A 230,686-nucleotide genomic window follows, 5' to 3' on the forward strand; every position below is an offset into this window, starting at 1 on the left:
CGAGGCTGAAAAGCGTAGTCGATGGGAAACAGGTTAATATTCCTGTACTTATGCATATTGCGATGGAGAGACGGAGAAGGCTAGGCCAGCGCGGCGATGGTTGTCCGCGTTTAAGGTTGTAGGCTGGGATCTTAGGCAAATCCGGGATCCTAAGGCTGAGAATTGATGACGAGTCCTCTTTTGGACGAAGTGGTTGATGCCCTGCTTCCAGGAAAAACTTCTAAGCGTCAGATATGTGTGAACCGTACCCCAAACCGACACAGGTGGTCAGGTAGAGAATACCAAGGCGCTTGAGAGAACTCGGGTGAAGGAACTAGGCAAAATGGTACCGTAACTTCGGGAGAAGGTACGCCGACCGGTGTGAAGGACTTGCTCCGTAAGCACTGGTCGGTCGAAGATACCAGGTGGCTGCGACTGTTTATTAAAAACACAGCACTCTGCAAACACGAAAGTGGACGTATAGGGTGTGACGCCTGCCCGGTGCTTGAAGGTTAATTGATGGGGTTAGCTTAGGCGAAGCTCTTGATCGAAGCCCAAGTAAACGGCGGCCGTAACTATAACGGTCCTAAGGTAGCGAAATTCCTTGTCGGGTAAGTTCCGACCTGCACGAATGGCGTAACGATGGCCACACTGTCTCCACCCGAGACTCAGTGAAATTGAAATCGCAGTGAAGATGCTGTGTATCCGCGGCTAGACGGAAAGACCCCGTGAACCTTTACTATAGCTTCACAGTGAACTTTGAACCTACTTGTGTAGGATAGGTGGGAGGCTTTGAAACTAAGACGCCAGTTTTAGTGGAGCCGATCTTGAAATACCACCCTGGTATGTTTGAGGTTCTAACTCAGGTCCCTTATCGGGATCGAGGACACTGTGTGGTGGGTAGTTTGACTGGGGCGGTCTCCTCCCAAAGAGTAACGGAGGAGCACGAAGGTGTGCTCAGCATGGTCGGAAATCATGCATAGAGTGTAAAGGCAAAAGCACGCTTAACTGCGAGACAGACACGTCGAGCAGGTACGAAAGTAGGTCTTAGTGATCCGGTGGTTCTGTATGGAAGGGCCATCGCTCAACGGATAAAAGGTACTCCGGGGATAACAGGCTGATACCGCCCAAGAGTTCACATCGACGGCGGTGTTTGGCACCTCGATGTCGGCTCATCACATCCTGGGGCTGAAGCCGGTCCCAAGGGTATGGCTGTTCGCCATTTAAAGTGGTACGCGAGCTGGGTTTAGAACGTCGTGAGACAGTTCGGTCCCTATCTGCCGTGGACGTTTGAGATTTGAGAGGAGCTGCTCCTAGTACGAGAGGACCGGAGTGGACGAACCTCTGGTGTTCCGGTTGTCACGCCAGTGGCATTGCCGGGTAGCTACGTTCGGACGGGATAACCGCTGAAAGCATCTAAGCGGGAAGCCTCCCTCAAGATAAGATCTCACTGGGACTTTAAGTCCCCTAAAGAGCCGTTCGAGACTAGGACGTTGATAGGTTGGGTGTGTAAGCGTTGTGAGGCGTTGAGCTAACCAATACTAATTGCTCGTGAGGCTTGACCATATAACACCAAAGTGGTTTTACAGAACTCTGAAGAAAACAGAGTGAGCTACAAAGAATTTACGATAGTACTGAAATGGTTCCAGACAATTTTCAGTATTTCCTCCATCCTTGGAGGTTCCGGTTTGATACTTGATTATCGCTGTTTCAAAAGTTGATTGTTAAAGATACCAAGTAAACGAATTTGTGCTGAGCACATCCGAGTTTTCTTGATAATCATAGAGGCGTTGAACCACCTGATCCCATCCCGAACTCAGAAGTGAAAAGCGCCATCGCCGATGGTAGTGTGGGAGATCCCATGTGAGAGTAGGTCGTTATCAAGATCTTAATTAAGAAGCCCTGATCGGAAACGGTCGGGGCTTTTTTACGTGTGGAAGAAAGTCAGAATGAAGATAGGTAAAGTAGTTTTCTGGGGTAGAGGTGTTCTACCGAATTAACCACCTAATCCCATCCCGAACTCAGAAGTGGCTCTTTATACGCCACAGGCGCTCGCCATGTCTATGGTAGTCCCACAAGGGGATAAGCATAGGTCGTACCGCAAAGGGCATAAAAATCGTCAAGCTTCTCATACAAAAAGCCCTGATCGGCAATGTTCGGGGCTTTTTTACGTATGGAAGAAGCTCAAAATAAAAGCAGGGGGAGTAAATCTCCAAGGCGCAATTCTTGCGATGGTATGATTGAACCACCTAATCCCATCCCGAACTCAGAAGTGGCTCTTTATACGCCACAGGCGCTCGCCATGTCTATGGTAGTCCCACAAGGGGATAAGCATAGGTCGTAGCGCAAAGGGAATAAAAATCGTCAAGCTTCTCATACAGAAAGCCCTGATCGGAAACGGTTGGGGCTTTTTTACGTCTGTAAGAAACTCAAAATAAAAGCAGGGGAAGTAAACCTTTGAGGCAGCGTTGTTTTACTGCTACCGTCCCAAAAGGTCTTCCATTGCTAGCACTGAATGAATTTAAAATGCCAATTTAGACTTTAAAGAAGCGGATGTCCGTTTTTAAGTCATTAGCTAGATTGTTTAATTTGTTTGTCGCCGTGTCGTTCGTTTCAAGTAAGGACATAGTTTGTTGCGACGTGTTGTTAAGTTGATCTATTACATTGGCGACATTATTGATGGCGTCTTGCTGAGATAAGGTGGTTTGGACGACGTCCTTGATTTGCGATAGAGAGTCGCTGGCATGCTGTTCTATATTTGTTAGCAACTGAGAAGCTTGTTCTGCCAGAGAGCGGCCATTCTCAACAAGAGGTTGCGTCGTTTCCATTGCAATAACAAATTCTCTGACTTCTGATTGTATTTGCGAAAGTGTGACGTCTATTTGGGTAGTAGCGTCACTGGTACGTTTAGCTAAATGCCTTACTTCATCGGCAACAACAGCAAAGCCTCTACCAGATTCACCTGCACGAGCCGCTTCAATGGCGGCATTTAAAGCCAGTAGATTTGTTTGATCTGATATATCACTGATAATGTTTGTGATGCTGCTGACCTCTTTAGTCAATTGATCCAATTTATGGATTTGCTTAGCGGTTTTATCAACCATGTTGGAGATGTGGGTCATCTCCTCAGCATTTTTAGTAATGACTTGTCGGCTCTGTTTTGCGTAGGCAAGGGTAGTACTTGAATTTTCCTCTGTACGAGAGGCTTTTTCTGCCACCGTATTAACGCTTGAACGCATGCCTTCGAGTTTACCTAGGCTCATATTGGTCAACGTCGCTTGTTGATTAGCGGCACTGAGAATATGGTTTGAACCGTCCGAAACAATGTCCAATTGATTGGTTAATCGGGAGGATGCTTGCAAGATATTTTCTACAGTCGATTGTAATTTATCACGCATTAAGGCTAGTGAGCCAAGAATACTCTTGTTGTAAGGAGTATTGATTTTGATGGTAAGGTCACCTTGAGCGATTTCAGATAAGAGATTGGCAGCCTCATGAGGTTCTCCTCCCAGAGATTTATGCAAGCTACGCTCTATTAAAAAAGCTATTAAGCAACTGATAATAATGGCAATTATGGTGAAACTAAGCATAAGTTCCTGAAAATTACCTGCTACAGCTCTGGCTTTTGGGGTTTCTGATTGATTGATTTGTTCTTGGTAATCAATGAATTGATTTATATTGGCTAGCCAGTCGATAAAGGCTGGGCGCAATTCTTTTAATACTAATTCACTGATATCTTGGCCATTTGTTCTGTCTTCGATAGTGCGTTGAATTAAAGGCTGAGTATGACGGTGAATGTCCTCAATTTTGTCTAATATTTGTCGTTCTACATCTGTAAATACTATGCCATTAAGGATCATCTGGTTGATGTCCTGACGCGACTTTTGATAATCATTAGCTAACGCTTTAATTTCATCAGAAAACTGCTTAACTTGCTCTATAGAAGAGGCAATAGCAATATCACGAATAGCGATTGCTCTGTCATGGACACTGCCACGAAAGTTGATCGCATGGCGTTGTTTGACGGCATTGATGTCAGTAACCTCGGCAAGGGTAAGGTCGATATAGTTTACTTTTTGAATACCCATCCCGGTGAGAATGACCATAAGCAGAAGAATACACCCGAATCCTATGAGTAGGCGTTTACGAATTGAAATTTGCGTTAAGAACGACATAAAGATCCTTTAACTAAATGATTTTTCTATATTTATCATTAATGTAACTTCAATGTTTCATTCTTAACAATCGTTAATTTTTAACAATCAGATAGATAGATTAAATTGCCATTTTAAATGCCTTTATGATTTTACAATGAGAGTCCATTTTGCTTTTTGATCTGTTGTGTATTGTGTTTCATCAATTTTAATAATATCAATTAAAACAATTATTTATGATAAAAATGGGTTTAATAGAGGCGTTATATTAGGTTAAATTAACCTTGAGGAGCAAATGAAATAGTGGCGATTCATGTTTTCCTTCAGAAAGAGAGTGTAACGACCTGAATATTTTTTAATTTCTATGATGAGTGAAGAAAATGAGCTTAGATAAGGCCCCAGACCATGTTAAATTGGCGGTGGATTTAATTGAGTTATTAGAAACCAATGAAATAGCCCCTGATGTGGCTGTTGAAGCATTACGTTTGGTCTTAAAAGACTTTGAAAATAAACTGAGTACAAAAGAATAGCTTGTACTAATGAGCCTTGTTGGCAAGAAGGATATATGGCAATTATTGCAATGACTCTAGTGGCAGCGGTGGCCTTGTTGCACTTTTACATTCTGTATTTGGAGATGTTTTGCTGGACGACTCCCAAAGGACGAAAAGCATTTGGTCTGACGGAAGAGTTCGCAGAGTCCAGTAAGGTGTTAGCAGCGAATCAAGGTTTATACAACGGTTTTTTAGGGGCGGGTTTATTATGGGGCTTGTGGCTTGGTGAAGCTGGTCAGTCCGTGGTGGTCTTCTTTTTGATTTGTGTATTGGTGGCTGGCCTTTATGGCGGGATGACAGCCAATAAGAAGATTATCTTTATTCAGGCAGCGCCAAGTGCCATCAGCTTACTGGCGGTGACTTTACTGTAAATGTAAGCGTCCCATCTAATAGATGGGACGCTAGTGTCTTCGCTTTTACGTCAATTTTTACATCAGCGCTTTGGCGCTTTCAGTGAGGCGAATGGCTTGGTCGCAAGCATTTGCCAACTCTGTGCCTTTTTTAACAAAGTGGCGGCTAAAGTAATTCTTGTGCTCTTCATGTTCATGGAAGTTATGGGGCGTTAACACAGCCGTTAGCACAGGCACTTCTGTTTCTAACTGGACTTGCATCAACGCGCTGCATACCGTTTGCGCGACAAAATCGTGACGATAAATACCACCATCGACCACTAGAGCGGTACCGGCAATCGCTGAGTATTGACCACTTTTAGCCAATAACTTGGCTTGCAGTGGAATCTCATAGGCGCCGGGCACTGGAATAAGATCGATGAGGTCTTTGTTATAACCACGTGCCACTAACTCTTCACAGAAAGCATTGGCACAGTTCATCACAATGTCTTCGTGCCATGCAGCATGAAGAATCGCAATGCGTTTATTAGCTGGATTGAAATCAATTTGATTCGTTGAGCTCTGATTCATTTTTGTATCCTAATATAAGCGAAATGTGAATCAGGGCGAACGGGCAGGCAAAAACACCGTATAATTACGGAATACCAAAATAGGGTTTCACCAAGCGGCGATACCTGTTGCGGTTTTGTCTGACACGCTCTCTATCATCCGGACTATCACCGTCGGCTCTGGAGTTACACCAGATCTGCTGTCCCTAATCAATAGATTAGGCGCTCGCGGGCTTAGACTGAGTCTTTACCGCCGGTGGGGAATTTCACCCCGCCCCGAGAACGAAATCGGAATAACTCCGATCTGTAAAATATACGTGTAGAAAGAAAGACTTGTCAAAGTCTATTTGAAAAATTAATAGACTTTTCAGAGGTTTGTCATCTAATGACACATTTATGTTGGATTGGTAACAAAAGTTAACTGTTTGAATCATTAGTGTCACTTCAAATAGAGTGGAAATGTCTTATATTAAGCAGCAGCGTTTACAAAAGAATGGAGTCTTTGTTATGTCACTTTCTCAACTTCCTTTGGCAAAAAGTGCATTCATATTGGCTTGTCTCTTCCTTACTGCCTGTAGCAATATTGACCTACAAACTCAAGCTGACGATGTTTCCATTGAAATCGAAAATCAAACCAATCTGGTGATTTATCGTTGCGAGCAGGATGAGTTACTTGCTTATTTTCATGGCAATCGAGCCGAACTAAAATGGCAAGCAAAAAGTTATTATTTAACTCAAGTCGTTAGCACTTCTGGTGTTAGGTACTTTGGTGAATCTTTATCTTTTTGGGCGCATAACCAAGATGCGGAGTTAGAACTGGACACAGGTGACAAAGTCAATTGCCGTCTTGTAAAAGTAGAATCTTAGTTTTGCCTGAGAATCCTTCACTTTAATCGTCCGTGTTTTCATCCCGTCAATACTTTAATCCGTGTACAATAGCTGCCGATGACGCCATTTTGGCAAAATATTGGGTATCAGAGATTAGATGAGTAAATTATTTGTGATGGGCATGGGGCCTGGTGACTTAGGTTTGGTCACTCCCAACGCTACACGAGCTTTGGCAGCTTGTTCTGATTGGGTGGCTTATGGCTATTACTTGAAATTACTGGGTGAATTGAGTGAAGGAAAAGCTTTTCATGATTTGCCCCTTGGTGAAGAAATTGGGCGTGCTAGATTGGCCTTAACATTAGCCGCTGAAGGAAAAAACACTGCACTGATTTCTAGTGGTGACATAGGCATCTATGCCATGGCGACCTTAGTTTTTGAATTGCTGGATCAGCAATTGCAGGGTAAAGAGTCGCATCCAGAGTGGCTGGATGTTGAGATTGAGGTGATCCCAGGAATTTCGGCCATGCAAGCTGGTGCGAGCCGTGTTGGTGCTATGCTGGGTCACGACTTCTGTACTATTTCCTTATCTGATCTATTAACGCCTTGGGAAACCATAGACAAACGTTTGCATGCCTGCGGTGCAGGGGATTTCGTGGTGTCCTTTTATAATCCAGTATCGAAAAAGCGAGATTGGCAGTTGAACCACGCGCGTGATGTGTTGTTGCAGTATCGTCCTGCGAGCACACCTGTGATGATAGGTCGCCAATTAACTCGTCCTGAAGAAGACATTCGTTTTATCACCCTAGGCGAGTTGGATGCTAAAGAGGTAGACATGTTTACCATGGTGAGTGTGGGTAACTCGGATACCAAACACATAGTAAATGGCGATAAAGAGTGGATTTACACGCCACGGGGTTACTCTAAAAAGCTTTAAAAAGAGACATAAAATGACGGTGTATTTTATTGGTGCAGGTCCTGGTGACCCAGATTTAATGACAGTGAAAGCGGTAAAGACCATCGTCTCATGTCAGGTAATTTTGTATGCAGGTTCACTTATCCCGACACAAGTGATTGATAGCGTTAGGGGAACCGCAGAAGCCATTTATGACACGGCAGAAATGCATCTTGATGAGACGACAGCTGTCATAGAAAAAGCCGTTAAAGAAGGCAAAAATGTGGCGCGATTACAATCAGGTGATCCGGCTTTATACGGTGCTATTGGTGAGCAGATTCGACGATTGCAAGCCTTGGGTATTGACTATGAAGTGATTCCGGGCGTCAGTGCGGTTGCGGCTTCTGCCGCCTTATTGAAAAAAGAACTTACCTTATCCGGTGTATCGCAAACTGTAATTATGACGCGATATGAGGGCAAAACGCCTTTTCCTGAACGAGAGCGACTACCAGCATTGGCGCAAAGTGGTGCTACCTTAGCCATTCATCTTGGTATTACGCGCATACATAAAATTGTTGAAGAGCTGATTCCACATTATGGTGAAGATTGTCCCGTTGCTGTGTGCTACCGCACCAGCTGGCCAGATCAGGATTTCGTGACTGGCACTTTAGCCAACATAGTGGCAAAAGTAAGAGCAAAGAAATTTACCCGTACCAGTTTGATTTTAGTAGGTAAGGTGCTAGACACAGAAGACTTTGCCGACTCCTATTTATACGATAAATCTCAGGCGCACATTTTTCGCAAGATTCATCAGACTGAGAAAAACAAAGGATAATTCATGCAACTGAACAAAATCCCTACCACCATTGTCACTGGCTTCTTGGGCAGTGGTAAAACCACCCTTTTGTCGAATGTCTTGAAACAAGCGGCTGGTAAGCGTATTGCTGTTATTGTGAATGAATTTGGTGAGTTGGACATTGACTCAGATTTACTGCGTGCTTGTCCGCTCGATTGTGACGATGAACAAAGCGCTGGCCAGCGCAGCGAAGAAGGCTTTTACGAGCTGGCTAACGGTTGTATCTGCTGCACCGTGGAAGAAGAGTTTCTGCCCGTGATGGAGCAGTTGGTCGCACGTCGTGATGATATTGACCACATTCTTATCGAGACCAGTGGTTTGGCCTTGCCTAAACCTCTGGTACAAGCCTTTAACTGGCCGGGAATCAAAGAGCATTGCACTGTGGATGCGGTTATTACGGTAGTGGATGGTCCTGCGGTAGCGGCAGGGCGCTTTGCCCACAATGAAGAAAAGGTACAAGCACAGCGTCTGGCGGATGACAGTTTAGACCACGACCCAAGTTTGCAAGAACTATTGGACGATCAACTCAGTGCTGCCGATTTAGTTGTAGTGAGTAAAAATGACTTACTGAACGATGTTGAGCGCGTCAAAGTGCAAGAAGTGATTGCTAAAGAAGTGCCTCACACAGTGAAAACCGTTTACATTGAAAATGGCGAAGCTGCAATGGATAAATTGTTGGGCATTGATGCGGCTTCAGAAGAGCGTATTGAGGCGGTGCATAACCATCATGATCATCATCATGCCCACGGTGAGCATCACGACCATGCTCATGACCATTTTGATTCTTTTGTGGTTAAGTTAGGGGAAGTATCTTCTGACTTATTACAAGAAGCGCTTGAACAATTGCTAGAGGGGCATAATATCTTCCGCGTGAAAGGCTTTGCGGCGGTGCATGGTAAGCCGATGCGTCAGGTTTTTCAGGCGGTAGGCCGACGTCTGGATCGTTATTTTGATCGTTTATGGCAGGCAGAAGAAATACGTCAGACCCAGTTAGTTTTCATTGGTAAGGGCATTGATAAGGCCGCCATTGAAGGGGCGTTGCACAACGCTTTGAGTGCATAAAAGGTTCCATCAGTGCATTTATTAGCAGCCAAACCAGGTGGTTTTGTCGACGACGAAGGCATTGTTGATCTAGAGCAGAGTCCAGCTGATTTAGTCATTTTGGCAGCGGCTGATTCTGTGCTGGGAGCCCTTGGTGCGGCGTTAGATGATATCGCTGGCGAAGACTATTTACCCAGCGTACGTTTAGCCAACTGGATGCAATTGGTTAAACCAGCGGCTTATGATTTATACGAACATAAGGTATTAGAAAGTGCCAAAGTGGTGGTGGTCTCCCTGTTGGGTGGCGAACACTATTGGCCTTATGGTTTTCAGCAGTTGCAAGCTTGGTGTCGGGCAAAAACCGGTCGCACTTTGATATTGGTGCCAGGAGACGACGCCGAAGATCCCAACTTGCTTGATGCTTCTAACGTGGATCGTGATGACTGTCGGCGTGTGTGGCGTTATTTACGGGAAAGTGGCTCGAGTAATGCGATTGAATGTTTGCGTTTTATCAGTGCGCGCTTTTTTCAGCAAGATATCGCTTGGCGAGACCCCATTCCGCTACCGAATACCTTGATTTACCATGCTGGCGATGTTGCCAGTTTTACTCAATGGCAAACCCATCACGTGGCGAAAAGGCAGGATCAGCCCGTTGTCTTATTGGTGTTTTACCGTTCCTTATTACAAAGCGGTAATACCCAAATGTTTGATGATTTATTGACCTTGTTAAGTGAGCAAGGTTTGTCACCCTTGGCTGTGGCGGTCAGTTCCTTAAAAGACCAAGCTTGTGTGGCGCAATTAGATGACCTGATTGCCCGAAGTGATGCCAAAGTCATCTTAAACACCACAGGCTTTGCCGCAAATCGCGCCGCCAGCCCAGACTTGTCGTCTAACCCAAGTGAGTTTCCTTCGACTTTTGCCGCCTCGCTACCCGTGTTGCAAATGATTTTATCTGCCAGTACAGAAGAAGATTGGCAACAACAAACACAAGGCTTGCGCAGTCGAGATGTGGCCATGCAGATCGTCTTACCAGAAATGGACGGTCGTATCATCACCAGAGCCATTAGCTTTAAGACATTGAGTCATTATCATGAAGCGGCACAGATAGATTTGGTGCGTTATAAATTGCATCCTGAGCGTGCCAATTTTGTCGCGGAATTGGCGGCCAGATACACTCAACTTGCCAATAAGACGAACCCACAAAAGCGCATTGCGTTGGTATTGGCGAATTATCCAACTAAAGATGGGCGCATTGGTAATGGTGTTGGCTTAGATACGCCTGCTTCCACGGTTAACCTGCTCAAAGTCATGAAACAGCAGGATTATCCAATTGAGAATGTGCCTGAACAAGGCAATCAATTGATTGAAGCTTTATTGGGCGCTGTGACCAATAATCCCAATAGTTTGCATGAAAGGGGTTGTTGGCAAAGCATGGCGCTGGAGGATTACCTGCATTATTTCTATCAGTTACCCATAGCAAGTCAGCAAGCGGTTTGGGATCGCTGGGGGCCACCAGAAGAGGATCACAAGTGTCGCCTGCAAAACGGTCAGTACCGCATCATGTTGGCGGGTATTCGTCTTGGGGAAACTTTTGTGGGTATCCAGCCCGCACGAGGCTTTAATTTGGATTTAGCTGCCAACTATCACGACCCTGATTTGGTACCGCCACACAGTTATTTGGCCTTTTATTTTTGGCTGCGCCATGTTTATAAAGTGGATGCCTTGGTACATGTAGGCAAACACGGCAATGTTGAATGGTTACCCGGTAAAGGCACTGCTTTGTCTGATGCTTGCTGGCCAGACATCGCTCTTGGCCCAATGCCGCACTTTTATCCCTTTATTGTCAATGATCCGGGCGAAGGCGCGCAGGCTAAGCGGCGTACTCAAGCTGTTATCATCGATCACCTAATGCCACCAATGACACGAGCAGAAACCTATGGTGATATGGCGGAGCTGGAAAATCTGGTGGACGAATATTATCAAGCCATGGGGATGGATGTTCGCCGAGAAAACTGGTTGCGTGAGCAGATTCTTAAAAAAGTCGTGCAAAGTCATTTGCTTGAAGAGCTAACTGGGATTGATGCAAACGACGATGAATCCGTGTTGGAAGGGCTAGACGCCTATTTATGTGAAATTAAAGAAGCACAAATTCGTCATGGCTTGCATCGTTTAGGGGAATTGCCTGAAGCTTCCAAATTGGCGGATACCTTGGTCGCTTTGTTACGCCTACCGCGAGGGAATGATGACAGCAGTCGTGGTTTATTGCATGCATTGGTGAGTGATTTAGACATTAATGTAGAGGATTTTGATCCTATGCAGACAAGTCGTAAAGTTTGGCAAGCGAGCAAGCCAGGGATATTAGCAGAAGTCAGTGAGAGCGACTGGCGAACCTATGCCGATACCAAAGAGCGTTTGGAGTTGCTGGCAGTTAAGCTGGTGGATAAATATTTGCTTCAAGATGTTGATCTAACAAACTTAGCGGCTCTATTACCTTTGACCTCTGCCTTATTAAGTCATGCTAAAACCAGCCTTTTATCGGCATTACACCTCAGTGCAGAACAAGAGCTACAAGCATTATTAATCGGTTTAGCGGGTGGATTTGTAGCACCGGGTCCGAGTGGTGCTCCGACTCGTGGTCGTTTGGATACCTTGCCAACAGGGCGCAACTTCTTTTCCGTGGACAACCGTGCCATACCATCGCCAGCGGCGTGGGCGATTGGCCAACAATCCGCTGATGCCTTGATTCAACGTCATCTTCAAGAACATGGGGATTATCCAAAAGAAATAGGTCTGTCTGTGTGGGGAACGGCCACCATGCGTACCGGAGGTGATGATATCGCTCAGGCCTTTGCATTAATGGGGGTTCGGCCTATTTGGGCGCCGGGGTCGAATCGAGTCACGGATTTCGAAGTGGTGCCTTGCATGCAATTAGGGCGGCCGCGAGTGGATGTGACGTTACGAGTCTCTGGCTTTTTTCGTGATGCTTTTGCCAATGTAATGAGACTGTATGATGCGGCAGTGCAAGCCATTGCAGAATTTGAGGAGCCGGGCACAGGTAATGTGATTCGTCAAAACATTCTGCAGCGAAAAGAAGCTTTATTATCACAAGGGCTTTCGAAAGAAGAAGCGAAACGGCAGGCGTCTTATCGTGTGTTTGGCAGCAAACCGGGTGCTTACGGAGCGGGTTTGCAAGGCCTGATTGACGAGCGTTGCTGGGATGAACGCAGTGACTTGGCAGAGGCTTATGTCAATTGGGGCGGATATGCTTATCATGGTGGTAAACAGGATGGGGTGGAAGCCAAAAAGGCCTTTGTCGATCGTTTATCCCGTTTGCAAGCCGTAGTACAAAATCAAGATAATCGCGAGCATGATATTTTAGACTCAGATGATTATTATCAATTCCAAGGTGGCATGACCAATGCGGTAACGCAATTTAGTGGTCAGACACCACAGGTGTATCATAACGATCATTCAAATCCGAGTTCGCCGAAAATTCGCACTTTAAAAGAAGAGCTAAACCGGGTGGTGCGCTCACGGGTGTTGAATCCAAAATGGATTCAAGCCATGCAAGAGCATGGTTACAAAGGGGCCTTTGAAATGACGGCCACTGTAGATTATTTATTTGCCTATGATGCAACCACAGATTTCATTGCCGATTATCAATATCAGCAAGTTACGGATGCGCTATTGTTAGATCCAGACAATCAAGCTTTTATGCGCGATAATAATATTCATGCCTTTGAAGAAATGGCGGAACGTTTATTGGAAGCCATTCAACGGGGAATGTGGCAAGACACAGAAGGCTATCAAGCCGCTATTCAGTCCTTATTGTTGGATATAGATCAACAGCAAGAACAAAAATGAGTGTCATCTTGGGCAGAAGAGGGCAGTCGAGATTAATGAAAAAGAGAGAAGTAATGAGCGATACCACTCCAATTAAAAAGCAAGGCATTATGATTTGTGGTCATGGTAGCCGAGATAAGGACGCTGAGCGTGAGTTTGGCTTAGTCGCCAAAGGATTGAAAGATCGTTATCCAGATCTACCGGTTGAATATGGCTTTTTGGAGTTTTCTGCACCCAATATTCACATGGGCTTAGACAGCCTGATTAAACAAGGTGTAGAAGAAATTTTTGCCGTGCCAGGCATGCTGTTTGCGGCGACGCATGCAAAAAACGATATCCCGTCCGTGTTGACTACTTACGAAGAAAAGCATCCGGGTTTGAAGGTCACTTATGGTCGTGAACTTGGCCTACAAGCAGACATGATTGAAGCCTTTCAGGCGCGTATTTATGAATCCTTAGGATTGGATCCTGAACAGCCGCCAGAGAATTTGTACGATACCATGTTGGTTGTGGTTGGACGTGGTACTTCTGATACCTCGGCTAACGCAGAGGCGGCAAAGCTAACCCGTATCGTGAATGAAAATATGGGCTTTGGTTGGGCTGATACCGTGTATTCTGGAGTGACTTACCCATCCGTGGGGATGGGCTTGGAAAAGCTACTGAAACTGGGTTTTAAGCGCATTGTTGTGGCACCGTACTTCTTGTTTACTGGACGTTTAATCAAACGTATTCAAGGCTATGTGGATAAAGTGGCTCAAGCTAACCCAAGTGTTGAGTTTGTAAAAACACCTTATCTTAATGATCATCCGCGAGTGATAGATGCCTTTGTGAACCGAGTAGAAGAGATTCGCCAAGGGGAATTACAGGCGGGTGAAGAGACATTGATGGGATCTTTTAAACGCCGTTTGGCAGCGGGGGAAGTGGAAGTTCATCATCATCACGCCGAATTTGTTGATCCCCAAGATGATACGCAAGGTTTATCTCAATCCGACCATCATCATACGCATCATCATGACCACTCCCATAATCACAGTCACTCACATGATCACAGTCACTCACATGATCACAGTCACTTCCATCCTCATGGGCATGATCACAGCCACTCCCATGCTCATGGGCATGATCACAGCCACTCTCATTCTCATGGGCATGATCACAGCCACTCTCATCCTCATGGGCATGATCACAGTCACTCCCATCCTCATGGGCATCATCATAGCCATTCTCATGGTGTATATAAGCACATTGCTCATCCAATGGGGCCACGAACTATGATAGGTGAGGGGATTTGTTGCTGCTTTATGAGTCAGTTTACGCAAGATATTCTGGATGAAGAGCAGGATAAAATAGATGGGGATTGCAGTAAAACGGCTCTTGCTCATAAGTAAAATGATGGTGTTTGATCATTCGTAATATAGCCAATCTTAGGATTGGCTTTTTTCTAAACATTTCATATATAGTTGTCTCCTTAAGTTAATTTTTTGGGGCTATAGCGGTAATAAAAAATGCTCGATCTTAAAAAACTTCTTACACTCAGAGGTTTTTTCAGTTTTACCTTTTTGCTACTGGTTATACTCAGTATTACGTCTTTGATCTTTGTGAATTCAGATTGGAATGTAAAAAAAGTACAACTGATAGCACAAAGTGAAGACGTAGACACTTTTGAAAGAATTTTGCCAGCAGGACAAAATTCATCATTGAAGGCCATGCAAAAAGGTTATCAGGTAATCTGTCGTCCTTTACAGCAGCCGGATAATAATTTATGTGGTTTGGTGTTTGTTTTGCCAAAAAAAGAGGGTAAAGGCTTTCCATTAGATACCTATCAATCCATTGCCTTTAATATCTCCACGCATTCATCCGCTGAAAATTTTGATGGACGTGTCAGAGTATTTGTCAAAAGCTATCTTGATGAGACGAAAGAGGCTGTTGATTATGTCCGAGACTATAAATTCCATGCGGTTCGCCTTGATCAAAATGGCTACACCCAGGTGCCGTTATCTCGCTTTAAGGTGGAGACCTGGTGGGAAGATATGCACAATATTCCATATGATCTTTCTTATGTTGATTTAAGTTCCGTTCATAGCATTGAGTTTTTTATTCATAAATTGCCTTTACAAGATGGAGAAGAATACCAACTGACAGTGGATCAGTTAGAAGTGTTTGGTGTGTATTTTCTAAAAAATACATTGTATATGATGCTCTTCTATAGCTGGTTGGCTTTTTGTGTGTTCTTTTACTTTATTTTTCGATACAAAGAAGCAAAGAAGATTAAGTCCAAAGCCTTTATTGACCCAGATTCAAAACTGTTAAATATGAATGGTTTTGAAGAAAAATATCAAAAATTAATTGGTCAAGATGTTATTTTTTATAAAGTCAAAATTCTTAACTGGAACAATTTAGTACGTAATTTTGGCATGACTATGTCACATTTCGTTTTGCGTGAAATAGTACTCAAAAATTACGTTTTCTACCGCAGCTTTTTTTACGCTTCTGCCCGTATCAATTATGATGAATTGATTTTTATTCGTCGTCGTAAGGCTTTGTCCAATGAGGAAGAAAAAGGCTTTATTAATACCTTTACGACCCCTGTTAATGTGGTTGGATTGGGAGAATTACGCTTAGACATCAAGGTAGGCGCTTCGATTGAAAAAAGTGCACCATTTAACAGTAAAGTGGTGTTAGAGCGTACTGATATTGCTCACCAGTCAATTCTTCATAGGGATGAGCGGATTCAATTTTTTAGCAATGAAATCAGTCAGCAAGCCGAAGAAAGATCCATTATTGAAAGGCAACTTCGTTTGGCATTAAGTGAAAACGCTTTTTATCTTCTATACATGCCGATTTTCAGTGCTTCAAAACAGAAAATTGTTGGTGTTGAAGCGTTGTTACGATGCAATTTTGGCGATCTGAAAAACATGTCTCCTGAGGTTTATGTTTCAGTTGCTGAAGAAAAGGGTCTTGTTCGTGATATTGATTTTATGGTGATTAACATGGCACTGAATGATATTGCTAATTCAGACTTTGGTGAAGATTTTGTCATTTCTATCAATATTTCTTCACAAGAATTACTCGATACTTCTTTCGTTGATCGCTTTAAAGAAATTGTTGTGCGCGCGGGGGTCGAATATCAGCGGATTTGTTTGGAGATTACTGAAACTTTCTTAATTGAAGTGGATGCAGTTTGTGTTAATACCATTAAGGATTTGAGGGCACTAGGATGTCGTCTGTCCTTGGATGATTTTGGTACAGGTTATACTTCCTTTCAGCAGTTGCTTAATTTTCCAGTGGATGAGATTAAAATTGATAGGAGTTTTATTGCTGGCATGGAAGGGCAAAATGGCTATGACGTGATAGTGGATTCGTTAGTGTCTATTGCCAGCTCATATGATTATCACGTCGTTGCGGAAGGTGTGGAGACTAAGTGTATTTTTGATAAATTAGTCAGTAAAAACTGTGATCTGATTCAAGGCTATTACATATCTAAGCCAATTCATCTTGTGGAATTGGCCAAGTTGAATGAAAAGATAGAAAAGAGAGAAGTTTGCTTTTAATGTGAATATCTTCCAAAGCAGTAACTAAGAGGAGAATGCATGTCTGATTCAAAAGCTAAAGCCGAAGGACGTTTAACCACCAGAACGGTTGCTATGCCAGCCGATACCAATCCAGCAGGAGATATTTTTGGTGGTTGGGTGGTTTCGCAAATGGATATTGCAGCGGGTATTTGTGCAGGGCAAAGAGCACAATCTCGTGTTGTTACTGTCGCCCTAGATGGTATGAGCTTCATCCGCCCAGTGAAAGTGGGTGACATACTAGGTGTGTATACACGAGTTGAGTCTGTGGGCCGAACTTCTATGAATATTCATGTAGAGGCTTGGGTTAGACGCGGTCGTATTGGCCACAGAGAAAAAGTCACCGAGGGTATGTTTAAGTTTGTAGCGATTGATGAGTCGGGTAAATCGACCCCCATTCCCAACGAGGAAGATCTGCCAGATTATGTCAATCATGGCTTTGAAGAGTTTTAACTATGTGAAATCGGCAGAGTTAGATTGGTAAGTTATACGATAGTGTTCCACAGGCCAGAAACCAGTGAACTGCTTTATACCTTCTTGCTCACTTATGCTTTCTTGATCACTAATGCCTTGATAGACAGTTATATTTGATAAGAACAGGCGCTCATAAGACTTATTCGCATCTTCCTGAACTTTTATGTGTCTTGATGGTCCTTTTATACATCTTAATGGTCGCAGTCGAGTTCGAGTCATAGCATTGGCTATGACGAATAAAAAGTACTTAAACTGGGGACTGGTTTAGAGGTTTTATCTTCATGATGAATAATCAAGTGATCACGCTTTCGTCTCTTCTGTTATTGCTTGCAGGATGCTCTCCATCAGCTGAGTTGACAGCTGGTGTTAGCTTAAGTGATTACAAAGGCTCCGCTAGTATTTCTCAAGGCCCAGCAAAGACCATAGAGGCGAATCTTTTTGAATGTGCGAATGGTAGAAGTCGTGTGGCGGGCATAGGAGAAATCACCGATTCTGATGGGAGAGTTTGGACGGTTCCCGCTCAAAATCACTTTCGCACAGCCACAAAAGCAGTCGATTTGTATGAATCATGTGCCAAGGTTACGCCTCGAAGCATGGCGAATGTAGACCAAGCATCCCTGCCTGTCACTGTGATTGACGCTGATGGAGAAGAAATTACAGGCTATATTTTTGCCGATAATTATTTTGAGTTATACATTAATGGTCAGCTCATCGGAGTAGACTCGGTACCCTTTACGCCCTTTAACTCTAGTGTCGTTAAGTTCAAGGTGAACAAACCTTATACTATTGCCGTAAAAGTGATTGATTGGGAAGAGAACTTAGGTCTGGGTACAGAATACAATCGTGGTAAGAAATATTACCCTGGAGATGGTGGCTTTATTGCGAGTTTTAGCGATGGTGTGGTGACCAGTTCAGATTGGCAGGCACAAACCTATTATATCGCTCCTATCTATGATTTAACCTGTTTAACAGAAGTGGATGGAAAGCGCTTATCAGATACTTGTACTTTGCTGGGTACAAACAATGGTGAGAATGCTTTTGCCGCTCACTGGCAAACACCAAGTGAATGGATGGATAAAGGGTTTGATTCAACATCCTGGCCTCAAGCAACGGAATATTCAGAAGAACAAGTCGGGGTAGATAACAAAAGATCTTATATGAACTTCATTGAAAAGTTCAGTGGCGCAGGTGCCAAGTTTATCTGGTCAACCAATCTTGTATTGGATAATGAAGTGTTGCTGAGATACGAAGTGAAATAGACGGATTGCTTCGTCCATTACGAATCATTACTTTGTTTAGTGGTCATAAAGGCTGGTATCGTGATTTGACTATGTGTCGGTTTGAATAGACGTTTGGTAACAAATTACTGAGCCAAAATTGAGCGTAAAAGTGGCCGAGCGTTTGATTGCTCGGCCAGTGTAAGTAACTAAAGTGAAATGACTTTTTTCACTAACATGGCTTATATATCGTGACGTAAATCAAAGCGATCCAACTGCATCACTTTCACCCATGCAGCAACAAAATCCTCGACGAATCTTGGTTGCGCATTGTCATAAGCGTAAACCTCAGCAACAGCTCTTAGTTCTGAATTTGAACCGAACAGCAAATCGATTGAGGTGGCCGTATATTTAGGCTCCCCACTGACCCTATCTAGGCCTTCGTAAATACCCTCCGTACTGGATTTCTGCCAACGGGTCGACATATCCAGTAGATTGACAAAAAAGTCATTACTTAAGGTGCCAGGAGTGTCGGTAAATACGCCATGAGAGGCCTCTCCAACGTTGGCGTTAAGAACACGTAAGCCACCAAGAAGTACCGTCATTTCAGGAATGGTTAAGGCTAACTGATCAGCACGATCAACCAGCATTTCGGCAGGGGATCGGTAGCTTTTCTCTTCATTGAAGTAATTACGAAATGCATCCGCCGCAGGTTCTAATAAAGCAAAGGAAGCCACATCGGTTTGAGACTGAAGGGCATCTGCTCGACCCGGTGTGAAAGGTACATCGACATTGACCCCCGCCTGTTCAGCGGCGGCTTCAATGGCGGCTGCGCCACCCAGTACTATCATGTCTGCCAAAGAGACTTTGGCACGACTATTCGCATTAAATGCCATTTGGATTTCACTTAGCTGAGCAATCACCTTCGACAATTCTGCTGGATTATTTACCGTCCAATTTTTTTGCGGAGCGAGGGCAATACGCGCTCCATTTGCCCCGCCGCGTTTATCACTGGCTCTAAAACTAGCAGCAGAAGCCCAAGCGGTTCGCACCAATTGCGGTATGGTCAGGTCGGTGTCGAGGATGGTTTTTTTCAGTGCCTGCACATCTTGACGATCAATCAAAGGATACTCAATAGCTGGCAAGGGGTCTTGCCAAATTAAGGGGTCAACAGGCGAGGTATCCGACAAGTATCGAGCGCGAGGCCCCATATCTCTATGGGTCAACTTATGCCAAGCCTTTGCGAAAGCAAGGCGATACTCTTCGGGGTTGGCGAAAAAGCGTTCCGCAATGGCACGATATTGTGGATCTGCTTTAAGTGCCAAATCCGCTGTTGTCATAACGGGCGGGTTGCGTTTTCCTTCGATGTGCGCATCAGGGACACTGGAATGCATCGCTTCATCGGTAGGAATCCATTGGATAGCACCCGCTGGGCTACGTGTTTGTTGCCACTCTAGATTAAGTAGGTTACTCAAATAGAGTGTTGTCCAGCGGGTTGGTGCTTGTGTCCAAGCCCCTTCTAATCCACTCGTCGTGGTATCTTCAGAATGGCCCTTGCCGCAACGATTATGCCATCCTAATCCCTGTTCCTCGACATCAGCAGCACCGGGTTCTGGGCCAACGCAATCTGCGGGTTTGCGAGCACCGTGCATTTTGCCGAAGGTGTGTCCACCGGCAATAAGAGCAACCGTTTCTTCATCGTTCATGGCCATCCGGCCAAAGGTTAGGCGGATATTCTTAGCAGACCCTAACAGATCCGGTTTGCCCATCGGACCTTCAGGGTTTACGTAAATCAAGCCCATATGCGTTGCACCGAGAGGACGTTGCAGCTGGCCGCCTTGTTGACGACGATCACTGGCTAACATTTCAACTTCTGGTCCCCAATACACAAAATCAGGTTCCCAATCATCGGTGCGACCAAAGGCAAAGCCATATGTTTGAAAGCCCATATTTTCCAGAGATATGGTGCCGGATAAAATCAATAAATCCGCCCAAGACAGATGTTCACCGTATTTTTGTTTGATTGGCCACAAAAGACGTCTGGCTTTATCAAGATTACCATTGTCTGGCCAGCTATTGAGTGGATCAAAGCGCTGTTGTCCTCCATCGCCACCGCCACGACCATCCAGTGTGCGGTAGGTGCCAGCGCTGTGCCAAGCCGTTCGAATAAAGAGGGGACCATAATTACCAAAGTCTGCTGGCCACCAATCTTGTGATTGAGTCAGCATGGCATTGATATCACGTTTTACTGCATCGACATCCAGCTTTTTAAAGGCTTCAACATAGCTGAAATTGTCGCCAAGCGGGTTTGATCGACTGTCATGATCACGTAGGGAGGATAAATCCAGTTGGTCAGGCCACCAAAACTGATTGCTTTTCGGTTGTCCAGGCATTGATTTGCCTGATCCTGCTGCGCCTGCTGGTTTGGTGCTGGTTGGGGGATTTTGGGCCATCGCTGAAGTAGCGAAAAGCCAGGCGAATGTGACTGCGAAAGTAGTCACCTTAAATCGTCTATCCTTTTTCATTTTCTATTCTCCTTGCCATCCTGGTCATGGATTCCGTTTACACGGTTATTTATATTAGTAATTGATAGATAGAGCCCTACAGATTCAAAAGAGCTTATCTAGCAAAGAAAGTATAATCAAAGCCACGACAAAGACCGAACATTTACAATTGATAATTTTTATTGAGTCGATAGATTTTGATTAATTGTGAGCGGGTTTACCGCTAGGAGTGTCATCTAATATGAGTAGTAGCAAGACTGTATGGGGCAGGCTAAAAAGTCTTCAGGTTTTGTCAAAGAGAGAAAATTAACTTTAGATGACAAGATGGTACCAGTGGGCGGACTCGAACCGCCACGCCTTTCGGCAACGGATTTTGAATCCGTCGTGTCTACCAATTCCACCACACTGGCCTTGAAAAAGGTGAAAGGTATTTTATGTTTTTTTCTATAGCTGTCAATTGTTTAAGTTAAAAAATTAAGAAATTGGTTGCATAACTTCATCCGACCACAAGATGGCTTCTAAAAATGCACGATTTAAAGACGCGAGTTGATTAGGTGTTAAGCTATTGATGTTATGCCACGCTTGTTGCTCGCAGCTTATTGTCCAATGAAGAAATTGTCCCAAGTCGCCAGATTGATCTAGGATTGCTGACAGAACTTCTTCTTCGAGAGCCGTCTGCTCCAAAATCACCTGTTTCTCAACTTGAAAGACAGCGTCCATTCCAGACATTAAACCTACCATGAATGCTGATTCAGACAGTCTGTTATCTATTTTTTCCGCCAGTAGTTGGCAACATTTCGCGCGAGTCAGCAGTATCTTGAACAGAGCGTTTGGTTGATTCGAAGAGGAGGTTAACGTAATGAGCAATGCCCAGCGTTTTAATTTTACTAGGCCAAGGAAAATCACGGCTTCTTTAATTGACATGACTTTTTTGCCAATACCACATATCGGACTGTTTAAAATTCGTAGTAGTTGGTATGACAACTTAGGATTTTTTTCAATAAGTAGGGACACTTTTTCTATGCTGATGTCTTTGTCTTGCAAGGCATTGACCAGCGCTATCGCACTGTGTGTCGCCGAATCGATAATACGACCCTTAATGATGGCAGGGCGTTGAAGAAAATAGCCTTGGAATAAGTCAAAGCCAAGTTTCTTACATTGCTCAAACATGGTGTGATCTTCTACTTTCTCTGCCAATAAAAGTAAGCCTTTGCGTTTTAAAGCAGCGATTTGCTCGCTATATTGGCAAGGAGGGGTTTTCAAAACATCAATTTTTACAATGGAAACCCAAGGCAGTAAGGCTTCATAATCTGCTTCAAATTGATAATCGTCTAAAGCAAATCGATAACCTGCAGCGCGCCATTTTTCTACCGCATGATAAAATTCAGGTGTTAACTTCTGGCTTTCCAAAATTTCAATGTAAACCGTATTGTGATCAATTGGAAAAAAGGCGTCAGACAGTATCAATTCGCTTGTCATATTCACGAAGAAGGGTTTACGTAACTGGGATTCAAGGTTTGTGATACCGATGCAAAGGTTCACTAAAACTTGGCTGGTAGCTACTTTTCCATCCGCAAACTGCGCTTGTTGGGCATCCATTCCACGGAACAATAGCTCATAACCAAATATCTCTTTATTGCGTTTGAGAATTGGTTGTTGAGCCATCATTAGGTCATCTAATACCGCGGGAAAATCCATCGTATCTTGCTCTAACAGTAAATTTGATTAAATATCCTATGATATCAATAATGTTATTGTTCTATAAAATAAATTTATCATTCTTGTCTATTTAAATTTATCATTCTTGTTTATTAAAGCCTTGATGCGGTATTGTCGAAAAATATTGACACAAGCTTCAAGCAACCCTAGAATTCAGCGCTGTTTTGTGGGGCTATAGCTCAGCTGGGAGAGCGCTTGCATGGCATGCAAGAGGTCAGCGGTTCGATCCCGCTTAGCTCCACCATAAAACACTTCCCTAAGGTTGTTCCAACCTTCTACAAAACGCATTGGCGTGATGTGGGGCTATAGCTCAGCTGGGAGAGCGCTTGCATGGCATGCAAGAGGTCAGCGGTTCGATCCCGCTTAGCTCCACCATAAAGTCTTCCAACAGTATTCTCTCTGACTTCTGTATCACACTCTGTATTTGATATCAGTGAAGTCGTAGGCGATTCACTACGCCTATATCAAATCTACCGCCCCTGCATCATAGAAGAACTATACGCAGAAATTGCCAAAGCGGGTTATGGAGAAGTCAGCCAGAACAACTCAGAAAACATTCTCCCAAAGCCACATCAATGTATATCTTCATATATTTATGTCTAAAATTGACAATATCAGACAATGCTGTCTAACATGGCGAGAGAGGTAATTATTATGAATGTTAACTTAAGTCCGGTTTTTGAGGATTATATCAAGCAGCAACTTGATACTGGCATGTATAACAATGCCAGTGAAATTATTCGCGAAGCCTTGCGCATCAAAATGCAGCAAGATGAAGTGTATCAGGCCAGGCTTATTGCCTTACGCGCTGCCGCTAATGCCGGTTTAGAAAGCGGTGAGCCAGAGCCATTTGATGTGAATGTCATTCTTGAAGAAGCCAAAGGGCGCATTGACCTAGATGCTTAATATCTTCATCCGCCCCTTAGCCCGTCAGGATATGCTCGATATCTGGCAATATACCTACGAGACATGGGGTACTTCCCAAGCGGATAGTTATATCAAAGACATGGCCACATCATTTGACATGCTGGCAGAATCACCACTATTAGGCCGTGATACACATTTATTATTAATTTGGTGCAAATAAGCTAGAAGTATGTAATTTAAGTTGATAATTTCTTTTCTAATCGGTACATTCGCCCCGCATCGAAACTTTCTGATTCCGTATGACTTCTAGCACCAGACAATTTAGCACTAGACAAGCCAGTACCAGACGGCCCAGTCTCGTCTATGGTTTGCTGTTCTGTTGGTTAGCGTATTTTAGCGTGCCGACTATTAATCATATTGGTGTTATCAATGGCGTGCATGTCATGTTGTGTATTACCAAAGGGGTGATGATTCATGATGCCAATGCCAGTTCTAAGGATGGCGAACACCATCATCAGTTACACTCTGCTCATCATCAGACGAGCGACCATCAGGCACACTCTGCTCATCACCTTACAAGCGACCATCAGGCACACTCTGCTCATCATCATACGAGCGACCATCAGGCACACTCTGCTCATCATCATACAAGCGACCATCAGTTACACTCTGCTGCTCATCATACGAGTGACCATCAGCCCCATGTAGAACATTTTGCAACAGCCGATTCAGCTATGGTGTCTTCTGTCTCTGCCCACGGTGTGGCGCATGAAGTCAGTTCTACCGATCCCAAGGTGGATGGCATTGGTGATCATAAAGTTAATACTCATGAAGCGGATCATTGTCCGTGTGTTCAATTCTTCTTCGATGGCAATCTGCTGATTGCTACTGAGCTTGATGTCATCAAGGTTCGTTCGCCAGCCTTGCTTGGTCATCATACACCTGCATTATTAACGGCTTTTTATAAGGCTCAAGCCAGAGGCCCGCCATCCTTTCTTCTGTTCGATCAATCAAAAATTATTTTTACATAGTGCTCCAACACTAAGGATAGCTTCTTAGGTTTGGGCATTGTGTACACCTATGTCCAAATTTTAAACAGGAGATTTTTAATGTTTGGCAAACGATCTTTTTATATGTCAGTTTGGCGCTGGCACTTTTTTGCTGGTTTGTATGTTGTTCCTTTTTTAATCATGCTGGCGATCACTGGTCTTATCATGCTCTACGCACCTTTTTTGGAGCGCACACAAAATTCCGATCTTTACTATGTTGAGCAAGTGTCTGATCAGGCCATGTCTTATGAAGCACAATACAACTTGGTACAAGAGGCTTACCCAGACGCGACACTATTGCGTTTTTATCTTCCCGCCGATAGTGAAGAGGCGACACGCTTTCAAGTCAGTACTGGCGAAGGCAAGATTCAAGTCTTTGTTGATCCTTATAAGGGGAAAGTGTTAGGCGATCTGAGTATTAACGACTCTTTGTATACTTGGGCAGACGATACTCACGGTACTTTTATGGTAGGCGTAACAGGTGATCGTTTAATCGAAGTAGCAGCGAGTTTTACCATTTTATTGATCATCACTGGGGTCTTTTTGTGGTGGCCTGATAGTAGTAAATCTAAGCTCAAAGCCGCTGTTAAGGTAAGTAAAAAAGGGGGGCGTACTTTTTGGCGAGATTTACACAGCGTAACGGGGCTATGGGTTGCTATTGTATTGCTTTTCTTCTGTATTTCGGGTCTTGCATGGGCTGGGATTTGGGGAGGAAAGTTGGTTCAGGCGTGGAGTACCTTTCCAATGGAGAAACGTGCTTCGAATCTATCCTCAACCCTGACTCACAATGACCTAAACCTAAAAGGTGTGAAGCAAATTCCTTGGGGACTGGAGCAAGCACCATTGCCAGAATCTGAAGCTCAGGGACCAATTAGCATTACATTGGATGATGTGGTTAGTGAGGCGAAATCTATGGGCTTCACCCAGTTTCAGGTTCACTTCCCGAAAAATGAACTGGGTGTTTATACCGCGACAGCGAGCACTATGGGTAAAGATATAAAGAATGCATGGGACGATAGAACGGTTCATTTTGATCGTTATTCTGGTGCCGTCTTGGCGGATGTAGGCTTTATGGATTACAACTGGTTTGCAAAGTCCATGGCAGTGGGGATTGCATTGCATATGGGGCAATTTGGTGTGTGGAATTTAATTGCTTGTACTTTATTTTGCCTAGCTGTGATCTTGTTGTGTATATCGGGTGTGGTTATGTGGTGGAAGCGTCGCCCTAGTAATCGCCTGACCTTGTCAGCACCTAAGATGCCAAAAGATTTAGTGCGCTGGAAGCATGCGGTTTGGTTAGTATTACCTATTTCTTTAATGTTTCCCTTGGCAACCGTGGCCATTATTGCGGTTATCTTGGTTGATAACTTAGTGGGTTTAGTTGCACCTAGGGTACGTAACTTCTGGGCTAGCTAGGTTACCAATATTATTTTCGTCATCAGCAAGCTGGTTTAGGAAGCTTGGGAAGGTGCGAATAAGTCCCCTGATATTCAAAAGACTTATTTGCTCCTTCCTTAATGCTCTTCCAGCTGGCTGCTTTTTTAATTGTCTCTGGTCGCTTTTTTGCTTCATGATCTGCATTATCCAGTTTGTATTGCCCGCTGGATTTCTTAATATCTTTTCCCAATAGGCTAAAACTTGGAATAATTGATGTTCTTCTGTTTCCGTAATTTCCATCATCATTGTTTTTGTTAATCCCCTTTCAATATGATTTTGATGCAATAGCCATTTTTAGCATTTCTTAGGCAAATTTTGTGTTATTTCTGCGCTGAAAAAAGTGAACTGCAAAGCCAATTGACGGGATTTAAATGTTGTTTATTAAGGATTTACTTATTTTTTTAGGCTTTATAAACGTTTTTTAAGAAACATTCATGAGGATAAGGCTTCTGCTAAATCTGGATAACTGACCTTTGTTAGATACGGTACTGTGAAGTTTTAACAATTAATAAAACAATTACTATCACAGTAGGAACACGATAATGAAAGAATTCTGCAGATTACAATGGTTAAAAAGCTTAGTCTTTTTTAAATCAAACCATCTTTCAAGTACATTGGGAGGTGGACTATGTCAAATGTAAAACAGGCTAAGTTTGGGCGCGAAGGAACCTTGATAGCGTTAGGCAGTAGTTTAACCATAATGGGGTCGGTTATGGTGGCGCCTATTCTGCCTAAAATGGCTCAAGAGTTTGCACCTACTACGCCTGATATAGGTAATTTATTACCACTTATCGTCGTTGCTCCAGCATTAGCCATTGTATTATTTGCTCCTTTGGCGGGTTGGTTGTCTGATAAATTTGGTCGTAAGTTGATGTTAGTCATCGCGACTATTTTCTATGCGATTTTAGGAGTGTTACCTGCTTTTCAAAATGATCTTCAAGAGATTGTTTTGACTCGTTTCATCTTTGGTTGTGCTGAAGCGGCCATTATGACTTGTTGTACTGCTCTTATTGCGGACTATTGGCAAGGGAATGATCGGCTCAAAATAGTGAACTTCCAAGTGATTGCCGTAGGGGTTATCGGGGCCTTGTTCTACGTAATGGGTGGCGTTTTGGGTGAAGAATCTTGGCGAACACCATTTTATTTATATCTTCTGCCCCTTTTATTGGTGCCTTTGTTTATAAAAATGTTGTGGGATCCCACTCACTTTGTTGAACCCCAGTTGCTTGATCAGAGTGCTAAAGTAGCGAAAGGCTCAGTCATTTCATGTTATTTGATGGTTTTCTTTGGCATGGTTTTGGCCTTTGTCGTGACCATTCAGGTGCCTTCCATTCTCGCGAATCACCTAGGTGTTACCTCAACAACTAAGATAGCCTTAGCAACGGGTGGATCCATGCTTACGTCATTAGTAGGTTCTTTGATTTGGCCTTTGGTAAGACGTTTATTGGGTGTAACTGGCTGTAACGCTGCACTTATGACCTTGATTGCTTTTGGTTTATACCTCTTGGTTATTGCAAACAGCTACGAAGATGTATTGGTTGCTCTGGTTTTTCATGGTGTGGGTATTGGTTTGTTATTGCCGAATCTAATGGCCAGTGTCATGTCTGCATTGCCAGATGCGGTGCGTGGTAGGGGCATTGGTGGTTTTACTGCATGCTTGTATTTAGGACAGTTTTCGAGCCCATTTATTGTCGGTTTTTTATCCACAGGAAGTAGTTTACAAGAGGCCATTTTGACTTTGGTTTACGCTGCTGTCGCTGTGGCAATCGTTTGGGTGATTTATCGAGTGTTTGTCTCAGTAGATACGCCCCAATATCAAGTTGCCACTTAAGTTAATTGGCTTTCACCAAACAAAGCTTGAGTGATGTGGCTTTGTTTGGTGTTTTTATTGTTATACTCATGTCTTTAGCAATATCGTTTTGTGGTGAAATAACTTGTTAAGGACGGTAAATGTTTCGGCTTTACACTGGCAATCGACTGGAAGATTTAGCAGTATTGCTGGCAAAAATTCTTGCGGTTTCGCCACCGCAAAATCCTTTTGATGACGAACATATTCTGGTGCAAAACCCAGGTATGGCGCAGTGGCTGAAAATGCAATTGGCCCAGTCCCAATCGATTGCGGCGGGCTTGGCGTTTCCTCTACCTTCCACTTTTGTTTGGCAGACTTTTAAACAGGCCTTGTCTGATATTCCACAGCAAAGTGAATTTAATAAACCCTTCTTAGTCTGGCGTTTGATGCGCATTTTGGATTCGCGTTTGCAAGATGATGAATTTGCGCCACTGCAATGGTATCTGAGTGAAGACGACAGCCAGATTCGACGCTTCCAATTGTGCTCTAGCATTGCCGATATTTACGACCAATATTTGGTTTATCGCCCCGATTGGATTGCGGCTTGGGAAGCCAACAAGGTGGAGGATGCAAAGTTAGCAAGCTTGTTTGCGGAGCAAGCCTGGCAAGCCATTTTGTGGCGTGATTTGGTGGCCGACATCAGTGAGCAGGGCGAGTCCTTGTACCACAGGGGGAATTTGATTGACGCTTTGCAAGACGCTTGTACCACCAAGGCTAGACCCAGCGGCGTGCCGGAACGCATTTTTATTTTCGGTGTGTCCTCTTTGCCTCCTAATACATTGGAATCCTTACGAGTATTAGCCGAATCCGGTTGGCTTGAGGTGCATCTCTTCTTACAAAACCCCTGTCGTTTTTATTGGGGCGATGTAGTGGATAAGCATTATCTGGGGCGCGAGATTAAGCGGCAAAATCTTAAACCTGGTTTGACGCTTGAAGCACTGCATTTGGATGCCAACCCATTACTTGCCAGTTGGGGGCGCTTGGGGCGAGATTACATTGCCCAGTTACAAGACATTGCTGACGACCAAATAGAAGTGTTTGAAGATTATCTTGACGGTGACGCCAGCCATTCAACTCGCTTGCTGCACTGGGTTCAGCAAGATGTACTGAATCTGGACAATCATGGCGGGCACCAAGAAACCGAACGGAACCTAACCAACAGCCGCTATCGTCATGGTATTGCTGATCAGGATGAAAGCGTCCGCGTGCAAGTGTGTCATAGTCCATTGCGAGAAGTGGAGGTCTTACACGATCAGTTGTTGGACATGTTTGAGTGTTATCCTGAGCTGACACCGAAAGACGTGATTGTCATGTTGCCCGATGTGAATGCCTACAGTCCCTTTGTCAAAGCCGTGTTTGGTCAAGCGCAGGGCAATAAACACATTCCCTTTGCCTTAATTGACCAAGCGGGAGGGGTGGAAAATCCCATTGTCGATGCCTATTTGTATCTGCTGGGCTTGGGAGAAAGCCGATTTACTTTATCTGAACTGATTAGTGTGTTGGAAGTGCCTGCGGTCATGCAGCGATTTGATTTGACGACACAAGAATTGGAGCGCATTCGTCAATGGTCGGTAGAAGTCGGCATTCGCTGGGGCTTGGATGAACACACCGCCGAGCAACACAATTTGCCCAAACAGCAGGCGCACACTTGGCTCAATGGTATGCGTCGAATCTTGCTAGGTTATGCCATGGGGCACGATCAGATCTGGCAAGATACCTTGAGTTATGGGGATGTTGAAGGTTTAGAAGCCGCGATTGCCGGTAAATTGGCGGAGTTTTTAGACGCCATTCATCATGCCCAAGCGTCGTTACAACAGGCCATGACACCAGCACAATGGCTGCACACCTTGTATGCACTGCGCGACACTTTTTTTGCCCTAGAAGAAGAGGACAGTTTCCAAACTTTGTTAGCAAATCAGTTGGATGCCTTGATGTCGGAGTGGCAACATGCGCATTTTGATCAAGCGTTAGAGCAAATGGTGATTCGCCAATTATTGGCGCCGCGTTTGCAGGAGTCACAAGGTGGGCAAGGCTTTCTGGCCGGGCGAGTCAATTTCTGTACCCTGATGCCAATGCGCTCTGTGCCCTTTAAAGTCATCTGTGTATTGGGACTCAACGAAGGGGAATACCCTCGCAGTGTTGCGCCAATGGGCTTTGATCTCATGGTGGGAGAGTATCGCAGTGGCGATCGTAGTCGACGAGAAGACGACAAATACCTTTTCCTCGAAGCCTTGATGTCGGCGCGAGAGGTGTTTTACATGAGCTATGTAGGACGCAGTATTCAGGATAATAGCGAGAAAAATCCGTCTATCTTGCTTAGTGAATTACTGGAATACTTGGCGCAAAGTTGTGTTTTTGAATCTCATCAAGACTTGTCCCCAGAAGAGGCGCAGCAGGCATTTTTACAGCAGTTGAAGGTCGAACATCCGTTGCAGCCTTTTAATCCAGCTTATTATGATGAATCTTGGGGCAAGGCGGTTAAGAAGAGAGGGTTATACAGTTTTAACCCAGACTGGTTGCCGGCTTTACAGGTAGAAGTAGAGAATCAAGCCTCTTCCATTACGGCTTTGCCAGCCTTTGAACAGACAAGTGGAGAGTTGCCATTAGAAGAGTTAGTGCGCTTTGTCAGTCACCCAGCACGATATTTCACTCAGCGCCGTTTGAAGGGATATCTTAATTTACAAGCAGAACAAGAGTTGGAAGACGAGCCTTTTAGTTTGGAGGGGTTATCCGCTTATCAGCTTAAAGACGAGCTTTTACAAGCCATGCTAAAGGGCGAGGAAGAGCGCTTCTTGGCGCGTCTTGCTTTGTCTGGTGTGGTGCCTTACGGCGCCTTTGGGCAACTTTCTTTGCAACAGAGTCAGCAACAATGTCATCAGCTTTATCAATTTTTACAAGGCTATGCTTTAGAAGCATTGGCACCAGTGGAAGTCAATCTGGATTTAGCAGGAGTGAAGGTGCAAGCTTGGTTGGATTTACACAATGCTACCACGCGTTTGTCCTATCGCATTGGTGATATGACGGCGAATCAGAAAATGCGTTGTTGGATCGAGCATTTGGCCCTGTGCGCGCAAGGTACGCCTAAGCAGCATCATCTGATTAACCTGTTAAAGACAGGTAAAGTATTACAACACGAGTTCACTATTTTACCGCCAGAAGCGGCTCGAACCTATCTCGCAGACTTGTTAAATTTGCTGCACACGGGCTTGTGTGAGCCTTTGGTGATGCCAGCGAAAAGTGCCGATGCTTGGTGTAAAAGTTATTGCGCTGAGAAAAGCCAAGAAGATGAAGAGCAAGCGTGGCAACAAGCCGTTAAAGTGTATCAAGAAGCCAGCAATGCCTTTACTAGCAGTGAAGTGGAGGACGCATATTGGCAGCGCTATTATCCAGATATAAGGGCTCATCAAACGGCTTTCGTGGCCTTTTGTGAGCAAATATGGTTGCCCATGACACGCCATTTGGAGCCCATTCAATGACCAGCAAGCCAATGACATCCCCTGTCGTAGAAATGCTCGATGCCATGCGCTTTCCCTTATTTGGCAAACGTCTTATCGAAGCCAGTGCGGGCACAGGGAAAACCTATACCATTGCCAACCTTTACTTACGTTTGCTGGTGCCCACAGGGCAAACTGGGGATTTGGCGCAAGCCTTAACCGTGGATCAAATTCTGGTAGTGACCTTTACTGAAGCCGCTACCGCTGAGTTAAAAGCCCGTATTCGACAGCGTATTCGCGCGGCACGCAAAGCCCTAATGCGGAACCAGAGTGACGATGCTTTTTTGGCCCAATGGCTGGCTTGTATGACGACGGAACAGCAGCAAGATGCTATTGAAAAGCTACTTTATGCAGAAAAGCAAATGGACGAAGCCGCGGTTTTCACCATTCACGGTTTCTGTCAGCGTATGCTCAGTCAAAATGCCTTTGAAAGCCGCATGTTGTTTCAGCAAAGCATTGAGACGGATGAACAAGCACCGTTAGCTATGGCGGTAAAAGACGTTTGGCGACAGGTGTTTTATCCAATGACGTCAGAGCAAGCGGCGCTAATCAAGCCCATTTGGTCGACACCAGACGCCTTGCAGAAAGACTTGTCCTTACTCAACAACCAGCCCGATGCGTATATTGTTAGTCAGGAATACGATTGGCAAGGGGCGTTAACTCAGGCCCAGCAAGAGATACAAGCGGTGCGAGCAAGCTGGCTGTCACAAAGGGATGACATTATTCAGGCTTTGGAGCAAAGTGGCATTAAACGCACCTTTTGGCGCAAAGATCCCAGTAAAGACATTCAAGCCATGCAGCTGTGGGCTCAAGGGGATCAATTTGTTTTGGATAAGTGTCTGGAGAAGTTTGATGCCAACGAGCAGGCCACGCGTATCAGCAAAGGTGGTGACGCGCCAGCTCATGCCTTCTTTCAACAAGTCGCGCACCTGCGGGAAAACTTTCCTGATGCCGGTAAGGTCAAATCCGTTTTGCTGGTATCCCTCTGGCAGCAAGTAAAACAGCGTATGGTGGAGTGGAAACGAGCCACTCAGTCCTTGACCTTTACTGACTTGCTCACCTCCTTGGATACGGCCTTGCAAACCGATGACAGTGGCAAATTGGCGCAACGCATTCGCCGCTTATACCCGATTGCCTTGATTGATGAGTTCCAAGACACGGATGCTGTGCAATACCGCATTTTCTCTAAGGTGTATCAGGAGGCGTTGGCCGATCAAAAGCGCTTGGGGTTAATCATGATAGGCGACCCAAAGCAAGCCATTTATGCGTTTCGTGGTGCCGACATTTACACCTATCTGGCGGCGAAACAAGATGTGGACGCTGTGTATTCCTTGGCGACCAATTACCGTTCGTCGGCGGCCATGATTCAAGCGGTGAATGCTTTGTTCAGTACCCAGCAAGCGCCCTTTCGAGTGGACGGCATTCCTTTTGTAAAAGTGCAAGACCGAGGAATTGAGGGGCAATTTATGCGTGACGCTCAACGTCAAGCCGCCTTGCAATTTCTCTATTTAACAACGGATGAGCCTGTTTCAGCCAAAGACTATCGTGATCACATGGCAGAGCAATGTGCCGCCCACCTGCATCAGTTGCTGTTAGAAGGGCAAAGGTCGTTAGGTGAAAAGGCACAAGCGCAATTACATCAGCAAGGGGTACGACCAAAAGACGTGGCTTTGTTGGTCAGTAACTTTGCCCAAGCCAATGCGTTAAAGCAGGCGTTACGTGCCCGTGGCATTGCCAGTGTGTATTTGAGTGATAAGGGCTCGGTATTTGAAAGCGTGGAAGCCAGAGAATTATTGATTGTGCTGACCGCTATCTTGTCTAACGGACAAGAGATTAAACTGCGTTCGGCACTGGCCACTGGGCTGGTGGATTGGTCTCTTGTGGATTTGGATACCCTCAACCATGATGATCTGGTGTATGAAAAATGGGTGCAAGCCTTCCAAACCTATTTGAATATTTGGGATCAACAAGGCTTGTTGCCTATGTTGCGTGTCTTCATGCAAGACGTATCATTAGCGCCAAATATGTTACGTCATGTGGATGGGGAAAGACGCTTAACCGACTTTTTGCACCTCACGGAAAAGCTGCAAGAAAAATCCTTAGAGTTGGATTCTAAAGAAGGCGTGTTGCGCTATTTGCGTCTAGCGATTCAATCGCCCAATGGCAACAGTGATGAACAGAAAATTCGCTTGGAAACCGATGCGGAACTGGTGCGCATTGTCACCATTCACAAGAGTAAGGGACTGGAGTATCCGATTGTATACCTGCCGTTTGCCTTGACGCCTTTTCAAGACAGAGAAAAATCCGCCTTATTTCACGATCAAAACCAACAATTGTGGATTGCCATTGATCCAGATGAAGCGCAAACGGAACAACACAAAGAAGAGCTTTTTGCAGCGGAAATTCGCTTGGCCTATGTGGCGCTGACGCGGTCAAAAGAAGCCTGCTTTATTGGTTGTATGGAAGTGGGGAAAAAAGCCAGCAAAACCCGAGAAGCGACATTGGATGTGCACTTAAGCGGTGTCGGTGCGCTAGTCTGTGAAGGTGTAGTCATGGTGGCTGGCGACTTGTATTCTAGTCTAGAGCGTCTATGTCAGCGTCATCAACAAGGGCAAATGCAGCTGATCGATTTACCTGAAATCCTGCCAGAATTACCACGTTTTGAAATGCAAAATACTCGTCCAGAATCCGTACAAGAACGCACTTTTCAGGGGCGAGTGGAGCGCGATTGGTGGATTGGTAGTTATTCTTCTCTGGTGGTGGAGGACAAAGAAACGCGTGACACAAGTCTTCCAGGTTTTGATGAACAAGCCAGTTTGCAAGTCAAAGCGGACGATGTGTTTGGGACTGAAAGTACTCAAGAGTATTCAGCCGCTGAGACTGAAATAGTGGCCAGTCGTTTTAGTTTTCCTCGCGGTGCTGCGCCGGGGACCTTCTTACACGATCTATTGGAAGGCAAAGCCCTACTGGCGCATCTTGCTAATTCGAGTTTTGCCGATCTCATTAAGGTTAACCAGCAAACCGTCATGGCGCAGTTTTATCAACAAAGGGGTTTTCAAGACTGGCAAGAGGTGCTGCAAAACTGGTTGCCTGAAATAGTGCAAACTCCTTTGATTGAGGGCGTTAGATTAGTGGACTTAGCGGTGACCTCATGCCGCAAAGAAATGGAATTTTTCTTGCCTGTGCAAGGTATGAATGCTTTGCAATTGGATCATATTGCAAGGCAGCACGACCCCTTGTCCCAGCGAGCACCCATGATCCAAGATAAAGCCTTAAAAGGCATGTTGAAAGGCTTTATTGACCTCTTGTTTGAATGGCAAGGGCGCTATTATGTGCTGGATTACAAGTCTAATTATTTGGGCGATGAGTTTGCTGATTACGCGCCAGAGCATTTGGCGGAGGCCATGTTGGATCACAGGTACGACCTACAATATCAAATTTATACCTTGGCCTTACATCGTCTGTTACAGCAACGCCTTCCAGATTACCACTATGAACGTCATATTGGTGGTGTGGTGTACGGCTTTCTACGTGGCATGTCACCCACTTCTGACACAGGAGTGTTTCGCACCCGTTTAAGTAAGGCGCATGTTGAAGCGTTAGATGCGCTGTTTTATGGTCAGCCGTCTAATGCTTCTAGCAACGAGAGTTCGTCATCTAACGCATCCGAGGCAATACAATATGGACTCTTCTAAACAACTCGATTGGCTGCAACAGACGCAAGATGACAGAAGGGAAATGGCATCACCTTCCTTGACAACCTCTGGTGCTGACATTCTCTTCGAATGGCGCACGAGAGGTGTACTAAATGCCGTTGATGAACAATGGATACGACAGCTTGCCGAGCACGCCGGTGAGCAACATTTGGCGGTGTTAATGGCCGGGGCTATGACCAGTGCTGCTTTGGGGGCAGGGCACATTTGCATGGATTTGGCCGCTGTTTGGCAGTCCCCTGAAGGTTTGCGTGGCGATGAGTTACGTCATCATCTGAGTGATGTGCAAGTGAATTCCGTTGCCCAGTGGTGTGCGGTGTTACAAAACTCACCTTTGGTGAGTGGGATTGAACCCTTGCAGGCCAAGCCGTTGGTATTGGTTGGGACTCGCCTTTATTTTTATCGCTATTACCAGTACGAACAAACGGTACTGGCTTATTTACAAAAAAGTCTTAGCAAGCCAGTTTTGTCGGTAGATCAGAGTTTGATACAGAGTTTATTTCCACAGCAAAATGACACAGTGGATTGGCAGAAAGTGGCGGTGGCGAATGCGGCGAGCCAAGCCTTTGCAGTCATCAGTGGAGGTCCTGGTACAGGCAAAACCACCACAGTCACCAAATTACTGGCCTTGTTAGTGGCGCAGGCGCAACAGCAAGGACAAAGTTTACGTATTGAATTGGCGGCGCCGACTGGTAAAGCGGCGGCGCGACTTACTGAGTCGATCGCTAACGCTAAGGCGTCTTTGCCATTGGATGAGCAGGTTAAGCAAGGCATTCCAGAACAAGCCAGTACCTTGCACCGTTTATTAGGCAGCGAATTTGGCCGCAGCCGTTTTAAACATCATCAGCACAATCCCTTGCATTTGGATGTGTTGTTGGTGGACGAAGTGTCCATGGTGGATTTGCCCATGATGGCGAAACTGATCGAGGCGTTACCGGCCCATGCTCGATTAATCCTATTGGGCGACAAAGATCAGTTGGCCTCGGTGGAAGCGGGCAGTGTGTTGGGGGATTTGTCTCATGGTATTGAAAACGCTTATTTCCAACCTGAATGGGCCGAGCATTTGACAAGATCAACAGGGGAACAACTTCAATCGTTTGCCAACTCATCCGCCGCTCCGATTAGTCGAGCCTTAACCTTATTACGAACCAGCTATCGCTTCTCTGCCGACAGTGGCATCGGGCATCTTGCTAAAGCCATGAACACAGGACAAAGTGATGCCGTATTTCATTGTTTGCAGCAAGGGTATGAGGACTTGGCTTGGCATGTGCCGAAAGAAGGGCAACCCCAAGCAGATGTAGGGCAATTGGCGAAAGGCTACGAGGCTTTCTGGCAAAAGGTGCGCGCGGGTGACAGTGTGGACCAGGTACATGAGGCGTTTAATACATATCAGATATTGACCGCAGTTCGTCAAGGGGAATTCGGCGTAGAGCGTATTAATGCTCAGTTGGAAGCCCTGTTTTATCAACGTGGCATGATAATGGAACGACACAAATGGTATCCGGGTAAGGCGGTTATGCTGACCCGTAACGATGCGACCTTAGGCTTGTTCAATGGTGACATTGGTATTTGTTTGGCGGACGCTGACGGTCGATTGCGTGTCTGGTTTATGCAGCCCAACGGCGAGTATCTTGGTTTGTTGCCCAGTCGACTCAATGAATACGAATTGGTGTTTGCCATGACAGTACATAAGTCCCAAGGGTCGGAGTTCGATCAGGTCGCCTTGGTTCTACCATTAACGCCTTCTCCTGTGCTGACCAAAGAACTCTTGTACACAGGCATTACTCGAGCCAAGCAAGGCTTTTCTTTGTGGGGCACACAAGAGGTGATTCGTATGGCCACGCAAAGTCGTATTAAACGTTATTCAGGTTTGTTGGATGCCTTGTGGTCAAGCCCTTGAATTAGCAACTCTTTATCACCATTAACTGGCATGACCGCGGCACATGAAATAATCGCTGAAAGGCGAGGCGAGTGGCGGTTTTTATGATAAGGTAAGCGCACAAATTATAGGTAACCTAGGAAAAGAGAACACCATAATGGCAAAAGAAATTGTTTTAACCGGTGTAACCACCACAGGCACGCCACACTTAGGAAACTATGTGGGGGCGATTCGTCCTGCGATCGAAGCAAGCCGTCAAGAGAATACGGAATCTTACTTCTTTCTCGCGGACTACCATGCCTTGATCAAATGCCAAGATCCAGAGCGTGTGAAACAGTCTCGTCTAGAAATTGCAGCGACCTGGCTGGCTTGTGGCTTAGATACGGATAAAGCAACCTTTTATCGTCAATCGGACATTCCTGAAATTACCGAGTTAAACTGGCTGCTAACCTGTGTGACAGCGAAAGGTTTGATGAATCGAGCCCATGCTTACAAAGGCGCCGTGGACGAAAACTTAGCCAATGAGCAAGATCCAGATTTTGGTATTACTATGGGCTTGTTTTGTTACCCAGTGCTGATGGCGGCAGACATTTTGTCCTTCAATGCGCACAAGGTGCCAGTTGGCCGTGATCAGATTCAACACATTGAAATGGCCCGTGATATTGCCGGGCGTTTTAACCACTTGTTTGGTGAACACTTTGTGCTACCAGAGGCGGTTGTTGGTGAAGAAGGATCCATCTTAAAAGGTCTTGATGGTCGTAAGATGAGTAAGAGCTACAACAACACGATTCCTTTGTTTGAAACAGAGAAGAAACTGCAAAAAGGCATCAATAAAATCAAAACCAACTTGCTGGAGCCGGGCGAGCCGAAAGATCCAAATGATTCTACGGTATTTGATGTTTACCAAGCCTTTGCCACTCCTGAACAGACGGCTGAGATGCGTCAAAAGTTTGCCGATGGCATAGCTTGGGGAGAAGCCAAGAAGGAACTTTTTGCCTTAGTGAATGGTCAATTAGGTGAAGCGCGTGAGAAATATCACGAATTAATGGCCAACCCTGCGTATGTGGAAGAAGTATTACAGGCTGGAGCGACCAAAGCTCGTGCCCGTGCAAAAGAAAGCATCGCTAAATTGCGCAACGCAGTGGGTCTTGTGAATTTTAATTAAGCGGAGAAAAAAAGTGAAAACAACAGCATTTGCCATGTTTATGGCATTTATTCTGGCGGTTGGTGGTGGTTACAGTGCTGAAGTGCACGCAAAGAAGTTTGGTGGTGGTAAGAGCTTCGGTAAAAGCTTTTCGATTGCTAAACCCAAGAGTGCCACCAACACGGCACCAAAAGCGACCAATGCGACCAACGGTACTTCGAAAGGGCTATTGGGTGGTTTAGGCGGCGGTCTGTTAGGTGGTCTGCTGGCAGGTGGTTTGTTTGCTGCTTTGCTCGGCAGCGGAGCATTTGAAGGTATTTCATTTGGCGACATCTTGCTATTTGCCTTGATTGGTTTCCTGATTTACAAGTTTTTTATCGCGCCAAAACGTCAGGCAGCACAAGCTCAGGCACATGCGGGTGGAATGTATCGTGATATGTCTGATGCGCAAGCGCCTAGCGCGGGCGGTATGTCAGGTATGTCCGGATTTGGCGGTATGCCAGAGATTCAATTGCCACCAGGTTTCAATGAACAGGCGTTTGTAGCAGAAGCTAAGAACCATTATATCTTGTTACAAAAAGCGTGGGACGATAACAATTTTGACACCATCTTGGATTACGTTAGCCCTGAAATGTATAACATGTTGGTGACTGAGCGTGCTAAATATGGTGACAACAAGCCTAGTACCGAAGTGGTTTCTTTGATGGTGGAATTGGTTCGTGGTGAAATTGTGGGTTCAACTGCCTCTATTTCGTTACAATTCTCTGGCTGGATCAAGGAAGGCGAAGAAACCTCTGAAACCAATGAAATCTGGCATTTGGAGAAAAACTTGTCTGCTGCAAGCGGTAATTGGGTTATCGTTGGTATACAACAAGACAACTAATTGTTACTTAAATTATCTCGAAGGCTCATCACAACTTGTCTAATCTAGGTGATGAGTTCTATAGTAGTAATTGTTTATTAAATTGAATATGGATATGAGCCATGTCGGAATTAGCACCTATTAACGAAGCAGGTAAAGGCGTTGCTGAGAGCAAGAAAGGTGAATTGCTCCAATACCTTACTTTTAAACTGATTGACGAAACCTATGGCATCAACGTCATGCAGATAAAGGAAGTTTTGCGCTACAGCGAAATTGCTCCTGTTCCGGGTGCTCCTTCCTATGTGCTAGGTATCGTTAACTTACGCGGTAACGTAGTGACTGTAGTGGACACCCGTGTTCGTTTCAGTTTGCCAGAATGTACTATCACTGACGACACTCGTATCATCATTGTTGAGCACGATGGTGAGCAAATTGGTCTTTTGGTGGATGCAGTACAAGAAGTATTTTATTTGTACCAAGGTGAGATTGAGCAAAGTCCAAGTGTGGGCAATGATGAAGCTTTGATGTTTATCCAAGGCGTATACCAGAAAGAAGAAGAACTGGTCATCTTGTTGGAGTTGGATCGCATGTTTGAGCGTAACGATGCCCTTGGCATTGAAGCAATGTAAGATCAATCTTCTGTAAATGTTACAGTAAAATTGAAAAGGCCATGCGAATGCATGGCCTTTTTTGCTATCAATCTGGTCTGTGTTAACGCTCCCAGTAAGCTTCTTCTAAGCTGTCTTCTCTTTCTGGTAAACCACGGGATAAGCGTGGCGCATTTTGTACCAGAATCTCATAGCTGACACGGTTAGCGTACTTACAGATTTGCGCAAAAGACGAATAGGCTAAGAAAGGTGCCACGTGTTTGCTGGAGTTTGGTAAGCTTTCCTTGTGATAGTGATTGGCAGAAATATCATGCAACAAAGCGGATAAGGCAGCATCTCCTGCCCCATTGGTATTGCGAATTTTTTCTGGGCCGCCCATGTAGGGGTCAATATGAGAAAAGACCTTGATCGGATTGTGACAAGCTGAACGTAACATAGGGCGGCTGAATTCCCATCGGTTAAAGTCTGCTAAACTGCCGGATTTAATCGGATTTGACGTTTCACGTTTGACCTTATCATCGGTATGACCGCACAAATACATGCCATCTTGACCTGCGGTTAGCAAAACAATGTCCACATACTCCAAGATTTGATTGGCCGCCTGTAAAGGGTCCGATAACCCCGTCAGGGCTTCAGCTTCTAGCTCGTTCATTGCTAAGACATTGACATGGCGTTTAATCAAACTGAGTAATTCGTCTTTGTTTTCTTCCACAAGATGCTGGGTGCCTAAGGTCAACACGGTGGGAACTTGATGTTGGTGAGCGTACTCCAATGCGGCCAGCATGGCTTGTTTAATAGGTTTGCCTTGATGACGAAGTGGATAGGCACAAGTTACCAAAGCGGCACTGCCAGCGATAATGTTTTCTGGAATGTGCTGCGCGTCCAGTTCGTCCATATCGCCTGGTGCAATGGCAAAAGTACGTTCACCGTCTGGCGTGATCAAGGTGATGCCGCGACCAATGTCGCCCGCAACACCTTGAAGGTGATTCATATCCACCTTGCTGCTGGTGTGGCAAATGTAATGATAGGCAGGCGAACCCAAGGTGATATTGGCAGACATGACACCTAGTAACACGGATTTATCGTCGGCAAGCACAGAATAATTATGTATGGTGTTGCCAATGGTGCCACCGGCAAAGTGATCTGAAATGCATTCTTGGGCAGCCAGTTCACCATAAATGGCCGAGGCGGTATTGGCATCTACTAGATTAGAAAGGCCTTTTTGAATCTTGAATTGAGTTAAAAATTGCTCTGAAACATTGGCCACCACGTCTACAATGGTCTCGTCCAAACCGACAATGTAAGTATCTTTGTCCGGTTGAACATCAATGGATGGTAAGATGGGTTTAGGCTGAGATACAGGAAAATAGTGCTTTAGTTTACGTCTGCCGGGGAATTTCATGCTGTTCGCTCGTAGAATAGATAATGTTGAGATTTTAGCAAAGAATTGACCAATCGGGCAGAATCAACCCAAAGAAAAGTTAGGCAAAGATGAACGAATTTGAACTTGATCGATACAGTCGACAAATATTACTAAATGACTTTGATATTAGTGGGCAATTGAAGCTCAAAGAGGCTAGGGTTTTGATTGTCGGTTTAGGTGGGTTAGGTAACATTGCTGCTACTTACCTAGCGACATCAGGGGTTGGTCATTTGCTACTGGTAGACGATGATGTTATTGAAGCGAGCAATTTACCGCGTCAGGTTTTATACAATGAAAATCAAATAGGACAAAGTAAAGTTGCCGCCGCCGCAGAGCAATTAAAACAGAAGAATCCTGGTGTTGAGATCGATCTAATAGGGCATAGATTGACTGAAAATGCATTATTGGAAACGCTCGAAAAGGTTGACCTAGTATTAGATTGCACGGATAACTTTGCTACTCGCCAAGGGATTAACCGTGCTTGTTGGCAGCAAAAAACGCCTTTGGTAAGTGCCGCTGCAATACGTTGGGAAGGACAATTAGTGAGCTTTTTATTTGATCAAGTGTCAGCGCCTTGTTACGAATGTCTTTATCCTAACCTATCGGATCAAGCATTGAGTTGCCATGAAAGTGGTATATTGTCCCCTGTGGTCGGTCTGTTAGGAGTGTATCAAGCTCTGGAAGCGATTAAGGTATTGAGTGGGGCAGGCTGCGTAGAGCACGGCTCCCTGAAACTCTTTGATGGTTTTCAAGGGCGCTGGCGTGAAATGCGTTTAACGCAAGACAAGGAATGTCAGTTATGTAGCAAAGTGCCATCATTGACTTGAAAAGCCATAGATAAGCCCTATTTTAGTAATTAATATTTTTAGTAAGCATTTTGACGTTTTTTCAGTAAAATTCAGCGCAAATATTTCGTCGGTAAAGAATTTTATCGAGCACACATTCAGTGACAGGAGCAACAAAGAATGAGCGATGTAAAACACGCTAAGTTAATGATTTTAGGTTCAGGACCTGCTGGGTATACAGCGGCGGTATACGCTGCCCGTGCGAACCTTAACCCTGTAATGATCACTGGTATGCAAATGGGCGGTCAGCTGACGACCACCACAGAAGTAGACAATTGGCCGGGGGATGATCAGGGCGTACAAGGTCCTGAGCTGATGGAACGTATGCGTAAACACGCTGAGCGTTTTGAAACAGAAATCATTTTTGATCACGTAAACAAGGTGGATTTGCAAAACCGTCCATTCCGTTTAGAAGGCGACAGTGGTGTGTATACTTGTGATGCCTTGATTATTTCGACAGGGGCAAGTGCTCAGTACTTAGGTTTGGAAAGTGAAAGCAAATTCATGGGACAAGGTGTATCAGCCTGTGCCACTTGCGATGGTTTCTTCTACCGTAACCAAGATGTAGCGGTTATCGGTGGTGGTAATACCGCAGTAGAAGAAGCTCTGTACTTGGCAAATATTGCCAAGACGGTCACTGTGATTCATCGTCGTGATAAATTCCGTTCCGAAAAAATTCTCGCGGACAAACTGATGGAAAAAGCGGCGAACGGCAACATTAACATCGAATGGCACTCTGAGCTGGATGAAGTCTTGGGTGACGATGCGGGTGTGACAGGTGTGCGTATCAAGAATAATCAAACCGGCGAAACCAAAGAATTGTCTGTGGCGGGTTTGTTTGTGGCCATTGGTCATAAACCGAATACGGATATTTTCCAGGGCCAATTAGACATGAAAGACGGCTATCTAACCGTTCAATCTGGCACACAAGGGAATGCGACTCAAACCAGTGTTGAAGGTGTGTTTGCTGCTGGTGACGTAAGTGATCATATTTATCGTCAAGCCATTACTTCGGCAGGAACCGGTTGTATGGCGGCGCTGGATGCCGAGCGTTATCTGGATTCTCTAGAATAAGTTCAGTCGTAAAGACAGTATTATCCAAAAAAACCGATCATCTGATCGGTTTTTTTGTTGTAGGTATAAAAAGTGAGAGCCAAAAAAAGAAGGCGTTTGTCTGCCAGCAGAACAAACGCCTTCTTCGTACTAATAGCTAGATTTTATTGTGCGTTGTAAGCTTCAACGCCTTCCACAATGGCTTTGCGAGCTTCTTCTGCGTTTGCCCATCCTTCCACTTTTACCCACTTACCTTTTTCAAGCTTCTTATAGTTTTCGAAGAAGTGCTCGATCTGGTCGCGTAGTAGTTGTGGAATGTCGTTAACGTCTTGGATATGACCATATTCTTTGCTCAGTTTTTCGTGTGGTACCGCAACCAATTTTGCGTCCATACCCGCTTCATCCGACATGTTTAGTACACCAACAGGACGGCAACGAATGACAGAGCCTGGCACGACTGGGTAGGGGGTGATAACCAAAACGTCAACCGGGTCACCATCATCAGCCAATGTATTGTTGATGTAACCATAGTTTGCTGGGTAGAACATAGGTGCTGTCATGAAACGATCTACCACCAAAGCATCCATATCTTTATCTACTTCGTATTTCACAGGATTTGCTGCGGCTGGAATTTCGATGATGACATTGATGTCGTTTGGTGCGTCTTTACCCGCTGGAATATTACTGTAGCTCATTATTTTTTTTCCGATCTGGTTGAATATGCGCGTTATTATAAAAGTTAGGGAAGGCTTATGCTAGTTGTGGAACATAAACACCAAGAATAATCCTTATCGAAAGGCAATTAATTAAGTAAAATTACAGAGAATAGGTTATAACTTATTGCTTTCTTTCTAAATTTAGCTAGTCTTACATAATATTGGTTAAATAATAGACGCGAGGACGGTAATGACAAAATCTGAGCTGATAGAGATGCTTATTGATCAGCAATCTCATTTGCCTGTTAAAGACGTAGAACAAGCGATAAAGGCAATGTTAGAACATATGTCTGATTCTTTAGCAAACGGTGAGCGTATTGAGATTCGAGGATTCGGCAGTTTTTCATTGCATTATCGAGCGCCACGAATCGGTCGTAATCCTAAAACCGGTGATTCTGTTGAATTGAGCGCCAAGTATGTGCCGCACTTTAAACCCGGTAAAGAATTACGTGAATTGGTCAATGATTCGTCAGATAGCCAGTCAAACGAACTCAACTAATTTACACCTAATGCCTCGAAATTTTTCAGCTATCACGGCATAATATCGCCATTCCGTTCTCGATAGGTTGTTTTATGCTTAAATGGCTGAAAAGAGTTATCTATACCGTCCTTGTGCTTTTCTTTCTTGCTGTGGGCGTATTTTTTGCAATACGTAATCCGCAGCTCATTAAGCTTGATTTGGTCTTTTGGCAAGGTCCTGAATTAAGTGTTGCACTCTATATCCTGCTTGCTTTTACCTTTGGTGCTTGTGTGGCTTTGTTGGTCAGCTCCGTGACGTATTTTCGTAGCGAAAGACAGATTCGTGTATTGAGTCGTAAATATGAGAAGACACTAGATGAAGTGGATCTTCTCAGAAAAGCGTCTATCACCAAAGAGTTGTCGGTAGGGGAGGAGTAACAGCATTGACCGAAGTCGGTTTGTTTTTTGTGCTGTTTGTGGCTCTCTTTGTCGGCTGGACAATGGGACGCAAGACGTCGACCAAAAAAAGCAAACCGCTTAAAAAGTCCGTGCCGAATGACTATTTTCGCGGCTTAAATCATTTACTCAACGATCAACACAGCGAAGCCATTGATGCTTTTGTGGATTCGTTGGAAGTCAATTCTGAAACCTTTGATATTCACCTCACCTTGGGAAATCTGTTCCGTAAAAAAGGTGAAATTCAGAAAGCCATTAATATTCATCAAAACTTGCTCGCTCGACCAGAGATATCGCAACGTGAAATGCGTATGGTACAGCTTGAGTTGGCCAGTGACTTTATGTCAGCAGGTTTATTGGATAGAGCTGGACGCTTATTACTGAACATGGCGTCAACGGCTCGTAAAAGTGAATTCCAACCAAAGATTTTAACCCTGCTAGTGGATTTGTATGAGTTTGAACAAAGTTGGGATAAGGCCATTCAAATAGGCTCTGAGCTGATCAAAGAAACGCCGAGTAAAAAAGAAATTAAACGTCTTGGGCATTATCATTGCGAAATGGCGCAAGAATACCAAGCGAAAGAGCAGTGGAAACCCGCCTTCGCACAATACAAGCAAGCATTGGAGATTGACCCTTCTTGTGTGCGAGCCAGCATAGGGGCGGCTGACGTACTGAGAAAGCAAAATCGCCATCGAGATGCCATCAAAGAGCTCAAACACGCTGCTGAACAGGACAGTGAATTTATCCCTGTTATCATTCCTCAATTGAAAGAGTGTTATCAAAAAATTTGGGGCAGTGGTGGTTACATCAAGTTTCTACAAGAACAAAATGCAAAGAAGCCTTCTACTACCTTAATCATGGCCTTGGTCAATCACTATATGGAAAGTGATCCTGAGTACGCTGAAATGTTTCTTGTGGAAGAGTTGCGCAAGCATCCGACCATTAAAGGCTTTAAAGAGTTGATCAGTTTGCAATTGGCTGATTCTCAAGGTTACAACCAACAGCATTTGTCGGTGCTATATGAATTGATTGATCAGCTGGTGCAAGCCAAACCCAAATTTCAATGTCGTCAATGTGGTTTCTCTGGTCATCAGCTGCATTGGCAATGTCCAAGTTGCAAAACTTGGGGCGTTGTTAAGCCTATTCATGGTTTAGAAGGTGAGTAATGGCTTGCCTTTTACATTACATTAAAGCCGAAAAAAGTTCGGCGGAAAGATAAATTAAGAGGATATTCAATGAGTTGCCAATCCCCAATCGTAGTTGCCCTGGATTTTCCTACCATGGCGCAATCTATCGAGATGGCAAAACGTCTTGATCCAAATCTGTGTCGAGTCAAAGTCGGTAAAGAACTATTCACCACATCGGGTCCCGCGATTTTAGACGAGTTACATAGGTTAGGTTTTGAGATTTTTTTAGATCTTAAATTTCATGATATCCCCAATACAGTCGCTAATGCGGTAAGCGTGGCCGCCAAAGCAGGTGTTTGGATGGTCAATGTTCACGCGTCAGGTGGACGTCGTATGATGGAAGCCTCAGCGAATGCATTACAGCAACTGCCAGATCAAGATACCTTATTGATTGCGGTGACAGTGCTGACCAGCATGGATCAATCTGACTTGCTTGAAATCGGTATTGATCTTACCCCAGAACAACATGTGAAACGTTTAGCTGCGCTGGCCAAGTCGTCGGGCATGGACGGCGTAGTCTGTTCTGCACAAGAGTCGCAGATCTTGTCGGCTGAATTGGGTAAGGACTTTGTCTTGGTCACCCCGGGGATTCGTCCAGTGGGTTCTGATCAAGGGGATCAAAAACGTATTATGACCCCAGCCGAAGCCATGGCGGCAGGCAGTCACTATTTGGTGATTGGTAGACCCATTACCCAAGCGGCGGATCCGATTGCTGTGCTGACTCAGGTAAACCAAAGCTTAGGTCTTTAGTCGCCACTGGTCTTTGGTCTTTAGTCGCTACTGACTATGAGCAGGGTTTCATGGTCATTGGGAAATCCGACTTGCAGTCATAGGGCAAAGCTTTTACTCTAAAAACCATCCATTGCTCATTTTGTGAGCAATGGATGGTTTTTTTATTGGCAGGATGCCAATAATCCATTCAACTCATATTTGAAAAAGGAATTTCAGATGAACAGATTGTATATACTCTTTCGACCTATTGCGCAGCAACTCTTGCTGGCAATTGGCTTGATGCTTTCCGGTCTTACTTTAGCTGCTTCACCTTTGGACATTAATACGGCGACCGCGGATCAATTCGCGGCGGTGATGTCGGGAGTAGGATTGAAAAAAGCTCAAGCCATTGTCGCTTATCGAGATAATAATGGACCATTTGTGGCCATCGACGATTTGGTGGCGGTCAAAGGCATAGGGGCTGCTTTGTTGGAACGCAATCGCGACCTGATACAAGTGGTCTCATCCGACGCTAAATAAAGACACGCTTCGCAGTAACCAAGAGCCTATTCGCTCTTGGTTACTGCACTTTTGGTGATGACACTTTTTTACCCTGGTTACTTTTTTACACTGGTTACTTTTTTATAGTTATAAGTGGAAAGCAATCTAACCAGTTTTGTTTACTATCAGGCATTTCTTGCTGATAGCTTTTCTATGGCCTGATGTTGAGTTAAAAAGACTTGTCCAGAAAGTGTATCGAGCAAGTTAGATTGCTTGAGCTTGTCCATCACTGGGCCTTTGATTTCTGAGAAATGCAAGGTAACACCTGCCGATTGCAAGCGATGCGCAATGGTGTCCAAGCTGTCTAAAGCGCTAGCATCAATCATATTAACGGCATTACACATGATGATCAGATGTTTGATATTGGGTTGTTGTGCCACCACGCCTAACACATAGTCTTCCAATACTCGGGCATTGGCGAAAAATAGGTTTTCGTCAATTCGAATGGTAATTATGTCGGGTTGGGTTTCTACTTGATAGCGTTTTACATTGCGGTAATGTTGGGTGCCAGGAACGCGGCCCACAATGGCAATATGAGGATGACTGGTGTGCCATAAGAAAAACAATAGGGACAAGCCAATGCCAACCAGAATGCCCGCCTCCATACCAACCAATAGTACGATCCAAAAGGTAGCACCTAAGGCTAAGGCCTCTTGTTTGGAAAAACGATAGATGCGTACAAAATCTTTAATATCGACCAATTGTAAAATGGCCACAATGATACTGGCGGCCAGCACAGCATTGGGCAGGTAGTAAAACAGTGGTGTCATGAAAAGCAATACAACCAACATAAACACCGCGGTTAATATACCCGTCATCGGGCTTTTGGCACCAGCGCTGGTATTGACCACGGTACGTGAAAAGCCACCCGTGACGGGAAAAGCACCGCTTAAGGCAGACGCAATATTGGCAGCGCCAAGACCAAACAATTCCTGATTAGGGTGAATGTCTTCTCTGCGTTTTGCGGCAAAGGATTGCGCTACAGATACTGAACCGACAAAGCCCACCACACTGATTAAAAAGGCGCCGGGCAACAAAGCAATAAGGGTATCTAAGCTAATTGGTGAGAAATCTATAGAGGGCCAACCTAGTTGGATGTGACCGACAATGCGCACCCCTTGCTGATCTAAAGAGAAAAAATACACAGCAAGGGTAGCAAGTATGACGACAAACACGGGGCCAGCTCTGCCCAATAGACTAGCCACTTTTTCTGAGCAGCCAATTGTCCTGCAGAATGATGCTAGGTATCGCTTACTTAATAACAATAGACTGATTACTACTAGACTCAACAGCAGAGTCGCTAGATTGAACTCATCTAGATGTTTGCTCATATTCTGGATAAGTTCGATCAAATTATTGCCATGTCCTTGCACCCCAAGCAGGTGTTTCAACTGACCAACTGCGACCAAAATAGCAGAGGCACTGATAAAGCCCGAAATCACCGGATGACTGAGTAAGTTAGTTAAAAAGCCCATTTTTAACAGACTCATCAGTATCAAAAAAACACCAGAAATGAGCGACAGTAAAATCGCAATGGCAAGGTATTCCTCACTACCAGGTAGGGCAAAAGGTAAGACGATAGCGGCTGTCATCATTGAAGAGAGGGCGACAGGGCCAACCGCAAGGCTGCGACTGGTCCCTAATAAGGAATAGACAATGGAAGGCAAGATACTGGCGTACAAACCCAGGTACGCGGGTAAGCCAGCCAACATGGCATAGCCCATGCTTTGCGGGATCAGCAGAATGGTTGCGATCAAACTGGCCATACCGTCGTTGGCAAGATCCGCCTTGCTATAACTTCTTAACCATGTCATGGCAGGTAAGTAACGATCCAATGTTTTCATAATGTGTTTTTATTCCAAATTGAGTGGTGTTTTAACGTAGCGTATGCCATTGCTTTCCTTGGGTGGCAAATGACCTGCACGCATGTTGATTTGCACACTTGGCCAGATCAATTTAGGCATATTTAATGTAGCGTCTTTCTTATTGCGCATCTCACAAAACGCTTCTTCGCTAATGCCTGTGTGAATGTGCTGATTGTGTGCTTTTTGCTCAGCCACCGTGGTTTCCCATGCGTACACATCTCGATTCGGTGCCTTGTAGTCGTGACACATGAAAAGGCGAGTCTCATTAGGTAAGGCGAATATTTTCTGAATCGAACGATACAGGGTGTTGGCATTGCCTCCGGGGAAATCGCAACGCGCGGTGCCATAGTCGGGCATGAATAGGGTGTCACCAACAAAAGCGGCATCATCAATTACATAAGTCACACAGGCAGGTGTATGGCCGGGCGTATGCAGAATACGAATCTGCTGTTCACCCAGTGGCAGTATGGTTTGCTCATTGACTAACAAATCGAATTGAGAGCCATCGCGCTGAAATTCTGGTTCGGCATTCAGAATCTTCGCAAAAGTCGCTTGTACTTGGGTAATTTGGTCGCCAATAACCATCTGACCGCCCAGAGCTTTTTGAATGTAGGGCGCCGCTGACAAATGATCCGCGTGAACATGGGTTTCTAACAGCCATTTAAGATTCAATTGTTCTGTTTTGATATAAGCAATCATGGCGTCTGCCGACTCGCTATGAGTCTTGCCTGCTGCGTGATCGTAATCCAAAACGGAATCAATGACGGCGCAGTCTTTACTGCTAGAGTCTGTTACTACATAAGAAACAGTGAAAGTGGCCTCATCAAAAAAGGCTTTTACTGCTATTGTGCTGTGATGCTTCATGCCATAAACCTCAATTGGTTATAAGTATATTTCATTATGTTATATATGGCTACTACATTAGTAAAGTCTAATGTTTTGTTTGTTTGTGGAAAAAGCGTGCATCTTGACACTAATCAATAGAAGTAAGGACAAGGAAACACCAGACGGCAGAGGGAATTTTTGCTAATCTAACGAATTGATTTTTAGCTTAGGAACAAAGTCGTGTCACAAGAGTTTCAAGTTGTCTCATCTTACGCCCCTGCGGGTGATCAGCCGAAAGCCATCGAAAAACTGGCGCAAGGGGTAGAAGCCGGTTTGGCGCACCAAACCTTGCTTGGGGTAACTGGGTCAGGTAAGACCTATACCGTGGCCAATGTGATTTCCAAGGTGAAACGTCCCACTATTATCATGGCGCACAACAAAACTCTGGCCGCTCAGTTGTATGGAGAATTTAAAGAGTTTTTTCCTAATAATGCGGTTGAGTACTTTGTTTCCTACTACGACTACTATCAACCCGAAGCCTATGTTGCCGCATCCGATACCTTCATTGAAAAAGACGCCTCGGTGAACGAGCACATAGAGCAAATGCGTTTATCGGCCACCAAAGCCTTGTTGGAACGGGAAGACGTTATTATTGTCGCTACCGTGTCGGCGATTTATGGCTTGGGCGATCCACAATCCTATTTAAAAATGATGTTGCATTTGGATCGCGGTGATCGCATTGATCAGCGTGCGGTGCTGCGTCGTTTGGCGGAGTTGCAATACAGTCGTAATGATCTGGTGTTTGAGCGGGGTAATTTTCGTGTGCGTGGGGATGTGATCGATGTGTTTCCTGCCGACTCGGAAGACACGGCGGTTCGTATTGAATTGTTTGACGACGAAGTAGAAAATTTATCCTTTATCGACCCTTTAACCAACAAAACTTTGCGTAAAGTACCACGCGTTACCATTTACCCTAAAACCCACTATGTGACGCCGCGGGAAACCATTGAAGGCGCCATTGAGCGCATTAAGGTGGAATTGGATCAACGCCTTGAACAACTCAAATCTTTGAACAAACTCGTGGAGATGCAGCGCTTAGAACAGCGTACTCGTTACGATTTGGAAATGATGCAAGAGCTGGGTTACTGCTCCGGTATTGAAAACTACTCACGTTACTTATCAGGTCGGGAAGAGGGGGCACCGCCGCCAACGCTATTTGACTACTTACCCGCCAATGCACTATTGGTGGTAGATGAATCCCACGTCACCATCTCCCAAATTGGTGCCATGTACAAAGGTGACCGTTCCCGTAAAGAAAACCTAGTGGAATACGGTTTCCGTTTACCTTCGGCGCTGGATAATCGTCCTATGCGATTTGAAGAATGGGAGCAGATTAAACCGCAAACCATATTTGTTTCCGCGACACCGGGTAAATACGAAGAGGAGCATCAAGACTGGGTGGTGGAACAAATCGTACGACCAACGGGTCTGGTAGACCCGGAATTGGAAGTGCGACCTGTGGCCACTCAGGTGGATGACTTGTTGTCCGAAATCAACAAGCGTACTCTGATTGGGGAACGAGTCTTGGTCACTACATTGACCAAACGCATGGCGGAAGACTTAACCGATTATCTCAACGATCATGACGTGCGTGTGCGCTACCTACATTCCGACATTGATACCGTAGAGCGAGTGGAAATCATTCGTGACCTGCGTTTAGGGGAATTTGACGTGCTAGTGGGCATTAACTTGTTACGAGAAGGCTTGGACATTCCAGAAGTCAGCTTAGTGGCTGTGTTAGACGCAGACAAAGAAGGCTTCTTGCGTTCTGAGCGATCCTTAATTCAGACCATAGGCCGTGCGGCACGTAACGTGAATGGTAAAGCCATTCTTTATGCGGATAAGATTACTGGCTCCATGGAACGGGCCATCAGTGAGACTGAACGCCGCCGAGCAAAGCAGCAAGCCCATAACAAAGAACATGGCATCACCCCACAAGGCATTAACAAGTCGGTGGAAGACATCATGGAAGGGGCCTACAACCCAGGGTCGGGTAAGCGTGGTAACAAGACCAAGAAAGTGGCGGAAACCGCCAAAGAGTACCAAGTGGAAAGCATGGACGACGTGGCCCAAGTGCGCAAGACCATCATTCAATTGCAAAAAGACATGATGCAAGCCTCGGAAGAACTCAAGTTCGAATTGGCGGCTGGCTATCGCGATCAAATCCGCGTATTACAGAAAAAGCTCAAAGAGGTTGGAGAAGCCTAATTATTTAGTTCATTAGAACCAATATAAAGAGAGAGACTCGTTTACAATTAAAGAGAATGGTCATGGCGATTACACTCAGGAACTACAATATTGTCAGAGTCATTGATAACGGCGTTATCGTCAACTGCACCATCAAAGAAATGTGCTATGAATACGCCGTGGTCAAATTTCGTGGCAAAGAATACAAGGTGCCTTACCACTTAATTGACGAAGTCATTGGCCACGAATTGCTGGTGCCAGTGGATGCTTGATGACAAAGCCAATAATTCACAAAAAAGCGCATGAAGTGCTTGTCAAACAACACGCCCTGCGTATAATAGCCAACACTTTTTTAGGACTATAGCTCAGTTGGTTAGAGCGCTACCTTGACATGGTAGAGGTCAGCAGTTCGAATCTGCTTAGTCCTACCAAATTTGGAAGCCCTGATCTTGTATAAGATCAGGGCTTTTTTGTCTCTGTTTTTTTGGTTTCCTCTCATTGGCTTTGGTCGGGAAGCTTTTTCTACTTCTTTCTCGATATTTTGTGAGTTTCCTCTGAATGGCTTTGGGGGAGAAGCATTTTCCGCCCTGCTAGGCGGGTAACTTTTGGCAAACGATGCAAAAGTAACCAAAAAATCTTTTTAATCCTTTCGCACATTCAGGAACGTGTCGAGGGTTACCTCATGAAGCGAATTATCTCTTTTTACGTTTAAAGCGTTTCGTACCTGATAAAATCTCGTATTCCTTCCCATTATGTCTTCAAGGGGAAGGCTAGGATGGGGTTAGTTAATCAGTCTCAGATCAACTGAGAGTAAACCACCAAATGTAGATCTGTTAAGCGCAGCACAATCAGACATGCCATGAAACAAGCCATCAAAAAACTGCATATTTATACCGTTTATTTTTTCGAATGGTTGGCTCGTTCCGCCTAAAAAATAATCACAGTATTGCGCGTTTATACTGGTAGAAAAATATAAAGTCTTTTAGTATCAATGGATAAGAATATCTCCAGCAAAAATAACGCGCTGTGGATAAATGTCTAAATGCGCATGCTCGTTTTTCCAGATTTGGATTTTGTTAATAGGTTAATAAAAGTATTATTTTTCAATTGCTTATAAAGGTATTGGCGAAATTCTGGAATTGTCTAAACGCGCATGCGCACTATTAAAAATGTTAGCAATCTATAAGTATGGATATTAAATTTAGAAAAGCCACTGTTGAAGATGCAGATGTGATTAGTTCTTTGGTAATTGAGCTGACCAATGAAATATGTGAATTAACAAAACAACAGCATTTTGATATTAGTCTTAACGAAACGATTACTCGTTGTCATGAACTTATTTCTGATAACCGTTATACGGTTATTTTAGGCTTTCTTAAAGAACAACCAGTTGCAGTTGCAACATTCACTGAAACTTTCGCTTTGTATGCGGGAGGGAAAATCGGTCTAATCCAAGAGTTTTATGTTTCTCCAAACCAACGCTCCCTAGGCGTTGGTGTAATGTTATTAGATGAAGTGAAAAAGCATGGTAAAGCTAGTAGTTGGGCTTGTATTGAGTTATGCACGCCTCCATTACCTGAGTTTGAAAGAACACTGGATTTTTATCAGAGTAATGGCTTAAAGCCTGTTGGAGGAAGGAAAATGAGATTGTCGTTTGAATAAAAAAGTGCTAACAAAAACATTAAATTCACTCCAGCCGCAAAAAGCGCGGCTTCCGTTGGGACTGTCGCTAACGCGCCAGCCCCTTATGTAAGTCGTTAAATGCCAATTATGAATCTGACCGAAATTGAAGCGAAGAGATTGAGGCACTTTCTTTTCGAAAGCGAAGACTGTGATTTTGTGGAGTACGCAAAATCCATCAAATCAACTGCTGAACTTCACTATTTTTTATGGAACTACAATTGCGACGATGGCATTGGGGCTATCAGATCGGTTATAGAAAATAGGTTTTGTGATTTCGGTACAGCGTTAATGGCATTTTGGTATCTAGGTGGTACGGATTGGCTAGATGAAAAATACGTTAACTCTATAAATCCTGATGGACACTTCGATCAGGAACTTCAACTGGCTAAAGATATAGCCAGTGCTCTTACCATCGGAAAGTATTCTTCCAGTATTTATAGGTATGAACCAGAGCTTAATAAGCTTGCCAAATATAAACTGAATAAGGCCGGAATCGACGAATGCTTGTTCGAGCCTAACGATGGCGAAGATTGGGATAGGCATGCGGTGTAAGCATTTAACAAGCGGCTCAAACCGATCTCCACTGCGTTGCTTCGTTTGTGCTTTAACTCTACGCTAGCACAAACAATCAACTCCGTTCCGGCGGGTTATAACAGCGTTTCTTTCTACCGAGCCAGTAAATACCGAGTACTGCGTCCACCGGACGCTGATTTCACTAAACAACCTTGTTCAACTAAAGCCGCAAGGTGACGTGTTGCGGTTGGTTTACTGACTTTGGCTACTCTGTGATATTGGGTGGTATTAATGCCTTCTTCAAAATCCCCATCCAGCATGCGGTTCAAGACTTTTACTTGCTCTGACGTTAGTTTTGTCTGATCGATTTTTCTCCAGTAGTTTGTTTTGAAAATGGTCTGATCTATCTCATTTAAGACGTTATGAAAGGTTTCGTTTAGGGTGTTTAGAAACCACTCTAGCCATGTAGTGATGTCTAGGTCGCCTTTTTGTGTTTGTTCAAGGATGTCATAGTAGCTTTTACGCTTTGCCAATATGCTTACTGACATAGCGTAAAATCGAACCGATTGGCTTTCTGCTTGGGCTAAGGCCAAGTCTGTTAATAATCGGGTGATACGGCCGTTGCCATCGTCTAATGGATGCAAGGTGATAAACCAAATATGAGTGATGGCGGCCCTTAGTAATGGATCCAGCGAAGCGTCTTTTTTTGACTCATTAAACCAGTGAATGAAGTGCTCTAATGCTTCATCCAATCTTTCTCTCGGTGGCGCTTCAAAGTGAACAGTTGGGCGATCGATACGGCCAGAAACCACTTGCATTGGCTCACTTCCTCTTAATTGCCCACCAAGGATAGGGTTGAGCAGGGTATATCCTTTTGGAAAGAGTTTTTTATGCCAACTGAGTATTCTTTTTAAATTCAGTGTTGAATCAAGGTTTTCGATGGCATCGATCATTACTTCTGCCAGTCCATCGGTTTGATCTGTCGTGGGAAACGCGTTTTCTTCGGTCAATCCTAGTTTTTTGGCCAGTGACGAACGTACTGAAAAGGCGTTAAGTTTTTCACCTTCAATGGCACTTGAGTTGACGATGTTAGCCAAAAGGGTATCCAGCAGATTTTGCTTTTTATCATGAGATTGGCTGGCTATTTTACCTAATAGGATTCCTTGGTTAAGACGAACTTCTCTTAAAATGGGTGCTATAAGCTGGTTATCCCACGTAAAGTTAGGCCAATTTTCTTGCTGCCATATCCACATAATGCTGCCTATGATTTTAATAACGTCATTAATCTAATCACAGTGTAATCTGAATATGGCGATTATTCAAATCATTATATGATTTGAATAATGTGGTTAATCACATCATAATGATGATGAAGTGTTGCCTCGGTATTGCTGAGGCTAGCCATTTTATTTAATTGTGATACATAATGTTAAAGCCCTGACCTTTTTAAAAGGTCAGGATTTTTTTGTTTCTGCCCTAGGTTTGGATATGTGCTTCTCATTGGCTTTGGTTGGGGAGCATTATTCCGCCTTTTAATTCAGGGAAAGGCTAGGCGGGTAATTTCTTTTCTTGAATTTAAGAGTAGCGCCACAAAAGTAACCAAAAGGTCGCTTTAATCCTTTCGCGCAATCAGGATCGCGTCGAGGGTTAACTCATGAAGCGAATTATCTCTTTTTACGTTAAAAGCGGTTCATACCTTATGAGTTCTCATGTTTCTTCCCTTTACCTTCTAAAATACAGTTTTGTTTTACAGTAAAAATTGTATTTTGGTTTTTCCGTTACTGGGTTAAAAAGCGCGTCGAGCATTTTCACCAGTGGCGAATTATCTCTTTTTATGTTTAAAAGCAGCTCGTTGATATTGAATGTAGGTCTGTTAAGCGCAGTGTCATCAGTCGTAATAGGCTCGACTCAAATTGCTCATGTTTCCAGCGATCCTTTTTGTCTTATAAAGCATACCAAACTGGTTAATCCAGATACAAAAGCCCCGACCTTTGTTACAAAGGGCCGAGGCTTTTTTATATACAATTTAAGAGTTTTGTTCTTGATAATCAGGTTGTTGTGCTAATGAATCATAATCGAATACGTAAAAACGACTTCTTTATTTATTGTGCCTTGCTCGTGCAAGTGCCAGTACTTGCCATTAGTGGCATGGTAGGGGAAAAACTGCTCAGCTTCAGTTTGTCGTCGGCTGTGTTTGTGTTGGTGGCGACGCAGCTGATTTACAGTTTTTTCAAAGGACAGCTGGTGTTTTCTATCTTATCGGCTGTGCTCATGATGTGCGTGTCATCCTTGTTGATTCAAAGTCAGTTTGGTTTGATAGAGATGCATTTTCATATCTTCGCGACCATGGCGATTTTTCTGATTTATCAAAAATGGCAACCCATAGTCGCGGCCTTGTTGACCACGGCGGTGTATCACATAGGTTTTATGTTCTTGCAAATGAATGGCGTCATGTTGGGAGATATGCCCATTACGGTATTTTTAGGTCATCACAATATGTGGTTGATGTTAGTACATTGCGTGTTTGCAGGAGCAGAAGCAGGTGTATTGATATATATGGCCTATTTGATGAGCAAAGAAAGTGCTGCGAATTATAAAATTGCCGATGCCATTGAAGCCATTTCAGCTACCAGTGATTTGACTGTTCGCGTGTCCGCTCCTGCTTCCAGTGCCGAACATGCGCTCAATGCTTTGTTGGATCGTTTGTCTGGTTTGTTCATTGAATATCAACGTATTGCGGAAGTATTGGTAAGCACAAGTAAGGCCATTCATGATACTGCTGATGAAGTAAACATCAGTACTCAAAAAAGTAAGCAGCGCTCACAAGACTCAGCAGAATCAACTGAAAATGTGGCGAGAAGTATGCAGCAAGTGGCTCAAAGCAGTCGAACTTCGGCTGACACAGTGAGTGCTTTGGAAAATGAGACAGTACAAGACAGTGAAAAAGCGCTAACCATCATGAAAGATACAGAATTGTTGGAGCAAGATATCAGTCAGGTCTCGAATCACTTGCAAGCTCTAACAGAAGACGTAAATGCCATCACGCAATTGCTGGAGTCGATCCGCAGTATTTCTGAACAAACTAACCTATTGGCGTTAAACGCTGCCATTGAAGCCGCCAGAGCAGGTGAGTCTGGTCGTGGCTTTGCTGTTGTAGCGGATGAAGTGAGAACCTTGGCACAACGTTCAAGCGATTCTACTGATCAAATTGAAGTCGTATTGGAACGACTAAATTACAGTGCGGGTCAGACAGTCTCTTCTATGGAAGCGGGTAAAGCCAGAACCAGTGTGAATGTAGAGCATGCCTTGAACATGTCCGATGGCTTGATGTTGCGCTCGAAAAATGCACGTGAAGTCTCCTCTTCTGCAAAAGACATTGCCGACGAAATCATTGCTCAAGAGCAAGTGATTTTGTCCATCAATGCCAAAATACGTGAAAACTTTCATGCCATCGAATCCTTGTCCCATTCGATGAATGATTTGGCAGAAAAAAGCGATGAAATTGCTCGAGTAACGCACGATTATCAGACAAAGGCGCAAGCATTCAAGGTGTAAGTCGAAGCGTAGAGTTTAGCGTATCGGCTCTAAAGCATAGTGTTGCAAAAAGACCCAACTTGTCAGTGAGTAAGTTGGGCTTTTTAGTATTTGTGAATGCCTACATGGATACAGGAGATAAGCAATGTGGGGGAAGTTGCTAAGGAAGGTGCGAATAAGTCTTCTGAACATCAGTCTTATCAGAGAAATGGCCTGTCAAGGCAAGAGTGAGCAGGAATGTTAATACCTTTCAATCACTCTTAACATAGAGAGGCTGTTTCTCTGAAAGACCCGAAGGGCGTGGGCTAAGCTCTTTTTATTCTTTGTTAAGCTTCTTGCCAATATGCTTATATTGGACGGCGAAACTTGCCTCGAATAAATGAGAGTTATCCACACGCTGAAGTCAGTGGACTTGTTCGTACCTTCCCTAAAGACAGAGGGCTTGTTCTTGCTTCCCTCTAATATGTAGAGACTATATTGATTCGATTAGTCATAAGTTTAGTAAAATAGAGTTTAGTGAGTCTCAAAAAAGGAACTGTATTTCATTTAAATTCTTGAGCAGTGTTTTTCTTTTATTGTGGATATGTCTAGTTGCCGTTAATTTAAATTATGGTATTCTGATTTCTTTATTCATTATCTAGTAAGAAACTGGAAAAGGAAGTAATGATGGAAAACAGTGTAAATGACCCTTATCAAACACCGACAGCTGATGTCGAGGTAAATATTGGTGATAGTAAGTTAAGCTCTGTCTACAAGCGTTTTTCGGCTTGGGGCGTAGTTGGTCTCATGATTATTACATTAGGTTTTTATGGGATTTACTGGCTAGTTAACCGTACAAATAAAATTAATGCTTATATTGAAAATCCTATTAGTGTTTCTTTAATGGTATTAACATGTATTTTTGCGGTTCTTTCTACTGTTCCGACTTTTTTTGTGGTTTTTTCTATTTATGCGCCTTTTATTATAGAGGTGGCGATGTTGGAAAATGTATTTTCCATTGTTTACCTAGTTTTATTTTATGCTTGGTTATTTAAGTTTCGTAATCGTATTCATTCTTACGTGAATGCGCAAAAAGGAACCTATGCTTGGGCTGGCCCAATTTTGACTTTCTTTCTTAGCACCCTATACCTACAGTACAAAATCAATAAAATCATTGATAACGAATGATCCCATAAGCGGCACTTGGGTGTCGCTGCTTCTTTAAGCATAATACTGAAGATGTCAATGGATGGATAAAGAAACGATATTCGATACAACTTATCTAGTAGAGACGCCAGAATCGATAGATTTAAGCGCAAAGTTGGCTGGCCCGTTTCCCCGTATTCTTGCTTTTGTTATAGACCTTGCGATTCGATATAGCATTCTTGGGGTCTTGCTGCTTCTTTTAATGTTTGCTGGCGACATGGGCTGGGGAATATTTTTGATTTTACTATTTATGTTTGAATGGTTTTATCCTGTTCTGTTTGAAGTCTTGCGTAATGGCCAGACACCCGGTAAGAAGAAACTTGGCATTATGGTCGTGAATGATGATTTAACTCCAGTCACCTGGAGTACTTCACTGCTTCGAAATCTATTACGTGCTGCAGATTTTTTACCTTTGGCTTATGTTTTCGGAATATTCTCTATATCTCTGACCTCTAACTTTCAGCGCCTGGGGGATTTAGCAGCAGGGTCAATTGTTATTTATAAAGATAAAGAGACGGGCGTTGTAGAAGATTTACCGGATGTTGAGGAGCTTCCACCCCCAGTTGAATTAAGTGTGGCTGATCAGGTTGCTATTACCGAATTTGTGCGGCGTCGCCATCGTATCTCTGAATCACGCCAGATTGAGTTAGCGAATTTATTGACAGATGTTTCCGGAAAAAGTGGAAAAGAAGCTGTGAATCAGTTGCAAAGTATAGGCCTTTGGTTGTTAGGTGGTAAGCATTGAAACAAAATAGCTTTGAGCTGAAACACCGTGAGATCTGGACTGAAATGGAGAAAATTTTGGTCCATGGCGATGTAGAGGTCGATAGTGAATTTCCAGAGAATTTTCGAAAGCTATGTCATCATTTAGCCATTGCTAAGCAAAGGCGATATAGCCCCCAATTGATAGACTATCTGAATGGTCTGGTGACAAAAGCCCACCATTTTTTTTATCAAGATAATTCTCGTAACCACTTACAGTGGCTGAATTTTTTATTTTTCGTATTTCCTGAAGCAATAAGAAGAAATAGACATTTTGTTTATGTATCCGCGTTACTTTTTATACTTCCTTTGATAGCAATGGGCATAGCCTGTTTTCTGAATGCTGAATTTATTTTCAGCATTATGAATTACCATGATGTGATGAAAATGGAGTCTATGTATAACCCCGCGAACGATAAAATTGGGCGAGAGCGAGGGGCTGAAACTGACATAATGATGTTTGGTTTTTATATTGAAAATAATATTGGGATTGCTTTTCGTACCTTCGCTGGTGGTATTTTATTTGGCGTAGGGTCTGTGTTCTTCCTAATATTTAATGGTTTGTATATAGGCGCCGTTGCTGGTCATTTAACTCAAATAGGTTATACCGACACTTTTTACTCTTTTATTATCGGTCACGGTGCTTTTGAGTTGACTGCTATTGTGTTTGCAGGTGCTGCTGGGCTTAAACTCGGTTATGCCTTAATTCGTCCTGGGCAGCTTAAACTCACTCATGCGTTGCGGCAGGCGGGACGAGATGCGATTGTCATCATGTTTGGTACTGCGCTGATGCTTCTTATTGCAGCCTTTATTGAAGCTTTTTGGTCTTCAACTGTCATTATTGCACCAGCAATCAAATATTTGGTGGGTATGTTTTTGGCAGTAACACTGATCGTATATTTTGTTTACTGTGGGAAGCCTAATGGATCTCGATAAACTGAGTATTGTTGTCAGAACACGATCTCCCTGGGAGGCAATAGACCTTGGCGTTAAGCTGACTAAAGCTTGGTGGCGTCCTCTATTTCTTAGCTGGCTTATTCCTGCGGCAATTATTTTTTTACTCTCCTCACTGATATTTCATCAATACGCCTGGGTGGGGTATGTGATTGTCTGGTGGGTAAAACCACTTATCGATAGGGGACCCTTATACATTGTGAGTCGCCGGCTGTTTGGCGACCAGGCAGATATTCGCGATTTGTTGGCGAATCGAACAATGGTTTATAAGCGTGACTGGTTTTTGTCGTTGACTCTTCGTCGCTTCAGTCTATCTAGATCTTTTGATATGCCCCTGACGGTCCTTGAACAGGCATCCGACAAGGTGAGATTAAAACGGCTCGATGTATTACACCCTTCGGTCTATGGTGTTGCTACATGGCTTACTATTATTTGTCTACATATTGAGTTCTTTATCGTTCTTGGTATTGCTGGTTTATTGATTATCATGATTCCTGAGCAGGTGAATATCGATTTTATTAGCGTCATAATTGAGGCTGGAACGCTAATTGATTGGGTCTACAGCCTATGCACATTTGCTGCTATGTGTGTTGTCGGGCCATTTTATGCAGTGGCGGGCTTTGTTCTATACATTAGTCGTCGAATTGATCTGGAAGCATGGGATATTGAAATCAGGTTTCGTCATTTGGCAGCCGAGCAAGAAAACAAGAGAAAACTGACTCGGGACTCAACTTCCTCATTCCTTGTATTTATCTGCACACTTGGTTTGAGCTTAGCCTTTTTCTTACAGGCACCAGAGGTGAAGGCAGACGAGCCTATAAATATTGATAATCAAGCTGAAATGCTTGAGATGGCGAAGGCCAAAAATGACATTATTGATGTATTGTTGGGCGATGATTTTCATCAGCTTGAGCAGGTGAGTGGATGGCGCCTTAAAGATCTAGAAACTGACTACAACGAAGATGAAGTTCCGGACTGGTTTTTTGATTTTTCTGAATTTCTTGCAAATAATTCCGATTTTTTTGAAAAAACAAAAGACATAATACAAGCTCCAAGCGCCTATATTGAATTTATTTTGTGGGCTTTGGCTTTTCTGTTAATCATTTATATTCTTTATCGCTATCGACAACTCATTAAAGATTCCGAAACAACAGCTGATGAAAATAAAGAGCCAGACACTGTACCTAACGTCATGTTTGGATTGGATGTCCGAGAACAAAGTATTCCTGAAAATGTCGCTGCAGCTGTTCATGCACTTTGGATTAAACAAGAATATCGCGATGCCATGAGCTTGTTATACCGCTCAACACTTGCAGGACTCATTCACTATCATCAGCTCGATTTTTCCGACTCAGATACCGAAGGTGAATGCTTACGAAAAGTGAAAGAAAAGAGTGAAGATGGTCTAGACCAGTTTTTTACTTCATTAACCGCTCTTTGGCAGTCTCTAGCCTATGGTCATCAGTTACCTGAAGAAAGTGCGGTGCGAGAACTGTGTGAGCAATGGGATGAGGTGCTAAAGCGTGAGTAAACGACTTGGCATTATTTTAACTCTATTGATAGTCGTCACTTTGGCTGGATTTATGTATAACTTTGTCGAGCGTTACGATGAAGAGATTGATAAGGGATGGTCAGCCAAAGCCCAGCAAAATCCTTATCTTGCATTGGAATTGTTGAGTAACAAGCGCAGTATTCCTGTGTTTGCTAAAGATAACTTGCAGGATTTCGGCGATCTTGATGAATACGACACTTTATACATTGCAGAAAGTTCACTTATTGTCTCGGATCAGAATCTGAGCACATTGCTTAAATGGGTTGAAGAGGGTGGATTTTTAATTGTATCTACGACATCGGCTTCTGATGCAAGGAATGATCGCCTGATGTCATTTTTCAACTTTAATCAAGAAACCTCCAATTACAATTATTTTGAGCAATTGTTTAAAGATGACAAAAGCGCCAATGATGAATCGCTTCAACATGGCGAAACCGATCAAAAAAATTCTGAAGTCCTAGTGGATAATAGAACTAAATCAAAAGAGGAAGAAGCAAAAGAACAGATTAAGATAAGAGAGGCAACTCATGACGTTAATACATTAACGAATATTTCGTTTGAGGGTATGGAAGAAGTATTAAAAATTCTCTTTGATAAATCTGTTTCTCTCAATCATCCAGGGTTTAATGATGAAAATTGGCATAGTGATGAGTATCAGCTGAATTCGTGGAGTGGTAATGACAGTGCTGTAACCTTTGCTCAGCTCAATTATGGCAATGGAGTGGTTTCTATCATGGCTGGAAATACAGTCTGGCAAAGCGACCATATCGATTTATTCGATCATGCTTATTTTTGGTTGCTGATGAGTGGTCAAGATAAAACTGGGATTCTATATGGTGCGAACATGCCATCCCTGTTTTCGATTATGAAAAAATACCTGCCTGAAATGCTATACAGCTCATTTGCCCTGTTATTTATTTGGTTGTGGTGGCGCATGAAGCGCTTTGGCCCCACTCGTGAACTTGATATTCAAACTCGTCGTTCGTATTCAGAACATATCATAGCCTCCGCCGGTTTTTTCTGGCGCAGGCACTGGCAAGACAAACTTCTTGAGCCTCTAAGAAATAGCGTAATGTCATTAGCGGAAGCCCGCATTGCTGGTTTTGATCTGGCAGATACTGAGGCGAAGTACCTTATGTTATCCAAACAGAGTGGCTTGAGCGCATCGCAGGTGCATCACGCTTTTGAGAATAAAGCCCGTTTAAATCAGGATTTATTTATAAATACTGTCCAAGTCCTTCAACGAATTAGAGAAAGCTTATGAGTGAAGAGCAATTAAATAGTTTACCTACGCAAACTTCGGAGTCTGGAATGAGCTTTAAAGAAGCTCAGTCACTGGTAAATCAGGTTCGTGACACGATTAATCGTGAACTTATTGGCCAGCAGGAAGTCGTTGATCAAGTTTTAATTACTCTGCTGTCCAATGGTCATGTACTGCTGGAAGGTGTTCCGGGTCTTGGTAAAACGCTACTGGTACGTTTGCTGGCGAACAGCTTCTCCGGTGATTTTAAACGAATTCAGTTTACACCTGATTTAATGCCTGCTGATGTCACTGGCCATGTCCTGTTTGATATGCAAGAAAACAATTTCAAAGTCAGACATGGTCCAGTGTTTACTAATCTGTTATTAGCAGATGAAATCAACCGCGCTCCAGCAAAAACACAGGCCGCATTGCTTGAAGTTATGCAGGAACGACAGGTGACTTTGGAAGGAAAAGCCAAAGAACTTCCAACCCCTTTTATGGTGTTGGCTACTCAAAATCCGATCGAACAGGAAGGGACGTATCCTTTGCCAGAAGCGCAGCTGGACAGATTTCTAATGAAGGTCGTTATTGATTACCCGACTGAACAAGCCGAAATCGATCTGACCAAGTTGGTGACAACAGGTTTCATAGATGATCAGGATGCTTTTCAAAGCAATACTCATTTGCTGACTTCCGATCAGGTGAAAGCACTGCAAAAGGTTGTCGCCAATATCGTTGTTGATGATCAGGTTGTTGAGTACGCCGTCCGTCTGGTTCGATCAACACGAGAAACGACACTTTTGCAGCGCGGAGCGGGTACCAGAGCTTGTCTGGCATTAATCCGCAGTGCAAGAGCGCATGCTTTGCTACGAGGTTCCGATTTTGTTTTACCTGATGACATTAAAACGATGGCTTTTCCGGTGTTGCGTCACCGGGTTGCTTTGTCTGCAGATACTGAAATCGATGGCTTCAGTATAGATCAGGTACTGACCAAAATTCTGTCGAGTGTTGATGCGCCTCGCTTATGAAGCCAAGTAAAAAACTGATTAAAGTCCTCTTCGTTCTGACTGCCTTGGGTGGCTTGGTCTTCGCTGCTCGATTATTTGGTCATGGCGAAGCACTGGCCGATTTATGGTGGTTGGCTGCTGCGATGGTTGTATTTGCCTGTATTTGGGATTTCTGGCGCCTGCCTAAGCGTTTTGAGCTGGAGATAGAAAGAGAGTTGCCCCACAACATGGCTTTGGGAGTTCGTAGTCAGATTGATATTACTCTTATCAATAAACACGACTTTCCATTAAAAATGGAGTTGACGGACTATTATCCTGACTGTGTTGATGCTGTTAATTTGCCGGTAGAGCTGGCGATCGAAGGCAATAGTAAAAAAGTGCTTTCTTACCATGTACTGCCTGCTGTTCGGGGCGAGGCGGCTTTTGGTCAAACCTGGGTGATGATATTCAGTCAATTGGGATTATGGCAAAAAACGCAAAAACTTGGGATCCCAACCAGTACAAAGATATACCCAAATTTTGCGCCAATATTTCAGTCAGCGGGCATTGGTTTAGAGCATCAAATCGCCCAGATGGGCGTTCATATGCAGCATCGCAGAGGCGAGGGTAGTGACTTTCATCAACTAAGAGAGTTTCGAGAAGGGGATTCACTTCGTCAGATTGATTGGAATGCAACTTCCCGCTATCGAAAACCAATTTCTCGTGAATATCAGGATGAACAGGATCAGGAGGTGATTTTTTTACTGGACAGCGGTAGGAGTATGCGCAGTAAAGAAGAGGGCCGCATCAGTCACTTTGATCATGCTTTGAATGCCTTAATTCTGACCAGTTATATCGCGTTAAGGCAAGGCGATGCGGTTGGCATCATGAGTTTTGGCAGCGAAAAGCGATACATTGCACCGATGAAGAGTCCAACTCGAATTAACCATATTTTGAATCAACTTTACGATTTGCAAAGTGATTTAACAACCAGCGATTATCTTAGTGCGGCGCAACATTTTTTAAGCTATAGAAATAAGCGTGCTTTGGTGATTCTGATTACCAATGTACGAGAAGAAGATACCGATGACTTGGTGACTGCGACACGCCTGCTAAGCAATAAACATAAGGTCATGGTTGCCAGCCTTCGGGATATGTACTTCGATAATCTGCTGAGCAAACCAGTCAACTCGTTCAATGACGCTTTAAGCTATTGTGGAACGCTGGATTCTTTTCAGCGCAGAAGTCGGTTGCTCAGCAAATTACAGAAATCCGGTGTCGTTGTCGCTGATTCAACACCCACCATGTTACATATTCAGTTGGTGAAAAAATATCTGTTCTTGAAACGCTGTAGTCGTTTTTAGTTTTTGTTCGATACTCTTTGTTTTGATAGCGGACTGTTAGGCGATTTGAAGATGTATCTAAACGCTTTCTGATAGCTAATTAAATATCGCTCTGTGCCGCTAGATTGGTTCGTATTAAATTTCATTAGAAAGACGAACCAATCCAACATCCTTTTATCAATGACCAAATCTGTCTTGGTTAAAAACCACATCATCGCGGCCAATTTGGTGTATGTCGCGATGGCCGATAAAGGCCATTGTGAGTTCCGCTTCTTCGTGGAAAATCTCCAACATTCGGGTAACGCCGGCTTTGCCCATCGCACCTAAACCATAGACCATAGGGCGGCCAACCATGACGCCTTTGGCGCCAAGCGCTTTGGCGCGGATAATGTCTTGTCCACTGCGTACGCCACTGTCTAACCAGACTTCAATTTGATCGCCCACCGCGGTAACGATTTCGGGTAAAGTGGTGATGGAGGAACGCGCGCCATCCAATTGTCGGCCGCCATGGTTGGAAACAACAATCGCATCGGCACCGAGTTTGACGCACTCTTGGGCGTCTTCCACTTCCATGATGCCTTTGATAATGAGTGGGCCTTGCCAAAGATCGCGGAAGTAGCGAATGTCTTCCCAGCTGAGTTTGGTATCAAAGGAGCCAGCCGTCCATTTCATTAGATCATTCATATCATCTACCCCAGTGGCGCAGCCTTGAATATTGCCAAACTCGCGATTTTGGGTTTTTAGCATAGTCATGGCCCAGCGTGGTCGACGAGCAATGTCGATGATATTGGGGAGGGTTAATCGTGGTGGCGCTGTCATGCCGTTTCTGTGGTCAGCATGGCGACGGCCTATCATTTGTAGGTCCAAGGTCACGACCAGAGCGGAACAGCCTGCCGCTTTCGCTCGGTCAATGAGCTTCTTAGTGAAGTCACGGTCTTTTTGCACATAAAGTTGGAACCAGAAAGGCGATTGGGTTTTGGCAGCCACGGCTTCGATGGAACAGATACTCATGGTGGATAGGGTAAAAGGCACACCAAACTCTTCAGCGGCTTGAGCGGCAAGAATTTCGCCATCGGCATGTTGCATGCCTAATAAGCCAACGGGCGCCAATGCCAATGGCATTTTGGCGTCTTGACCGACCAATTGAGTAGCAAGTGTGCGGGGTTCTAGATCTCTGGCGACCCGTTGACGGAACAAAATATGTTGGAAGTCGGAGGTGTTCAATCCTAGCGTCTGTTGGCTCCAAGAGCCTGACTCGCAATAGCCCTGAAACATCTTGGGAACGCGTTTGTGATATAGTCGGCGTAAATCATTCAATTCGCAAATCAGACTCATATGTTTTCCTTATTTTGGTCGACTTTTTTTGCCTTAATGGTATCAGCTTTTTTCTCTACTCGGTATTCAGTTGGTTTTTCTCTCTACCCGGTATTTTGTGAGTTTCCTTTGAATGGCTTTGGTCGGGGGGATTTTTATTTCATTCTTCTTGCCCGATATTTTGTGAGTTTCCTTTGAATTGCTTTGGTTGGGGGGCTTTTTTTGGTTTTTCTTGCCCGAGGTTTGGGTATGTAATTCTCATTGGCTTTGGTTAGGATGCTTTTTTCCGCCCTGCTAGGCGGGTAACTTTTGCCAAACGATGCAAAAGTAACCAAAAAATCTTTTGAGTCCTTTCGCACATTCAGGAACGTGTCGAGAGTTACCTCATGAAGCGAATTATCTCTTTTTACAGTAATACAATGTTTGAGGCTGTAAGTAGGTCTGTTAAGTGCAGTGTCGTCAGGTACTGCTATTTAGTTTTTATAAAGTGGTAGGTGGGAATACAATTTTGGTTTACAGTAAAAGTTGTATTTTGTTTTTTTATGGAACAAGCCTATCTTTACTGTGCCTAAGGGTTCTTGGTTTTCCTCTGGTTGGCTTTGGTTGGGGGGCTTTTTTCCGCCTTTTAATTCTGGGGAAGGCTAGGCAGGTAACTTCTTTTCTTGAATTTAAGAGTAGCGCCACAAAAGTAACCAAAAAGTCGCTTTAATCCTTTCGCGCAATCAGGATCGCGTCGAGGGTTTTCACCAGTGGCTCATTATCTCTTTTTACGTTTAAAAGGAGCTTGTTGATATTGAATATAGGTCTGTGAAGCGCAGCGCTATCAGATATACCAAGTTTAGAGTTAGCAAAAACCAGCCTATCTATACTGTTTATTTTTCATCCTTCCCACATATTGCTCGTTTTGCCTAAAAAATAATCACAGTATTGCGCGTTTGCGCTGGTAGTAAAATAAGAAGTCTTTTAGTATCAATGGATAAGAATATTCACATTGCGCTATTTTTTTAGATATGACGCGCTGTGCTTACCTAAAAAAGATGAAATAACGCGCACGCTGGTTTTTTCAGTTTTGGATTTTGTGAATACCTTTATATAAGCATTACTTTTCAGTTGCTTATAAAAGTATTAACGAAATTTTGGAATTGTCTAAACGCGCATGCGCACTATTAAAAATGTTAACCCTTTGTAGCATCAAAGAATTTATGGAAGCTGAAATACTTAATACACCTCCGATTTCAGGACAATACGAAGAGCATGATTTTTCAATCTCTGGAAATACCTTATGGGTAAAATTCTTTGATTCAGAATATCTAGAATGGGTGGGTGTATTTAGCCAAAGTGGTTGGAGTTCTTTTAATACGGTAGTCCGAGTGCCAAATGAAAAATTGTTTCTGGTTGTGGCGGGCGGCCAAGGTTACTTTGTTGACCCAAACAACAGGTCAATTGTTTCGCAAACTGAGTGGGAAGGCATTAGTAACATCATTTTCAATGAAGCTGCTGGTGCCTTTGTCGCCACAGATGGGTTGTGTTTGGGTGTGTTCAAAGGCGCTTCTTCTATATGGCACAGCGAGAGAATTTCTGCTGATGGAATATCTTTCACTGGCCAGGATGGTCATCTTGTAAAAGGTGTTTTAAATGACCTCACTACCGAAGGGTGTGAGTTTACTTTTAATGTAAATACCCGCGAGGTTGAAGCCAAATGGGTATTTTCAGAGAATTGGGGTTAACAAAGTGGTCAACCGGACTCAGGTAAGCGTGGTTCGCTTCGCTCACAATACCACGCTTACCTCCGCTCGGTTACCACGGCGTTATACACACCAAAAGTTCCACTGGCAGACTGTAACTCATAAGGTTACAATGGGTGCATGATTAAGAGTTTTATACATAAAGGCCTTCAGAAGTTTTACGCTAAAGGAATCACATCAGGAATTCAGAAGCAGCATGAAAATAAGCTTCGTTTAATTCTGTCCAATCTTGATCAAGCCGAAGCACCTGATGACATGGATTTACCCGGCCTTTATATGCATAAACTCAAAGGGAACAGAAATGATATCTGGTCTGTCCGGGTAAGTGGAAACTGGAGAGTTACATACCGCTTTGTTGGACGAGATGTTGAAATTGTTAATTACGAGGATTATCACTAATGAACATGCATAACCCTGCGCATCCCGGTGAGATACTCAAAGATCTTGTTATTGATACGTTAGAACTTACTATTACTGATGTAGCGCAACATTTAGATGTGAGCCGTAAAACATTATCGAAAGTTGTTAATGGCAAAGGGGCGATTACCCCAGAAATGGCACTTCGTCTTGAACTCGTTTTCGGTAAGCCTTCTGCGGCCCATTGGCTTCGTTTGCAAAACGCTTTTGATTTGTGGCAAACAAGGCAACATCAAAGCATTTTACATGTCTCACCCTATAATATGACGGCGGTATAAGACGCGCATAACCAAATAATTAATCCGCTCACTTCGTTCGCTGGGACGCAGCATAGCTGCGCCAGTTATTGAAGCAGGAATAAGCATGAGCAAGGTACGAAAAGGCTGAGCACGAAGTGACCGCAAATTCACTTTTCCCGAGGTTTGGATATGTGCTTCTTATTGGCTTTGGTTGGGGGAGCTTTTTTTGGTTTTTCTTGCCCGAGGTTTGGGTATGTAATTCTCATTGGCTTTGGTTAGGATGCTTTTTTCCGCCCTGCTAGGCGGGTAACTTTTGCCAAACGATGCAAAAGTAACCAAAAAATCTTTTGAGTCCTTTCGCACATTCAGGAACGTGTCGAGAGTTACCTCATGAAGCGAATTATCCCTTTTTACGTAAAAAACATCTCATATCTGACGAACTCTCATGTTCCTTCCCCTTATGTCTTTAAGGGGAAGGTGAGGATGGGGTTAGTCCAGCAACCACAAATTCACTTTGCCTGAGGGTTTTTGATTTTCCTCTGATTGGCTTTGGTCGGGGGGCTTATTTCCGCCCTGCTAGGCGGGTAACTTTTGCCAAACGATGCAAAAGTAACCAAAAGATCTTTTGAGTCCTTTCGCACATTCAGGAACGTGTCGAGAATTTTTTGCTGATAGGCTTATTGCCTCTTTTTACAGTTAAACATTGTTTGAAGTTGCAAGTAGGTCAGATAAGCGCAGCGCCATCAGACATAGCATGTAGAGAGTCACCAAAAAACGGCGCGTCCATACAGTTTATTTTTCATCTTTTAGGGTGTTGCACGTTTGTATCAAGCAAGATCAAAAAAATGCGCGTTTTGTAGTGGCAAGAAATGAAGAAGCGTTTTAGTATCAATGGATAATAATATCCATAGCAAAGATGTCGCGCAGTGGATAATTGTTTAAACGCGCATGCGCACTATTAAACTGTTATATTTTTAGGGATAAATTTTAATATGAAGTTAGTTATAGGGAATAAAAATTATTCTTCATGGTCACTTCGTCCTTGGTTGTTGCTCCACTCTAATCGTATGGATTTTACAGAGGTGCATGAATCCCTAAGGCAAGACAATAGACGTAATCGTTTAGGGAAATATTCAGGGAGTTGTAAAGTACCTGTTTTAATCGATCGAGAGCTAACGATTTGGGACTCATTAGCAATATGTGAGTATATTTCAGAGACTTATCTTGAGGGTAAGGGGTGGCCGTTAGATCCAAGCTTAAGGGCAACGGCTAGGTCAATTTGTGCAGAAATGCACGCTGGCTTCAATTTATTAAGATCTGAGTTGCCAATGAATTGTCGCCATTCCAGCGAGCTGGTTTTATCTACATCTGCTATTGCTGATGTTCGTCGTATAGAATCAATATGGTCTGAGTATGCTCAAAAATCATCTAACGGCGGCTTATATTTATTCGGCGGTTTTAATATTGCGGATTGCTTTTATGCGCCGGTTGCACTCCGCTTTAGATCTTATGGCATTAAACTATCTGGCACAGCTGCTGAGTACCAAGAAAGTATCTTAGCCCATCCGTCAGTTTGTGCTTGGGTGGCGCAGGCCGGCTCTGAATCAGAAGTAGTACCAGAAATTGAGGTTTAACTAGAACAAGCGCATCACATCGCACCCTTCGCGTGATGGGCGCAGCATAGCTGCGCTGATTATTGAAGCTTTAATAGGCATGAGTAAGGTATGAAAAGGCTGAGCACGAAGTGACCGCAAATTCACTATGCCCGAGGTTTTTTCATGTGATTCTGATTGGCTTTGGTCGGGGAGCATTATTCCGCCCTGCTAGGCGGGTAACTTTACGGTGCCTGAGAGTTCTTGGTTTTCCTTTGAATGGCTTTGGTTGGGGAGCATTATTCCGCTCTGCTGAGCGGGTAACTTTTGTCTAGCGCCACAAAAGTTACCAAAAAGTCGCTTTAATCCTTTCGCGCAATCAGGATCGCGTCGAGAATTTTCACCAGTGGCTCATTATCTCTTTTTACGTTTAAAAGCGTTTCATATCTGATGAACTCTCATGTTTCTTCCCATTATCTAAAAAAAGCTTTTTCAAGGTAAAGGTTAGGGTGGGATCAGTCCAGCAGCCGCAAATGAACTCGTCATTAACAATCTGTAGGTCTGTTAAGTGTCGCGTCATCAGGTACTGCTATTTAGTTTTTATAAAGTGGTAGGTGGGAATACAACTTTGATTTACAGTAAAAGTTGTATTTTGGTTTTTATAGAGCAAGTCTAATGTTTCCTGTGCCTGAGAGGTCTTTTGTTTTCTCTGGTTGGCTTTGGTTGGGGGGCTTTTTTCCGCCTTTTCATTCTGGGGAAGATTACCGTTGCAGCGAAACAACTCTTTTGAAGAGATGTTGTCAGATGAAAAAATCAGGGCAAATTTATCTAATTTGTTGGAAATATCTCTTGTGGGTTTTTAAAAGGTTCGCTATGCATGGTAAACCAAGTTTAAAGGGTAAAAAGTTTAAAGGGTAAAAAGTTTACAAGGTAAATTATAAAGATGTCTTTGGGAGATATTAAATTCGAAAATCCTTATGAAGCCTTTGCCAGTGCGCTCTTAGGTGCTGTTTGTGCTCTTCATTCATCGGTAGGTTTTTTAAAGCCTCAGGCCAAAGGCTTCTGGCTTTTTGCATGGCATCGTCCAAATGCGGCTTGATCGCTCGCCATGGGATATCTGATTTTATCGCCCAATGTTCAAAGTGTTTATAGGAGACACCGTACCAAGCCTTTGTCTTTGCAAGGTTCAGGGCAAAGTGCTGTTCGTTTTCAAGATAAACGCTAGTGGTCACTATGTCGTATGCAGGTGAGAGTTTGGCTGTGACTTGATCTGCATACAGTAAGCTCCAGTTTTTTAAATGGGCGTCGCCGTTTGCTAATAGGATGTTGGCAAGTAAACGACGGGCGAGTTGCTGGACATCACTTAAACCATCACCGGAAAACTGATACAGGATTTTTGCTATTTGCTCGTAGTTGCCGGAGTTGTATTTTTCGTGTGGGTATTTTACTAGCACTTGAGCAAAGTCTTCCATGTGAATGCGCTGGTCGTCACGTCGATCAAATCGCTTTATAGCGAAGGCCAATTTCTCATCCGGAAGGTTGATTTGAGGAAGCTTGTCTAACAGGCCTATCTCGACCAATTTTATTTCAGGAATATTCACGCCTATAAGAGAGGCGAGAGTCATGGCTGTGAACTCGTTGGCGGGTACTTCCTTGTGTTTAGTGGAAGGTGTTTTCACAATCCAATCGCCAAGCACATTGTCTTGCGACAAGTTGTATCGTCCGTCTTTTTCCTTCATGGAAAACTTCATTTGAACACCAGCCAAGGAAAACTTGTTTTCTTGGCTGAGTTTGTCGAATTTAACCGCTTTTACTTGGTCATGAGATGAGAATAAATGTAGAGGAACATCTTCAGGCTCCATCGGTTCAGCGACTAATGCGCCCGGTAGATCCATGCCCAGATAAGACAAAATATGAAACTCATTATCAACATGGGTTTTGAGTCCTTGAGCGATCAGCTCTCGCAAAGAACCTTCAGGCAATAGATTAGACAAAATAGGGTGCAAGCGTTGGTTAGTCGCCCATGGCTCAGATAGCATTTTATCTGCACGCGGAAAATTTGGATGGGTGGTTAAGCTAAAAGTGGGGCGCGCTATATTAGATTGAAAGCTTTCAGCAAAATGAAGAACATTACGTCCATTTTTTGCCCCTGCCAAATACCCCACTAGATGACCATGTAACGTTAACTTAAGAACACTAATTTCCGTTGTCATCTTCGTCTCCATCTTTGTCTTCTAGTAGTCCTTTCCATGGATCATCCGATAGTTTTTTTTGTTCATCAGCATAAGTTGGCTGTTTGTGCAGTAGAGATGTGTCGTGGTCATCAGTTTCAAGTACGGTTAAAACGGCTGTGAGTTTTTCTTTTGGAATCAGCATGACGTCACTGTTTAGGCCCTTGGCAATCAGTTCAAGCGTATCGAGCCTTGGGTTGCCTTTTGCTTCAAGCCGTTGGTATTGCTGTCTAGAAATACCAATACGCATTAGCATGTCATTCTGCTTGAGTTTCAGTGCTAAGCGGCGATGTTTGATTTGCTGTAGTAGGTTTATCATAAGGAAACTAATAAGTTGCTTTTTAATATATGGAAACATATTAGTTGCTTTTTATTTATAAGACAACTTAGGAGTTTCTTTTTCTGGGTTGAATGTGTAGAGAGTCACCAAAAATCAGTTTATTCATACCGTTTATTTTTCATCCTTCCCACATATTGCTCGTTTTGCTTAAAAAAAGACCGCAGTATTGCGCGTTTGCGCTGGAAGAAAAATAAGAAGTCTCTTAGTATCAATGGATAAGAATATCTCCAGCAAAAATAACGCGCTGTGGGTAAATGTGTAAACGCGCACGCTGGTTTTTCCAGTTTTGGATTTTGTTAATAGCTTTATAAAAGCATTACTTTTCAATTGCTTATAAAAGTATTAACGAAGTTTTGGAATTGTCTAAACGCGCATGCGTACTATTAAAATGTTATGCAAATTATCGTTGTAGAAAGGTTTATCGACATGGATTTTTCAAAAATTGAAGATATTGAACTGGAGTATGAATATAAGAGGCATGAAGTTTCAGATTACTACTCTCAGATTCAAGGTGAGTCTGGGCGAACAATTTCACCAGATAAAAATAACATTCGGTTTTCTGTTCAAAATAACGATGTGGCCTCTGATAACGAGGTTTATCAAATTATTCTAAACAAAGAAGATAATTGCTTGTATGTGAAGGGTGATTTTTTTACCACCCCAGAAAATTGGTATGAGTCAACCCTTGAATATCATAGTGATCATGTAGCTCTTATATCAGAAGATGAAGATGAGAAAATGATTTTGAAGTGCTGGCTCGCATAACAAGTTGCTGCACACTGACACATACTGCTACGCTCGTTTTTGTGTCTGTCGCTGCGCGCCATTTTTACACAAAAACGTTCTCCGCAGTACGTTCAGGTGAGCAAGGTGTTAAGAGGCCATAGGCATGGATAATCGAATAAAGGTCTTTGAAATTGATAGGTCTAAGCCGCTTTCAATTAGAAAGGGACAACCAAACGATAGACCAGAAGAATTATTAATTAAACTTGTTGATTATTTTAGAAATGATGAAACTGTAGAAAAGTCAGTTTTAGGGCTAGTCGAATTCGCTGACGCTCCTGTTTTAGGATTATTTGCTTATGTAGTCGGTGTTTATGGTTCTGAAAATAGTCGAGTAATACCTGATCTTAAAAATATTACTTTTCAAGTTAATATGGAAAGGTGGCCAATTGTATTTGCAGATATGGAATTTGAAAGCGGGTTAGTTTCAGACCAAAATTTCGTTATATATGATAAACACTCTTAACAAATTGGTGAAGTTCGCTCGGGAAAAAGACACCCTCGCTGGACTCCCGACTCCCGACTCCCGACTCCCGTGCTCTCGCAATTTACCAAAACGTTAAGTGAACGATGAAAGACGTAGATCAAGAGCTAAAACTATATATCACACAAGCTCTCCATGAAATTGAAAAGACTGGAGATATTGTTTTGGTTTCGCCTGTTCTTGAAGGCGCAGCAAGGACGATTGCTGAAAAAACAAAAGAGGCTTATATCGGAGAGATTTTCTCACATGAGGAGTTAGTTTTCTTTAGACAGTTGGTCGCGGAAGCTGCTCATAACGACAAACTATTTTGTGGGGAGCTACAGGCGACAACTGGTTATACCAAAGATACAGTGGAGGAACTTCTTGAAAAACTTAGAGGTCTCACAAGCTATTACTAAGAACAAATCACTTAACAAGCACATTAAAAATCGCCCACAAAAAGCGTGGACTAGACTCGCTATCGCTCGCCTTTTTTGTGGGTGTTATGCAAAGGAAACTAGGAAGCCATGATCGATAAAGAAGACACAATAAAGCGGCTGGTTAAAGCATATCCTGGCTACCGTGAACAGCTAGAGAAGACAATGGGCTCTTATCTAGGTCTTGATGGCGAAATATTGTGGATATTTCTTATATCTAACCCACTGTCAGATTTAGTATGTATAAATTTTGAGAATGGAAACTATGAAAATTCAGACGCATTATTCCTAGAAGTAGAGGCCTTAATCGATCAAGGCACTCAGGAAGTCAAAGATATAATATGTACTGGATTCTTGGAGTCTCTACAAAATCAAACGAAGCTTGCTGGTAAGTACTGGGCTCCTTTGTTAGGTAAACAAGCTACAGAATTTTGCCAAGCTATGGATGAGTTTTATGGTGTCAAAACAGAAGGGTTACCTTGCTACAATGCATAACAAGTTTGTAGATAAATAGGGCCGGAGAACCTCACAGGACACACATTAAGAATGTGCCAGTAAATCCAAGGCTTTTAGCATGTGTGTCCTGCTAATTCCTCTTTAGGTTTGATCAGTGTAGTGACATCAGGCATAGCATGTAGAGAGTCACCAAAAAACGGCACGTCCATGCAGTTTATTTTTCATCTTTTTAGGGTGTTGCTCGTTTGTATCAAGCAAGATCAAAAAATACGTGTTTTGTACTGGCAGAATTAAAAAAGTCTACTAGTATCAATTAGTAAGAATATCCGTAGCAAAAAAACAGGCTGTGCTTACCTAAAAGAAGGATGAAATAACGCGCACGCTGGTTTTTTCAGTTTTGGATTTTGTTAATAGTTTATAAAAATATTATTTTTCAACTGCTTATAAAGGTATTGGCGAAATTTTTTAATTGTCTAAACGCGCATGCGCACTATTAAAAATGTTATAACTAAATCGCAAAAGGAGATTTTAAATGAAAATTAAAATAGCCGCAGTGATTGTTTTCTTACTGTCTGGTTGCGCGAGCCTTCAAAGCCCTCGAGAAACAAATATAGCTGTAAGTACTCTTCTAGACGAAATCCAAATTGCAATAAATGAGATCGATGCAAGAACAGGTGATGGATCTGGCCTTCCTCCTTTTAAGAATGCAGAGGTCAAATTAACAACTAAGGCAAAAATCTCCTCGGAAGGTAGTGCTTCACTGATTCTTTCAGGGGAAAAAAGTAAAACGTCAACAGATTCAAATGTTCTTACTTTAGAGCTTGTACCAAACCCTGCGACAGCCGAATTACTATCCAAGGGTACAGGTCATGAAATTGCAGAATATGTAATTGCGGCGGTTACCGCAGTCGATGAAAAAGGGTTTCTTAAACTCAACTCGCTAACAGTAGAGGCGGGGCTTGAAGTCGTTCAGGCAGCTGGTGGTAATATTGAGGTAGAGTTAATAGGGATTACTGTTAAAGGTGGTCGTAAAGGAGAGTCTACTGAAAGCAACAATCTAAAGCTAGTCTTTGCCTATCCGGCTGAGAAAGAATCAAAATGAGTTATAACAAGGCAAGCCAAAATCGTGGCATTTCATGCCACTGGACTCGCTACACTCGCCTTTGCTTGCGGCGTCAACCCCCCAACCCACTTCTATACGCTCTACCTATCCTCAGCAAACCACTTCGCCTAAAGAACAATGAACAGGGTTGTTAGAGCTCAACCCTGTTCTTTGGTCGTTTTGGTCAGCAGATCATGCCTTCAATGTGTAGTATCGGTGTCTTGTTGTCATCGAAGATTCTGATCCAGCCTTTGTCTGTTTTTCCGTTGATTGGTTAGCCAAGGGCTTGGTTGATCAAGGCAAATTGCATCATGTTTTGATCTTTTTGCGGTGCGTCTCCTCGGGACATTTGAACCACGGTATCCACTTGCGGCAACCCAACGGATTCCAGCCAAGGGCTAAGGCCTGTGTCGGCGGGTACGTCAATTCGAACAAAGTCTTTTATGTGGGTATTGAGGCAATGAAGTATCAGGGCTTTGGCTTGATCTTGATGTTTTGTAATGACAGGGCCAATGGCATAACCCCGACCAAATTCACGGAGCAAGGCAAAGCCTTCAAGCTGACCATGCTGTTCAAGCACAACCCCTTGGGCGGATTTTAAAATCTCCGTCAAGGGTGCTCTACGGTTAAGGTCACAGGCTTGTTCGGCGAATGCAAATGCCGTGGTGTAGTCTGTCGGTTCCATGGGACGTATGGATTCATTGGTGGCAAGAGGAACGGGATACAAGGCTGTGATGATGGCCTGATGTTGATTCACTTCCCCAATGGCTTTGAACCCAAAGCTTTCATAAAGGGGTTGGCCTGAAGGCGTGGCAAACAACAGGGCACTTTTGTGATCGCCAATTTCATGGAGGATTTTCGACATGAGCTGACGGCCAATACCATTGCCTTGGAATTCTGGTGAGACAATGACCATACCCAGCGAGGAGAATTTGTCACCATGATTCCAACACAGGGCGGTGCCAATCGTTTGTCCGTCGTGTTCGGCAACAAATCCTACTCCTAAGTGTTCGACTAATTGCCAATCTTCCATCCTGTGTGGCCATTTCACTATTTGAGAAAGAGCATAGGCGGCGGTTAAATCTGCCTCTGTCATCGGGCGGTAAGAAATGGTGATTGGGTGGTTCATTACAGTCATGCTGGCCTCCATAAAATGTTGAGGTATTTTGGCGTCTGCAAGGAGGAAATTCTAGGAGATTCTTGCCAAAAACAAGGGCTTTAATGGAATTCGGTAGTAAGCGCTAAATCGCAACATGAGAAGAGAGGAAATATGCCGAAACAGGCTTTAATAACGGCATAAAATAGTGAGGCCTGTCTTATCATTTATGGTGCAAATGGCGTGATGGGAGCAAGCTGTTTGATCATTAACCTAGGGCTTGGCTGGCTAAAGCGAAACTTTGTAAGTCCGTTTTGGTCATGTCAAAAGCGCTGTTTTTCATGGTTGTGACCTGATCAAATTCAGGTAGGCCACAAATGGATAAGAAGTCTTTAAAGAAGGCATCTTGATGACAGGTATCGAGACGCAGAAATTGCCCTGCATGATCATTGACATGAGGGGTGACCAGAGCGATAGCGTCTTGAGGGGTTGCCGCCACCACTGGGCCAATGACATGACCGCGGCCAAATTTTCGACATAAAGCAAAGCCTGCGACCTTATCATTGCGCATCAGTACTGAACCGGTTGAATTGGCTAATAACGTCTGCATAACTTGTTCTCTTACGGTGCCAAATGCTTGACCATCTAAAGCGATAATGTCGGCTATATGAGGGCTCTCTAGCAGGCGAATATTGCCTTCAACAGGAAACAGAGAAGGGCTGATTGAGGTAGCAATGCCCTGATGTTGGCTGACTTTGGCCACATCATGAAAACCTAACGATTGATACAGTCGATGCCCAGCCTTAGTGGCATTCAATATAATATTGTGTTCAGCGCATTGCGCCATCACGTGCTTCATTATCCAGCGACCCCCACCCAGCATTTGCAAGCGTGGTGATGTGATGACCATACCTATGGTGGCGAATTTTTCAGCTATGGGAAACCACATGCCTGAGGCAACAATACGACCAATAGGATCGCAGCCAACCACCCCTTTTCCTAGGCTTAAGAGCATTTGCCAGTCATGCGGTCTGTGTGGCCAATGCACGGTAATGGAAAGCTCGTGAAGCTTGTCGACGTCCTCATGAGTCATGTCGCGAATGGTTAGCTCGTATGTTTCTAATCGTTTGGATGTTTCGTTTGGCACCTTTGCCACCTCTAGGCTTTATCTGTGTTGAGGACAGTCGACATAGTATTGAGTTTGTCATTGCCGCTGCCGAATTACTAGGATGTTCTTGCCAATTTGTTGTTTTGGTCACTGTTTTGCCAATGAAAGAGGCAATTCGGCATCAATCCCTAAAATGTCCGCAGACAAAGGCGCTTTTGTACCGTTACTTCTCTGCTGAACAGCACAATACGCTGTTGCTTCACACTTAGAATAAAGACAGTCATTTATTGTGAAGTAGGAGAGAGGAATGGGGTCTTTTAATCCAGCAAATGTGTCACTTCCTTATAGCCATTACATTGGCGGAGAGTCATTTGATAGTGGCACTAAGATGGCGGTACTGCGTCCATCAGACGGACAGGCTTATGCGGATGTGGCATTGGCGGATCTGGATCTAGTAGACCGTGCGGTTGACAATGCTTGGCAGGCTTATAAACAAAGTGATTGGGCTAAAAAATCGCCTCGTGATAGGGCAAAAGCCATGCTGCGCTGGGCGGATCTAATTGTTGCTGACAAGGAGAATTTAGCGCCCCTTGAAGCCCTGGGCTCTACCCGTCCTATTGCTGCTGTTAAGCAATGGGATATTCCATTCTGTGCTGAGGGCATTCGTTTTTTTGCTGAATATGCTGACAAGCTAGGCGGCGAGGTGATTCCTACCGATCACGGCCATTTGGGCATGACAATCACCGAACCGTACGGGGTGATTGGTGCGATTGCCCCGTGGAATTTTCCTTTGGTGATGGCCTCATGGAAGATAGCGCCAGCCATGGCCGCAGGCAATGCGGTGGTGCTTAAACCATCAGAAATGACCCCCTTTAGTGTGGTGCGCTTAGCGGAATTGGCCATCGCCGCAGGGATTCCAGCGGGCATTTTTAATGTCATTCAAGGGGATGGCAAGGTGGGAGACGCCCTATGTCGTCATCCCTTGATATCAAAAGTCACCTTTACCGGTTCAACGAAAACGGGTGCCTTGATCATGTCTGCCTGTGCGCAATCTGGCACCAAACCTGTGACCTTAGAATTGGGCGGAAAAAGCCCGCAGTTAGTGTTTGATGACGTGAAGGATCTGGATAAAGTCGCCCAACGCATTGCCGCTGCCATTACCACCAATTCCGGGCAAGTCTGTGTCGCAGGTTCCCGTTTGTTAGTACAAGAGGGCATTGCTGAGCAGCTGGTGTCTCGCATTACTGAGAGGTTTGATGACATGGTGGCTGGACCCACTTGGCAAACCTCAAGCACCTTGTCGCCCATTATTTCCTCCCGTGAATTGGCCCGTATTGAAGGGGTTGTGCAAGGCGCTATAAAGCAAGGTGGGGAACTTCTGACGGGCGGCCAGAGTGTCGCGGTTGACGGCGCCAACAGCTTTTATAAACCGACCATCTTGCAGCAAGTGGACATGAGCATGGATGTGGTGCGAGAAGAAATCTTTGGCCCAGTTTTATGTGTGGAAACCTTTGCTACTGATGAAGATGCCTTGCAATTGGCTTCCCATCCTTCTTATGGCTTGTCGGCTGGGGTACACACGGCGGATCTTAATCGCGCCATGCGCATGGTAAGAGAGTTAGAGGCGGGTACGGTCTGGGTCAATCGTTATGGCCGTAGTTGGGATTTTGCTATTCCTACGGGTGGCTTTAAAAGCTCTGGTATAGGAAAAGACCTTGGTCGTTATGCCTATGAAGCCAACCAAAAAACCAAGAGTGTGCTCATTGATTTGGGTGCCTAGTTTTATGTCCCTAGTTTTATGTGCCGCCAAATTTGGATCGGCGTTTTGCCTATAAACGACATTCTTTTGGGTGACGGTAGATTGTGCCGAGGTGAGGGGGGATTACCGTCAAAAATGCCTTACGAGGAAACAAAATCGGGCTAAATCCATTGGCTTTTAGTGCTGTAATGTTTTACGAACTTTTATAAGAGTGCCAGTTCATGCTAACGCAGATGGGCACGAACAAGGTAACAACCAACTTAGTAATTTTTGAATAATGATGTGGAGAACAACTCGATGGCAACACTGAACCCTAAGTACATCACTTTTGATTGCTACGGTACGTTAATTTATTTCCAAATGGGGCCAACGGCACGCCGTGTGTTTGCCGATCGTATCTCTGAGCAAGATATGGATCAGTTTGTTAAAGATTTTGCCGCCTATCGTTTAGATGAAGTGCTGGGGGATTGGAAGCCATACAAAGAGGTGGTTTGTAATGCGGTGAAACGCACTTGCGAGCGCTGGGGAATTGAATATCGTGATGATGAAGGCATGATTTTCTATGAGGCGGTACCCACCTGGGGCCCACATCCTGATGTACCGGAAGCTTTGGCTCGTTTGGCGACCAAGTACAAATTAGTGGCGTTAACAAACGCGATGGACGAGCAAATTCCTCATAACATTGAGAAGCTTGGTGCGCCTTTTCATGCCGTTTATACCGCAGAGCAAGCGCAATCTTATAAGCCAAGGTTGCAAGGCTTTGAATATATGTTGGCGCAACTTCAATGTCAGCCTGAAGAGCTGTTGCATGTGTCGTCCAGCTTGCGTTATGACCTGATGTCCGCCCATGACATGGGTATTAAGAATAAAGTGTTTGTGAATCGCGGTCATGAACCTTCGACGCCCTTTTATGAATATCATGAAGTGGCCGACCTAGGTGGTTTGGCGGATTTATTGGGTGTCTAGCCCCTGTATAAGGAAGCCTCATGAAGCTTGAATCCTATTGGTTAGACACAGTTTCGCCTTTTGCCAATGCTGAGCAAGACAACCCATCAGGGCAATACGATGTGGCTATTGTGGGAGGAGGGTTTACCGGCTTGTCGGCAGCATTGGCCTTAGCCAAACAGTCCGTCTCTGTGGTGTTGTTAGAAGCCAATCAAGTTGTCGGTGAAGCCTCAGGGCGAAACGGTGGCCAATGTAACGCAGGCCTGGCTCATGATTATGCCAGCTTGGCGCAAGGCTTAGGGGTGGATCGGGCTCGGGCGTTTTATGCTTCCTATATGGAGGCCGTCGATACGGTAGAAAAGATTGTTAAAGATGAGTTAATTGAGTGCGATTTTACTCGTCATGGTCGGCTTAAATTGGCGTGTAAGCCACGCCATTATGATCAGTTAAGACGTGCTCAGGAACGCTTATTTAACGAAGTGGACGAACACGTCAGTGTGTTGGATGCCCAGCAAGTGGCGGATGAATTGGGTACGGATTATTTTTATGGTGGCCTGTTACAGACCACCAGTGCGCAAATGCACATGGGCAAATTTGGTCATGGTTTGGCGCAAGCGGCAAGCCAGCATGGAGCAAAGATATATCAATCTGCCGCGGTGACGGCCATTGATCCTGTCGGCACAGATAACTACCAAATCACAACGGCTCAAGGCTCAGTGAAAGCCAACAAAGTCTTGTTGGCCACCGGCAGTTCGAAACAAGGCCCTTTTGCGTATTTTCGTCGCCGTTTGGTGTCTGTAGGCAGCTTTATCATAGTGACCGAGCCTCTTAGTGACAGCTTGTTGGCGCACCTTATGATGAAACGTCGCAGTTATGTGACGACGAAAAACATCGGTTACTACTTTCGCATCACCCCAGATAATCGATTGTTGTTTGGTGGGCGCGCGCGTTTTGCCATGTCGAGTCCCAGTTCAGATGCGAAAAGTGGTCAGATTTTACGTGACGCCATGGTGAAAATGTTTCCACAACTCAGTTCCGTGCGCATTGATTATTGCTGGGGTGGTTTAGTGGATATGACTGCTGATCGACTGCCTCGGGCCGGACAGCATAAGGGCCTGTATTACTCATTAGGCTATAGCGGTCATGGGGTACAAATGTCGACCCATATGGGCAAAGTCATGGCTGAGGTGATGCAGGGGAAGGAAGGGATAAATCCTTGGCAAACATTGGATTGGCCTCCTGTTCCAGGGCATTTTGGCAAGCCTTGGTTTTTACCTATGGTTGGCGCTTATTATCGCTTTAAGGATTTGATTCAGTGAGTGAATAGGTTTCTTGGCAAGTTACCTCTTTCCTTATTTGATCTTTATGGCGGCAGAAACATTCGTAATGAATACAAAATAATAAAAACCAGAGAAGGTTCGAACACGTCCTCTGATGTCTCAGACATTCAGGACGCTTATTCGCCTCTTTACTCGTTAGCTCACAACTCACAAAAGGAACCATAACATGAAAGATGACAAGAAAAATTCGTTACTGGATCAACAGAGTTCGACAGAAATGCAGCAAGGTATTTCCCGTCGTCAGGTACTACAGGGGATGATGGGCGGCGGTTTGGTCGCAGCGGGTTCAGGCGTATTAGCGCCGGGGTCTTCCCTTGTTTTTGCCGATACCACTGAGCCAAAACGCGGTGGTAAAGTTAAAGTCGCCAGCCAATCCGGTTCAACAGCCGATACCTTGGATCCTGCAAAAGGGTCAGGGTCAACCGATTATACTCGCCAATACATGTTTTATAACGGTTTAACCATGTTGGATCATACCCTGACGCCGCAAATGGTGTTGGCGGAATCCTTTGATACTCAAGATGCGCAAAATTGGGTGATTAAGTTACGTAAAGGGGTAAATTTTCATGATGGTAAACCCTTTACCTCAGCGGATGTGGTGTACAGTTTAAATCGCCATAAAGATCCGAAAGTGGCGTCTAAAGTGGCGACAGTCGCCAGCCAAATGCAGGAGATCAAAGCGGTTGGTAAAGAGGAAGTACACATTCGTTTGGCAACTAAAAATGCTGATTTTCCTGCCATGTTGGCGGTTTCTCATTTTCTTATCGTGCGTGATGGCACAACGGATTTCAGTATTGCCAATGGTACGGGGGCCTTTATTTGCAAAGAGTTTCAGCCCGGCATTCGCTCTGTAGGCGTGCGCAATCCAGATTATTGGAAAAAAGGTCAACCTTATTTAGACGAAGTAGAATTGTTCTCCATTCCCGATGAACCCGCTCGAGTGAACGCTTTGTTGTCTGGCGATGTGCAACTGATTAACTCAGTGAATCCAAGGTCTATGGGGAAATTAAATGACAATCCAAGCACGAGAATATTGCAGTCTAACTCGGGCGGTTATACCAATTTGGTGATGCGCGATCATCTCGGCCCAGTACAAAACCCGGATTTTGCTTTGGGTATGAAGGCGTTAATCAACCGAGAGCAAATTCTGCATGTGGCGTGTCGAGGATTTGGCACCATTGCTAATGACCAGCCAATCCCGAAAGGTCATCGTTATTACATGGGGGATTTGCCACAAAATGATTTTGATCCAGAAAAAGCCAAATACCACTTTAAAAAAGCTGGGGTGTTAGGACAAAGCATTCCTATGGTGGCATCGCCTGCAGCCGATAACTCGGTGGAAATGGCGCAGTTGATTCAATTGTCAGGTCGTCAAGTGGGCCTGAAATTGGACGTGAAACGGGTACCTGCGGACGGTTATTGGTCGAATCATTGGATGAAAGACAGTTTAGGCTTTTCCAATATAAACCCTCGACCCACAGCGGATCTGGTCTTCAGTTTGTTTTTTGAGTCCTCAGCTAAGTGGAATGAATCGGGTTGGAAGAGTGACAAGTTCGATCAGTTGTTACTGGCTGCTCGTGGCGAAACAAACGAGAGCAAACGCAAGCAAATGTACGGCGATATGCAGGTATTGGTGCATGATCATTGCGGTGTTGCTATTCCAACCTTCAGCAGTATTAATGACGCTTGCAGCATGAAACTGGGTGGTTATAAACCTCATCCTTTGGGTGGCTTCATGGGTTACATGTTTGCTGAACAGGTTTGGTTAGAAGCCTAGACAGCTATTGGTATCCGTCAGACTGGAAAAACGGCTTAGGTGAATAAGCGCAATTCTTGGTTTTGTATTTGCATTATTACTGTCGTTTTTCCGTCATGGCTGAGGCAATCATTCGTTCTTTATGCATACGATTGTCTTGAGTAATGCGTTTTCTTAAGGCTGTTAATAGAAAGGTGATTCATGAATCAAACCCTGCTAAGGCTGATCGTCAATCGAGTGGTATTGGGGTTTTTGACCCTCTTGCTTGTCTCTATGGTGATTTTCACCATCACTAATATGTTGCCGGGGGATGCGGCTCAGCAATTTTTAGGACAAGCGGCGACGGCTGAAACCGTGGCGGCGTTACGCACCGAAATGGGCTTGGATTTGCCTTTTATGACACGTTATATCGATTGGTTAGGAGGCTTATTCGTTGGTGATGCGGGTCTCTCAATGGTAAACAATTTACCAGTAACCGAATTGGTGGCGACACGTTTGCCAAACACCTTGTATCTGGCCGCGCTGGTGACCTTGGTGTCGGTTCCTGTGGCCTTATTTATTGGTATTTTCTCTGCCATGTATCGAGGTTCATGGTTTGATCGCTACAGTAATGTGTTTGCGGTGTTTGCGGTTTCGGTACCCGAGTTTTTGATTGCCACGGTGGCGGTCTTACTGTTTGCTGTTCATTTGGGTTGGTTATCGGCGTTATCTCATATTGAAGGTGCGCAGACGGTTGGCGAGCTATTAAAAGCCTTTGTGATGCCGGTATTAACCCTATGTTGTGTGCTGGTGGCACAAATGGCCCGCATGACTCGTGCTGCGGTAATTGATCAACTTAATTCTTCTTATGTCGAAATGGCTTTGCTCAAAGGCGCACGTCCAATCCGCGCTGTGTTGCGTCACGCTTTACCTAATGCCATTGGGCCTATTGCGAATGCGATTGCCCTGAGCCTGTCGTATTTGTTGGGTGGCGTCATTATTGTGGAATCTATTTTTAATTACCCTGGGGTAGCGACCTTGATGCTAAATGCAGTCAGTACACGAGATATGCCCTTGGTTCAGGCCTGCGCTATGTTGTTTTGTTTTGGCTATCTGATCTTGGTGTTACTGGCGGACATCAGTGAGATTTTATCGAATCCGAGGTTACGAAAATGAGTCGACCTGTTACCTTGCTGAGGGTTTTTCAGAGACAATCCGTGGGTGGTTTTGTGGGGGGGTGTCTGGTGTCATTCTGGCTTGTTATGGCGGTTATTGGGCCTTGGGTAGCGCCGTATCAAGCCAATGATTTTGTCAGTTACGATATTTTTGCCGCCATGAGTTCAGACTACCCCTTAGGGACGGATTATTTAGGCCGAGATATGTTAAGTCGAGTGCTAAGTGGCGCGCCTTACACCATAGGTGTGGCGTTAATGGCGACCTTGGCAGCTTGTTTGGCGGGGGTGATTTCTGGCTTGGTAGCGGCGGCTTCTAGGGACTGGGCTGATGCCATGATCAGTCGTGCACAAGACGCTTTGATTTCCATTCCGAGCAAGATGTTTGCCTTGATCATGGTGGCGTCGTTTGGCTCGTCGGTTCCCCTGTTGGTATTGACCGCGGCCATTGCTTATATGCCGGGAAGCTTTCGTATTGCCCGTTCATTAGCGGTAAATGTGATGACGCAGGATTTTGTACAGGTGGCGCGTCTGCGCGGAGAATCCATGCCTTATATTATTTTTAAAGAAGTGTTGCCGAATATGTTGCGTCCTGTGCTGACGGACTTTGGATTGCGTTTTGTTTTTATTGTTTTGTTATTAAGTTCCATGAGTTTTTTGGGCTTAGGTATTCAACCACCCGATGCCGATTGGGGCTCCTTGGTACGAGAAAATATTTCCGGCTTAGGAGAAGGTGCCCCTGCGGTAATCGCGCCAGCTATCGCCATTGCGACCTTGACGGTTGGGGTGAATTTATTGATTGACAATATTGGCACTAAGTCCACGGGGCATTAAGGAGAGAAACATGACAGAACTGGTAAAAGTGAATGACTTACAGGTTGCTGTGTTGTCCGGTGACCAAGAGATTCCGATTGTTCATGGTGTGGACTTTAGCCTCAATAAAGGCGAAGTATTGGCGCTAATTGGTGAGTCTGGCTCGGGTAAAACCACCATAGCTTTGTCCTTAATGGGTTACGCTCGTAGTGGCTGTCGTATTGTGGGCGGAACGGTGGAAGTGGCCGGGGTGGATGTACTGACCTTGTCGGCGAAACAGTTGTCACAGTTACGTGGTCGTACCGTGGCTTATATTGCGCAAAGTGCGGCGGCGGCCTTTAATCCAGCAAAATCCATCATGGATCAGGTGATTGAGAGTGCTTTAATTCATCACCTTCTTACAAGAGAAGAAGCTCAGCAGAAGGCCATTGGCTTATTTCGTGAGTTAGCTCTGCCGGATCCTGAACACATTGGTGAACGCTACCCTCATCAGGTCTCGGGGGGGCAATTACAGCGTTTGATGGCTGCCATGGCGTTAATCACAGATCCTGCCTTGGTGATACTGGATGAGCCAACCACAGCACTGGATGTAACGACGCAAATTGATGTATTAAAAGCCTTTAAAAAGGTGGTACGAGAGCGCAATACCACCGCTGTGTATGTGTCTCATGATTTGGCTGTTGTTGCCCAAATGGCAGATCGTATTGTGGTGCTTAAAAATGGTGAGATCCAAGAAAACAGTCTGACCAAAGACATTTTAGTTGCGCCACAGCATGACTATACCAAAAGCCTGCTCAATGCTGTGCAGGCAGAACCCCGTGATGACATGATAAATCAGGCAGAACTGGATGCTGACAAAGCAACGCCTTTATTGGAAGTTCGGCATTTGGAAGTCTGCTTCCATAAAGGTAAGCCGGTATTACAGGACATAGATTTAAAAATTCGTCGTGGTGAAACCATTGGTGTAATTGGCGAATCCGGTTCGGGCAAAACCACCTTGGCGCGAAGTATTGTGGGTCTTGTTGAGCCCACTATGGGGGACATTTATCTTGATGGCAGCCCTTTAAAAGCAACAGCATCCGCACGTACCCGTGAACAGTTACGCCGCGTGCAATATGTGTTTCAAAATGCCGATACGGCCCTCAATCCACGTCATACGGTAGAAGAGATTTTAGCTCGTCCGTTACGCTTTTATCATGGCATGAAAGGCAAAGAGTGTACTGAACGAGTGTTGGAACTATTGTCCCTTGTGCAATTACCAAAGAGCCTCGCCAAGCGCCGTGCCACGGAATTATCGGGAGGGCAAAAACAACGCATTAATCTGGCGCGTGCTTTGGCAGCGGAACCGGATGTGATTTTGTGTGACGAGGTGACCTCGGCGTTAGATACCGTGGTGGGGGCAGCCATTCTGGAATTGATGGCCGATTTACGCAAAACCCTGAATGTGTCTTACCTCTTTATTAGTCATGATATCAGTATGGTACAAGCCATTTGTGATGAGATTGTCGTACTTTATTCGGGTCATAAAGTGGAGCAAGGAGCCGGAGACTTATTCCAACAAGCGCCATTTCATCCTTATACCCAACTCTTGATTGATTCCGTTCCTGAGATGAAACAAGGCTGGCTAGAAGCGACAGATTCTTATCATGCCCCGCTAAGTGAAATGGGCCCTTTGAAACAAGGGGTGGAACTTTGTCCCTTTGTCGATAGGTGTTCGGTACGTATCGAGGGTAAGTGTAATCAGATTATTCCACCACGGGTTAGATTGGATAAAGGCAATCAAATTCTTTGTCATCATAAATTTAGCCAAAGTGACCTAAACAACCGTGAGAAAAATTCGTTCCAGTCTGTTAGGTCGTTAGTAGGGGAAGGGATATAGGGAGACTGGATACAAGGATAAAGGAAGGGTGAGGGACAGGACAATGAACCAAGACAAGCGACTTTCGATCGAGCAAGTCAGAATAAAACAACCTTCTTTGTGGTATTTAGGTGATTCGGTGGCGGAACCCATTGTTGCCGTAAAAGCCTATATTGACGAGCATTTTAAAGAATCCATTAGCCTAGACTCCTTGGCCGCTTTGGTCGGTTTGACGCGCTTTAGTCTGGCGAAGAAATTCCGTCAAAACTTGGGTATTTCTCCTTATCAGTATGTGTGTTTGGTGAGAGTCTCTAAGGCGCAAAGCATGATAGTACAAGGGATTCGCCCGGCAGATATCGCGGCGGCGGTGGGTTTTTTTGATCAAAGTCATTTAGCAAAGCATTTTAAGCGCATCTATGGCATGACGCCGAAAGATTACCGACAGCAATATCATCAGGGATAACCTTGAATAAGAGATGATCGACTGTCGGTTTGGCGGTTAGAATTCTGACACTTTTCCCCAAGCATTTTTATGCAAACGTGCTAGCTGGTACTGCTTATGTTCGACAAAAGTCTCTTTCCCCGCCAGCATCTCGGCAATCAACTTTCCTGCCCCAGGGCCGATGCCAAAGCCATGGCCTGAAAAACCAGCGGCTATCATGAAGCCTTGTATATTGCAGGCCTGATCAATTACTGGTACCCCATCTGGTGTGCTGTCAATGTAACTGGCCCAGGCATTTTGTATTGGGATGTCCCTGAGTTCGGGTAACATTTGACGCGCCCGCGTTAAGGTTTTTTGGATATGTCGATGGGATGGTCTGGGATCGAGGATACGATTCTTTTCCATTGGCGAGGGCTTGTCCAAAGCCCATTTTTTAAGGGTTTCATGACCTGCTCCCCATGCCTGAAAGCCGCCCGGTGAAAGCACTTGCCAGCGTTTAGCAAACATGGGAATAAAGGCCCCAGCAAATTTTAGTTGCTGCGGTGTTATGTCTACATTTGCTGACCCTGAAATGGCTAAGGTATGACCACCATCGCCGCGTTTCGTGACCGAAATAGCCGCCGTATGCAGGGCATCCGGAAGCCCTTTGGCGCCCGGCATAATAGAGAGGATTGACGAACGCACTGCGGACTGTGGGAAGCGAATGTCCAGTTGATTACAAAAAGAAGAAGCCCAAGCACCACCGGCTAAGACCACTTGTTGTGTTGCAATGACACCTTGTTCGGTAATTACCCCGGTGACTTTCCCAGCTTGTGTTTCTATACCTCGAGCGGCGCAACCTTGGTGGATACTGCCACCATGTTTTATTACCCCTTTGGCGATCAAAGGGGCCGCTTTGGAAGGATCGGCAATACCGTCTGAAGGGGAAAATACCCCACCTAGCCAGTTTTGCTGGGTTGCTTTGCCACGTTCATTTGCCTGCTCAGAGGTGAGGGTGTGAGAAATGACGCCTTGCTCATTGGCAAATTTTCCCCATTTTGCCCAGCTTTCAAGTTCTTTAGGGTTATTGGATAAGTAGAGTAACCCGCAACGACGAAAACCTAAATCTTCATTCAGATCCGCCATGATTTCTTCCCATAATTCGAGACTTTTTGTCGCCAAAGGCAGTTCTCGAGCATCACGGTTTTGTTGTCGACACCAACCCCAGTTACGGCTGGATTGTTCTGCGCCAATTTGTCCCTTTTCAACTAACGCGACCTTCATGCCTTGACGGGCGATAAAATACGCCGCACAGACGCCGACAATACCGCCGCCGATAACGACAACATCGGCTTTTTTAGCCAGTCTATCTGAGGAAGAAATGGTCAATAAGGGTGCGGGCATTGCGTTCTCCTAACGGTTACTTCATTGCATCTATTGGGTGACAGGTATAATGCTTGCTGTGGCTTAACATGACACATTATTCACTTTGTAACTCTCCGAATCGCACCACGGTCACGCCGGGTCGTAATTGGCGTATGGAAGGCATAACTAACACACAGTTTGGATAAGGCGTGACTATCTGTTGCTCGTTTTGCCAAGCGATCAGGGAGCCAGCTTGAGGAAAGGTTTCTAATCCGGTGAAATCATCACTAAAACGGAAATCCATGCTAGTGGCGACCACGGGCTCGGTTACCTTAACCACCTTTAGCTTAGGGTCAAGGGGTTGAAACCAATCCGTTGGAATATCGTTTTTATCTACTATGTTATGCAGCAACAAAAAGCGTGCGGTGACGTCCTTGGCAACATCAATGGAAGAGGCTTGCCAATGTTGGCCGCATTCAACCAGCAGGGCATTTTTGGGGCTGTTTGGGTCGCCAAATGCATTGTAATCACGCAAACGACAACCTTCAGGGTGGCCTTCATCGCGGATTATCCAAGCGGGAGATTGTTGCTGGCTTGCTAGGGTTAACCCTTTTTTAAGAGGGCCACACACATTAAGCGGTGGACAAGCTTCGTGCATTGAGTGGATGTCGAGGAGGAAGTCTACGTCATCGATAACAGGGCGTAATTGTCGTGCGCGTGCTAATTCACAAGATTGTTGGCTTAAGTCATCGAGTAGCTGATTGGTCCAAACTCGGTTTAAGTCTTGATCGACAAAACGAGACGCATCTGGATGTTGCGCATCAAAGGCTTGGTAGGCGGCAACATTCGCAAAGGCCAACGTCAGTTTGCCATGACTTGGTCGTATGCCTAAATCTATCAGTGCTTTGACAACTACCGCACCACAGACTTCATTGCCATGTGTCAATGAATTGATCATGACATGAGGGCCGGGAAGGCCACTGTCAAATTGATACACATAAGGAATATCCCCATTGCCCTCGGCGTAGGGAGTGATATCGGGAAAGGATATTTCAATTGGATAGTCTGCTAATGCTGTCTTGTTCATTGTCATGGCCTTCTGTTTTAGCTTAGATTTCCTTTTAGCTTAGATTTCCTTGGCAAAGGTACTTGGTGTCTAGATAATCGTCTAAACCATAATGCGAGCCTTCACGTCCATAGCCAGATTCCTTTACACCACCAAATGGTGCGGTTTCTGAGGCGATGGCACCTTCATTAATGCCGACAATACCGGTTTGCATTTTATGGGAAACGCGCCAAACACGATTGATATCTTGTGAATAAAAATACCCAGCCAAACCATAGGGTGTATCGTTGGCTGCTTGTATGACTTCTTCTTCCTGATGAAAACGAAATAACGGTGCCACCGGGCCAAAGGTTTCATCATGGGCCAATTCCATATCATGATTGGCGTTGCCCAAAACGGTGGGAGCAAAATAATAAGGCCCAGTGGCTATGTCGTTTTGCAATGCTTGGCCACCGGTTAATAAGGTGGCGCCTTTCGCTAAGGCATCCGCTACGTGGCGTGTTATTTTGCTAACGGCCTTGTCATTGATCATAGGTCCGATTTGACTGTCTTGATGATCCCATGGCCCGACTTTTAGATTGGCGACTCGAGCAACAAGTTTTTCTGCAAACGCCTCATAGCAAGTATCGTGAACATAAATACGGTTTGGGCAAACGCAGGTTTGGCCGCCATTGCGAAATTTAGCGGCGATTAAGCCTTCTACCGCGGCATCCAGATCCGCGTCTTCAAAGACGATAAAAGGGGCATTGCCCCCCAGTTCAAGGGACAGTCTTTTCAAGGTGCCTGCGGCTTCTCTGGCTAACATCTTGCCAACGGCGGTGGAGCCGGTAAAAGTCACTTTGCGAACACGAGAGTCGGATAGCCAACTGCCCACTAGATCTGCCACATTATTTCGAGAGCAAGTGACAATATTCATGACGCCTTTTGGTATCCCAGCTTCTTCCGCCAAGGCCACCAGAGCCAAAGCCGTTAATGGAGTGTCTTCGGCAGGTTTGGCAAGGATAGTACAGCCAGCCGCTAAGGCGGGAGCCAGCTTACGGGCAATCATAGCCAAAGGGAAATTCCAAGGTGTGATGGCAGCGACGACACCAACCGGCTCTTTGACCACCATGAGTTTTTTGTCGGCAACTGTGTGCGGCAGGATATCGCCATAAGTTCGTAAGGCTTCCCCTGCAAACCAGTCTACGTAAGCCGCGCCGTAATTTACTTCGGCTAAGGATTCCGCCAAGGGTTTACCTTGTTCGAATGACATAATAGTGGCGAGATCATGGCGGTTTTCAATGATTAATTCATGCCAGCGGACAAGATAATTTGATCGCACTTTTGCTGGCAGATTACGCCAGCTTTCGAAAGCTGCAAAGGCCGCGTCGGTAGCCAGTTTGGCATCCTCTGCTGAACTGTCTGCGACCTGAGCAAAGGTGTCTGCGGTGGCTGGGTTTTGCACCGGGTAGACTTGGCGTTGTACGCTATTTTGCCAGTGTCCATTGATAAAGTTGTCAGCACGGATAAGCGAAGGGCGTGTTAAGGTTAACGTCATCAGGTTACGGCCTTGTGTAATGCAGTGATTGAGTAAAGAAGGTTATTTTAACCAGCTGAAAAGGGCATTTGGCTTGGATAATGGCGTACAAAAGAAAGATTTCTGCTTTATTTTTATTGAATTCAGAAGCATATGCCGTTTGCCCATGACATGTGGCGTAACCTGTCATGGGCAGGACTAGTTGTCTTGCATGAAGAGATTGTCAATAGGGTAAAACTTTTTCACTATGGGCGATTTAATGACTATGTAGCTGAAATATTTATCAATGAAAATATTCTGGTCTAAAAGGTCTTCCATTACCGTCTGATAATGCACCACATTACGTGTCAAAAAGATGAGTTGATAATCAAATCCACCGCTGACCAGATGACATTCCTGCACCTCATCCACTTTGCGAATGTAAGCTTCAAATTGAGCAAAATGGTCTGGCCGGTGATCCTTAAGGGTAATCTGGGTAAAGACCCGCTGAATGGTGCCCAATTTTTCTAACTGAATATGCGCGCCATAATCGACAATATAGCCTGATTTTTCTAGGCGTTTAACGCGGGTTAGGCAGGGGCTTGGAGACAAGCCCACGGCATCTGCCAAATGCACATTGGAGATACGACCGTTACGCTGTAGATGGCTTAGAATACGGATGTCAAGTCTATCTAGTTTAGGCGCCCCGTTCATCCAAATCTCCAATTATTTTAAGCAGTTAGGTATTTGATATTAACAACAAAGATCGTTAAACGTCATCAATAAAGCGCAAAATAATTACGATTCAAAATGCATCATTTATTTACCACGGGTTGGCAGTGTGTGGCGGCCTTATCCATTGCTAGACGTACCTCAGGTTGCCCCATTATCTCATCAAGAATGCGGGTTAAGCGTTGAAATAATAGGTCAAAATCCTCTTCGGTATAACACAGGGCTGGAGCAAAGCCAAGAATATTGTCGGCAAAAGCGCGGAAAATGAGCCCGTGCTGATAAGCACTTTTGGCAATGCGTTCAGCCAATTTTAGCTGTGCAGGAAAAGGCGTTTTAAGGTCTTTGTTGGCGACTAATTCCAAAGCACCGAGTAAGCCGCGACAGCGGGCATCTCCCACCAGAGGATGAGACCTAAAGGCCTGTAAACCTTGCTCAAAATAAGGGCCAAGGCGTTGACCATTGGCCAATAATTCTTCTTCATATAAGCGAATCACTTCCAAGGCGATGGCGGCACTGACAGGGTGGGCAGAATAGGTATAGCCATGACCGACAGGCGCATTGGCACCGCAACCTTGCAGCAAACCTTGGTACACCTCATCACTCATCATAACCGCGCCCATAGGCGCGTAACCTGAAGTTAAGCCTTTTGCCATGGTCATTAGGTCGGGGGTTACCTGTTCCGCCAAACTGGCAAACATGGGGCCGGTACGACCAAATCCGGTGATGACTTCGTCCACCACGAACAATATGCCTAACTCGTTACAGCATAACTGCATGGCTTTGAGCCAACCTTTCGGTGGAACGATCACGCCACCAGAACCCATAATGGGTTCACAGAAAAATGCCGCGACCTGATCCACGCCCAGCTCTTTTACCTTGTTTTTCAAAGCGGTCACAGATTGGTTAATGAGACTTTCATCGCTTGTGTTTTCAGTACTACGATAGGCGTAAGGGCATGGAATACGATGTTGATTAGGCTGGGGCAAATCAAAGTGTCGATGAAAAGCAGGTAAGGCCGTAAGCCCAGCGCCTTGGGATGAAGAGCCATGATAACCACGCTCGACGCTGATAAAGTGCTTTTTACTGTGTTTGCCTAGGGCATTAAAATAATTCGTGATGAAACGAATAGCCGAGTCGACGGCATCGGATCCACCCAGAGTAAAGTAGACATGCTGAAGTGAAGAGGGAGTAATCTCAACTAACTTGGCCGCCAGTTTGATGGCTGGTTCAGAGCCAAAATCAAAGTAGCCAGTGGCATAAGGGAGAGTGCGCAGTTGTGTTTCTGCTGCCTTGATAACACTGTCTTGACCATAACCCACATTGACGCACCAGAGACCTGAAAAAGCGTCTAATAATGTTTTTCCTTGATAATCTGTGAGGTAAGCACCTTTACCAGAATGAAGTATGGTGACGCCTTTTTCTTCGTGCTCACGATAATTGCTGACGGGGTGGATGAGATGCTGCTTGTCCAGAGAAACTAAAAAATCGTTATGCATGTTCACGGCGCCATAAGTTATTAAAAGGAAACTCATGTTAGTACGAAAGCAGCGGCGTAATATGTTGAGTAGTATAGGCTGAACAGGCTAAATATGACGAATTAGCGGGAGAATCGAAAGATTATTTTGTTTATTACTGTTGGACTGTTTTTCTCCTTTTACTCTCTTAAAAAGCGGAAATTTGAAGGCTATCATATTGCCCTAATGAGTCATTATTCGCACCTTCCCTAATGTTGGAAGGTTGAAAACGTATTATTGAAGAGAGCCTGTTATGAGCTTTGCTATTTTATTTGCGACCAATTCCCCTAATTATTCAAAGGCGTTGGTGGAACTCTGTGGTGAATTGTATCCCGAGGTTGCGGCCTATTTACCCGAGGATGAGGGAGCACAAAAGGCGACGGTGGCCGCATGTTGGGCGCCGCAACAAGACTTATTAGCCTGCTATCCCAATCTTCAGTTGGTGCATTCTGTCGGTGCGGGGGTGGATCATATTCCTGAAGACATTTTGCTTTCGTCAACACCTGTCTGCCGGGTGGTTGATGATGGGCAAAAATGGGCGATGTTTGAGTATGCTTTGTACGGCATATTACATGTGCAACGTAATTTTGATAAAGCCGTCATGGAACAGGCGTCGCAAAATTGGCAACGTTATCCGATCAAAACCGCCTCGTCGGTGCGGGTAGGAATATTAGGAATGGGAGAATTGGGTGGTTTTGTGGCGCAACAATTGGCTCAGTTTGGCTACAGTACAATGGGGTGGTCACGTTCCGAGAAACGTCTTGATGAAGTAGCCTGTTTTTATGGCGAAGATGGATTAGCGCAAATGCTGCCACAAACCGATGTGCTGATTAATTTGTTGCCCCTGAATCAACACACTCAAGGCATTTTGAATTGGGACTTGATGGCACAGTTGCCCAAGGGTGCGTACCTAATTAATTGTGGTCGAGGTGGGCATCTGGTCGCGAGTGATTTAATAGCAGCGATTGAACAAGAGCATTTACGTGGGGCCTTGCTGGATGTTTTTCCCGTTGAGCCCTTGCCCTCATCCGATCCCCTATGGCAAACGAAAGGAGTGATTATCACACCTCATGTGGCCTCAGATGCGTCCAAATCTGAAATTATTCATCAGTTGGTGCGTAATGGGAAAAGATTGGCGAATGGGCAATCCCCCCTTAACCAGATTGACTCAAAGCGAGGTTATTAAGCGCTGCTTTTTTATCACTTGACGTCAGCATGCTAAAAAGAGGGTGTTTTAAGGCGCAAAGCCTATTGTGTTACCACGTATATTTGAGTGTTTTACCTCTGAGATAGAGTTAAGATGGATAAATGATCTCAGATAAGTAACGAAGAGGTTTGTATGCTTCGGTTTTGCTCTCAATATCGTGTTTATTTAGTGGTTGGAATAGCAGTTTTATTGGCTTGGGTGGGAGTGATAGACAGTTACGCCGAAGACTATATTAATACCTCATTAGTGACGTCTTCCGTATCTTTTGGTTTGGCCAGATTATTCAATGCCACTGTGTCCGTGTTGTCGACTGTCACACTGAATGTCCCCATTGTTGGCTCGATTCAGATTGGCGAAATGCTGGATCCTTTGAATGATTTGGTGGAAGACTTTTCTAGCATTATGAAGTACGCCATTTCGTCGTTATTGATTCAAAAGTTTCTCGTAGAAATCTTCCAAACCTGGTATTTCAAAGTCTTTATTAGTGTGTCTGGTGTGCTGTATTTAGTTTGCTATTACGCTTCTTTTAGTGGCTTGGTGGTCATCTATCGGGTGTTTTTGTTTGCCTGTTTGTGTAAGTTCTCCATTGCCTTAGTGGCGCTAGGGAGCAGTTGGGTAGACAGGGCTTTTGTTGAGCCACGCATTGCGCAAAACAATTTGGCCCTGGAGGCGTTTCCGGTTTCCCCTGATCAACTGGATCAGTCATTGGATTTAACCGCAGAGCTAAAAGCCCAAGCCGCCCTCGACTTACAAGAGGAAAAACAAAAGCATGATGCCCTGTTAGGGCAAATATCACAGTTGCGTGACGCGCTGGCAGAACGGAATGAGGAAGAGGCGATATTAAGGGAGCAGAAAGCAAGGTTGGCGGCAGAAGAAGGGGCCTTCAATAGTCTATTTAATCGCTCAGATGCATTGAAGGCCATTCAAGCTAAATTGGATCAGGTGAAGGATGAGATTCGAGTTCAACGTATCAGCTTGGCCGATCTGGCGGATCAGCAGCAAGAAAGTGCTGAGGAAATGGCGTCCTTAACCGAACGTATGAATGGTAAAATGAGTACCTTTGAAAGCCTGACCAGTGGCTTTAGCCGTGTCACCATGGCTGCCAAAAGCAAAATTCTTGGCTATGTGGATTCTTTGAATGCGTCTATGGATAAGTTCTTAAACTTGATGGCCTTGTTTTTACTCAAAACCTTGGTGATGCCTTTGCTTTTCTTATGGGGTATGTATAAAGCCTTTGTGAAGGTGTGGGAAATGACGCCAAGGCAAGCCATAGAAAGGACGCAAGTGTCATTGGATCGCATGAAGCAATAACCCTGTACGTTGCAATGATAAAAAACCCTCAGTGAGAAAGCTCACTGAGGATTGCTATTCACTAACTTTTCAAAAGATAAGCTGGCTTACAGGGTGAAAGGGCGATCGCCGTTTTCGTCTTTAATGCGTGTTGGTAGCCCCATGTCGTTCAGCAAACCTAGGAAAGGTTTTGGATCTAGCTGCTCAACGTTGCGCATTTCCTTGGTGTCCCAAGTACCGTTCGCCACCAAAATGGCCGCCGCAACAGGCGGAACACCCGCTGTGTAAGAAATACCTTGGCTACCTACTTCGTTGTAAGCGTCTTTGTGGTCGGCCACATTGTAGATGAAGACTTCTTTTTCCGCGCCATCTTTGATGCCTTTCACCACGTCACCAATGCAGGTTTTACCCGTGTATTCAGGTGCTAATGACGATGGATCTGGCAATACGGCTTTGACCAATTTTAACGGCACAACTTCCAGACCTTCTGCGGTTTTTACCGGTTGCTCAGACAAGAGGCCTAGGTTTTTCAAAACGGTAAAGACATTAATGTAGTGTTCGCCGAAACCCATCCAGAAGCGTACGTTTGGTACGTCTAGGTTTTGTGATAGGGAGTGAATTTCATCGTGACCTGTCATGTACGCGGTTTGCTTACCTACTACAGGTAAGTCGTCGGTACGACTGATTTCAAACATCTTGTTTTCTTGCCACTGGCGGTTTTGCCAAGAGTAAACACGACCAGTAAATTCACGGAAGTTGATTTCTGGATCGAAGTTAGTCGCAAAGTATTTACCGTGGCTGCCCGCATTGATATCTATGATGTCGATATCACTTACGCTGTCAAAATAATCATTGTAGGCCAAAGCGGCATAAGCATTTACTACACCGGGATCGAAGCCAACACCTAGAATGGCGGTAATACCCTTTTCTTTACAACGCTCGCGGCGTTTCCATTCGTAGTTGGCGTACCATGGTGGTTGCTCACAAATTTTTTCAGGTTCTTCGTGGATGGCGGTATCTAAGTAAGCAGCACCGGTTTCGATGCAGGCTTCTAGGACCGACATATTAATGAAGGCAGACCCTACGTTAATAACGATTTGCGATGCGGTGTCTTGAATCAGTTTGACTGTGGCTGGCACGTCTAGAGCGTCGAGGGCAAATGCTTGAATGCGACCTTCGACTTTCATACTGCCTTTGTCTAGGACACTGGCTACAATATCGTCGCATTTCGCAACGCTACGTGAAGCAATTGCGATATTGCCCAGTGTGTCGTTGTGTTGAGCGCATTTGTGAGCGACTACGCGCGCCACGCCTCCGCCACCGATAATGAGGACATTTTTTTTCATAGTAAGACTATCTCCAAAAGTTGAGTCTGTAGCGTTAGGACAGATTCTGTTCAAAATCTTGGTAATCAAACTCTCTGACGAGTTCGATCGTGCCATCCAGTTGGCGTATGGCAATGGACGGCATTTTGACGCCATTGAACCAGTTTTTCTTCACCATGGTGTAGCCGGCTGCGTCTTGGAAAGACAGGCGATCACCCACTTGTAAGGGTTTCTCAAAGGTAAACTCACCAAAAATATCACCAGCGAGGCAAGATTTACCGCATACCATGTATTCGTGCTCACCATTGTTTGGCAGCATTTTGGCACTTTCACGGTAAATCAGCAGATCCAACATGTGAGCTTCGATAGAGCTGTCGACAATGGCCAGATTTTTACCATTGAATAGGGTATCGAGTACCGTCACTTCAAGGGTGGTGCTCTTGGTGATACTGGCTTCACCAGGCTCTAGGTAGACTTGAATGTGGTACTTGTCGGCAAAGGCTTTTAAGCGCTGACAAAAACGCTCCAGTGGGTAATGGTCACCAGTAAAGTGAATTCCGCCCCCTAAGCTCACCCATTTGACCTGCGCGATAAGATGACCAAAGTTTTCTTCGATTAGATTGAGCATCTCGTCAAAACGTTCAAAACTGTCGTTTTCGCAGTTGTTGTGAAACATAAAGCCTGAGATATCATTGATTACCGTACTGATGCGCTCTGGATCCCATTCTCCTAAACGACTGAAAGGGCGGGCCGGATCAGCAATGATAAATTCAGAGGTACTGACTTGTGGGTTGACGCGCAGACCACGGGTTTTGTCGGCACTGATGTCTTTAAAACGATTCAACTGGCCAATCGAGTTAAAGATGATCTTGTCAGAGTGGGCTAATACTTCTTCGATTTCTTCATCAGAGTAGGCCACACTGTAGGCATGAGTTTCGCCTTGAAAACGGGTTTTACCCAATTTTACTTCGTATAAAGAAGAGGACGTGGTGCCATCCATGTAGTCCTGCATGAGATCGAAAACAGACCAAGTAGCAAAGCATTTTAGCGCCAATAAAGACTTAGCGCCGGAGTGTTCACGCACATAGGCTATCTTCTCTAAATTCTTTAATAGAGCGGCTTTGTCTATGAGGTAATAGGGGGTTTTTATCATGGCATTTGGCCTGTTATAAAAAGTCGGTATTCTAGCAAACAAGAGAGGATTTTCTAGTTGCCATTGTATCTTTTCCGAGGCTTTTTTAAGGCTATCTGATGTTTTTCTAACGGCTTTGTTATTGTGTTACTTTTGGGCAGCATTTAGCGGTTATCTGCTTTATAATTTGGTGCGTTTTTGCTAATAGCTTAGGGGCTTTAATAGCGAGTGGGAATTTTGAGAGGACAGGTTACATGTTGATGTTAATAGTAGGTTTGGTGATTTTTATCTGCGTTCATTCGATTGGTGTGGTGGCGCCAAACTGGCGTGACATGCACCTTGAGAAAACCGGCTTGGTGCAATGGCGAACACGTTTTATTTTGTTGAGTGTATTGTCCTTGGCCTTAATTGTGTTGGGTTATCAGCAAACGCGTCTTGAGCCTGTTTGGTTGTGGTTTCCACCTGTTGTGGTTCAACATATTGCCGCTTTGGTGATGCTGGTGGCGCTGTTTGCTTTAGGTTCAGCCTTGGTACCGAAAACCACTTTGAAAGCGAAAATGGGCTACCCCTTTTTACTTGCCGTTAAATTATGGGCGTTTGCGCATCTAATGAGTAACGGATCTCTGGCTGATGTCATCTTGTTCGGTAGTTTGTTGGTTTGGTCTGTGGCCAGTTTTGCTATTTACCGGCGTCGTGATCGTAAAAATGGCGTACAGAAAGAAGAAAGCGGTGTGCAATACGACATGATTGCCTTTGTGTTTGCCATGGTATCTTGGTTCGCCATCGTTTTCTTCCTGCACAAAGCGGTGATTGGTGTATCACCTTTGATGTAGCTCATATTGAAAGGATGAAAAAAGCCTGACAGAAAATTGTCAGGCTTTTTTTTGCATTGAATAAACCGTTAGGTTCTGAAATTATTGATGTTACTCATCATATCGTCAGAAAGGGCTTTCAGTTCCTCAGCACGCGTGGCGCTGTCGGAAGCCAAGGCAACCAGCTCAGTAGCGCTTTGTTGAATGTCTGCGGTATTTTGATTGACCTCCGCTGTGACACTAGTCTGCTCTTCTGTTGCTGTGGCAATCTGTGCGGCTCGATCGTTGATCATAGCAACCGATTGTTGAATTTGATCCAAGCTCACTTTGGCTTGGTTCACGTCTTTAACACTGCTTTCCGCTTTGTTGTGGCTCAGTTGAATTTTCGTCACCGCATCCTTGGTAATGCCCTGTAAGGCTTCAATCATAGATTGAATTTCCTCAATGGAGCTGTAGGTGCGTTGCGACAAAACACGTACTTCATCTGCGACCACGGCAAAGCCACGACCTTGTTCACCGGCACGAGCCGCTTCGATCGCCGCATTCAATGCCAGTAAGTTGGTTTGTTCGGCGATTTCTGAAATTGTGGTCAATATGGTGTTAATGCCATCCGCATTGTGACTCAAGTTGTTAATGACTTCGGCCACTTCCTGAATGTCGGCGGCTAAGGCTCGAATACTGTTCTGACTCTTCTGGACTTGTTGTTGACCAAGGTTGCTTGACGCTACCGTTTCATCGGCATTATTCGCAGTATTGGTGGCATTACTGGCAATTTCTTGTGTGGCTTGCGCCATTTGATGAATCGCCGTCGCCACCATAGAAATGTTGCCTTGTTGTTCGCCAAGTTTTTTCGCACTTTGCTGTGATGAGCGATGCGAAGCATTGGCTTGATCCGATAATTGCACGCCAATTTTTTTCAGGTGTGAAATGGTGCTGTGTAACAAGGCGACGAAATGGTTGAAGTTATTCACCAGCTCGGCAATTTCGTCCTTTGAATTCGTCGTCAGGCGTTGTGTGAGGTCACCGTTACCGTGGGCGATCTGTTCTAAACTGTCGGACACACGACGTAAATCTTTCAGTAAGATACGAGAAATTTGCATGACCACCAAATACGCCAATACCAACAAAACAATCACGGCAATAATGATATTGATACCGAGATTATAAAGTGGTTTGTCAAGAGTGTTTTTGTCCATCATCAAACCTAGTACCCAAGGGCTGTTTTGAATCTTGCTGGCATACATCAGAACCTGTTGTCCTTGAATGTCCAGGTTTGCAAAACTTGCCTTAGAGCGTGCAGAAGTGAAGAAACTCTTGTTTAAGGTGTCTGACAATTCCGTCGCGTCTTGCAAAATAAGCGACTTATCAGGGTGAGCAATGATTTTACCTGTGCCATCAAAAAGTGTGCTGTAGCCATTGCCAGCGACTTTCATGGCGGTAATTTTGCTCAGTAAATCATCCAAAAATACGAGGCCACCAATGGCACCAACAAATTTTCCTTTGACTTTAATGGGCGCTACAAAGGTCATGGACAATTTTTTAGTGGACGCTGAAATATAAGGTTCGGTGACATAAGCTGCGCCTTTGCTTTTGGCATCTTTATACCAGCTGCGAACGCGGGGGTCGTAATCGGCACTGTTCAGCGAGGGATCGTGACGATACATGGCGCCGTTTTCCAAACCTAAAAAAGTCATACCAAAACTTAAGCTGGTTTGGGCTTGTTGTAAGATATCGAGAATTTGTTGTTCATTAACTTCTGGATTGGCAGACAGCGCCGCTTCAATTTTTTGCTTGATAGCAAGCATGGTATTGGCGCGATCTTCCGACCAAGTATTAATGTAGGTGGAAATGGTATCGGCTTGTGCGCTGGTTTCTGATTCCACGCGACTTTTATTACTGCTGGTAAAGTCATAAAAGGATACGCCGCCGACTCCAATGGCAACAATAATAGCTACTATGATGGCTTGCAGCATGATTTTAGTTTGTAGCGAAAGGTGCATCGTTTGCTCCTGTATGAGTGTGTTTGACCTTGCGGTCTTATTTTGTGTTGTCCTTATTCCTTTGAAATTATTATTTTTCTTTCGCAATCATTCGATTTTATTATGGGTTTAACTTCTGTCTTATATTGCTCTAGCAAAGTCCTTTCTGTTAGCTGACAGCCTCCTTAGCCTATGTTACTGTGCGCGGCTTTGACTTGTTTGTAACGTGATTTTAATAGGTGAATCTGATGATTTGTGGTTTCGATTATGGCACCTCTAACTGTGCTTTAGGTGTGATGGCTGATCAGCAAGTGCGCTTGCTGCCACTGGAAGCGAATAACGCTTTTTTGCCATCCACCTTGTACGCTCTTGATCGAGACCTGATCACCGAATTCGTAGTGCATCATATGCCCTTTGAAGATCAACGCCAAGCCTTAATTGATGGGCGTCAAGCGGTATTGAACCGAGCCCAAAGAGTACGCCGTGAAGAGGATATTAAGTCGTCGGATCAAACCTTGTTTTTTGGCCGCGCGGCGTTTGCTGAGTATTTTGAGTTTCCTGAGGAAGGCTATTTTGTTAAATCACCCAAATCTTTCTTAGGCAGCTCAGGACTGCGAAAACAACATACGGATTTCTTTGAAGATGTGGTCACTTGCATGATGCAAAACGTCAAGCGCTCGGCAGAAGCACAGACTGGTCAAACTTTGACGCATGCCGTGATAGGTCGTCCTGTGAATTTTCAGGGAATAAACGCTGAGCAAAGTAACCAACAGGCGTTGCAAATATTAACCACTGCCAGTCATCGCGCAGGCTTTAAATCGGTTGAGTTTTTGTACGAACCGATTGCCGCGGGGTTGGATTTTGAGACCAAACTTGAGGCTGATAAAACGGTATTGGTGGTAGACATAGGCGGTGGTACGACAGACTGCGCGATGGTAAGAATGGGGCCAAGTTATCGCGACAAGTTAGAGCGTAAAGCGGACTTTCTGGCTCACACCGGTGAGCGAATTGGTGGCAACGATTTGGATATCAATATCGCGGCTAAGCATTTTATGCCTTTGTTTGGTATGGAATCGCCTTTGAAAACGGGCTTACCCATGCCAACACAGATTTATTGGAATGCGGTGATGACCAACGATGTCACCGCCATGACCACATTTAACAGTTTACAGAGTGAGCAACAAATTGAAGACCTGATGCGTGACGCCAAACAGCCAGGGTTATTAGAGCGTTTCGCTCGCATGCGTGAAAATAAGCAAAATTTCCACATTGTTCGTAATGCAGAGGAGGGTAAAATTGCACTTTCTCAACAGCAAAACCATACCATTCATCTGGATTATATTGAGGCAGGTTTGTTGCTGGAATTAGAACGACAAGCGGTGGCCTTGTCTATTGCCACACCTTTGCAGAAAATGTTGGTACTGATGAGCCAAGCGATAGAACAAGCGAGAGAGCAGCCTGATCTTATCTACATTACTGGTGGTTCTGCGCAATCTCCTATTATCCGTGCGGCCATTGAGGAGCGCATTGGTCAGGTGCCAGTGATAGATGGCGATCACTTTGGTAGTGTCGCAGCGGGATTGACTGTATGGGCGGAGCGTTTGTTTCGTTAATTAATAACCGATAACGAGGGAGTGACCCATTGTTACAAGCCATTAAAGAGCAAATTCGAAGCCTGTTTTCTTGGAGTGATGTAAAACGCCCTTGGCATATTGCCGTTATTGCGGCCATTTGTGTTGGTATTCCCCCTTTTATAGGTGCCGCTACAGACCAGTTTGCTTTAGCTACCCTTGCCAGTTTGGGCGGCATGGTGATTCTGTATTTGCCCAAAACTCGAACGGCGCACCGCATGGTAACTCTCGCTATGTGTTCCTTTGGTTTTATGTTGTGTTTCAGTGTGGGCGCTCTTTTCAGTTTTAATGCTTACACCGCTGCTTTCGCTCTGACAGTGATGTCATTCGGAGCGATTTTGATAACACGCTATTATTTCCTACCACCACCGGGCAGTTTTTTCTTCATATTGGTGACGGCCTTAGCCATCTATTTGCCTTTCGATTTAAGTCACTTACCAAGAAATGTCGGCATGGTGGCCTTGGGAGGTATGTTGGCTTGTGTGATTGCTTTTATTTATAGCTTGATGATAGGCGCAAACGATCTACCACAGACGAAAGTGGTGACGGATCCTCGGGTAAACGCCATCTTATTAGAGGCGTCATTGGTTGGATTCTTTATCGGTTTGTCTTATCTGATCGCGACTTGGTTGCAATTGGCCAATGCGTTATGGGTGCCGATTTCTTGTGCCGCCGTCTTACAAGGAGCCACCTATCGTATGATTTGGCACAGAAATGTACATCGTATTATTGGTACTGTCATTGGTATGGGGCTGGCTTGGTGCGTGTTTGTTATGCAGCCAAATTATTGGCATTTGGCTTTTTTTATGCTTTTGTTCCAGCTATTGATTGAGCTGCTGATTGTTAAAAATTACGGTGCAGCAGTGATTTTTATTACACCTTTAACTGTCATTATGTCTGAGTTTACCAGCGCTAATATGTCGCCAGAATTGCTATTGCAGCATCGCTTGGTGGACATCTTTATTGGCAGTACCATAGGGATTATTGGCGGTACTATCTTCCATCGAACCTCTTTGCTTAAACGCATCGAAGTGAGAATGAACGAACGTAGCTCTTTGTCTGGTCGTCGCCCCTCTATTGACTGATCAATGAGTGTTTTTTATACCCAATTTGGCTTTTGCGGTCTTCCATAAAACCAGCCTTGATGATAGCGAATATCTAGGCTGGTGATTCTATCCCTGTCTTCCCGGTCTTCAACGCCCTCGATGATGCAGGGGATATTGAGGGTTTTGAAAATCTCAATGAAAGGCACCAAAAACTCACCATTTTTGGATTTAAGAATGCTCTTATCAATCTTGATGAAATCAAAGTCAAACTCAAAAATGTATGAGAAGTTTGAAAAACCAGAGCCAAAATCATCCAAAGCAAAACGATAGCCCAGCGCTTTGAGCATTTTTATGGTCTTTTGAATTTTTTCTCTGCTGAGGAATAAATCTTCGTCTTCTGTGATTTCTATGATGATCTCTTGGCGTTGTTTTACTTCAATGGAAGACAAATAGTTTGTTATACGACTATCAATCAAATGCTTAGCAGAAAGATTAATATGGAAGTTTTTACAGGCAAACTGCTCACGTTCAATGGATAATTTGTTGAGTTGCCATAAGGTATGATCAATATAAAGGTTGTGTTTTTTTATGTTGTTTATTAAATCTATCGCGTGTGGCTGATCATGATGACGGGTGAATATTTCATAGGAAAATATCTGACCATTTTGAGCATCTATGATGGGTTGATAGACATTAAAAAAACTATCAGAGTAAATTTTTCGTTTGAGTTTTTTTCTGTCTGATAAAAAGGTTAGGAATGGAATAGAGATAAATTGAAAAAATAAAAAGGATAAGACAAAGGTCGATATATAGAAGACGAAGGACGGATTAATATCTTGTCTATATTGATAGGCATAATACAAATTATCTATGTATTGCGAAGGCATTTCGCGGTAATTGATCGCCAATTTGCTACCAAGTGGTTGCGTATCAATTTTGATGTTCTGTAACAGGTTTTCAATCGACTTGTGCTTGATGAGCGCATTAAACTCAGTGTCTTGCGAAGATTTTTTTACTACGTATATTTTTTCATTATAGATATTGGAAATGTGCGGACCGGAAAATACAAAGCCATCGTGTGCTTCAGGATTGCGCACCTGTACATTAGTTTCTCCCCAAGAGCTGCAAATCAGGGTACCGGTAATTTCTCCCGCTTTGACTATGCCAATTTCGATCACACCATCTATGTTAAAAATGGATTTGCGCATGTTATTCAGCACTTGGGTGGAGCATTCGCCAGTGAATAAATAAGACGTATCGTCTAATACCTTGGTAATAGAGAAGAGTAAGTTTTCAAGAAAGGCAATTTGCTTTTCATTGTCTTTGACTAGTTGTTTTGAGGCCTGTGAAGATAACCGTTGGCACTCGGCCTCGCCAAGCAAGAAAGACAAGCCAAGGGCACACACTAGACTCATTAATAAAATCTTCACTTTCCTTTGTGGCATTCTGACTCGCGAACTTAACAATAAGAAGATTCTTAAATTTTAGTAAGTTGGCCATTGATGAAAAAGTATCTTTTTGTGACTGAAACGCCGAGTTACTCCTGTTTTATTCAACAAGGATTGAAGCTTTATCCATACATACAAAGAAATCTCAATGTATTTCAGTTGGTTATATCTTTTTGAGCTGAGCATAATAATGTCTCCAAATGAAGATGATAGTTAATAATGGCTTAATTTCGGTAACGAAAAATTACATCATATGCGTTAGTTTCTTATTCTTTATAGTTTTTTTGGCTAAATTTGGGACGTTTTGCATTGAAAAATTGCCTCTGTGGATCAGAGGCGGTACTCTCTCTAGCGATTGCTTTGTGCGAGTAAGTTACAGACGATCAGGTTGTGAAGGTGTTGGAAGTGATCATTATTGCTGACGATGAAACGGGAATTAGGTGCAAAGCCTAAACTGCCCCCGCAACGGTAAATCGGTGTTCTTATGAGATTGTCTTCCACTGCGTAAGTGGGAAGGAAGGAGATCCTTATCATGAGAGCAAAACAAGCCGATGAGTCCGGAGACCGGCCTTCATGTAACGCTGCAGTAGCAGTTTGTGGTTTTGTTCATACGGGTGAGTGTGACAACTATGAGGAGGCACAAGAGTGCATATTGAACCGGGCGTCGTTGATGGCGCAAAAATGGTATTGAGTTATGGGACCGCTTTGGCGGCAGCAGGATTAACCCTGAAGGCAGCGGTTGATGTCATTAAACAAGTTGGCATTTCATCCTTATTGGGGCGAAGTTTGATCACCAGTTTGTTGGTATTTATTTTCTTTGAGGTGTTACCTCATCAGGCCGTTGGCGTATCCGAAGTGCATTTCATACTGGGCTCAACTCTGTTCTTGATGTTTGGCGCTGGCGCTGCTGCGATTGGTTTAGCTTCGGGCTTGCTGATACAAGGATTGTTTTTCGCACCATTTGATTTACCGCAATATGGTATGAACCTTACTAGCTTGTTATTGCCTTTGTTTGCCATGTCTATGGTCGCAAAGCGTATCATTCCAAAGGGAACGGCGTATGTGGATCTTCAATACAAGCAAACTCTGCAATTGTCATTAATCTACCAAGGTGGCATTGTGGCTTGGGTGGCATTTTGGGCTTTTTATGGGCAAGGTTTTGGTGCCGAGAATTTGAGTTCAGTCGCGAGCTTTGGCTTGGCTTACATGAGTGTTGTGTTACTGGAACCATTGCTTGATTTAGCTGTTCTCGCGGGCGCAAAAAGCGTACAGGGTTGGAAAGATTCAGCGCTTTTTGAAACGCGCTTATATCACTAAGCTTTACTGTTAAGTTTAAGTCACGAGCGGCAGAGATTTTTGATCATCTGATCTATCATGCCGCTCAAATCCTCTTTGTCTAAGTAAATCCCATCCAAATACAATCTTGCTAAGCCGTGTAAGCTGGCCCAAGTGGTTTGACCTATGCGCAATGGACTATTGTCGGCAGGCAATATTTTTTCTTGTTGCAGTTTTTCTACCCAATCAATCCAGGTTTTAAAGGTTTGTCGTGAGGCGGCTTTCAGGCTGTCACTAGGTTGACCTGCTTTCCAAATTGTTCGCCCGTACATGAGGTCGTAGGTCTCACTGTGTTGTTGAGCGTATTCAATATACAAATGAACATACTGACGAAACAATGCAAGGTTAGGCAAGGATTTCTCTATTAATTGACACAGTTGTTTTTCTTGCTCGTAAAAACCTTTCTCCGCTAAAGCACACAGCAGAGCATTTTTGTCTTTGAAGTGATGATAGGGCGCGGTGCGGGATACACCAACCACATCTGCCAATTTGCGCATGCTTAAATTCTCAACGCCTTGATTTTTAATGATGTCGGATGCGGCTTCCAGCAGAGACTTAGTAAGATCACCGTGGTGGTATTTTTTTAGATTCGTCATGGCGAAAGATTATTATCCGAGAAACTTGACAATGTCAAAATGAAAATCTATCTTGACGGTGTCAACATTGCTTGCGGGCAGCAGCAATAAGGTTATCACTCAGTCACAATAATAAGAGAGTCGCTTATGAGTCATGCAATTTACCCACACTTGTTTGAGCCTTTGGATCTTGGTTTTACGCAATTAAAAAACCGCGTATTAATGGGCTCTATGCACCTTGGCCTTGAAGAAGTGAAAGGTGGTATTGAACGTATGGCAGCCTTTTATGCTGAACGAGCGCGTGGTGGTGTGGCCTTAATTGTGACTGGGGGTATTGCACCTAATACGGAAGGCGTGGTTTACGCTGGAGCGGCTATCATGGGGTCTGAGAAAGACGTGGCTGAGCATAAAATCATTACTGACGCGGTGCATCAAGAGGGTGGAAAAATTTGTATGCAAATTCTGCATACGGGTCGTTATTCTTATAACCCTAAACTGGTGGCGCCTTCCGCCATTCAGGCCCCCATCAATCCATTTAAGCCGCAAGCTTTAACAGAAGAAGGCATCGAGAAGCAGATAGATGACTTTGTGAATGCCGCTCAATTGGCTAAGCAAGCCGGTTATGATGGTGTGGAAATCATGGGTTCGGAAGGTTATTTTTTGAACCAATTTATTGCCGCTCGTACTAATCAACGTGACGATGAATGGGGAGGTGAATATGAGAATCGTATGCGTCTGCCTGTGGAAGTGGTGCGCCGTGTGCGTGACGCAGTAGGTGAAGCCTTTATTATTATTTATCGTTTGTCTATGTTGGATCTTGTGGAAGGCGGTAGCACGCTTGAGGAAGTGGTAGAGCTCGGTTTAGCGATTGAAAAAGCGGGTGCCAGCATTATCAGTACAGGTATAGGTTGGCACGAAGCGCGAGTACCGACTATTGCCACCAAAGTACCTCGTGCCGCTTTCACTTGGGTTACAGCGAAATTAAAACAGTCTCTTAATGTGCCTTTGGTCACTTCTAACCGAATTAATGCGCCCGATGTGGCCGAGGAAGTGTTGGCTCGCGGTGACGCCGACATTGTTTCCATGGCACGACCTTTCTTGGCGGATCCAGAATTTGTGATCAAGGCAGAACAAAATCGTGCCGATGAGATCAATACTTGTATTGCTTGTAATCAGGCGTGTTTAGATCATGTGTTTGAAAACAAGCTGACATCTTGTTTGGTGAACCCACGTGCCTGTCATGAAACGGAATTATTGATCACCCCAACGGCTCAAACGAAACGCTTAGCTGTAGTAGGGGCTGGCCCGGCCGGTTTGGCGTTTGCGACTACCGCAGCGAAGCGTGGTCATGAGGTCACCTTGTTTGATGCTGCCGGTGAAATTGGCGGTCAGTTTAATATTGCTAAGCGTATTCCGGGTAAAGGCGAGTTTTACGAAACTCTGCGTTATTTTAAGCGTCAGCTGGAATTAACCGATGTAAAATTGCGGCTTAATACTCAAGTTGATGCTGTCATGCTTAATCAAGCAGAGTTTGATGAGGTCATCTTGGCGACGGGTATCTTGCCTAGAACACCAGGCATTGAAGGCATAGACCATCCGAAAGTATTGAGTTATTTAGATGTGATGGCGGGTCAGTCCGTTGGTGAGCGTGTTGCCGTGATTGGTGCAGGTGGCATAGGCTTTGATATATCAGAATATTTGCTTCACACAGAGGTCCATAAGACACAGAAAATTGCCGACTTTATGTCTCAGTGGGGGGTGGACATGAGCTTATCTGCCCGAGGTGGGGTGGAAGGGGTGAAGCCCAGTTTTGAGTCTGCACAACGTGATATTTTCTTATTACAACGTAAGAAGACTAAGGTGGGAGCAAATCTAGGCAAGACGACAGGTTGGATTCACCGCACTGAATTGCTTAAAAAAGGTGTGACTTTCTTGTCGAGTTGCGAGTATCACAAAGTAGATGATCGTGGTTTGCACCTCTCTGTTGATGGCAAAGAGCAAGTATTGGATGTGGATAATGTGATTATTTGCGCTGGTCAGGAATCAAATCGTTTGTTGGAGAAGGGCCTGCAAAAACCGGTTCATTTAATTGGCGGTGCCAGTGTCGCATCTGAGTTAGATGCTAAACGTGCCATTAACCAAGGCACAAGACTGGCAGCAAGTATTTAGCACCAGTCGCTTTTTAATTAGCGCTATGATGAAAAAGCCTCATTATTGTGAGGCTTTTTCATTTGGCTCGCCGGTTTTCAATAAACGCAATAAATCTTCTCGTTCGAGGCTATTTTTTAACGCCAAATCCAAACGGTATTGATATTGGCTATTCCAGTCTGCGCTGTCAGGCGTGATGCGAGATAAATCGTCCATGGCAGACTTCATTACTTTTAAATAAGACTGAATATTCTCTTCTTGATTGATCAGGATGTTTTTAAGCGCTGTGGCACTACTGTGGCGTAAATAGAGTTTCAGCTCTTCTGTAGTCGCTTCGATCTTATCGATTTGAGTGCTGTATTTTTTCTGTGCGTTTTGAACATCCGTGATACGAGCATCGTATTTGCTCAAGGTAGCATCTATTTCAGCATCATTACTGCTTGAACTGATTAAAAAAAAGCTTACGCCAGAGGAGGCGCCAACGCTCAAGATAAAACAGAGCAATACAGGTAATAAAACGCTTTTGGGCTTTTGGCCACTGGTATTATCAGATGAATTATCGGCATTTGATTTCATAACATTTCTTATCTTCACTATGGTGGATGATGGTAAAAACAATGCTTTTTATTCTAAGTGATTTTATCTGTTTTGGGGAAAATTCTCGTTGAATTTCGCTGAGGTGGTTTAGTTTTTGAGCCAGTAGACGTAGAATGCGCACGGCATTGGCTAGGCCTGCTCAATAACCAAGTAAAATAGTCAGGTAAATACTTGACCAAAATACTAGGTTTTGTGTATTATCTCGGCTTACAGAAAAGTATTAATTGGATAGCTTATGCGTCTTACAACGAAAGGTCGCTATGCAGTAACCGCCATGCTTGATCTGGCATTACATTCGACTCATGGGCCAGTTTCTTTGTCGGATATTTCTGAGCGACAGGGGATTTCCCTATCTTATCTTGAGCAATTGTTTTCCAAGCTGCGTAAGCAGTCTTTGGTCATCAGTGTGCGTGGGCCGGGTGGCGGCTACCGTTTGAGCCGTGCGAATCAGGACATTTATGTTGCGCAAATTGTGGATGCGGTTAATGAATCGGTGGATGCCACTGGCTGTAAGGGCAGTAGCGACTGCCAAAGTGGTCATACCTGTTTAACGCATCATTTATGGTGTGATTTGAGTGATCAGATTCACGATTTTCTCAGTCAGATCAGTCTGGAACAGCTAGTACGACGTAAAGATGTACGACAGGTTGCGGAACGTCAGGATCTGGAAAGCCGATCATTGGGCTTTGACAGCAGTAAAATTAGTGCGGCTATTCTAGATTAGGCAATCGATTAATTAATTGTGTGAAGCGAATAGAAACAGTACTTGTTTCGCGTTTCAAGAATGAGTGAGTTTTATATGACAGAGCAGATAGATAAGGCGCTGGCGAGGGAATACGAAGCCGGATTTGTATCTGATATTGAATCAGAAACATTTAAGCCCGGATTAGATGAAGATGTCATTCGTCGTATTTCGCAAATGAAAGGTGAACCTGAATGGATGCTCGAATGGCGTTTGAGTGCCTTCCGTGATTGGTTAAAAATGGAAGAGCCAGAATGGGCGCTGGTGGATTATCCGAAAATTGATTTTCAGGCCATCTCTTATTATTCGGCACCGAAAAGTATGAAGGATAAGCCTAAGTCTCTGGACGAGGTTGATCCTGAATTGTTGCGTACTTATGAAAAACTGGGTATTCCATTGATCGAGCAGCAAATGCTGGCTGGTGTTGCGGTGGATGCGGTTTTTGATTCTGTTTCTGTGGTAACCACCTTCCGTGAAAAGTTAGAAGAAGCGGGAGTCATCTTTTGCCCAATTTCTGAAGCCGTACACAAATATCCTGAGTTAGTGAAAAAATACTTAGGCAGTGTGGTGCCGAAAAAAGACAATTACTACGCAGCTTTAAACTGTGCTGTATTCACTGACGGCTCTTTTGTTTACATTCCAAAAGGCACTCGTTGTCCAATGGAGCTGTCTACCTACTTCCGTATTAACGAGCAAAATACCGGTCAATTTGAGCGTACCCTGATAGTCGCTGATGAAGGTAGCCACGTGAGTTACCTTGAAGGTTGTACGGCACCACAGCGTGATGAAAATCAATTGCACGCAGCCGTGGTGGAACTGGTTGCTTTGGACAATGCCGAAATCAAATACTCAACGGTACAAAACTGGTATCCAGGTGATGAGGAAGGCAAAGGCGGCATTTACAACTTTGTGACCAAGCGTGGTGTGTGTCATACCAATGCGAAAATTTCTTGGACGCAAGTGGAAACGGGCTCTTCTGTCACTTGGAAATACCCAAGTTGTGTGCTGAAAGGCGACAACAGTATTGGTGAATTTTATTCCGTTGCCTTGACCCGTGGCCGTCAGCAGGCGGACACAGGTACCAAGATGATTCACCTAGGTAAAAATACCAAGTCGACCATCATTTCTAAAGGTATCTCGGCAGGCAAAAGTAACAACAGTTACCGTGGTTTAGTCCGAATGAATCCGGGTGCTGAAGGGGCGCGTAACTTTACTCAGTGTGATTCTTTATTGATTGGTGATCAGTGTGGCGCACATACCTTTCCTTATGTCGAAAGTCGCAACCCATCTGCAATTGTTGAGCACGAAGCCACTACGTCAAAAGTGAGTGACGAGCAAATGTTCTTGTGCCAGCAACGTGGTCTAGACCCTGAGAAAGCCGTTTCTATGATTGTGAATGGCTTCTGTAAAGAGGTCTTTAAAGAATTACCGATGGAATTTGCCGTAGAAGCTGGCAAGTTACTAGAAATTAGCCTTGAAGGCTCTGTAGGTTAAGGAATTGTTAGCAATGTCGAATTTATTGTCGATCAAAGATCTTCACGCCAACGTAGAAGACAAGAACATCATCAAGGGCTTAAATCTGGAAATCAAACCAGGTGAAGTACATGCCATTATGGGGCCAAACGGAGCAGGTAAAAGTACCATGGGCTATGTGCTATCTGGACGAGATGGCTACTCTGTTGAAAGTGGTAGCGTTACCTTGGATGGGGAAGATCTATTGGAAATGGAAACAGAAGAACGTGCCCGTGCAGGCCTTTTCTTGGCGTTCCAATACCCAGTTGAAATCCCAGGCGTGAGCAATTTGGAATTCCTTAAGGCTGCAGTGGATGCACAACGTGAAGCACGTGGTGAAGAGCCTGTCACTTCTGCTGATTTCTTAAAAGAAGCAAAAGCGGCTTGTAAGCAAGTGAATCTTCCTGTTTCTTTCTTGAAGCGTGGTGTTAACGAAGGCTTCTCAGGTGGAGAGAAAAAACGCAACGAACTCATGCAGATGCTGCTGTTGAAACCGAAAGTATGCATCTTGGATGAAACGGATTCCGGTCTGGATATCGATGCCTTGCAAGTGGTGGCTGAAGGGGTGAACAGCCAACGTTCTGATGATCGCAGTTTCATTGTAGTGACTCACTACCAACGTCTTCTAGACTATATTAAGCCAGATTTCGTACACGTATTGTCCGATGGCAAGATTGTTAAATCGGGTGACGCTTCATTGGCCCATGAGCTGGAAGCGCAAGGTTATGCCTGGTTGCAAACGGCACCAGCTGAAGACGAATTAGAGGGCTAAGACATGAGTGAATGGTTAGCAAATGCCATTGCTCGTGGGCAAGAGCAGCAAGACTGGTTGGCGTTAAAACGTCGCCATGCCCTTGATTTGCTTGCAACCACTCAATGGCCTTCGCGCAAAACAGAAGCTTGGCGTTACACGCCTCTGCGTTCTGTGGAGCGCTCTAATGCCAAAGTGATGTCGGCAGTAGCCGATTTGACTCCCGTGACAATTGCCAATGTGACACCACTTGAGTTGGTGTTCGTCAATGGTCAATTTGATGCGCTACAGTCCAGCAATGACTTACCAGAAGGTTTGTCCGTGCAGTTAGGGCAAGAACTTTCTAAGGCGCAGCAAGCACAGGCTTTGCAGGCGTTCTCAAGCATTAAACCTGAGCGTCATTTGTTTGGTTTAGTCAATGATGCTCTGGCACAGGACGTGGTGATCGTCAATGTGGCTGAAAACGCCAAGATCGAACAAGTGTTGCGCATCAGTGCTTTGGTCAGTAAGGGGGCGGAATCCCATACGCGAGTTTTAGTGCGTTTGGAAAAAGGCGCAAGCTTGGCCGTTATTGAAGACATTCAAGGTCAAGGTGAAACACTAAGTACAGCTTTCGTGGAATACGATGTGGCAGCGGATGCTCGCTTGGAACATTACCGCTTTGCTTTGCAGACAGGATCGAACCTGTCCATTGGTGGAAGTCATTTCCAGCTGAGTGATAGGTCCAAAATGCACAGTACCATTGTGGCATTTGGTAGTGATTTATCGCGTTTGGATACCGACATCATTCACGCTGGCGAATACGCGGATGCCAAGCTAAATGCTATGCACTTGTTGGATGGTAAAGAGCTGTTTGATCTACATGCTACTGTGGAGCATGCTATGCCAAATGGCACCACAGAAGAAAATGTGCGAGGCATTGTTGCTGATCAGGCTCGTGCGGTATTTAACGGTCGTATTCACATTCATCGTGATGCACAAAAGACCTTGGCGGAATTGAATAACCGCAATTTATTGATGTCTGATAAAGCAGAAATCAACACTAAACCAGAGTTGGAAATCTACGCAGATGACGTGCGTTGTGCACATGGTGCAACGGTCGCTGAAATTGATAAACAGGCATTGTATTACCTGCAAACCCGTGGTGTGAGCAAGTCCAAAGCTCAAGTGATGTTGAACTTCGGTTTTATTAACGAATTAATTGATCTCATGCCGAATGAAGACTTAGCGGAATGGATTCGACCTGTTATCCGTGAGCGCTTTGCGCAAATGGAAGTCAAGTAAGCGAGGAAAGAATGAGTTTTGATGTTTCCGCCATTCGCGAACAGTTTCCTATTCTAAAGCGCGAAATTGATGGTAAACCTTTGGTTTATCTTGATAACGCGGCTACGACACAAAAGCCGCAGTGTGTGATTGATGCCTTGGTGGATTACTACACAAGTTGTAACTCGAATGTGCACCGTGGTGCTCATCGATTAGCGGATGAGGCGACGCGTCGCTTTGAAGCGGCTCGGGACATTGTTAAAGACTTCATTAATGCGCCCAAACGTGAAGAAGTTATTTGGACAACAGGCACCACCGAAGGCATTAACATTATTGCCAATGGCTTGGGAAAGTTACTGCAACCGGGCGACGAGGTGATTGCCACGGGCATGGATCATCATGCTAATTTGGTGACTTGGCAACAAGCTTGTAAAGCCTCAGGTGCAAGCTTAAAAACCGTGCCTGTCACTGATGAGGGTGAGCTTGATCAAGCTGCCTATGCACAGATGCTTGGTGAGAAGACGAAATTCGTTGCCATTCCTCACGTGTCGAACGCGCTGGGTACAGTGAATCCTGTGCAACAGATGACGGCTCAAGCCAAACAAGTGGGAGCATGGGTACTGATAGATGGTGCGCAAGGTGCGACACATGGTTGGGTGGACGTGCAAGCCATAGGTTGTGACTTCTATGTTTTCTCTGCTCATAAACTCTATGGTCCGATGGGGATAGGTGTATTGTGGGGAAAAGAAGCTGTGTTAGCTGACTGGCCAGTTTGGCGCACCGGTGGCGAGATGATTGCAACAGTTACTCTGCAAGACGCGACTTGGAATGTCTTGCCCTACCGTTTTGAGGCAGGGACACCGAATGTCGCCGATGCCATTGCCATGGGGGAAGCCATTCGTTGGTTTACTGCCTTGGATCAGGAAGCGGTTGCAGCTCATGAAAAAGCCTTGTTGGATTATGCCACTCAGTTGGCGAATGAATTTGAAGGTTTGACCATTATCGGTAAGGCCAAACATAAAATTGGCGTGTTGAGCTTTGTGTTGGATCAAGGCCATCCAGCAGACATTGGTTTCTTATTGGACCGTCAAGGCATTGCGGTACGCACAGGGGATCATTGTGCTCAACCCTTAATGGCACGTTTTAATGTGCCGGGCACGGCGCGTGCATCCTTTGCGATTTATAACACGTTAGAGGAAGTGGATGCCTTGTTTGCCGCCCTGAAAAAAGTGCGCACTATGTTGGCGTAGGAGGTTTTATGACTGTTGCGACATTTAATCCAGATTCTAGTGTGTCTTTGACACCGAAAGCAGAGCAATACTTTGCTTCAAAATTGGCGAAATTGCCGGGCAATGTGATTCGTCTCAGTACCAAGGAAAGCGGTTGTACTGGTTTTGCTTATGTATTGGATATTGTTGAGCAAGCACAAGAACAAGATACTATTTTAACCTTTGGACAAGTGACTTTGGCAGTGGGAGCAGATTCCATGGCCATGCTGAAAGGAACGGAAATTGATTTGGTGCGCGAAGGCGTGAACCAGGTTGTGAAATTTAATAATCCAAATGTCGTAGCTGAATGTGGCTGTGGCGAAAGCTTTAGTGTGAGTTAAATTTCATGCAAAAAATGGTTGTGACACAGCGGGATTGTCCTGCTCGACGTGTGCCTAGCGGTGAGCCCGCGGTGATTCCTGAAGGTCAGTTTATTAGCATCAATCAAAGCTTAGGCGGCAATTATACTGTGACTTGGCAAGGCAATATGCTACGTATTGATGGTACGGATGCCGATGCCATAGGTCAGCAAGCTGAAGTCTTAAGCTTTGCAGATTTAGGTTCTTCTGACATTAATGAAGAGCAAGTGTGGCAAGCCTTAGATACGGTTTACGATCCTGAAATCCCGATTAGTTTGGTTTCTTTAGGCTTGGTCTATGACGTGGCTCTGGATCAGGCGAATAAAAGGGTATTGATCAAGATGACTTTAACGGCACCGGGTTGCGGTATGGGGCCTGTGTTGGTCAGTGATGTTAAGTATCGAGTTGAGAAGGTACCTAATGTTGAAGAGGTCAAAGTGGATCTGGTATTTGACCCACCTTGGTCACGTGACATGATGAGTGAAGAAGCGCAATTAGAAGCCGGCTTGTTTTTTTGATTCGATTCTAAAAGACGGTTTTCTGAGCAGGATAGCAACGACTTTAATGGTATCATTAAGGTCGTTTTTATTTTTAAATGTTGCCATTGAGCAGCCACGGTTGAGAGGGTATATGTCTTTACCAAGCACAGATGACATTATTGATGATCTTTCTTTTTTTGATGATTGGGAAGATAAGTACAAATACATTATTGATTTAGGTAAGTCCTTGCCTGAATTTGAAGAGCAGTGGCGAACACCTGAGCGTTTGGTGAAAGGTTGTCAAAGCAGTGTGTGGATTCAGCCGGGTAATGCACAAGATGCTGAAAGAGGGGAAGTGCTGACCTTTGCAGTTGACAGTGATGCCATTATTGTACGTGGCTTATTGGGGCTGGTGTTGGCGGCATTTGATCATAAAACACCACAGGAAATTGTTGATTTTGATATTGCTCACTATTTCTCTGAGTTGGATTTGGAACGTCATCTTAGTCCAACCCGCGGTAATGGCTTGCGATCCATTGTAACGCGCATTCAAGGGATAGCGCAGGCGGCAGCGTAAAGAAGTGGAAAGAAACTCAATGAATATTCCAGTGTATTTAGACAATTCAGCCACCACGCCAGTGGATTCAAGAGTTGCTGAAAAAATGATGGCCTGTCTGACCCAAGACGGGAATTTCGGTAACCCTGCTTCGCGCTCACATATGTATGGTTGGCGCGCGGAAGAAGCGGTTGAAGAAGCGCGTTTGCAGGTGGCGAGTCTTATTAATGCTGATGCGCGAGAAATTGTTTGGACATCCGGGGCGACAGAGGCGAATAATCTGGCTTTAAAAGGTGTCGCGCATGCGTATCGTCAAAAAGGCCGTCACATCATTACTTCCATGATAGAGCACAAAGCGGTACTTGATCCTTGCAAACAGCTTGAAAAAGAGGGTTTTGAGGTTACTTACTTGCAGCCAGATGTGCATGGTGTGATTTCGCCTGAGCAAGTACAAGCAGCGATCAAAGAAGACACCATTTTAGTTTCCTTAATGCATGGCAATAATGAATTGGGTGTGTTGACGGATATTGCGGCGATTGGCCAATTGACCCGTGAAAAGGGGATATTTCTGCATGTTGATGCAGCGCAAACCACAGGCAAAGTGGCGATTGATGTGAATGCGATGAAGGTGGATCTTATGTCACTTACGGCGCATAAAACTTATGGCCCAAAAGGCATAGGCGCATTGTTTGTTCGTCGTTCACCTAAGGTTAAGTTGGAAGCGCAAATTCATGGCGGTGGTCATGAGCGCGGTATGCGCTCTGGTACTTTAGCAACTCACCAAATTGTCGGTATGGGAGAAGCTTTTCGTATTGCTGCCCAAGATATGGACAGTGATTGTGAGCGTATTAAAGGGTTACGCGAACGTCTATGGAAAGGTTTGCTGGAAATAGGTGGTGTCCACTTAAATGGTGATGCAGAACAACGCGTAGCAGGTGTGATTAACGTGGGTTTTGATCAGGTGGATGGTGAGGTGCTGCTTATGTCATTGAGTGACATTGCGGTCTCTTCTGGTTCCGCTTGTACTTCTGCCAGTCTTGAACCTTCTTATGTACTTCGGGCTTTGGGCTTAGAGGATAATTTGGCACACAGTTCATTACGTTTGTCGGTTGGTCGTTTTACGACTCAAGAAGACGTAGACTTTGCAGTCGAGACGATTAGCAAGGCAGTTACTGCGCTAAGAGCGGCCTGAGTAAAGAAAAAAGCGTGGAAATCGAAAAAATATCTTAGTTTGAGCATACAATTTTCATAAATTGATGCGTATAATCCACGCGCTGAAACTTTTAAGTCCTGGGTCATGGCTTTTATGGTTTTCGTCAAATTAGCCATCACCCATTAAAAATAAATTTGGAGTTATATCATGGCGTTAGAACGCACTCTATCTATCATTAAGCCGGATGCGGTAGCGAAAAACGTAATCGGTGAAATCTACACTCGTTTCGAGCGTGCTGGTTTCAAAATCGTTGAAGCAAAAATGATTCAACTAGACGACGAATTGGCTGGCGGTTTCTACGCTGAGCACAAAGAGCGTCCTTTCTACAAAGATTTGGTCGCTTTCATGACATCTGGTCCTGTTGTGGTTTCTGTTCTTGAAGGTGAAGGTGCGGTTCTTCGCCATCGTGAACTAATGGGTGCAACTAACCCTAAAGAAGCAGCTGCTGGCACTTTGCGTGCTGACTACGCAACTTCTATTGATGCTAACGCTGTACACGGTTCTGACTCTGTTGAATCTGCTGCACGCGAAATTTCTTACTTCTTCGGTAAGTAATTGACAGCTTGAGCCTTTTTGCTCAAAGCATTTAAAAAGGCGGGCATTAGCCCGCTTTTTTACAGAGGCTTCTGAAAAGAAAATCCTTTTCAGAGGCTTTTTTCGTTTACACTTAATGCTATTACGGCAAGCGATTTGGAATTATGACTGACACCAACAAAGTAAACCTACTGGGTTTATCTCCAACTAAACTGATTGAATTCTTCGAATCCATCGGTGAGAAAAAGTTTCGCGCCACTCAGGTGATGAAATGGATTCATCAGAAAGGAGCGGAAAGCTTCGATGAAATGACGGATGTCAGTAAGGCGTTACGTGCCAAGCTTGAGACCATTTGTGAAATTCGTGCGCCGGAAGTGGTGTCGCAGAATATTTCCAAAGACGGGACACGTAAATGGATCATTCGTACCGAAGGCGGTAAAAATGATTGCGTGGAAACCGTATTGATCCCAGACGGTGATCGCGCCACTTTATGTGTTTCGTCGCAAGTGGGTTGTTCACTGGATTGCAGTTTTTGTTCAACGGGGAAGCAGGGCTTTAACCGAAATTTGACGCCTGCTGAAATCATTGGTCAGTTGTGGATCGCCATAAAATCCTTTGGTCCGATGGATCCTAATGGACCGCGTCGTGTGACCAATGTGGTAATGATGGGCATGGGTGAGCCTTTGATGAACTTCGAGCCAGTCGTGGATGCAATGATTTTGATGATGCACGATAATGCATACGGTCTGTCAAAACGTCGAGTCACCTTGAGTACGTCAGGCGTGGTACCTAAAATCTATGAGTTGATTAAGCGTACCGATGTGTCTTTGGCTATTTCATTGCATGCGCCGAATAATCCATTGCGTGATGAATTGGTGCCGATTAACCGAAAATATCCCATTGCTGAGTTATTGGAAGCTTGCCAGCATTATCTTGCCAATCTACCTGATAAACGTCATATCACCATTGAGTATACCTTGATGTCAGGTGTGAACGATAATGAAGAACAGGCTCTTGAATTGGTAGAATTACTAAAAGATTTGGAATGCAAGGTTAACCTGATTCCGTTTAATCCATTTCCACATTCAGGTTACGAAAAACCTTCCAATAACCGCACACGTCGTTTCCAAAAAATCTTAGCTGATGCTGGTTATACTGTAACGGTTCGTACCACTCGCGGAGATGATATCGATGCCGCTTGTGGTCAATTGGTAGGGGATTTCCACGATAAGACTCGCCGTAGTCAGAGATATATTGAGTTACGCGAAATATCTGGTTAATGCACACTCAAGTTAATAAATGGATAAGACAAGGATGTCTTTATGCCACAACGAAAATGGGCTTGGCTGTTGTTCTGGGTTTGGCTAACAGCTTGTTCTGATAAATATTCTCACCAAGCAACCCGCTTGCCTTTAGATAAGCGTTTGTCACTTATTCAGACGCACTTATTACTTGGTCAGTTTTCACTTGCTAAACAGGAGTTAGAGCGAATAAAAGAGGCGGATCAGTTAAGGGAATACTGGCGATTAAGCAGTTTATATTGGCTAACGCTAAAGGATTTTGAAATGGCTGAAAAGGTTTCGAAAGAGGGATTAAAAAGATATCCAATGGATGCTTTTTTACTCAATAATTATGGTGTGCTATTGGGAACAAAAAAACATTGGAAAGAAGCCTGCGAACTTTTTCAACAAGCTGAGCAAGTGGCATTGTTACCTCGCCAATCTGTACAAATAAATCTTTCGCGCTGTGCCTTACGTCAGGAAGACGTAAATTTAGCCAAGAAGCATATAGTAAGAGCAAAAGAAATCGCAGATTTGCCAGTTATAGGTTTGCTGACTGAGCTCAATCTTGTTTTAATACAAGGTAATAATGACAAAGCTCGTATAATTTTTAATAATATCCAAGCTCAGGCCAACATCGCTCTAGGATGGGCGCATTTTAATGAGTTTACCTGTTTGTCCAAGTATATAAATCGACACGAGGATGACGCGGCACAGTACTCATATGCGAGTGATTTTACATGCCTCAATGGCTCAAGGTATTGACATGACAACTGATAAGCAACTAGACACTCCTTTTGATAAAGAAAGTTTTGATAAAGAAGGTTTTGAAAAAGAAGGTTTTGAAAAAGATAGTTTTGAACAAGACAGCACTGTGGATAATTTGACATCGAACACTGAAGAAACAACATCCGATTTGGCAGCACATTCGCTAAATACTGAGACTACAGATGCAAACGAAACAAAAATAACAGTTGAACAAGATGACCCTCAAATCCTAGATGAAGTGGATCCTACTATTACAGAAGAGAATAATCTTGACAATAAAATGCTTGATGAAGACGCCTTAGCTGAACATCAAATACTAGACATTGGTGAAACATTAAGAACCAAACGTGAAGAATTAGGTCTGGATTCGCGTCAGGTGGCAACTGAACTCAAGTTCACCATAGACCAAGTGAAAGCGCTGGAAGATAATCATTTCACTTTTTTCCGTTCCATGACATTTGCCCGCGGCTTTTTGAAAAGTTATTGCCGTCTGTTGGACATCGACAACAAAGATATCTTAGCGGCATTCGATCAGCGTCAATCTCAGGGTAAGCCGAGCATTCAACCAGTTGATAAAGTCGCTCAAAAACAGTCCCACCTTGGTGATCCTATCGTCATCTTTATATCCGTAGTGATCATTGCCGTCTTGCTCTTCTTCGTCTTTTGGTGGCCATCGCAGAATTCCGCTGAGGCTATTGGTGAGGCAGATGCGCCTGTTGCAGTAGAACAACAGCAAGCAGCAAGTGAAACGACTCAAAGTAACGAAAGTACACCTGGTGTTGCGGAGCCTGAAAATACTGAGCCTAAAGAGCAGGCGCAGTCAGTGGCAAGCATTCAACAGGCGGAAACTCAGCAAACGCAAACAGATGTGGAAGAGGTTTCTGCCAATAGTCAGTCAGAGACGAATCAGCCAGAGACGAATAATGTGGTAACAGGTTTGTCTCCTGAAACGGTGGCGTTATTTGAACAAGAGGGTATAAGTCCTGATGAAGTGGTCAAGGCCACGCAGGAGAAAATAGAAGCGCCTGTTGAGCAAAGTGTACAAGCTTTCTATTTGGATGATATTGAAATTACCTATGATGATGATTGCTGGACAGAGATTCGTGATGCGAGTGGTAAGATTTTGTTTTCCGGTGTAAAAACGGCTGGTAGCGAGTTGTCTTTAACTGGCGAAGCACCATATCGAGTGGTGTTCGGTTATTCAAGAGGGGTTTCCTCATTGAAGTTCAAAGGCCAAGCATTTGATTTTTCACCTTTCGTTCGCCAAGATTTGGCTCGCTTTGAGCTCAAGTAGAGAAAGATATGCATTTTGAATCACCTATAAAACGTCGCCATTCCCGTCAGATTATGGTTGGGGATGTGCCAGTTGGCGGTGGTGCGCCAATCAGTGTTCAGAGTATGACGAACACAGAAACCTGTGATGTAGAGGCAACGGTAGCGCAGATTCGAGCCATAGCTGAAGCGGGAGCAGATATTGTTCGTGTATCAGTGCCTTCGATGGACGCTGCAGAAGCTTTTAAGCAAATTCGCCAAGCGGTTTCTGTTCCCTTGGTTGCAGATATTCATTTTGACTACAAGATTGCTTTGAAAGTGGCCGAATACGGTGTGGATTGTTTGCGAATTAATCCGGGTAATATAGGTAACAAAGATAGGGTGCGTTCTGTTGTAGACTGCGCTCGTGATAAAAATATTCCGATACGTATCGGTGTCAATGCTGGCTCTCTTGAGAAAGATTTGCAAAAGAAATACGGTGAACCCACTCCTGATGCTCTGGTGGAGTCTGCGTTCCGTCAAATTCAGTATTTTGATGAACTGGATTTCCATGAATATAAGTTGAGCTTAAAAGCATCGGATATTTTCATGACGGTTGAAGCCTACCGTAAAATTGCTTCACAGATAGATAATCCTCTCCACCTTGGTATCACCGAGGCCGGTGGTTTACGTTCGGGTACGGTAAAATCTTCCATTGGCCTTGGCTTATTGTTGATGGATGGTATAGGTGATACCTTGCGTGTGTCTTTGGCGGCCGATCCAGTGCAAGAAATTAAAGTAGGTTGGGACATGTTGCGCAGTTTGAAATTGCGTAATCGTGGCATTAACTTTATTGCTTGTCCTAGTTGTTCACGTCAGAATTTTGATGTTATTAAAACCATGAACGAACTAGAAGAACGTTTAGAAGACGTCACCATTCCAATGGATGTGGCGGTAATTGGTTGTGTGGTGAATGGCCCAGGTGAAGCTAAAGAGGCTGATATTGGTTTAACTGGCGGTACCCCGAACAATCTGATTTATCAAGACGGTAAGCCTGATAGTAAAACCAAAAACCTGTCATTGGTGGACGATCTAGAGAAAAAAATTCGCGAGAAGGCCATTCTTAAAGAGCAAGAAATGGCCAACATTATTGCTAAAAGTTAAGGATCCATAGTGGCTCGTAAAATTCAAGCGATCCGAGGGATGAATGATATCCTTCCTGATCAATCTTCTGTCTGGTTGTATCTAGAAAAGACAGTTGCCGATGTTGTTAAGTCTTACGGTTATCAACAAATTCGTTTTCCTATTGTGGAAAATACGGATTTGTTTAAGCGTGGTGTGGGTGAAACAACAGATATAGTTGAGAAAGAAATGTACACCTTTGAGGATCGTAATGGTGAGTCTTTGACTTTGCGTCCTGAGGGTACAGCCAGTTGTGTGCGTGCAGCTGATCAAGCCGGTTTGTTATTTAACCAAGTACAGCGTCTGTGGTACACAGGCCCTATGTTTCGCTATGAGCGTCCGCAGAAAGGTCGTTATCGTCAATTCCACCAAATTGGTGTGGAGTCATTCGGCATGGCAAGTGCAGACATAGATGCTGAATTGATCATTTTATCCGCTAAACTGTGGCAGCAATTAGGCTTACTAGAGCAGGTTGAGTTGCAGTTGAATACCATAGGTTTGGCGTCAGAACGAGAAGCCTTTAAAGCCAGCTTGGTTGACTATCTAACTGAATTCAAAGAAGAGTTGGACGAGGACAGTCAGCGTCGTTTGACCACCAATCCATTGCGTATCTTGGATTCAAAAGATGCTAAGACACAAGACGTCTTAAAAAATGCGCCCAGTCTTGATGATTTCATTGGTGAAGAATCGCGAGCGCACTTTGATCGCTTGCAAGCCATTCTGACCGCTAATGGTGTGCCTTTTGTGATTAATAATCGCTTGGTTCGCGGTTTGGATTATTACGGTAAGACAGTATTTGAATGGGTGACAAGCCATTTGGGTGCACAAGCTACCGTTTGTGCAGGTGGACGTTATGATGGTTTGGTTGAACAGCTTGGTGGTAAAGCGACACCTGCGGTGGGGTTCGCCATGGGTGTTGAGCGTCTTATCCTGTTATTGGAAACCCTAAATCTGGTGCCTGAAGAAGCGCAATACCGTACAGATGTGTTTATCATCAGCTTGGGTGAAGAAGCTGAAATCGCTTCAACAGTGTTGGCTGAACAGATTCGAAAGGCCAATCCAGAATTGGTGGTATTGCGTCATTGTGGTGGCGGAAACTTCAAGAACCAAATGAAAAAAGCCGATCGTTCAAATGCCCGTTATACCCTGATTATGGGGCAAGACGAAGTAGACCAAAGTATTTGCCAGATGAAAGATATGAAAACGGGTGAGCAAATAGCTATTGCATTGGTAAATTTACCAGAGCATTTGGTTACGAGTTTAAAAAATATATAAAGCTTAGCGTGGAATAGACGCCATGCTGTTAATGAGGAAATAAAAAGTGTCTGAATTAAAGACTGAAGAAGAACAAATTGAAGCCTTTAAAGCTTGGTGGAAAAAGAACGGTACAACGCTGGTTATTGTTATTGCCGTTGCGGCGGCAGGCTACTTTGGTTGGCAAGCTTGGAAAACCAATCAAGAAAATCATCTGAGTGAAGCATCTGCTTTGTACCAAAACTTGGTTGAGGCGGCGGCTAACCTAGAAGATGAAAACAACCAGAAAACCGTAAGTTACATTGCTCAACAATTGTCTGAGAATTATAGCGACACAGGTTACGCTATGTTTGGTCAATTGTTCTTGGCTCGCGTGGATGTGGAGCAAGGCAATTATGACGCGGCCATAGCGGCACTAAAGTTAGCGGCCACACAAACCGAAGATGCTTCTTTTGTTGCTATTGCAAACTTGCGTATTGCTCGTTTGTTATTGCAACAAGGTAATTATCAAGCGGCAATGGATCATGCACAACAAGTAACACAAGCTGAATACTTGGCTCAGCAGCAGGAAGTCATAGGTGACATTTTCTTGCAACAGAATATGCGCGATGAAGCACGCACTGCCTATGAAAAAGCCAGTGAGGCACTGGGAACAGGTGTGAATCATCCTCTGCTCGATATAAAACTTCAGGATTTAGTGAAAGGTTAATAATGAAAAAGTCTCTTTTTCTGCTGTTATTATCGGCGGTTATCATACAAGGCTGTTCTAACGCTCGCCCGCCCTTGCCAGAATTGCCCAAGTTGGCTAATGAAGTTGACCTTCATAAGGATTGGCGCACGGGAGTTGATGGCGACTTTGGTGAAACCAGTGAACGTTTTAGCCTTGTTGCCAAAGACGATCAATTGTATTTGGTGACGGATCAAGGCACCTTGTATGTATTGAATCAACAAGATGGTGATGTCATCAGTAAAATTGAGACACAATATCCTGCCAGTTCGGGCGTGGCTTTGCAGGGTGACACAATTTACTTCGGTACTTATGATGCACAATTGATCGCAGTGTCTTTGTCCGATAAGAGTGTGCTTTGGGAAAAGAGTCTCAGTTCAGAAATTTTAGCGGAAGCCACTTATGCTGCAGGTAGAGTGGCGGTTCAAACGGCTGATGGTTGGTTGAGTGTATTAGAAGCCGATAGCGGCAATACCCTCTGGCGTGCAAAAGCAGATTTGCCAGCCTTAACCGTTCGCGGTACCAGCGCTCCGGCCATTGCTGGTGGTTTGGTTATCAGTGGTTTTGCTGATGGTCAGGTCAAGGCTTTCTCACTAGAGTCTGGTGAAGAAGTTTGGGCTTATGCGGTTGGTAAGCCGGAAGGTCGTTATGAAATTGAGCGCTTAAGTGACGTGGATGGTCGTTTGGTGGTGAAAGACAATGTTGTTTACGCGGTGGCGTATAATGGCACTTTGGTCGCCTTGTCACTCAGCACGGGGAGACCATTGTGGCAGCGTAATATTGCCAGTGCTGTTGGTGTCGCAGTGAAAGACGACCTTTTGGTGGTTGTGGATATGCAGAGCAAAGTGATGGCTTTGAATGCGAAAAATGGTACGGAAATTTGGCAAAACTCAGAGCTATTGGATCGTGATCTGATAACACCGGAGTTTTTTGGCCAGTACCTCGCTTTGATGGATCGCGCCGGCTTTGTTCATTTACTCGATGTGAAGAGTGGTAATATTGTGGCGCGTACTCTTGCCAATGAAATAGATGTACCGCCAGGCAGTCGTATGCTCGCCAAAGACAAGCGCTTATTTATTTTGACACCGGATGAAGATGTCACTGCCTTGACCTATTAGTCAGCGCATCGAGAGATTTAATTTAGAACGGGCTGCCATCGCTGATTGGGATGGTGGCCGTTTGTTATTTATAAAGGTAAAAAAATGATACCAGTTATTGCATTGGTAGGTAGACCCAATGTTGGCAAATCCACTTTGTTTAATCAGTTGACACGCTCTCGTGATGCTTTGGTGGCGGATTATCCTGGTTTGACCCGTGACCGTAAATATGGGGATGGCAAAGTGGGTGGGCATGAGTTTATTGTCATTGATACGGGGGGTATCAGTGGTGATGAACAAGGTATAGACGAAAAAATGGCACGCCAGTCTTTGCAGGCTATTGAAGAAGCCGATTCTGTGTTGTTTTTGGTTGACGGTCGTCATGGTTTAAATCCTGCTGATGAAATGATTGCGAATCATTTGCGTCGCTCAAATAAACCTGTGACCTTGGTCGTCAATAAGACAGATGGTATTAACGAAGACATTGCGTTAGCGGACTTTTATTCCCTAGGCTTTGCTGAACTACAACCGATTGCAGCGGCTCATGGTAAAGGTGTTCATGTGCTGATTGATAGGGTAATGCTACCATTTGCCGAACAGGTGGAAGAGGCCAAAAATCAAATCGATTTGGATGCTAAAGGCATTCGCATTGGCGTAGTGGGACGTCCAAATGTGGGAAAATCTACCTTAGTAAACCGCATGCTTGGTGAAGATCGAGTGGTAGTATACGACATGCCTGGCACCACACGAGACAGTGTGTATATTCCTTATTCAAGACATGATAAAGAGTATACCTTAATTGATACCGCTGGGGTTCGTCGTCGTAAACATGTAAAGGAAGCGGTCGAGAAGTTTTCTATTGTGAAAACCTTACAAGCCATTCAAGACGCTAATGTGGTTATTGTGGTCATTGATTCACACGAAGATTTGGTCGAACAAGACTTACACATGATAGGTTATGTGTTGGATGCAGGACGTGGTGTCATCATTGCCATCAACAAATGGGACGGCTTACAGAAAGACGAGAGGGAGCATATCAAGAGTGAGGTAGAGCGTCGCTTAGGTTTTGTTCCTTATGCCAAAGTTCACTATATTTCGGCTTTGCATGGTACAGGTGTAGGGGATTTATACGACACCATAGAAACCACTTATGAATCTTGCTACGCAAAATGGTCAACCAATCGCTTAACACGAATCCTAGAAGATGCTGTGTCTGAACACCAGCCGCCCATGGTGAACAGTCGACGTATTAAATTACGTTACGCTCACCAAGGAGGCTCAAACCCTCCGCGTATCGTAGTGCATGGTAATCAAGTTAATTCTCTACCTGGAAGCTACAAACGTTACTTGGAAAACAAGTTCCGTACTGTACTTAAGGTAAGTGGAACTCCTATCATTTTCGAATTTAAATCGTCCGAAAACCCCTTTGCACCAAAGAAAAAATAGCGCTAACAGATTGACTAAGATGAAAAAGCCTTGCTTGGGTGACCAAGCAAGGCTTTATTTTTTGGTCTTAATTTATCCAGTTATTCTTTTTTTACATAACTCAGATATTTAAAGGATGAATGCAGTAATAATAGTGTCATTTAAGTCTGCTTTATCGAGTTTTCACATTTTTTTCACTAGTATCTGCGTATCTATCGTGGGGAAAATTATGTTGTTTTTACGTGGTTTTATTTATCTAGTGTTGATTTCTGTTGTCGCGCAACTTATTTCCATAGAAGGCTATCAACACTTATCCGCAGCGCAATACAATGAGCATTCTGTCACTGAGCACTTGCAGGATTTTATGTCCTTCATGAGCTGTATGTTGTTTTTGTTCGTGTCTCGTCGCTCCCCAGTGCTTAAAATTGCGTCGACTTTGCTGGCGGCTTTAATGGCCATGATGTTCGTACGAGAATCGGATTCATTATTGGACCACTATGTGTTTGATGGCGCTTGGCAAAGTGTGGTGTTATTGATACTGCTGTGTGTGGTTATTTTCTTATGGGGGCAGTTCAGAGCTATTTACCCTTCTATAAAGGAATACGCGAAACATCCAAGTTTCGGTACTTTTCTGGCAGGTTTTGTGACTATCTTAGGCTTTTCCCGATTGATGGGACGAGGTTCATTTTGGGAAGCTGTGATGGGCGATGCTTACATGCGTGTTGTGAAAAACATAGTAGAAGAAGGCATTGAAACCCTGGGTTATACACTGATTTTTATTTCTGCTGTGGAATTAGCCTTGGCATATCGTCGTAAACTCCATCAATAATTTTTAAAGAATCCTCTCAAACATTGAAAATCCCCCAGTATAGTTAGCTTGTACTAGGGGATTTTTTTAACGCGCTCTGGACTTTTGTTTGCCCGTCAGTTTTCCTTTAGGGCGATTTTTATTCGCCTTATTACGCGCTTTTTCATTTGCTAAGTTTTTCGCCATGGTAGGTCGATTGGAACTGTGAGAAGCGCCCGTGCCTTGTCCAGGTTTCGCTTTTTTTGGTCGGCGTGGTGCGCGTTTATCCTGTTCAGCAGGGGGGACTAATTTGTTCGCTCCATGACCAATTAAGTCGGATCGTCCCATTTTGATTAAGGTGTCCCTTAATGCTTGCCAATTGCTTGGATCATGATAACGCAAGAAGCCTTTTTGCACGCGACGTTGCTCATAGTCTTTTGGCGTGTAGACATCTTCACTCTTATAGGTCACTTGTTTTAGTGGGTTTTTACTTGAGTGATACATGGCGGTTGCCAGTGACATAGGCGATGGATAGAAGGTTTGTACTTGATCGGGTTTAAAGTCGTGAGTCTTCAACCAGACCGCAAGATTCATCATATCTTCATCTGAACTGCCGGGATGAGCCGCGATAAAGTAGGGGATTAAATGCTGCTTCTTACCTGCTTCTTTTGAATACTTATCAAACATGCGTTTGAATCTATCATAGCTACCCATTCCCGGCTTCATCATCTTAGACAGGGTTTCCGTTTCTGAGTGCTCGGGAGCAATTTTTAATAGACCGCCAACGTGATAAGTCACCAGTTCTCGAACGTATTCAGGGTCTTCCACCGCCAAATCATAACGTAAACCAGAGGCGATGGAGACAGTATGAATGCCTTCAATTGCTCGTGTTTTGCGGTACAGCTCGGTCGTTGGGCTATGATCTGTGTTCAGATTTGAGCAAATGGTTGGATAGACGCACGATAGTTTTCGACAAGAAGCTTGAATCTCGTCGTCCTTACAATTCAAGGTGTACATGTTTGACGTAGGGCCACCCAGATCAGAGATATGGCCAGTAAAGCCGGGTACTTTTGCTTTGATGTCTTCAATCTCATTTAAGATGGACTCATGTGAACGAGATTGGATGACACGTCCCTCATGTTCTGTAATGGAGCAAAAAGTACAACCACCAAAACAGCCTCGCATAATGTTGATAGAGGTCTTGATCATGTCGTAAGCCGGAATTCGGGCTTTTTTGTATTTTGGGTGTGGAACACGTGCGTAAGGCAGATCAAACACCCCATCCATTTCATCTGTTTCCAGTGGAATCGGCGGTGGATTTACCCAGATTTCTTTTTTGCCATGTTTTTGAATCAGTGCTCGCGCATTATGAGGATTAGATTCTAAATGCAAAATACGCGATGTGTGTGCGTACAAGACAGGGTCTTTCGACACTTTTTCAAAAGAGGGTAGGCGAATATAGGTTTTTTCCGCATCCAGTTTTTCGCCACGACGTAATGGCGCTGGTATGACCCGAATTGGCATCACATCGGATTCTTCATTGGTCTGGCATTTGCCTTCAGGAATGTATTCGTATGGGCTGTAAATTTTGTCTATCTTTCCTGGCCAGTCAACACGCGTGGAATCGATTTCGGTGAAACCACCGGGTGGGGTATCACGAATTATGGTGGTACCACGAATATGGGTCAGTTCTTTCATGCTTTTGCCCATGGCAATCTCATGAGTGACTTCCAACATGGCACGTTCTGCATTACCGTACAATAAGATGTCTGCGGTGGAGTCTATCAGTACAGAGCGACGTACTTCGTCGCTCCAATAATCGTATTGAGCAATACGACGTAAACTGGCTTCAATCCCTCCAATCATGACTGGCACATCATTAAAGGCTTCTTTACAGCGTTGTGAGTAGACAATGACGGCTCGATCAGGACGTTTACCACCTTCGCCATAAGGTGTGTAGGCATCATCATTACGTACTTTCAAATCTGCGGTATAACGGTTGATCATGGAATCCATGTTGCCAGCGGTAATACCAAAATACAGATTGGGTCGACCTAAACGCATAAAGTCATCCGCGTTACGCCAGTTAGGCTGATCGATAATACCAACACGGTAACCTTTAGACTCTAATAAACGACCCAATACCGCCATGCCAAAACTGGGGTGGTCGACATAAGCATCACCTGTGACTATGATCACATCACAGCTGTCCCAGCCTAGGGCATCCATTTCTTCCCGCGTGGTGGGTAGAAAAGGGGAAACACCATAACACTCAGCCCAATACGCTGGGTAAGAAAATAAGTGTTTTGCTGTCTTGTGTCGTTTGATCATGATGTGCTCTGGCTAGATGAATCGCAGGAATTCTGACAATGGATAATTTTACCTTATGTCATGGCCGGCATTATCCCAGAAAAAGACTTGGGTAAACAGTCTTTGTCTGGGAAGAATCTGGTTTATTTTTGATCAATATGCCAAACACTTTCTTCAAACAGAGTGTAAAGACCGTCGCGATACTCTGTTTGGGTTTCCATAAGGTTTTCACTGGCCAGTTTGCGTATTTTGCTACCCCAAAGTTGCGTTATTTCCGTATCGTCAACGGAAAATGGCGGACCTTGCTTTTCACCTTCATAGAATAAGCTAATCAATAGTAGGAAGGCATCATCGGCCAATCTCGCTAAGGTATGTTCAACATACTTTTTGCGCAAAGTGGTGGGCATGGCAACCATAGCAGCTCTGTCATAACAGGCATCAAATTGGTTTTCTTGGAAATCGAAGTAATCACCTTCGATCAAACGAATGGGTAACTCATTGATATGATGAATCTTTATTTTGCCTTTGTGCTCAGTTTCATAGGTCAAATCATTGTCACCAATGAACTCAATGATAGCAAGGGAGGAAATTTCCACTCCGGTGACCTGATAACCTTGTTCCGCTAGCCAGATAATGTCGTTGGTTTTGCCGCATAAGGGAACCAAAACACGACTTTGTTTTGCAAGAGTGGGCCAATAGTCTATTAATTTTGGATTTATACCTTCCAAATGAAAGCCAATACGACCAGTTTGCCAACGTTCTAACCAAAACTCATTGGTAATCATGGTAACCTCTTTAATGATGATAAGTTATTAAACAGCAACCTAAGGGCAGGTTGCTGTAGCCAGTGGACTTGTTCGTACTTTCTCTAACATACAGGATAATATCTACTTAATTATAGGTTATTCTGCTTTACCATGCCGACAAACAAAATCCAAAAAGGCTTGATTGGCTTTGGACAAATAGCCGTCTTTACGCCACGCTATGTTTAAATCTAACCAAATAGGCGGATCAAAAGACCGTATGATAAGCTGTTCATTATCTTCGATGACCATGGCGAGCATGGTGGAGATACCGAATCCTTGTTGAATAATGGACTTGATCAAGGGTATTAAGTTGGTTTCAAATCCTATGTTCGGGGTAATGCCTACTTGGGCTGCCAATTTGTCGACAATTCTGCGATGAAAGAAACCTTCTTTAAACATGACTAATTCTTCTTGGAAAAAGGTTTCTGGAGAGATTTTATCAAGCTGACTAAAGCTATGTTCTTCGCCAATAACGACTAACATTTCTTCTTCTAACAGATGCTCTCCCGCTAGGTTGTCTGGTAGGGTTTCTGCCACAATGACACTTAAATCCAATTCGCCTTTTTCGAGCATTTGTTGTAATTGCCAAGTGCCACCTTCAATGACGGTTAAGGTAATACTTGGGTATTGATTGCGAAAGCCCATCAAAATAGGTGGGAAGTAATAAGACCCCAGCATACTTGGGATACCCACTCGAACTTCGCCTTTTTCTAAGCCATTTAATTCGGACATCTCTAACAAGGCTTCATCAGTTGCTTGAATAATTTTTTGCGCGTGCAGCAACAATTTTTTACCCTCATCAGTCAGGCTAATATTGCGATCGGCACGATGAATTAGGGTCAAGCCTAAATCGTTTTCCAGCTTTTTAATGGCCATACTGACAGCCGGTTGCGCTACACCAAACTCATTGGCGGCTTGGGTAAAGCTAGCGGTGCGCGCAATACTGACCAAATAGCGAAGAGGTTTTATATCCATCAATAACTCTTATGATTTCGATAAGTTAGATATATTTTATTGATCTTTTGCTCAGGCGTATAGTGGCCTTATTATCTCAGTTGCCTTGGGAGAGGACGGTGATCGAAGTTGGCACTAAAAAGTTTTGGCGTGGCACCCTAGCCTTAATGATTGGTTCTTTCATGATTTTTGCCAATGTTTATGTCACACAGCCTTTGCTTCCTATGATCGCGGATGAGTTTGCTGTTTCAGCTCTGCAAGCCAGCGCAAGCTTTACCATTACCACATTAACCTTAGGGATCTCTCTTTTGTTTTATGGACCTATCTCCGACGCATTAGGCCGTAAGGGGATTATGGTCATGACCATGCTAGGCATTACTTTAACCACTGCTTGTCTCGCTTTGGTTCAGCAATATGAATACCTACTGCTATTACGTGCTTTACAAGGCTTTTTTCTTGCGGGTTTACCTGCTATTGCCGTGGCTTATTTGGGGGACGAATACTCGTCTGAAGCTTTAATGGTGGCTGTGGGTCTGTATATCAGCGGGAATACTTTGGGTGGTATTGGTGGTCGATTAATTGGTGGATTTGCCGGTGAATGGTTAGGCTATACTGCTACCTTTGCTGTAATGGCGGCAATCAGTTTCATTTGTTTGCTGATATTTTATGTCTTGTTGCCCGCGTCACAACATTTTCAACCAAATCCACTTAGACTGGGTGAGATTTTGTCTAACATGAAAAGGCATTTGTTGAATCGTCGACTGATTACCTGTTATTTGATTGGTGGATTGAGCTTTTTCATTTTTATTAATCAGTACAGCTACGTTACCTTCGTGCTGGAAGCCGCTCCTTATCACTTATCGGCTAAATATATCGGTTTGCTGTTTTTAACCTATTTGTCTGGCACAGTGGGTTCGGCCATGTCCGGAAAATTGGCAAAGCGTTGGCCGCAGGCTCATATCATGATGTTGGGCACTGGCATTTTTATGCTGGGGTCTTGTGTGACGTTAGGTGAGAGTTTATGGCTCATTATTCTGGGATTATTGATCAACAGTTTTGGTTTTTTCTTATGTCATTCCACTGCCAGTAGCTTTGTGAGTCGACATGCGAAACAGGCAAAAGCCAGTGCATCCTCCTTGTATCTGGTGTTTTATTATCTAGGGGCAAGTTCGGGTGGTTTTTATTTGGATCCTTTCTGGCAAATGAACGGATGGACTGGTGTGATTTTTGGCTCTTGGATTATCCTAGGTATTGTATTGATGGCACAATTGAGTCTGTTGAGATACCAAGCAAAATCATCACAACCTCTTGCAAAACTTTAAGGATAAAAAGGAAGCGTAGACTGACAACTCGCTCAGCCATTTGAAGTTGGCAGTTATCCTAAAAGACACGCATAAAAAAAGCCCTGCAGAGCAGGGCTTAAAACGAGAGTTGTGACAACAATAAGGCCACGAGCCGTGATTAAGGAAGGTACGAACAAGTCCACTGACTTCAGCGTGTGGATAACTCTCTTTTATTCGAGGCAAGTTTCGCTGTCCAATATAAGCATATTGGCAAGAAGCTTAACAAAGAATAAAGAGAGCTTAACCCACGCCCTTCGGGTCTTTCAGAGAAACGGCCTCTCTGTGTTAAGAGTGATTGAAAGGTATTAACATTCCTGCTCACTCTTGCCTTGATAGGCCATTTCTCTGATAAGACTGATGTTCAGAAGACTTATTCGCACCTTCCTTGAAACGGCAATCTGACTTAGTAGGTATCCCTACTAAGATGCAGTCGGAATCTACCTTTTGTTTATTTTAAGGTAGATGGTTAACTTATACCGCGTCTTGATTCAGAGACGCGTTTTCAATAACTTCATTTAGGTGTAGCCATGTTTCAACCACGGTATCTGGGTTGAGCGACACACTTTCGATGCCTTGCGCCACCAACCAGTCTGCAAAATCAGCATGATCGGAAGGTCCTTGACCACAAATGCCCACATATTTTCCTTGCCCGCGACAAGCGGAAATCGCCATTTTAAGCAGCTTTTTCACCGCAGGGTTGCGTTCATCAAACTTATCGGCGATCAGGCCAGAGTCACGATCTAGACCCAGCGTCAGCTGTGTTAGATCGTTTGAGCCAATTGAGAAGCCGTCAAAGTATTCGAGGAATTCCTCTGCTAGCAAAGCATTTGAGGGCAGTTCACACATCATGATGACTTTTAATCCATTTTCACCGCGGGCAAGACCTTGCTCAGCCAGGAGTTCGGTCACTTGTTGTGCTTCTTCAAGAGTACGAACAAAAGGAATCATGATTTGTACGTTGGTCAGCCCCATCTCGTTACGAACACGACGAATGGCTTCACATTCAAGGGCAAAGCAGTCGCGGAATGAATCATCTATGTAGCGGGCTGCTCCGCGGAAGCCAAGCATTGGATTCTCTTCATCAGGTTCAAACTGAGGGCCGCCAATGAGGTTGTGATATTCGTTGGATTTGAAATCAGACAGACGCACTATGACTGGCTTTTGCGAGAAAGAGCAGGCCAGTGTGGCGACACCTTCTACGAGTTTATCGACATAGAACTCCACTGGACCTTGGTAGCCGGCAATACGATGATCAATCTCTTCTTGCAATATGGCATCCATGTCCGTGTAGTTGAGTAGGGCCTTGGGGTGTATACCTATCATGCGGTTAATAATAAATTCCAAACGAGCCAGACCAATACCAGCGTTTGGTAGCATAGCAAAGTCAAAAGCACGGTTTGGGTTGCCGACGTTCATCATGACTTTGACAGGCAGCTCTGGCATGTTACCCACTTCAGAAGTGATCACATCAAAATTCAATTGGCCTTGGTAAACAAAGCCCATGTCACCTTGTGCGCAGGATACGGTTACTGGTTGATCATCCTTCAAAACTTCGGTGGCATCGCCACAACCTACCACAGCAGGAATGCCTAATTCACGAGCAATAATGGCCGCGTGACAAGTTCGGCCGCCACGATTCGTTACAATGGCAGAGGCACGTTTCATGATGGGTTCCCAATCCGGGTCAGTGATGTCAGTGACCAACACATCACCCTGTTGGATGCGATCCATTTCAGTGATGGAAGACAAAACTTTTACCGCCCCAGTACCTATTTTGTGGCCTATGGCACGTCCTGTGATCAATACATTTGAGGTCTCTTTTAGACTGTACCGCTCCATGCTTTGTGTATTGGCTTGGCTACGAACGGTTTCTGGGCGTGCTTGCACTATATAGAGTTTACCGTCGATGCCGTCTTTGGCCCATTCAATGTCCATTGGGCGTTGGTAATGTTGCTCGATAATGCAGGCTTGTCTGGCCAGATCTTCAATCTCTTCATTGCTTAAGGCGAAGCGGTTTTGATCATCAAGCTCCACTGGCACTATCTTAACGAATTCATCACTGCTTGCGGCGGCGTATTCCATTTTCTGGGCTTTGCTGCCTAAGCTTTTGCGCACGACCGCTGGACGCTTGGCGGCCAGAGTTGGCTTATGAACATAGTATTCGTCAGGGTTGACGGTACCTTGCACCACCATTTCGCCCAAACCGTAGGCGGCAGTAATGAATACCACTTCGTCGAATCCAGATTCAGTGTCCAAAGTGAACAGCACACCAGAAGCTCCTATGTCACTGCGTACCATTTTTTGAATGCCTGCAGATAAGGCCACACCTTGGTGTTCAAAACCTTGGTGAACGCGGTAAGAGATGGCTCGGTCATTAAACAAAGAGGCAAATACACGCTTGATCGAAGCTTTGATGTCAGCCAAACCTTTTACATTGAGGTAAGTTTCCTGCTGTCCAGCAAACGACGCGTCAGGTAAGTCTTCCGCCGTTGCGGAAGAACGCACAGCAAAGGAAGTATCTGTAGGATTGTCTTCGCACAGTTCACTAAACGCCGCTTCAATCTCCTGATTGAATTGGTCGGAAAAAGGTGCGTCTTCGATCCAGTTACGAATTTTGACACCCGCTTCCGCTAATGCATGAACATCGTCTACGTCCAAGCTGTCTAATATGCTATGGATTTTCTCTTCTAAGCCGCTTTCTACCAAGAAAGTTTGATAGGCATAAGCAGTCGTAGCGAAACCGTTTGGTACTTGGATACCAAGGTCTGTCAGGTTGGAAATCATTTCTCCCAAAGAGGCGTTTTTACCGCCCACTTGGCCGACATCTTCTAAACGAAGATCTTTAAACCACTTAATGAATTTGCTCACAAGAGACTCCGAAATTTAGGCTTTTATTATTTAAAATACTGTTGAGCCAAAATGGCTCTTCAGAACAAAGTGAAGTGACTAAGCTATGATTCAGGGTCACGATTCAAGACTTGTCAAAAGCAACACTATGAGTTCATTGTATGTAGCGGGGATGCGTTGAATAAAATCGATTATTCGATGTAGTTTTATTTCAATCGAAAAAACGGATGTCGTTAGATAACAACAAAATGAGAAAAAATGACATGAAAGTGTACTTTGTTTCCGATGGTACCGCGATCACAGCTGAGGTGTTTGGTTCCGCTATGTTGTCCTTTTTTGATGTCGACATAATGACCAAAAGTGTGCCTTTTTTAACCACCAAAGATCAGGCTAACGGACTGAAACAGCAGATAGATAACGAAGTGCTGCAAGGGGCATCGGTGTTGGTGTTTTATACCATCTCAGATTCGTCTATGAGAGACATAATACAAGGCTGCAATTGCCATTGTTACAATGTTTTTGGTGACATGCTGTCACCCATTGAACAGGCTTTGGGGGTAAAAGCACAGCCCGCAGCACAAAAAGCACATGGTATGAAAGCGGGTGTCTATGATGGTCGAATCGATGCTATTAACTACGCTTTAGCCAATGATGATGGGGCTTCCATCAAGAATTTTGATGAGGCTGATATCATATTATTAGGGGTGTCGCGTTCGGGCAAAACGCCCACCAGTTTGTATTTGGCCATGCAATACGGCATTCGCGCCGCAAACTATCCAATCACAGAGGATGATTTCTCCAGTGCGGGCTTGCCCAAAGTATTACGACCACACAAAACAAAGCTTTATGGCCTCACCATAGACGCGCAGCGTTTGCATGAAATTCGCACTGGTCGCATGGCGCAAAGCAAATATGCCTCCTTTCGACAATGCCGTTATGAAGTAGAAGAAGTGGAGTCTTTGTATCGCCAAGAACGTATACCATTTCTTAATAGTACACGTTTGTCGGTGGAAGAAATTTCCACCAAAGTCATGGCGGAGATGAATTTAGAGCGTCACAGACACTAAGAAAAATGGCTTAATAGATCGAATTATTCGATCTATTCCTTAGGATTGGTGATTTTTCGTTCGAAAAATTGTCATAAATCAATGTTTTTATTTTTGGCTTACCAATTTGATTAAAGATAATTGACTGAAAAATAGACAGTTTTTGTCACTTTTGTAGTGGAATTACAAAACCGCCAAGCGGACTGTGCAGATAATGAATAGAAAGGCTGCAAAAGAGAGAGTATTTGCCGAGAATACTCTATAATATCGATAACTTATGTGGCTTCGAATCCCTTAATTTTAACGAATATGCCACATTTTCGATAGTAAGATGTTCATATTGGTGAGTGATAAATACAGGATGTCTTACTGAATAACCAAGGATATGCCTACTTTGAGTAAAAAAATTAACGATCCACATCTGCAACGAGAAGCTTCAAAATACGATAACCCCGTTCCTAGCCGTGAATTTATCCTAGAATTTCTTGCGACGCGTAACCAGCCTTTTAGCCATCTGCAACTTTGTGACGAATTCTCTTTAAAAGAAGAAGACGAGATCGAAGCCTTGCGCCGACGTTTGATTGCCATGTGTCGTGATCATCAGCTAAATTCCAATGCCAATAATGAATATTATCCGATTCTAGAAAGTGACTTAATCGAAGGCTATGTACAGGGTAACAAAGAAGGGCATGGTTTTTTATTAAGAGAAAATGACGACGATATCTTTTTGTCTGCGCGACAAATGATGAGCGTAATGGACGGCGACAAAGTGAAAGTGCGTTTGTCGGGTCGCAGTGTAAAGGGGCGCTTAGACGGCGTTGTGGTAGAGGTCATTGAACGTCGTCACACTCAACTAGTTGGTCGCTATTATGAAGAGAGTCAGACCGCTTTTGTTACCCCTGAAAATCCGCGTATTTCTCAAGATATTTTGATAACCAAAGCATCCGGTTTATCGCCTAAGCACGGTCAATATGTGCTAGTGGAAATTTTATCTTATGCTGATCGCGGACAAGCTGCGCAAGGCATAGTAAAAAAAGTGCTAGGGGACTTTATGGCCCCAGGGGTGGAAATCGAAGTGGCGATGCATCGTTACGAGATTCCCAACGAATGGCCTGTTGCGGTTGAGCAACAAATTCAGCATTTCACCACAGCCGTGGCGGAAGAAGACAAAGCTCACCGTGTGGACCTCAGAGAAACGCCGTTTGTTACCATAGATGGCGAAGACGCTCGTGACTTTGACGATGCTGTGTATTGTGAGAAAACGCCGGGCGGTTGGAAACTGTTTGTTGCCATTGCTGACGTGTCTCATTATGTGAAAAAAGGCACGGCGTTGGATGAAGAAGCCATAGTGCGCGGCAACTCGGTTTATTTCCCCGGTCGTGTGATTCCTATGCTGCCAGAGGTTTTATCGAACGGACTTTGCTCATTAAACCCAGATGTGGACCGTTTGGCCATGGTGGCGGAAATTTCCCTGACCAGCAAAGGCAAAATGCGCGGTTTCAAATTCTATGAAGGTTTGATTCGCTCTCATGCACGCTTGACTTACACTAAGGTGGCGAAAATGATTGCCACTGAGCCAGAAGATGAAGGTGTGGCGTTGCGTGAGCGTTATCAAGACATAGTGTCGCACATTGATGATTTAAGTGGATTATACCAAGTGTTAAAAGACGCTCGTGATGAGCGTGGCGCCATGGAATTCGAAACCGTCGAAACTCGTATGGTATTTGATGAGAACGCCAAAATTGAACACATTGTCCCTGTTGAGCGTAACGATGCTCATAAGCTGATCGAAGAGTGTATGTTGTGTGCTAACGTGGCGGCAGCAGAGCTCTTGATTAAAGCAGATTTACCGGCGTTATTCCGTGTCCATGAAGGGCCAAAAGAAGATCGCTTAATGACCTTGCGAACTTATTTAGGCTTGCTTGGTTTGGAATTGCCAGGTGGTCTGAAGCCAACCCCAGCCGATTACGCCTTGGTGGCCGAGCAAATTCGTGACCGTGCGGATGCGCGAAGTATCCAAACCATGATGTTGCGTTCTATGTCACAAGCGGTTTATCAGGCCGATAACATGGGGCATTTTGGCTTGAATTATGAAGCCTATACGCATTTCACTTCGCCGATTCGTCGTTACCCTGATTTATTGGTACACCGCGCCATCCGTTATCTGATCCGTGGTGAAGGTCGACCAAAAGTGTCGCAAGCCCATCGAGTCGCGGGCAGTCCTTTATTAAAAGAGAAGAAAATTTACGGCTACGACCATGCGGATATGGATGGCTTAGGGGATTCTTGTTCCTTAACAGAGCGTCGTGCTGATGAAGCCACTCGTGATGTGGAAGCTTGGTTAAAATGCCAATATGTAGAGCAGCACCTTGGCGATCCCTTTGATGGTGTTGTCACCGCGGTGACACCTTTCGGTCTTTTTGTTGAGTTACAAGGCCTGTTTGTTGATGGCTTGGTACATATCTCAGGACTGGGGCAGGATTACTTTGTTCATGATATTGAGCATCAAGCCATTATTGGTGAGCGCACTGGTAAAGTATTCCGCTTGGGTGACAGCGTAAAAGTTCGTGTGGCGAGCGTCAATTTAGAACAGCGCAAAATCGATTTGAGCCTGGATAACTCTGCCCCTCGTGCTCGTAAAAAGGTAGAGCGAGACGAGTTGTCTGAGCTAGAAATGCAATTAGCTCAGTTGCCACCTATTGAATTGGGTGGTCGTTCCAAACCGAAAATGGACGCCAAAAAAGATCTTCAGCAAGAAGATAAGAGTGGCGAAAAGAGTAAGTCGAAAAAGCGTCGAGCACCTTCTAAAGGCAAACGCGTAAGACAGAAGAAAACGGCTCAATCGGCTAATACTAAAGGGTCTAAAGGGACTGCTTCGAGTGCGAAAAAGCCAAACAAGGTGAAAGCCAAAAAAACAAAAAAGGCCAAAAAAAGTAACGCCAAGTCGCGTGCTAGTGATTAATTGAACGAATTAAAATAGAACAGAGAGAATTGACACATTCATGTCAGATTTAGAGTGGATATACGGCATTCATGCCGTTGAAAATGCCTTATCGCAACAAGCTGATCGTATTAAAGAAGTACGTTTTCAAGAAGGTCGTGATGATAAGAAAACACAGCGCTTGATGAGCTTGTGTAAAAAATACAAAGTGCGTTATAGCCTAGTACCCCGACGTGATTTAGACCAATTGTTCAGCAAGACCAAAGAGCGCATTGTGCATCAAGGTGTAGTGGCCTATACCGCCATGACCAAAGCCGGTAACGAAGCTGATTTACACAGTTACATTGAAAGTTTGGATGAGACGCCTTTGGTGATTATTCTGGATGGTGTAACGGATCCGCATAATCTTGGCGCTTGTTTACGCAGTGCCGATGCAGCTGGCGCGCATGCGGTGATCATGCCGAAAGACAATTCCGCGCCTCTCAATGCCACGGTGAGCAAGGTTGCCTGTGGTGCTGCGGAAAGTATGCCAGTGTATGCCGTAACGAACTTGGCACGTACCATGAAAAAGCTGCAGGATCAGGGTATTTGGATTTTTGGTACCGCGGGCGAAGCCACAGATACCATTTACGATCAGGACTTAACCATTCCAACTGCCATCGTCATGGGGGCGGAAGGTGAGGGGATGCGTCGCTTAACTCGTGAGCAATGTGATTACCTAGTGAAATTACCTATGGCAGGCGTAGTGTCTAGCTTGAACGTCTCGGTTGCGACCGGTGTGTGTTTGTACGAAGTGGTACGTCAGCGTGCCGTAAAAGCCAGTCGTTAAGGAGAGAGTCAGGTGTTTCCGTCGTTCCAGATCAGTCCATTAAGTACGACATTAGACGCTGATTTACAGCTTAAGATAGATACCAAAACCAAACCGCCAGGCTCGCTCGGTGCGCTGGAACAATTGGCATTTCAGTTGGGGCGTATTCAAGGCTCTCTTGTGCCGAATGTGGACAGTGCCAAAATGCTGGTGTTTGCGGCGGATCATGGTGTGGTAGATCAAGGCATCAGTTTGTTTCCCCAAGAAGTGACGCCACAAATGGTGATGAACTTTTTGATGGGCGGTGCGGCTGTTAGTGTGTTTTGCCAACAGCATCAAGTGCCTTTGGGTGTGGTAGATGTAGGGGTGAAAGGCGATATTGCAGAGCATGTCTTGTTGTCATCACGTAAAGTCGCCCATGGTTCACAAGATTTCAGCCAAATGGCGGCCATGACTCGTGAGCAGGTTGCTCAGGCCATGCACGCCGGCATTGAGGAAGTGGATCAAGCTATAGCGGAAGGTTGCAACTTGCTCATGTTTGGTGAAATGGGCATAGGCAATACCTGTGTGTCTTCTTGTATGATGTCGGCCTTATTAGGTGAGTCGGGTCAAGTAACAGCCGGTCGTGGAACTGGATTGGACGATGCTGGTGTTTCCCATAAGGCGACAGTCATACAAGCATCTCTGAAGCGTGCGCAAGCAGAAACAGGGAAAAGTATTCAACAATGGGATGCAGAAACCCTTGCCATGCAGGTGGGTGGTTTTGAAATCTTAGCCATGGCCGGGGCCATGTTGCAGTCCGCATCGCGCAATACGGCATTTGTGGTGGACGGTTTTATTTGTTCTGTGGCCTTATTGTTCGCTCATAAGGTCAATCCTTTCGTAAAAGACTATGCGGTGTTCGCTCACCAATCTAATGAACAGGCCCACAAAAAATTATTGGCTTATCTGCAAGCAGAGCCTATCTTGTCTCTGGATTTGCGATTGGGCGAGGGTTCCGGTGCGATTTTGGCCTACCCTTTGATAAAAAGTGCCTGTGTTTTTATGGCCAATATGGCCAGTTTTGAAAGCGCAGGTGTCAGTAATCAATAAAAACTTGGCATGATTCAAAGGTTGATTTGAGGGCAAGATGAAAAATCCATTTCCAAATAGGTATTGGCAGGGCTTTAAACGTAGCCTAGTAACTTATACTCGAATCCCGTTAAAAGTAGATTGGCGTGAGGAAGAAGAGTCTAGTATTCCAGCCGTTAGCTTTTTGCCTTGGGTCGGCTTGGTAGTGGCATTAATGAGCGCTTGGCCTTTGTGGTTCGATTGGTCGACCTCATTGCAGGCTCTGTGTATGTTGCTTAGCGCTGTGTTGATTACTGGTGGCTTTCACGAAGATGGCTTGATGGACAGTGCGGATGGCTTAGTAGGCGGTTTGGATCAAGAACAGCGCCTAACCATAATGAAAGACTCTCGACTCGGTAGCTATGCCGCTTTGAGTATTTGGTTTTCGATGACCTTGAAATGGTTGTTGCTTACTGAGTTATTGAATACAGGGTCAGACTCTTTTCTTGTTTTGCTCTATTTGATCTCTGTTTGGTGCGCAGTACAGATACTGGCGCGGGTGTTTCCTTTAGTCCTAATGCATAGTTTGGATTATGTTTCCGTCGGACAAAGCAAAGCCAGCAGTATGATTACGCGCTTGGATATGAAGCAGTGGCTGGTGGCCTTGTTACCATGTGCCATCATCGCCATCTTATCGTTGAACATTATTGAAATAGTCTTGGCTGTCTTGTGTGCTGGATTATTGCTGTTGGCGATGCGTCAGTATCTTAAGGCTAAAATTCAAGGGTTCAATGGTGATACTTTAGGGGCCAGTGAGCAGTTGGGTGAGATTTTTGTGATGGCGATTTTACTGGTGTTTACTGCGTGAAGTTGTATTTAGTTCGTCATCCAAAACCCGATGTAGTGCCAGGCTTGTGTTACGGTGATCAAGATGTGCCGTTATTAGAAGGTTGGCAACAAGGAGCGCAAGCCCTGAAGCAAGCGTTAGATCTGCAATATGATCAAGAGACAGTGCGTTGTTATCACAGTCCTTTAAGCCGTGCAGCGTTATTGGCGGATTATCTGAGCGAAGGCCAATCTCATCCAATTGAAGCATTAAAAGAGCTGGATTTTGGTCATTGGGAAGGACGTATTTGGTCCGATATCCCCAGACAAGAAATGGACGTTTGGGCAAAGGACATTGTGAATGCCAATCCTTACGAAGGGGAAAGCTTAAAAGAAGTGGCTGATCGAGTGTGGTATTGGTGGTCAAGTATCAAGGATGAAGCTATGCAGACTTGTGTGCTAGTGGCTCACTCTGGCGTGATTAAGGTGCTAGTGAGTTTGCTGTGTGAGTGGCCATTGGATAAATGCTTTCGTATTGATGTGGGTTTCACCAGTGTGACGGAATTGGATATTCAAGGTGATTGGTGCGTGTTAAAACGCTTAGGTGCCGGTGACTGGCAGTAGATACTGACAAGTGTTATTTAGATTGGCTTCGAATTGGCTTTGGCGCCCGTCAAGTTACAGAGATTGATAGAGATAAAAAACCATGTTGTTATATCTTTTGGGTATGTTCGGTATTGCGGCATTTGCCATCACTGGGGTGATTTCCTCTGGCAAAAAAGACATGGACCTGTTTAGTGTGGTGTTTCTAGGCATGGTCACTTCATTAGGCGGTGGCACCCTAAGAGACACTGTCTTAGGAGTAGAAGCCGTGTATTGGGTACAGGACACCTCTTATCTTTGGGTAGCATTTTTATCGTCGGTTGCGGCATTTTTCGCTGTGCGTTTTATTGAAAACAGACAAAGGATATTTCACTATGCTGACTCCTTTGGTTTGGCTTTGTTTACTATCGTTGCAACTGAAAAAGTAATGGAATTAGGTTTTCCATCCATCATTGCCATCACCATGGGTGTGATCACTGGTATTGCTGGAGGCATTATTCGTGACTTGTTAAGTCATAAGCCGCCTTTGGTATTGGGACGAGAGTTTTATGCAACCCCCGCGTTTCTAGGTGCTATTTTATTCGTGCTACTTCAAAAAAACATACCTTTCCATGAATTTAACTCGATTTACGCCGTACTATTAGTCTTTATACTAAGAGTCTTTGCGATACATAAAGACTTGTATTATCCCAGTTGGCTACTCTACAAAAAGCGTTAAGGAAGCACATAATGTCTGCAACTAACTTAACAGAAGAAGAAAAGCAGCAAGCTCGTTTGCTGAAGAAAAAAGCGGTCGTTGATCAACGCATCGCAGCAGCCACAGAAGAGCGTGGTGTGACCATCTTATTGACGGGCAATGGTAAAGGCAAAAGCTCAAGCGCTTTTGGTACTATGGCAAGAGCATTAGGTCATGGACAAAAGTGTGGTGTAATTCAATTCATTAAAGGGCGCAAAGCCACAGGTGAGCAGCTTTTTTTCGGTGAGCATCCGCGTGTGGATTTTCATGTGATGGGACATGGATTTACATGGGAAACCCGTGATCCTCAACTGGAACAACAAGCGGCAGATCAAGCTTGGTCATTGGCGAAAAGTATGTTGGCCGATGCCAGTATTGATTTCATCTTACTGGATGAAATCACTTACATGTATAAATACGGTTATCTTGATGAGGCTGAGTTGATTAGCGCCTTGGCCACGCGGCCTGCCCATCAAAACGTGATGATGACGGGGCGGACTGCTCCGCGAGTTCTCCTTGATTCGGTCGATACTCACAGTAAGATAGCCAACGAAAGACATGCCTTTGCCAATGGTGTAAAAGCGCAAGCAGGCATTGAGTGGTAAGACTGCCCCAATCGATTTCAAAGTGCTTTCTTCGTATAGGCTCACTTAATAAGTGAGCCTTTTTTATGGGCAAAATTAACCTGTAATTTCAATAATGAGATTTATTCTCAAAAAGCTGGATTTTTTTCTTTTCTTTTACGATAATGATTCTCATTAGTTTCATTTGGCAATTACTGCCGTGGAGGAAAGAATGCAAAATTGGGAACGCTTAACACGTCAAGCCAACAAAGCTTACTCAAATCATGACTATTCCAATGCTGTAGAACTCAATCAGCAAGCATTACAGCAAGTAGAGTGTTCGTTTGATGATGACTTCCACCAAGATGCAGAATCTGCAGTCGCTGCGGCGGCGGTAAGCTTTTTAAACATTGCTGAATCCTACACTGCACTTGGCGACTTTTTGTCAGCGAATACACAGTATGAAAACGCAGTGAATTTTTTACAGGCCGTTATTGTTCGTCCAGATGTGGATGAGGAGCAGCGCGGCCTGATTATGAGAACCGCTACCCATATTCGTTTTGAATGGGAGCTGTTTTCGCAAAGTCACAGTAAACATGTTGTGGCTCAAAGTAAGGCGCTAATGCGTTCTATTTCAAATGCTGTTACCAGTCAGGGCGTCATGGTACGTCATTAAATTGCTCTACTAAAAAGGATATCTATATGAAATCTACTTTTTCCACTTTTGTTGTCAGTGTCTGTTTCGCTCTTATCAGTTCAACAGCCTTGGCACATCCTGGTCACGATCATGCTCATTGGTCTAGTGAACTGATTCACATGCTAACTTGGTTAGCGATTGCCAGTGTGATTGTGGGTGGCTTGCTTTACAAGCAAGTTTTTCGACGTAAAGGTTCTAAGCAGGAGGATAACAATCATGATGCATAATCTGGTGAATGTACTGGACAAGGTGATTGGCTTTCAAACGGCTCAAGCCCATTGTGATATTCCTTGTAAAATCTATGATCCATCAACGGCTCAATTAGCGGCATTAAGCTGTGTTCGCCTGCTGGATTTGATTAAAGAAATTGAAGACAAAGGTGATTTAAAAGTCGCTGATTATGCGCAAATTTCTCGTTTAGTGAGTGAGAAAGAGTCCGCTTGTACAGAGGTCAAAGAAGCTGTACGCATTATTTGGGGTGATTATTTTAAAGCGCCGCAATTTGAGCAGATTCCTAATGCCCATGAGTTGACGCATAGCATTATGTTGCAAGCATCAAAATGTAAGCAAGGAATCAGTCGAGAGGAAGGCGAAAAGCTGGTGGACTTAGTCAATCAATTTGCTGAGGCTTTTTGGTTGACCAAAGGTGTGCCGACTTATACCGCTGCTTGCCCATATCCACCCATGTTGGATACGGTTTATCCAGACCTAAAAGGGTAAAACAATTAGGAAGGAGAAAGGTTTCTCCTTCCTACTTTCTACTTTAGATAGGGTACAAGGAGGCTTTATGTTTCGCTTAATTAAAGTGCAAGGAGAAAGCATGGCACCCAGTCTTCACGATGGAGATTTTGTCTTTATCAGTCGTTGGTATAGAAAACTTCAAGTAGGACAATTGGTAGTGGTTGATCATGCATTGTACGGTTTTATCGTAAAAAAAGTCTTACACATAGCCCCTGATGGTCAGTTATGGCTGGGGGGAGAAAATAACCAAAGTCTGCAATCAGAGCGCATTGGTTGGGTGTCGCCACGACGAGTGATGGGAAAGGTGATTGGTCGTATTTGCGCACAAAAACCAAAACTGCATTGAGTGTCTAATATTCTAGACACTTTAGTGGGGTAAGTCGTTTTTTGTCTGTCAGACTGCCCTTGGTCTGATTTCTATTTTTCTCTAAAATCCCGTCTATTGTTCAATCTGCAAATTTTTCAAGGGATAAGCATGTCGACAGCAGACCTACCAAAAAAAGACTTGTCAAAAGTTCAGAAGCATACCCGTTCGGAAGATATTCAAGCCATGTTGATTGGCTCCTTGATCATTGCCTTGGGGGTCAGTTTATTTACTCAGGCTGGCCTATTAACGGGTGGTTCTGCTGGTTTAGCCTTCCTGATTCAATACTCGACCTCATTAACTTTTGGTCAGGCCTTTTTCTTGATCAACTTACCTTTTTATCTATTGGCAATATGGCATTTTGGTTGGAACTTTACCTTGAAGACATTTTTTGCGGTATTTTGCGTGTCCGTTTTTTCAGATTTAACGCCAATGTTGGTTTCCTTTGAATCGGTTGACCCTATCTACGCTAGTATGACGGGCGGTTTTCTAATGGGGGTTGGTTTCTTAATGCTGTTTCGCCATAACGCCAGTTTAGGTGGGGTCAATATTTTGGCTCGTTATCTGTCAGAAAAATACCACATCTCCATGGGGAAATTTCAAATGGCCATTGATTGCACCATAGTATTGGCTTCTGTCTTTGTGGTGGATTTTTGGTTGATTGCTGTGTCTTTCATTGGTGCTATTGCATTAAATATGATTATTGCTGTGAATCATAAACCCGGACGCTATATGGGTAATGTGTAAAAGCCCCTTATTGCAAATAACAAAAGCGACATTGAGTCGCTTTTTTTGTGTTTTAGGCACAATTTATCCCTATCTTAGACCTATTGTTTTCATATCTTTAGACGCTCGGGTATCATAACGCCAAACGAATAAACTGAGGAAAAGAGAGTTTTGGAGCTGTTAAAGGTTGATAACCTTAACCCGTATTTAGACGATTTAGTTGCCTTACTGATTGATGCGGTGGACTCAGGCGCTCCCATTGGTTTTTTACCACCATTAAGCGAGCCGGAAGCAAAAGCCTATTGGTCTTCGGTTAACGATGAACTTCAGGAAAATTCTCGTCAGGTATTGCTGGTCCGAGAAGAGGATAAAGTGGTTGGCAGTGTGCAAATTGCCATGTCTCCTAAAGCCAACGCCTTGCACCGTTGTGATGTGGAAAAGCTTATGGTGCATACCCAAGTAAGAGAAAATGGTCTAGGAAGCATACTGATGCAAGGTGTAGAGCGAGTCGCCGCTGCCATGCAACGTCAGTTGTTAATCTTGGAAGTTCGCAGTGATGACATCGCACATGATATGTACGTAAATATGGGCTATATCCCATTTGGTGAAGTTCCTGGTTATATCCGCAGTGCCAATGGTATGTTGCATAACTCCACTTTCTTTTATAAAGAAATTGAAACCAGTCATGAAGTATTTAGTTAATTGCAGTAGGGCGATTTTTGAGACTCGATTTTTATTTATCCCATGTCACTGAATTAGCACGTAAAGCGGCTAAAATTGCCGCTGCAAAAGGCCGTGTCACGGTGAACGGTGAAGTGGTTAAAAAAGCCAATCATAGGGTATTAGAAACAGATCACATATGTTTGGACGGTGAGCCATTAGCTTGGCCAACGGAGGGCTATTATTTACTGCATAAACCGGCTGGATATGTATGTGCGAATGAGGATCCCGAACATCCGATTGTGTTGGACTTGTTGCCTAATCATTTAGGTCAAAAGCTAAATATAGTAGGACGTTTAGACAAGGACACCACAGGATTACTTTTACTGACAACCGATGGTCAATGGTTACATAGAATCACCTCGCCGCGGCATGTTTGTCCGAAGCGTTACTATGTGAAGCTTAAAGATGTGATCTCGCAGCAATCCATTGAACAACTTGAGGCGGGTGTCTTGCTAAGGGGTGAAAGCCAGTTAACCAAACCTGCCGAGGTTGAGTGGCTAAGTGAAAAGGAAATTTACCTAACCATTCAAGAAGGTAAATATCATCAAGTGAAACGCATGTTAGCATCGGTGGGTAATAAGGTTGAGCAATTGCATCGTGATCGAATTGGTCCTTTGCAGCTAGATAAAAATCTTCCGCTTGGTGAATACCGAGCGCTCACAGCGCAAGAAATAGCCTTTTTTTAGACATAATAAGAGACAAAATAGATGACAGAATTATCGATGGACGAACGCGTACAGCTGCTGGTTTCGCCAGACAGTGAACGTCTAGCCTATTTTATTGAACAAGCTAAAGCGACTGAGCAGGTTTGGAGTTTAAGTAATGAAGAAGGCTTTGTGATGGTGGAAACCGACGAAGGTGATTGCGTTATGGTTTGGCCTGATGCTGAGTTTGCTAGTCAGTGGGCCATTGAAGATTGGGATGATTGTGAGCCCGTGGCGGTCTCTTTGACGAGTTTTAAGACAGAATGGTTGCCGAGTTTGGCGATGGATAACATCACAGTGGCGGTGTTTCCAAATATCGAAGATGAAGGCAAGTTATCGACTGCCGAAGAGCTAACGGCTTTGTTGGGCGATTAGCTAGTTTGATATGATGAGTTTTACACTTCTAGGAAGGAAGTGATGATGTATTTTCGTAAAGGACGAGGCATATTAAGGAACCCCCAATGAGTAAGCGTCAAAATCATCGTGAAGAAGTCTTTATGAAAATATTGGATGCAGCAGAAGTTGAGTTTGGTTTAAAAGGCTATAATGGCGCCAGTTTGCAACATATCGCTGAACGAGCAGGTTTACCTAAGCCGAACATCATCTATTATTTTCAATCGAAAGCGAACTTATACAAACAAGTGCTGGATCAAACCCTCATGGGCTGGAATGACGTGTTTGATCGCGCCACAGTGGAAGATGATCCCGCCGAAGTGTTGAACAGTTTCATTCGAGTAAAATTGCAGAACAGTTTTGAGAAACCAGTTGCATCACGCTTATTTGCGATGGAAGTCATAAGTGGTGCCAATCATATTGGGGATTATTTAAAAGAGGCACTACGTCCATGGTTTGCTTCTCGTGTGGCCTTGTTGGAAGCTTGGATGTCGGCAGGAAAAATGCGTCAGACCGATCCTGCCAGTTTGATTTTTATGATCTGGGCAACCACACAACACTATGCCGACTTTGAGGCGCAAGTCTTGGCTTTGAGTGGTAAGGACAGCTACAGTGAAGAGGACCTTACGCGCATTGCTGACGCCATTAGTGGTATCGTGTTGGCGGGATGTGGTTTGCAATAAATCACAATATTCTCGCTTCATTGTTGTTTTGAGAGTCTTGTACGTGGCGTATCAAGGCTCGTAATTTCGCTGGTTTAGCCGGTTTGGCCATATAACTGATCTGGCGTGATTTGCAAAGTTCAATAAGGTCTACTTCTCGTGAAGCCGTCAACAAAGCGGCTGGAATGTTTCTGTTGGCTTTTTCTCTTAGTGCTTGAATTAAACTTAACCCATCTTTGTCATCATCAAGGTGATAATCCACCAACAAGAGTTCTGCTTCTCCATCCGCAGCCAGAGCTGCTTCGTAACTTTGGAAACAATGACATTCACATTGCCAATGAGTCAGTAAGCTGGACATGGCAGTGAGATTGTTTTCATCATCGTCAACACACCAGACACGACAATGATGCGTCTCGTGTGGCGTTTCAATCGGCTCACTTACCTTAGCAGGGTTGGGGCGGACTTGATTGATCGCCATGGGAATTTGAATGCTAAAACAGCTTCCCTTATTAGGAACAGAGCGCACTTTGGTCACTAAACCGAGTTGTTTTTGCATTCGGCGTACCAGGCCTAAGCCGAGTCCCATGCCGGGTTCTTTTGTGTTTTCCCAGCGATAAAAATCGTCAAAGACTTTTTGTTGCTCAGCTTCGGGAATACCTATGCCTGTGTCCCAAACTTGTAAGAGAACATGTCTGTTGCAAGGTCGCACGCTTAATAGCACACGACCATTAGTTGTGTATTTCACGGCATTTGAGACGAAATTCTGGATGATTCTTCGCAAATAAATAGGGTCTGAATAAACAGTAAAAGCGCGAATACGAGTATCGAAACGGATGTTTTTACTGGCGGCAATCACATCAAATTCTGTCACTATGGGGGCCAAAATTTGTTCCAATTCACAGCTTTCCAATTTCGGTTGCAGGGCGCCTTGATCGAGACGAGCAATTTCCAATAAAGTGGAAATAAGTGCCTCTGTTGACTCTAATGAATCGGATAGATTTTTAATAATATGACTGGTGTGCTCATCTAACTCTGTAGTGTTCAGTATGCCCATGAAGAGTTTGGCGGCATTGAGTGGCTGCAAAATATCATGACTGGCTAAGGCAAGAAACTCTGTTTTTGAGGCATTTGCTTGTTCGGCTTCGGCTTTAGCATAAAGTAGAGCTTTTTCTGCCTTGTTACGGCGATTGATTTCTTGCAACAATTCTACATTCACACTTTGTACTTCTTCTGCGCGCGCCTTGACACGTTTTTCCAGATCAATGTTGGCTTCTTTTAGTGCTTGCTGACTTTCAATATGTTCCGTAATGTCGGTAAAACTGGTGACGAAACCGCCATCAGGCAATGGGTTACCCACCATTTCAATGACACGGCCATTGGCACGACGACGTAAGAAACGGTGAGAGGTGCCTTTTTTTAAGTGATCAAGTCGTTTATTGACTAAGTCTTCAATTTCCCCAACACCGCATTCGCCTCGTTGCGCGTTGTAACGTATCAGCTCCTCTACGGGTAAACCCACTTTGAGCATACCTTCTGGGTAGGGATAGAGCTGAAGATAGGTCTTATTCCAAGCCACGATTCGTAGTTCTTTGTCAACAACACTAATCGCTTGATCAAGATTGTCCATGGAAACAAATAAGAGATTTTGACTGAACTGGATGGCTTGGGTAGTTTCATCCAGATAGGTCATCATTTCTTCTACTTTGATTTGTTTGTCCACTAAGATGGAATTAATGATGGTACGTGCTGAGGAGCCTCCTAGAACGCCGCCAAGTATGCGCTCACAATAATCGATAAACAAACGACTAGGTGGTTCACTGGAATGAATATCTTGGTCATCATAGTGTTGCTCAAAATTGTTCAATACTTGCTGAGATTTTTGTTTACCAAGAAAGGTTTCCAACAAGACAAGCAAATCCCCATTAGTGGCTTTGCTTTTGGGTTTAAAAAAGCCTTTTTCTAACTCGGTAGTGGGACTGACAAACGCCGTGGCTTGAATACGATCAATCAATCTTTCGGTGGACAGTAAAGACCCTAAAATATAGCCAAATACATTGGCAAGCAGGCTAATAAAAGCGCCGTAGCTGATGAGTTCAGAGCGAGATTGTCCACTGGCCAAGTTCCATTCTATGTTGCCACTTAGAGGCAGCATCATCATCAGCATCCAACTGATGAAGCCGAACGTTAAGCCTGTGTACACCCCATAAGCATGACCACGTTTCCAATATAAGCCGCCAAATACGGCGGGCATCAATTGTAAAACCAATGAGAAAGCCAGTAAGCCTGTGCCTGTTAAAGACTCATGATTGGCCATCTTCTGATAATACAGAAAGGATAAGATTAAAATGCCCAACATGGCCAAGCGACGTATGACCAGAATGCGTCGTCGATATAAAGGCAAGGCTTGGTGCTGAGCGCTGGCTCGAGCCAACATCAAGGGAAGAATCACGTCGTTGCTGATCATGATACTCAGAGCAAAGGTTGCCACAATAATCATTGCCGTGGTGGCGGAAATGCCACCCAAAAAAATGAGAATTTGTAATGGCAGATAATCTGACATCAAGGCAAATTGAATCACATAAGTATCGGGGTTGATCTCGCTGCTGAATAAACCTTGTCCGGCCAAGGAAACCGGTGGAATGATCACAGCGAAAATGGCCAGATACAGGGGAAACATCCAACGTGCCACATTGGATTGACGTGTATCTTGATGGTCGACCACAGTGACATGGAACTGGCGTGGTAGGCAAATCACTGCGGCGGCAGACATAAAGGTTTGCATCAAAAAAGGGAAGGTTAAAAAGGCCTCAGGATGCCAAACGGAAACATTTACCTTATTCTGAATACTAGTTAGGTCCACACCCTGGACCATAATCAGAACCACCAATCCTACCGCTATAATGGCAATCAGTTTGAATAAGGATTCCGCACCAATGGCTAACATCATACCGGAGCGATATTCAGTCACTTCCACCTTACGCGTACCGAACAGCATGGCAAAAATGCCCATTAATAAGGTCGCAATCAACACAATTAAGTGTGTTGAGGTTTCTTCTTGATTGACGAATAAAGCAAAATTAGAGCCGATGGCTTTCAATTGCAAAGCGATATAGGGAATCACCGCTAGCATACAAATTAAGATCACCAAGGGCGCAGTAATAGGCCGTTTACCGTAGCGCGAGGAAATAAAGTCAGCAATAGAAGTAATATTCTGTTTATGGCTTATATTGATCATCTTACGCAGCAAGGGAAAAGCAAACAGATACAATAAAATGGGCCCAAGCAGAATGGGCAAATAGTTCCAACCAGAGCGCGTGGCTTCGCCTATAGCACCGTAAAAAGTCCAAGCCGTGCAATAAATGGCTAAAGAAAGGCTATAAACCAAAGGATGGCGAGTGAGCTTTTTCGCATAAGGGCCTTCCTTATCACCCCATAATGCGATCCAAAATAACCCCATTACATACAAGATGGCCAGCAGAATCCAGAAAACCGTCATGGTCTAAGCACCTGATTACAAAGCAGTGTTTTATTTTTCTTAGATCAATGTAGCATACTTCTTGTGCTATGCCTCTTAGACTTAGGTCGTGTTAATGCTCAGCTTTTGTTACTACTCGGTTTTTAAAGAGACATGCTAAAATGACCTTATGTTGTACAGAGGAAACTATCATGTCACTCCCTTCAAATTATCAGGTAAAAGCCTATCACGCACATCTTTATTATCAGGATGAGGCTGGCATGCTTATGGCGCAAATGGTTGCCAAACAAGCGCAAGCATTATTTGAGATACGTGTTGGGCGTTTTCATCAAAAGCCAGTAGGGCCACATCCATTGTGGAGCTGTCAATTATCCTTTGCCGCAGAGATCTTTGGCGACTTTATTCCTTGGCTAATGTTTCACCGTCAAAGCTTGGATGTGTTTGTCCATCCTTTAACAGGGGATGAGTATGTTGATCATACACAGGGTATCAGCTGGTTGGGCAATTCGTATCCATTAGACATTTCCCAGTTTGTGAAAAATGAGTAAGGCAGGCCTTATCACTACTCTTTTTTGGACAAATCTTTCAGAAAAATCCTCTTGTTACGCTTTAAAAAAAAGATAACAGCAGCAAAATTTAATTTGTGGTGATTTCTCATTGAGGGTTATCATAAACACGCTTATTTTTACTGGGTTCGTGTTGTGACGGAGTCATCGCAAAATAATTTGCTTGTATCAAGCGCTCGTACCTAAACTTATTCCAAGCTGGAGAATAGAATGCAAATTTCTGAAAACACCGTTGTGAGCATGCATTACACCTTAACCGATGATCAAGGTCAGCAACTAGATTCCTCATCAGGTCAAGAGCCCTTAGTATTTTTGAGTGGTGCGCAAAACATCATAGACGGTTTAGATAAAGCCCTTCAGGGCAAAGCGGCAGGCGATAAAGTAACGGTTTCTGTTGCCCCAGAAGAGGGGTACGGCGAAATACACCAAGAACTGATTCAAAAAGTGCCTGCGGAAAACTTCCAAGGGGTTGATGACATCCAAGTGGGCATGCAATTCATGGCGCAAACGCCGGGTGGTCAGCAACCTGTTACCGTGATTGGTGTGGAAGAGGATGGCATCATGTTGGATGGTAACCATCCATTGGCAGGCAAAACCTTGAACTTTGACGTAGAAATCGTTGAAGTCCGTGAAGCCTCAACAGAAGAAGTGGAACATGGTCATGTTCATGGCCCGGGTGGTCACCAACACTAAGACTCTGTGTAACAATACTTGAGTAAAGGATAAACGGCTTCTTCGGAAGCCGTTTTTGTTTCTATTATCTTGCTCAGCAAGGATAAAGATGTCCACATCAACAAATCAAACAGCAAAAGAAAGCAGGGATAAAGGCTGCTTTTCTGGGGTATTGTTTTACTTGGGACAAACAGGCGTTTGATCTTTGTTTGTTTGGCGATCTCAATGTCTAGGATGCTAACGGCAAGCCTATTTTTATCAGTCAGGATAGTTGGGGGAATAAAAGTACGGCGTTTATTCTATGGTTTGTTAAGTTCTTGAAGGGCAGTGTTATGCATCTGACTTGGATAGGCATTAGATAGGCATTTGGCGTTATGTTTCTGTTTGGTTTGAAAAGCAAATGACAAGCAAAAATTAGTGAATATTGTTCTAACACAAATCAAAGTATTTGAGAGGTTTATTTCTAAGCAAAAACTAGAACAGGTAAGGGGAGAAACGGGAAGCGCCGTTGGAAAATCAGCGCTTTTTCCGCTAGGAGTAAGCCATTTGCTCGTTAAGAGAGAGCTTACTCTGAGGTCTTTGTATTGCTATTAAGCGTGTTGAGCAGAAGTAGCAGCAGAACCAGTTTTTACTTTTGCAACAAGGGTTTTGATCGCTTTACCAGCTGCTGCGAAAGAGGCAACGATAAATTCAGCACGCTCAGCACGAGCAACTGCGATACGAACGTCTGCGTCAGTTAGGTAAGCAGCGTTAACATTGTTGATTAATTCAGATACAGATTGATTTTTCATAGTCTTGTCCTCTTTGGCTTCCCTACAAGCTTTTGGCATGTGGGTGATGAATTCGTTTCGATATGGAGATGATAAGTAGAGTCAACAAAGAAGACAAACGATAAAAAATACCCTAATTGGTGAATTTAATTCATCAATTAATTTTTATCCTCCCATACCCCCTGATGCAATACGTTAGACATGTCTTGACGATCTAGCCAACCCGCTCTTTGTAGATCTGGCGTATCATGAAATTGCTCCACATAACCCAAACAAAGGTAGGCGATGATGTCGATATGCTCTGGAATGTTTAGGTTTTCTCGTAAAACGTTATCGTGCAGAATGCTTACCCAGCCTAAGCCAATGTTTTCCGCACGAGCGGCCAGCCACATGTTTTGAATTGCGCAAACTGAGCTGAATAAGTCCATTTCAGGTTTCGCGGTGCGCCCAAGTACCACAGAACCAGTGCGATTTCTGTCGCAGGTAACACAAATACCTAATGGAGATTCTTCGATACCTTCCAACTTGAGAGACTGATATTGCGTGCGTCTGTCGCCATGAAAAAGCTCAGCGGCCTCTGCATGAGCTTGTAAAAAGCCTTGTTTGATGTTGGTTTTGCACGCTTTGTCGGTGACTAAAATGAAATCCCAAGGCTGCATAAAACCCACACTGGGGGCATGATGAGCTGCTAGTAAAATACGTTTTAATACGGCGTCAGGAATAGGATCAGGAAGGAATTCTCGACGAACATCACGACGGGCAAAAATGGTTTTATACACCGCATCACGTTCTGCTTGGCTGATTTTCATAACAACAACTTTGCCTATTTAAATGCAAAGCGGCAAGTATGAGCAGTTAAGCATTTTTTGCCAAGAAGATATTGTTCAAGTCATACTGGATTCTGTTCAGTTTCATCGAATTTGAGTATTTAACTGCAAACCGCCTGAATCAGAGGGTCATTATTTTCCAATGGATACCATTTGGTTTGAGAGCCACTTTCGGCACTGAATGAATTAGTAAAATCGGCTCTGGCGGATTGTAAACAATCAATGACTTGTGGAACTCTTTTAGCAGGTGTTCTGCGCTCAAAAAAGTACAGGTCAACGAGAATCAGGTTTGGATCAATTTTGTTTTGTGCGGAATTTGCTACATCAGCAGCAATAAAGCGCATGGTTTGTGGGAAAACGTAACTCCATGGTCGCCATGGTGCTTCCTCTTGTACTTTTTTTACTACGACTACGCCTTCTGGCAGTAAACTGGCTTGATGATCGTACCAGTCGTATTCGCCTTGAATTTGGAAGCCCAGCATACACACACCAGCAAACACTGGTACTAGCCATTTAGGGGCAGTTTGTTTTGACAGTTTACGTATTAATAACGCAATACCTGCACCACCAAGACCAGCAAAAACCGTTGCAACAAGTTCCCAAATCATCTTAATTTTTCCTTTAAATGGATGTTTTTATTATAAGGAAATCAAGCCCCGCGCAAAGCGGGGCTTGATGGATTATGGCAAGGATCGATTAGTGATCGATGGCTTTGCCTGCACCTTGAGGATAGCGCACACTTTCTACCAAGTCTTGGATGTCTTGTGGTGGTTCTTCTGTCATAGAAGACACCGCGAAAGCGACAGCAAAGTTGATAACAGCACCCACTGCACCAAAAGACAGAGGTGAAATACCAAATAACCAGTTGTCAGGAGTGTTCGCTAGTGTTGCTGTACCAGGAATGAAGAACCAACCTAGGAACATAAAGATGTAAACCAAGGTGGCAATCAAACCTGCCAGCATACCAGCGACAGCGCCTTTGCTGTTCACGCGTTTTGAGAAGATACCCATCATCAACGCTGGGAATATTGAGGCAGCTGCAATACCGAAGGCCAGAGCAACCACTTGTGCGGCGAATCCCGGTGGATTCATACCCAGATAGGTCGCCACTATGATGGCCACAAACATGGATATTCGAGCGGCTAATAATTCCCCTTTATCCGTGAGATCGGGGTTGATTGAGCCTTTTATCAAGTCATGACTTACCGCGGAGGAGATGGCCAGTAATAACCCTGCCGCCGTCGACAATGCCGCTGCGAGACCACCTGCAGCAATCAAACCAATTACCCAGCCTGGGAGATTGGCGATTTCAGGGTTCGCCAGTACCAGAATATCACGGTTAACCGTTAATTCGTTGCCTGCCCAGCCACGTGCTGTTGCTTCGGCTTCATAAGCCGGTGTGTCGTTATAGAACTGAATACGACCATCATCGTTTTTGTCTTCATACTTGATCAAACCAGTGTTTTCCCAAGTTTGAATCCAATCAGGACGTTCAGCGTACTCAATCGGTTGTTCAGTAGGGCCAGATGGATAAATGGTTGTCATTAGATTCAAACGCGCCATAGACGCAACAGCAGGCGCTGTTAGGTACAATAAAGCGATGAATACCAATGCCCAACCAGCAGACCAACGTGCGTCAGCCACTTTTGGCACAGTAAAGAAACGTATGATTACGTGTGGCAGACCCGCAGTACCAATCATCAGAGATAGAGTGAAAAGTACCATATTGAGTTTGTTGTCCACATCGGCCGTATAGTCTCTAAAACCGAGTTCTCTGACTACTTCATCTAGCTTCTGTAGCAATGGCATGCCAGATTCAGTGTGAGTAGAGAATAAACCTATAGCAGGTAGGAAAGTATCCGTGAGTTGCAAGGATATGAATACCGCCGGTATGGTGTAGGCAATGATAAGTACAATATATTGAGCAACCTGCGTATAAGTGATGCCCTTCATGCCGCCTAGTACCGCATAGAAGAATACCACCACAGCGGCGATTGTCAGACCAGTGTTTTTGTCGACTTCAAGGAAACGCGAGAAGGCAACACCAGCCCCTGTCATTTGACCGATAACATAAGTAACCGACGCAATAATCAAACAAGCCACAGCCACTAAACGTGCTGTTCGGCTGTAGAAGCGATCACCAATGAAGTCTGGCACGGTAAATTTACCAAATTTTCTTAAGTAAGGAGCCAGCAACATAGCAAGCAGTACGTAACCACCAGTCCAACCCATAAGGAAGGTGGAGTTAGCATAACCACCAGCAGCGATTAAGCCTGCCATAGAGATGAATGAGGCAGCAGACATCCAATCCGCTGCCGTTGCCATACCATTTAATACTGGGTGAACACCACCACCAGCGACATAGAATTCTTTTGTTGATCCTGCACGAGCCCAAATGGCGATACCGAAGTAAAGCGCAAATGATCCGCCCACGAACAATAAGTTGATCATGAATTGACTCATATTGAATTACTCCTGTAGACCAAATTCTTCGTCAAGTTTGTTCATTCTCCAGGCATAGAAGAAAGTCAAACCGATAAATACAAGAATGGAGCCTTGCTGGGCAAACCAAAAGCCTAAATCCGTTCCACCAATATGTATACCGGAAAGCATGGGACGTAGTAGGATGGCACAACCGTAGGAGGCAAGTGCCCATACCACCAGACATCCGAGGATGAGCCTGAGGTTGGCTTGCCAGTATTTTTCTGCATTAATACTATGATCTGACACGGTAGATCTCCTTATAATTATTTTTATCACGCATCTTTAATCTAGCAGGGGCGAACAAAATAAGAAGTCAGACTTTAGTCGCATAGACGGATTTCAATCTTGAATTCGGGTGCACAAAACAGCCAATCAAGAGAAGGGAAGTTAATCATGAATTTAGCTATTAGACAGAAGATTCTTTCGGTATGCGAAGCAAAGATACGCCAAAAGGGTGATAAAGTGCAGGTGTCTTTTTATGCCTTTTTTGCCAACAAGAATGATCAGCCAGATGTATTGATGTCGGTTGCTAGATGGTGGATAGAAACGCATCAGCTCAATCATTTTGAAAAAGCCACGAAAATTTATGCCATGGTAGCGTCGATGTCAGAAGACAGTTCGTTGGCACAGGCTAAAGTGCTAAATAAAGGCATCAATCATTTGACTTTGCAAGTGAGTAATTTAACCAGATCATTGGCTTTTTATATTGACCAGCTCGGCTTTTGTGGAGAAGTGCGTTGGGCTTCAGGAGCCTATTTGTCTTATGGCGATGCTTGGTTGTGTTTATCCTTAGGCGAGCCAAATATTGACGCTAACGACTACACTCATTACGCGTTTGATGTGAGTGAACAGACCTTACAGGCTTTGCAAAAGAGACAGGCAGAATTTAACGTCTGGCAAGCCAATCAAAGTGAGGGAGGTTCGATTTACATTGCTGATCCCGATGGCCATAAATTGGAATTTCACATAGGGTCTTTATCGTCACGTTTAGCTTCCTTAAAGCAGGAGCCTTATAAGGGGTTGATATGGCTATAGAACACGCCTTATTGAACATAATAAAGATTGATGCAGAAACCACCTTACCTTTGCGTCAGCAAGTTTTATGGCCAAACAAAAGTCAACAGGAGTGCCGTGTCAATGTAGATGACATGGGACAACATTATGGCGTCTACCTTGATGAAAAACTCTTGTGTGTGGCGTCGGTATTTATTGATGGTCAAAGTGCCAGATTGAGAAAGTTTGCTACATTGGTCGAGTATCAAAGACAAGGTATTGGGCAATTTGTGTTAAGCCGAATCCTTGATGATCTTAAACAAATAGGGGTTAAGGTATTTTGGTGTGATGCCAGGGAGAGTGCCAGCTCACTTTATCAGCGTTTTGGTATGACGGCAGCGAGTGAGCGTTTTTATAAAGGTGACATTGCGTATCGGAAAATGTCGATGAATTTGAAATAGGACCATAAACATGATCAAAGCGATTTTTGTCGCCAAACAATCTAATCAAGGGCAAATTGAACTAGATGCGGTAAAAGTGGATGCAGGTAAAGGCATAGTAGGGGACAGATATTATGGGAAAAAAGGCGATGATGGTCCGAACATTACTTTTGTCGAAAGTGAAGCCATTGCCAACTATAACCAGAATTTTGCGCAGCAAATCCAACTTGCGGATACCAGACGTAATGTGGTGACCCAAGGTATCGCCTTGAATGAATTGGTGGGTAAGCGTTTCCGCATTGGTGACGCTGAGTTTTATGGCGTCGAGCTGTGCGAGCCTTGTGCCTTACTAGGTCGCAGATTAGCCAATGATGAGATGAGTGCAGCGCAAGTGGTTAAGGCTTGGCTGCACAAAGGGGGATTACGGGCCGATGTTATTTGTTCTGGCGTAGTACGTGTTGGTATGTCATTTGAACGACTGGATTAAGCTGACCCGGCTCCTGCTTTAAGGTCTTCAGCCAAAACAAAATCTCTTAATGAGTCAAACGCTTGGTTAAAAGGCTGTGCTTGCCAGACATGATCAGTTTGTTGTGGATTTTGTAAAACCTTGGCTAAATTGTCTGCCTGTTTCAGGTAGGCTTCGTAACAGTCATGAATGGAGGGTTGCGTTATGGCTTCGGTCTTGGCTGTTGACTCAAGCGTATCCCATTTCAAGAGATCTTCTAAACTCATAGCATGTTCTTTTTGACCTTGAAAACGCCATAAGTCTTTTTGCTGGTCATAGGCATAGAAAGGCAAAAAGGTGAGACCATCTTGACTGATGAAATCAATGGCGCGAAGAATAAAGTCGGCTTCCTGCTGGCTGATAAAATAGTTTAAATTGAAACGTATCCAGCCCGGTTTTAGGAGTTTTTCACCCGCTTGTAAAGCCTGCTGGATCTGTTCGGATTTGTGTTCATCTATGTTTAATAAAGCATGGCCATATGGCCCAGCACAGGAACAACCGCCGCGTACTTGAATGCCGAACAGGTCGTTCAATAGGGCGGTAACAAAACCATGATGCAAATAGCCAAGCGGTGTTTTAATACGAAAGGCCGTAATTGACAAACGTTTGGCGTTTGGGTGACCTAGACGTTCAATCGAGTGATGGTTTTGCCAGTGTTGATCAATCAGTTCGACTAGCCTGTGTTCTTGCTCTTGTATCACCTCATCGCCTACTAGGGATTTGAGTTTGAAGACCAAACCAGCGCGGATGGATTCTAAAATAGCGGGTGTTCCACCTTCCTCACGACGTTCACCAATAGGTAAAAAGCTATGATCCTTTGGGGTGACGAAAGACACAGTGCCGCCACCAATATGGCTAGGTTGAGCATTGTTAATGATGGCTTTTTTGACGATTAAAATACCTGGTGTGCCGGGACCACCAATGAATTTATGTGGGGAAAAGAAAAGGGCGTCTTTTCGATGTTTGGTCGACTGCTCAGGATTCATATCAATTTTCACATAGGGTGCTGCGGCCGCGAAATCCCAAAAGGATAAGGCGTTATAAGTATGTAATAACTCAGTGATGGCATTTTGATCTGATACTATGCCAGTTACATTGGACGCGGCACTGAAGCTACCGATGAGACGCTTGTCTTGATGCTGTTGCAATTGGTTTTCTAAGTCTTGTAAGCATACGCCACCCTGCTTACCTTCTTTAATGCGAATTACAGGAATGCCAAGCTCACGCCAAGGTAGTTCATTAGAGTGATGCTCATAAGGGCCAATAATAATGCGTGTTTGTGCTTTTTCGGTGGCGTCTAATTGTCTCAAGCCGAGTTGAGAAATCAGTGTATTAATGGCGCTGGTGGCTCCACTGCCGCAGAAAATGATGAGGTCCTCAGGGCAGGCATTTACTGCACGGCGAATTTCCTCTCTTGCCTGTTCACGAAATGCGGTGGTTTGCATACCGGTGGCGTTCGCTTCAGTATGAGTATTGGCGTAGAAAGGCAGAGTTTTTTGTACGGCTTGTTCGATGAAATCCAAACTACGGCCAGAGGCCGTGTAATCCGCATAGGTCAGTTTACGTTCACCAAAAGGTGTCATTATGCTTTGTTCGGCGCCAATAATGCCCCGTCGTATTTTTTCTAACAAAAGCAAAGACGAAGGAGCCGAATCGTCTTTTGCTTTGTAAGCGGCAGTAAGATGACGGATATTGGATGAGTCTATCGTTAACATGTCGAGGTCCTTAGCCTTGCTTGACAGACTCGACCTCTGCTTATTGTCCGCCTATTCGGCTTTTGTTAGCTGAGGTAAGGGCAACTCCGTGGTCCATTTAATTTGTTCCATAGAGAAGTTGGAAGTAACGTCTGTTAACGCAGTGGCACTGATTAAGCGTTTATAAAATTGGTCATAGGCTGGAATGTCTTTCACCAAAACGCGCAGTAAATAATCGTATTCACCCGCCATGCGATAAAACTCCACAACTTCTGGAAACTGTGAAACCACTTGTGCAAATTCGATTGCCCAGTTGGCATCGTGTTGATTGGTTTTTACCTGAACAAAAACCGACACGCCCAGTTCCAGTTTTTCAGCGTCAAGTAAAGCCACGTGGCGTTTTATGTAGCCCGCTTTTTCGAGACGTTGAATACGTCGCCAGCAAGGGGTTTTGGATAAGCCTACCTGCTGGGCCATTGCTTCTGTGGAAATACTATCATTACTTTGAATTAAGGCAAGAAGTTGCAGGTCTGTGCTATCTAAGTTCATTTTGTTCTCTATTTGATTTATATGTTGAAATAATATTCCTATAGATTAATGATTTTTAATATCTAAGCAACGGCATTTCTTATCGCTTGGCATTCGAGGAATATCAATCCAGTATGTGGAAGAAAAAAAGTTAAAAATAATGGATTTTTTTGAGTGAATGGTCTTATTTCGAGTCATTAGCTCGTGCTCTTTGGTATGCCTCAAAAGATTTATTGTGGCTAGCTAAGCAGTCATCTTGTTGTTGACCAAGATAATCACGACAAGCAGACACATGATTTTGTTGAAAGGCTTCATAAGCCCCTTTTGTTTTACAAGAAGTTTGTAGGCTAACCAATAACAAACAAGCCGATGTGGCAATAGCTTTCATCATGCTCTTTATTTCCCTTATAAGCAGAAGAAGTAATATTAATAGAAAGAGATTGTTTCTTGGTGCTTATCAATGTTTCCAATGAGTTTGATAATAAGTTGTCGATCTCACTTAATGTCATTCATCCCCCTATATTGATTTCAACATAAGGGGATGTATTTTGCTGGTATTAGTTCTGTCTCTTTGCAGAAAAAAGTCACTGGGAAAAAAGTCACTGGGCTTGTATGTCTGTTGAAGGTTTTAACTTTTGTTTGAGTCGTTTAATAACCGCTTCTACGTCTTCTTTGATCATTAAGAGTATAGGCATTAGGACTAAGGTGATCAAAGTAGCAAACATGATACCGTAGCCAAGAGAGACAGCAGCAGGAATCAAGGCTTGAGCCTGACGTGATGTTTCGTACAGGATGGGCGCAAGTCCAGCAAAGGTCGTAAATGAGGTCAATAACACAGCACGTAAACGACTTTGACAAGCCATGATAATGGCCCGACGAATGTGAATAGTGTCTTTACGTAAGTCATTATAGCGAGACACTAGTAGAAGGCTATCATTTACCACAACGCCACTTAACGCCAAAATACCATTTAAGGAGAAAATACTCAGCGCTAAACCATTCATCCAATGGCCGAGTAAGGAACCTATGATGCCAAAAGGAATGGCCATCATGATGATCACAGGTTGGCTGTATGACTTCAATGGAATGGCCAGTAGGGCATAGATGATCAATAGGGCCAACATGAACATCTTAAACATAGAAGATTGTGTTTCCGCCTGCTCTTCTGCTTCTCCCGAGAAATTAAAGTCCACTTCAGAGAACTGTTTTTTGATGTTTGGCATAGTGGATTGTTGTAGCAATTCAACCACTTCTGTGGAAGACATAATGTCTTTATTGACTTCTGCCGAGAGGTAATATGAACGTTTGCCATCAATACGGATGATCTCAGTTTGTACCTCAATTTGCCCAAGTTTAGCGACAGTATCAAGGGGAACTCGCGAACCATTGTCCAATGTGATCTTGGTGTTCATAATGGCCGCGGGAGACTCTTGTTGTGTTTCTGGGTAGCCAATGCGTACTTCGATTTCATCATTATTTCTTTGATAAGACTGTACTTTAGTGCCATCAAAGTTACTGACGATTTGGCTTGCTAAATCTGATGTGGTCAATCCCAATAGACGGCCTTGCTCACTTAAGCTGAGCTCTAGGCGTGATTCAGGTGGGGTATCGAACTTTTCGATACCCGTCACAGCAGGGATTTGATTCAAAACCTCCACCAGTGTGCTTAATGCTTCATCAAGTGATGTGGCATTGGTGCTGGTTAGTTCCACATTAAGAGCATCTATTGAGCCGCTTTGACTGTTCCGAATACGCAGACTTTTGACCCCTTCAGGAGTGCCTGCCAAAGTTTGCCATTCAGTAGAAAACTCGGTCAAAGAGTAGGGCGCACCATGTACCAATTCAACACGGAAGCTGCCGGATTGATCGCTAGAACTGTAGGTTTCTATGTTTTTTAAATAGCTGTCTGGTAAATCATCTTGACCGCTTAATTCGGCATGGGCCGCTCTCGTTAAATTCTTATCTGCTTGATACGCTTTTTGCTCTATTTCGATCAAGGCTTTTTCTGTTTGACCATAGCTGGCATCGCTTAGCATGGTTAAAGAGGCTCTTACAGTATCACCCGGAATACGAGGGAAAAAACTGGTTCGAATTTCTCCCGTGAGTGGCATAGAAATTACTAAAGCAAACATGCTCACGAAGACCAAACTCATCGCGTATCTGTGGTTTAGACAAAATTCGATAGCGGGTTTATAGAGGCGCTGACTGAAAAACTGCAAACCGCCGTCTGCGCTTTTTTGGACTATACCCCAAAGTTTCGCTAGGAGATTCTTAGCCGGGGCTTTGTGGGTATTTAAATGGGATAAATGGGCAGGCAAAATGATTTTGGATTCGATAATGGACAGTACCAAACAAATGGCCACCACTTGAGCAAATTGAGAATAAATTTTGCCTAAACGACCATCAATGTTTGAGAGTGCCCAAAAAGCCGCTACTGTGGTGAAGACACCAAACAAAGTAGGCACGGCCACTTCCATGGTACCCTTGATGGTGTTATTTAGCGTATCACCCTCTCGTGCTCGTACTGAATATATGTTTTCTCCCACCACAACGGCATCGTCAACCACAATGCCTAAGGCCAGAATAAAGCCAAAAGTGGTGATCAAATTCAGTGTTAAATCGATTTGACTGGTACCCATGAGGAAAAGGGTGCCGAAGAAGATAAAGGGTAAGCCAGCGGCCACCCAAAAGGCCACCGTGATGTTGAGGAAAACAGCCAGTAAGACAAAAACTAAGATGACGCCAGTTAAAGCATTTTTTACCATCAATTCAAGACGTTGATTAATGGATTCACTGCGGTTATTCCAAGTCGTTAATTCAACCTTATAAGGTAACTTGCCCTTATCTCGCCATGCATCAACTCGCTTTTTAGTAGCCTCAACCGTATTGATGATGTCATCTTTGCCAATGGTGTTTATGCGCAGGGATAAACTGTTTTGCTGGTTAAAACGTGACAATACGAATTCGTCTTCATCGTACGCATCTTGGATGCTGGCAATGTCACCGAGTTTGAGCTCTGCCCCGCTGGTAGTGGTTTTGATTGGAATGCGAGCAAATGCTTGTTTGAAATAAGCTTGTTCAGACGTGCTGACTTTGAGGTACAAGTCTTTGTCGCTTAAGGTGGCAACCGAGGGGCTGGCAGACTCGGCTTTTATCGCAGTACTGATGTTCGCTAAGGTAAGGTCGTAAGCTTCTAACTTATTTTTATCGACTTTAATCAACATGCTGGGGTTGCGCCAGCCAGAAATGGATACGGAATTGATTTCTTTGTCCAATAATAAGTTTGTTTTCAAGTCATAGGCGGCTTTTTGCAATGTTCTGCGGTCAGTGTCGCCAAAAAGCTGAATAATAATTGCCAATTCTGAACGTGTGTCTTTGGTGATAATGGCAGGGTCTGCGTCACTGGGAAAAGAAGATATTTCGCCTACTTTGTCTTTTATATTGTTGAAGACTTCATCTAGGTCGTAACCGTCTTTGATTTCAACATTGACCGAACTGCCACTGCTGGTGGAATTTGACATGACATTATCAATACCAACTAAGCCTTCCAACTGTTGTTCGATCAAAATGGTGACACTTTCTTCGGTGGCTTTGGCAGAGCCACTGTCGTAACTGACATCTACAGTGATACCGTTCGGTGGCAGTGTTGGAAAGCTTTTTTTGCTTAATGAACCTACGTTAATAACGCCTAATGTAATGATAAAAATCATCAGCAGGTTAGCGGCTACTGGATTACTAGCAAACCAAGCAATGATGCCTCTTTGTTGATCGTTCGGACTCATTTTTCACCTTGCTCTATGGCGTCAACTAGGGTGCCTTTCTGGTAACTGTTATAAGGCTTAGTTAGTACGGAATAGGTTTGCCCTCGCATCGCTTCTGGCACCAAAATATAGGTGTATTTTGTGTCGACAAACAATGGCGTTGTGGGGAAATAATCAAGACGACTGTCTTCGTTGAGGAACCAGATATCACCTCGTTGGCTGAGTGCAGAGTTTGGTAACTTCCACAGATTTTTCAGTGTTTTACCTTGCAGTTCAACTGTGACAAAAGCGCCAGGCAATAATGGGATATCTTGATCCAATGGCGCTGTCACTGCCACAGTAAGGCTGCGCATTCGAGTTGTTGTGTCAATATGCTGTCCAACGCTAATGACTTTGCCTGTCCAGTTGGCTTGACTGTCATCAATGCTGCGCACGGTAACGGGCCAATCGCCAGCCAACAGAGTGGCTGCATTTGGCAGTTTGGTCCAATCTGAATTGGCCAGTTCTAAGGCAATTTCGACGCGATCTGTGCTGTACAGGGTAGCGATTTCACTGCTCGAACTTAGATAAGAACCAGGGGCGATATTACGGTCAGTAATCAAGGCATTAAAAGGCGCAAGCACTTTGGTGTTTTGAAGATTGTCACGGGCTTCCATAAGAGCTGCCTTGGCAGAGTTGACTTCGGCTTCGGCTTCGGCCAACTGGGGAATACGCCATGTCAGATCGGATTCAGGTTGGCCAGTGAAACCAGCTGCTTGCCATTCAGCTTTGGCTTGATCACCTTGTCGAACTTCTTCTTTTAAGGCTAATTCCGCACTAGCCAGGTTTTTTTCTGCACTGGCAACCGCACTGTTTAATTCACGATTACGCAAAACTGCCAATACGTCACCTTGCTTGACGCGTTTTCCCGCCTCCAGTTGTGGGGATATTTCAATGACTTCACCACTTACTTGACTGGTCAGGGTAAGAGAGTAGCGCGGAGCAGTCACCGCAGAGCCTTGGATAATGGGAGCGTATTCTCTTGATTGAACCTTAATGACAGAAACCTTTACCGCTGTTTCGTCATCCATTTCAAACTGGCCATCGAATTCGCTCGGTAGTGGACCGGGACCTGCTATTGGCCCAATAGGCCCAATAGGCTCTTCCTCCATTGGTCCTGCAAATTCATCCCTGTTCAATTTGCTGTCTATGTATAAATAACTGGCGAACGCCACCACAATTGATAATGCTAGTACTATCCAGCGTGAATATTGCTTTATTCTGGTTTTACTCCAAGTCCTAATGCCAGTCCCAAGGTAATTCTGTTTGCCAAATGTTCGTAGATGAGTTCATCAAGTTGTGCTTCAAGGTCAAACATGGTGGTTTGCGCAGAGATTAAATCACTCAATTCGGCCAGGCCATTGCGATATTTGGTTTGATATTGGGTTAAATTGTTACGTGAACTTTGTAATGCATTGCGAATGTGTTTTAAGCGCTGTTGTAACACCTTTTCTTGCCCCAAGGCGTCTTCGACTTCGTTCACCGCTGTTAATAAGGTGTCGCGATAAGCTTGAAAAGCCTGTGCCGTTTGTAATTTGGCGACTTCTGCTGCGGCTTTTAATTGACCACCTTGATAAAGCGGCTGAGTTAATTTCGCTGCTAAGCTCCAAATAGGTGAGGTAAAGAGTGCCATTCTAGGCGATTGTGCTGCATCAGACAGGGCTGCGCTTAAACTAATAGAGGGCAACATGTCTTTGTAGGCGACTTGAGTGTTTAAATCCGCGGCTTCTATGGTGAGATAGGCGGATTTTAAATCTGGACGGCGCTGCAGATTTTGTTCCGGTAAGCCAGTGAGGGAATAGCTAACTTCTGGGTAATCTTGTTGAGCAGCTATTTCCAGCGGTGTATTGCGCCCTAATAAGGTTTGCAGTTCGCGTTTCTGAATTTCCAAGTTTTCACGATATTGCGCCAAATTTGCTCTGGATTGAGAGGTTGAAGTGCGAGCTTCGTCCAAGGCTTCTAAATTGTTCAAACCGCTCTTGAAGCGTTTAACAATGAGTTGTTCGTTGGCTTCCAATAAGCTGAGACGTTTACTTTCTATCTCGATGGCATGTTGTTTAGAGGTTAAAGACAGCCAAGTTTTCATGACATTGGCCACGAGTGTGTCTTGGCTGGATTGAAATAAAGCTTCATCACTGGCTAGGCTTTTGGCTGAGGCTGACTCGGCATTGGCGAGTTTCTGCCATAAATCCAACTCCCAGCTGATATTGATTTTGGCAGCATAGTTTGTGTCACTGTCTTGTTCTTCATTGACATCAAAGCTGGCGTCTACGGAAGGTAAATTCGCACCATGAGATTTTTTAAGTTCCCACAAACTGGCTTGAAGGGTTAAGGCGGTTTTTTGCAGGCTCGGATTGGCTGATAAAGCTTCCTTGATCAGCATATCTAATTCATCACTTTGAATTAAATCGGTTAGGTAACTTATTTCACCTGCAAGATTCAGTGACTGCCATTGATTGGCTTGCACCTCGGTATTGTCCAATTCTTGCTGTGCCAAATTTGCGTAGTCGATTCTTTGTTGAGTACTACTACAAGCAATTAAGGTGACGCTTATGCAAAATAAAACGACACAGCGGAATGGCTTATTGATCATTTATCAATCCTGACTTTGTCCAGAAAACTACCTTAAATGTGATCTCTGGCCTTCTGTATGAGTGGAATTGCCGAAGATTATTGGATTATCGGTTACACCTATAAAGCATATTTTCAATTATTTACACTTAGATGAATTGTTTTGCAATCCATACTTTTATTGACTCATTTTGTGATCAGAAGGTTCCAGAAAAGGATAAATTAAATATTATTATGGGCGTTTTTTAAGACGATGTGGGAAGATAAACCTCACCACTCATTTGCAAAATATGAATTGTTATATATTCTTATTGTTTAAAATAACAACAATAACAGGCCTAAACGGCGACAAGGAGATATAATGAAAGGTAAATTTGCTTCTCATACCCTATTAGCAACCTTGGTTTCATCGGCTTTTCTAACGGCTTGCTCACACTCCCCATCCTCAACCGCTCAATTAAGCCCAGCCATTCCTGAAAGGTTAATTCAGCAATGTGAAGCCTTTGCTGATCAGCTTGCTTACCAAAATACCAGCATCTTCGCAGTGGAATCCATTGCCAAAGGTGATATGTCGGTTGCAGGCAAAGCCATTGATGAGCATTGCTTGGTGAAAGGTGAAATGAATCGACGAGTGAGTCCGGTAGATGGTAAAGAATATGCAATTGGCTTTGAGATTCGTCTGCCTAAATCATGGAACGGTCGGCTTTTGTATCAAGCAAATGGTGGCATAGATGGGACAGTCAGAGCGGCAGAAGGAGGCTTTGCGGGTGGACCAATCACCAATGCATTATATCAAGGCTTCGCTGTCATTAGTTCCGATGCCGGACATGATCGTCCCTTGCCGACTTTTGGTTACGACCCTCAAGCTCGTTTAGATTATGGTTATCAGGCGGTAGGCAGTTTGACACCCATGGTCAAATCCTTAGTGGCACAAGTTTATGGAAAAGCGCCAGATCGCAGTTATTTTTCAGGTTGCTCCAATGGTGGACGACATGCCATGGTTGCGGCGACGCGTTACGCAGATGAATACGATGGTTTTTTAGTCGGGGCCCCAGGTTATCGTTTGCCTTTAGCTGCCGTGGCGAACATAGCAGGAGCAAAGCTTTATTTATCGGTACCAGGCACAACAGAAAAGGATTTGAGTGCGGCTTTTACTATGCAAGAACGCAAATTGGTCTCCACAGCCGTGTTGCAACAATGTGATGCTTTGGATGGCCTAAAAGACGGCTTGATTCAAGATTATAATGCCTGCCAAGGTGTTTTTGATTTGGACAAAAATGTCCCCTCTTGTGGCGCTGGGCGCGATGGCTCATGTTTGACGGCAGAACAAAAAAATGTCGTTGCCAAGGTTTTTGATGGCCCTCGTTTGCTCAATGGTGAGCGAGTTTATGCTTCTTTTCCTTACGATGCTGGTATCAGCAACCAAGATCAAATGAACTGGGAATACAGTGCGCCTATTAAGCGTGATTCTGGCGCAGTGAGTATGATATTCCAAACGCCTCCAGTTGATCTGAAAGACCTGAGTATTCGAAATTTTAATGGGCCTGAATTCGTATTTAATGCGGATATCGATGAACTGGTGAAAAAGGTCTATGCCACTGACGGGGACTATCAAGAAGCCAGTATGAGCTTCATGACACCAGTTAACCCTGAAGATATGAGTCTGATGCGTGATCGTGGTGGCAAAATTATGGTGTATCACGGTGTGTCTGATCCCATTTTCTCGGTGCAGGACACGCAAGATTGGTATCAAGCTCTAGACCAAAAAAATCATGGCAACGCTGGACAATTCGCACAATTTTACCCTGTGCCAGGTATGGCACATTGCCGAGGCGGTCAGTCGGTTGATCAATTTGACATGCTGACGCCTCTGGTCAATTGGGTAGAAAAGGGAGAGCAGCCTGAACAGGTCATTGCCTCAGCCCGTGGAGACAGTAATCCAGGTGGTGCCAATAAAGAATTGCCGAGCGATTGGTCTGAAACTCGTACACGTCCTTTGTGCCCTTTCCCAACAGTGGCTACTTATGATGGTCATGGAGATCCAGAAAAGGCGGCCAGCTTTGTTTGTCAATAAATGAGCGAATAGGGTTATTTTGCCGTCACAAGGAAGCCAACTTGGCTTCCTTTTTTCATTGTGAGTTTTGATGATGGCTTATTGAGGTTTTTGCTTATCCAAAATATCACGGGTGCGATTACGGAAATGATGCAAAAATTCCGACATACGCTTGGGCAAACTACCATAAGGATACAAAAGGTAAACCGGAATCATAGGTAATTGCCATTGTGGTAGGACGCGAATCAAATCTCCTGGGTGATGTTTTTCTCGCATGGTGACCATGTAATCTGGTAAGACACCAACACCAGTGCCTTTGGCAATCTGTTCTAACTGCATAGCAATTTGATCTGTCCAAATTTGTGACTTTGGAATTTGAATACGCTTAGCGCCATCTTGCAAATGATGTAACTCTAAATCACCAGCCGGTTGATAAAAATGGTGAAAGTTAACCCAAGGAATGTTCTCTAACTCTTCTACATCAATCAGATTAGGGTTGTTTTTGACAAACTCTTTGGAAGCGTACAGTCCACAAGTTAAATAGCCAACCATTTCTTCTTTAAACCGAGATGGCTCAGGTGAGCCTAACCATACACCAATATCCGCTTGTTCTAATTCGGAAAATTTAGAGGTGGTTTTAAGAGAAAAATTGATCTCGGGGTGTTCATTGGCAAAATGAATGATTTCTTTGGGGAGCCAAGAACGGGCTAAGCCGGAATAAGCAGCAATACTCAAGTCACCAATCACATTATCTTGCAATGAGTCTATGGTTTTTTGCGCTTGGTTTGCCGCTTCAATGATTTTGCAAGCAAAGGGATGAAAAGCATGTCCAGCGTCGTTGGCGATCATTTGATTGGCTTGGCGAAGTAATAAAGCTTGGCCTAACTGATTTTCAAGATGAGCGATGCGACGACTGAGAGTGGACTTGGAAACGCCAAGACGTTTTGCTGCTTGAGTTAAGTTCTCTGTTTCGAGCAGCGTAATGAAACTTTGTAAGTCATTTAAATCATACATACAGCAGGCCTGATCATTCTCGATGTGCAGAGTATTGCATATTTCGGAACACATCGTTCCGAACTCTAGTTGTATTTTTGTGTGAGAATGTAAATAGTAACCAATCTTATTTGTAAAGTTGAGGCTTTTATGCTTTTAAGCGGCACTTTATGTCCACTTAAACCTTGCTCTTCTAAAGTTTTTTCTAAACTTCTTTCGTGCTTTTTTGCCTTGCTGTTTGCTCATCATGGCTTGGCACAAATAGATTTATCCCCAAAAGCACTGGTGGAACAAGGGTTAGCAGCGGGTAAAAATTACCCTGGTTTAGCGAACATTTGCGCCATTGATCAGCCGCTGAGAAACATAGGTGCGCGAAAAGCGGGCTCTGGGAATAAGAAGCGTACGTTAACGGATGAACAAAGAGCTGAGCGTGCCAAACGTTCTTATATTGAGCCACAACAAGTCTTTGATAATCTTTACTTTGTGGGTAATCGTTCGGTGGCCAGCTGGGTGATAAAAACCTCTGCAGGGCTCATCTTACTCGATGCTATGAACAGTAACCGGCAAGCAGAAGACATTATTGCTGCTGGTATCAAAAAGCTTGGTATGGACCCCCATGATATTCGCTATCTGATCATAGCTCATGCCCATGGTGATCATTATGGGGGGCAAGAGTATTTGGTAACATCCTTCCAGCCAAGAGTGGTCATGAGTGATGCGGATTGGACGGAACTTGAAAGGCCAGATCCAGAAATCGTGAACCCTAAATGGGGCAAAGCGCCCACTCGAGACATCACCATTCATGATGGTGAAGTGATCGAATTGGGTGATACTAAAGTGGAATTGTATGTCACACCAGGTCACACCCTAGGTACCATTTCACTGATCTTCCCGGTAAAAGACGGCGAGCAGACTCACATGGCGGCTATGTGGGGCGGCACAGGATTGAACTTTGGGCCCAATATTGAGCGTCTGCAAATGTACACAGATTCAGCAGCACGCTTTAAAACATTAGCCGATAGCAAAGGGGTGGATGTGTTTCTATCGAATCACCCAACCCGAGACAATAGCGTAGAGCGAATGCAAGCCTTGCAACAACGGCAAACTAGCCAGCCACACCCCTTTGTTGATGCCAATGCAACCAAGGCATTTGCTTTGTTGCGTGATTGCAGTTTGGCTCGTGTGGTGAAAATTACAAATTACCAAGATAGAGTACAGCAAAATTCGGCTTCTAAAACCAATTGATTGGTAAAGGGTCGCTTTATCAATCATTTGAGCAAACATGATAAAAAGGCGACTTTATCTCATAAATGATAAAAGTTATTATTCGCATTTTATACCCTAGTGCTAATAAGGGTTATTTATTCAAAGGCTATTTATTTTAAGGCCATTTTTTAAAAGAAGAGGTTGATATGTCCTTGTTAGGTGGATTGAGTCGTTCTGCAAGTTTGGCTTTGGGCTTACTCTTTACTGTGCCCGTCTTTGCAGAGGATATTACCGTGGCGACAAAGTATGGTGATGTGACGGTAAGTGACAAAGTTGAACGCATAGTGACAGTACATGAAGGGGCTTTGGACGCGGCTTTTGCTTTGGGTTTTGAACCCGTTGGCGCGATTTCTACCCGAGGTGGTGATGGTGTGGCTCAATACATTCAAAACAGGGCAAAAAACGTCAATATTGTCGGCACCTCACGTGAAACCAACCTTGAAGCGGTCATTGCAGAACGTCCTGATATTATTTTGGCATCTTATCGATTGTCAGCAGAGCAATACGCTTTGTTATCAAAGATTGCGCCGACTATTGTGCCACAGGGCGATGGTATCCGTCCGGATGGTTGGATCCGTGAAATGCGTGTGTATGCCAAAGCATTAAACCGCGAACAAAAGGCCGAACAAATTATTCAAGCGGTTGCCGAGCGAGCAAGGCAAATTAAAACCCAGTTACAAGCCAAATTGCCGTCAGATCAACGTGGTGCGGCCTTGATTCGTTGGATGCCGCAAGGCGCTTTGGTATTAACCACGCAATTTTTCTCCAATGGTTTATTGTCGCAAGCGGGCTTTGAGGTGACGGATTCTGGTTTAATCAAACGTGGCCGTCCACATTCCAGTCCCTTGAGTTTGGAAAACTTATCAAAAATTGATAATGACTGGATCTTTATGGCGACGTTAGACGATGAAGGTCAGCAAGCCTTAGAGGCGGCACAAGCGTCGCCTGCTTTTGCTCGTCTTGAGGTGGTTAAGCGTGATCATGTGATTCCGGTGAATGGGCAATTATGGACGAGTGCTTCTGGCCCTATTGCTGCAAACGCAATTTTGGATGATATTCAAACCCTTCTGGATACCAAGGTTCAATAAACCTAATGCAATTATGGTTTCAAACACCGCCAGCTCAGCGGTCAATTTTGAGTGCTTTAATACCAGTCGCCTTGCTGCTGGTATTTTGCTGTCTGGCCAGTTTGTTTTTTGGCGCGGGTGACGTTGGTCCAAGGGAAGTGTTGGCTGTGCTATCTGGCCGTGGTTCGGACGATGCGCAATTCATTGTCTATGAGTTGCGATTACCCAGAACACTGGTTGGTCTCTTTGCGGGTCTGTGCTTAGGCATTGCCGGTGCCTTGATGCAATCGGTGGCGCGTAATCCTTTAGCAGAACCGGGTTTACTGGGGGTCAGTTCAGGCAGTGCTTTTGCCGTTGCTATCGCGTTGACTTTGGGTGCCAGTACGGCGACCTTATCGGTTGGCTTAGCCCAATTAGGCGCACTTATTGGCTGTTTTTGTGTGATTGGCGTGGCGCAAATGCAAGGACAAGGTAATGACCCCATTCGTTTGGTGCTGGCGGGGGCTGCCTTGTCCAGTTTACTGATTGCTATGACATCATTATTACTGCTTTACAATGAACGGGCGGCGGATGAAATCCGTTTTTGGGTAACCGGCAGTATTGCAGGACGGCGTTTGGATCAATTGTTATCTTTGATGCCATCGTTTTTACTGGCATTAGCTTGTGTCTTATATGTAGCAAGGCCTTTGGCCTCGCTGGCATTAGGCGAACGCGTTGCCATAGGTTTAGGTTATAAGCCAGGCCGTATTCGTTTGATTGTGGTGTTCGCAGTGGCGTTATTGGTCGGCGCAGCGACGGCCATTGCAGGCCCTGTGATGTTTGTTGGTTTGGTCGTGCCCTTTGCTGCGCGTGCTTTGGTAGGGCCAGATATTCGCAGAACCTTATGGCTGTGTTTGCCGATTGGACCTTTAGTCATATTAAGTGCGGATATTTTCTCCCGATTGGTGGCGCAACCTGCTGAAATGCCACTCGGGGTATTAACGGCTATGGTGGGGGCACCTGTTTTATTGGCCATTGTTCGGGCCCATAGGTTACCAACATTATGATGAACAGTCTTACCAATACATCCGGTATATCCTCTAATGTGCCTGACGGCTATGTGAAAATTGCTTGGGGACGGTTTGCTTGCTTAATAGATGGTCGGGCGATTCGTCGTAACCTATTGCTATTGAGTTTGGTGATACTTGCCAGTATCGCGTCGCTTGCCATAGGAACGGTTGCTTTGTCACCTTGGCAGGTAATTCAAGCCTTATTTGGTTATGGTGATACCCTAAGCCAATTTGTGGTACAGGATTTACGTTTACAGCGTTTGCTGGCGGGTATTTATACGGGGGCAGCCTTTAGTTTGGCGGGATGTTTAATGCAAACTTTAGCGCGTAACCGCTTAGCCACACCGGGCATTATTGGCATTGATAACGCGGCCATGGCGTTTGCTGTGTCTTCTGTGGTCAGTACCGCCATTTCCATTGCACCCTCGGCTATGGCTTTGGCTGGAGCGGCCACCGCGACAGCACTTGCTTTTGGTTTGGCGGGCAGCAGCGGTACTCGAGGATATCGTTTTATTGTGGCTGGTATTGGTATTGGTGCTATTGCTGGTGCCCTGACTCAACTCATGTTAAGTCAGGTAGACATAGATACGGCCAATGCGGCTTATCCTTGGACAGTGGGCAGTTTGAGTGCTCGTCCAGAATTAATGGTGAACATCTTAGGAATAGGCTTGCTGTTTTGTCTTATTGCTTGCTTGTTGCTAACCCACTTATTTTCTTTATTGCCTTTTTCAGATGCTGTCATCACAGGACTGGGTTCCAGCACTAAGTGGCTGCGTTTATCATCATTAAGTTTGTCGATTATATTGACTGGCTTGGCGGTCGCTGTGGCCGGTCCAGTGGGTTTAGTCGCTTTGATTGGGCCAGAAATGGCGCGCGTGTTTGCGCGCTATCGTGGCATTCCATTGATAGGTTCAGCGTTGGCGGGTGCCTTTATTATGGTGGTGGCAGATTTAGTGGGGCGTACTATCTTGTCTCCTATTGAACTGCCGGTGGGCATAGTGACCTCTGTGGTGGGTGGACCTTATTTGATTTGGATTTTGATTCGTCAAAAATCCAAGCACAACTTATGATGATTTAGGCCTTTGATAGAACAAGATAAAAGGATAGTTTTTTCGTGACTCAAGTGGATACAGTAACTCTTGCTGCACAAGGGTTAGCCTTAAAACATGGCAAAACCAGCATTATTGAGAATTTAGACATTCAATTGCCAAATGCTCAGGTGACAGCCATCGTCGGGCCGAATGGTTGTGGTAAATCCACCTTACTAAATGGTTTGTCGCGTATACACGTGCCAAGTGGTGGCGCTGTGTTGCTCGATGGTAAAGACATTCATCGCTTGCCGTCAAAAGAAGTGGCGCGTCGTTTGGCGTTATTGCCTCAAGATACCATTGCTCCGGATGGCATTAGTGTCAGTGAATTGATTCGTTTCGGTCGTCATCCTCATCAAAGCGCTTTAAAACAATGGGCAATGAGTGATCAAGAAGCCATTGAATACGCTTTGCGTGCGGCGGACCTGAGCGATCTTAAAGAGCGATTGTTGGATACCTTGTCTGGCGGACAAAGACAAAGAGCTTGGATTGCCATGTCCATTGCTCAAGAGACGCCTTTGTTATTATTGGATGAACCGACTTCGGCACTGGATTTAGGACACCAAATTGAAGTCTTTGAGTTGATTCGCGAGTTGTCTGAGCAGGGCAAAACCATTGCTATGGTAGTACATGATCTGCCCAGTGCGTGCCGTTATGCCGATCATATTGTGGCTATGAAACAAGGTAAAATCATTACTCAAGGCAGCCCGAAAGAAGTGATGACCAAAGAATTGGTCATGGAGCTTTATGGCGTGGAGTGTGATTTGATACCAGATCCTATGACAGGTAGCCCCATTCTCATTAATATTCAGCGAATGAAGTCCTAAAATATTGCGGTGAATTCACCGCAATATTTTATCTGATGACTTTGTCTTCTAAGGTGAATCAGGTTGCATTTCTGTTATGACTCTTCCAAGAATCTTGATTCCTTCTTCACGCTTTTCAATGTTCTTTTCACTGTAGTTTAAACGAAAGCAATTGCGGTATTTCCCGGTGGACGAAAACAACGGGCCCGGCGCAAAGCCAACCCCTTGTTGACGGCATTTTTCCACCAATTTCATGCTATCGATATCTTTTCCTAACTCAACCCATAGGATGAAACTGCCGGCTGGATAACTGACTCGAGTGTCTTTGGGAAGATAGGTTTTAATGGCTTTAAGCAACATGTCTCTTTGTTTCTCATAGTTTAAGCGCATATTACGAATGTGCTTTGCATAACCGCCAAGGCGAATAAACTTAGCCACTGCCAGTTGAGGCATCACTGGACACATGGAGCTAGAAACATACTTTATGTGTGTCACCTTATCACGATATCGCCCCGGGGCGATCCAACCGACACGCATACCAGGAGCAATGGATTTGGAGAAAGAGGAACAGAGCATAACACGACCATCGGTGTCAAAGGATTTGATGGTTTTTGGCCGTGGAAACTGGAAAGAAATGTCACCGTAAATGTCATCTTCTATGATGGTGATGTCATAACTTTGTGCCAGACGGTAGAGTTGCTCTTTCTTGTCTTCTGGCATGGTGTATCCCATTGGGTTATTGCATGTGGGGGTCACAAAAACCGCCTTGATTGGCCATTGATCCAAGGCTAACTCTAAGGCTTCTAAACTGATGCCTGTTTCTGGGTGAGTGGGGATTTCCATGGCTTTAAGGTTAGCGGCTTTGATGGCTTGCATAGAGCCGTAAAAACCAGGGGATTCAATGGCAATGATGTCGCCTGGTTCAGTGGCGGCCCGAAGACAGACGGATAAGGCTTCTTGACAGCCCGAGGTGATAACAATGTCATCAGGATGCAGTTGGCAGCCAGACGCCACGGCCAAACGAGACAACTGCACACGCAGTTCTTTAGTGCCACGAAGGTCAGAATAGCCTAAGCCAATTTCTGGGTTTTGTTTACTCAGGTCTTTTAATAGTGGTTTGAGGCTAGGGGCTTTCATATCCGGCATAGCATGTTGTAATTGTACGCCGTTATTACTACTGCGAATCAATAGCATGTTGAGTACTTCTTCCCACTGTGAGACATCCAAAGGACGTTGTGGCGGTCGAGAAATACTGGGTAAATTGTCTTTATTTTGCACACTGACGAAATAGCCAGATTTAGGCTTGGCTTCGACCAAGAGGGCTTGTTCTAATTGCCGATAGGCTTCTTGTACGGTGGAAATGCTAACGCCATGTTCTTTTGCCAGTTGCCTAACCGAAGGGAGTTTATCGCCTGGTTTATAGAAACCCAGCTCAATATGCTCTTTTAGCCGAATGGCGAGATTTTCATACAGCGTCATTTTCCCCCCAAAACTGTTTAACTGTATCCTGTTGCAATCATTGTAAATCCTTTAATGGTAAGAAATAACCATACAGATTGGATAAAATAGAAGCATACAGAGTATTTTTTCTTAATCTGTATGATGAATTAAAGTTTTTTTTGAATCTGTATTGGAACTTGTCTCTGCTCTAAAGTATAGAAACATACACAAAGGGGGTATTGTTAGGATACACCTTCAACATAAGGAGATAAGTCATGTTAGTAATTGGTTTATTCGCTCATCTACAAGCCTGTGTTTTACGTTTTCAAACTCGTAAAGCATTAAAGACATTGACAGCGGAACAGTGCATGGATATTGGCGTAACACCAGAAGAACGGGTTATGGAAGCCAATAAGGCCAGTGTGAGAGGCTTTTTACAGGGCCTGTTTCATTATAAAGAGAGCTAGGGGGACAATATGGATACGTCGTTTTTTATTGCTTTGGCGATGTTTGCTTTTATTACCTCGGTAACGCCTGGCCCCAATAATATTATGTTATTAGCCTCTGGTGCACAATTTGGTTATCGCCGTACCATTCCACATATGCTGGGTATTATTATTGGCATGTTTAGTTTGTTGTTGGCCACATTGTTGGGTTTGGGCGCCTTGTTCAGCTTATATCCGTCTCTCTACTCAGGCCTGCAGTGGGTGGGCTGTTTGTACTTGCTTTGGTTGGCTTGGAAAATTGCCAGTTCGCCAGTAGGACATTTTGACCTTGGTGAACAAGCAGCCAAGCCAATGACTTGGTGGCAGGCAGTATTATTCCAGTATGTCAACCCGAAAGCTTGGATGATGTCCCTAGGCTGTGTCAGTACTTTTACCTTTGCAGGAGATAAATATTTAGCGTCAGGTATATCAATTTTGTTGGCGTTTGCTTGCTTGGGATTTATTGCTATTTCAATATGGGCATGGGCAGGTATGAAGATTCGTATTTGGTTAACCAACTCTAAACGGCAGCGTGCCTTTAATTATCTAATGGGGCTGGCCACCGCGATGACATTATTTATGATAATAGGGTAAATGAGTAAAGGGGAGAAGGTGACGGACTCAAATCAAATGAAGGTGATGGATAAAGCAGAATCCGTTTGGAGCCTCTATATTATTAAGACCCGTTTGAATACCTTATATACAGGGATAAGTACCGATGTGGGTAGACGTTTTAAAGAGCATTCTGGAGACAGCAAAAAAGGCGCTCGTTATCTTAGAGGAAAGGGGCCATTGGAATTGGTTTGGCAACATAGGGTGGATTCCAAAAGCCAAGCTCTGATGATTGAAAATCGTATTAAAAAGCTAAATCGTCAACAAAAACAAAATTTGATAGCGGGTAAAATTGATCCGCTGTCTTTGTTATCAGAAGAGCAAACATAAGCATTGTATTTGCGTGAAATCATTCGTAGCATAATCCTGCTTTTTACCTCATTTTACAGGAGAGTAAGTGTTTATGATCAGTCACATTGATCATCTTGTTTTGACCGTTGCCGATATTGATAGAGCCGTAGACTTTTATGAAAAAGTGCTACAAATGGAGGCCATTAGCTTTGCTGAGGGGCGACGGGCTGTTCGATTCGGAAAACAGAAAATCAACTTTCAAACCCTTGGTCAAGAACTTAGAAATCATGCCATGGAAGGCTCAGGAGACCTGTGTCTTATTAGTAATTGGGCATTGGATGAAGTGATTGCGCATTTACAGCAACATGAGGTCACCATTATCGAAGGACCTGTGGAAAAATCTGGCGCAACTGGGCCGATTCAATCGGTTTATTTCAATGACCCAGATAATAACCTGATTGAAATCAGTGTGCTTCAGCATGTGGACGAAGAATTAATAGAAGACGCTCAAAGCGACACTGTGGCGAAAGACGAAACTGAAGAAGCCCAACAAGAAGTCAAAAAAGCAACTAAAAGAGAAGCCAAAAAAGAAGTTAAAAAAGAAGCTAATAAAGAAAGTGAAAACGATACCAAAGACCAAGCGGATATCAAGGAAGATGAGAAAGGCTAAGGAAGCTATTAACATTCTTGCTCAATCTTGCCTTGATAGGCCATTTTACTAATAAGATTGATGTTCAGCAGACTTATTCGCACCTTGCTTAAGTAAATACCCTTCTGAATAGGCTAACAAAGCAGGATAGGATTCTTCTTCATAATCCCCAAAACCAGCTAACTGACGTGCTTTGATACGGCTGAAGATTGGTTGGGTTAGGCCTGTTAGAAAACGCGTTATCAAGGTTGGGGTGATCTTGGTGTCCCTGGACAATTGTTGGACTTGTTGCACAAAACCACCAATATCTTGTTGTAACCTAGGGTCAAAATGTGAAAGGTCTTGATTCTTCTGCTCAAAGCGCATGATGTGACCCTGACAAACGGAACAGTGTCCACACTGCTCGGGGGCATTTTGATCACCAAAATAGCGCGCCAAATTATGATTCAAGCAAAGATCCAATTCGAAAAAACGAATCATGGTGGCAATGCGTTCGATTTCAGAGGCTTCTTTTTGCTGAACATAATCTAGCAAATGCTGATTCACTGCCTGAGTATCAAAGTCTTGTATTCGGCTATGGTACACTTCTGTGACACCTTTCATATCCAATACTATTGCATCTTGCTCGGCAGCAAATTCCAACAGGGTAAGTGCTTCTGCTCTTTGCATGCCCAAGTGGTGATTGAGCCATTGCAAGTCCACATTACCCCAGATTTTCTTATATTGAATGCCTTGTTGAAGTCTCTGAAAGGAAGCTTGCCATTCGTTTGATAAGCCTTGTATGAAGTGTTCAGGCTCGGTAAGCCATTTCACTTTAATTTCTGCGTAATAAGAGTATTTGGCTTCAATCACGCCCATGAGTTCAAGTTGTACTAGCAGGGTTTTCAATGCCAAATTACGAATATTGGTGTCAATAGACAGATGATACAACTGAGTTTGCCATTCACCCTGATGGCTTTGTTGTTGGATGAGTTGAATTAAATGATGAATACTGTGGGCTTCTGGCGTGTCACCATAGACGAAGTTTTCAAGCGTGTTTAATCCGTTTAAATTACCCAAAAGTACACACTGACTTGCTTGTTGATCTCGACCCGCGCGGCCAATTTCTTGACTGTAATTTTCGATTGATTTGGGCAAATCATAATGCACCACCAGTCGGATATCGGACTTGTCTATGCCCATGCCAAAGGCAATGGTGGCGATGATGATGGGAGTACGTCCTTGCATGAAATCGGTTTGAATTTGCTGTCTTTTCTCACTGTCTAAACCGGCATGATAGGCTTGAACCCTATGGCCTTTATCCTTTAGCTGTTGGGCCAGTTGCTCGGCGGTTTTTTGTAAAGTGACATAGACGATACTTGCCCCTGCTTGTTGCGCTAATAGGGTTTCAAGTTGAGCAAATTTTTGTTGCTCATTCACTGGGATGAGCTGTAAATGTAAGTTGTGGCGATAAAATCCAGTCTGTACTATTTGCTGCGGCTGGATGGCAAACTTCTGTGCCATGTCTTTTTGTACTCGACGCGTGGCCGTTGCTGTCAACAATAGCACTTGCGGAATCTTGAGAGACGCTTGATATTGCGGCAGCTTTAAATAGTCGGGACGAAAATTATGTCCCCATTCGGAAATACAATGTGCTTCGTCTACCACCATTAGGGAAATAGCAACTTGCTGAATGAAACGACGAAAGTTCTCATTTTTAAAGCGTTCTACTGAAATCATCAGTATCTTGATCTTGCCAGCTTTAACTTCCGCCATTATGGATAGGCTTTCTTCTCTGGACTGAGTGGAATCTAAACGGGCGGCGGCAATACCTTTGCTGTGTAGAAAGCTTAATTGATCCTGCATCAGGGCGATAAGTGGAGAAATGACTAGGGTAAGGTGCGGTAATTGTGTGGCGGTGAATTGATAGCACAGAGATTTTCCGGAGCCAGTAGGAAAAACTGCCAAGGAAGAACCACCTGTTAAAAGGTGTTCGACAACTTGGGCTTGTCCTTCTCGAAAAGCCTCAAAACCAAAAATACGATACAGTTCTTGTTCTGTCCCTGTCATCTCTGTGCTCATCCTTGTCATAGAGAAAGCTGGCCCCATTCCGTCTGGCAAGCTTTTAGTTCATTAAGATGGTTTAGCCAATATTCTTCACTGGTAAACCAAGGAAAAGCTTTCACAAAAGCTGGGTCTTGCCACCGATTGCTCAGCCAAGCGGCATAACAAATGATGCGAGTGGCTTTGAATACATCAATCAAAGCCAACTCTCTGACATCAAATGCAGCATAACTTTCATACCCTTCGATCAGTTCACTCAATTGCTGGCGACTTTGTGAGAGGTCAGTAAGGTGTAGCCACAAATCTTGTATTGCCACGCCATTTTGGCAGTCGTCAAAGTCTAATAAGTGAAACTCATTGTTGACCATGAGTAGATTACTGCGGTGACTGTCCCCATGAATGGGGCGCAAGGCATGTGGCCAAAAGCTTTGCATTTGTTTTTCACACAAGCTGAGCAACTTAGTAATGCTGGCTTGATAGGGGCTCTGCAGTTTGGTTGGCATGTGTCCGCTATTGATAATGTCTGTTGCGGCTTGATTGATTTGCTCTAAAGGTGAGACGGATGGACGTTGTTGGAAGCTTTGATGGCTTAATGCTTGATGTAACTTGCCAATTAACTCGCCGATCTGAAAAAGTTGATCAAGATTCTCTGCTTCGGGGTGTTGTCCTACCAAACGTGGCGTTAGACAGAAATGCCATCCTTGATGTTGAAACAGAGTGTGACCATTAATTTGCAAAGGTGCAGCAAGGGGGAAGCCAGACTCTGCGAGCGCCAGAAGCGTATCGTGTTCTTCTTGGATTTGCGCTCGTTGCCAACGATGGGGACGATAAAACTTGGCAATCAGTGGTGCACTGTCTTCGATACCAACTTGATAGACACGGTTTTCATAGCTATTTAACGGGTATATACGGGCGTCAGTCCAGAAGTCTAATGACTCGACAGCATCGAGAATAACATCGGGAATCAGGTTAGAAAAATCCTGTTGCGCATTCATAGATAGCTTTTACCCTTTGAGTCAAATAGATGGCGCCCTGACACTATAAGGAAAGCTTGATTAAAGCAAGCCAAGTCGTTTTTTCAGGGTGTGTTCTTGGGCTTCACTCAGGGGAGAGGCTTGGCCAGACTCAATTAAACGATTCCAATGCTGCCAAGATTTAATGGCTTCACCAAGGTGGTCGCGAGCTAAATACTGTTGAATCTCAATACGGAAGGAATTGGAAATGGCCGCTGGGTTGGCTTTACCAAAGGAGCGTAAACGCACCAAAGAGCGTTTAAATTTATCGGCTAACTTAGCGCTATCTCCGCTTTCCTTCATCAAATTGGTCAGACATTTTAGATATTCATAGTAGTATTCCACTTTTTCATTAATGGTATCTCGAGTCAGTCGAATAATACGCGAATAGGCGTGTTCCGCCGTTTCCCAATCATTAACTTGTGCACTCAACTCAGCCAAGCGCAGACAACGATCATTCGAACGGGGTGATACTTCTAAAACGCGCTTAATGGTTTGTTGCGCTTCGATAAGATCCCCTTGATCTTCTTGTGCATCTGCCAGCAAGTCATAAGCAGATAAAAAGTGGCGGCTTAGATTGATGGTTTCTTCTAACTTTTGAATAGCGGCGCCTACAGCACCCAATTGCATTTCACATTGGGCAATGCCGAAATGCGCCCAAGCAAGATTCTTGTGATTCTTCACCACCAGCATATAGTGACTCTTAGCGTCTTTATAGAGGCCTCGAGCATACAAGGATTCACCAATGATTTTTAAGCATTGATTCGTGTAATGCGGGTATTGCTCCATGATGTCTTTGGCTTGTGCCGCCATGTCTTCATGTTGCCCACTTTTGCGAGATTCATTAATGCCATCGAAGGTTTTTTTCTGATTTTGCACTCGATCAAAACGGCGGAAAAAGGCGGCGGGAGGAAAAGGTTTTACTAAATAACTGTCTGGCTGATATTCCAATACACTGACCACACTTTCATATGCGGTATCAGCCGTGATCATGATGAAGACGGTAGAGTGGTCTTGAGAGTAATTTTTACGAGATGCTTCGAGGATTTGTTGACCATCAATGCTGCCGCCTAGGTTGTAGTCGGACAAAATCACATCATAGTGTTTTTCAAGAATACGTTTCATGGCCAGTTGGCCGGAAGGTTCTACGTCTATATTTACATAACCTAATGACGTCATTAGGGATTTCAACATAAGGCGCATTTCACCTAAGTCTTCAATAATAAGTACACGTTTTTTCGCAATATCTACTAGCTTTTGCTGAACGCTGTTGTTTTCTTCAATGCCTAATGCGGTTAAATCTGTCAAACGACTACCCAATAAACTAACCTAAATCTTTTCTTTGTTATATCATGGTATGTACATAAAGCCCAAAATTAGTGAGTATTTTTTACCAATAATTGTGTGGTAATTTGTAAAGTTAAAAGGATTACTACTTTAGTCGTAGGTAGCTGGAATCACATTGATCTTGATAAATCCCAGCATAGGATGGATGAAAAGAATAACAAAGGTTGGAATTATGTTGTACTTTCAAATTAGCTGTACTCTAGGGCTCTTATTGTTACTTGGTTTTGGTAATTGGCAAGAACAAATTCCCATTGCTTATACGGCGATTGCGGCGTTTTTGTCGGCCTTAATAGTATGGCGTGGATGGTCTGAAAAGCGCGTTCAAGCAAAGACTCATATCATGGATACTCATGATTTAGGTCACATGGATGCAAACATTCAGCAAGTAGGTCAACGAGTCACCAAAGCCACCTCGCGAATGGCGATTGGTGCGGCTGAGGTATCACATTTTGTGGATACGCTCAGTAAAGACATTCATCTAACCTATGAAGACAGTGAGCAAATAACTCAGGCAGTGGATACCCTATCGAATACGGGGATGACCTTGTCAAATAACCTGGCCCATTTAACTCAAACCATGACGGAAACCGCCCAATCCAGTCATACAGCGCAAACTGCTTTATCGCAAAGTGCCGAGCAAATTAATGAATTGACCAACAAGGTACAAAGTGCCAGTGATCAATTGGCTCGCTTGATGAAAAGCGCGGACGACATTGACTCCATTACCAGTGTTATAAAAGGGGTATCGGAACAAACCAATTTATTAGCATTGAATGCGGCGATCGAAGCGGCTCGCGCGGGTGAACAGGGGCGTGGCTTTGCTGTGGTGGCTGATGAAGTTCGGTCGTTGGCGGGAAAAAGCGCCGATGCATCCGAGCAAATCTCTACTCTACTGAATGAGGTTCGACAAAATAGCGCGGGTACCAATCATGAAATGCAGGCCCTAAAAACCTTAGCAGAAGAGTTATCGAGCACCTTATTAGGGGAAACGGATCGCTTCATTGGTTTAACGAAAGAAGTACAAAATGCGTCGAAAGTGTTAACCGAAGTGGAAAGCAGTAGCGAAGAGTTGGGCTCAGCCAGCTCACAAATTAGTGGCTCAATCAATCGTATTGGTCAATCTTTACAAGACATTTCCAAACGCAGTGATCGTTTGTCAGATGAAGCAGCAAGTTTAAGTAATGGTGCCGAAGTGGTGTTTCGTGAATTGGATAAAGTGGATGATAACTTGTTTTTCTCTACTTTGTTGGCCAGTGCTAAGAATGCTGCCACGCAAATTGGCATCTTGTTGGAAAACGCCATTGATCAAAATATTCTCAGTAAACAGCAGATATTTTCTCGTGATTATCAACCTATTGAGGGAACGAATCCGCAAAAATACAGTACTGCCTATGATTATTACAGTGATGAGAACTTTCCCAAGATACAAGAGGCCATATTGTCACAGCATGATGAGGTTATGTTTGCTGGTGCGGTGGACGTAAACGGTTATTTTCCTACCCATAACAAAAAATTTAGTCAGGCTTTGACTGGGGATTACGACACGGATTTGGTCAACAATCGTACCAAACGTATTTTCAATGATCCTACAGGGAGTCGTTGTGGGGCGCACACTGAGAGCTTTTTATTGCAAACCTATAAACGTGATACTGGAGAAATCCTGCACGATTTATCTGTTCCTATCTTTGTTAAAGGTGAACACTGGGGCGGTTTTCGCATGGGCTTTAAGTCGAACGTGCAAGAAGAATAATCAGCCTTTGTGCGACAAGATAATCAGTTTTACAGCTTAATCAATGCCACACTGGCACCGTTTAGGCAAAGTTGTTGTTCTTTCAATTGAGCATTAGGGGATAAAAATAGCGCTTCTGCCGGTACTTGTTGACCTTGACTCACAGGCACTGGCACCCTAATTACTGTGGCTTGGTTATAAAACACCAGCCACAAACGACAGCTTAAATTTGCCGTGGTTAACATCATGGCCAAATAGTGGTTATTTGCGTCATGCCAATCTTGCTCTGTCATTTCTTCACTTTGTTGATTTAACCAAGCTACTTGGTCTGTTCCCAAGTGCTGAAATAAAGGGTCGTCTGCTAAATGCACTTCGGTCAGAATAGGGTAGGTCTGACGTAACTTAATCAACTTGGCCAAGTTGGTTTGCAAGCTCTGTGAGACCTTGTTTGCTTGCCAATTGAGCCAAGTGATTTCATTGTCCTGACAATAGGCATTGTTATTACCCTGTTGTGAGTGGCTGAGTTCGTCTCCACCTAGCAGGTGAGGTGTGCCCTGACTGAGCAGCAACGAAGCCAGTAAACAAATTTGTTGGTTGAAGCGTTGTTGTTCGACGATAGGGTCATCACTGGGGCCTTCCACACCAAAATTCACACTGATGTTGTCCCCGTGTCCATCGCGGTTGTCTTCCATATTGGCAAGATTGTGTCTTTGCTCGTAAGACACCAAATCTCGCAAGGTAAAGCCATCGTGGTAAGTGATGTAATTTACCGAATTGAGAGCGCTTTTTAGGCCTTTATGGAAACAGTCCCTTGAGCCCATGATGCGGGTGGCAAACTCGGCAATCATGCCTTGATCGCCACGCCAAAAACGGCGAATTGTGTCGCGGTATTTATCGTTGCATTCCAAGAAGCCTTTGGGAAACTGGCCAACTTGATAGCCGTTCGGACCTATATCCCAAGGCTCCATAACCAAACAGGTTTGACTCAATACTGGGTCTTGCAAAATGGCTTGCAGAAGGGGAGCGTTGGCACTAAAGTCGTGCTCCACTCGGCCCAAGTCGACACCCAGATCAAAACGAAATCCGTCTACTCCCATTTCATTAACCCAATAACGCATGCTGTCGCAAATCAGTCGAATACTGGCAGGACTATGGGTGTTGATGCAGTTACCGCAGCCGGTGTAATTCAAATACTCACCATGCTGGTGACGGTAATAACGCGCATTGTCCAGACCGCGAAAGCTGACACAAGACTGGTCTATCTCGCTTTCCGCCGTGTGGTTGTACACCACGTCCAAAATTACCTCAAAACCGGCTTCCCTTAAGCCATCTATCATGCTTCGAAATTCCCTAATGGCATCCTCTTGAGCATAGGAGGGTTCTGGTGTGAAAAAATTGACAGGATTATAGCCCCAGTAGTTATTGAGCCCGAGCTTGTGTAAGTGACGCTCTGTGGCAAAGGTGAAGCAAGGCATTAACTGAATCGTGGTGATGTTAAGGCTTTGTAAGTGGGTAATGGCAGTCGCAGATATAACGCCGAGATAGGTACCTTTTAGTGCCTCTTCAATGGGCAGTTGTTGTGTAAAACCTTTGACGTGCAGTTCATAAATCACCCTTTGCTGTGGGTTGATACTATTGCGTGGCGGACGTGAGTCTTCTATTGATGAGGGTAAGACAATGCATTTGGGGACACAATGGGCTGAATCCCTTTTATCTAATTGCAACTGCTCGTCTAAGCTGGCTTGTTCTGGGTGCCACACCAATTTGCCCGTCAATGCTTTAGCATAAGGATCGATTAATAGTTTGGCTGGGTTAAAAAGTAATTGTTTAGCGGGATCGAAAGGGCCTTCAGCACGCAATCCATATTTTTGTCCAGCCTCTAAGCCCAATACCTGCATGTGCCAAATACCACGATGCTTGGCAACAAAAGGTAAGCTCTCAATCAGTTGTTCATTATCGTCAAATAAACAAAGGTGCAACTGAGTAGCATCTTCCGATACCACGGCAAAGTTCACCCCCTGTTGTGTCACACTGGCGCCAAGTGGAAAAGCTTGTCCCTGACTGACTTGATAGCGACCCACCGAATGTCTCCTCTGCTAATGTTAAAGACCTTATTAATCCAAGCTATGCCAACGCAAAATCAATCCACTTAATGGTGGCACAGACAAGACAATACTTTGCGGTCGACCATGACTGGCTTGTGTCTCCGTTACATAATGGCTTTGCGTATTATATTGACTGCCTTGAAAGCTTGCGTCGTCACTGTTAAGTAATAGCTCATATTGCCCTTTTTGTGGCACACCAATGTGATAGTGAGGGTGCGGTGTGGGTGTTAAATTGACGATAACCAGTAAGTGTTCTGAGGAATTTTTACGGCGGCGCACAAAGCACAGTATACTGTTTTGAGAGTCGTCATGACTGATCCATTCAAAGCCTTCCGGTTCATGATCAAAGTGCAGGCTAGTGTGCTCTTGATAAAGCCAATTAAGTTGCTTGACCAGCTTTTGTTGCGCTTGATGATAATCAATGTCCAGTAAATGCCAATCTAAGGAACGTTCGTGACTCCATTCTTGACCCTGCGCGAACTCATTCCCCATAAAATTGAGCTTCTTACCCGGATGCGTATACATGTAGACATAAAAGGCGCGTAAATTGGCGAATTTTTGCCAAGCATCACCGGGCATTTTGTCCAACATGGATAGCTTACCGTGCACTACTTCATCATGGGAAATGGGCAAAATGAATTGCTCATCAAAGGCATATACCATGCTGAAACTTAATTCTCCTTGATGGTACTTGCGATAGATAGGATCGCGTTTCATGTAAGCCAAGGTATCGTTCATCCAGCCCATATTCCACTTAAAACCAAAGCCAAGGCCATTCATAAATGTGGGCTTGGAGACCCCAGGAAAGGCGGTGGATTCTTCTGCCACAGTGAAGCAGTTAGGATGATTGAGGTAAATGGTTTCATTGAGTTTGCGTAAAAAAGCGATGGCTTCATAATTATGATTACCCCCATCTTGGTTGGGCACCCATTCGCCTTCTTCACGGGCATAATCTAAGTACAGCATAGAGGCCACTGCATCCACCCTAAGGCCATCAATATGAAATTCGTCTAACCAATAAACGGCATTACTGATCAAATAATTCACCACATGCTCTTTGCCAAAATCATAGATCAAAGAATTCCATTCTGGATGCCAGCCTTTTTTCGGATCTGGGTATTCGTATTGTTTTGAGCCGTCGAAATTTGCCAAGCCATGACTGTCGGCTGGAAAGTGTGCTGGCACCCAATCCATGATTACGCCTATATTGGCTTGATGGAAAGCATCGACTAAGGCTTTGAAGTCTTCCGGGTTACCAAAGCGAGAGGTGACCGCATACAAGCCAACGGGTTGATAGCCCCAAGAGCCATCAAATGGATATTCGCTAATCGGTAAGAGCTCTATGTGGGTGTAGCCCATGTCTTTGACATAAGGGACCAACTCATCAATGAGTTGTCGATAACTTAATACTTGGTTGTCTTTCTGACGTCGCCATGAGCCAAGATGAACTTCATAAATGCTCATTGGGGCTTGATATAAATCTTGCTCAGGACGTGATTGCCACGCCTGATCTTGCCACTCATGTTGCTGATCAAAACAGGTAATGCTGGCAAAAGACGGATATTGCTCAATGCGCTTAGCATAAGGATCTGTGCGATGTGGTAAGAGTTCACCATCTTGTGCACGAATTTCAAATTTATAGCGGGCGCCATGATTCACATCGGGAATGAATAAACGCCAGATACCATCACCATTACTGGACATAGGGTGAACCCGACCATCCCAACCATTAAAATCGCCAACCACAGAGACGGAACGTGCTGCCGGAGCATACACCGCAAAACGCGTACCATTGATAGTGAGATGTGAATTAACTTGGGCGCCACGGCGGATGGCACCTTGACTCTTGTATAGGCTGGCGGTGTGATGTTCAGGATCGGCAAAACTGCTGCCAGCGAATTGATAGGCATCCACCAAAGTGTGGCAGTTTCCATCCTGATACTGAATACGCAAACGATAATGAAAACCGTCATGTCCTTTAGGCCAGCTGGCTCGAAAGAGACCGGCAGGGTGAATTTTGCTTAATTGGCCGAGGGACACTTCTTCATCAATGGCGATCACCTCAATCTCTTCGGCAAGAGGTTGCCAAGTGGTTAGAGTAAGTTCCTTCGTAACTGGGTCTTGATGTAACCCGAGAAAAGCAAAAGGGTCTGAACAGCGAGCATTGAGTAAATCTTGAAACAGGTCGTGCTTGACTAAATCCATGTAAATCTCCAGCAAGAATCATTTTATTTGCTCGTATCACTTTGTCTTAGATGACTGTGGAATTTGCTGACCGCCCAGCGTAAAAACTGATTGGCTTTACTGGGTGTAATTTGTGCAAACTCGTCTAAGGCAATCGCTACCTTATCTTCATCCGGGTGTTTGGCGCGATATTGTTTAGCATAGTCCAATGCGGCTTTAGACACTAATAAAGGCAGATTAATTTCTTGTTTAAATAAGCAGTTAGGGTGTTGTTGGCAGAATTGAATAAAAGCATAGAGGCACTCAAAAATAAGACTCTTGTACCAACTTGGATGAATGTCCGAGGTCAGGTCTTCAATCAACAAGGCAAAAGTATCTTCTCCTGGTGTCATAGAGCTCAGGGCGCGAGTACAATCTAACGCGGTTTTACTTTGTACATCGCCAAATACTATGGTGTTAACGTGTTTTAGACTGTCCCAGAGTTGTAATAACAAAGAATCAGGCAGTTTGGTGATCATGCCCTGTTGGCTACGCCAATCAAACCAGTCTATGTCTTTCATCGTTCCCTGAATGTCAGCAGTGTGATGATATTGAAGGGTGTTGGAAACATGAGCAAACTCATCGTGTTTTTGTTGTAGCACCTGTTCCAATGTTTGATACAAATCAAAGGGGGAAAGATTGGCCAGAGTGTCATAGATAGGCACATCACCATTGGGATTAAAGTGCCGTGCACACAACATAACCAAATTATGGATGCGAATGGTGCGAACCCCAGAGAAAAACTCTGGATGGGTGCGGATCAAGGTTCCGGTAATCGCAATCAGCTCATGGCTTAATACTAAACTCAGTGGTGAACTTGAGGATTGACGCAGCATTTCCATTATCTTGTCTTGATGCAAAGGCGTGGAGATTTCCATTTCTGTCTGTGAGGATTCGCCAATGACCAATAAACGCTGACGCACCGTAATGTCAGCTATGTAGGTGGCTAAATCTGTAGTAGGTGTGATGAGTAAGGCAAAAAGTTGACGAGCGGCACGCCATTCTTCCTTAATCAGAGCCTGAAAATACACGGTATCGAGCACCTTATAGGCCGTGGTAGCGGGTTCTGAATTCGGTAAGGTGTTCATCAGTGCTTTTCGCTCGGCCAATAAGGTGAGGCAGTGAACGGCTTGTGGCAAAGAGGGTTCATCGGCCAGCTGATTGAGCAACTGTTCAGATGATAAATGCTCCTGATCCAAAGCAAAGTAATCTGTTTCTTCCGTTAAAGGCCAGTTTTTTGCGTGTTGTTTAAGTTGAATACCTAAGGCCAAATTGTCACTGGTTTTCATGGTAATGGTGCGGCGGTTGCCTGATTTAAAGGCATTTTTAGCCGATTGGGGTACCACTCGGTATTTTTCATGTTCGCCTTTCTGTAGGAGGCGAATAAATTCGAACAGTTCACTGCTGTTGCTCATCTCACAAATGGCTTCATCAATCAAAATACTGAATACGGCGTTGGCTCGGTAATACCAATGATTGGCTATGTTTATGAGTTCATTGTGAATGTGGGCTTGAAAAAGGTTTGGATCAATTTTTCGGTAATCTTTGTCTTCGTTCTGAATCCAAGATAAGCAAAGATAGTCAGCATTATTAATGCAGAACGCCTGCGACGTCGCCAAACTGTTCAAGGCTCGATGTGGCCTGCCGGTTATTTTTAAGCTGGTGGACTCACCTAAGTGCTGATAAGTGGACACCAGTTGTGCCGCGGTGATGGCTTTAAGTGGGGCAATGTCGGCTAAGGTTTGGCACAAACATCCCGCATTCATTAAGCGTCGTTTGACCTTATCATTCTGCGCCAGAATCACCAGAGAAGTGCTGACCTTACGCTTACGATGTTGGTTTCTGTGTAGCCCAAGTGGGTCCAAATCGTCAGTGGTAATTAGCTCATCGTCGAGCATTGTGCCGACCAAATATAAACTTTGTGCCCATACTAAGGGCAAATTATCGTTGGCCACACGACGTTGCGAGCCGGGCTTGGCTTTTTCCGCACGTATGTTTTCCTGAGGAACATAGTAAAGTTCCGGCAACAAAGAATGACCGTCCTTTTCTACCATCAAGACCTCTAATTTGTGTCGGTAAAAGTTGGCACTTTCCCAGTCTCTTGCAAACAGGCGGTCGATGTACAAATAGGTGAAGAATAAGGGCCACTCTGATTCAATGTGCTCAAAGTTAATCAATTCATCGTATTCGTAGTGAATGCGATTAGGGTCTTCCAATACGGATTGATGACCGTCTAGTAAAAAACGTTTACAACCGTATTCGCCACCGAGTTTGTTGATAATTTCTTGACGCGTACGGCGGGTAAGTTGCTCGTCATTGACGGCAAAGGCAGGGAAGCCGATGATGCTTAAAATGGCGCTGTCGACTTCTTTAGAACGAGATTCCTTGGGCAGTAAGGATTGCAGTACTGAACCGGCTCGTGCCACAGCGTCGGCAAACGAATGGACCACCGCCCATTCGGGCCCTTGGTCACCAAATAAATTGAGTCCATCCATCGCCTCCATCGCGGCTTTGGCCATACCCACCGAGCTGGCATTAATTTCCGCTTTACCATTATTTACTTTATTACCGCGTTCCCAAATGCCGTAGTCAGGGGTGCGATAGGTGCGTGAAATGTAGTAAATGAGATTTTGGATAAAATTGAATTCATCGCGGGAAAAAATGAGGCTACAGCCCGCTTTTGTCATTTGCGCCATCATCAATAAATAGAAGCTGGTGGCGTCTATTTGTAAATGTCCCCAGGCATCATCGGCAACGGCTTCCAGTCCCGTTTTGGTGTCGTATTTGGCGTGTAAGGCGTCTTTTGGGTCCAAACTGTGTTTAAAGGCTTCCACCTTATGAGATTGGCGCATCATGGCGAACAATAGACCACGCATCATTTTAATACAGGCAAATTCCAATTCATGAGAGCGTTTGTCAGGATCCGAGGCGCGCTTATAGGCTAGGTGCAAGGCCCAAACGGCTTGAATACTATAGACATTATCTCGCACCCAAGCATCTGTGTAGTTGCCATGACTGTTAATACTGGTACTGGCGGGAAAAAGGCCAGTGACAGGATGCTGGCGAGATAGGATCACGGCTTGAATGTGTTGGTAAAGAGAGTCGAGCTTATCTTGTGTATCAGATGGCATTTCTATTTCAACCCTTTTAAATAGTCTAAGGAAGATGCGATGTCGTCTACATAGATTTTGGGGGGTAGAGCATGTTGTTAAGTCATGATTTGTTCATACCTTCCATAATTACTAAACAAATAATCAACCCATCAGAAACCGTCTTCTGCATGTCAAGTTGTCTGCAAGACCTAAACAGCACGGCTAAACTCTTTATTTTTTGTGGCGTTTCTTACCAACCGGTTCGATATTGCACGACGAAATTTGCCTCGAATAATAGCGAGACATTCTCGTACTGGCCCTTACCCTATTTAAGATTAGCAAGGCAGAAGTCGTTGTCATTGTTAGTAGACTTATTCACGCCTTCCTTAAGCATAGTCTAAGTCTCAATTAGTGAGTGTATTTTCTTGATAAATTTCGATTTTATGCCAAACCTTACGTTTTTCTTGTTCGATTCCAGTTTAGATGCTGAACTGATGTACCAATTGTCGTAATTGAGTGGCGCAGGCTTGTAAGCTGTTTACCGAGCTTTGAATGTCACTGGAGTTATTGTTGTTTTCCTGACAAATAACGGCGATGTCGCCCAGCGCATGATGCACGGTTTGCGATGAATCGTGTTGCTTATTAGCAGATTCACTAATCTGACTGTTGAGCTTGGAAATAGCATTTACGCCATCGGCAATCTCTGAAAAGGCTTGTCCAGCTTGTTGGGTTTGGTTGGCCCCCTGATTGGCGGTACTTTGCGCTGACTCCATCACGCCTACAGCCGTATCGGTTTGTTGTGTTAAGCGATCAATCAAGCCGCCAATCTCCGTCGCCGCGAGTTGCGATCTTTGCGCCAAATGGCGTACTTCGTCCGCCACTACAGCAAAGCCACGTCCTTGTTCCCCTGCGCGGGCGGCTTCAATGGCAGCGTTGAGGGCCAGCAAGTTGGTTTGTTCTGCCACTTCAGAAATGATGCCCAAACGTTCATGAATGTGACTGACTTCCTCGCGTAGTGTTTGAATTTGTTGCGCGGCTTGTCCTACTTCTTGTGACAATCTTTGAATGTCCATATTGGCCTTATTCATCACCCCCAACCCTTGTTGCGAATGCTGACCTAATTCGGCGGTTTTATGATTGGCTTGTTCGGCGATACCAAGGGCTTCTTCTACGGACAAGAGAACGCCTTGCATCAATTCGGTGGCCTGGTCCGTATTGGATAACTGACGTGCTACCCCTTCCACTGTTTTGGTTGTTGAGGAATTGGTTTGTTCTACAATACCGTCTAGGGTTTCACTGGAGTGGGTGACGTTGCGTACTATGCTTTGAAAATCGTTCATCATGCTATTAAACGCCGTTGCCATCGCCCCCATTTCGTCTTTACCACTGAACTCCACGCGCTGAGTCAAATCGCCAGAGTGTTGGACCGATGTCATGGTGTTGCACAAGCTGGTTACCCGTGTGGTGACCAGATGAATAATAAATAAGGCGGTGCCACCAACGACTAAGGTTAGAATGCCCACCAAGATCGCATAATCCACCAAAGCTATCATAAAAAAATGTCTGACTTCATCCATTGAACTTGTGGTCACCACAGTAAGTTGTAGTGGGCTAAATGATAAGGCGCTGGCAATCATGCGATGGGTTTTGCCTTGTTGATCTTGATAGTCGAATTCCAGTCCTTGGTAGTGGCCGTTTTTAGCCTGACTGTTTTGTAAAGCTTGCAAAAGAGAGCGGGGCGCCTGTTGCGAGTGATAATGGTTTGGGGCATTGAGCAAGGTTTGATTATTATCCAACACCCAAACACTTTGATCTTCTCCGTAGTGGAAATCGCTTAACAGGGTTAGAGCCTGTTCTAGTACTTGTTGAGTTGAAAGCGTCTGATCATCTTGTTGATGGTAAAAGCTGGATAAAGACGTGTTCACTATGTCTAAGATATCAGCAGTACGCTCTTTTCTAGCGTCCACATGGCTGTAGAAAAGCGAGGATAGGGAAACCAGAATCAGTGCAGCTGTACCCAGAGACATTAAGGCTATGATGGCCCAGAGTTTATAGCGGATTTTTATATCATTAATTCGGTTCAGCATGGTTTACCTTCCCTAGGGTGATTATTATGTTGGTCTTTGGTTTCTTTGTCTCTCAACAGGTAAGATTAATTATTTTTATAATGAAAGCTACCTAGGTTTCATGAGCTAGGTCATGGTTTTTGTTGATAGTTAACGATATGGCCTCAATTTGAGCTAAACAGGGTAAAAATTATTGTGGAATATTGGGGTGTTTTTGCTGTGTCGTTTCTCTCGGCAACAGTATTGCCATTGGGCTCAGAAGCCTTACTGCTTTTTTATGCCGCACAAGCACAAACAAATCTTGGCGTCCTATGGTTTTGGGCCAGCCTTGGTAACAGTTTAGGCGCTTGTACAAATTGGTTTTTGGGCGCGTATTTATTGAAATTTGCTCACCATAAGTGGTTTCCTGTGGGAGAAGAAAAGCGTTTATTGGCACAAAAGTACTTTAATCGCTATGGTGTTTGGAGTTTACTCTTTACTTGGCTACCCATTTTAGGCGATGGTATTGCCTTGGTCGCTGGAGTGTTGCGTACTTCCTTGTGGTATTTTGTTCCCTTGGTGGTGTTAGGCAAAGCAGGCCGTTACGCACTTTTATTGTGGGGCCAGCAGATGTTGTCGGGACAATAGCTTTTATTCTAGGATATGAGGCTGTACTCAAGAACATAATAATTTGTTTGGATGGAGAGAAGAGTCATGGGAATCATAAAAAAGCTAATCGTGATCCAAATGGGTTTCGTTTTAGCAGCATGTTCATCAACGGGTGGATTAAACACCTTTATGACATACGAAGACCTGCAAAAAAAGGTAAAAGCGCACGATGAACAGTGGCAGGAAGCGCAAGTGAAACTGGATCGAATTGATGCTCTTGAGGCGGAAGTGGCGTCCCTAAAACAGGAAAGATTAGCGATGGAAGCTGCCAATGAAATGCCAGTGACGAGTCAGTCAACAGTGATTGCCGCGGATGACAGCATGGCGGCAACTAATGTCGCACCTATGGTAATGGAGAGCAGTGTCGCAGAAGAAACGCCAATGATGGACGCTACTGCCATGTCGGCAACAGAAACGTCATCCACGGACAACATGGCGAGCGAATCTGCTGTCGCCCCCGCTCCTATCATGGCGGCTCCGTTAACCGCTAACACAATGACAGCCGATAAGACCATGCAAAAGCCTGTTGAACAAAAAATGTCGAATGACAGCTATGGCGTGCAATTAGCTGCCTATTCTAAGCGTGATGAAGCGATGCGTGGCTGGCAACTTCTGTTGGACAGAGATCCCGTCTCTTACCAAGGTTTGCAGCCGAAAATTAATCAGAAAGAAGTGAAAGGCCGTACTATGTATCAGTTGAAAGTGGGCCCTTTTCTACAAAAATCTTTCAGTACGGATTTCTGTATGATGCTGAAGGAAAAAGGCAAAGACTGTATGGTCACTCAATTCAATGGTGAAGCTTTTTAAATCCGTCTAGAGCCTGATTTCAACGGCTTTGCTTAATGATTGTCGAGACGAAAAAATGGCTGCCTTCTTTATAAGAGGGCAGCCATTTTTGCATGCTAATGAGCACTTACTTTAGCCACTATTTTAGTTACTTTTTTAGTCACTAAGGTCAAGACCTTTTACATAAGTGGGAAAGGGAAATTATTGATCTTACCCTGACCATCGGCGATTGAAATTTCCGTCATCAGCTTATCTTTTTCACGCTGAATCAAACCTTGTTTAATAAAGTTATTCAGCAGTATTTGTACCTGCTGTTTGACCTGTGGCGAATCTACTGTGGTGCGCATTTGCTGCGCTAAATAGCGTTCCCCTAAACTGGTTATTAGGCTTTCATCTGCTTGAAGATTACCATTTAGAATCAGATGCCATAACCAGAAGTTTTGATCCATTAACTGCTCAATACTAAGTGGTCCAGCCATGTCTTTTAAACGGCTGTTCACTGTCGCCTTGAAAGAGCCTTCTGCCAAGTGGCCACTTAGGTCTGTGATGTTTAGCTCAGGGTTGTGGGACAACAATTCTTCTATCTTGTCCGTGAAAAAGCCAATCAAAGCCAGGTTGATTTCTTCGGCAGAAGCATCGTCTTCAGACAAAAAGCTGTTTAAAAAGGTGTTGTAATCCAAAAAGAACTGATTGTTTAAATTGGTGATTTCAACAGCAAATGACAAGTTATCTGCGTTAAATTCTGCGTTACTGACTTTATCCACAGAATAATGGTTGATGATTTTGCCTAGTTGACTGGTTTGATCGAGTAATGAAGATACTAAAACCTTTGCGCCTTGAATGTTCAATTCAGTGGGCTTGTCCTGAGAACCCAGGGTGAGTTGCTCAAAACCAAAGGCGATATCTCCATCGTAAAGCCCGCCTGATGATAAAGCCTCAACACCGTTTCTAATATTAATGGTTAATTGAGTATTGGTTAGACTCATTTTCTCGTAGGGCTTGTCTAGATTGACCTGATTAACTTGGCTGCGATAATCGATACCCTGATCAGTGAAGGCACCTTTGCCATGGTAGCCACTGAAGGTAAAGTTACCATCGGCCATATCGAAAGCAGGAATCTGATCAACCACGTCAATCTTGCCCGTTAAGTTCATGACCACAGACGCGTCATAGAAGGCTTGATCAGCGGGCCAGTTCAAGCTGTCGCGTAAGGTATCGCCAGCGTAATAGGCATGCAACTCAAATAAGCCCAGCAAGCCATTAGCAGACAGTAGTATGGGGCCGTAATGGGCGTCTAATATGAGATCCACTTCAATTTTCTTGCCAGATAGGGATGGCTCAATGCTGGCCAAGTCATAGGCAAGATGAACGACTTTTTTTGAGGTAAACCAAGTATCTTCTAGTGATTCCATCGTCACTTGATAGCCAGGGGCAGTGTTTAAATTGGTGACCAGTTGCGAGACTTTTTCTTCGTAATTCGAGGCAATGAATTTGGGCGCAACAAGACAAGCTGCCAGTAATACAAAGACCAGTACAGCGAGGATTTTTTTCACTGAAAATTCCTTTTACTAAGACATTGATCGGAATAGCAAATCATACCTTGCCAAGCAGACAAAATAAAACTTAAATGATACCTAAAAATTGCCACCAAAGCAGATTCAAAGGCAATAAGATTAAACAAGTCAGCATAAAAATGAGCAAACAGACCTTACTCACCGCGCTTATTGATAATCGCCCCAATGCCATGGCAGTAATGAGAGGCGGCGCTTGATAAGGCAATAATACATTGGAAAAGGCCAATACTTGGCTCATCAGCACAGCGTGAGTGGATAAGCCTGTAATCTCGGCTAAATGTTCTGCCATGGGCGTCATGATAGCGGGTACCCCGGTCAAATTGGTGACCACTGCCACGCAAGTGGATACGAAGGTAAGTAGACTAATATTCACAAACGCCGCCCCGCTTTCAAAGGGCACGGCACTGGTGAGTTTGTTTACCAAAATGTCTCCCAAACCGGAATAAGCGGTAATGGCACTCAAACCAATCACACCTGCGGCAAAAAATAACGTGCCATACTGAATGTCTTTATCAATGCACTCTTTACTGGTTAAGCCTGACTTTGGCCATAAGCAGACAATGGCGGCAATCAAACCAATCCAACCGGGAGAAATATGGTGTATAGCATCGGTAAACCAGAAAGCAAAACAAACACACAAGACCCACAGCAAACTCTTTTCCAGCTTAGTCATGGTACTTTGTTGATCTATCTTAGTGAGATTTTTGTCTGGGTCTTGATCTGGAAATAGCCACAATATAATGCTGGTAATCAGTACCAGTTTGCCCAATCCGAGTACCGGGAAATGCAGGATGAGATATTGCCAATATGACACAGGTGAGTCGTACAAGGCTTCCAGCATACCAGCCAATAACATATTGGGCGCGTTGGCAGGTAAAATGGTAAAAGCCGGTAAAAAGGTGCCAAACGCCGCTGCTAATAACATGCCGGTACGACCATTAGCCTTTTCACCATAACCAAAATGGTCTGCTAAGCTGGCAACAATGGGAATAATGAGGACTACACGTCCTACACCAGATGGAATTAAGAAAGCCAACGCCATAGCAAACAAAGCAATTTTAATGATGGTGCCACGATAACTGTTACCCAGAATGCGTGTTAGTAAGAAGGTCGCCCTTTTATTTAATCCCGTGTGTTTAATGGCCGCGCCAAAAACCATTCCGCTGAACAGGAGCCAAAAAGTCGAAGAGTGAAAACCAGCGAAGGTCACCTGATTTGGGGCCAATTGGGTTGCCGTGGTAAAGGCAAACAGCCCCAGTGCGGGTAAGTAAGCAGGAACAAGAGAAGTTGCCCATAAGGCGATACAAACAAAGAGAAGACCCGCGGTGAGACTTTGTTGCCAACTTAAATAGCCATGACTGATGGTCACCAGTATCACCGTCGCCATGATAATGCCATACAGAGGCCATGATTGCTTCAGCCTTGTCTTTAAGCTGTTTTTCATGATAGAGGATTCTGTATTTTGCGACATAATAGACGTCCTGCACAAACGGTGTTGTGAAAAGCTTGTTTGATGTCTCGCCATGTTTTATGACCAAAGCGAGTCGGAGAGGGGCATTTGTTGTTGCGGTTACAACTGGCAAACCCCTTGTGCAAACTCATCGACTTTTTGCCAATCGGTAAAGTCTTGATCCGTTTTCGGATCGGTAGGGCCTTTGGTGACCCACATGATGAAACGAATCATATTTCGATCTAGAAAGCCGTATTGCTGATAATTCAGACGTCCGCCAAATACGCCTTTTAAAGACGGTTGCCAATCCAGTTCGGTGAGCAATTTAATAATATAGGGATTGGTGTCCGGCGTGCATTTTTCGGCTTTACGAGCCACCAAATTCACCGTGAAAAAAGCACTGGGTTTGTTTTCAAGTAGCCTTTTGTGCTGTCGGATAAAGTCCACCAAACCGGCTTGGTGCTTACCATAGCGAATACTGGCACCTATGACTATCTTGTCATGGGAGTTGAGTAGCGATTCTTCTACCTGATTCACTGGCAACAAGGTGACCTGATGGCCTTGTTGCTGCATCAAGGCTTGCATGCTTTGGCTGATTTTCAGCGTGTGACCGTCAGTGGTTGAGTATACAAATAAAATAGTCGCCATGTATCGTCAGAAATCTGCCTCAGTTACCTATGCATTTGCTGCCATGTTATAAACATTCCCTGATGGGCTGTCAAAGTGCTGTGTCAAATCTTTGGTTATTTTACTTTTCTTGTATCTTGCTGCTTGATGTCTTCCATAGCGGCTTGTAAGTGAGGATTCTTTTCTTCTAAGTATTCACGTAAACGTTGAATAAAGGCCTGATTTTCATGGAAAGGTACGCCAATTTTATGGGCATCGGCAACGTCAATCATAGAAACTTTATCGTGTTGAACAAACACATCAATCATTTTCTCAGCCTTATCCTGATCTATACCAAGAGCTTCAAAAGCCGAGCGCCCCATACGCAAACTGCTGTCATAGGTTTCACGAATAATATCGCGACAACCATAAGACCAGAGGTCGTATACATGATTGTTATCAAAGGCCCGCGCTATGATATGAATGTGCGGATAGTGATGTGTCACATGTTTGACTAACTGAGTGACTTGCTCAGGATTGTCGATCGCAATGATGAAAACCTCGGCTTCTTCAATGCCAGCGGCTTCCAATAAATCGGGGCGCGTGGCATCTCCGAAATAATTTTTCACACCAAATTTCTCTAGTGCTGCTAGGCGTTTGGTACTGAAATCAATCACAGTAGAGTGGTAATTTGCCAAACGTAAAATAGTATCAATGATGGTGCCGACGCGGCCTGAACCTGCGATCAAAATCTTATTGTCGTCTGGCATCTCATCGTATTGCTTGACGTTTTGGTCAGCGGCATAGGATGGTGCAATGATTTTATCGTAGAAAATAAAGAGCAAAGGCGTCAGCAGCATGGAAAGCGTGACGATGAGTAACAGCAAATTGGCAATATCTTCTGCAATCACTCCATTGCTAACGGTAAAAGATAGCAGCACAAAACCAAATTCTCCGGCTTGTGCCAACCCCAGTGCAAATAGCCAGCGGTTGGAGCCACGAATCTTAAAAGCCCAGCCTAACAGCCAGAGTACAGAGGCTTTGAGTAAAATTAAACAAAGTGTCAGCCCACAAATGAGTAAAAACTGATCGGTTAAGAGGCCGAAATCAATACCGGCACCTACCGTCATAAAAAAGAGTCCCAATAACAAGCCTTTAAAAGGCGCAATGTCACTTTCCAATTCATGTCGATAAGGTGAATTGGCTAACACGACGCCAGCCAAAAAGGTTCCCAAAGCGGGCGATAAGCCAACCAAAGACATTAACAAGGTAGTAGCAACCACAAACATCAAGGCGGTCGCAGTAAATAACTCGCGCAGTTGTGCCACAGCGATAAAGCGAAAGATGGGGGTGACCAAATAACTGCCGCCTATAATGATGCTGGCAATAGCGGCAATGATGACCAGCGGCACTTGCCAAGAAGCCAAGCCTTCTAATAAGGCTGCGCCGTGGCTGGCGGTCTCAGTATCGCCAGAATGCGTTAAGTGTTGTAATTCGGGCAGGGTCAATAACGGAATAATGGCCAGCATAGGAATGACCAGAATGTCTTGCGCCAGTAAGACGATAAAAGAGGATTGTCCACCATCAGATTTCATGAGACCTTTTTCGGTGAGAGATTGAATCACAATGGCAGTCGAGGACAAAGCCAATATCAAACCAATGGCGAGACTGCTTTGCCAAGGTAAATCAAACAGCATGGCCACGGCTGTTATCAAGAAGGCACAGAATAGGACTTGCCCGCCACCTAAGCCAAATAGGCGCGCCTTCATCGACCATAATTTTTTCGGATGCAGCTCTAGCCCAACCAGAAACAACATCAGCACCACACCTAACTCAGCAAAGTGTTGCAGTGACACTATGTCGACATGAAGTAAAGACAGCAGAGGACTAATCAAGATGCCGGCTAACAAATAGCCCAGTACCGAACCCAGGCCCAAACGTGCTGCAATGGGGACGGAGATGATGCCCGCGATAAGAAAGATAAAAGTCAGTAGTAGGGCATCAGTCATGGGAAATCCTAATCATTGCAATCACTAAGGTAGCTGGTCATAAAAGCTAGCTGGTCATAACTGGACTTTGCCATATTTTTTGCGTCTTTACATTGATTCGACGGAAATTGTTACCGAGCCCATCAGTAAAAATAACCGATAAAAACAAGAAAAAAATGCTAGCAAAAATTCGAAAATTTAAATTTTTCATTTAAAAACAATTATTTAGTTTCAGTTTAAAAAGTTGGCACAAGCTTCGCAATATAGAGATTACAGCAAATCGGTCATGCATCGATTGCGACGAAAAGAGTTCCAATACAGCTAGTATCATGGTTCTTGGACGAGTAACTTAAATGGAGAAAATTATGAAGATTAAACGCACACTTTTACATTCAGCATTGGTTTTGGTAACTGCCGGTACATTGGTAGCGTGCGGTCAAGATTCAGAAGAAAAGAACAAGGTTGAAGATTCTTTATCACAAGCGGGAGACGCAATAGAACAAACCATTGACGATGCAGGTGATGCTCTGAACAGTGCAGGTGAAAGTGTTAAAAGCACAATGGACGATGCAGGCGACAGTTTAGAAAATACGATGACAGATGCGGGCAACGCAGTGGAAGATACCTGCGAACAAGTAAAAGAGAAAATGGACAGTAAAGACACAGATTGCTAAGGATAAAAGGAAAAGAGCTCGTATGAGCTCTTTTCTGTTTTAACTAGATGATCTGATGAACTGTTACTTTGGTTTGTTGATTTAAGCAAAAAACACCAATGCTAGTTCTGTGGTAACGAATCCGTCCCATATTTGTCTAGCTTGTTGTAGAGGGTTTTGACACTGATACCAAGTTGTTGAGCGGTGTCATTTCGATTGCCTTGGTTTTCAGCTAAGGTTTTCAGAATGGCCGTTTTTTCGATTTCTTCCAGTGGCATGCCAGCTGGAATTTGTTGTCCATCTTCGCTCGTATCGGTCAAAGCATCGGTCACTATGTGTTCGGCTAATATGGTGTGTTCAGCCAAAATAAAAGCGCGCTCAATAGTGTGTTTTAATTCACGAACATTGCCTGGCCAATTGTACTGAGCGATTTTATTGATGGCGTCATCAGACAAGGTTTTGTTTAGTTGATCTTGAGTATTGCGATAGGCCAAAAAGTGTTGAGCAAGACCAACAGCATCACCTTGACGATTGCGTAATGGTGGAACTTGAATAGGAAAATGTGCAAGACGGAAGTACAAGTCTTCACGAAATTTTTCGTCTTCAATCGCTTCCTTAGGGATTCGATTGGTTGCCGCTACGACACGCACATTGGCCTGCTTGAGAGTTTGTGAACCAACTGGACGATATTCACCCGACTCCAGTACACGTAACAACTTGGCCTGATGCTCGTAAGGCATCTCGGTAACCTCGTCGAGGAACAGAGTACCACCTTCAGCTTGCTCAAAAACGCCCACGTGGTCTTTATGTGCGCCAGTGAACGCACCTTTGACATGGCCAAAGAGCTCGCTATCGATCAATTCTGGGCTCAATGCCGCGCAGTTAACGGCGACAAAAGGCGCATCTGACCTTTGGCTAAATAGATGCAAGGTGTTGGCCACTAGCTCTTTACCCGTTCCGCTTTCACCAATTAAAAAAGTATTGGCATCGCTGATAGCCACTTTTCGCAATGTACGATACAGCTGATGCATACAAGGTGAAGAGCCAACCAGTAAGCCGAATTGATCTAGGTAGCTACTTTGTGGAGAGGGTGTTGGTGGACTTGGATCTAATGACCAAAACAACTCATCTAAATTGGCTTCGAGTTGGGGAAAGTTGAATGGTGCGCGGTAATGAACGCCTGCCCCTTGGTGCATCAGCTTATCCAGTATTAACGAGGGTTCTCCTTGGCTTAGGAAAATACATTGCACCTTATCCAACACTGGGTGATTGCTCAGGGCGTCGAGTTGTTCATGTTGCTCTGCATTGACTTCAATGATGGCAAGGTCACATTGACTGTCAATTAACTGCGTTAACCAGTTGTGTCCTTGTTGACTGAAATTCAGTTCAAATTGCTGCAGGCCGGACATAGAGAGTAACTCTTGAGCCAGCTCTGGTTGTTGAATTTGTAAGAATAATTTAGGTGCTTGTTTCATGATTTCCTTTCGTTGGTTCAATTAACTCAGCTAAATGAAATCATAAGCCTAGAGGATAAGCCTAGTGATGTCACACTGACTTTGCGCTAACTCTTAGTTTATTCAATCTTGTTTGCACAAAGCTCACCTTTTATTGAAAACACTTTTTTAAAGGGTACGGCGATTTAGTTTTAAAGGGTACGGCGATTTAGTTTTTTTAAAAGGTAGGGCGATTTAGAGAGAAGGCGATGTTCAGACTTTGCGTTACTAATAAGTAAACACCAAACACAAGCATGAAAATACAGTATTAACGAAAGATTGAATAGCATGGGAGGAATGCATGTTGAGATTTTATCGGCGTGGTCGACTCGCCATAGACGTACGAATTTTACAAGATATGGTGTCCATTTGTTATGACGGCATGATGGCGAATTTGGACTTATGTCATCAAGCCACCAATACGCTAGATGAACAGATTTTTCGCCGTATTGGTGATGCTTTTCAGCAGCTTTCCGAAGCGCTATGGAGCATGATAGAAAAGCATAAAGGCCCTGATGCTATCCATCATCAAGCGGCCAGTGCAATGAGTGGCGTTGTGGGCGATGCTTATTGGCAAAGCCAGAAATTATCCACCGAAGCACGAGCGAATAGCTTAATGCGGGTGAACCAATATGTGCTTCATCAATTGGAAAAACTGCTACAGCAACTTAATTCTAAAGGAATGATGAAAGCCTTGTCTAAGCAAGTTTCCCAGTTGAAAATGCAGTTGGATAATGCTCAGCGACAGAGGTTGGCTGCTGTATCAGAAAAGGTCACGACCCAAGTGTTGTGACCCAATCCAATTGGATCTTATGATATGTTCAGTTCACGCTTATTAATTATTAACCAAGCGATAATCCAGTTTGCCCATCAATGAACCGTCCAAAGCTTGTGTTGGCACTTGGAACTGGGCGGTGTTTTTTTCTCTTTGCGGTGATACCGTCATCACTGGTTCACCATTAATCAGGATTTGATAACGCTCGGAAAAAGTAATGGTGACGTCTTCTGAATGGGAGCTATCAAACAAAAAGTTGTCTTTTAAACGAATGATGCGTGATTCACCACGAATCCATTGACCAATAAGAGGTTGCGCTTTGAAGTTCCCTTTGGGATCAGTGACGATTATATCAGACAGAAAAAACCGCACCAGATCTCCCTTGCTTGGCTGTTGTTGACGTTCACGAACGCGGGCATCAAGTGCCGCTAAGTTCGTATTGGTTTGACTAATATAAGTGCGTAACTCTTGAATGCTGGCTTGCAATGCTTCACGAGACAACAGATTGGCCTCAATAATTCTTGGCGGTTTAGTGGCGCTGCCGAGGCGAGCATTTAATCTTTGATAGTATTTCTCAGCATTCTCTTGATATTGACTTAACTCTGCTAGGTCTTCAGCGAAGTCCGGGGACTTTGGTGGCTCTTCTTCTATGACACCTTGCATATTTGGCGTGAGCAATTCGTCTGCGGTTTCTTCAACTTGTTGGTCAGTGGTGTTTTGTTGAGGGGATAATATGGGCATTGAGCAAGCACTCAAAAAGAGCGTCACCAGTAACAGGCCACTTCGGAATATAAACATCTAACCGTCCTGACAATTAGGAAAAAATAAAGTAGAAAAAAATAAAGACCTCAAGTATGCGGTATGCTGCACTTGATGTCGAGATAGCCTGTGTCGACCTAGCAGTCGGATTTGACTAAATAAAGTGTAAAGCTTGTAGCAACAAGGGAGAAAAATCACTTGGTTTGGGATTGATTCCACAAAATGCATTCTTCCAGCGTCACACCCTTGCCACCAAAAATGTCCAGAGCACTGCCAATGGTTAAGTCCACTTTTCCTTCCGACAACTCATGCACACGTTGTAGATCTTGTAACGAGCGTGCACCACCGGCATAAGTGACGGCAACCGGGCAGGCTTGCCCCAATAAACTCACTAAGTCTTCGTCAATGCCTGCTTGTAAGCCTTCCACATCGGCCGCATGAATCAAAAATTCATCGCAATGATTGGCCAATTCCACCAAATTATCATGATTAACCTGTGTTGAAGTAATGGTCTGCCAGCGATCCGTAGCAATAAACCATCCCTCTGCTGTGCGGCGGCAACTTAAATCCAACACCAAACGGTCGGTTCCCGTTTCGCGTTTCATCTTATCGAGGCGATCCCAAGAGAACTCACCCTCTTCAAACAAATAAGAGGTCACAATGACGTGAGAAGCACCAGCTTGTAAATAACTAGCGGCATTGGTGTCTTTCACACCACCACCGTATTGCAAACCGTTTGGATAGGCGCGCAGAGCATTCATGGCTTCATCTTTATTGCCTTTGCCTAAGGCAATCACATGACCCCCGGTTAAACCCTGTTCACGATACAGACGGGCATAATACTCGGCATTGTGTTCGCTGATGAAGTTTTCCGTTGCGCCTGCATCGTTAAGGCTGCCGCCAACAATTTGTTTGACCTTACCTTGATGTAAGTCGATACAAGGGCGGAACTGGGTCACATGACACTCCTAAATTTAGCCGAAATAAAACACCCAGTATAACGGATAACACAGTGCGAAACGATGCCGTAACGTCACAAATTACAAATCCTGATATACTCCTTGTCCTCCATCAAATAGACAAAGAAATACCAGACCATGTTGCCCATTTCCCTTGCGGTTACCATTCCTGCTGACGAAATCGAATTGACCGCCATTCGAGCACAAGGCGCGGGCGGACAAAATGTCAACAAAGTGTCTTCCGCGATTCACCTGCGCTTTAACGTGCCCAACTCTTCACTGCCAGAGTTTTACAAACAAAGACTGCTGGCACTGAACGACTCGCGTCTTACCAAAGAGGGCGACATCATCATCAAAGCGCAACAGCACCGCACCCAAGAAATGAATCGTGAAGACGCCTTAGCGCGCCTCAAAGAACTCATCCTGAACGCCATCAAGGTGCAAAAAACTCGTCGTCCAACCAAACCCAGCCGCGCGGCTAAGAAAAAACGTCTGGACGATAAAAAAAGAAAAGGGCAGATTAAAAACCTAAGAAGAAATGATTGGGGCTAGGTTGGTGCTGTAACTTGCCACTAAACTTGAGCTGTTTAGCTTACAAATTTCTCAGAGTTGTGCAAATAAGGGCTTAGCGTTAGGAAACGATAAATTCAAAGAGCAAATAGCGTTACTAACAGGACAGCGGCAAACGCAGGTAAAGCGGGGAAGAAAAGAGGGTTGGCGTAAACATCGTGATGATGAATAGTCGTATAGATTTAATTTTACACTGACCCTGAGGGATCCCCACGAATTATTAACAAATAACAACAAGTTAGTCTCTGTAAGGAACATTCATGGCTTTTGGTGATCAATAATTTCGCCAAAAACAACTAAACACCTAGAGCCATGAACGCGACGACTATTCTGAACAAAATCATCCCCATTGTCAGCCCAAATATGCATAAAACTCGACGACAAGCTTTGATTGCTTGCCTTCAAAGTCTTACACAAGGCAATCTCTGTACCGTGACTAACATTGGTCGTGGTATTCGATCCAATGCCTATGAGAAGCATCGCATAAAACGCTCAGATCGGTTGCTATCAAACCCAAACCTGCAACGTGAATCACTCTCTATCTATGCTTACATTTGCCATCTTTTTACGACGAGCAAAAGTCCTATCATTAGTGTCGATTGGTCTGACTTAGACGCAAGAAAACAACACTTCCTAATCAGAGCAACAATGGCATTTGACGGTCGTCCGTTAACCCTTTATGAAGAAGTTCATGACATAAAGACAAAAGAGAAACGATCTACACATAAGCGGTTTTTATCGACACTTAAAGCGTCATTACCTAAAAAATCTAAGCCGATCATTGTGACGGATGCGGGTTTTAAAACGCCATGGATTGATCTGGTGAAAGAAATGGAGTGGGATTATGTTGGGCGTGTTCGTCGGCCTCGTAAGTTCTACAATGACCAAGACCAGTCATGGCAATGCATCTCAACCTTATTCCCTCAGGCGAGCAACAACCCCAAGGCACTAACATTAGCGTTAAGACAATCAGACCCTCAACTAAGCAGGCTGGTTTTATACAAAGGAAAGCCAAAGGGCCGACACTCGTTAAATCGAGATGGCTCAACAAAGTTATCTAAAACATCTTTAACAGCGGCCAATGGGGCAAAAGAGCCATGGTTACTGGTCTCATCATTACCAAAAGGTCGTTCGTTTGCGAAAAAGTGTGTTCAGGTTTATCAAACTAGAATGCAGATTGAAGAAAGCTTTAGGGACATGAAAAGTACAAAATTCGGAATAGGATTTGAACACAATGGTACCTACAAGCTAAAGCGTATGAGCCTTCTTGTTATGATGACAACATTGGTTGAAATGGTATTCGTTGTGTTAGGTAAAGTGGTAGAGCAAGCAGGTTTGTCACACCGGTTTCAGAGTAATAGTATTCGTCATAAACGAGTTTTATCCTTTTCATATTTAGGCAAGCGAGCCATATCAGTAGGCTTAAAAATCACAGCGAAACAATGGCGAGAAGGAATCACGCAATGCACAAAAACACTACGCGAAGCATCGAGTATTTTGACGTGAAATTCGTGGGGATCCCTCAGGGTCGATGGCTCTACTTAGGTAGTACCGTGCTTATTTTTCTAGTATCCATATTTACAGGACCAACTATATATTATGGTTGGGAGAGTGTTGTATGGGATAGGGATATAACGAGTATGGTAAACGGGGCACTAATTTTGTCTATGTTCTTACCACCAATAAGCAATGAATTTAACAAGGTCAGTTAAAACGACGGCTTTTCCGTTGCTTGAATTTGTGCTTTTACGCTACGCTAGCACAAATCAATCAACTACAAAGCCGCGTTTGCTGGCGGCGTTATAAGCCCCTAAATTTCCACCTTATTTAAATTGAAATATATCAAATATACAGTTAATCTTATTTATGAATAATCAGGGTCAGAGTAAAATTAAAGATTATTCTATTCTGCCCCTTTTAATATTTACTTTTAATATTTACTTTGCCTCCTTCTAATACTTTAACTCAAAGGGTAGAAAAAGTATTCTGGGTAGGTTGTATCCTATAATATTTGTTGATCATTTTAATGGAATAATTTTATGTCTAACTTCAAGGCGAGTGGATGGTTTTTCATTCTTACCACATTATTATTGGTTGGTTGCAGCATCCCAGTGGTAATGCCTTACCAGGGAGAACCAGATGGGTTGTTGGTGTTTAGTACCGATGTCACCGTAACCGGCGATGCCGAGTTAGAATACGATTACATTTTCACAGTTGAAAATAAAGACACTGGTAAAGTGACTGTCTTGAATTTAACGGTGGAAGAAGGCCAGACTTATGTAGTTTTGGGCCGATTGCCCAGAGGTTCCTATTTTGTAACCAAGCGAGAAGATATTCGCCGTGATAGTAATGGTTTTATCCCGGTAGAGACTGATAATGCACGGTTCTACATAGCCGCAGGAGAAGTTAGTGTGGCGAGACACATACGGATAGTTAAAGGCAAAGATATTCGAGAGGTTGAGGTTAGTGTTCCCACAAATGATGAGGGTCGCGAGTTATTTGAATTGCAACTATCAACTCAAGAAGCCTTCCAAGGCTGGAATTACCATCCAACTTTAATTGAAAACTTTTCGATGTTCTAGAAGTGTATACAATGCGTCTAAAATATAAAATAATTATGGTCAGAGTAAAATTAAATATTATTCTACTCTGACCCCTTTTAATTCAATCGTTAACAAAGCCAGTCACGGCGACGTCTTTTTCGTTACGGCTTCGCCTCCACTACAAAGCCGCAGAGCGCGGTGTTTAATTTAAAGCTAGGATCAGAATATGGTATTTCTCCGAAACAGTGAAAAAAAAACAATTCAGTCGTATATCAAAAAATTACCTAGTCTGTTAGAAAAGGATTATGGAAAGGCAAAATATTACACCCCAATGGAAATAAGAAGTACGATAGTAAGCAATAACTTATGTGTTGAAGATTTACGCTTTGCTATTGCGATATTTTCCAATCAAAAAAACTTCGAAAGCTATCATCAGGAAATAGGTGAAAACTGCGATTACGAATCAATGAGAAAAGAAATTGGTGATACTTTTTTTAATGGTAACTCTCAATTTAGCGTACTTGATTTTTCGTACGTATCGTTTGATTTTGGTGGAGACTTCGATGGCGGCGCAGGGTTTTCGGGTGGAGACTTCGATGGCGGCGCAGGTTTTTCGGGTGGAGGAGATGGCGGATATTAAATAATTAGGGTTACCCATAAGTCAGCCGGTGTCAATGGTGCGATAAAGTTCGGATCGCTTTTTAGCGAACATAATTTGTTATGTTCTCTATGGCGTGCTCCGGACTTCATTCGCTAATGTGTTTTTCTATTGGCTGTGCTGGATAAAGTATCCGCAACAGTCACCCATCTGGATCTAGTCTTAAAACCAAAATAATACAGGACAGGCATAACTTAGTTAACTGGCTAAAAAACATACTGTGATTTTATCCAGTGATAATTGATTGGGGTCAGAGTAAATTTAAACATACTCTTTAGAGAATCCTTCTTCGTGCTATCCTTTTATATCTCAAATTATGAGAGAAAGGAGTCTCCATGCCTAGATGTTAGTACAGGAATAAAAGTATGGTAATTTTTTTGTAGGTGCTTCAGTCGTTTGGTAATCCTGAGAATAAAGAAATTCTCGCGGGCCTGAAGAGATTTTTAATCTGAGTGGTCTTGAAAAAAATCAATTCCGAGGAGCACACATTTATTGGTCCAAAGATAATCCTTTGTATTGCGGAGGTAATTTGAATCAGTGTGATTAGATCAAAATCGCTTGGTACTTATACCGTCAGTATTCTTCGGTAATCACACTAATTCATATAATTGAACTCTATTGTAAATCCAAATTTGCTTGGGATACTTGTTCCTGTTGCTCTTGTTGTTCCTGTTGTTCTTGTTGTTCTTGTTGTTCTTGTTGTTCTTGTTGTTCTTGTTGTTCTTGTTGTTCCTGTTGCTCTTGTTGTTCCTTAAGGGCTGCTAGCTCTGCTGTTAACGTTTTAATCTCTTCAGCGTGATTTGCTTTAAGAGCCTGAATTGCTTCTGCTTGACTTGCTTTTAGAGCTTCAACTTTTTCAGTTTGGTCAGCTTTTAGGGCTGCAATCTTTTCGGCGTAATTTGCTTCAAGAGTTTTAATCGCTTCCTCTTGATTTGCTTTAAGACCCTCAACCGCTTTTGCTTGATGTGTGCCTTGTGCTTTTATTAAAGCGACGATAGCGTTACCTTGGGCGGGGATTGGTTGATCTCTATAGTCTTTTGCGGCTATAGCTTGAGAAATATCATAAAGTGTTTGCTCATAATCCAGCACGTAGCCTTCAAAGTCGGAAAGATGCATAGCGTCTAATTGTTTGACCGCTATTGCAATCTGTTCACTGTGATTAAGGAAAAATAGAACCGTATTGGCTTTGGTCTGTATTTGTTCCATTTCTCTTGGGTTGGAGGCAATAAAGGCTTTTGCTTCGGTTAATGCAGAATTTGCTTGGGCAAAACTTTTTGGAGCATAGCGTGAGATTTGATTACTTTTTAGTGCATCGAAACGTGCTTGAACGTCGCTAAGATAGATGGTGGTAACTGTTTTAATTTCGAGCGCTCTTTGCTTTCTAATAAGATCCGGCTGGTCTTCAATAGCATTTTCTGGTTCACCTTCTGCAATGTAAGACACCAGATTTTTCAAATCGTTTTCAATTTCTTGGCTCGTTTCCGGGTAATACTTGGCTGCATTGATGTTTCGTAACTGAGCGCGGTAATCAAATGCTTCAGACAATGTCGTTTTAGCCTGTTCGCGAATAGCCTCGCCAGATTCCAGTGCCGTATTGAAGTCTTCAAGAGCTGCGTATGCGGCTTCAATGTAGGTGGTTGAGGTCAGCAAGCCACTGCGTTTATCCGCTCGAATAGGATTAAACTGAAACTCTTTGTAGTATTCTTTAACTTCTTCTAGTGCTTCCTCAGAATCTGCAACTTTTTCAGGGGCAAACCATTCAAGTTCAGTTTCTTTTGCGGTGGCAAGTTTATTTTCTGCAAGATCCAGAGCGTTTTTAAACTCATTAACCTTAACCATTGCTTGGGATTCATTTGCCGTTTCTGCAAGATTGGCGGTTGAGTCGGGGCTGGTCGCACAGCCGGATAAAACCAAAGAACCTGATACTAGGGCAATGGCAAATAGCGAAGCGTGTTTCATACCTTTCCTGCTCCTGATGCTTACTAATGTTAAAGGCATTTACAAAAAAAGTTTCATGTAAATCAATGAGTTTACTGCATGATATTAAATCCTATTACAGATGCTTTGCATTGTAGGTAGTTTTATGTCGTATGGGAATACGTATATCGCGTAAGCATGTCTATTATAATTTTTGGGAATAAATGGGGTCAGAGTAAAATTAAATTTACTCAATAGAGAATCCTTCTTCGTGCTATCCTCTCTTTATACTTAAAGTATGAGAGAAAGGAGTCTCCATGCCTCGTCGTCCGAGAGTTTCTATTCCAGGTTATGCCGAGCACATTATTCAGCGTGGTAATAACCGCCAGCTCATTTTAACCTGTGATGAAGACATGAAAGCCTATGCTTATTGGCTTAGTAAGTACGCTAAAAAATTTGATGTGTCGATACATGCTTGGGTATTTATGACCAACCATGTTCATTTATTGTGTTCACCTAGTAATCCAACAAGTATTTCAAGCATGATGCAATCACTGGGACGGCAATATGTACGGTATTTTAACTATACCTATCAAGGTACAGGTACTCTATGGGAAGGGCGTTTTAAGTCTTGTTTGGTACAAGACCAAAGTTACCTTTTTCATTTGTACCGTTATATTGAACTGAACCCAGTTAGGGCAGATATGGCGAAAGATCCTGCTGATTACTCTTGGTCGAGTTACCAGTGCAATGGTTTAGGTGCTAGTAGTAATTTACTGACTCCACATCAACTTTACCAGTCACTGGGAAGAACTAAAGAAGAGCGATGTAATACATATCGAGATATGTTGCAGCATCAGGTAGATGGTAAATTATTGGAAGATATTCGTTTAACGGCAAATAAGGGGTTAGCGTTAGGAAACGATAAATTCAAAGAGCAAATAGAATTACTAACAGGGAAACGGCAAACGCAGGCAAAGCGTGGAAGAAAAGAGGGTTGGCGTAAACACCGTGATGATGAATAGTCGTAGAGATTTAATTTTACTCTGCCCCCAATTATATAACTAGCTCCAGATTTTAAGCCTCAAATTACGCCACCAGCTCTTATGGGCTGGTGGCTTTTTTATGTAACTCAAGTAATAAACCTTTCAAGTATTTGTCATTTAGCTGAAACCTTTTATCAGCAAACTCTTTTTCATTGTTAGTCTTAAAATGGAACTGGTTGTGAAAAAGAAACTCCTATCAATGGCTCTATTAACTTCGAGCGCACTTATTACCCTCCCATCACTTGCAACTGAACTTTCAGTTAAACAGGTTGGCTACTTCTCTGAAACTGAAAAGTGTGTAGAGAAAGAGAGCTGTACTGAAATTTCTGCGTTTAGCGCAAAAGCGAATCGTGTATATGCAACTAATGCCGATTCAAATGGCATTCGCATGTTGAACGTATCTTCTTCAGGTGAGCTTAAAGATGCTGGTTTCATTGATCTTTCAAATTACGGCGGTGGTCCAAACTCTGTAGCAGTTTTTGATGATCTCGTTGCAGTAGCGGTTGAGGCAGATAGCAAACAGGCTAACGGTTCTATCGTACTTTTCGACCTTGTGGGTAAGCCTGCAAAAGTTAAAGGCCTGAAAGGTAACGTGATTGAAGCGGGTGCCCTACCAGACATGGTGACTTTCTCGCCAGATGGTAAATACATCATTGCAGCTAACGAAGGTGAGCCAAGCAAGGATTACAAAGTTGATCCAGAAGGGTCTGTAACGGTTATCGATACTACTACTTGGAAGGCGCGTAAGGCGACGTTCACTAAGTACAAGGGTAAGTCACTTAAAGATGTACGCGTTTTCGGTCCTAATGCGAACTTCGCACAGGATATGGAACCAGAGTACATTACCGTATCAAAAGATTCTAAGACGGCATGGGTGGGCCTACAGGAGAACAACGCACTAGCAGTCGTTGATCTTGCTAAAGCCGAAGTTACTGATGTTGTTGCACTTGGTTTTAAAGATCATAGCAAAGCAGAAAATGCGATCGATGCTAGTAACAAAGATGGCAAGATCAATATTGCTACTTACCCAGTAAAAGGGATGTACATGCCAGATGCGATCACTTCGGTTTCTGCAAATGGTAAAACATACATCCTAACCGCGAACGAAGGCGACTCTCGTGATTACGATGGTTTTAGCGAAGAAGTTCGAGTTGCAGACCTTAAGCTAGATCCTGAAGCTTTCCCAAATGCTGCAGAACTTCAGGATAAAAAAGTACTTGGTCGCTTGAAAACGACGACTACGATGGGTGATACAGACGGCGATGGTGATTTTGATGAGATCTACTCATACGGTGGTCGCTCGTTCTCAGTATGGAGCGAAGATGGTCAGCTAGTTTGGGATAGCGGTAATCAGTTTGCTAAGAAGATTGCAGAACTGCGTCCTGAGGATTTCAACGGTCAGCTAGAAGATGGCAAGTACCAGATGGATGATCGCTCTGACGATAAAGGCGGCGAGCCAGAGTCAATAACTGTAGGTACATTGAATGATCGTCAGTATGCGTTTATTGGCCAAGAGCGTACAGGTGGTATCTTTGTTTACGATGTAACTAATCCTGAAGCACCAAGCTACGTTCAGTACATCAATAACGCGATGGATAACGTTTCTCCTGAAGGTCTTTCTTTCATTCAGCGTAATGCCAACACTGGCTGGCTGCTAATCAGCTGCGAGATTAGTAACACAGTCTCTATAACTGAAGTAAAAGCTCAATAATCACCAGAGCAATCTGTGATTGATCAAAGCCACCTCAGGGTGGCTTCAGAGTGTCGATAAACCCCAGTATTTTTGCTGGGGTTTTGCTTTTAAGGCTCTGTACCTTAAAAATGCTTTAGGTAATTCAGTATTAAGTCAGAGTTATTTGTAATCGCTCTTAAGAACCGTTGAGGTTCTTAAAGGTCATTATGATCGTCTTTTTAAGCAAGATAAGCCCCTAGCTAAGCATTAAGGCGATCTTTTTCATATTTTGGGCAGCTGCTGTCAGTAGGCACTGTGAAGAGACCTTGTCTATTCCTCTAAACCTCCCAAAGAAATAATACAGGACAGGCATAACTTAGTTGCTAATATAAGTTTCCACGAGTTTTTCAATAACAAATAGAAATGAGGCGGGTAGCTTGTTAGTCTTCTCTTGAATTGGGTGTCTTGTATTTCTTTACAAAAGTTCCTGATACTCAAGCGTGGAAGAAAAGAGGGTTGGCGTAAACATCGTGATGATGAATAGTCGTAGAGATTTAATTTTACTCTGACCCCATACAATTATATTAACAACGTTAGTTTAAACTTTTTCTGTATTCGCCCGGTGACTTTTGCTCATGCTTTTTAAAAAATCGATTGAACGATTGAGAGTGTTGAAAGCCCAGTTCGTACGCTATTGTGCTGATTGATTTGTTTGAGAGAGACAGTTTGAGTTTTGCTCTTTGTAAAACGGCTAGATCAATGTAATTGCCGAATGATTTTCCTGACAATGACTTCACTAAATCGTTAAGATAGTTTGACGAAACGCCCATTTTTTCAGCCATTACTGCGATAGATGGTAATCCATGAGTGTAGGCTTCGCCATCTTCAATATAAGACTCAAGCAAGGTGTCTAGCTTCGAGAGGATATCATAGCCAGGAGTTTTTCGTGTCACAAATTGACGTTTGTAATAGCGATCCACATAGGTCAGCAGCAGATCCAGACTGGCGATAATAACATCTTGCGTTAGGCTATCTATCCGAGCTTTGTACTCTGATTCAATTTGTTGCATCAGTCTCAACAATGATTTTTCTTCTTGTTGCGACAAATGAAGTGCTTCATTTAACTGATAGGAGAAGAAGCCGTGGCTGAGGATTTTTTCGGACAATGGATAGCCTTCCAATAGCTCGCTGGAAAAAAACAGCGCCCAGCCTTCGACTTGATCACTGGGATGTGGACTGCGCCCAAAGACCTGATGGGGTTTCAACAGGGCAAGCACGCCTTCATCAAAATCGTAGCTGGTATGGCCGTAGCGCACCTTGCTTTTAAGCCCGCGTTTTATAAAAATTGCATAAAACCCATAAGACCACCACATATCGCCACTACTGTGTGATTTACGCATGTCGCTGAGATTAATCAAGCTGATCAGAGGGTGCTTTGGCGGAACCAAACCACGATCCCTGTGATGCTCAGAGATGGTCTCAACGTGTGAGATATTGGAGGTCGTTGGCATTGTGCAGTTCCTTTTTAGAGCAGGTTGTATTTACCCGTCGTCATTCAAAATAAATAACACCATGAACACTCATTGGTAAGCGTAAACGTTTTCCGCTGTGGACAAGCGTCGGCTTGTCGCCCTCGAGCACATTAAGTATTTCAATGCCACCCATGGTTTCCGGCGAGCGATCCTCATCGCGATACTCACCAATCCCCAAGAACAAACGACTTCCAGACTTATCAAAACTTAGTCCCTGAGCACTGTTTCCTTTTATCTTTAGTTCTTGGATAAAGGATAAAGTTCCATTTTCAGGGTGAATTTGGAATAAAGAGATAGCAACCATGGGCAGGTAGAGGGGATGACCTTCAGGTTTCGTTGACTGGTGGATATCGGCTGTTGCCAGCAAATTGCGCTTCTGACTGATTGCAATAAACTCTGCATTCATACCACCTTGAACGCCACCAATGACACTATGACCTGGTCGCTCGGAAGGGTTGTCCAGACTACCCAGTTTGATTGATGTAAGTACCCCTGTACTGGTTGTATCCCATAGAAAAGGAACATCGATTCCCCACTGAACATCACTTGTGATCAGGTACCGTCCATTCGCACTGAACTCACCCGCCCATGGAAATTTATTGGTCTGTACCGTGCCCCAAGGCGTTAACGAGACTTTACCGTTGTCATCCTCGTTCACCTTGAAAAAACTGACTTGAGAGCGGAAAGGAAGAAGCATGGCAACTACTTTTCCGGAAGGATGCCAAAGACCTTGATAAATACCATCGGCTCGTAAATCAGGTCTTGCGATCAATTCTGGTTTGACAATTGATGGCTCACCCAGTTCAGTATCTGAAATGGGAATGAACATGGCGTGACTTTCAGGATTAGCTCCTACTACCATGGCTAATGTGCCACTGGCATTTATGGTAACGCCGGTTGGCTGAAATCCTGTTTCAATTGCTTTAATTAATTTAGGATTATTTGGATCACTGAGATCGAATGCTCTGACATGGTTGCCTCGCTTGAGATCTCCAAGGGTTTTGTCAGAGGGTTGTCTCGGTTCCCACATTTCGATGACAAATGCTATGTTGCCATCGGGAGTTACCGCAAGAGGGCTCGCTGGTGCATTCATGCCATTGGAAGCAGTGATAGTGCCAATGGAAAAATCAGAAGGGTTCGATAAATCAAATATTGACAGCGTATCGAGATATGGGCGTGGGTCAGCCAATTGGCGGTGGTGATAAGACTCAGACACCATTTCAGCGTCAGAGATTGCAGCCAGATAGCCCTGACCATGTGCCACGGTAAATGAAGTTTGGATAGTCAGTGCGATAAATGAAGTTAGTCCCAGCTTTATTCTACTCATTGAAGGTGCTCCAGTCTGTTTTTCTAGCCTTTAAGGCTAAATGAGCCAAACGGCTAGGACTAGCTGCTATTTGTAGCTGAAGTAGCTGTTTTGTAGCTTATTTTTGATGCCGTTAAATTTAGCAAGACACCCAACGTAACTTGACTGTTTTTCTCTATACTAGAAACTTAGTAGGCCACCCATCTTAAGATCTTCTTATGACAGTAGCCTGCTTACATTTTTTGGACTGGGGATGGAAAATGAACAAGCAATTGACCTAGTCAAACACTGGAATGGAAATGATTTAGAAGAAATTTAACAGGCCACCCATCTTAAAAGAAAAAGATTAGAAGGCCGCTCAGCTCTTCAAAATCTCTTGTTCCTCGAGCTTTACACCGATTTCATAAAGCCTACACAGTTCGCAGCTATCATCAAGAAACTTGTACGCTGTTGGCGTTCAAAGCAATATAATCCTTTCTTACTATTGTGGTATTTGTTAAAGGGATCGAACTATTGACATGAAAAAGCTTATTCTCGCTACATTACTACTTGCTCAACCATTGATAGCAGCTCAGCCTGCTTTTGCAAACTCAGACCCATTCGCGGAGTTAGAGTCGGAGTTTAAAAACAATAAAAAAAGCTCAAAGTTCGACAACTTTGAAGAAGACATGTTGGAGGATTTCGACCGCTTTAAGAAATCGGTAGACGAAGACTTTTATGCGTTTAAGAAATCAATAGATGATGAGTTTGCCGAGCTTCTTCAACAATCATGGCAAGAATTTAATGCCATCAGGTCGTCAGCACCCTACGAAGTACCCAAGCCCACCAGCTATCCTATTGTCAGAAAGCAAAAACCCCTTGATAAAGAAGAGCTTAAGCAATCGCCAAAAGTCGATATAAAAGTTAAGCCGATACAAACCGCGACACCATCAGTTAAAGTGCCACCTAGAATAGAAGAGGATGAAAGAAAGGTTCGCTTTAACTTCTATGGCGAAAACATCACGCTTAACTATGACAGAAGTCTTTTATTCCGCTTTAGAAAAGTGAATAACGAAGGCATCAGCAGGGCATGGGATCAACTGAGTAAATCCAAATACCAAACATTGGAATCTCAGATGAAAGACTACATGGAAGCCCTAGCACTAAACGACTGGGCAAAATACCTTTTTATCCAAGAAGTTGGAGAGACTCTCTACAAAGATCAAAACCAAGCTAACCTATTCACTTGGTTTATCATGGTGAAAATGGGCTATGACCTAAAAGTGGGTTACGACAAGCGCAATGTGTACTTGCTTTCTGCTATGCAACACAACTTGTATAGCGTACAGTTTTTTAATATCGACAACGCAAGGTACTACTTACTAAAGAACAATCAGTTAACATCAACGAAAAGCCAGCGACTGAAAAACCTGTATACTTACGCTGGGAACTACCCAAACGCCAATCATAAGCTTTCTTTCGAAGTCAAAAAGCCGCTTCGAATCGACAACGACATACAGCGGAAAACGCTAACCTTTGACTTTGAAAAACGCTCATACAGCATTAATGCGGCGTACTCTAAGACCTTGGTGTCTTTCTACAACAGCCTACCTCAATCGGATTATCGAATCTATTTAGACGCTAGCAACTCAAGACAGATCAATAACTCCCTACTCAAAGACCTATCCGTACATCTAGATGGCATGAGTGAACTTGAAGCCGTGAACTTCCTACTGAGATTCACCCAAACCGCGTTCGAGTACAAAACCGACGGCGATCAATTCTCGCAAGAGAAAGTTATGTTCCCCGACGAAACCCTCTACTTCCCATACAGTGACTGCGAAGACAGAAGCATTATGTTCCAAGCCTTAGTCAAAAGTCTTTTAGGGTTAGACGTGGTTGGACTCAAATATTCCAACCACTTCGCCACCGCCGTCGCCCTCTCGCACAACATCCGTGGCGACAGCTTCAAATACCAAGGGAAAACCTACACCATCGCCGATCCTACCTACATCAACGCCAACGTCGGCATGGCTATGCCACAGTACAAAAAAGCCAAATTCGAGGTGTTAGAGTAGAGTGTGAGGTGTTTGAGTAGAGTGTTTAGATATCGAGGAACCACGAACCACGAACAAAAATGCCATGCCTGCGAAAGCAGGCATCTAGGAGAGCAGCTCTTAATAGGAAGTTCTTAACAGGCCATCCATCTTAAGTGGTTAATATTTTCAATGGCTTAGGGGAATCATTGACGAGGCTGTAACAAATTTTGTGTTATTGCTATTTAGTTAGCTGAATGAGTCTCGTCGATCTTGAACAATGGCGTTTCCGGCAAGAAACGCCATGCTATTTTTAGCTAAGGCTTTAGTTCTCGCCAATTAGAGTGCCTAATTCCTGCGCAGCTTCAATCAGTAGAGTTTCATGTTTGAGCAAATCTTCAAGACTGGTTCGTATTACTGGGGCATGGGTAAACAAGCAGGCAAAAAGTCGTCCCTGTTTGTCTTTTATAGGAACAGCGAAGGCAACCATTCCATCGATAAACTCTTCATTATCAACAGACTTTTGTTCTAAAGCGATGCGCTCGATCTCTTTGTCAAGTGCGCTGATATTGGTTTGAGTATTTCGCGCCATTTTTTGCAGAGGCAAGTTATTCAGTATGCGTTGACGGCGCTCTTTATTAAGAGAGCTAAGGTAAAGTTTTCCACTGGCTGTGCACCATACGGGGGTATGGCTGCCAACGGGAAGATGGATTTGTAACGGCCAATTTGTCTGGACTCGATCATAGTAGATCATGTCAATTCCATCAGGGATGGATATGCCACAAGTTTCGCCAATTTTATCGGCGACATTTTTAAGAATTGCCTGACGTTGTGATTTAAACTGGCTTGCGTAAAGAATACCTAGTGCCATAGAGTGAAGACGATCTGCAGGAACGAGTAAGCCGCGCATATTGGTTTGTAAAAAACCGTCCGCTTCTAATTGCTGTACGAGTCTGTGTACACTGGGTTTGGGAATATCTAGTTGGATAGATAAATCTGCGGGGCTGAGCGGGCGCTCGGCATTGGCTACAGCTTCAATTATTTCTAGAACTCGAGCGATATTTGAACCTTTTTCTCGACGTTTCTCTTGTGTCATTAATAAGCATCCTTAAATTCTTGATGGCATCCATTATAGTGAGCTCAGTTGAATTAAAAAATAAGTAATAAGAAAAGAAAGCCGCACAATGTACGGCTTTGAATAGTCGAGCAGTTATTTCATTGTTGGCATAGAAAAAGAGACGCCTTCTCTTACCCCCGCACTTGGCCAACGTTGTGTTATGGTTTTTCGCTTTGTATAGAAGCGAACTGAATCTGGTCCATAAGCATGTAGGTCACCAAATAGGGAGCGTTTCCAGCCACCGAAGCTGTGATATGCCACGGGGACAGGCAATGGGACATTAATGCCAACCATTCCAACTTCTATATGATCAGAGAAATATCGAGCAGCTTCTCCATCACGGGTAAATATGCAAGTGCCGTTTCCGTATTCATGTTCGTTTATCAGAGTCATCGCTTCTTCCATGGATGCGACTCTTAACACTTGTAAGACGGGGCCAAAAATCTCTTCTTGATAGCTTTGCATTTCTTTCGATACTCGATCAATCAGTGTTGCGCCGACGAAGTAGCCATCTTCATAACCTTCAACTTTTACTTGTCGACCATCTACCACCACATGGGCACCGTCTTGTTCGGCGCTATTAATATAGCCAATTACTTTTTCTTGATGCTGTTTGGTGATAACTGGACCGAAATCATTTTGATTGTCTGAGTAGGTACCGACCTTAAGAGGTTGCATGGCCTGACTTAGTCCAGATACGAGTTTATCTGCCGCTTCATCTCCTACGGCAACGACAACAGAAAGTGCCATGCAGCGCTCTCCAGATGATCCAAAGGCTGCTCCGAGAAGCTGATTCACCGTGCTCTCCATATCCGCATCCGGCATAACAATCGCATGATTTTTCGCTCCACCAAGGGCCTGACAACGTTTGCCATTGGCGGTTGCTGTTTGGTAAATGTATTCTGCTATGGGAGTGGATCCTACAAAGCTGACGGCTTTTACTCTTTGATCATGAAGTAATGTATCAACTGCTTCTTTACCGCCATTAACGACATTTAGAACACCCTTTGGTAGTCCCGCTTGATGGAGGAGTTCTGCTATGAATAGTGTCGAAGATGGATCTCGCTCTGAAGGTTTAAGAACAAATGTGTTACCTGTAGCAATCGCCATTGGAAACATCCAAAGAGGCACCATTACCGGGAAGTTAAAAGGAGTAATACCGGCAACAACGCCCAAAGGTTGAAACTCACTCCATGAGTCGATATTCGGTCCTACATTTTTGCTGTGCTCGCCTTTTAAAAGCTCTGGTACTCCACAGGCGTATTCCACATTTTCTATACCACGTTGTAATTCCCCCATTGCATCATGGGCAATCTTGCCATGCTCTTCACCGATAAGACGGCAAATCTTATCAGCGTTTTCCTCTAACAAGGTTTTGAATTTATACATGATTCGAGCACGTTTGATTGGTGGCGTATTGCGCCACTCAGGATAAGCCTGCTGCGCTGCAAGAATGGCATCTTCCACTGTTGCTTTGGTTGCCAGTAGTACTTGTTTTTCTGATGTACCTGTTGCAGGGTTAAATACCGCCTGACTATGTTGTCCATTAAGTATTGGACGACCATCAATAAAGTGTCCGAGAGTTGTCATTTTTTTGTCCTTTAAGTTGTGTATTTAATTTTTAAGTTGAACTTGATAATCCCTTGCTTGAGACATTGAGCTACCAGAGTTGTTGGTACAGCTCCACAATTTCAGATTCATTTGGCACTCGTGGGTTATTGCCTGGGGAACCTGATGCAAGTGCTTGCGAAGCCATGAGAGGCATGAGCTCAAAGAAGCTATCTTTGCTAATACCAAACTCTCTAGGTGACGGAACTTCAAGTTCTTCATTGATGGCAGCGAGCTCAGTAAGAAGCTTATCGGTGGCGCTTTCTGTTGAGTCGGTCTCTTTTGCCACACCAATGGCTCTAGCGCAGTCAGCGTAGCGTTCTGGAGCAGATGGAATAGAGTAAGCGGTTACGGTAGGAAGTAACATGGCATTTGATAAGCCATGGGGTACGTGGAAAAAAGCACCAATTGGTCGGCTCATTCCATGTACTAGTGCGACAGACGCATTTGAAAAGGCAATGCCTGCCAAAGTAGAGCCTAGCATCATGGCTTTTCGTGCTGCTTTGTTCTGACCATCTTTGAAGGCTGTACGCAGGTTAGGTCCAATTAAGCGCATGGCCGCTAATGCTTGTGCGTCGCTATAGTCATTTGATTTCTGACTGACATAGGCCTCGATCGAATGTGTGAGTGCGTCTATTCCCGTATCAGCGGTTACTCTGGGGGGTAAGCTTAATGTGAGGCTGAAGTCTATTAAGGCGGCCACAGGCATAAATCCCACCCCAACGCAGAGCATTTTTTCGTCACAGGTTTCATCGGTAATGATGGTAAATTTTGTGACTTCCGAACCTGTACCAGCGGTCGTCGGAATCGCGATAATAGGTAGCCCAGTCTCGTTGACTAAACGGGGGAATTTATAATCGCGCATAGTGCCACCAAACTTGCCTAAAATGGAAATGGCTTTTGCACTATCAATGGGGCTACCACCGCCAACAGCGACAATGGCATCATAATCTCCCTGCCTTACTTTTTCGACGCCGTCCATAATCGAAGCCTCTGTGGGCTCGGGGACAGTGTTGTCAAATACGTCACAGTCGATCTTGTGTGCCATAAGGTCAGCTGTGATGGTTTGAATGTAGCCCAGACTGACCATCATTTTGTCTGTTACTATCAGTGGTTTTTTACAGTTTAAGTCGCTCAAAATCACAGGAAGTTGGCGCGAGACTTTTTCACCCACCTGTAAAATGCGGGGCAATATAATTTGCGTTGACATATAAACTCCAATGGTTCCTTGTTGATTTAAGGCATAAAGGCTTAATAGGCCATTTCTGGTAACCAGGTCACAATGCTTTGCCAATAGAAAACTATGGATAAGCCAAGTAACTGGATCAGGATAAAGGGCATCACTCCGCGATATATATGACCTAGGCTAATGCCATTTGGTGCAACACCTTTTAGGTAAAAAAGAGCAAAACCTACAGGCGGTGTTAAGAAAGAAGTTTGTAAACAAACGGCGAACAAGATAGTGAACCAGACGAGATCAAAGCCAAGGTTCGATACGACTGGCGCAACAAGAGGCAGAATGATCAGGGTTAACTCAATCCAATCTAGAAAGAAGCCTAAAATGAAGGTTGCCAGCAAAATACAGATCACAATACCCGTCGGGCCAAACGGCAGACTCGAGAGCGCACTCTCAATAAGCTCATCTCCACCTAGACCTCTAAAAACGAGAGAAAAAGCCGTTGCTCCCAAGAGCAGCGCGAAAATAAATGCTGTCGTTTGTGTCGTATCCCGGCCTACTGCTTGTAAGACAGGCAAAGACAGTCTGCCTTTACTTATCGCTAGTAATGTTGCTCCTAATGCTCCAACTCCCGATGCTTCAGTCGGTGTAGCAATGCCAAAGAAGATTGAACCTAATACGGCTAGGATCAGAAGCGCGGTAGGGAATACAGCTTTAAGTACGTTTAATAGCAATCTAAAACTAACTTTTGGACTGTCTTTAGGCGCGGGAGCTGCGCTAGGTTTTAGCCATGCATAAAGCATGATATAGGTGATGTATAGGGCGGCGAGTAAAATTCCTGGGAAGAGTGCGCCAAGGAATAGATCGCCGACAGAAAGGCCAATACGGTCACCCATCATTACAAGCATAATGCTTGGAGGAATCAGAATCCCCAATGTTCCTGTCGAGCAAACCGTTCCGCATGCAAGCTCCTTGCTATAGCCCTCTCTCATCATCAAAGGAACACCTAATACCGCCAGCAATACCACGGAAGCGCCAATAATGCCTGTCGAAGCGGCGAGTAATAAACCGACAAAGGTAACAGTGACAGCAAGTCCCCCGCGAACCTTGCCAAAAAGACTGGCAAGGTTGCTCATTAAGTCCTCAGCGACCCCAGATCTATCCAACATAAGACCCATAAATACAAACATGGGCAGAGCGACCAAAACCCAATTGGTCATTACTGACCAAATTCTAGGGATAACAATGGATACATAATTCCAATCGATACCGATAAATGCGTCTAACAAGTTGTCAGCTAACATGGCAATGACAGCAAAGAAAATCGCAACACCACCCATTACCCAAGCGACAGGAAAACCACAAAACAGCAGAAGTATAAAAGTGGAGAACATTGCTATCGCGAGAATTTCGTTGATTTCCATTTCATACACTCCTATACGTTTGCCATCTGAGATGGCTTAGATAAAGGTTTAGCGGATTTCATAAACAGCAATGAACAGATTCTAGAAAGGCGAGATAGAACCGCTAGACTGAGCAAGATAAAGCCAAACAGTAGAACGGATTTGATTACCCATCGATAGGGCAGTCCTCCGGGTGCTGCGGATACTTCGTTAAGTTCCCAAGAATAATGAATGAATGGAATGGAGTACCAAATGACCACTCCGATAAAAGGCAGTAGTAAGAACAGAATACCCAAAAGCTCAATCCAAGCTTGTGTCTTGAGGCTCATACAGTCACGGAGAATATCCACTCGTACATGCTTGTCTCGCACAAAGCAGTAAGACAATCCAATCATCCAACCTGTGGCATACAGGTGCCACTGCAATTCCTCAAATTCGATTCTTCCTTCGCCTAGGGCATATCGCATAAATACGTTAAGAACAATGACCAGTAGTAATAAAACCCAGATCCAAGAAATCGTTTGACCAACGTAGTAAATAATTTGATCAATGAATTTAGACACTTGTGTCTCTGGTAATTGCTTCTCATTAGAGTCGATAGAAGAGTCGACGAATAATTGATCGTCAGGTGTATCTTGAGCATTCATAATGGAGCTCTCCATAGTTAAAGCAGATGCATAACGTGGCTCTTGAGAACGAATACAGCCGTTACACTAAAAACAGGCTGTATTCGACCCAAGAAGGGCTATATCGAGAGGAGTTAAGGCTCGATGGGAAGGTAGGCAAGTTTACGCCAAGAATGGTAGTCGTTTCTGAACGCTTGTTGTGAGTCATAAATGCGTTTGAAATCGGCATCTTGTTGAGATAATTCTTGCATCAAATCATCAGTAATTTCTTTCAGACCTTCTAGTAGCGCTGGATCCAGTTTTCTCGCTGTTACGCCTTTGTCTTTAAAACCAGCAAGAACTTTTCCTTGCAGTGCTTCACCATGAGTTAAGGCTCTAAAAGTGCCCGCTGTACAAGCCATATCGATAGTGGCTTGGGTTGATTTGGAAAGCTTGTCCCAGACTTCTTTGTTTATAATTAAGTGAGAGGCTGTAAAGGGTTGATGCCAGCCCGGGAAATAGTTGTTTTTAGCGATTTTGTCGAAGCCCATAATCTGGTCAATAGCGGGCATTGAGAACTCTGTCGCGTCAATAGAACCCTTTTCAAGTGCAGGAAATATTTCGCCACTAGGAATAACTGTGACGGAAGCCCCTGCTTTTTGAAGTACCTTGCCGCCAAGACCTGCAAATCGAATTTTGAGGCCTTTTAGGTCGTCCAATGAATGAATTTGGTGTTTAAACCAACCTGCCGTTTCTGGGCCTATTACGCTACACAAAACAGGGTGAATATTATGTTTAGCGTATAGGGATTCAGCTAGCTGTTTACCTTCTCCTTCATACCACCAACTGGCAAATTCCCAAGGCTCCATGCCAAAAGGAACCGCAGATAAAAGAGCCGATGCTGGAATTTTTCCTTGATCATAAGCGAGCCATGCGTAGCCAGCGCTAATTTGGTTGTTCTTAACCGCCTCAGTTATAGCAAATGGTGGAACTAACTTGCCTGGCTCGTAAACTTTAAATTGAATTTGTCCGTCAGATGCCGCTTTTATATCTTCTGCGACGAACTTAATAGGGTCACCAAGTCCCGGTAAATGTGTGCCAAAAACAGCTTGAACTTTCCACCGAACCTTGTCTTCAGCGGAATACGCAAGTGTGGTGGTGGAAGCAATAACAGACGCGACAGCGATGGTCGCTAGGGACT

Annotated in this window: 196 protein-coding genes, 4 tRNA genes, 2 rRNA genes, 2 pseudogenes and 2 riboswitches (2 of these 206 only partly in view); of the genes and pseudogenes, 136 read left to right on the top strand and 68 right to left on the bottom strand. The window is 44.2% G+C overall.

Annotation, left to right across the window (positions count from 1 at the left end):
• Together ABXS85_RS16690 and rrf are read left to right on the top strand one after the other, a co-directional pair.
• Positions 1 to 1,545 (top strand): 23S ribosomal RNA (locus ABXS85_RS16690); it begins 1,592 nt to the left of the window's first position.
• A gap of 205 nt (positions 1,546 to 1,750) precedes the next feature.
• A 5S ribosomal RNA gene (gene rrf, locus ABXS85_RS16695) occupies positions 1,751 to 1,865 on the top strand.
• 648 nt (positions 1,866 to 2,513) lie between these two features.
• On the opposite strand, the gene ABXS85_RS16700 is transcribed toward rrf, so the two are convergent.
• Complete coding sequence (locus tag ABXS85_RS16700) at positions 2,514 to 4,154, bottom strand: methyl-accepting chemotaxis protein (RefSeq protein ID WP_353667659.1); 1,641 nt, start codon at positions 4,152 to 4,154, stop codon at positions 2,514 to 2,516.
• 359 nt (positions 4,155 to 4,513) lie between these two features.
• Here ABXS85_RS16700 and rsmS point away from each other — a divergent pair, with 359 nt between their 5' ends.
• Both rsmS and ABXS85_RS16710 read left to right on the top strand, forming a co-directional pair.
• Entirely contained in the window at positions 4,514 to 4,663 is a 150-nt protein-coding gene (rsmS, locus tag ABXS85_RS16705) for a pleiotropic regulatory protein RsmS (protein ID WP_353667660.1), read from the top strand.
• Between the two features lie 35 nt (positions 4,664 to 4,698).
• Positions 4,699 to 5,055, top strand: a complete 357-nt coding sequence (locus ABXS85_RS16710) for a DUF1304 domain-containing protein (protein WP_353667661.1) — start codon at positions 4,699 to 4,701, stop codon at positions 5,053 to 5,055.
• Between the two features lie 57 nt (positions 5,056 to 5,112).
• On the opposite strand, the gene ABXS85_RS16715 is transcribed toward ABXS85_RS16710, so the two are convergent.
• Positions 5,113 to 5,604: a 6,7-dimethyl-8-ribityllumazine synthase gene (locus ABXS85_RS16715; RefSeq protein ID WP_353667662.1), complete on the bottom strand. Its 492-nt coding sequence runs from the start codon at positions 5,602 to 5,604 to the stop codon at positions 5,113 to 5,115.
• Positions 5,605 to 5,726: 122 nt separating this feature from the next.
• Positions 5,727 to 5,870, bottom strand: a riboswitch (FMN riboswitch).
• Between the two features lie 219 nt (positions 5,871 to 6,089).
• On the opposite strand from ABXS85_RS16715, the gene ABXS85_RS16720 reads away from it, so the two are divergent.
• The 9 genes from ABXS85_RS16720 (at position 6,090) to ABXS85_RS16760 (ending at position 18,344) form a co-directional block, all read left to right on the top strand.
• Positions 6,090 to 6,449 carry an MliC family protein gene (locus ABXS85_RS16720; protein ID WP_353667663.1) on the top strand — a complete coding sequence of 120 codons (360 nt, stop codon included), beginning with the start codon at positions 6,090 to 6,092 and terminating at the stop codon, positions 6,447 to 6,449.
• A 118-nt stretch (positions 6,450 to 6,567) separates the two neighbouring features.
• Positions 6,568 to 7,344, top strand: a complete 777-nt coding sequence (gene cobJ, locus ABXS85_RS16725) for a precorrin-3B C(17)-methyltransferase (RefSeq protein ID WP_353667664.1) — start codon at positions 6,568 to 6,570, stop codon at positions 7,342 to 7,344.
• Between the two features lie 13 nt (positions 7,345 to 7,357).
• Positions 7,358 to 8,137 (top strand): precorrin-4 C(11)-methyltransferase, encoded by a 780-nt coding sequence (gene cobM, locus ABXS85_RS16730; protein ID WP_353667665.1) that lies wholly within the window; start codon positions 7,358 to 7,360, stop codon positions 8,135 to 8,137.
• Positions 8,138 to 8,140: 3 nt separating this feature from the next.
• Positions 8,141 to 9,220 (top strand): cobalamin biosynthesis protein CobW, encoded by a 1,080-nt coding sequence (cobW, locus tag ABXS85_RS16735; RefSeq protein ID WP_353667666.1) that lies wholly within the window; start codon positions 8,141 to 8,143, stop codon positions 9,218 to 9,220.
• 12 nt (positions 9,221 to 9,232) lie between these two features.
• On the top strand, positions 9,233 to 13,063 hold the full coding sequence (gene cobN, locus ABXS85_RS16740) for a cobaltochelatase subunit CobN (RefSeq protein ID WP_353667667.1): 3,831 nt from the start codon (positions 9,233 to 9,235) through the stop codon (positions 13,061 to 13,063).
• Positions 13,064 to 13,116: 53 nt separating this feature from the next.
• A complete protein-coding gene (locus ABXS85_RS16745) occupies positions 13,117 to 14,430 on the top strand; it encodes a sirohydrochlorin chelatase (protein WP_353667668.1) in 1,314 nt (437 codons plus the stop codon).
• Between the two features lie 117 nt (positions 14,431 to 14,547).
• Positions 14,548 to 16,593 (top strand): EAL domain-containing protein, encoded by a 2,046-nt coding sequence (locus ABXS85_RS16750; RefSeq protein ID WP_353667669.1) that lies wholly within the window; start codon positions 14,548 to 14,550, stop codon positions 16,591 to 16,593.
• A gap of 39 nt (positions 16,594 to 16,632) precedes the next feature.
• Complete coding sequence (locus ABXS85_RS16755) at positions 16,633 to 17,064, top strand: acyl-CoA thioesterase (RefSeq protein WP_353667670.1); 432 nt, start codon at positions 16,633 to 16,635, stop codon at positions 17,062 to 17,064.
• A 302-nt stretch (positions 17,065 to 17,366) separates the two neighbouring features.
• Positions 17,367 to 18,344, top strand: a complete 978-nt coding sequence (locus ABXS85_RS16760) for a hypothetical protein (protein WP_353667671.1) — start codon at positions 17,367 to 17,369, stop codon at positions 18,342 to 18,344.
• A gap of 200 nt (positions 18,345 to 18,544) precedes the next feature.
• On the opposite strand, the gene katG is transcribed toward ABXS85_RS16760, so the two are convergent.
• The 3 genes from katG to ABXS85_RS16775 all read right to left on the bottom strand — a co-directional run bounded on the left by katG (position 18,545) and on the right by ABXS85_RS16775 (position 22,504).
• Positions 18,545 to 20,695: a catalase/peroxidase HPI gene (katG, locus tag ABXS85_RS16765; protein WP_353669787.1), complete on the bottom strand. Its 2,151-nt coding sequence runs from the start codon at positions 20,693 to 20,695 to the stop codon at positions 18,545 to 18,547.
• 436 nt (positions 20,696 to 21,131) lie between these two features.
• A tRNA-Leu gene (locus tag ABXS85_RS16770) sits at positions 21,132 to 21,216 on the bottom strand.
• 64 nt (positions 21,217 to 21,280) lie between these two features.
• Positions 21,281 to 22,504, bottom strand: a complete 1,224-nt coding sequence (locus ABXS85_RS16775) for an HDOD domain-containing protein (RefSeq protein WP_353667672.1) — start codon at positions 22,502 to 22,504, stop codon at positions 21,281 to 21,283.
• Positions 22,505 to 22,693: 189 nt separating this feature from the next.
• Between ABXS85_RS16775 and ABXS85_RS16780 the strand changes: the two genes are divergently transcribed.
• The 6 genes from ABXS85_RS16780 (at position 22,694) to ABXS85_RS16805 (ending at position 25,857) form a co-directional block, all read left to right on the top strand.
• A tRNA-Ala gene (locus tag ABXS85_RS16780) sits at positions 22,694 to 22,769 on the top strand.
• Positions 22,770 to 22,824: 55 nt separating this feature from the next.
• Positions 22,825 to 22,900, top strand: a tRNA-Ala gene (locus tag ABXS85_RS16785).
• A gap of 279 nt (positions 22,901 to 23,179) precedes the next feature.
• Positions 23,180 to 23,431: a type II toxin-antitoxin system ParD family antitoxin gene (locus ABXS85_RS16790; RefSeq protein ID WP_353667673.1), complete on the top strand. Its 252-nt coding sequence runs from the start codon at positions 23,180 to 23,182 to the stop codon at positions 23,429 to 23,431.
• A 31-nt stretch (positions 23,432 to 23,462) separates the two neighbouring features.
• Positions 23,463 to 23,612 (top strand): type II toxin-antitoxin system RelE/ParE family toxin, encoded by a 150-nt coding sequence (locus tag ABXS85_RS16795; RefSeq protein WP_353669788.1) that lies wholly within the window; start codon positions 23,463 to 23,465, stop codon positions 23,610 to 23,612.
• Between the two features lie 79 nt (positions 23,613 to 23,691).
• Positions 23,692 to 24,423, top strand: coding sequence for a hypothetical protein (locus tag ABXS85_RS16800; RefSeq protein ID WP_353667674.1), 732 nt, complete (start codon positions 23,692 to 23,694; stop codon positions 24,421 to 24,423).
• Positions 24,424 to 24,501: 78 nt separating this feature from the next.
• Positions 24,502 to 25,857 (top strand): PepSY domain-containing protein, encoded by a 1,356-nt coding sequence (locus ABXS85_RS16805; RefSeq protein ID WP_353667675.1) that lies wholly within the window; start codon positions 24,502 to 24,504, stop codon positions 25,855 to 25,857.
• Here ABXS85_RS16805 and ABXS85_RS16810 read toward each other — a convergent pair.
• Positions 25,819 to 26,124, bottom strand: coding sequence for a hypothetical protein (locus ABXS85_RS16810; RefSeq protein WP_353667676.1), 306 nt, complete (start codon positions 26,122 to 26,124; stop codon positions 25,819 to 25,821). The two genes, ABXS85_RS16805 and ABXS85_RS16810, sit on opposite strands and share 39 nt — an antisense overlap.
• A gap of 382 nt (positions 26,125 to 26,506) precedes the next feature.
• Here ABXS85_RS16810 and ABXS85_RS16815 point away from each other — a divergent pair, with 382 nt between their 5' ends.
• From ABXS85_RS16815 to ABXS85_RS16845, 7 genes are all read left to right on the top strand, one after another.
• Positions 26,507 to 27,709, top strand: a complete 1,203-nt coding sequence (locus ABXS85_RS16815; RefSeq protein ID WP_353667677.1) for an MFS transporter — start codon at positions 26,507 to 26,509, stop codon at positions 27,707 to 27,709.
• Between the two features lie 119 nt (positions 27,710 to 27,828).
• A complete protein-coding gene (gene recC, locus ABXS85_RS16820; protein WP_353667678.1) occupies positions 27,829 to 31,203 on the top strand; it encodes an exodeoxyribonuclease V subunit gamma in 3,375 nt (1,124 codons plus the stop codon).
• Positions 31,200 to 34,916, top strand: coding sequence for an exodeoxyribonuclease V subunit beta (gene recB / locus ABXS85_RS16825; protein WP_353667679.1), 3,717 nt, complete (start codon positions 31,200 to 31,202; stop codon positions 34,914 to 34,916). The genes recC and recB overlap by 4 nt, the downstream gene beginning before the upstream one ends.
• On the top strand, positions 34,903 to 36,834 hold the full coding sequence (recD, locus tag ABXS85_RS16830) for an exodeoxyribonuclease V subunit alpha (RefSeq protein WP_353667680.1): 1,932 nt from the start codon (positions 34,903 to 34,905) through the stop codon (positions 36,832 to 36,834). Before recB ends, recD begins: the two co-directional genes overlap by 14 nt.
• 136 nt (positions 36,835 to 36,970) lie before the next feature.
• Positions 36,971 to 37,978, top strand: coding sequence for a tryptophan--tRNA ligase (locus ABXS85_RS16835; protein WP_353667681.1), 1,008 nt, complete (start codon positions 36,971 to 36,973; stop codon positions 37,976 to 37,978).
• 13 nt (positions 37,979 to 37,991) lie between these two features.
• Positions 37,992 to 38,840 (top strand): Tim44-like domain-containing protein, encoded by an 849-nt coding sequence (locus tag ABXS85_RS16840; RefSeq protein ID WP_353667682.1) that lies wholly within the window; start codon positions 37,992 to 37,994, stop codon positions 38,838 to 38,840.
• A 101-nt stretch (positions 38,841 to 38,941) separates the two neighbouring features.
• Entirely contained in the window at positions 38,942 to 39,448 is a 507-nt protein-coding gene (locus ABXS85_RS16845; RefSeq protein ID WP_353667683.1) for a chemotaxis protein CheW, read from the top strand.
• Between the two features lie 82 nt (positions 39,449 to 39,530).
• Here ABXS85_RS16845 and ABXS85_RS16850 read toward each other — a convergent pair whose 3' ends face one another.
• Positions 39,531 to 40,829 carry an inosine/guanosine kinase gene (locus tag ABXS85_RS16850; RefSeq protein WP_353667684.1) on the bottom strand — a complete coding sequence of 433 codons (1,299 nt, stop codon included), beginning with the start codon at positions 40,827 to 40,829 and terminating at the stop codon, positions 39,531 to 39,533.
• Between the two features lie 89 nt (positions 40,830 to 40,918).
• Between ABXS85_RS16850 and moeB the strand changes: the two genes are divergently transcribed.
• Positions 40,919 to 41,677, top strand: a complete 759-nt coding sequence (gene moeB, locus ABXS85_RS16855) for a molybdopterin-synthase adenylyltransferase MoeB (protein ID WP_353667685.1) — start codon at positions 40,919 to 40,921, stop codon at positions 41,675 to 41,677.
• Between the two features lie 138 nt (positions 41,678 to 41,815).
• A complete protein-coding gene (gene trxB, locus ABXS85_RS16860; protein WP_353667686.1) occupies positions 41,816 to 42,769 on the top strand; it encodes a thioredoxin-disulfide reductase in 954 nt (317 codons plus the stop codon).
• Between the two features lie 143 nt (positions 42,770 to 42,912).
• On the opposite strand, the gene ppa is transcribed toward trxB, so the two are convergent.
• On the bottom strand, positions 42,913 to 43,443 hold the full coding sequence (gene ppa, locus ABXS85_RS16865) for an inorganic diphosphatase (RefSeq protein ID WP_353667687.1): 531 nt from the start codon (positions 43,441 to 43,443) through the stop codon (positions 42,913 to 42,915).
• Positions 43,444 to 43,654: 211 nt separating this feature from the next.
• Here ppa and ihfB point away from each other — a divergent pair, with 211 nt between their 5' ends.
• The 5 genes from ihfB (at position 43,655) to ABXS85_RS16890 (ending at position 46,817) form a co-directional block, all read left to right on the top strand.
• On the top strand, positions 43,655 to 43,963 hold the full coding sequence (ihfB, locus tag ABXS85_RS16870) for an integration host factor subunit beta (protein ID WP_353667688.1): 309 nt from the start codon (positions 43,655 to 43,657) through the stop codon (positions 43,961 to 43,963).
• Between the two features lie 74 nt (positions 43,964 to 44,037).
• Positions 44,038 to 44,361 carry a LapA family protein gene (locus ABXS85_RS16875; protein ID WP_353667689.1) on the top strand — a complete coding sequence of 108 codons (324 nt, stop codon included), beginning with the start codon at positions 44,038 to 44,040 and terminating at the stop codon, positions 44,359 to 44,361.
• Positions 44,362 to 44,366: 5 nt separating this feature from the next.
• Positions 44,367 to 45,545 carry a lipopolysaccharide assembly protein LapB gene (lapB, locus tag ABXS85_RS16880; RefSeq protein WP_353667690.1) on the top strand — a complete coding sequence of 393 codons (1,179 nt, stop codon included), beginning with the start codon at positions 44,367 to 44,369 and terminating at the stop codon, positions 45,543 to 45,545.
• Between the two features lie 69 nt (positions 45,546 to 45,614).
• Positions 45,615 to 46,316, top strand: coding sequence for an orotidine-5'-phosphate decarboxylase (pyrF, locus tag ABXS85_RS16885; protein WP_353667691.1), 702 nt, complete (start codon positions 45,615 to 45,617; stop codon positions 46,314 to 46,316).
• 198 nt (positions 46,317 to 46,514) lie between these two features.
• On the top strand, positions 46,515 to 46,817 hold the full coding sequence (locus tag ABXS85_RS16890) for a helix-hairpin-helix domain-containing protein (protein WP_353667692.1): 303 nt from the start codon (positions 46,515 to 46,517) through the stop codon (positions 46,815 to 46,817).
• 146 nt (positions 46,818 to 46,963) lie between these two features.
• On the opposite strand, the gene sulP is transcribed toward ABXS85_RS16890, so the two are convergent.
• Together sulP and ABXS85_RS16900 are read right to left on the bottom strand one after the other, a co-directional pair.
• Positions 46,964 to 48,682: a sulfate permease gene (gene sulP, locus ABXS85_RS16895; protein ID WP_353667693.1), complete on the bottom strand. Its 1,719-nt coding sequence runs from the start codon at positions 48,680 to 48,682 to the stop codon at positions 46,964 to 46,966.
• Between the two features lie 9 nt (positions 48,683 to 48,691).
• Entirely contained in the window at positions 48,692 to 49,567 is an 876-nt protein-coding gene (locus tag ABXS85_RS16900) for an MBL fold metallo-hydrolase (protein WP_353667694.1), read from the bottom strand.
• Positions 49,568 to 49,768: 201 nt separating this feature from the next.
• Between ABXS85_RS16900 and uvrB the strand changes: the two genes are divergently transcribed.
• The 5 genes from uvrB to ABXS85_RS16925 all read left to right on the top strand — a co-directional run bounded on the left by uvrB (position 49,769) and on the right by ABXS85_RS16925 (position 54,010).
• Positions 49,769 to 51,796: an excinuclease ABC subunit UvrB gene (uvrB, locus tag ABXS85_RS16905; protein WP_353667695.1), complete on the top strand. Its 2,028-nt coding sequence runs from the start codon at positions 49,769 to 49,771 to the stop codon at positions 51,794 to 51,796.
• 62 nt (positions 51,797 to 51,858) lie between these two features.
• On the top strand, positions 51,859 to 52,047 hold the full coding sequence (locus tag ABXS85_RS16910; protein ID WP_353667696.1) for a hypothetical protein: 189 nt from the start codon (positions 51,859 to 51,861) through the stop codon (positions 52,045 to 52,047).
• An 82-nt stretch (positions 52,048 to 52,129) separates the two neighbouring features.
• Positions 52,130 to 52,206: transfer RNA gene (locus ABXS85_RS16915), tRNA-Val, on the top strand.
• Positions 52,207 to 52,963: 757 nt separating this feature from the next.
• On the top strand, positions 52,964 to 53,437 hold the full coding sequence (locus ABXS85_RS16920; RefSeq protein ID WP_353667697.1) for a GNAT family N-acetyltransferase: 474 nt from the start codon (positions 52,964 to 52,966) through the stop codon (positions 53,435 to 53,437).
• A gap of 99 nt (positions 53,438 to 53,536) precedes the next feature.
• Entirely contained in the window at positions 53,537 to 54,010 is a 474-nt protein-coding gene (locus ABXS85_RS16925) for a DUF4274 domain-containing protein (RefSeq protein ID WP_353667698.1), read from the top strand.
• Between the two features lie 113 nt (positions 54,011 to 54,123).
• Here the strand turns inward: ABXS85_RS16925 and ABXS85_RS16930 are convergent, their stop codons facing one another.
• Positions 54,124 to 55,224, bottom strand: a complete 1,101-nt coding sequence (locus ABXS85_RS16930; RefSeq protein ID WP_353667699.1) for a Fic family protein — start codon at positions 55,222 to 55,224, stop codon at positions 54,124 to 54,126.
• Between the two features lie 811 nt (positions 55,225 to 56,035).
• On the opposite strand from ABXS85_RS16930, the gene ABXS85_RS16935 reads away from it, so the two are divergent.
• From ABXS85_RS16935 to ABXS85_RS16970, 8 genes are all read left to right on the top strand, one after another.
• Positions 56,036 to 57,526 (top strand): methyl-accepting chemotaxis protein, encoded by a 1,491-nt coding sequence (locus ABXS85_RS16935; RefSeq protein ID WP_353667700.1) that lies wholly within the window; start codon positions 56,036 to 56,038, stop codon positions 57,524 to 57,526.
• Positions 57,527 to 58,168: 642 nt separating this feature from the next.
• The gene (locus tag ABXS85_RS16940; RefSeq protein WP_353667701.1) at positions 58,169 to 58,672 is read left to right on the top strand and encodes a DUF4234 domain-containing protein; all 504 of its coding nucleotides are present in this window, start codon (positions 58,169 to 58,171) and stop codon (positions 58,670 to 58,672) included.
• A gap of 61 nt (positions 58,673 to 58,733) precedes the next feature.
• Positions 58,734 to 59,435, top strand: coding sequence for an RDD family protein (locus ABXS85_RS16945; RefSeq protein ID WP_353667702.1), 702 nt, complete (start codon positions 58,734 to 58,736; stop codon positions 59,433 to 59,435).
• A complete protein-coding gene (locus ABXS85_RS16950; RefSeq protein WP_353667703.1) occupies positions 59,432 to 60,388 on the top strand; it encodes a stage II sporulation protein M in 957 nt (318 codons plus the stop codon). The genes ABXS85_RS16945 and ABXS85_RS16950 overlap by 4 nt, the downstream gene beginning before the upstream one ends.
• Complete coding sequence (locus tag ABXS85_RS16955) at positions 60,375 to 61,937, top strand: DUF4129 domain-containing protein (protein ID WP_353667704.1); 1,563 nt, start codon at positions 60,375 to 60,377, stop codon at positions 61,935 to 61,937. Before ABXS85_RS16950 ends, ABXS85_RS16955 begins: the two co-directional genes overlap by 14 nt.
• Complete coding sequence (locus tag ABXS85_RS16960) at positions 61,930 to 63,222, top strand: hypothetical protein (protein ID WP_353667705.1); 1,293 nt, start codon at positions 61,930 to 61,932, stop codon at positions 63,220 to 63,222. The genes ABXS85_RS16955 and ABXS85_RS16960 overlap by 8 nt, the downstream gene beginning before the upstream one ends.
• A gap of 47 nt (positions 63,223 to 63,269) precedes the next feature.
• Positions 63,270 to 64,229 (top strand): MoxR family ATPase, encoded by a 960-nt coding sequence (locus tag ABXS85_RS16965; protein ID WP_353667706.1) that lies wholly within the window; start codon positions 63,270 to 63,272, stop codon positions 64,227 to 64,229.
• Positions 64,226 to 65,551, top strand: coding sequence for a DUF58 domain-containing protein (locus tag ABXS85_RS16970; protein ID WP_353667707.1), 1,326 nt, complete (start codon positions 64,226 to 64,228; stop codon positions 65,549 to 65,551). Before ABXS85_RS16965 ends, ABXS85_RS16970 begins: the two co-directional genes overlap by 4 nt.
• Before the next feature lie 156 nt (positions 65,552 to 65,707).
• Here the strand turns inward: ABXS85_RS16970 and ABXS85_RS16975 are convergent, their stop codons facing one another.
• Complete coding sequence (locus tag ABXS85_RS16975; RefSeq protein WP_353667708.1) at positions 65,708 to 66,865, bottom strand: alpha-hydroxy acid oxidase; 1,158 nt, start codon at positions 66,863 to 66,865, stop codon at positions 65,708 to 65,710.
• A 1,181-nt stretch (positions 66,866 to 68,046) separates the two neighbouring features.
• On the opposite strand from ABXS85_RS16975, the gene ABXS85_RS16980 reads away from it, so the two are divergent.
• The 4 genes from ABXS85_RS16980 to ABXS85_RS16995 all read left to right on the top strand — a co-directional run bounded on the left by ABXS85_RS16980 (position 68,047) and on the right by ABXS85_RS16995 (position 70,879).
• Entirely contained in the window at positions 68,047 to 68,571 is a 525-nt protein-coding gene (locus ABXS85_RS16980) for a hypothetical protein (protein WP_353667709.1), read from the top strand.
• A 138-nt stretch (positions 68,572 to 68,709) separates the two neighbouring features.
• A complete protein-coding gene (locus tag ABXS85_RS16985; protein ID WP_353667710.1) occupies positions 68,710 to 68,988 on the top strand; it encodes a type II toxin-antitoxin system RelE/ParE family toxin in 279 nt (92 codons plus the stop codon).
• Complete coding sequence (locus ABXS85_RS16990) at positions 68,988 to 69,284, top strand: HigA family addiction module antitoxin (RefSeq protein ID WP_353667711.1); 297 nt, start codon at positions 68,988 to 68,990, stop codon at positions 69,282 to 69,284. Before ABXS85_RS16985 ends, ABXS85_RS16990 begins: the two co-directional genes overlap by 1 nt.
• A 953-nt stretch (positions 69,285 to 70,237) precedes the next feature.
• Positions 70,238 to 70,879 (top strand): glutathione S-transferase family protein, encoded by a 642-nt coding sequence (locus ABXS85_RS16995; protein ID WP_353667712.1) that lies wholly within the window; start codon positions 70,238 to 70,240, stop codon positions 70,877 to 70,879.
• 917 nt (positions 70,880 to 71,796) lie between these two features.
• Here ABXS85_RS16995 and ABXS85_RS17000 read toward each other — a convergent pair.
• Positions 71,797 to 73,050 (bottom strand): type II toxin-antitoxin system HipA family toxin, encoded by a 1,254-nt coding sequence (locus ABXS85_RS17000; protein ID WP_353667713.1) that lies wholly within the window; start codon positions 73,048 to 73,050, stop codon positions 71,797 to 71,799.
• Entirely contained in the window at positions 73,034 to 73,387 is a 354-nt protein-coding gene (locus ABXS85_RS17005; RefSeq protein ID WP_353667714.1) for a helix-turn-helix transcriptional regulator, read from the bottom strand. The genes ABXS85_RS17000 and ABXS85_RS17005 overlap by 17 nt, the downstream gene beginning before the upstream one ends.
• Positions 73,388 to 73,834: 447 nt before the next feature.
• Between ABXS85_RS17005 and ABXS85_RS17010 the strand changes: the two genes are divergently transcribed.
• The 5 genes from ABXS85_RS17010 (at position 73,835) to ABXS85_RS17030 (ending at position 76,649) form a co-directional block, all read left to right on the top strand.
• The gene (locus tag ABXS85_RS17010) at positions 73,835 to 74,173 is read left to right on the top strand and encodes a hypothetical protein (RefSeq protein WP_353667715.1); all 339 of its coding nucleotides are present in this window, start codon (positions 73,835 to 73,837) and stop codon (positions 74,171 to 74,173) included.
• Between the two features lie 124 nt (positions 74,174 to 74,297).
• Complete coding sequence (locus ABXS85_RS17015) at positions 74,298 to 74,657, top strand: hypothetical protein (protein WP_353667716.1); 360 nt, start codon at positions 74,298 to 74,300, stop codon at positions 74,655 to 74,657.
• Positions 74,658 to 74,761: 104 nt separating this feature from the next.
• Positions 74,762 to 75,073, top strand: coding sequence for a hypothetical protein (locus tag ABXS85_RS17020; protein WP_353667717.1), 312 nt, complete (start codon positions 74,762 to 74,764; stop codon positions 75,071 to 75,073).
• Positions 75,074 to 75,181: 108 nt separating this feature from the next.
• Positions 75,182 to 75,586, top strand: a complete 405-nt coding sequence (locus ABXS85_RS17025) for a hypothetical protein (RefSeq protein ID WP_353667718.1) — start codon at positions 75,182 to 75,184, stop codon at positions 75,584 to 75,586.
• 493 nt (positions 75,587 to 76,079) lie between these two features.
• Positions 76,080 to 76,649: a hypothetical protein gene (locus ABXS85_RS17030; protein ID WP_353667719.1), complete on the top strand. Its 570-nt coding sequence runs from the start codon at positions 76,080 to 76,082 to the stop codon at positions 76,647 to 76,649.
• A gap of 274 nt (positions 76,650 to 76,923) precedes the next feature.
• On the opposite strand, the gene ABXS85_RS17035 is transcribed toward ABXS85_RS17030, so the two are convergent.
• Both ABXS85_RS17035 and ABXS85_RS17040 read right to left on the bottom strand, forming a co-directional pair.
• The gene (locus tag ABXS85_RS17035; protein ID WP_353667720.1) at positions 76,924 to 77,787 is read right to left on the bottom strand and encodes a GNAT family N-acetyltransferase; all 864 of its coding nucleotides are present in this window, start codon (positions 77,785 to 77,787) and stop codon (positions 76,924 to 76,926) included.
• 226 nt (positions 77,788 to 78,013) lie between these two features.
• On the bottom strand, positions 78,014 to 78,892 hold the full coding sequence (locus ABXS85_RS17040) for a GNAT family N-acetyltransferase (protein WP_353667721.1): 879 nt from the start codon (positions 78,890 to 78,892) through the stop codon (positions 78,014 to 78,016).
• On the opposite strand from ABXS85_RS17040, the gene ABXS85_RS17045 reads away from it, so the two are divergent.
• From ABXS85_RS17045 to ABXS85_RS17085, 9 genes are all read left to right on the top strand, one after another.
• The gene (locus tag ABXS85_RS17045) at positions 78,859 to 79,122 is read left to right on the top strand and encodes a hypothetical protein (RefSeq protein ID WP_353667722.1); all 264 of its coding nucleotides are present in this window, start codon (positions 78,859 to 78,861) and stop codon (positions 79,120 to 79,122) included. The two genes, ABXS85_RS17040 and ABXS85_RS17045, sit on opposite strands and share 34 nt — an antisense overlap.
• Before the next feature lie 38 nt (positions 79,123 to 79,160).
• A complete protein-coding gene (locus ABXS85_RS17050) occupies positions 79,161 to 80,633 on the top strand; it encodes an aldehyde dehydrogenase family protein (RefSeq protein ID WP_353667723.1) in 1,473 nt (490 codons plus the stop codon).
• Positions 80,634 to 80,909: 276 nt separating this feature from the next.
• The gene (locus ABXS85_RS17055; protein WP_353667724.1) at positions 80,910 to 81,578 is read left to right on the top strand and encodes a haloacid dehalogenase type II; all 669 of its coding nucleotides are present in this window, start codon (positions 80,910 to 80,912) and stop codon (positions 81,576 to 81,578) included.
• Positions 81,579 to 81,598: 20 nt separating this feature from the next.
• Positions 81,599 to 82,876, top strand: coding sequence for an FAD-binding oxidoreductase (locus ABXS85_RS17060; RefSeq protein WP_353667725.1), 1,278 nt, complete (start codon positions 81,599 to 81,601; stop codon positions 82,874 to 82,876).
• A 187-nt stretch (positions 82,877 to 83,063) separates the two neighbouring features.
• Positions 83,064 to 84,674: an ABC transporter substrate-binding protein gene (locus ABXS85_RS17065; RefSeq protein ID WP_353667726.1), complete on the top strand. Its 1,611-nt coding sequence runs from the start codon at positions 83,064 to 83,066 to the stop codon at positions 84,672 to 84,674.
• A gap of 180 nt (positions 84,675 to 84,854) precedes the next feature.
• Positions 84,855 to 85,808, top strand: coding sequence for an ABC transporter permease (locus tag ABXS85_RS17070; protein WP_353667727.1), 954 nt, complete (start codon positions 84,855 to 84,857; stop codon positions 85,806 to 85,808).
• Complete coding sequence (locus tag ABXS85_RS17075) at positions 85,805 to 86,638, top strand: ABC transporter permease (RefSeq protein WP_353667728.1); 834 nt, start codon at positions 85,805 to 85,807, stop codon at positions 86,636 to 86,638. The genes ABXS85_RS17070 and ABXS85_RS17075 overlap by 4 nt, the downstream gene beginning before the upstream one ends.
• A gap of 10 nt (positions 86,639 to 86,648) precedes the next feature.
• Positions 86,649 to 88,496 carry an ABC transporter ATP-binding protein gene (locus ABXS85_RS17080; RefSeq protein WP_353667729.1) on the top strand — a complete coding sequence of 616 codons (1,848 nt, stop codon included), beginning with the start codon at positions 86,649 to 86,651 and terminating at the stop codon, positions 88,494 to 88,496.
• Between the two features lie 43 nt (positions 88,497 to 88,539).
• On the top strand, positions 88,540 to 88,938 hold the full coding sequence (locus ABXS85_RS17085) for an AraC family transcriptional regulator (RefSeq protein WP_353667730.1): 399 nt from the start codon (positions 88,540 to 88,542) through the stop codon (positions 88,936 to 88,938).
• Positions 88,939 to 88,974: 36 nt separating this feature from the next.
• Here the strand turns inward: ABXS85_RS17085 and ABXS85_RS17090 are convergent, their stop codons facing one another.
• The 5 genes from ABXS85_RS17090 to ABXS85_RS17110 form a co-directional block, all read right to left on the bottom strand.
• Positions 88,975 to 90,300 (bottom strand): FAD-binding oxidoreductase, encoded by a 1,326-nt coding sequence (locus tag ABXS85_RS17090; RefSeq protein ID WP_353667731.1) that lies wholly within the window; start codon positions 90,298 to 90,300, stop codon positions 88,975 to 88,977.
• 76 nt (positions 90,301 to 90,376) lie between these two features.
• Entirely contained in the window at positions 90,377 to 91,348 is a 972-nt protein-coding gene (locus ABXS85_RS17095) for a M14 family metallopeptidase (RefSeq protein WP_353667732.1), read from the bottom strand.
• A 34-nt stretch (positions 91,349 to 91,382) separates the two neighbouring features.
• Positions 91,383 to 92,864, bottom strand: coding sequence for an NAD-dependent succinate-semialdehyde dehydrogenase (locus ABXS85_RS17100; protein WP_353667733.1), 1,482 nt, complete (start codon positions 92,862 to 92,864; stop codon positions 91,383 to 91,385).
• 177 nt (positions 92,865 to 93,041) lie between these two features.
• The gene (locus ABXS85_RS17105; protein WP_353667734.1) at positions 93,042 to 93,536 is read right to left on the bottom strand and encodes a winged helix-turn-helix transcriptional regulator; all 495 of its coding nucleotides are present in this window, start codon (positions 93,534 to 93,536) and stop codon (positions 93,042 to 93,044) included.
• A 101-nt stretch (positions 93,537 to 93,637) separates the two neighbouring features.
• Entirely contained in the window at positions 93,638 to 95,050 is a 1,413-nt protein-coding gene (locus ABXS85_RS17110) for an aspartate aminotransferase family protein (RefSeq protein WP_353667735.1), read from the bottom strand.
• Between the two features lie 271 nt (positions 95,051 to 95,321).
• Between ABXS85_RS17110 and ABXS85_RS17115 the strand changes: the two genes are divergently transcribed.
• Together ABXS85_RS17115 and ABXS85_RS17120 are read left to right on the top strand one after the other, a co-directional pair.
• Positions 95,322 to 96,254: a glyoxylate/hydroxypyruvate reductase A gene (locus ABXS85_RS17115; protein WP_353667736.1), complete on the top strand. Its 933-nt coding sequence runs from the start codon at positions 95,322 to 95,324 to the stop codon at positions 96,252 to 96,254.
• Positions 96,255 to 96,407: 153 nt separating this feature from the next.
• Positions 96,408 to 97,586, top strand: a complete 1,179-nt coding sequence (locus tag ABXS85_RS17120) for a hypothetical protein (RefSeq protein ID WP_353667737.1) — start codon at positions 96,408 to 96,410, stop codon at positions 97,584 to 97,586.
• Positions 97,587 to 97,672: 86 nt separating this feature from the next.
• Here the strand turns inward: ABXS85_RS17120 and ABXS85_RS17125 are convergent, their stop codons facing one another.
• A complete protein-coding gene (locus tag ABXS85_RS17125; RefSeq protein WP_353667738.1) occupies positions 97,673 to 98,911 on the bottom strand; it encodes a saccharopine dehydrogenase family protein in 1,239 nt (412 codons plus the stop codon).
• A 34-nt stretch (positions 98,912 to 98,945) separates the two neighbouring features.
• Entirely contained in the window at positions 98,946 to 100,043 is a 1,098-nt protein-coding gene (gene nspC / locus ABXS85_RS17130) for a carboxynorspermidine decarboxylase (protein ID WP_353667739.1), read from the bottom strand.
• A gap of 233 nt (positions 100,044 to 100,276) precedes the next feature.
• Here nspC and ABXS85_RS17135 point away from each other — a divergent pair, with 233 nt between their 5' ends.
• Positions 100,277 to 100,855, top strand: coding sequence for an NnrU family protein (locus ABXS85_RS17135; protein ID WP_353667740.1), 579 nt, complete (start codon positions 100,277 to 100,279; stop codon positions 100,853 to 100,855).
• A gap of 68 nt (positions 100,856 to 100,923) precedes the next feature.
• Here the strand turns inward: ABXS85_RS17135 and ABXS85_RS17140 are convergent, their stop codons facing one another.
• Positions 100,924 to 102,834 (bottom strand): methyl-accepting chemotaxis protein, encoded by a 1,911-nt coding sequence (locus ABXS85_RS17140; RefSeq protein ID WP_353667741.1) that lies wholly within the window; start codon positions 102,832 to 102,834, stop codon positions 100,924 to 100,926.
• 227 nt (positions 102,835 to 103,061) lie between these two features.
• Between ABXS85_RS17140 and yegD the strand changes: the two genes are divergently transcribed.
• Positions 103,062 to 104,426, top strand: a complete 1,365-nt coding sequence (yegD, locus tag ABXS85_RS17145; protein WP_353667742.1) for a molecular chaperone — start codon at positions 103,062 to 103,064, stop codon at positions 104,424 to 104,426.
• Positions 104,427 to 104,455: 29 nt separating this feature from the next.
• Positions 104,456 to 105,529 carry an FUSC family protein gene (locus ABXS85_RS17150; RefSeq protein ID WP_353667743.1) on the top strand — a complete coding sequence of 358 codons (1,074 nt, stop codon included), beginning with the start codon at positions 104,456 to 104,458 and terminating at the stop codon, positions 105,527 to 105,529.
• 14 nt (positions 105,530 to 105,543) lie between these two features.
• Here the strand turns inward: ABXS85_RS17150 and ABXS85_RS17155 are convergent, their stop codons facing one another.
• A complete protein-coding gene (locus ABXS85_RS17155) occupies positions 105,544 to 106,905 on the bottom strand; it encodes an EAL domain-containing protein (RefSeq protein WP_353667744.1) in 1,362 nt (453 codons plus the stop codon).
• Positions 106,906 to 107,315: 410 nt separating this feature from the next.
• Positions 107,316 to 107,526, top strand: a riboswitch (cobalamin riboswitch).
• Positions 107,527 to 107,583: 57 nt separating this feature from the next.
• On the opposite strand from ABXS85_RS17155, the gene ABXS85_RS17160 reads away from it, so the two are divergent.
• Entirely contained in the window at positions 107,584 to 108,255 is a 672-nt protein-coding gene (locus tag ABXS85_RS17160; protein ID WP_353667745.1) for an energy-coupling factor ABC transporter permease, read from the top strand.
• Positions 108,256 to 108,275: 20 nt separating this feature from the next.
• On the opposite strand, the gene ABXS85_RS17165 is transcribed toward ABXS85_RS17160, so the two are convergent.
• Positions 108,276 to 108,869 carry a TetR/AcrR family transcriptional regulator gene (locus ABXS85_RS17165; RefSeq protein ID WP_353667746.1) on the bottom strand — a complete coding sequence of 198 codons (594 nt, stop codon included), beginning with the start codon at positions 108,867 to 108,869 and terminating at the stop codon, positions 108,276 to 108,278.
• 126 nt (positions 108,870 to 108,995) lie between these two features.
• On the opposite strand from ABXS85_RS17165, the gene ABXS85_RS17170 reads away from it, so the two are divergent.
• A complete protein-coding gene (locus tag ABXS85_RS17170; RefSeq protein WP_353667747.1) occupies positions 108,996 to 111,017 on the top strand; it encodes an NADPH-dependent 2,4-dienoyl-CoA reductase in 2,022 nt (673 codons plus the stop codon).
• Positions 111,018 to 111,059: 42 nt separating this feature from the next.
• Here ABXS85_RS17170 and ABXS85_RS17175 read toward each other — a convergent pair whose 3' ends face one another.
• Positions 111,060 to 111,572 carry a hypothetical protein gene (locus tag ABXS85_RS17175; protein WP_353667748.1) on the bottom strand — a complete coding sequence of 171 codons (513 nt, stop codon included), beginning with the start codon at positions 111,570 to 111,572 and terminating at the stop codon, positions 111,060 to 111,062.
• Between the two features lie 256 nt (positions 111,573 to 111,828).
• On the opposite strand from ABXS85_RS17175, the gene iscR reads away from it, so the two are divergent.
• The 19 genes from iscR (at position 111,829) to ABXS85_RS17270 (ending at position 130,083) form a co-directional block, all read left to right on the top strand.
• Positions 111,829 to 112,317, top strand: coding sequence for a Fe-S cluster assembly transcriptional regulator IscR (iscR, locus tag ABXS85_RS17180; protein WP_353667749.1), 489 nt, complete (start codon positions 111,829 to 111,831; stop codon positions 112,315 to 112,317).
• Between the two features lie 75 nt (positions 112,318 to 112,392).
• Positions 112,393 to 113,829 (top strand): Fe-S cluster assembly protein SufB, encoded by a 1,437-nt coding sequence (gene sufB, locus ABXS85_RS17185; RefSeq protein ID WP_353667750.1) that lies wholly within the window; start codon positions 112,393 to 112,395, stop codon positions 113,827 to 113,829.
• A 13-nt stretch (positions 113,830 to 113,842) separates the two neighbouring features.
• Complete coding sequence (gene sufC, locus ABXS85_RS17190; RefSeq protein WP_353667751.1) at positions 113,843 to 114,619, top strand: Fe-S cluster assembly ATPase SufC; 777 nt, start codon at positions 113,843 to 113,845, stop codon at positions 114,617 to 114,619.
• A 3-nt stretch (positions 114,620 to 114,622) separates the two neighbouring features.
• Positions 114,623 to 115,882, top strand: a complete 1,260-nt coding sequence (gene sufD, locus ABXS85_RS17195) for a Fe-S cluster assembly protein SufD (protein WP_353667752.1) — start codon at positions 114,623 to 114,625, stop codon at positions 115,880 to 115,882.
• A gap of 11 nt (positions 115,883 to 115,893) precedes the next feature.
• Positions 115,894 to 117,111, top strand: a complete 1,218-nt coding sequence (locus ABXS85_RS17200; RefSeq protein ID WP_353667753.1) for a SufS family cysteine desulfurase — start codon at positions 115,894 to 115,896, stop codon at positions 117,109 to 117,111.
• Between the two features lie 8 nt (positions 117,112 to 117,119).
• Positions 117,120 to 117,470, top strand: coding sequence for an iron-sulfur cluster assembly accessory protein (locus ABXS85_RS17205; RefSeq protein ID WP_353667754.1), 351 nt, complete (start codon positions 117,120 to 117,122; stop codon positions 117,468 to 117,470).
• Between the two features lie 5 nt (positions 117,471 to 117,475).
• The gene (gene sufT, locus ABXS85_RS17210; protein ID WP_353667755.1) at positions 117,476 to 118,006 is read left to right on the top strand and encodes a putative Fe-S cluster assembly protein SufT; all 531 of its coding nucleotides are present in this window, start codon (positions 117,476 to 117,478) and stop codon (positions 118,004 to 118,006) included.
• A 112-nt stretch (positions 118,007 to 118,118) separates the two neighbouring features.
• Entirely contained in the window at positions 118,119 to 118,544 is a 426-nt protein-coding gene (locus ABXS85_RS17215) for a SufE family protein (protein ID WP_353667756.1), read from the top strand.
• A gap of 19 nt (positions 118,545 to 118,563) precedes the next feature.
• Entirely contained in the window at positions 118,564 to 119,715 is a 1,152-nt protein-coding gene (locus ABXS85_RS17220; protein WP_353667757.1) for an IscS subfamily cysteine desulfurase, read from the top strand.
• Positions 119,716 to 119,883: 168 nt separating this feature from the next.
• Positions 119,884 to 120,291 (top strand): nucleoside-diphosphate kinase, encoded by a 408-nt coding sequence (gene ndk / locus ABXS85_RS17225; RefSeq protein WP_353667758.1) that lies wholly within the window; start codon positions 119,884 to 119,886, stop codon positions 120,289 to 120,291.
• Positions 120,292 to 120,434: 143 nt separating this feature from the next.
• Positions 120,435 to 121,550 (top strand): 23S rRNA (adenine(2503)-C(2))-methyltransferase RlmN, encoded by a 1,116-nt coding sequence (gene rlmN / locus ABXS85_RS17230; RefSeq protein WP_353667759.1) that lies wholly within the window; start codon positions 120,435 to 120,437, stop codon positions 121,548 to 121,550.
• A gap of 69 nt (positions 121,551 to 121,619) precedes the next feature.
• On the top strand, positions 121,620 to 122,315 hold the full coding sequence (locus ABXS85_RS17235) for a hypothetical protein (RefSeq protein ID WP_353667760.1): 696 nt from the start codon (positions 121,620 to 121,622) through the stop codon (positions 122,313 to 122,315).
• Between the two features lies 1 nt (position 122,316).
• Positions 122,317 to 123,612: a RodZ domain-containing protein gene (locus ABXS85_RS17240; protein WP_353667761.1), complete on the top strand. Its 1,296-nt coding sequence runs from the start codon at positions 122,317 to 122,319 to the stop codon at positions 123,610 to 123,612.
• Between the two features lie 8 nt (positions 123,613 to 123,620).
• Positions 123,621 to 124,733: a flavodoxin-dependent (E)-4-hydroxy-3-methylbut-2-enyl-diphosphate synthase gene (ispG, locus tag ABXS85_RS17245; protein ID WP_353667762.1), complete on the top strand. Its 1,113-nt coding sequence runs from the start codon at positions 123,621 to 123,623 to the stop codon at positions 124,731 to 124,733.
• A 9-nt stretch (positions 124,734 to 124,742) separates the two neighbouring features.
• A complete protein-coding gene (gene hisS, locus ABXS85_RS17250; RefSeq protein WP_353667763.1) occupies positions 124,743 to 126,026 on the top strand; it encodes a histidine--tRNA ligase in 1,284 nt (427 codons plus the stop codon).
• A 46-nt stretch (positions 126,027 to 126,072) separates the two neighbouring features.
• Positions 126,073 to 126,714, top strand: coding sequence for a tetratricopeptide repeat protein (locus tag ABXS85_RS17255; RefSeq protein ID WP_353667764.1), 642 nt, complete (start codon positions 126,073 to 126,075; stop codon positions 126,712 to 126,714).
• 2 nt (positions 126,715 to 126,716) lie between these two features.
• Positions 126,717 to 127,850 carry an outer membrane protein assembly factor BamB gene (gene bamB, locus ABXS85_RS17260; protein WP_353667765.1) on the top strand — a complete coding sequence of 378 codons (1,134 nt, stop codon included), beginning with the start codon at positions 126,717 to 126,719 and terminating at the stop codon, positions 127,848 to 127,850.
• Positions 127,851 to 127,934: 84 nt separating this feature from the next.
• Positions 127,935 to 129,275 carry a ribosome biogenesis GTPase Der gene (gene der / locus ABXS85_RS17265; RefSeq protein ID WP_353667766.1) on the top strand — a complete coding sequence of 447 codons (1,341 nt, stop codon included), beginning with the start codon at positions 127,935 to 127,937 and terminating at the stop codon, positions 129,273 to 129,275.
• Positions 129,276 to 129,483: 208 nt separating this feature from the next.
• Positions 129,484 to 130,083 (top strand): hypothetical protein, encoded by a 600-nt coding sequence (locus tag ABXS85_RS17270; RefSeq protein ID WP_353667767.1) that lies wholly within the window; start codon positions 129,484 to 129,486, stop codon positions 130,081 to 130,083.
• Between the two features lie 66 nt (positions 130,084 to 130,149).
• On the opposite strand, the gene ABXS85_RS17275 is transcribed toward ABXS85_RS17270, so the two are convergent.
• From ABXS85_RS17275 to ABXS85_RS17285, 3 genes are all read right to left on the bottom strand, one after another.
• Entirely contained in the window at positions 130,150 to 132,372 is a 2,223-nt protein-coding gene (locus ABXS85_RS17275) for a YgiQ family radical SAM protein (RefSeq protein ID WP_353667768.1), read from the bottom strand.
• A gap of 122 nt (positions 132,373 to 132,494) precedes the next feature.
• Positions 132,495 to 133,136 carry a thiopurine S-methyltransferase gene (locus tag ABXS85_RS17280; protein WP_353667769.1) on the bottom strand — a complete coding sequence of 214 codons (642 nt, stop codon included), beginning with the start codon at positions 133,134 to 133,136 and terminating at the stop codon, positions 132,495 to 132,497.
• Positions 133,137 to 133,253: 117 nt separating this feature from the next.
• A complete protein-coding gene (locus tag ABXS85_RS17285) occupies positions 133,254 to 134,132 on the bottom strand; it encodes a LysR family transcriptional regulator (RefSeq protein ID WP_353667770.1) in 879 nt (292 codons plus the stop codon).
• Between the two features lie 98 nt (positions 134,133 to 134,230).
• Here ABXS85_RS17285 and ABXS85_RS17290 point away from each other — a divergent pair, with 98 nt between their 5' ends.
• Entirely contained in the window at positions 134,231 to 135,433 is a 1,203-nt protein-coding gene (locus ABXS85_RS17290) for an MFS transporter (RefSeq protein WP_353669789.1), read from the top strand.
• Between the two features lie 492 nt (positions 135,434 to 135,925).
• Here ABXS85_RS17290 and ppsA read toward each other — a convergent pair whose 3' ends face one another.
• Positions 135,926 to 138,322, bottom strand: coding sequence for a phosphoenolpyruvate synthase (ppsA, locus tag ABXS85_RS17295; protein WP_353667771.1), 2,397 nt, complete (start codon positions 138,320 to 138,322; stop codon positions 135,926 to 135,928).
• Positions 138,323 to 138,564: 242 nt separating this feature from the next.
• Here ppsA and ABXS85_RS17300 point away from each other — a divergent pair, with 242 nt between their 5' ends.
• From ABXS85_RS17300 to ABXS85_RS17380, 17 genes are all read left to right on the top strand, one after another.
• Positions 138,565 to 139,368, top strand: coding sequence for a pyruvate, water dikinase regulatory protein (locus ABXS85_RS17300; RefSeq protein ID WP_353667772.1), 804 nt, complete (start codon positions 138,565 to 138,567; stop codon positions 139,366 to 139,368).
• Positions 139,369 to 139,732: 364 nt separating this feature from the next.
• Positions 139,733 to 142,309, top strand: a complete 2,577-nt coding sequence (rnr, locus tag ABXS85_RS17305; RefSeq protein WP_353667773.1) for a ribonuclease R — start codon at positions 139,733 to 139,735, stop codon at positions 142,307 to 142,309.
• A 40-nt stretch (positions 142,310 to 142,349) separates the two neighbouring features.
• The gene (rlmB, locus tag ABXS85_RS17310; protein WP_353667774.1) at positions 142,350 to 143,117 is read left to right on the top strand and encodes a 23S rRNA (guanosine(2251)-2'-O)-methyltransferase RlmB; all 768 of its coding nucleotides are present in this window, start codon (positions 142,350 to 142,352) and stop codon (positions 143,115 to 143,117) included.
• Between the two features lie 12 nt (positions 143,118 to 143,129).
• On the top strand, positions 143,130 to 144,188 hold the full coding sequence (cobT, locus tag ABXS85_RS17315) for a nicotinate-nucleotide--dimethylbenzimidazole phosphoribosyltransferase (protein ID WP_353667775.1): 1,059 nt from the start codon (positions 143,130 to 143,132) through the stop codon (positions 144,186 to 144,188).
• A gap of 37 nt (positions 144,189 to 144,225) precedes the next feature.
• A complete protein-coding gene (locus ABXS85_RS17320) occupies positions 144,226 to 145,014 on the top strand; it encodes an adenosylcobinamide-GDP ribazoletransferase (RefSeq protein ID WP_353667776.1) in 789 nt (262 codons plus the stop codon).
• Positions 145,011 to 145,595 (top strand): histidine phosphatase family protein, encoded by a 585-nt coding sequence (locus ABXS85_RS17325; protein ID WP_353667777.1) that lies wholly within the window; start codon positions 145,011 to 145,013, stop codon positions 145,593 to 145,595. The genes ABXS85_RS17320 and ABXS85_RS17325 overlap by 4 nt, the downstream gene beginning before the upstream one ends.
• An 82-nt stretch (positions 145,596 to 145,677) precedes the next feature.
• Positions 145,678 to 146,292, top strand: coding sequence for a trimeric intracellular cation channel family protein (locus ABXS85_RS17330; RefSeq protein WP_353667778.1), 615 nt, complete (start codon positions 145,678 to 145,680; stop codon positions 146,290 to 146,292).
• Between the two features lie 11 nt (positions 146,293 to 146,303).
• On the top strand, positions 146,304 to 146,915 hold the full coding sequence (gene cobO / locus ABXS85_RS17335) for a cob(I)yrinic acid a,c-diamide adenosyltransferase (protein WP_353667779.1): 612 nt from the start codon (positions 146,304 to 146,306) through the stop codon (positions 146,913 to 146,915).
• A 190-nt stretch (positions 146,916 to 147,105) separates the two neighbouring features.
• A complete protein-coding gene (locus ABXS85_RS17340; RefSeq protein ID WP_353667780.1) occupies positions 147,106 to 147,549 on the top strand; it encodes a tetratricopeptide repeat protein in 444 nt (147 codons plus the stop codon).
• Between the two features lie 26 nt (positions 147,550 to 147,575).
• Positions 147,576 to 147,797: a hypothetical protein gene (locus ABXS85_RS17345; RefSeq protein ID WP_353667781.1), complete on the top strand. Its 222-nt coding sequence runs from the start codon at positions 147,576 to 147,578 to the stop codon at positions 147,795 to 147,797.
• A complete protein-coding gene (gene sodN / locus ABXS85_RS17350; protein ID WP_353667782.1) occupies positions 147,787 to 148,290 on the top strand; it encodes a superoxide dismutase, Ni in 504 nt (167 codons plus the stop codon). Before ABXS85_RS17345 ends, sodN begins: the two co-directional genes overlap by 11 nt.
• A gap of 67 nt (positions 148,291 to 148,357) precedes the next feature.
• Complete coding sequence (locus ABXS85_RS17355) at positions 148,358 to 148,657, top strand: S24/S26 family peptidase (protein WP_353667783.1); 300 nt, start codon at positions 148,358 to 148,360, stop codon at positions 148,655 to 148,657.
• Positions 148,658 to 148,786: 129 nt separating this feature from the next.
• Positions 148,787 to 149,422, top strand: a complete 636-nt coding sequence (locus tag ABXS85_RS17360; protein ID WP_353667784.1) for a YitT family protein — start codon at positions 148,787 to 148,789, stop codon at positions 149,420 to 149,422.
• 150 nt (positions 149,423 to 149,572) lie between these two features.
• Positions 149,573 to 150,103: a GNAT family N-acetyltransferase gene (locus tag ABXS85_RS17365; protein WP_353667785.1), complete on the top strand. Its 531-nt coding sequence runs from the start codon at positions 149,573 to 149,575 to the stop codon at positions 150,101 to 150,103.
• Positions 150,104 to 150,120: 17 nt separating this feature from the next.
• A complete protein-coding gene (locus tag ABXS85_RS17370; RefSeq protein WP_353667786.1) occupies positions 150,121 to 150,810 on the top strand; it encodes a pseudouridine synthase in 690 nt (229 codons plus the stop codon).
• 21 nt (positions 150,811 to 150,831) lie between these two features.
• The gene (locus ABXS85_RS17375) at positions 150,832 to 151,203 is read left to right on the top strand and encodes a DUF2750 domain-containing protein (protein WP_353667787.1); all 372 of its coding nucleotides are present in this window, start codon (positions 150,832 to 150,834) and stop codon (positions 151,201 to 151,203) included.
• 86 nt (positions 151,204 to 151,289) lie between these two features.
• Positions 151,290 to 151,904, top strand: a complete 615-nt coding sequence (locus ABXS85_RS17380) for a TetR/AcrR family transcriptional regulator (protein WP_353667788.1) — start codon at positions 151,290 to 151,292, stop codon at positions 151,902 to 151,904.
• Position 151,905: 1 nt separating this feature from the next.
• On the opposite strand, the gene ABXS85_RS17385 is transcribed toward ABXS85_RS17380, so the two are convergent.
• Positions 151,906 to 155,379, bottom strand: a complete 3,474-nt coding sequence (locus ABXS85_RS17385) for a PAS domain-containing hybrid sensor histidine kinase/response regulator (protein WP_353667789.1) — start codon at positions 155,377 to 155,379, stop codon at positions 151,906 to 151,908.
• Between the two features lie 170 nt (positions 155,380 to 155,549).
• Here ABXS85_RS17385 and ABXS85_RS17390 point away from each other — a divergent pair, with 170 nt between their 5' ends.
• Positions 155,550 to 155,906, top strand: coding sequence for a DOPA 4,5-dioxygenase family protein (locus ABXS85_RS17390; RefSeq protein WP_353667790.1), 357 nt, complete (start codon positions 155,550 to 155,552; stop codon positions 155,904 to 155,906).
• A gap of 228 nt (positions 155,907 to 156,134) precedes the next feature.
• Positions 156,135 to 156,617 carry a peptidylprolyl isomerase gene (locus ABXS85_RS17395; RefSeq protein WP_353667791.1) on the top strand — a complete coding sequence of 161 codons (483 nt, stop codon included), beginning with the start codon at positions 156,135 to 156,137 and terminating at the stop codon, positions 156,615 to 156,617.
• A 569-nt stretch (positions 156,618 to 157,186) separates the two neighbouring features.
• On the opposite strand, the gene ABXS85_RS17400 is transcribed toward ABXS85_RS17395, so the two are convergent.
• From ABXS85_RS17400 to ABXS85_RS17420, 5 genes are all read right to left on the bottom strand, one after another.
• The gene (locus tag ABXS85_RS17400) at positions 157,187 to 157,387 is read right to left on the bottom strand and encodes a hypothetical protein (protein ID WP_353667792.1); all 201 of its coding nucleotides are present in this window, start codon (positions 157,385 to 157,387) and stop codon (positions 157,187 to 157,189) included.
• A gap of 137 nt (positions 157,388 to 157,524) precedes the next feature.
• Complete coding sequence (bluB, locus tag ABXS85_RS17405; protein WP_353667793.1) at positions 157,525 to 158,175, bottom strand: 5,6-dimethylbenzimidazole synthase; 651 nt, start codon at positions 158,173 to 158,175, stop codon at positions 157,525 to 157,527.
• 119 nt (positions 158,176 to 158,294) lie between these two features.
• Complete coding sequence (locus tag ABXS85_RS17410; protein ID WP_353667794.1) at positions 158,295 to 158,801, bottom strand: hypothetical protein; 507 nt, start codon at positions 158,799 to 158,801, stop codon at positions 158,295 to 158,297.
• An 88-nt stretch (positions 158,802 to 158,889) separates the two neighbouring features.
• Positions 158,890 to 160,656, bottom strand: a complete 1,767-nt coding sequence (locus ABXS85_RS17415) for a sodium:solute symporter family protein (RefSeq protein WP_353667795.1) — start codon at positions 160,654 to 160,656, stop codon at positions 158,890 to 158,892.
• 6 nt (positions 160,657 to 160,662) lie between these two features.
• Positions 160,663 to 160,923 (bottom strand): DUF4212 domain-containing protein, encoded by a 261-nt coding sequence (locus ABXS85_RS17420; RefSeq protein WP_353667796.1) that lies wholly within the window; start codon positions 160,921 to 160,923, stop codon positions 160,663 to 160,665.
• A 147-nt stretch (positions 160,924 to 161,070) separates the two neighbouring features.
• Between ABXS85_RS17420 and ABXS85_RS17425 the strand changes: the two are divergent.
• From ABXS85_RS17425 to ABXS85_RS17440, 4 genes and pseudogenes are all read left to right on the top strand, one after another.
• Positions 161,071 to 161,214: pseudogene (locus ABXS85_RS17425) on the top strand (DUF6500 family protein); the annotation flags it as partial.
• A 66-nt stretch (positions 161,215 to 161,280) separates the two neighbouring features.
• Positions 161,281 to 161,712, top strand: coding sequence for a VOC family protein (locus tag ABXS85_RS17430; RefSeq protein ID WP_353669790.1), 432 nt, complete (start codon positions 161,281 to 161,283; stop codon positions 161,710 to 161,712).
• Positions 161,703 to 162,131, top strand: a complete 429-nt coding sequence (locus ABXS85_RS17435) for a GNAT family N-acetyltransferase (protein WP_353667797.1) — start codon at positions 161,703 to 161,705, stop codon at positions 162,129 to 162,131. The genes ABXS85_RS17430 and ABXS85_RS17435 overlap by 10 nt, the downstream gene beginning before the upstream one ends.
• 10 nt (positions 162,132 to 162,141) lie before the next feature.
• On the top strand, positions 162,142 to 162,597 hold the full coding sequence (locus ABXS85_RS17440) for an MOSC domain-containing protein (RefSeq protein WP_353667798.1): 456 nt from the start codon (positions 162,142 to 162,144) through the stop codon (positions 162,595 to 162,597).
• On the opposite strand, the gene ABXS85_RS17445 is transcribed toward ABXS85_RS17440, so the two are convergent.
• From ABXS85_RS17445 to ABXS85_RS17470, 6 genes are all read right to left on the bottom strand, one after another.
• Entirely contained in the window at positions 162,594 to 164,330 is a 1,737-nt protein-coding gene (locus ABXS85_RS17445; RefSeq protein ID WP_353667799.1) for an aminotransferase class V-fold PLP-dependent enzyme, read from the bottom strand. The two genes, ABXS85_RS17440 and ABXS85_RS17445, sit on opposite strands and share 4 nt — an antisense overlap.
• A gap of 51 nt (positions 164,331 to 164,381) precedes the next feature.
• Positions 164,382 to 164,858 (bottom strand): Lrp/AsnC family transcriptional regulator, encoded by a 477-nt coding sequence (locus ABXS85_RS17450; protein WP_353667800.1) that lies wholly within the window; start codon positions 164,856 to 164,858, stop codon positions 164,382 to 164,384.
• 163 nt (positions 164,859 to 165,021) lie between these two features.
• Positions 165,022 to 165,228, bottom strand: coding sequence for a hypothetical protein (locus ABXS85_RS17455; RefSeq protein WP_353667801.1), 207 nt, complete (start codon positions 165,226 to 165,228; stop codon positions 165,022 to 165,024).
• Between the two features lie 208 nt (positions 165,229 to 165,436).
• Positions 165,437 to 168,619, bottom strand: coding sequence for an efflux RND transporter permease subunit (locus tag ABXS85_RS17460; protein WP_353667802.1), 3,183 nt, complete (start codon positions 168,617 to 168,619; stop codon positions 165,437 to 165,439).
• A complete protein-coding gene (locus ABXS85_RS17465) occupies positions 168,616 to 169,776 on the bottom strand; it encodes an efflux RND transporter periplasmic adaptor subunit (protein ID WP_353667803.1) in 1,161 nt (386 codons plus the stop codon). Before ABXS85_RS17465 ends, ABXS85_RS17460 begins: the two co-directional genes overlap by 4 nt.
• A 77-nt stretch (positions 169,777 to 169,853) precedes the next feature.
• A complete protein-coding gene (locus tag ABXS85_RS17470; RefSeq protein WP_353667804.1) occupies positions 169,854 to 171,230 on the bottom strand; it encodes a TolC family protein in 1,377 nt (458 codons plus the stop codon).
• A gap of 339 nt (positions 171,231 to 171,569) precedes the next feature.
• Between ABXS85_RS17470 and ABXS85_RS17475 the strand changes: the two genes are divergently transcribed.
• The gene (locus tag ABXS85_RS17475; protein WP_353667805.1) at positions 171,570 to 173,282 is read left to right on the top strand and encodes a tannase/feruloyl esterase family alpha/beta hydrolase; all 1,713 of its coding nucleotides are present in this window, start codon (positions 171,570 to 171,572) and stop codon (positions 173,280 to 173,282) included.
• A 78-nt stretch (positions 173,283 to 173,360) separates the two neighbouring features.
• Here ABXS85_RS17475 and ABXS85_RS17480 read toward each other — a convergent pair whose 3' ends face one another.
• A complete protein-coding gene (locus ABXS85_RS17480; protein ID WP_353667806.1) occupies positions 173,361 to 174,275 on the bottom strand; it encodes a LysR family transcriptional regulator in 915 nt (304 codons plus the stop codon).
• A gap of 210 nt (positions 174,276 to 174,485) precedes the next feature.
• On the opposite strand from ABXS85_RS17480, the gene ABXS85_RS17485 reads away from it, so the two are divergent.
• From ABXS85_RS17485 to ABXS85_RS17505, 5 genes are all read left to right on the top strand, one after another.
• Positions 174,486 to 175,499 (top strand): MBL fold metallo-hydrolase, encoded by a 1,014-nt coding sequence (locus tag ABXS85_RS17485; RefSeq protein ID WP_353667807.1) that lies wholly within the window; start codon positions 174,486 to 174,488, stop codon positions 175,497 to 175,499.
• Between the two features lie 167 nt (positions 175,500 to 175,666).
• On the top strand, positions 175,667 to 176,608 hold the full coding sequence (locus ABXS85_RS17490) for an iron-siderophore ABC transporter substrate-binding protein (RefSeq protein ID WP_353667808.1): 942 nt from the start codon (positions 175,667 to 175,669) through the stop codon (positions 176,606 to 176,608).
• A gap of 5 nt (positions 176,609 to 176,613) precedes the next feature.
• Complete coding sequence (locus ABXS85_RS17495; protein WP_353667809.1) at positions 176,614 to 177,633, top strand: iron ABC transporter permease; 1,020 nt, start codon at positions 176,614 to 176,616, stop codon at positions 177,631 to 177,633.
• Positions 177,630 to 178,706 (top strand): iron ABC transporter permease, encoded by a 1,077-nt coding sequence (locus tag ABXS85_RS17500; RefSeq protein WP_353667810.1) that lies wholly within the window; start codon positions 177,630 to 177,632, stop codon positions 178,704 to 178,706. The genes ABXS85_RS17495 and ABXS85_RS17500 overlap by 4 nt, the downstream gene beginning before the upstream one ends.
• Before the next feature lie 44 nt (positions 178,707 to 178,750).
• Complete coding sequence (locus tag ABXS85_RS17505) at positions 178,751 to 179,551, top strand: ABC transporter ATP-binding protein (protein ID WP_353667811.1); 801 nt, start codon at positions 178,751 to 178,753, stop codon at positions 179,549 to 179,551.
• Positions 179,552 to 179,599: 48 nt separating this feature from the next.
• On the opposite strand, the gene ABXS85_RS17510 is transcribed toward ABXS85_RS17505, so the two are convergent.
• Entirely contained in the window at positions 179,600 to 181,009 is a 1,410-nt protein-coding gene (locus tag ABXS85_RS17510; RefSeq protein WP_353667812.1) for a PLP-dependent aminotransferase family protein, read from the bottom strand.
• 236 nt (positions 181,010 to 181,245) lie between these two features.
• Between ABXS85_RS17510 and ABXS85_RS17515 the strand changes: the two genes are divergently transcribed.
• From ABXS85_RS17515 to ABXS85_RS17530, 4 genes and pseudogenes are all read left to right on the top strand, one after another.
• Positions 181,246 to 181,437: a hypothetical protein gene (locus ABXS85_RS17515; RefSeq protein ID WP_353667813.1), complete on the top strand. Its 192-nt coding sequence runs from the start codon at positions 181,246 to 181,248 to the stop codon at positions 181,435 to 181,437.
• Between the two features lie 9 nt (positions 181,438 to 181,446).
• Complete coding sequence (locus ABXS85_RS17520; RefSeq protein ID WP_353667814.1) at positions 181,447 to 182,049, top strand: LysE family translocator; 603 nt, start codon at positions 181,447 to 181,449, stop codon at positions 182,047 to 182,049.
• A gap of 18 nt (positions 182,050 to 182,067) precedes the next feature.
• Positions 182,068 to 182,397, top strand: coding sequence for a GIY-YIG nuclease family protein (locus tag ABXS85_RS17525; RefSeq protein ID WP_353667815.1), 330 nt, complete (start codon positions 182,068 to 182,070; stop codon positions 182,395 to 182,397).
• A 73-nt stretch (positions 182,398 to 182,470) separates the two neighbouring features.
• Positions 182,471 to 182,836, top strand: a pseudogene (locus ABXS85_RS17530) (VOC family protein); the annotation flags it as partial.
• Positions 182,837 to 183,076: 240 nt separating this feature from the next.
• Here the strand turns inward: ABXS85_RS17530 and ABXS85_RS17535 are convergent.
• From ABXS85_RS17535 to ABXS85_RS17545, 3 genes are read right to left on the bottom strand one after another with little or no spacing between them, the layout of a single operon-like run.
• Entirely contained in the window at positions 183,077 to 185,056 is a 1,980-nt protein-coding gene (locus tag ABXS85_RS17535) for a RecQ family ATP-dependent DNA helicase (protein ID WP_353667816.1), read from the bottom strand.
• Between the two features lie 17 nt (positions 185,057 to 185,073).
• Positions 185,074 to 186,045, bottom strand: coding sequence for a serine/threonine protein kinase (locus tag ABXS85_RS17540; protein ID WP_353667817.1), 972 nt, complete (start codon positions 186,043 to 186,045; stop codon positions 185,074 to 185,076).
• A 60-nt stretch (positions 186,046 to 186,105) separates the two neighbouring features.
• Entirely contained in the window at positions 186,106 to 187,371 is a 1,266-nt protein-coding gene (locus tag ABXS85_RS17545) for a response regulator (protein WP_353667818.1), read from the bottom strand.
• 211 nt (positions 187,372 to 187,582) lie between these two features.
• On the opposite strand from ABXS85_RS17545, the gene ABXS85_RS17550 reads away from it, so the two are divergent.
• On the top strand, positions 187,583 to 189,160 hold the full coding sequence (locus ABXS85_RS17550) for a methyl-accepting chemotaxis protein (RefSeq protein WP_353667819.1): 1,578 nt from the start codon (positions 187,583 to 187,585) through the stop codon (positions 189,158 to 189,160).
• A 29-nt stretch (positions 189,161 to 189,189) separates the two neighbouring features.
• On the opposite strand, the gene glgX is transcribed toward ABXS85_RS17550, so the two are convergent.
• From glgX to ABXS85_RS17570, 4 genes are all read right to left on the bottom strand, one after another.
• The gene (glgX, locus tag ABXS85_RS17555) at positions 189,190 to 191,220 is read right to left on the bottom strand and encodes a glycogen debranching protein GlgX (protein WP_353667820.1); all 2,031 of its coding nucleotides are present in this window, start codon (positions 191,218 to 191,220) and stop codon (positions 189,190 to 189,192) included.
• Positions 191,221 to 191,253: 33 nt separating this feature from the next.
• Entirely contained in the window at positions 191,254 to 193,449 is a 2,196-nt protein-coding gene (gene glgB, locus ABXS85_RS17560; protein WP_353667821.1) for a 1,4-alpha-glucan branching protein GlgB, read from the bottom strand.
• A 23-nt stretch (positions 193,450 to 193,472) separates the two neighbouring features.
• Entirely contained in the window at positions 193,473 to 196,598 is a 3,126-nt protein-coding gene (locus tag ABXS85_RS17565) for a glycoside hydrolase family 15 protein (protein ID WP_353667822.1), read from the bottom strand.
• A gap of 440 nt (positions 196,599 to 197,038) precedes the next feature.
• A complete protein-coding gene (locus tag ABXS85_RS17570) occupies positions 197,039 to 198,646 on the bottom strand; it encodes a methyl-accepting chemotaxis protein (RefSeq protein WP_353667823.1) in 1,608 nt (535 codons plus the stop codon).
• 198 nt (positions 198,647 to 198,844) lie between these two features.
• Between ABXS85_RS17570 and ABXS85_RS17575 the strand changes: the two genes are divergently transcribed.
• On the top strand, positions 198,845 to 199,252 hold the full coding sequence (locus ABXS85_RS17575; RefSeq protein WP_353667824.1) for a YqaA family protein: 408 nt from the start codon (positions 198,845 to 198,847) through the stop codon (positions 199,250 to 199,252).
• 66 nt (positions 199,253 to 199,318) lie between these two features.
• Positions 199,319 to 200,080: an SPOR domain-containing protein gene (locus ABXS85_RS17580; protein ID WP_353667825.1), complete on the top strand. Its 762-nt coding sequence runs from the start codon at positions 199,319 to 199,321 to the stop codon at positions 200,078 to 200,080.
• A 158-nt stretch (positions 200,081 to 200,238) separates the two neighbouring features.
• Here the strand turns inward: ABXS85_RS17580 and ABXS85_RS17585 are convergent, their stop codons facing one another.
• From ABXS85_RS17585 to ABXS85_RS17600, 4 genes are all read right to left on the bottom strand, one after another.
• Complete coding sequence (locus ABXS85_RS17585) at positions 200,239 to 201,612, bottom strand: DUF945 family protein (protein ID WP_353667826.1); 1,374 nt, start codon at positions 201,610 to 201,612, stop codon at positions 200,239 to 200,241.
• Between the two features lie 70 nt (positions 201,613 to 201,682).
• Entirely contained in the window at positions 201,683 to 203,104 is a 1,422-nt protein-coding gene (locus ABXS85_RS17590) for an SLC13 family permease (protein WP_353667827.1), read from the bottom strand.
• 99 nt (positions 203,105 to 203,203) lie between these two features.
• Positions 203,204 to 203,731, bottom strand: a complete 528-nt coding sequence (hemG, locus tag ABXS85_RS17595) for a menaquinone-dependent protoporphyrinogen IX dehydrogenase (RefSeq protein ID WP_353667828.1) — start codon at positions 203,729 to 203,731, stop codon at positions 203,204 to 203,206.
• A gap of 95 nt (positions 203,732 to 203,826) precedes the next feature.
• Entirely contained in the window at positions 203,827 to 205,698 is a 1,872-nt protein-coding gene (locus tag ABXS85_RS17600; protein WP_353667829.1) for a cation:proton antiporter, read from the bottom strand.
• Between the two features lie 344 nt (positions 205,699 to 206,042).
• Here ABXS85_RS17600 and ABXS85_RS17605 point away from each other — a divergent pair, with 344 nt between their 5' ends.
• A complete protein-coding gene (locus ABXS85_RS17605) occupies positions 206,043 to 206,351 on the top strand; it encodes a hypothetical protein (protein ID WP_353667830.1) in 309 nt (102 codons plus the stop codon).
• 101 nt (positions 206,352 to 206,452) lie between these two features.
• Here the strand turns inward: ABXS85_RS17605 and ABXS85_RS17610 are convergent, their stop codons facing one another.
• Positions 206,453 to 207,805, bottom strand: coding sequence for a sigma-54 dependent transcriptional regulator (locus ABXS85_RS17610; RefSeq protein WP_353667831.1), 1,353 nt, complete (start codon positions 207,803 to 207,805; stop codon positions 206,453 to 206,455).
• Positions 207,806 to 208,124: 319 nt separating this feature from the next.
• Between ABXS85_RS17610 and ABXS85_RS17615 the strand changes: the two genes are divergently transcribed.
• The gene (locus ABXS85_RS17615) at positions 208,125 to 208,616 is read left to right on the top strand and encodes a hypothetical protein (RefSeq protein ID WP_353667832.1); all 492 of its coding nucleotides are present in this window, start codon (positions 208,125 to 208,127) and stop codon (positions 208,614 to 208,616) included.
• 42 nt (positions 208,617 to 208,658) lie between these two features.
• Here ABXS85_RS17615 and ABXS85_RS17620 read toward each other — a convergent pair whose 3' ends face one another.
• Entirely contained in the window at positions 208,659 to 209,396 is a 738-nt protein-coding gene (locus ABXS85_RS17620) for a hypothetical protein (RefSeq protein ID WP_353667833.1), read from the bottom strand.
• 155 nt (positions 209,397 to 209,551) lie between these two features.
• A complete protein-coding gene (gene hisA / locus ABXS85_RS17625; protein ID WP_353667834.1) occupies positions 209,552 to 210,316 on the bottom strand; it encodes a phosphoribosylformimino-5-aminoimidazole carboxamide ribotide isomerase in 765 nt (254 codons plus the stop codon).
• 138 nt (positions 210,317 to 210,454) lie between these two features.
• Here hisA and arfB point away from each other — a divergent pair, with 138 nt between their 5' ends.
• The 4 genes from arfB (at position 210,455) to ABXS85_RS17645 (ending at position 214,069) form a co-directional block, all read left to right on the top strand.
• Entirely contained in the window at positions 210,455 to 210,868 is a 414-nt protein-coding gene (arfB, locus tag ABXS85_RS17630; protein ID WP_353667835.1) for an alternative ribosome rescue aminoacyl-tRNA hydrolase ArfB, read from the top strand.
• 381 nt (positions 210,869 to 211,249) lie between these two features.
• Positions 211,250 to 212,392 (top strand): IS4 family transposase, encoded by a 1,143-nt coding sequence (locus tag ABXS85_RS17635; RefSeq protein WP_353669791.1) that lies wholly within the window; start codon positions 211,250 to 211,252, stop codon positions 212,390 to 212,392.
• A 533-nt stretch (positions 212,393 to 212,925) separates the two neighbouring features.
• Positions 212,926 to 213,468, top strand: a complete 543-nt coding sequence (locus tag ABXS85_RS17640; protein WP_353667836.1) for a hypothetical protein — start codon at positions 212,926 to 212,928, stop codon at positions 213,466 to 213,468.
• A gap of 187 nt (positions 213,469 to 213,655) precedes the next feature.
• Complete coding sequence (locus ABXS85_RS17645; protein WP_353667837.1) at positions 213,656 to 214,069, top strand: DUF6559 family protein; 414 nt, start codon at positions 213,656 to 213,658, stop codon at positions 214,067 to 214,069.
• Positions 214,070 to 214,702: 633 nt separating this feature from the next.
• Here the strand turns inward: ABXS85_RS17645 and ABXS85_RS17650 are convergent.
• The gene (locus ABXS85_RS17650; RefSeq protein WP_353667838.1) at positions 214,703 to 216,085 is read right to left on the bottom strand and encodes a hypothetical protein; all 1,383 of its coding nucleotides are present in this window, start codon (positions 216,083 to 216,085) and stop codon (positions 214,703 to 214,705) included.
• A 236-nt stretch (positions 216,086 to 216,321) separates the two neighbouring features.
• On the opposite strand from ABXS85_RS17650, the gene ABXS85_RS17655 reads away from it, so the two are divergent.
• Complete coding sequence (locus tag ABXS85_RS17655; RefSeq protein WP_353667839.1) at positions 216,322 to 217,029, top strand: transposase; 708 nt, start codon at positions 216,322 to 216,324, stop codon at positions 217,027 to 217,029.
• Positions 217,030 to 217,228: 199 nt separating this feature from the next.
• Positions 217,229 to 218,761, top strand: a complete 1,533-nt coding sequence (locus ABXS85_RS17660) for a choice-of-anchor I family protein (RefSeq protein WP_353667840.1) — start codon at positions 217,229 to 217,231, stop codon at positions 218,759 to 218,761.
• Between the two features lie 554 nt (positions 218,762 to 219,315).
• Here the strand turns inward: ABXS85_RS17660 and ABXS85_RS17665 are convergent.
• Together ABXS85_RS17665 and ABXS85_RS17670 are read right to left on the bottom strand one after the other, a co-directional pair.
• Positions 219,316 to 220,233, bottom strand: coding sequence for a helix-turn-helix domain-containing protein (locus tag ABXS85_RS17665; protein WP_353667841.1), 918 nt, complete (start codon positions 220,231 to 220,233; stop codon positions 219,316 to 219,318).
• Between the two features lie 40 nt (positions 220,234 to 220,273).
• Positions 220,274 to 221,581, bottom strand: coding sequence for a hypothetical protein (locus ABXS85_RS17670; protein WP_353667842.1), 1,308 nt, complete (start codon positions 221,579 to 221,581; stop codon positions 220,274 to 220,276).
• A gap of 497 nt (positions 221,582 to 222,078) precedes the next feature.
• On the opposite strand from ABXS85_RS17670, the gene ABXS85_RS17675 reads away from it, so the two are divergent.
• Entirely contained in the window at positions 222,079 to 223,617 is a 1,539-nt protein-coding gene (locus ABXS85_RS17675; protein WP_353667843.1) for a hypothetical protein, read from the top strand.
• Positions 223,618 to 223,900: 283 nt separating this feature from the next.
• On the opposite strand, the gene ABXS85_RS17680 is transcribed toward ABXS85_RS17675, so the two are convergent.
• The 6 genes from ABXS85_RS17680 to ABXS85_RS17705 all read right to left on the bottom strand — a co-directional run.
• Positions 223,901 to 224,671, bottom strand: coding sequence for an IclR family transcriptional regulator (locus tag ABXS85_RS17680; RefSeq protein WP_353667844.1), 771 nt, complete (start codon positions 224,669 to 224,671; stop codon positions 223,901 to 223,903).
• A 114-nt stretch (positions 224,672 to 224,785) separates the two neighbouring features.
• Positions 224,786 to 226,282 (bottom strand): CoA-acylating methylmalonate-semialdehyde dehydrogenase, encoded by a 1,497-nt coding sequence (locus tag ABXS85_RS17685; RefSeq protein ID WP_353667845.1) that lies wholly within the window; start codon positions 226,280 to 226,282, stop codon positions 224,786 to 224,788.
• 70 nt (positions 226,283 to 226,352) lie between these two features.
• Positions 226,353 to 227,510 carry an iron-containing alcohol dehydrogenase gene (locus tag ABXS85_RS17690; RefSeq protein WP_353667846.1) on the bottom strand — a complete coding sequence of 386 codons (1,158 nt, stop codon included), beginning with the start codon at positions 227,508 to 227,510 and terminating at the stop codon, positions 226,353 to 226,355.
• A gap of 41 nt (positions 227,511 to 227,551) precedes the next feature.
• Positions 227,552 to 228,901 (bottom strand): TRAP transporter large permease subunit, encoded by a 1,350-nt coding sequence (locus tag ABXS85_RS17695; RefSeq protein WP_353667847.1) that lies wholly within the window; start codon positions 228,899 to 228,901, stop codon positions 227,552 to 227,554.
• Positions 228,902 to 228,912: 11 nt separating this feature from the next.
• Positions 228,913 to 229,527, bottom strand: coding sequence for a TRAP transporter small permease subunit (locus ABXS85_RS17700; protein ID WP_353667848.1), 615 nt, complete (start codon positions 229,525 to 229,527; stop codon positions 228,913 to 228,915).
• Between the two features lie 113 nt (positions 229,528 to 229,640).
• A protein-coding gene (locus ABXS85_RS17705) for a TRAP transporter substrate-binding protein (protein WP_353667849.1) crosses the window boundary here: on the bottom strand, positions 229,641 to 230,686 show its 3' portion. Its footprint extends 28 nt past the window's final position; only the last 1,046 of its 1,074 coding nucleotides appear in the window; its start codon lies beyond the right edge, outside the window; the stop codon is at positions 229,641 to 229,643.

Source organism: Marinomonas sp. THO17 (assembly GCF_040436405.1).
Classification (GTDB): domain Bacteria; phylum Pseudomonadota; class Gammaproteobacteria; order Pseudomonadales; family Marinomonadaceae; genus Marinomonas.

Bases quoted from the DNA above. Each gene is read 5' to 3' on its own strand.
- ABXS85_RS17170 (WP_353667747.1), top strand. From the start codon at position 108,996: ATGAGTCATGCAATTTACCCACACTTGTTTGAGCCTTTGGATCTTGGT.
- ABXS85_RS17030 (WP_353667719.1), top strand. From the start codon at position 76,080: ATGAAAATTAAAATAGCCGCAGTGATTGTTTTCTTACTGTCTGGTTGC.
- ABXS85_RS17510 (WP_353667812.1), bottom strand. From the start codon at position 181,009: ATGACGCTGTATGAAAATCTCGCCATTCGGCTAAAAGAGCATATTGAG.
- ABXS85_RS17390 (WP_353667790.1), top strand. From the start codon at position 155,550: ATGTCACTCCCTTCAAATTATCAGGTAAAAGCCTATCACGCACATCTT.
- ABXS85_RS16760 (WP_353667671.1), top strand. From the start codon at position 17,367: ATGATGAATAATCAAGTGATCACGCTTTCGTCTCTTCTGTTATTGCTT.
- bluB (WP_353667793.1), bottom strand. From the start codon at position 158,175: ATGAAAATCAGCCAAGCAGAACGTGATGCGGTGTATAAAACCATTTTT.
- ABXS85_RS17135 (WP_353667740.1), top strand. From the start codon at position 100,277: ATGTTGATGTTAATAGTAGGTTTGGTGATTTTTATCTGCGTTCATTCG.
- sufT (WP_353667755.1), top strand. From the start codon at position 117,476: ATGCAAAAAATGGTTGTGACACAGCGGGATTGTCCTGCTCGACGTGTG.
- ABXS85_RS17125 (WP_353667738.1), bottom strand. From the start codon at position 98,911: ATGAAAAAAAATGTCCTCATTATCGGTGGCGGAGGCGTGGCGCGCGTA.
- der (WP_353667766.1), top strand. From the start codon at position 127,935: ATGATACCAGTTATTGCATTGGTAGGTAGACCCAATGTTGGCAAATCC.
- ABXS85_RS17385 (WP_353667789.1), bottom strand. From the start codon at position 155,379: ATGACGGTTTTCTGGATTCTGCTGGCCATCTTGTATGTAATGGGGTTA.
- ABXS85_RS17620 (WP_353667833.1), bottom strand. From the start codon at position 209,396: ATGTTTATATTCCGAAGTGGCCTGTTACTGGTGACGCTCTTTTTGAGT.
- ABXS85_RS16925 (WP_353667698.1), top strand. From the start codon at position 53,537: ATGCCAATTATGAATCTGACCGAAATTGAAGCGAAGAGATTGAGGCAC.
- ABXS85_RS16945 (WP_353667702.1), top strand. From the start codon at position 58,734: ATGGATAAAGAAACGATATTCGATACAACTTATCTAGTAGAGACGCCA.
- hemG (WP_353667828.1), bottom strand. From the start codon at position 203,731: ATGGCGACTATTTTATTTGTATACTCAACCACTGACGGTCACACGCTG.
- recB (WP_353667679.1), top strand. From the start codon at position 31,200: ATGACCAGCAAGCCAATGACATCCCCTGTCGTAGAAATGCTCGATGCC.
- ABXS85_RS16975 (WP_353667708.1), bottom strand. From the start codon at position 66,865: ATGAGTCTGATTTGCGAATTGAATGATTTACGCCGACTATATCACAAA.
- ABXS85_RS17645 (WP_353667837.1), top strand. From the start codon at position 213,656: ATGGTATTTCTCCGAAACAGTGAAAAAAAAACAATTCAGTCGTATATC.
- ABXS85_RS16715 (WP_353667662.1), bottom strand. From the start codon at position 5,604: ATGAATCAGAGCTCAACGAATCAAATTGATTTCAATCCAGCTAATAAA.
- ABXS85_RS17460 (WP_353667802.1), bottom strand. From the start codon at position 168,619: ATGAGTCCGAACGATCAACAAAGAGGCATCATTGCTTGGTTTGCTAGT.
- ABXS85_RS17450 (WP_353667800.1), bottom strand. From the start codon at position 164,858: ATGAACTTAGATAGCACAGACCTGCAACTTCTTGCCTTAATTCAAAGT.
- ABXS85_RS16935 (WP_353667700.1), top strand. From the start codon at position 56,036: ATGAATCATAATCGAATACGTAAAAACGACTTCTTTATTTATTGTGCC.
- ABXS85_RS17060 (WP_353667725.1), top strand. From the start codon at position 81,599: ATGAAGCTTGAATCCTATTGGTTAGACACAGTTTCGCCTTTTGCCAAT.
- ABXS85_RS17320 (WP_353667776.1), top strand. From the start codon at position 144,226: ATGAAAAATCCATTTCCAAATAGGTATTGGCAGGGCTTTAAACGTAGC.
- ABXS85_RS17065 (WP_353667726.1), top strand. From the start codon at position 83,064: ATGAAAGATGACAAGAAAAATTCGTTACTGGATCAACAGAGTTCGACA.
- ABXS85_RS16745 (WP_353667668.1), top strand. From the start codon at position 13,117: ATGAGCGATACCACTCCAATTAAAAAGCAAGGCATTATGATTTGTGGT.
- ABXS85_RS17045 (WP_353667722.1), top strand. From the start codon at position 78,859: ATGTTTCTAATCGTTTGGATGTTTCGTTTGGCACCTTTGCCACCTCTA.
- ABXS85_RS17400 (WP_353667792.1), bottom strand. From the start codon at position 157,387: ATGAAAAATCAATCTGTATCTGAATTAATCAACAATGTTAACGCTGCT.
- ABXS85_RS17640 (WP_353667836.1), top strand. From the start codon at position 212,926: ATGTCTAACTTCAAGGCGAGTGGATGGTTTTTCATTCTTACCACATTA.
- ABXS85_RS17475 (WP_353667805.1), top strand. From the start codon at position 171,570: ATGAAAGGTAAATTTGCTTCTCATACCCTATTAGCAACCTTGGTTTCA.
- ABXS85_RS17205 (WP_353667754.1), top strand. From the start codon at position 117,120: ATGACTGTTGCGACATTTAATCCAGATTCTAGTGTGTCTTTGACACCG.
- ABXS85_RS17500 (WP_353667810.1), top strand. From the start codon at position 177,630: ATGATGAACAGTCTTACCAATACATCCGGTATATCCTCTAATGTGCCT.
- bamB (WP_353667765.1), top strand. From the start codon at position 126,717: ATGAAAAAGTCTCTTTTTCTGCTGTTATTATCGGCGGTTATCATACAA.
- rlmN (WP_353667759.1), top strand. From the start codon at position 120,435: ATGACTGACACCAACAAAGTAAACCTACTGGGTTTATCTCCAACTAAA.
- ABXS85_RS17085 (WP_353667730.1), top strand. From the start codon at position 88,540: ATGAACCAAGACAAGCGACTTTCGATCGAGCAAGTCAGAATAAAACAA.
- ABXS85_RS17635 (WP_353669791.1), top strand. From the start codon at position 211,250: ATGCATAAAACTCGACGACAAGCTTTGATTGCTTGCCTTCAAAGTCTT.
- recD (WP_353667680.1), top strand. From the start codon at position 34,903: ATGGACTCTTCTAAACAACTCGATTGGCTGCAACAGACGCAAGATGAC.
- sodN (WP_353667782.1), top strand. From the start codon at position 147,787: ATGATGCATAATCTGGTGAATGTACTGGACAAGGTGATTGGCTTTCAA.
- sulP (WP_353667693.1), bottom strand. From the start codon at position 48,682: ATGAAAACATTGGATCGTTACTTACCTGCCATGACATGGTTAAGAAGT.
- ABXS85_RS17570 (WP_353667823.1), bottom strand. From the start codon at position 198,646: ATGCTGAACCGAATTAATGATATAAAAATCCGCTATAAACTCTGGGCC.
- ABXS85_RS16755 (WP_353667670.1), top strand. From the start codon at position 16,633: ATGTCTGATTCAAAAGCTAAAGCCGAAGGACGTTTAACCACCAGAACG.
- ABXS85_RS17220 (WP_353667757.1), top strand. From the start codon at position 118,564: ATGAATATTCCAGTGTATTTAGACAATTCAGCCACCACGCCAGTGGAT.
- ABXS85_RS17360 (WP_353667784.1), top strand. From the start codon at position 148,787: ATGTCGACAGCAGACCTACCAAAAAAAGACTTGTCAAAAGTTCAGAAG.
- cobW (WP_353667666.1), top strand. From the start codon at position 8,141: ATGCAACTGAACAAAATCCCTACCACCATTGTCACTGGCTTCTTGGGC.
- ABXS85_RS16965 (WP_353667706.1), top strand. From the start codon at position 63,270: ATGAGCTTTAAAGAAGCTCAGTCACTGGTAAATCAGGTTCGTGACACG.
- ABXS85_RS17515 (WP_353667813.1), top strand. From the start codon at position 181,246: ATGTTAGTAATTGGTTTATTCGCTCATCTACAAGCCTGTGTTTTACGT.
- ABXS85_RS16800 (WP_353667674.1), top strand. From the start codon at position 23,692: ATGACTTCTAGCACCAGACAATTTAGCACTAGACAAGCCAGTACCAGA.
- ABXS85_RS17540 (WP_353667817.1), bottom strand. From the start codon at position 186,045: ATGAATGCGCAACAGGATTTTTCTAACCTGATTCCCGATGTTATTCTC.
- ABXS85_RS17285 (WP_353667770.1), bottom strand. From the start codon at position 134,132: ATGGATATAAAACCTCTTCGCTATTTGGTCAGTATTGCGCGCACCGCT.
- ABXS85_RS17440 (WP_353667798.1), top strand. From the start codon at position 162,142: ATGATCAAAGCGATTTTTGTCGCCAAACAATCTAATCAAGGGCAAATT.
- rlmB (WP_353667774.1), top strand. From the start codon at position 142,350: ATGTCAGATTTAGAGTGGATATACGGCATTCATGCCGTTGAAAATGCC.
- ABXS85_RS16985 (WP_353667710.1), top strand. From the start codon at position 68,710: ATGATTAAGAGTTTTATACATAAAGGCCTTCAGAAGTTTTACGCTAAA.
- ABXS85_RS16890 (WP_353667692.1), top strand. From the start codon at position 46,515: ATGAACAGATTGTATATACTCTTTCGACCTATTGCGCAGCAACTCTTG.
- ABXS85_RS17455 (WP_353667801.1), bottom strand. From the start codon at position 165,228: ATGATGAAAGCTATTGCCACATCGGCTTGTTTGTTATTGGTTAGCCTA.
- ABXS85_RS17650 (WP_353667838.1), bottom strand. From the start codon at position 216,085: ATGCCTTTAACATTAGTAAGCATCAGGAGCAGGAAAGGTATGAAACAC.
- ABXS85_RS16795 (WP_353669788.1), top strand. From the start codon at position 23,463: ATGCTCGATATCTGGCAATATACCTACGAGACATGGGGTACTTCCCAA.
- cobO (WP_353667779.1), top strand. From the start codon at position 146,304: ATGTCTGCAACTAACTTAACAGAAGAAGAAAAGCAGCAAGCTCGTTTG.
- ABXS85_RS17590 (WP_353667827.1), bottom strand. From the start codon at position 203,104: ATGTCGCAAAATACAGAATCCTCTATCATGAAAAACAGCTTAAAGACA.
- ABXS85_RS17090 (WP_353667731.1), bottom strand. From the start codon at position 90,300: ATGCCCGCACCCTTATTGACCATTTCTTCCTCAGATAGACTGGCTAAA.
- ABXS85_RS17165 (WP_353667746.1), bottom strand. From the start codon at position 108,869: ATGACGAATCTAAAAAAATACCACCACGGTGATCTTACTAAGTCTCTG.
- pyrF (WP_353667691.1), top strand. From the start codon at position 45,615: ATGAGTTGCCAATCCCCAATCGTAGTTGCCCTGGATTTTCCTACCATG.
- katG (WP_353669787.1), bottom strand. From the start codon at position 20,695: ATGCCTGGACAACCGAAAAGCAATCAGTTTTGGTGGCCTGACCAACTG.
- ABXS85_RS17020 (WP_353667717.1), top strand. From the start codon at position 74,762: ATGAAAGACGTAGATCAAGAGCTAAAACTATATATCACACAAGCTCTC.
- ABXS85_RS16970 (WP_353667707.1), top strand. From the start codon at position 64,226: ATGAAGCCAAGTAAAAAACTGATTAAAGTCCTCTTCGTTCTGACTGCC.
- ABXS85_RS16805 (WP_353667675.1), top strand. From the start codon at position 24,502: ATGTTTGGCAAACGATCTTTTTATATGTCAGTTTGGCGCTGGCACTTT.
- ABXS85_RS16940 (WP_353667701.1), top strand. From the start codon at position 58,169: ATGATGGAAAACAGTGTAAATGACCCTTATCAAACACCGACAGCTGAT.
- ABXS85_RS17600 (WP_353667829.1), bottom strand. From the start codon at position 205,698: ATGACTGATGCCCTACTACTGACTTTTATCTTTCTTATCGCGGGCATC.
- ABXS85_RS17275 (WP_353667768.1), bottom strand. From the start codon at position 132,372: ATGATCAAACGACACAAGACAGCAAAACACTTATTTTCTTACCCAGCG.
- ABXS85_RS17300 (WP_353667772.1), top strand. From the start codon at position 138,565: ATGAAAGTGTACTTTGTTTCCGATGGTACCGCGATCACAGCTGAGGTG.
- ABXS85_RS16790 (WP_353667673.1), top strand. From the start codon at position 23,180: ATGAATGTTAACTTAAGTCCGGTTTTTGAGGATTATATCAAGCAGCAA.
- ABXS85_RS16815 (WP_353667677.1), top strand. From the start codon at position 26,507: ATGTCAAATGTAAAACAGGCTAAGTTTGGGCGCGAAGGAACCTTGATA.
- ABXS85_RS17050 (WP_353667723.1), top strand. From the start codon at position 79,161: ATGGGGTCTTTTAATCCAGCAAATGTGTCACTTCCTTATAGCCATTAC.
- ABXS85_RS17675 (WP_353667843.1), top strand. From the start codon at position 222,079: ATGAAAAAGCTTATTCTCGCTACATTACTACTTGCTCAACCATTGATA.
- ABXS85_RS17140 (WP_353667741.1), bottom strand. From the start codon at position 102,834: ATGCACCTTTCGCTACAAACTAAAATCATGCTGCAAGCCATCATAGTA.
- ABXS85_RS16810 (WP_353667676.1), bottom strand. From the start codon at position 26,124: ATGATGATGGAAATTACGGAAACAGAAGAACATCAATTATTCCAAGTT.
- ABXS85_RS16955 (WP_353667704.1), top strand. From the start codon at position 60,375: ATGGATCTCGATAAACTGAGTATTGTTGTCAGAACACGATCTCCCTGG.
- ABXS85_RS17105 (WP_353667734.1), bottom strand. From the start codon at position 93,536: ATGAACGGGGCGCCTAAACTAGATAGACTTGACATCCGTATTCTAAGC.
- ABXS85_RS17665 (WP_353667841.1), bottom strand. From the start codon at position 220,233: ATGCCAACGACCTCCAATATCTCACACGTTGAGACCATCTCTGAGCAT.
- ABXS85_RS17410 (WP_353667794.1), bottom strand. From the start codon at position 158,801: ATGATTTGGGAACTTGTTGCAACGGTTTTTGCTGGTCTTGGTGGTGCA.
- ppa (WP_353667687.1), bottom strand. From the start codon at position 43,443: ATGAGCTACAGTAATATTCCAGCGGGTAAAGACGCACCAAACGACATC.
- rsmS (WP_353667660.1), top strand. From the start codon at position 4,514: ATGAGCTTAGATAAGGCCCCAGACCATGTTAAATTGGCGGTGGATTTA.
- ABXS85_RS17095 (WP_353667732.1), bottom strand. From the start codon at position 91,348: ATGAACAAGACAGCATTAGCAGACTATCCAATTGAAATATCCTTTCCC.
- ABXS85_RS16910 (WP_353667696.1), top strand. From the start codon at position 51,859: ATGGCGATTACACTCAGGAACTACAATATTGTCAGAGTCATTGATAAC.
- ABXS85_RS17155 (WP_353667744.1), bottom strand. From the start codon at position 106,905: ATGAGTCTAGTGTGTGCCCTTGGCTTGTCTTTCTTGCTTGGCGAGGCC.
- ABXS85_RS16700 (WP_353667659.1), bottom strand. From the start codon at position 4,154: ATGTCGTTCTTAACGCAAATTTCAATTCGTAAACGCCTACTCATAGGA.
- ABXS85_RS17415 (WP_353667795.1), bottom strand. From the start codon at position 160,656: ATGAGTCAATTCATGATCAACTTATTGTTCGTGGGCGGATCATTTGCG.
- moeB (WP_353667685.1), top strand. From the start codon at position 40,919: ATGAACGAATTTGAACTTGATCGATACAGTCGACAAATATTACTAAAT.
- ABXS85_RS17615 (WP_353667832.1), top strand. From the start codon at position 208,125: ATGTTGAGATTTTATCGGCGTGGTCGACTCGCCATAGACGTACGAATT.
- ABXS85_RS17000 (WP_353667713.1), bottom strand. From the start codon at position 73,050: ATGACAACGGAAATTAGTGTTCTTAAGTTAACGTTACATGGTCATCTA.
- ABXS85_RS17215 (WP_353667756.1), top strand. From the start codon at position 118,119: ATGTCTTTACCAAGCACAGATGACATTATTGATGATCTTTCTTTTTTT.
- ABXS85_RS17015 (WP_353667716.1), top strand. From the start codon at position 74,298: ATGGATAATCGAATAAAGGTCTTTGAAATTGATAGGTCTAAGCCGCTT.
- ABXS85_RS16990 (WP_353667711.1), top strand. From the start codon at position 68,988: ATGAACATGCATAACCCTGCGCATCCCGGTGAGATACTCAAAGATCTT.
- ABXS85_RS16900 (WP_353667694.1), bottom strand. From the start codon at position 49,567: ATGAAGCATCACAGCACAATAGCAGTAAAAGCCTTTTTTGATGAGGCC.
- ABXS85_RS17280 (WP_353667769.1), bottom strand. From the start codon at position 133,136: ATGATTACCAATGAGTTTTGGTTAGAACGTTGGCAAACTGGTCGTATT.
- sufB (WP_353667750.1), top strand. From the start codon at position 112,393: ATGACAGAGCAGATAGATAAGGCGCTGGCGAGGGAATACGAAGCCGGA.
- ABXS85_RS16775 (WP_353667672.1), bottom strand. From the start codon at position 22,504: ATGGATTTTCCCGCGGTATTAGATGACCTAATGATGGCTCAACAACCA.
- ndk (WP_353667758.1), top strand. From the start codon at position 119,884: ATGGCGTTAGAACGCACTCTATCTATCATTAAGCCGGATGCGGTAGCG.
- iscR (WP_353667749.1), top strand. From the start codon at position 111,829: ATGCGTCTTACAACGAAAGGTCGCTATGCAGTAACCGCCATGCTTGAT.
- ABXS85_RS17330 (WP_353667778.1), top strand. From the start codon at position 145,678: ATGTTGTTATATCTTTTGGGTATGTTCGGTATTGCGGCATTTGCCATC.
- ABXS85_RS17100 (WP_353667733.1), bottom strand. From the start codon at position 92,864: ATGACGTTAACCTTAACACGCCCTTCGCTTATCCGTGCTGACAACTTT.
- ABXS85_RS17010 (WP_353667715.1), top strand. From the start codon at position 73,835: ATGGATTTTTCAAAAATTGAAGATATTGAACTGGAGTATGAATATAAG.
- ABXS85_RS17610 (WP_353667831.1), bottom strand. From the start codon at position 207,805: ATGAAACAAGCACCTAAATTATTCTTACAAATTCAACAACCAGAGCTG.
- ABXS85_RS17075 (WP_353667728.1), top strand. From the start codon at position 85,805: ATGAGTCGACCTGTTACCTTGCTGAGGGTTTTTCAGAGACAATCCGTG.
- ABXS85_RS17035 (WP_353667720.1), bottom strand. From the start codon at position 77,787: ATGACTGTAATGAACCACCCAATCACCATTTCTTACCGCCCGATGACA.
- rnr (WP_353667773.1), top strand. From the start codon at position 139,733: ATGCCTACTTTGAGTAAAAAAATTAACGATCCACATCTGCAACGAGAA.
- ABXS85_RS16720 (WP_353667663.1), top strand. From the start codon at position 6,090: ATGTCACTTTCTCAACTTCCTTTGGCAAAAAGTGCATTCATATTGGCT.
- ABXS85_RS17565 (WP_353667822.1), bottom strand. From the start codon at position 196,598: ATGCCATCTGATACACAAGATAAGCTCGACTCTCTTTACCAACACATT.
- ABXS85_RS17025 (WP_353667718.1), top strand. From the start codon at position 75,182: ATGATCGATAAAGAAGACACAATAAAGCGGCTGGTTAAAGCATATCCT.
- ABXS85_RS17690 (WP_353667846.1), bottom strand. From the start codon at position 227,510: ATGTCAACGCAAATTATATTGCCCCGCATTTTACAGGTGGGTGAAAAA.
- ABXS85_RS17175 (WP_353667748.1), bottom strand. From the start codon at position 111,572: ATGAAATCAAATGCCGATAATTCATCTGATAATACCAGTGGCCAAAAG.
- ABXS85_RS17270 (WP_353667767.1), top strand. From the start codon at position 129,484: ATGTTGTTTTTACGTGGTTTTATTTATCTAGTGTTGATTTCTGTTGTC.
- ABXS85_RS17200 (WP_353667753.1), top strand. From the start codon at position 115,894: ATGAGTTTTGATGTTTCCGCCATTCGCGAACAGTTTCCTATTCTAAAG.
- ABXS85_RS16980 (WP_353667709.1), top strand. From the start codon at position 68,047: ATGGAAGCTGAAATACTTAATACACCTCCGATTTCAGGACAATACGAA.
- sufC (WP_353667751.1), top strand. From the start codon at position 113,843: ATGTCGAATTTATTGTCGATCAAAGATCTTCACGCCAACGTAGAAGAC.
- ABXS85_RS16875 (WP_353667689.1), top strand. From the start codon at position 44,038: ATGCTTAAATGGCTGAAAAGAGTTATCTATACCGTCCTTGTGCTTTTC.
- ispG (WP_353667762.1), top strand. From the start codon at position 123,621: ATGCATTTTGAATCACCTATAAAACGTCGCCATTCCCGTCAGATTATG.
- ABXS85_RS17395 (WP_353667791.1), top strand. From the start codon at position 156,135: ATGCAAATTTCTGAAAACACCGTTGTGAGCATGCATTACACCTTAACC.
- ABXS85_RS17240 (WP_353667761.1), top strand. From the start codon at position 122,317: ATGACAACTGATAAGCAACTAGACACTCCTTTTGATAAAGAAAGTTTT.
- ABXS85_RS17430 (WP_353669790.1), top strand. From the start codon at position 161,281: ATGTCAGAAGACAGTTCGTTGGCACAGGCTAAAGTGCTAAATAAAGGC.
- ABXS85_RS17680 (WP_353667844.1), bottom strand. From the start codon at position 224,671: ATGACACAAGAGAAACGTCGAGAAAAAGGTTCAAATATCGCTCGAGTT.
- ABXS85_RS17655 (WP_353667839.1), top strand. From the start codon at position 216,322: ATGCCTCGTCGTCCGAGAGTTTCTATTCCAGGTTATGCCGAGCACATT.
- ABXS85_RS17375 (WP_353667787.1), top strand. From the start codon at position 150,832: ATGACAGAATTATCGATGGACGAACGCGTACAGCTGCTGGTTTCGCCA.
- ABXS85_RS17115 (WP_353667736.1), top strand. From the start codon at position 95,322: ATGAGCTTTGCTATTTTATTTGCGACCAATTCCCCTAATTATTCAAAG.
- ABXS85_RS16920 (WP_353667697.1), top strand. From the start codon at position 52,964: ATGGATATTAAATTTAGAAAAGCCACTGTTGAAGATGCAGATGTGATT.
- ABXS85_RS17470 (WP_353667804.1), bottom strand. From the start codon at position 171,230: ATGATCAATAAGCCATTCCGCTGTGTCGTTTTATTTTGCATAAGCGTC.
- ABXS85_RS17355 (WP_353667783.1), top strand. From the start codon at position 148,358: ATGTTTCGCTTAATTAAAGTGCAAGGAGAAAGCATGGCACCCAGTCTT.
- cobM (WP_353667665.1), top strand. From the start codon at position 7,358: ATGACGGTGTATTTTATTGGTGCAGGTCCTGGTGACCCAGATTTAATG.
- ABXS85_RS16930 (WP_353667699.1), bottom strand. From the start codon at position 55,224: ATGTGGATATGGCAGCAAGAAAATTGGCCTAACTTTACGTGGGATAAC.
- ABXS85_RS17550 (WP_353667819.1), top strand. From the start codon at position 187,583: ATGTTGTACTTTCAAATTAGCTGTACTCTAGGGCTCTTATTGTTACTT.
- ABXS85_RS16835 (WP_353667681.1), top strand. From the start codon at position 36,971: ATGGCAAAAGAAATTGTTTTAACCGGTGTAACCACCACAGGCACGCCA.
- ABXS85_RS17080 (WP_353667729.1), top strand. From the start codon at position 86,649: ATGACAGAACTGGTAAAAGTGAATGACTTACAGGTTGCTGTGTTGTCC.
- ABXS85_RS16710 (WP_353667661.1), top strand. From the start codon at position 4,699: ATGGCAATTATTGCAATGACTCTAGTGGCAGCGGTGGCCTTGTTGCAC.
- ABXS85_RS17120 (WP_353667737.1), top strand. From the start codon at position 96,408: ATGCTTCGGTTTTGCTCTCAATATCGTGTTTATTTAGTGGTTGGAATA.
- ABXS85_RS17445 (WP_353667799.1), bottom strand. From the start codon at position 164,330: ATGTTAACGATAGACTCATCCAATATCCGTCATCTTACTGCCGCTTAC.
- ABXS85_RS17340 (WP_353667780.1), top strand. From the start codon at position 147,106: ATGCAAAATTGGGAACGCTTAACACGTCAAGCCAACAAAGCTTACTCA.
- ABXS85_RS17070 (WP_353667727.1), top strand. From the start codon at position 84,855: ATGAATCAAACCCTGCTAAGGCTGATCGTCAATCGAGTGGTATTGGGG.
- ABXS85_RS17490 (WP_353667808.1), top strand. From the start codon at position 175,667: ATGTCCTTGTTAGGTGGATTGAGTCGTTCTGCAAGTTTGGCTTTGGGC.
- ABXS85_RS17110 (WP_353667735.1), bottom strand. From the start codon at position 95,050: ATGCATAACGATTTTTTAGTTTCTCTGGACAAGCAGCATCTCATCCAC.
- glgB (WP_353667821.1), bottom strand. From the start codon at position 193,449: ATGGATTTAGTCAAGCACGACCTGTTTCAAGATTTACTCAATGCTCGC.
- ABXS85_RS17535 (WP_353667816.1), bottom strand. From the start codon at position 185,056: ATGACAGGGACAGAACAAGAACTGTATCGTATTTTTGGTTTTGAGGCT.
- ABXS85_RS16995 (WP_353667712.1), top strand. From the start codon at position 70,238: ATGAAGTTAGTTATAGGGAATAAAAATTATTCTTCATGGTCACTTCGT.
- ABXS85_RS17605 (WP_353667830.1), top strand. From the start codon at position 206,043: ATGAAGATTAAACGCACACTTTTACATTCAGCATTGGTTTTGGTAACT.
- nspC (WP_353667739.1), bottom strand. From the start codon at position 100,043: ATGATAAAAACCCCCTATTACCTCATAGACAAAGCCGCTCTATTAAAG.
- yegD (WP_353667742.1), top strand. From the start codon at position 103,062: ATGATTTGTGGTTTCGATTATGGCACCTCTAACTGTGCTTTAGGTGTG.
- cobJ (WP_353667664.1), top strand. From the start codon at position 6,568: ATGAGTAAATTATTTGTGATGGGCATGGGGCCTGGTGACTTAGGTTTG.
- ABXS85_RS17345 (WP_353667781.1), top strand. From the start codon at position 147,576: ATGAAATCTACTTTTTCCACTTTTGTTGTCAGTGTCTGTTTCGCTCTT.
- ABXS85_RS17580 (WP_353667825.1), top strand. From the start codon at position 199,319: ATGGGAATCATAAAAAAGCTAATCGTGATCCAAATGGGTTTCGTTTTA.
- ihfB (WP_353667688.1), top strand. From the start codon at position 43,655: ATGACAAAATCTGAGCTGATAGAGATGCTTATTGATCAGCAATCTCAT.
- sufD (WP_353667752.1), top strand. From the start codon at position 114,623: ATGAGTGAATGGTTAGCAAATGCCATTGCTCGTGGGCAAGAGCAGCAA.
- ABXS85_RS17055 (WP_353667724.1), top strand. From the start codon at position 80,910: ATGGCAACACTGAACCCTAAGTACATCACTTTTGATTGCTACGGTACG.
- ABXS85_RS17480 (WP_353667806.1), bottom strand. From the start codon at position 174,275: ATGTATGATTTAAATGACTTACAAAGTTTCATTACGCTGCTCGAAACA.
- trxB (WP_353667686.1), top strand. From the start codon at position 41,816: ATGAGCGATGTAAAACACGCTAAGTTAATGATTTTAGGTTCAGGACCT.
- ABXS85_RS16850 (WP_353667684.1), bottom strand. From the start codon at position 40,829: ATGAAATTCCCCGGCAGACGTAAACTAAAGCACTATTTTCCTGTATCT.
- ABXS85_RS17700 (WP_353667848.1), bottom strand. From the start codon at position 229,527: ATGAATGCTCAAGATACACCTGACGATCAATTATTCGTCGACTCTTCT.
- ABXS85_RS17685 (WP_353667845.1), bottom strand. From the start codon at position 226,282: ATGACAACTCTCGGACACTTTATTGATGGTCGTCCAATACTTAATGGA.
- ABXS85_RS16750 (WP_353667669.1), top strand. From the start codon at position 14,548: ATGCTCGATCTTAAAAAACTTCTTACACTCAGAGGTTTTTTCAGTTTT.
- ABXS85_RS17435 (WP_353667797.1), top strand. From the start codon at position 161,703: ATGGCTATAGAACACGCCTTATTGAACATAATAAAGATTGATGCAGAA.
- ABXS85_RS17495 (WP_353667809.1), top strand. From the start codon at position 176,614: ATGCAATTATGGTTTCAAACACCGCCAGCTCAGCGGTCAATTTTGAGT.
- ABXS85_RS17005 (WP_353667714.1), bottom strand. From the start codon at position 73,387: ATGATAAACCTACTACAGCAAATCAAACATCGCCGCTTAGCACTGAAA.
- arfB (WP_353667835.1), top strand. From the start codon at position 210,455: ATGTTGCCCATTTCCCTTGCGGTTACCATTCCTGCTGACGAAATCGAA.
- ABXS85_RS17695 (WP_353667847.1), bottom strand. From the start codon at position 228,901: ATGGAAATCAACGAAATTCTCGCGATAGCAATGTTCTCCACTTTTATA.
- ABXS85_RS16845 (WP_353667683.1), top strand. From the start codon at position 38,942: ATGTCGGAATTAGCACCTATTAACGAAGCAGGTAAAGGCGTTGCTGAG.
- ABXS85_RS17380 (WP_353667788.1), top strand. From the start codon at position 151,290: ATGAGTAAGCGTCAAAATCATCGTGAAGAAGTCTTTATGAAAATATTG.
- ABXS85_RS17520 (WP_353667814.1), top strand. From the start codon at position 181,447: ATGGATACGTCGTTTTTTATTGCTTTGGCGATGTTTGCTTTTATTACC.
- recC (WP_353667678.1), top strand. From the start codon at position 27,829: ATGTTTCGGCTTTACACTGGCAATCGACTGGAAGATTTAGCAGTATTG.
- ABXS85_RS17670 (WP_353667842.1), bottom strand. From the start codon at position 221,581: ATGAGTAGAATAAAGCTGGGACTAACTTCATTTATCGCACTGACTATC.